At 69.6% G+C, this 226,771-nt stretch carries 215 protein-coding genes, 1 tRNA gene, 6 pseudogenes and 1 riboswitch; of the genes and pseudogenes, 124 read left to right on the top strand and 98 right to left on the bottom strand.

The window, feature by feature from the left end; translation table 11 throughout:
- The coding region (locus tag ACYVF3_RS15905; RefSeq protein ID WP_461155010.1) for a hypothetical protein at window positions 1-243 on the top strand (243 nt) is incomplete at its 5' end.
- 117 nt (window positions 244-360) lie between these two features.
- Here the strand turns inward: ACYVF3_RS15905 and ctaD are convergent.
- Window positions 361-2,103, bottom strand: coding sequence for an aa3-type cytochrome oxidase subunit I (gene ctaD, locus ACYVF3_RS15910; RefSeq protein WP_461155011.1), 1,743 nt, complete (start codon window positions 2,101-2,103; stop codon window positions 361-363).
- Between the two features lie 1,010 nt (window positions 2,104-3,113).
- Here ctaD and ACYVF3_RS15915 point away from each other — a divergent pair.
- The 3 genes from ACYVF3_RS15915 to ACYVF3_RS15925 all read left to right on the top strand — a co-directional run bounded on the left by ACYVF3_RS15915 (window position 3,114) and on the right by ACYVF3_RS15925 (window position 5,923).
- Window positions 3,114-3,812 carry a DUF3105 domain-containing protein gene (locus tag ACYVF3_RS15915; RefSeq protein WP_461155012.1) on the top strand — a complete coding sequence of 233 codons (699 nt, stop codon included), beginning with the start codon at window positions 3,114-3,116 and terminating at the stop codon, window positions 3,810-3,812.
- A 32-nt stretch (window positions 3,813-3,844) separates the two neighbouring features.
- Window positions 3,845-4,483 carry a DUF305 domain-containing protein gene (locus ACYVF3_RS15920; protein ID WP_461155013.1) on the top strand — a complete coding sequence of 213 codons (639 nt, stop codon included), beginning with the start codon at window positions 3,845-3,847 and terminating at the stop codon, window positions 4,481-4,483.
- Window positions 4,484-5,365: 882 nt separating this feature from the next.
- Window positions 5,366-5,923: a C39 family peptidase gene (locus ACYVF3_RS15925; protein WP_461155014.1), complete on the top strand. Its 558-nt coding sequence runs from the start codon at window positions 5,366-5,368 to the stop codon at window positions 5,921-5,923.
- A 342-nt stretch (window positions 5,924-6,265) separates the two neighbouring features.
- Here the strand turns inward: ACYVF3_RS15925 and ACYVF3_RS15930 are convergent.
- The 7 genes and pseudogenes from ACYVF3_RS15930 to ACYVF3_RS15960 all read right to left on the bottom strand — a co-directional run.
- Window positions 6,266-6,619, bottom strand: a pseudogene (locus ACYVF3_RS15930) (hypothetical protein); the annotation flags it as partial.
- 356 nt (window positions 6,620-6,975) lie between these two features.
- Window positions 6,976-7,335, bottom strand: coding sequence for a BlaI/MecI/CopY family transcriptional regulator (locus ACYVF3_RS15935; RefSeq protein ID WP_461155015.1), 360 nt, complete (start codon window positions 7,333-7,335; stop codon window positions 6,976-6,978).
- Window positions 7,336-8,135: 800 nt separating this feature from the next.
- Window positions 8,136-10,403 carry an MFS transporter gene (locus tag ACYVF3_RS15940; RefSeq protein ID WP_461155016.1) on the bottom strand — a complete coding sequence of 756 codons (2,268 nt, stop codon included), beginning with the start codon at window positions 10,401-10,403 and terminating at the stop codon, window positions 8,136-8,138.
- Window positions 10,400-11,380: a 2,3-diaminopropionate biosynthesis protein SbnA gene (gene sbnA / locus ACYVF3_RS15945; protein ID WP_461155017.1), complete on the bottom strand. Its 981-nt coding sequence runs from the start codon at window positions 11,378-11,380 to the stop codon at window positions 10,400-10,402. Before sbnA (ACYVF3_RS15945) ends, ACYVF3_RS15940 begins: the two co-directional genes overlap by 4 nt.
- A gap of 252 nt (window positions 11,381-11,632) precedes the next feature.
- Window positions 11,633-12,007 (bottom strand): hypothetical protein, encoded by a 375-nt coding sequence (locus ACYVF3_RS15950; protein ID WP_461155018.1) that lies wholly within the window; start codon window positions 12,005-12,007, stop codon window positions 11,633-11,635.
- A 1,019-nt stretch (window positions 12,008-13,026) separates the two neighbouring features.
- Entirely contained in the window at window positions 13,027-14,040 is a 1,014-nt protein-coding gene (locus ACYVF3_RS15955; protein ID WP_461155019.1) for a C40 family peptidase, read from the bottom strand.
- Window positions 14,041-14,714: 674 nt separating this feature from the next.
- On the bottom strand, window positions 14,715-15,389 hold the full coding sequence (locus ACYVF3_RS15960; protein WP_461155020.1) for a hypothetical protein: 675 nt from the start codon (window positions 15,387-15,389) through the stop codon (window positions 14,715-14,717).
- Between the two features lie 84 nt (window positions 15,390-15,473).
- A riboswitch (cobalamin riboswitch) is annotated at window positions 15,474-15,646 on the top strand.
- Between the two features lie 30 nt (window positions 15,647-15,676).
- On the opposite strand from ACYVF3_RS15960, the gene ACYVF3_RS15965 reads away from it, so the two are divergent.
- The 3 genes from ACYVF3_RS15965 to ACYVF3_RS15975 all read left to right on the top strand — a co-directional run bounded on the left by ACYVF3_RS15965 (window position 15,677) and on the right by ACYVF3_RS15975 (window position 17,798).
- The gene (locus ACYVF3_RS15965) at window positions 15,677-15,868 is read left to right on the top strand and encodes a CbtB domain-containing protein (protein ID WP_461155021.1); all 192 of its coding nucleotides are present in this window, start codon (window positions 15,677-15,679) and stop codon (window positions 15,866-15,868) included.
- A gap of 12 nt (window positions 15,869-15,880) precedes the next feature.
- Window positions 15,881-16,633 (top strand): CbtA family protein, encoded by a 753-nt coding sequence (locus ACYVF3_RS15970; protein ID WP_461155022.1) that lies wholly within the window; start codon window positions 15,881-15,883, stop codon window positions 16,631-16,633.
- Between the two features lie 328 nt (window positions 16,634-16,961).
- On the top strand, window positions 16,962-17,798 hold the full coding sequence (locus ACYVF3_RS15975; protein WP_461155023.1) for an urease accessory protein UreH domain-containing protein: 837 nt from the start codon (window positions 16,962-16,964) through the stop codon (window positions 17,796-17,798).
- Here ACYVF3_RS15975 and ACYVF3_RS15980 read toward each other — a convergent pair.
- Both ACYVF3_RS15980 and ACYVF3_RS15985 read right to left on the bottom strand, forming a co-directional pair.
- Window positions 17,709-17,900, bottom strand: a pseudogene (locus ACYVF3_RS15980) (hypothetical protein); the annotation flags it as partial. The gene ACYVF3_RS15975 and the pseudogene ACYVF3_RS15980 overlap by 90 nt on opposite strands.
- Before the next feature lie 262 nt (window positions 17,901-18,162).
- The gene (locus ACYVF3_RS15985; protein ID WP_461155024.1) at window positions 18,163-19,398 is read right to left on the bottom strand and encodes an MFS transporter; all 1,236 of its coding nucleotides are present in this window, start codon (window positions 19,396-19,398) and stop codon (window positions 18,163-18,165) included.
- A 103-nt stretch (window positions 19,399-19,501) separates the two neighbouring features.
- On the opposite strand from ACYVF3_RS15985, the pseudogene ACYVF3_RS15990 reads away from it, so the two are divergent.
- The 3 genes and pseudogenes from ACYVF3_RS15990 (at window position 19,502) to ACYVF3_RS16000 (ending at window position 22,605) form a co-directional block, all read left to right on the top strand.
- Window positions 19,502-19,935 (top strand): annotated as a pseudogene (locus ACYVF3_RS15990) (MerR family transcriptional regulator).
- A gap of 328 nt (window positions 19,936-20,263) precedes the next feature.
- Entirely contained in the window at window positions 20,264-21,493 is a 1,230-nt protein-coding gene (locus ACYVF3_RS15995) for an IS30 family transposase (RefSeq protein ID WP_461155344.1), read from the top strand.
- A gap of 299 nt (window positions 21,494-21,792) precedes the next feature.
- The gene (locus ACYVF3_RS16000) at window positions 21,793-22,605 is read left to right on the top strand and encodes a class I SAM-dependent methyltransferase (protein WP_461155025.1); all 813 of its coding nucleotides are present in this window, start codon (window positions 21,793-21,795) and stop codon (window positions 22,603-22,605) included.
- Between the two features lie 63 nt (window positions 22,606-22,668).
- Here ACYVF3_RS16000 and ACYVF3_RS16005 read toward each other — a convergent pair whose 3' ends face one another.
- From ACYVF3_RS16005 to ACYVF3_RS16015, 3 genes are all read right to left on the bottom strand, one after another.
- Complete coding sequence (locus ACYVF3_RS16005; protein WP_461155026.1) at window positions 22,669-23,520, bottom strand: M56 family metallopeptidase; 852 nt, start codon at window positions 23,518-23,520, stop codon at window positions 22,669-22,671.
- Entirely contained in the window at window positions 23,517-25,082 is a 1,566-nt protein-coding gene (locus ACYVF3_RS16010) for an NAD(P)-binding domain-containing protein (RefSeq protein ID WP_461155027.1), read from the bottom strand. Before ACYVF3_RS16010 ends, ACYVF3_RS16005 begins: the two co-directional genes overlap by 4 nt.
- A gap of 73 nt (window positions 25,083-25,155) precedes the next feature.
- Window positions 25,156-25,992 carry a helix-turn-helix domain-containing GNAT family N-acetyltransferase gene (locus ACYVF3_RS16015; protein WP_461155028.1) on the bottom strand — a complete coding sequence of 279 codons (837 nt, stop codon included), beginning with the start codon at window positions 25,990-25,992 and terminating at the stop codon, window positions 25,156-25,158.
- Window positions 25,993-26,092: 100 nt separating this feature from the next.
- Here ACYVF3_RS16015 and ACYVF3_RS16020 point away from each other — a divergent pair, with 100 nt between their 5' ends.
- Both ACYVF3_RS16020 and ACYVF3_RS16025 read left to right on the top strand, forming a co-directional pair.
- Window positions 26,093-27,427, top strand: a complete 1,335-nt coding sequence (locus tag ACYVF3_RS16020) for an NAD(P)-binding domain-containing protein (protein ID WP_461155029.1) — start codon at window positions 26,093-26,095, stop codon at window positions 27,425-27,427.
- A gap of 6 nt (window positions 27,428-27,433) precedes the next feature.
- Window positions 27,434-28,657, top strand: coding sequence for an MFS transporter (locus tag ACYVF3_RS16025; protein ID WP_461155030.1), 1,224 nt, complete (start codon window positions 27,434-27,436; stop codon window positions 28,655-28,657).
- 5 nt (window positions 28,658-28,662) lie between these two features.
- Here ACYVF3_RS16025 and ACYVF3_RS16030 read toward each other — a convergent pair whose 3' ends face one another.
- Entirely contained in the window at window positions 28,663-29,736 is a 1,074-nt protein-coding gene (locus tag ACYVF3_RS16030) for an ArsO family NAD(P)H-dependent flavin-containing monooxygenase (protein WP_461155031.1), read from the bottom strand.
- Between the two features lie 137 nt (window positions 29,737-29,873).
- Here ACYVF3_RS16030 and ACYVF3_RS16035 point away from each other — a divergent pair, with 137 nt between their 5' ends.
- The 4 genes from ACYVF3_RS16035 to ACYVF3_RS16050 all read left to right on the top strand — a co-directional run bounded on the left by ACYVF3_RS16035 (window position 29,874) and on the right by ACYVF3_RS16050 (window position 32,349).
- Complete coding sequence (locus ACYVF3_RS16035; protein WP_461155032.1) at window positions 29,874-30,251, top strand: ArsR/SmtB family transcription factor; 378 nt, start codon at window positions 29,874-29,876, stop codon at window positions 30,249-30,251.
- Window positions 30,248-31,345 (top strand): ACR3 family arsenite efflux transporter, encoded by a 1,098-nt coding sequence (gene arsB, locus ACYVF3_RS16040; RefSeq protein ID WP_461155033.1) that lies wholly within the window; start codon window positions 30,248-30,250, stop codon window positions 31,343-31,345. Before ACYVF3_RS16035 ends, arsB begins: the two co-directional genes overlap by 4 nt.
- On the top strand, window positions 31,320-31,988 hold the full coding sequence (locus tag ACYVF3_RS16045; protein ID WP_461155034.1) for an arsenate reductase ArsC: 669 nt from the start codon (window positions 31,320-31,322) through the stop codon (window positions 31,986-31,988). Before arsB ends, ACYVF3_RS16045 begins: the two co-directional genes overlap by 26 nt.
- 121 nt (window positions 31,989-32,109) lie before the next feature.
- Window positions 32,110-32,349: a hypothetical protein gene (locus tag ACYVF3_RS16050; RefSeq protein WP_461155360.1), complete on the top strand. Its 240-nt coding sequence runs from the start codon at window positions 32,110-32,112 to the stop codon at window positions 32,347-32,349.
- 300 nt (window positions 32,350-32,649) lie between these two features.
- Here ACYVF3_RS16050 and ACYVF3_RS16055 read toward each other — a convergent pair.
- Window positions 32,650-33,839: pseudogene (locus ACYVF3_RS16055) on the bottom strand (IS256 family transposase); the annotation flags it as partial.
- 388 nt (window positions 33,840-34,227) lie between these two features.
- On the opposite strand from ACYVF3_RS16055, the gene ACYVF3_RS16060 reads away from it, so the two are divergent.
- On the top strand, window positions 34,228-35,544 hold the full coding sequence (locus ACYVF3_RS16060) for an aminotransferase class V-fold PLP-dependent enzyme (protein WP_461155035.1): 1,317 nt from the start codon (window positions 34,228-34,230) through the stop codon (window positions 35,542-35,544).
- A 129-nt stretch (window positions 35,545-35,673) separates the two neighbouring features.
- On the opposite strand, the gene ACYVF3_RS16065 is transcribed toward ACYVF3_RS16060, so the two are convergent.
- From ACYVF3_RS16065 to ACYVF3_RS16090, 6 genes are all read right to left on the bottom strand, one after another.
- Entirely contained in the window at window positions 35,674-35,964 is a 291-nt protein-coding gene (locus ACYVF3_RS16065) for a thioredoxin family protein (RefSeq protein ID WP_461155036.1), read from the bottom strand.
- Window positions 35,965-36,199: 235 nt separating this feature from the next.
- Window positions 36,200-37,588, bottom strand: coding sequence for an MFS transporter (locus ACYVF3_RS16070; RefSeq protein WP_461155037.1), 1,389 nt, complete (start codon window positions 37,586-37,588; stop codon window positions 36,200-36,202).
- Complete coding sequence (gene sbnA, locus ACYVF3_RS16075) at window positions 37,585-38,565, bottom strand: 2,3-diaminopropionate biosynthesis protein SbnA (protein ID WP_461155038.1); 981 nt, start codon at window positions 38,563-38,565, stop codon at window positions 37,585-37,587. The genes ACYVF3_RS16070 and sbnA (ACYVF3_RS16075) overlap by 4 nt, the downstream gene beginning before the upstream one ends.
- A gap of 1,208 nt (window positions 38,566-39,773) precedes the next feature.
- Entirely contained in the window at window positions 39,774-40,148 is a 375-nt protein-coding gene (locus ACYVF3_RS16080; protein ID WP_461155039.1) for a hypothetical protein, read from the bottom strand.
- 146 nt (window positions 40,149-40,294) lie between these two features.
- Window positions 40,295-41,245 (bottom strand): M56 family metallopeptidase, encoded by a 951-nt coding sequence (locus tag ACYVF3_RS16085; protein ID WP_461155040.1) that lies wholly within the window; start codon window positions 41,243-41,245, stop codon window positions 40,295-40,297.
- Window positions 41,242-41,616, bottom strand: a complete 375-nt coding sequence (locus tag ACYVF3_RS16090) for a BlaI/MecI/CopY family transcriptional regulator (protein ID WP_461155041.1) — start codon at window positions 41,614-41,616, stop codon at window positions 41,242-41,244. Before ACYVF3_RS16090 ends, ACYVF3_RS16085 begins: the two co-directional genes overlap by 4 nt.
- An 879-nt stretch (window positions 41,617-42,495) precedes the next feature.
- On the opposite strand from ACYVF3_RS16090, the gene ACYVF3_RS16095 reads away from it, so the two are divergent.
- Both ACYVF3_RS16095 and ACYVF3_RS16100 read left to right on the top strand, forming a co-directional pair.
- Window positions 42,496-43,179: a tRNA-dependent cyclodipeptide synthase gene (locus tag ACYVF3_RS16095; RefSeq protein ID WP_461155042.1), complete on the top strand. Its 684-nt coding sequence runs from the start codon at window positions 42,496-42,498 to the stop codon at window positions 43,177-43,179.
- A 102-nt stretch (window positions 43,180-43,281) separates the two neighbouring features.
- Window positions 43,282-43,835, top strand: a pseudogene (locus ACYVF3_RS16100) (IS3 family transposase); the annotation flags it as partial.
- Between the two features lie 388 nt (window positions 43,836-44,223).
- On the opposite strand, the gene ACYVF3_RS16105 reads toward ACYVF3_RS16100, so the two are convergent.
- Entirely contained in the window at window positions 44,224-45,024 is an 801-nt protein-coding gene (locus ACYVF3_RS16105) for a DUF2637 domain-containing protein (RefSeq protein WP_461155043.1), read from the bottom strand.
- 258 nt (window positions 45,025-45,282) lie between these two features.
- Here ACYVF3_RS16105 and ACYVF3_RS16110 point away from each other — a divergent pair.
- A tRNA-Val gene (locus ACYVF3_RS16110) sits at window positions 45,283-45,364 on the top strand.
- A 243-nt stretch (window positions 45,365-45,607) separates the two neighbouring features.
- On the opposite strand, the gene ACYVF3_RS16115 is transcribed toward ACYVF3_RS16110, so the two are convergent.
- Window positions 45,608-46,606 (bottom strand): TerC/Alx family metal homeostasis membrane protein, encoded by a 999-nt coding sequence (locus tag ACYVF3_RS16115; RefSeq protein ID WP_461155044.1) that lies wholly within the window; start codon window positions 46,604-46,606, stop codon window positions 45,608-45,610.
- A gap of 214 nt (window positions 46,607-46,820) precedes the next feature.
- Here ACYVF3_RS16115 and ACYVF3_RS16120 point away from each other — a divergent pair, with 214 nt between their 5' ends.
- A complete protein-coding gene (locus ACYVF3_RS16120; protein ID WP_461155045.1) occupies window positions 46,821-47,423 on the top strand; it encodes a class I SAM-dependent methyltransferase in 603 nt (200 codons plus the stop codon).
- Window positions 47,424-47,574: 151 nt separating this feature from the next.
- Here the strand turns inward: ACYVF3_RS16120 and ACYVF3_RS16125 are convergent, their stop codons facing one another.
- The 7 genes from ACYVF3_RS16125 to ACYVF3_RS16155 form a co-directional block, all read right to left on the bottom strand.
- A complete protein-coding gene (locus ACYVF3_RS16125; RefSeq protein WP_461155046.1) occupies window positions 47,575-48,489 on the bottom strand; it encodes an oxidoreductase in 915 nt (304 codons plus the stop codon).
- A 238-nt stretch (window positions 48,490-48,727) separates the two neighbouring features.
- On the bottom strand, window positions 48,728-49,486 hold the full coding sequence (locus ACYVF3_RS16130; RefSeq protein WP_461155047.1) for an anti-sigma factor: 759 nt from the start codon (window positions 49,484-49,486) through the stop codon (window positions 48,728-48,730).
- Complete coding sequence (gene sigK / locus ACYVF3_RS16135; protein WP_461155048.1) at window positions 49,483-50,076, bottom strand: ECF RNA polymerase sigma factor SigK; 594 nt, start codon at window positions 50,074-50,076, stop codon at window positions 49,483-49,485. Before sigK ends, ACYVF3_RS16130 begins: the two co-directional genes overlap by 4 nt.
- 39 nt (window positions 50,077-50,115) lie before the next feature.
- Complete coding sequence (locus tag ACYVF3_RS16140) at window positions 50,116-51,369, bottom strand: class I SAM-dependent methyltransferase (RefSeq protein ID WP_461155049.1); 1,254 nt, start codon at window positions 51,367-51,369, stop codon at window positions 50,116-50,118.
- Complete coding sequence (locus ACYVF3_RS16145; RefSeq protein ID WP_461155050.1) at window positions 51,366-52,094, bottom strand: DUF1365 domain-containing protein; 729 nt, start codon at window positions 52,092-52,094, stop codon at window positions 51,366-51,368. Before ACYVF3_RS16145 ends, ACYVF3_RS16140 begins: the two co-directional genes overlap by 4 nt.
- Window positions 52,088-53,350 (bottom strand): NAD(P)/FAD-dependent oxidoreductase, encoded by a 1,263-nt coding sequence (locus tag ACYVF3_RS16150; protein ID WP_461155051.1) that lies wholly within the window; start codon window positions 53,348-53,350, stop codon window positions 52,088-52,090. The genes ACYVF3_RS16145 and ACYVF3_RS16150 overlap by 7 nt, the downstream gene beginning before the upstream one ends.
- Window positions 53,347-53,970 carry an alpha/beta hydrolase gene (locus ACYVF3_RS16155; RefSeq protein WP_461155052.1) on the bottom strand — a complete coding sequence of 208 codons (624 nt, stop codon included), beginning with the start codon at window positions 53,968-53,970 and terminating at the stop codon, window positions 53,347-53,349. Before ACYVF3_RS16155 ends, ACYVF3_RS16150 begins: the two co-directional genes overlap by 4 nt.
- Window positions 53,971-54,132: 162 nt before the next feature.
- Between ACYVF3_RS16155 and ACYVF3_RS16160 the strand changes: the two genes are divergently transcribed.
- From ACYVF3_RS16160 to ACYVF3_RS16230, 15 genes are all read left to right on the top strand, one after another.
- Window positions 54,133-55,383, top strand: a complete 1,251-nt coding sequence (locus tag ACYVF3_RS16160; RefSeq protein WP_461155345.1) for a class I SAM-dependent methyltransferase — start codon at window positions 54,133-54,135, stop codon at window positions 55,381-55,383.
- Window positions 55,380-56,135 carry a DUF1295 domain-containing protein gene (locus tag ACYVF3_RS16165; RefSeq protein ID WP_461155053.1) on the top strand — a complete coding sequence of 252 codons (756 nt, stop codon included), beginning with the start codon at window positions 55,380-55,382 and terminating at the stop codon, window positions 56,133-56,135. The genes ACYVF3_RS16160 and ACYVF3_RS16165 overlap by 4 nt, the downstream gene beginning before the upstream one ends.
- A gap of 42 nt (window positions 56,136-56,177) precedes the next feature.
- Window positions 56,178-57,668 (top strand): molybdopterin-dependent oxidoreductase, encoded by a 1,491-nt coding sequence (locus ACYVF3_RS16170; RefSeq protein WP_461155054.1) that lies wholly within the window; start codon window positions 56,178-56,180, stop codon window positions 57,666-57,668.
- An 83-nt stretch (window positions 57,669-57,751) separates the two neighbouring features.
- The gene (locus ACYVF3_RS16175; RefSeq protein WP_461155055.1) at window positions 57,752-58,414 is read left to right on the top strand and encodes a fasciclin domain-containing protein; all 663 of its coding nucleotides are present in this window, start codon (window positions 57,752-57,754) and stop codon (window positions 58,412-58,414) included.
- 175 nt (window positions 58,415-58,589) lie between these two features.
- Window positions 58,590-59,945: an NADP-specific glutamate dehydrogenase gene (gene gdhA, locus ACYVF3_RS16180; protein WP_461155056.1), complete on the top strand. Its 1,356-nt coding sequence runs from the start codon at window positions 58,590-58,592 to the stop codon at window positions 59,943-59,945.
- Window positions 59,946-60,104: 159 nt separating this feature from the next.
- A complete protein-coding gene (locus ACYVF3_RS16185; RefSeq protein WP_461155057.1) occupies window positions 60,105-61,037 on the top strand; it encodes a YihY/virulence factor BrkB family protein in 933 nt (310 codons plus the stop codon).
- A 102-nt stretch (window positions 61,038-61,139) separates the two neighbouring features.
- Window positions 61,140-61,706, top strand: coding sequence for an RNA polymerase sigma factor (locus ACYVF3_RS16190; RefSeq protein WP_461155058.1), 567 nt, complete (start codon window positions 61,140-61,142; stop codon window positions 61,704-61,706).
- A complete protein-coding gene (locus ACYVF3_RS16195) occupies window positions 61,699-62,265 on the top strand; it encodes an anti-sigma factor (RefSeq protein WP_461155059.1) in 567 nt (188 codons plus the stop codon). The genes ACYVF3_RS16190 and ACYVF3_RS16195 overlap by 8 nt, the downstream gene beginning before the upstream one ends.
- Window positions 62,266-62,411: 146 nt before the next feature.
- Window positions 62,412-62,927 carry an Asp23/Gls24 family envelope stress response protein gene (locus ACYVF3_RS16200; protein WP_461155060.1) on the top strand — a complete coding sequence of 172 codons (516 nt, stop codon included), beginning with the start codon at window positions 62,412-62,414 and terminating at the stop codon, window positions 62,925-62,927.
- Between the two features lie 23 nt (window positions 62,928-62,950).
- Window positions 62,951-63,271: a hypothetical protein gene (locus ACYVF3_RS16205; protein ID WP_461155061.1), complete on the top strand. Its 321-nt coding sequence runs from the start codon at window positions 62,951-62,953 to the stop codon at window positions 63,269-63,271.
- The gene (locus tag ACYVF3_RS16210; protein ID WP_461155062.1) at window positions 63,268-63,528 is read left to right on the top strand and encodes a hypothetical protein; all 261 of its coding nucleotides are present in this window, start codon (window positions 63,268-63,270) and stop codon (window positions 63,526-63,528) included. Before ACYVF3_RS16205 ends, ACYVF3_RS16210 begins: the two co-directional genes overlap by 4 nt.
- Window positions 63,529-63,560: 32 nt before the next feature.
- Window positions 63,561-63,740 (top strand): hypothetical protein, encoded by a 180-nt coding sequence (locus ACYVF3_RS16215; protein WP_461155063.1) that lies wholly within the window; start codon window positions 63,561-63,563, stop codon window positions 63,738-63,740.
- Entirely contained in the window at window positions 63,737-64,075 is a 339-nt protein-coding gene (locus ACYVF3_RS16220; protein ID WP_461155064.1) for an Asp23/Gls24 family envelope stress response protein, read from the top strand. The genes ACYVF3_RS16215 and ACYVF3_RS16220 overlap by 4 nt, the downstream gene beginning before the upstream one ends.
- Window positions 64,076-64,078: 3 nt before the next feature.
- Entirely contained in the window at window positions 64,079-64,612 is a 534-nt protein-coding gene (locus ACYVF3_RS16225) for a DUF6286 domain-containing protein (RefSeq protein ID WP_461155065.1), read from the top strand.
- Window positions 64,612-65,226, top strand: coding sequence for an Asp23/Gls24 family envelope stress response protein (locus ACYVF3_RS16230; RefSeq protein WP_461155066.1), 615 nt, complete (start codon window positions 64,612-64,614; stop codon window positions 65,224-65,226). The genes ACYVF3_RS16225 and ACYVF3_RS16230 overlap by 1 nt, the downstream gene beginning before the upstream one ends.
- Window positions 65,227-65,230: 4 nt before the next feature.
- On the opposite strand, the gene ACYVF3_RS16235 is transcribed toward ACYVF3_RS16230, so the two are convergent.
- Together ACYVF3_RS16235 and ACYVF3_RS16240 are read right to left on the bottom strand one after the other, a co-directional pair.
- Window positions 65,231-65,875 carry a DUF3159 domain-containing protein gene (locus tag ACYVF3_RS16235; protein WP_461155067.1) on the bottom strand — a complete coding sequence of 215 codons (645 nt, stop codon included), beginning with the start codon at window positions 65,873-65,875 and terminating at the stop codon, window positions 65,231-65,233.
- Window positions 65,872-67,746, bottom strand: a complete 1,875-nt coding sequence (locus tag ACYVF3_RS16240; protein ID WP_461155068.1) for a S9 family peptidase — start codon at window positions 67,744-67,746, stop codon at window positions 65,872-65,874. Before ACYVF3_RS16240 ends, ACYVF3_RS16235 begins: the two co-directional genes overlap by 4 nt.
- A 157-nt stretch (window positions 67,747-67,903) precedes the next feature.
- Between ACYVF3_RS16240 and ACYVF3_RS16245 the strand changes: the two genes are divergently transcribed.
- From ACYVF3_RS16245 to ACYVF3_RS16255, 3 genes are all read left to right on the top strand, one after another.
- A complete protein-coding gene (locus ACYVF3_RS16245) occupies window positions 67,904-68,629 on the top strand; it encodes a helix-turn-helix domain-containing protein (RefSeq protein WP_461155069.1) in 726 nt (241 codons plus the stop codon).
- A 74-nt stretch (window positions 68,630-68,703) separates the two neighbouring features.
- Window positions 68,704-69,519, top strand: coding sequence for a polysaccharide lyase (locus ACYVF3_RS16250; protein WP_461155070.1), 816 nt, complete (start codon window positions 68,704-68,706; stop codon window positions 69,517-69,519).
- Window positions 69,520-69,726: 207 nt separating this feature from the next.
- Window positions 69,727-71,544, top strand: a complete 1,818-nt coding sequence (locus ACYVF3_RS16255; protein ID WP_461155071.1) for an N-acetylmuramoyl-L-alanine amidase — start codon at window positions 69,727-69,729, stop codon at window positions 71,542-71,544.
- A gap of 148 nt (window positions 71,545-71,692) precedes the next feature.
- Here ACYVF3_RS16255 and ACYVF3_RS16260 read toward each other — a convergent pair whose 3' ends face one another.
- Window positions 71,693-72,520: a hypothetical protein gene (locus ACYVF3_RS16260; protein WP_461155072.1), complete on the bottom strand. Its 828-nt coding sequence runs from the start codon at window positions 72,518-72,520 to the stop codon at window positions 71,693-71,695.
- 207 nt (window positions 72,521-72,727) lie between these two features.
- On the opposite strand from ACYVF3_RS16260, the gene ACYVF3_RS16265 reads away from it, so the two are divergent.
- From ACYVF3_RS16265 to ACYVF3_RS16275, 3 genes are all read left to right on the top strand, one after another.
- Window positions 72,728-73,264 carry an RICIN domain-containing protein gene (locus tag ACYVF3_RS16265; RefSeq protein ID WP_461155073.1) on the top strand — a complete coding sequence of 179 codons (537 nt, stop codon included), beginning with the start codon at window positions 72,728-72,730 and terminating at the stop codon, window positions 73,262-73,264.
- A 43-nt stretch (window positions 73,265-73,307) separates the two neighbouring features.
- On the top strand, window positions 73,308-73,502 hold the full coding sequence (locus tag ACYVF3_RS16270; protein ID WP_461155074.1) for a hypothetical protein: 195 nt from the start codon (window positions 73,308-73,310) through the stop codon (window positions 73,500-73,502).
- A gap of 259 nt (window positions 73,503-73,761) precedes the next feature.
- Window positions 73,762-74,019, top strand: a complete 258-nt coding sequence (locus ACYVF3_RS16275) for a DUF7660 family protein (RefSeq protein WP_461155075.1) — start codon at window positions 73,762-73,764, stop codon at window positions 74,017-74,019.
- Window positions 74,020-74,221: 202 nt separating this feature from the next.
- On the opposite strand, the gene ACYVF3_RS16280 is transcribed toward ACYVF3_RS16275, so the two are convergent.
- From ACYVF3_RS16280 to ACYVF3_RS16290, 3 genes are all read right to left on the bottom strand, one after another.
- A complete protein-coding gene (locus tag ACYVF3_RS16280; RefSeq protein WP_145744215.1) occupies window positions 74,222-74,578 on the bottom strand; it encodes a hypothetical protein in 357 nt (118 codons plus the stop codon).
- Window positions 74,579-74,627: 49 nt separating this feature from the next.
- Window positions 74,628-74,864: a DUF397 domain-containing protein gene (locus ACYVF3_RS16285; RefSeq protein WP_461155076.1), complete on the bottom strand. Its 237-nt coding sequence runs from the start codon at window positions 74,862-74,864 to the stop codon at window positions 74,628-74,630.
- A gap of 232 nt (window positions 74,865-75,096) precedes the next feature.
- Window positions 75,097-75,963: a helix-turn-helix domain-containing protein gene (locus ACYVF3_RS16290; protein ID WP_461155077.1), complete on the bottom strand. Its 867-nt coding sequence runs from the start codon at window positions 75,961-75,963 to the stop codon at window positions 75,097-75,099.
- Between the two features lie 272 nt (window positions 75,964-76,235).
- On the opposite strand from ACYVF3_RS16290, the gene ACYVF3_RS16295 reads away from it, so the two are divergent.
- Entirely contained in the window at window positions 76,236-77,030 is a 795-nt protein-coding gene (locus ACYVF3_RS16295; RefSeq protein ID WP_461155078.1) for an exodeoxyribonuclease III, read from the top strand.
- Window positions 77,031-77,105: 75 nt separating this feature from the next.
- Here the strand turns inward: ACYVF3_RS16295 and ACYVF3_RS16300 are convergent, their stop codons facing one another.
- A complete protein-coding gene (locus tag ACYVF3_RS16300) occupies window positions 77,106-77,483 on the bottom strand; it encodes a VOC family protein (RefSeq protein ID WP_461155079.1) in 378 nt (125 codons plus the stop codon).
- A gap of 255 nt (window positions 77,484-77,738) precedes the next feature.
- Window positions 77,739-78,314, bottom strand: coding sequence for a dihydrofolate reductase family protein (locus ACYVF3_RS16305; RefSeq protein ID WP_461155080.1), 576 nt, complete (start codon window positions 78,312-78,314; stop codon window positions 77,739-77,741).
- A gap of 103 nt (window positions 78,315-78,417) precedes the next feature.
- On the opposite strand from ACYVF3_RS16305, the gene ACYVF3_RS16310 reads away from it, so the two are divergent.
- The gene (locus ACYVF3_RS16310; RefSeq protein WP_461155081.1) at window positions 78,418-78,948 is read left to right on the top strand and encodes a TIGR03086 family metal-binding protein; all 531 of its coding nucleotides are present in this window, start codon (window positions 78,418-78,420) and stop codon (window positions 78,946-78,948) included.
- Here ACYVF3_RS16310 and ACYVF3_RS16315 read toward each other — a convergent pair.
- Window positions 78,926-80,140 carry an NAD(P)/FAD-dependent oxidoreductase gene (locus tag ACYVF3_RS16315; RefSeq protein ID WP_461155082.1) on the bottom strand — a complete coding sequence of 405 codons (1,215 nt, stop codon included), beginning with the start codon at window positions 80,138-80,140 and terminating at the stop codon, window positions 78,926-78,928. The two genes, ACYVF3_RS16310 and ACYVF3_RS16315, sit on opposite strands and share 23 nt — an antisense overlap.
- Window positions 80,141-80,309: 169 nt before the next feature.
- Entirely contained in the window at window positions 80,310-81,803 is a 1,494-nt protein-coding gene (locus ACYVF3_RS16320) for a S8 family peptidase (protein ID WP_461155083.1), read from the bottom strand.
- A gap of 232 nt (window positions 81,804-82,035) precedes the next feature.
- Here ACYVF3_RS16320 and ACYVF3_RS16325 point away from each other — a divergent pair, with 232 nt between their 5' ends.
- The 4 genes from ACYVF3_RS16325 (at window position 82,036) to yhjD (ending at window position 87,252) form a co-directional block, all read left to right on the top strand.
- Window positions 82,036-84,564, top strand: coding sequence for a bifunctional FO biosynthesis protein CofGH (locus ACYVF3_RS16325; RefSeq protein ID WP_461155346.1), 2,529 nt, complete (start codon window positions 82,036-82,038; stop codon window positions 84,562-84,564).
- Window positions 84,565-84,849: 285 nt separating this feature from the next.
- Entirely contained in the window at window positions 84,850-85,071 is a 222-nt protein-coding gene (locus ACYVF3_RS16330; RefSeq protein WP_461155084.1) for a hypothetical protein, read from the top strand.
- A 43-nt stretch (window positions 85,072-85,114) separates the two neighbouring features.
- Window positions 85,115-86,158 carry a tryptophan--tRNA ligase gene (gene trpS / locus ACYVF3_RS16335; protein ID WP_461155085.1) on the top strand — a complete coding sequence of 348 codons (1,044 nt, stop codon included), beginning with the start codon at window positions 85,115-85,117 and terminating at the stop codon, window positions 86,156-86,158.
- A 62-nt stretch (window positions 86,159-86,220) separates the two neighbouring features.
- Complete coding sequence (gene yhjD / locus ACYVF3_RS16340) at window positions 86,221-87,252, top strand: inner membrane protein YhjD (protein ID WP_461155086.1); 1,032 nt, start codon at window positions 86,221-86,223, stop codon at window positions 87,250-87,252.
- Window positions 87,253-87,261: 9 nt separating this feature from the next.
- On the opposite strand, the gene ACYVF3_RS16345 is transcribed toward yhjD, so the two are convergent.
- A complete protein-coding gene (locus tag ACYVF3_RS16345; RefSeq protein WP_461155087.1) occupies window positions 87,262-88,482 on the bottom strand; it encodes a D-alanyl-D-alanine carboxypeptidase family protein in 1,221 nt (406 codons plus the stop codon).
- Window positions 88,483-88,646: 164 nt separating this feature from the next.
- Here ACYVF3_RS16345 and ACYVF3_RS16350 point away from each other — a divergent pair, with 164 nt between their 5' ends.
- Complete coding sequence (locus ACYVF3_RS16350) at window positions 88,647-88,874, top strand: SCO4848 family membrane protein (RefSeq protein ID WP_461155088.1); 228 nt, start codon at window positions 88,647-88,649, stop codon at window positions 88,872-88,874.
- A 289-nt stretch (window positions 88,875-89,163) separates the two neighbouring features.
- On the opposite strand, the gene ACYVF3_RS16355 is transcribed toward ACYVF3_RS16350, so the two are convergent.
- From ACYVF3_RS16355 to sdhC, 4 genes are all read right to left on the bottom strand, one after another.
- Window positions 89,164-89,874, bottom strand: a complete 711-nt coding sequence (locus tag ACYVF3_RS16355; RefSeq protein WP_461155347.1) for a succinate dehydrogenase iron-sulfur subunit — start codon at window positions 89,872-89,874, stop codon at window positions 89,164-89,166.
- A gap of 74 nt (window positions 89,875-89,948) precedes the next feature.
- The gene (gene sdhA / locus ACYVF3_RS16360) at window positions 89,949-91,739 is read right to left on the bottom strand and encodes a succinate dehydrogenase flavoprotein subunit (RefSeq protein WP_461155089.1); all 1,791 of its coding nucleotides are present in this window, start codon (window positions 91,737-91,739) and stop codon (window positions 89,949-89,951) included.
- Between the two features lie 71 nt (window positions 91,740-91,810).
- Window positions 91,811-92,230, bottom strand: coding sequence for a succinate dehydrogenase hydrophobic membrane anchor subunit (locus ACYVF3_RS16365; RefSeq protein ID WP_461155090.1), 420 nt, complete (start codon window positions 92,228-92,230; stop codon window positions 91,811-91,813).
- A gap of 6 nt (window positions 92,231-92,236) precedes the next feature.
- Window positions 92,237-92,671, bottom strand: coding sequence for a succinate dehydrogenase, cytochrome b556 subunit (sdhC, locus tag ACYVF3_RS16370; protein ID WP_145744175.1), 435 nt, complete (start codon window positions 92,669-92,671; stop codon window positions 92,237-92,239).
- Window positions 92,672-93,102: 431 nt separating this feature from the next.
- On the opposite strand from sdhC, the gene ACYVF3_RS16375 reads away from it, so the two are divergent.
- The 6 genes from ACYVF3_RS16375 to ACYVF3_RS16400 all read left to right on the top strand — a co-directional run bounded on the left by ACYVF3_RS16375 (window position 93,103) and on the right by ACYVF3_RS16400 (window position 100,132).
- The gene (locus ACYVF3_RS16375; protein ID WP_461155091.1) at window positions 93,103-94,275 is read left to right on the top strand and encodes a BMP family lipoprotein; all 1,173 of its coding nucleotides are present in this window, start codon (window positions 93,103-93,105) and stop codon (window positions 94,273-94,275) included.
- A 194-nt stretch (window positions 94,276-94,469) separates the two neighbouring features.
- Window positions 94,470-96,002 carry an ABC transporter ATP-binding protein gene (locus ACYVF3_RS16380; protein ID WP_461155092.1) on the top strand — a complete coding sequence of 511 codons (1,533 nt, stop codon included), beginning with the start codon at window positions 94,470-94,472 and terminating at the stop codon, window positions 96,000-96,002.
- Between the two features lie 70 nt (window positions 96,003-96,072).
- Window positions 96,073-97,161, top strand: coding sequence for an ABC transporter permease (locus ACYVF3_RS16385; RefSeq protein ID WP_461155093.1), 1,089 nt, complete (start codon window positions 96,073-96,075; stop codon window positions 97,159-97,161).
- A complete protein-coding gene (locus tag ACYVF3_RS16390; protein ID WP_461155094.1) occupies window positions 97,158-98,417 on the top strand; it encodes an ABC transporter permease in 1,260 nt (419 codons plus the stop codon). The genes ACYVF3_RS16385 and ACYVF3_RS16390 overlap by 4 nt, the downstream gene beginning before the upstream one ends.
- A complete protein-coding gene (locus tag ACYVF3_RS16395) occupies window positions 98,414-98,791 on the top strand; it encodes a cytidine deaminase (protein WP_461155095.1) in 378 nt (125 codons plus the stop codon). The genes ACYVF3_RS16390 and ACYVF3_RS16395 overlap by 4 nt, the downstream gene beginning before the upstream one ends.
- 51 nt (window positions 98,792-98,842) lie before the next feature.
- On the top strand, window positions 98,843-100,132 hold the full coding sequence (locus ACYVF3_RS16400; protein ID WP_461155096.1) for a thymidine phosphorylase: 1,290 nt from the start codon (window positions 98,843-98,845) through the stop codon (window positions 100,130-100,132).
- A gap of 42 nt (window positions 100,133-100,174) precedes the next feature.
- Here the strand turns inward: ACYVF3_RS16400 and ACYVF3_RS16405 are convergent, their stop codons facing one another.
- Window positions 100,175-101,404 (bottom strand): hypothetical protein, encoded by a 1,230-nt coding sequence (locus ACYVF3_RS16405; RefSeq protein ID WP_461155348.1) that lies wholly within the window; start codon window positions 101,402-101,404, stop codon window positions 100,175-100,177.
- A 357-nt stretch (window positions 101,405-101,761) separates the two neighbouring features.
- Between ACYVF3_RS16405 and ACYVF3_RS16410 the strand changes: the two genes are divergently transcribed.
- From ACYVF3_RS16410 to ACYVF3_RS16420, 3 genes are all read left to right on the top strand, one after another.
- A complete protein-coding gene (locus tag ACYVF3_RS16410) occupies window positions 101,762-102,850 on the top strand; it encodes an adenosine deaminase (RefSeq protein ID WP_461155097.1) in 1,089 nt (362 codons plus the stop codon).
- Window positions 102,851-102,953: 103 nt separating this feature from the next.
- Window positions 102,954-103,718: an IclR family transcriptional regulator gene (locus ACYVF3_RS16415; RefSeq protein WP_461155098.1), complete on the top strand. Its 765-nt coding sequence runs from the start codon at window positions 102,954-102,956 to the stop codon at window positions 103,716-103,718.
- 92 nt (window positions 103,719-103,810) lie between these two features.
- Window positions 103,811-104,386, top strand: a complete 576-nt coding sequence (locus ACYVF3_RS16420; RefSeq protein ID WP_461155099.1) for an RNA polymerase sigma factor — start codon at window positions 103,811-103,813, stop codon at window positions 104,384-104,386.
- A gap of 241 nt (window positions 104,387-104,627) precedes the next feature.
- Here ACYVF3_RS16420 and ACYVF3_RS16425 read toward each other — a convergent pair whose 3' ends face one another.
- Entirely contained in the window at window positions 104,628-105,857 is a 1,230-nt protein-coding gene (locus ACYVF3_RS16425) for a primosomal protein (RefSeq protein WP_461155100.1), read from the bottom strand.
- Window positions 105,858-106,115: 258 nt separating this feature from the next.
- Here ACYVF3_RS16425 and ACYVF3_RS16430 point away from each other — a divergent pair, with 258 nt between their 5' ends.
- The 3 genes from ACYVF3_RS16430 to ACYVF3_RS16440 all read left to right on the top strand — a co-directional run bounded on the left by ACYVF3_RS16430 (window position 106,116) and on the right by ACYVF3_RS16440 (window position 107,746).
- Window positions 106,116-106,694, top strand: coding sequence for an SMI1/KNR4 family protein (locus ACYVF3_RS16430; protein ID WP_461155101.1), 579 nt, complete (start codon window positions 106,116-106,118; stop codon window positions 106,692-106,694).
- Between the two features lie 84 nt (window positions 106,695-106,778).
- Window positions 106,779-107,132: a PadR family transcriptional regulator gene (locus ACYVF3_RS16435; RefSeq protein WP_210970450.1), complete on the top strand. Its 354-nt coding sequence runs from the start codon at window positions 106,779-106,781 to the stop codon at window positions 107,130-107,132.
- Window positions 107,129-107,746, top strand: a complete 618-nt coding sequence (locus ACYVF3_RS16440) for an HAAS signaling domain-containing protein (RefSeq protein ID WP_461155102.1) — start codon at window positions 107,129-107,131, stop codon at window positions 107,744-107,746. Before ACYVF3_RS16435 ends, ACYVF3_RS16440 begins: the two co-directional genes overlap by 4 nt.
- A 23-nt stretch (window positions 107,747-107,769) precedes the next feature.
- Here the strand turns inward: ACYVF3_RS16440 and ACYVF3_RS16445 are convergent, their stop codons facing one another.
- The 3 genes from ACYVF3_RS16445 to deoC are packed head-to-tail and all read right to left on the bottom strand — an operon-like array spanning window position 107,770 to window position 111,018.
- A complete protein-coding gene (locus tag ACYVF3_RS16445) occupies window positions 107,770-108,642 on the bottom strand; it encodes an aldehyde dehydrogenase family protein (RefSeq protein ID WP_461155103.1) in 873 nt (290 codons plus the stop codon).
- On the bottom strand, window positions 108,635-110,071 hold the full coding sequence (locus ACYVF3_RS16450) for an aldehyde dehydrogenase family protein (RefSeq protein ID WP_461155104.1): 1,437 nt from the start codon (window positions 110,069-110,071) through the stop codon (window positions 108,635-108,637). Before ACYVF3_RS16450 ends, ACYVF3_RS16445 begins: the two co-directional genes overlap by 8 nt.
- On the bottom strand, window positions 110,068-111,018 hold the full coding sequence (deoC, locus tag ACYVF3_RS16455) for a deoxyribose-phosphate aldolase (RefSeq protein WP_461155105.1): 951 nt from the start codon (window positions 111,016-111,018) through the stop codon (window positions 110,068-110,070). The genes ACYVF3_RS16450 and deoC overlap by 4 nt, the downstream gene beginning before the upstream one ends.
- Window positions 111,019-111,626: 608 nt before the next feature.
- On the opposite strand from deoC, the gene ACYVF3_RS16460 reads away from it, so the two are divergent.
- The gene (locus ACYVF3_RS16460; RefSeq protein WP_461155106.1) at window positions 111,627-111,989 is read left to right on the top strand and encodes a response regulator transcription factor; all 363 of its coding nucleotides are present in this window, start codon (window positions 111,627-111,629) and stop codon (window positions 111,987-111,989) included.
- Window positions 111,990-112,145: 156 nt separating this feature from the next.
- Here the strand turns inward: ACYVF3_RS16460 and ACYVF3_RS16465 are convergent, their stop codons facing one another.
- Both ACYVF3_RS16465 and ACYVF3_RS16470 read right to left on the bottom strand, forming a co-directional pair.
- Complete coding sequence (locus tag ACYVF3_RS16465) at window positions 112,146-112,358, bottom strand: DUF397 domain-containing protein (RefSeq protein WP_461155107.1); 213 nt, start codon at window positions 112,356-112,358, stop codon at window positions 112,146-112,148.
- A 230-nt stretch (window positions 112,359-112,588) separates the two neighbouring features.
- Window positions 112,589-113,151, bottom strand: a pseudogene (locus ACYVF3_RS16470) (Scr1 family TA system antitoxin-like transcriptional regulator).
- Here ACYVF3_RS16470 and ACYVF3_RS16475 point away from each other — a divergent pair.
- The 4 genes from ACYVF3_RS16475 (at window position 113,102) to ACYVF3_RS16490 (ending at window position 116,600) form a co-directional block, all read left to right on the top strand.
- The gene (locus ACYVF3_RS16475; protein ID WP_461155361.1) at window positions 113,102-113,230 is read left to right on the top strand and encodes a hypothetical protein; all 129 of its coding nucleotides are present in this window, start codon (window positions 113,102-113,104) and stop codon (window positions 113,228-113,230) included. The pseudogene ACYVF3_RS16470 and the gene ACYVF3_RS16475 overlap by 50 nt on opposite strands.
- A gap of 244 nt (window positions 113,231-113,474) precedes the next feature.
- On the top strand, window positions 113,475-114,608 hold the full coding sequence (locus ACYVF3_RS16480) for a glutathione-independent formaldehyde dehydrogenase (RefSeq protein ID WP_461155108.1): 1,134 nt from the start codon (window positions 113,475-113,477) through the stop codon (window positions 114,606-114,608).
- A 73-nt stretch (window positions 114,609-114,681) separates the two neighbouring features.
- Entirely contained in the window at window positions 114,682-115,305 is a 624-nt protein-coding gene (gene upp, locus ACYVF3_RS16485) for a uracil phosphoribosyltransferase (RefSeq protein WP_461155109.1), read from the top strand.
- Between the two features lie 125 nt (window positions 115,306-115,430).
- A complete protein-coding gene (locus tag ACYVF3_RS16490; protein ID WP_461155110.1) occupies window positions 115,431-116,600 on the top strand; it encodes a glycosyltransferase family 2 protein in 1,170 nt (389 codons plus the stop codon).
- 60 nt (window positions 116,601-116,660) lie between these two features.
- Here ACYVF3_RS16490 and ACYVF3_RS16495 read toward each other — a convergent pair whose 3' ends face one another.
- The 5 genes from ACYVF3_RS16495 to ACYVF3_RS16515 form a co-directional block, all read right to left on the bottom strand.
- Complete coding sequence (locus ACYVF3_RS16495) at window positions 116,661-116,996, bottom strand: hypothetical protein (RefSeq protein WP_461155111.1); 336 nt, start codon at window positions 116,994-116,996, stop codon at window positions 116,661-116,663.
- A gap of 251 nt (window positions 116,997-117,247) precedes the next feature.
- Entirely contained in the window at window positions 117,248-117,700 is a 453-nt protein-coding gene (locus ACYVF3_RS16500) for a flavodoxin family protein (RefSeq protein WP_461155112.1), read from the bottom strand.
- A complete protein-coding gene (locus ACYVF3_RS16505; protein WP_461155113.1) occupies window positions 117,701-119,323 on the bottom strand; it encodes a phospho-sugar mutase in 1,623 nt (540 codons plus the stop codon).
- Window positions 119,320-120,129, bottom strand: a complete 810-nt coding sequence (locus ACYVF3_RS16510; RefSeq protein WP_461155114.1) for a purine-nucleoside phosphorylase — start codon at window positions 120,127-120,129, stop codon at window positions 119,320-119,322. Before ACYVF3_RS16510 ends, ACYVF3_RS16505 begins: the two co-directional genes overlap by 4 nt.
- Before the next feature lie 167 nt (window positions 120,130-120,296).
- Entirely contained in the window at window positions 120,297-121,991 is a 1,695-nt protein-coding gene (locus tag ACYVF3_RS16515; protein WP_461155115.1) for a serine/threonine-protein kinase, read from the bottom strand.
- Between the two features lie 386 nt (window positions 121,992-122,377).
- Between ACYVF3_RS16515 and mbhE the strand changes: the two genes are divergently transcribed.
- From mbhE to ACYVF3_RS16580, 13 genes are all read left to right on the top strand, one after another.
- A complete protein-coding gene (gene mbhE / locus ACYVF3_RS16520; protein ID WP_461155116.1) occupies window positions 122,378-124,699 on the top strand; it encodes a hydrogen gas-evolving membrane-bound hydrogenase subunit E in 2,322 nt (773 codons plus the stop codon).
- A gap of 95 nt (window positions 124,700-124,794) precedes the next feature.
- The gene (locus ACYVF3_RS16525; protein WP_461155117.1) at window positions 124,795-125,238 is read left to right on the top strand and encodes an MnhB domain-containing protein; all 444 of its coding nucleotides are present in this window, start codon (window positions 124,795-124,797) and stop codon (window positions 125,236-125,238) included.
- Window positions 125,235-125,663, top strand: a complete 429-nt coding sequence (locus ACYVF3_RS16530; protein ID WP_461155118.1) for a Na(+)/H(+) antiporter subunit C — start codon at window positions 125,235-125,237, stop codon at window positions 125,661-125,663. Before ACYVF3_RS16525 ends, ACYVF3_RS16530 begins: the two co-directional genes overlap by 4 nt.
- Window positions 125,660-127,195: a Na+/H+ antiporter subunit D gene (locus ACYVF3_RS16535; protein ID WP_461155119.1), complete on the top strand. Its 1,536-nt coding sequence runs from the start codon at window positions 125,660-125,662 to the stop codon at window positions 127,193-127,195. Before ACYVF3_RS16530 ends, ACYVF3_RS16535 begins: the two co-directional genes overlap by 4 nt.
- On the top strand, window positions 127,188-127,736 hold the full coding sequence (locus ACYVF3_RS16540) for a Na+/H+ antiporter subunit E (protein WP_461155120.1): 549 nt from the start codon (window positions 127,188-127,190) through the stop codon (window positions 127,734-127,736). The genes ACYVF3_RS16535 and ACYVF3_RS16540 overlap by 8 nt, the downstream gene beginning before the upstream one ends.
- Complete coding sequence (locus tag ACYVF3_RS16545; RefSeq protein ID WP_145744100.1) at window positions 127,733-127,999, top strand: monovalent cation/H+ antiporter complex subunit F; 267 nt, start codon at window positions 127,733-127,735, stop codon at window positions 127,997-127,999. Before ACYVF3_RS16540 ends, ACYVF3_RS16545 begins: the two co-directional genes overlap by 4 nt.
- A complete protein-coding gene (gene mnhG / locus ACYVF3_RS16550; protein ID WP_461155121.1) occupies window positions 127,996-128,343 on the top strand; it encodes a monovalent cation/H(+) antiporter subunit G in 348 nt (115 codons plus the stop codon). Before ACYVF3_RS16545 ends, mnhG begins: the two co-directional genes overlap by 4 nt.
- A 186-nt stretch (window positions 128,344-128,529) precedes the next feature.
- Window positions 128,530-128,814 carry a hypothetical protein gene (locus tag ACYVF3_RS16555; RefSeq protein ID WP_461155122.1) on the top strand — a complete coding sequence of 95 codons (285 nt, stop codon included), beginning with the start codon at window positions 128,530-128,532 and terminating at the stop codon, window positions 128,812-128,814.
- Window positions 128,815-129,209: 395 nt separating this feature from the next.
- A complete protein-coding gene (locus ACYVF3_RS16560) occupies window positions 129,210-130,469 on the top strand; it encodes an amidohydrolase (protein WP_461155123.1) in 1,260 nt (419 codons plus the stop codon).
- Between the two features lie 143 nt (window positions 130,470-130,612).
- Complete coding sequence (locus ACYVF3_RS16565) at window positions 130,613-131,842, top strand: M20 family metallopeptidase (RefSeq protein WP_461155349.1); 1,230 nt, start codon at window positions 130,613-130,615, stop codon at window positions 131,840-131,842.
- A 92-nt stretch (window positions 131,843-131,934) separates the two neighbouring features.
- Complete coding sequence (locus ACYVF3_RS16570) at window positions 131,935-132,579, top strand: hypothetical protein (protein WP_461155124.1); 645 nt, start codon at window positions 131,935-131,937, stop codon at window positions 132,577-132,579.
- Between the two features lie 112 nt (window positions 132,580-132,691).
- The gene (locus ACYVF3_RS16575) at window positions 132,692-133,393 is read left to right on the top strand and encodes an HAD family hydrolase (RefSeq protein WP_461155125.1); all 702 of its coding nucleotides are present in this window, start codon (window positions 132,692-132,694) and stop codon (window positions 133,391-133,393) included.
- Complete coding sequence (locus ACYVF3_RS16580; RefSeq protein ID WP_461155126.1) at window positions 133,390-134,721, top strand: FGGY-family carbohydrate kinase; 1,332 nt, start codon at window positions 133,390-133,392, stop codon at window positions 134,719-134,721. Before ACYVF3_RS16575 ends, ACYVF3_RS16580 begins: the two co-directional genes overlap by 4 nt.
- Before the next feature lie 85 nt (window positions 134,722-134,806).
- Here the strand turns inward: ACYVF3_RS16580 and ACYVF3_RS16585 are convergent, their stop codons facing one another.
- Window positions 134,807-135,277, bottom strand: coding sequence for a gamma-glutamylcyclotransferase (locus tag ACYVF3_RS16585; protein ID WP_461155127.1), 471 nt, complete (start codon window positions 135,275-135,277; stop codon window positions 134,807-134,809).
- Between the two features lie 305 nt (window positions 135,278-135,582).
- Here ACYVF3_RS16585 and ACYVF3_RS16590 point away from each other — a divergent pair, with 305 nt between their 5' ends.
- The 3 genes from ACYVF3_RS16590 to ACYVF3_RS16600 all read left to right on the top strand — a co-directional run bounded on the left by ACYVF3_RS16590 (window position 135,583) and on the right by ACYVF3_RS16600 (window position 138,804).
- Window positions 135,583-136,986, top strand: coding sequence for an NAD(P)H-quinone dehydrogenase (locus ACYVF3_RS16590; RefSeq protein ID WP_461155128.1), 1,404 nt, complete (start codon window positions 135,583-135,585; stop codon window positions 136,984-136,986).
- A 31-nt stretch (window positions 136,987-137,017) separates the two neighbouring features.
- Complete coding sequence (locus ACYVF3_RS16595) at window positions 137,018-137,401, top strand: thiol-disulfide oxidoreductase DCC family protein (protein WP_461155129.1); 384 nt, start codon at window positions 137,018-137,020, stop codon at window positions 137,399-137,401.
- 200 nt (window positions 137,402-137,601) lie between these two features.
- A complete protein-coding gene (locus tag ACYVF3_RS16600) occupies window positions 137,602-138,804 on the top strand; it encodes a macrolide family glycosyltransferase (RefSeq protein WP_461155130.1) in 1,203 nt (400 codons plus the stop codon).
- Window positions 138,805-138,906: 102 nt separating this feature from the next.
- Here the strand turns inward: ACYVF3_RS16600 and glpK are convergent, their stop codons facing one another.
- Window positions 138,907-140,409 carry a glycerol kinase GlpK gene (glpK, locus tag ACYVF3_RS16605; protein WP_461155131.1) on the bottom strand — a complete coding sequence of 501 codons (1,503 nt, stop codon included), beginning with the start codon at window positions 140,407-140,409 and terminating at the stop codon, window positions 138,907-138,909.
- 17 nt (window positions 140,410-140,426) lie between these two features.
- Complete coding sequence (locus ACYVF3_RS16610) at window positions 140,427-141,179, bottom strand: MIP/aquaporin family protein (protein ID WP_145744076.1); 753 nt, start codon at window positions 141,177-141,179, stop codon at window positions 140,427-140,429.
- A gap of 407 nt (window positions 141,180-141,586) precedes the next feature.
- On the opposite strand from ACYVF3_RS16610, the gene ACYVF3_RS16615 reads away from it, so the two are divergent.
- Window positions 141,587-142,414: a DeoR/GlpR family DNA-binding transcription regulator gene (locus tag ACYVF3_RS16615; RefSeq protein ID WP_461155132.1), complete on the top strand. Its 828-nt coding sequence runs from the start codon at window positions 141,587-141,589 to the stop codon at window positions 142,412-142,414.
- 273 nt (window positions 142,415-142,687) lie between these two features.
- Window positions 142,688-144,430 (top strand): glycerol-3-phosphate dehydrogenase, encoded by a 1,743-nt coding sequence (gene glpD / locus ACYVF3_RS16620; protein WP_461155133.1) that lies wholly within the window; start codon window positions 142,688-142,690, stop codon window positions 144,428-144,430.
- A gap of 99 nt (window positions 144,431-144,529) precedes the next feature.
- Here the strand turns inward: glpD and ACYVF3_RS16625 are convergent, their stop codons facing one another.
- The 8 genes from ACYVF3_RS16625 to ACYVF3_RS16660 form a co-directional block, all read right to left on the bottom strand.
- Complete coding sequence (locus tag ACYVF3_RS16625) at window positions 144,530-145,336, bottom strand: ESX secretion-associated protein EspG (RefSeq protein WP_461155134.1); 807 nt, start codon at window positions 145,334-145,336, stop codon at window positions 144,530-144,532.
- Window positions 145,333-146,187, bottom strand: coding sequence for a PPE domain-containing protein (locus ACYVF3_RS16630; RefSeq protein WP_461155135.1), 855 nt, complete (start codon window positions 146,185-146,187; stop codon window positions 145,333-145,335). Before ACYVF3_RS16630 ends, ACYVF3_RS16625 begins: the two co-directional genes overlap by 4 nt.
- A 6-nt stretch (window positions 146,188-146,193) precedes the next feature.
- Complete coding sequence (locus ACYVF3_RS16635; protein WP_461155136.1) at window positions 146,194-146,544, bottom strand: hypothetical protein; 351 nt, start codon at window positions 146,542-146,544, stop codon at window positions 146,194-146,196.
- A 93-nt stretch (window positions 146,545-146,637) separates the two neighbouring features.
- On the bottom strand, window positions 146,638-147,315 hold the full coding sequence (locus ACYVF3_RS16640; protein WP_461155137.1) for a DUF3558 domain-containing protein: 678 nt from the start codon (window positions 147,313-147,315) through the stop codon (window positions 146,638-146,640).
- Between the two features lie 44 nt (window positions 147,316-147,359).
- Window positions 147,360-147,731 carry a DUF1707 SHOCT-like domain-containing protein gene (locus ACYVF3_RS16645; RefSeq protein WP_461155138.1) on the bottom strand — a complete coding sequence of 124 codons (372 nt, stop codon included), beginning with the start codon at window positions 147,729-147,731 and terminating at the stop codon, window positions 147,360-147,362.
- 94 nt (window positions 147,732-147,825) lie between these two features.
- Window positions 147,826-149,157 (bottom strand): dicarboxylate/amino acid:cation symporter, encoded by a 1,332-nt coding sequence (locus ACYVF3_RS16650; RefSeq protein ID WP_461155139.1) that lies wholly within the window; start codon window positions 149,155-149,157, stop codon window positions 147,826-147,828.
- A gap of 146 nt (window positions 149,158-149,303) precedes the next feature.
- Window positions 149,304-149,384, bottom strand: a complete 81-nt coding sequence (locus ACYVF3_RS16655; protein ID WP_461155350.1) for a putative leader peptide — start codon at window positions 149,382-149,384, stop codon at window positions 149,304-149,306.
- A gap of 215 nt (window positions 149,385-149,599) precedes the next feature.
- On the bottom strand, window positions 149,600-150,232 hold the full coding sequence (locus ACYVF3_RS16660; RefSeq protein ID WP_461155140.1) for a Maf family protein: 633 nt from the start codon (window positions 150,230-150,232) through the stop codon (window positions 149,600-149,602).
- A 275-nt stretch (window positions 150,233-150,507) separates the two neighbouring features.
- Between ACYVF3_RS16660 and ACYVF3_RS16665 the strand changes: the two genes are divergently transcribed.
- From ACYVF3_RS16665 to ACYVF3_RS16680, 4 genes are all read left to right on the top strand, one after another.
- A complete protein-coding gene (locus ACYVF3_RS16665) occupies window positions 150,508-151,338 on the top strand; it encodes a biotin--[acetyl-CoA-carboxylase] ligase (RefSeq protein WP_461155141.1) in 831 nt (276 codons plus the stop codon).
- 69 nt (window positions 151,339-151,407) lie between these two features.
- Window positions 151,408-151,911 (top strand): PH domain-containing protein, encoded by a 504-nt coding sequence (locus ACYVF3_RS16670; protein WP_461155142.1) that lies wholly within the window; start codon window positions 151,408-151,410, stop codon window positions 151,909-151,911.
- On the top strand, window positions 151,911-152,861 hold the full coding sequence (locus ACYVF3_RS16675; RefSeq protein ID WP_461155143.1) for a hydroxymethylglutaryl-CoA lyase: 951 nt from the start codon (window positions 151,911-151,913) through the stop codon (window positions 152,859-152,861). Before ACYVF3_RS16670 ends, ACYVF3_RS16675 begins: the two co-directional genes overlap by 1 nt.
- Window positions 152,858-153,499, top strand: a complete 642-nt coding sequence (locus ACYVF3_RS16680) for an adenosylcobinamide amidohydrolase (protein WP_461155144.1) — start codon at window positions 152,858-152,860, stop codon at window positions 153,497-153,499. The genes ACYVF3_RS16675 and ACYVF3_RS16680 overlap by 4 nt, the downstream gene beginning before the upstream one ends.
- 5 nt (window positions 153,500-153,504) lie before the next feature.
- Here ACYVF3_RS16680 and ACYVF3_RS16685 read toward each other — a convergent pair whose 3' ends face one another.
- The gene (locus ACYVF3_RS16685) at window positions 153,505-153,954 is read right to left on the bottom strand and encodes a MaoC family dehydratase (protein WP_461155145.1); all 450 of its coding nucleotides are present in this window, start codon (window positions 153,952-153,954) and stop codon (window positions 153,505-153,507) included.
- 326 nt (window positions 153,955-154,280) lie between these two features.
- On the opposite strand from ACYVF3_RS16685, the gene ACYVF3_RS16690 reads away from it, so the two are divergent.
- From ACYVF3_RS16690 to ACYVF3_RS16700, 3 genes are all read left to right on the top strand, one after another.
- A complete protein-coding gene (locus ACYVF3_RS16690; RefSeq protein ID WP_461155146.1) occupies window positions 154,281-155,663 on the top strand; it encodes a TNT domain-containing protein in 1,383 nt (460 codons plus the stop codon).
- Window positions 155,660-155,962, top strand: a complete 303-nt coding sequence (locus tag ACYVF3_RS16695) for a hypothetical protein (RefSeq protein WP_461155147.1) — start codon at window positions 155,660-155,662, stop codon at window positions 155,960-155,962. Before ACYVF3_RS16690 ends, ACYVF3_RS16695 begins: the two co-directional genes overlap by 4 nt.
- 73 nt (window positions 155,963-156,035) lie before the next feature.
- A complete protein-coding gene (locus tag ACYVF3_RS16700) occupies window positions 156,036-157,817 on the top strand; it encodes a DUF2339 domain-containing protein (RefSeq protein ID WP_461155148.1) in 1,782 nt (593 codons plus the stop codon).
- Window positions 157,818-157,841: 24 nt separating this feature from the next.
- On the opposite strand, the gene hisN is transcribed toward ACYVF3_RS16700, so the two are convergent.
- Complete coding sequence (hisN, locus tag ACYVF3_RS16705) at window positions 157,842-158,615, bottom strand: histidinol-phosphatase (protein ID WP_461155149.1); 774 nt, start codon at window positions 158,613-158,615, stop codon at window positions 157,842-157,844.
- A 201-nt stretch (window positions 158,616-158,816) separates the two neighbouring features.
- Here hisN and ACYVF3_RS16710 point away from each other — a divergent pair, with 201 nt between their 5' ends.
- Together ACYVF3_RS16710 and ACYVF3_RS16715 are read left to right on the top strand one after the other, a co-directional pair.
- Window positions 158,817-159,491, top strand: a complete 675-nt coding sequence (locus ACYVF3_RS16710) for a response regulator transcription factor (protein WP_461155150.1) — start codon at window positions 158,817-158,819, stop codon at window positions 159,489-159,491.
- A 58-nt stretch (window positions 159,492-159,549) separates the two neighbouring features.
- Window positions 159,550-160,824, top strand: a complete 1,275-nt coding sequence (locus ACYVF3_RS16715; protein WP_461155151.1) for an ATP-binding protein — start codon at window positions 159,550-159,552, stop codon at window positions 160,822-160,824.
- A 2-nt stretch (window positions 160,825-160,826) separates the two neighbouring features.
- Here ACYVF3_RS16715 and ACYVF3_RS16720 read toward each other — a convergent pair whose 3' ends face one another.
- Both ACYVF3_RS16720 and ACYVF3_RS16725 read right to left on the bottom strand, forming a co-directional pair.
- Window positions 160,827-161,351, bottom strand: a complete 525-nt coding sequence (locus tag ACYVF3_RS16720; RefSeq protein WP_461155152.1) for a GtrA family protein — start codon at window positions 161,349-161,351, stop codon at window positions 160,827-160,829.
- Window positions 161,352-161,467: 116 nt separating this feature from the next.
- On the bottom strand, window positions 161,468-163,957 hold the full coding sequence (locus ACYVF3_RS16725) for a sigma-70 family RNA polymerase sigma factor (RefSeq protein WP_461155153.1): 2,490 nt from the start codon (window positions 163,955-163,957) through the stop codon (window positions 161,468-161,470).
- Between the two features lie 230 nt (window positions 163,958-164,187).
- Between ACYVF3_RS16725 and ACYVF3_RS16730 the strand changes: the two genes are divergently transcribed.
- From ACYVF3_RS16730 to purE, 3 genes are all read left to right on the top strand, one after another.
- Window positions 164,188-164,958 carry a hypothetical protein gene (locus tag ACYVF3_RS16730; RefSeq protein ID WP_461155154.1) on the top strand — a complete coding sequence of 257 codons (771 nt, stop codon included), beginning with the start codon at window positions 164,188-164,190 and terminating at the stop codon, window positions 164,956-164,958.
- A 299-nt stretch (window positions 164,959-165,257) separates the two neighbouring features.
- Entirely contained in the window at window positions 165,258-166,442 is a 1,185-nt protein-coding gene (locus ACYVF3_RS16735) for a 5-(carboxyamino)imidazole ribonucleotide synthase (protein ID WP_461155155.1), read from the top strand.
- Window positions 166,443-166,509: 67 nt separating this feature from the next.
- Window positions 166,510-166,995 (top strand): 5-(carboxyamino)imidazole ribonucleotide mutase, encoded by a 486-nt coding sequence (gene purE, locus ACYVF3_RS16740; RefSeq protein ID WP_461155351.1) that lies wholly within the window; start codon window positions 166,510-166,512, stop codon window positions 166,993-166,995.
- A gap of 19 nt (window positions 166,996-167,014) precedes the next feature.
- Here the strand turns inward: purE and ACYVF3_RS16745 are convergent, their stop codons facing one another.
- The 5 genes from ACYVF3_RS16745 to ACYVF3_RS16765 form a co-directional block, all read right to left on the bottom strand.
- The gene (locus tag ACYVF3_RS16745; protein WP_461155156.1) at window positions 167,015-167,797 is read right to left on the bottom strand and encodes a thioesterase family protein; all 783 of its coding nucleotides are present in this window, start codon (window positions 167,795-167,797) and stop codon (window positions 167,015-167,017) included.
- Window positions 167,798-167,851: 54 nt separating this feature from the next.
- Window positions 167,852-168,565 carry a TIGR03089 family protein gene (locus ACYVF3_RS16750; RefSeq protein WP_461155157.1) on the bottom strand — a complete coding sequence of 238 codons (714 nt, stop codon included), beginning with the start codon at window positions 168,563-168,565 and terminating at the stop codon, window positions 167,852-167,854.
- Between the two features lie 129 nt (window positions 168,566-168,694).
- Window positions 168,695-169,891: an LCP family protein gene (locus tag ACYVF3_RS16755; protein ID WP_461155158.1), complete on the bottom strand. Its 1,197-nt coding sequence runs from the start codon at window positions 169,889-169,891 to the stop codon at window positions 168,695-168,697.
- 162 nt (window positions 169,892-170,053) lie between these two features.
- Entirely contained in the window at window positions 170,054-170,659 is a 606-nt protein-coding gene (locus ACYVF3_RS16760; protein ID WP_461155159.1) for a DUF4232 domain-containing protein, read from the bottom strand.
- Between the two features lie 408 nt (window positions 170,660-171,067).
- On the bottom strand, window positions 171,068-172,555 hold the full coding sequence (locus ACYVF3_RS16765) for an LCP family protein (protein WP_461155160.1): 1,488 nt from the start codon (window positions 172,553-172,555) through the stop codon (window positions 171,068-171,070).
- 528 nt (window positions 172,556-173,083) lie between these two features.
- Between ACYVF3_RS16765 and rfbB the strand changes: the two genes are divergently transcribed.
- Window positions 173,084-174,070 (top strand): dTDP-glucose 4,6-dehydratase, encoded by a 987-nt coding sequence (gene rfbB, locus ACYVF3_RS16770; protein ID WP_461155161.1) that lies wholly within the window; start codon window positions 173,084-173,086, stop codon window positions 174,068-174,070.
- Window positions 174,067-174,984, top strand: a complete 918-nt coding sequence (rfbD, locus tag ACYVF3_RS16775) for a dTDP-4-dehydrorhamnose reductase (RefSeq protein WP_461155162.1) — start codon at window positions 174,067-174,069, stop codon at window positions 174,982-174,984. The genes rfbB and rfbD overlap by 4 nt, the downstream gene beginning before the upstream one ends.
- A gap of 7 nt (window positions 174,985-174,991) precedes the next feature.
- Here rfbD and ACYVF3_RS16780 read toward each other — a convergent pair whose 3' ends face one another.
- The 6 genes from ACYVF3_RS16780 to ACYVF3_RS16805 form a co-directional block, all read right to left on the bottom strand.
- Window positions 174,992-176,026: a glycosyltransferase family 4 protein gene (locus tag ACYVF3_RS16780; RefSeq protein WP_461155163.1), complete on the bottom strand. Its 1,035-nt coding sequence runs from the start codon at window positions 176,024-176,026 to the stop codon at window positions 174,992-174,994.
- Window positions 176,016-178,514 (bottom strand): glycosyltransferase, encoded by a 2,499-nt coding sequence (locus ACYVF3_RS16785; RefSeq protein WP_461155164.1) that lies wholly within the window; start codon window positions 178,512-178,514, stop codon window positions 176,016-176,018. Before ACYVF3_RS16785 ends, ACYVF3_RS16780 begins: the two co-directional genes overlap by 11 nt.
- A gap of 224 nt (window positions 178,515-178,738) precedes the next feature.
- Window positions 178,739-179,941, bottom strand: coding sequence for an NAD(P)/FAD-dependent oxidoreductase (locus ACYVF3_RS16790; protein ID WP_461155165.1), 1,203 nt, complete (start codon window positions 179,939-179,941; stop codon window positions 178,739-178,741).
- A 4-nt stretch (window positions 179,942-179,945) separates the two neighbouring features.
- A complete protein-coding gene (locus ACYVF3_RS16795) occupies window positions 179,946-181,388 on the bottom strand; it encodes an AMP-binding protein (RefSeq protein WP_461155166.1) in 1,443 nt (480 codons plus the stop codon).
- Window positions 181,385-183,262 carry a beta-ketoacyl synthase N-terminal-like domain-containing protein gene (locus ACYVF3_RS16800; RefSeq protein ID WP_461155167.1) on the bottom strand — a complete coding sequence of 626 codons (1,878 nt, stop codon included), beginning with the start codon at window positions 183,260-183,262 and terminating at the stop codon, window positions 181,385-181,387. Before ACYVF3_RS16800 ends, ACYVF3_RS16795 begins: the two co-directional genes overlap by 4 nt.
- Window positions 183,263-183,318: 56 nt before the next feature.
- Window positions 183,319-184,239 carry a glycosyltransferase family 2 protein gene (locus ACYVF3_RS16805; protein ID WP_461155168.1) on the bottom strand — a complete coding sequence of 307 codons (921 nt, stop codon included), beginning with the start codon at window positions 184,237-184,239 and terminating at the stop codon, window positions 183,319-183,321.
- A gap of 56 nt (window positions 184,240-184,295) precedes the next feature.
- Between ACYVF3_RS16805 and ACYVF3_RS16810 the strand changes: the two genes are divergently transcribed.
- The 3 genes from ACYVF3_RS16810 (at window position 184,296) to ACYVF3_RS16820 (ending at window position 187,612) form a co-directional block, all read left to right on the top strand.
- On the top strand, window positions 184,296-185,387 hold the full coding sequence (locus ACYVF3_RS16810; RefSeq protein ID WP_461155169.1) for a glycosyltransferase family 4 protein: 1,092 nt from the start codon (window positions 184,296-184,298) through the stop codon (window positions 185,385-185,387).
- 200 nt (window positions 185,388-185,587) lie between these two features.
- On the top strand, window positions 185,588-186,715 hold the full coding sequence (locus tag ACYVF3_RS16815) for a glycosyltransferase family 4 protein (protein WP_461155352.1): 1,128 nt from the start codon (window positions 185,588-185,590) through the stop codon (window positions 186,713-186,715).
- 36 nt (window positions 186,716-186,751) lie between these two features.
- Window positions 186,752-187,612, top strand: a complete 861-nt coding sequence (locus ACYVF3_RS16820) for a glycosyltransferase family 2 protein (protein WP_461155170.1) — start codon at window positions 186,752-186,754, stop codon at window positions 187,610-187,612.
- Between the two features lie 4 nt (window positions 187,613-187,616).
- Here ACYVF3_RS16820 and ACYVF3_RS16825 read toward each other — a convergent pair whose 3' ends face one another.
- Entirely contained in the window at window positions 187,617-187,985 is a 369-nt protein-coding gene (locus ACYVF3_RS16825) for a hypothetical protein (RefSeq protein ID WP_461155171.1), read from the bottom strand.
- A 183-nt stretch (window positions 187,986-188,168) separates the two neighbouring features.
- Between ACYVF3_RS16825 and manB the strand changes: the two genes are divergently transcribed.
- The 3 genes from manB to ACYVF3_RS16840 all read left to right on the top strand — a co-directional run bounded on the left by manB (window position 188,169) and on the right by ACYVF3_RS16840 (window position 190,865).
- Window positions 188,169-189,269, top strand: coding sequence for a mannose-1-phosphate guanylyltransferase (gene manB, locus ACYVF3_RS16830; protein WP_461155172.1), 1,101 nt, complete (start codon window positions 188,169-188,171; stop codon window positions 189,267-189,269).
- Window positions 189,270-189,274: 5 nt separating this feature from the next.
- Complete coding sequence (locus ACYVF3_RS16835) at window positions 189,275-190,183, top strand: DNA-3-methyladenine glycosylase family protein (protein WP_461155173.1); 909 nt, start codon at window positions 189,275-189,277, stop codon at window positions 190,181-190,183.
- A gap of 388 nt (window positions 190,184-190,571) precedes the next feature.
- Window positions 190,572-190,865, top strand: a complete 294-nt coding sequence (locus tag ACYVF3_RS16840; protein ID WP_461155174.1) for a hypothetical protein — start codon at window positions 190,572-190,574, stop codon at window positions 190,863-190,865.
- Here the strand turns inward: ACYVF3_RS16840 and ACYVF3_RS16845 are convergent.
- From ACYVF3_RS16845 to ACYVF3_RS16860, 4 genes are all read right to left on the bottom strand, one after another.
- Window positions 190,857-191,390, bottom strand: a complete 534-nt coding sequence (locus tag ACYVF3_RS16845) for an NUDIX hydrolase (protein WP_461155175.1) — start codon at window positions 191,388-191,390, stop codon at window positions 190,857-190,859. The genes ACYVF3_RS16840 and ACYVF3_RS16845 overlap by 9 nt on opposite strands.
- The gene (locus ACYVF3_RS16850) at window positions 191,387-192,736 is read right to left on the bottom strand and encodes a coenzyme F420-0:L-glutamate ligase (protein ID WP_461155176.1); all 1,350 of its coding nucleotides are present in this window, start codon (window positions 192,734-192,736) and stop codon (window positions 191,387-191,389) included. The genes ACYVF3_RS16845 and ACYVF3_RS16850 overlap by 4 nt, the downstream gene beginning before the upstream one ends.
- A 49-nt stretch (window positions 192,737-192,785) precedes the next feature.
- Entirely contained in the window at window positions 192,786-193,778 is a 993-nt protein-coding gene (gene cofD, locus ACYVF3_RS16855; RefSeq protein ID WP_461155177.1) for a 2-phospho-L-lactate transferase, read from the bottom strand.
- Between the two features lie 66 nt (window positions 193,779-193,844).
- A complete protein-coding gene (locus ACYVF3_RS16860) occupies window positions 193,845-194,603 on the bottom strand; it encodes a site-2 protease family protein (protein WP_461155178.1) in 759 nt (252 codons plus the stop codon).
- Between the two features lie 501 nt (window positions 194,604-195,104).
- Between ACYVF3_RS16860 and ACYVF3_RS16865 the strand changes: the two genes are divergently transcribed.
- A complete protein-coding gene (locus ACYVF3_RS16865; protein ID WP_461155353.1) occupies window positions 195,105-195,422 on the top strand; it encodes a WhiB family transcriptional regulator in 318 nt (105 codons plus the stop codon).
- A gap of 85 nt (window positions 195,423-195,507) precedes the next feature.
- Window positions 195,508-197,535 (top strand): hypothetical protein, encoded by a 2,028-nt coding sequence (locus ACYVF3_RS16870; RefSeq protein ID WP_461155179.1) that lies wholly within the window; start codon window positions 195,508-195,510, stop codon window positions 197,533-197,535.
- On the opposite strand, the gene ACYVF3_RS16875 is transcribed toward ACYVF3_RS16870, so the two are convergent.
- Entirely contained in the window at window positions 197,519-197,992 is a 474-nt protein-coding gene (locus ACYVF3_RS16875) for a metallopeptidase family protein (RefSeq protein ID WP_186459602.1), read from the bottom strand. The genes ACYVF3_RS16870 and ACYVF3_RS16875 overlap by 17 nt on opposite strands.
- A gap of 204 nt (window positions 197,993-198,196) precedes the next feature.
- Between ACYVF3_RS16875 and ACYVF3_RS16880 the strand changes: the two genes are divergently transcribed.
- The 7 genes from ACYVF3_RS16880 (at window position 198,197) to ACYVF3_RS16910 (ending at window position 205,393) form a co-directional block, all read left to right on the top strand.
- Window positions 198,197-198,556 (top strand): DUF3499 domain-containing protein, encoded by a 360-nt coding sequence (locus ACYVF3_RS16880; RefSeq protein ID WP_461155180.1) that lies wholly within the window; start codon window positions 198,197-198,199, stop codon window positions 198,554-198,556.
- Between the two features lie 104 nt (window positions 198,557-198,660).
- On the top strand, window positions 198,661-200,010 hold the full coding sequence (locus tag ACYVF3_RS16885; RefSeq protein ID WP_461155181.1) for a phosphomannomutase/phosphoglucomutase: 1,350 nt from the start codon (window positions 198,661-198,663) through the stop codon (window positions 200,008-200,010).
- 58 nt (window positions 200,011-200,068) lie between these two features.
- Complete coding sequence (locus ACYVF3_RS16890) at window positions 200,069-200,284, top strand: Trm112 family protein (protein WP_461155182.1); 216 nt, start codon at window positions 200,069-200,071, stop codon at window positions 200,282-200,284.
- 7 nt (window positions 200,285-200,291) lie between these two features.
- The gene (locus ACYVF3_RS16895) at window positions 200,292-201,371 is read left to right on the top strand and encodes an SIS domain-containing protein (RefSeq protein ID WP_461155183.1); all 1,080 of its coding nucleotides are present in this window, start codon (window positions 200,292-200,294) and stop codon (window positions 201,369-201,371) included.
- A 98-nt stretch (window positions 201,372-201,469) separates the two neighbouring features.
- Entirely contained in the window at window positions 201,470-202,723 is a 1,254-nt protein-coding gene (gene manA, locus ACYVF3_RS16900) for a mannose-6-phosphate isomerase, class I (RefSeq protein WP_461155184.1), read from the top strand.
- Between the two features lie 98 nt (window positions 202,724-202,821).
- Window positions 202,822-203,745, top strand: a complete 924-nt coding sequence (locus ACYVF3_RS16905; protein WP_461155185.1) for a cation diffusion facilitator family transporter — start codon at window positions 202,822-202,824, stop codon at window positions 203,743-203,745.
- A 136-nt stretch (window positions 203,746-203,881) separates the two neighbouring features.
- Window positions 203,882-205,393 (top strand): amino acid permease, encoded by a 1,512-nt coding sequence (locus ACYVF3_RS16910; protein WP_461155186.1) that lies wholly within the window; start codon window positions 203,882-203,884, stop codon window positions 205,391-205,393.
- 227 nt (window positions 205,394-205,620) lie between these two features.
- On the opposite strand, the gene ACYVF3_RS16915 is transcribed toward ACYVF3_RS16910, so the two are convergent.
- A complete protein-coding gene (locus tag ACYVF3_RS16915) occupies window positions 205,621-208,329 on the bottom strand; it encodes a hypothetical protein (protein WP_461155187.1) in 2,709 nt (902 codons plus the stop codon).
- A 199-nt stretch (window positions 208,330-208,528) separates the two neighbouring features.
- Here ACYVF3_RS16915 and ACYVF3_RS16920 point away from each other — a divergent pair, with 199 nt between their 5' ends.
- From ACYVF3_RS16920 to secA, 7 genes are all read left to right on the top strand, one after another.
- Window positions 208,529-209,173, top strand: a complete 645-nt coding sequence (locus ACYVF3_RS16920) for a dTMP kinase (RefSeq protein WP_461155188.1) — start codon at window positions 208,529-208,531, stop codon at window positions 209,171-209,173.
- 139 nt (window positions 209,174-209,312) lie between these two features.
- On the top strand, window positions 209,313-209,990 hold the full coding sequence (mtrA, locus tag ACYVF3_RS16925; RefSeq protein WP_093413767.1) for an MtrAB system response regulator MtrA: 678 nt from the start codon (window positions 209,313-209,315) through the stop codon (window positions 209,988-209,990).
- 257 nt (window positions 209,991-210,247) lie between these two features.
- On the top strand, window positions 210,248-211,996 hold the full coding sequence (gene mtrB / locus ACYVF3_RS16930; protein ID WP_461155189.1) for an MtrAB system histidine kinase MtrB: 1,749 nt from the start codon (window positions 210,248-210,250) through the stop codon (window positions 211,994-211,996).
- Window positions 211,996-213,717, top strand: coding sequence for an LpqB family beta-propeller domain-containing protein (locus ACYVF3_RS16935; protein WP_461155190.1), 1,722 nt, complete (start codon window positions 211,996-211,998; stop codon window positions 213,715-213,717). The genes mtrB and ACYVF3_RS16935 overlap by 1 nt, the downstream gene beginning before the upstream one ends.
- Before the next feature lie 49 nt (window positions 213,718-213,766).
- The gene (locus ACYVF3_RS16940) at window positions 213,767-214,450 is read left to right on the top strand and encodes a ComF family protein (protein ID WP_461155191.1); all 684 of its coding nucleotides are present in this window, start codon (window positions 213,767-213,769) and stop codon (window positions 214,448-214,450) included.
- Between the two features lie 421 nt (window positions 214,451-214,871).
- Window positions 214,872-215,555 carry a ribosome hibernation-promoting factor, HPF/YfiA family gene (gene hpf / locus ACYVF3_RS16945; RefSeq protein WP_461155192.1) on the top strand — a complete coding sequence of 228 codons (684 nt, stop codon included), beginning with the start codon at window positions 214,872-214,874 and terminating at the stop codon, window positions 215,553-215,555.
- Between the two features lie 231 nt (window positions 215,556-215,786).
- On the top strand, window positions 215,787-218,663 hold the full coding sequence (gene secA, locus ACYVF3_RS16950) for a preprotein translocase subunit SecA (protein ID WP_461155193.1): 2,877 nt from the start codon (window positions 215,787-215,789) through the stop codon (window positions 218,661-218,663).
- 69 nt (window positions 218,664-218,732) lie between these two features.
- Here secA and ACYVF3_RS16955 read toward each other — a convergent pair whose 3' ends face one another.
- Window positions 218,733-218,807 (bottom strand): 50S ribosomal protein bL37, encoded by a 75-nt coding sequence (locus ACYVF3_RS16955; protein ID WP_425474184.1) that lies wholly within the window; start codon window positions 218,805-218,807, stop codon window positions 218,733-218,735.
- Between the two features lie 184 nt (window positions 218,808-218,991).
- Between ACYVF3_RS16955 and ACYVF3_RS16960 the strand changes: the two genes are divergently transcribed.
- Both ACYVF3_RS16960 and ACYVF3_RS16965 read left to right on the top strand, forming a co-directional pair.
- Window positions 218,992-219,207, top strand: coding sequence for a biotin/lipoyl-binding carrier protein (locus ACYVF3_RS16960; RefSeq protein WP_461155194.1), 216 nt, complete (start codon window positions 218,992-218,994; stop codon window positions 219,205-219,207).
- Between the two features lie 40 nt (window positions 219,208-219,247).
- A complete protein-coding gene (locus ACYVF3_RS16965; protein ID WP_461155195.1) occupies window positions 219,248-220,741 on the top strand; it encodes a histidine kinase N-terminal domain-containing protein in 1,494 nt (497 codons plus the stop codon).
- Window positions 220,742-221,024: 283 nt separating this feature from the next.
- On the opposite strand, the gene ACYVF3_RS16970 is transcribed toward ACYVF3_RS16965, so the two are convergent.
- Window positions 221,025-221,279, bottom strand: coding sequence for a WhiB family transcriptional regulator (locus tag ACYVF3_RS16970; RefSeq protein ID WP_093413759.1), 255 nt, complete (start codon window positions 221,277-221,279; stop codon window positions 221,025-221,027).
- A gap of 246 nt (window positions 221,280-221,525) precedes the next feature.
- A complete protein-coding gene (locus tag ACYVF3_RS16975) occupies window positions 221,526-222,452 on the bottom strand; it encodes a diacylglycerol/lipid kinase family protein (protein WP_461155196.1) in 927 nt (308 codons plus the stop codon).
- A gap of 433 nt (window positions 222,453-222,885) precedes the next feature.
- Between ACYVF3_RS16975 and ACYVF3_RS16980 the strand changes: the two genes are divergently transcribed.
- The gene (locus ACYVF3_RS16980; RefSeq protein ID WP_461155197.1) at window positions 222,886-223,314 is read left to right on the top strand and encodes a hypothetical protein; all 429 of its coding nucleotides are present in this window, start codon (window positions 222,886-222,888) and stop codon (window positions 223,312-223,314) included.
- A 7-nt stretch (window positions 223,315-223,321) separates the two neighbouring features.
- Here the strand turns inward: ACYVF3_RS16980 and ACYVF3_RS16985 are convergent, their stop codons facing one another.
- The 4 genes from ACYVF3_RS16985 to sodN form a co-directional block, all read right to left on the bottom strand.
- Window positions 223,322-223,789, bottom strand: a complete 468-nt coding sequence (locus tag ACYVF3_RS16985; RefSeq protein ID WP_461155198.1) for a GNAT family N-acetyltransferase — start codon at window positions 223,787-223,789, stop codon at window positions 223,322-223,324.
- Window positions 223,790-223,867: 78 nt separating this feature from the next.
- Window positions 223,868-224,455 (bottom strand): histidine phosphatase family protein, encoded by a 588-nt coding sequence (locus ACYVF3_RS16990; protein WP_461155199.1) that lies wholly within the window; start codon window positions 224,453-224,455, stop codon window positions 223,868-223,870.
- Window positions 224,456-224,534: 79 nt separating this feature from the next.
- The gene (locus ACYVF3_RS16995; protein WP_461155200.1) at window positions 224,535-224,831 is read right to left on the bottom strand and encodes a hypothetical protein; all 297 of its coding nucleotides are present in this window, start codon (window positions 224,829-224,831) and stop codon (window positions 224,535-224,537) included.
- Window positions 224,832-225,076: 245 nt separating this feature from the next.
- Window positions 225,077-225,484: a superoxide dismutase, Ni gene (sodN, locus tag ACYVF3_RS17000; protein ID WP_132619066.1), complete on the bottom strand. Its 408-nt coding sequence runs from the start codon at window positions 225,482-225,484 to the stop codon at window positions 225,077-225,079.
- A gap of 117 nt (window positions 225,485-225,601) precedes the next feature.
- Between sodN and ACYVF3_RS17005 the strand changes: the two genes are divergently transcribed.
- Window positions 225,602-225,877: a S24 family peptidase gene (locus tag ACYVF3_RS17005; protein WP_461155354.1), complete on the top strand. Its 276-nt coding sequence runs from the start codon at window positions 225,602-225,604 to the stop codon at window positions 225,875-225,877.
- A 49-nt stretch (window positions 225,878-225,926) separates the two neighbouring features.
- On the opposite strand, the gene ACYVF3_RS17010 is transcribed toward ACYVF3_RS17005, so the two are convergent.
- The gene (locus ACYVF3_RS17010) at window positions 225,927-226,535 is read right to left on the bottom strand and encodes a dTDP-4-dehydrorhamnose 3,5-epimerase family protein (RefSeq protein WP_461155201.1); all 609 of its coding nucleotides are present in this window, start codon (window positions 226,533-226,535) and stop codon (window positions 225,927-225,929) included.
- Window positions 226,536-226,771 lie beyond the last annotated feature (236 nt).

Raw genomic sequence — 226,771 nt, forward strand, 5'->3', positions numbered from 1 at the left:
GACCACAACGACCCACCAAGCCGCCTGACCAACCGTCACAGAAACCTTCAGCAGCCCCACTTCCCATCAATGTACGGTGCGATCATGAGCTTCCGCGTTACGGGGCGGACGTCCAAGGCGGACAACAAAGCAATCAGCGAGTACCTCTTCGACAGATATGGCATCTTCACCGTCGAGCGGGATGGGCCGGTCAACGGGAGTTGTGTCCGAGTGATTCCCGCAGTGTTCACACTCCGAGAGTAGGTGGATCGACTGTCGGCCGCGCTGCGCGATGTCGTCGAGCGGTTCCGCGTGTGACGTTGCCGAACGATCGAACTTTCGTGACCCGGCAGGGCTATAGGGTGGTTCGCGTTTCGATAATCATTCGTCGATCGACCGGTGCTTGTCGCGTTTGTCCTTGGTGGTGTGAGTGAGGGTCTTACCGGTGAGGGACAGGTGTGCTTCCAGCCGCATCCGCTCGGAGATGTGCGGGTAGTGCAGCTCGAACGCGGGCCGCTCGGAGCGGATCCGCGGCAGCTCCTTGAAGTTGTGCCGCGGCGGCGGGCAGGACGTGGCCCACTCGAGGGAGTTGCCGTAGCCCCACGGGTCGTCGACCTCGGCGATTTCGCCGTAGCGGTAGCTCTTGAAGATGTTGTAGAGGAACGGAAGCATCGAGGCGCCCAGGATGAACGCGCCGATCGTGGAGATGGTGTTCAGCGTGGTGAAGCCGTCGGACTCCAGGTAGTCGGCGTACCGGCGCGGCATGCCCTCGTTGCCCAGCCAGTGCTGGACGAGGAACGTGGCGTGGAAGCCGATGAAGGTCAGCCAGAAGTGCAGCTTGCCGAGCCGCTCGTCCATCATCCGGCCCGTCATCTTCGGGAACCAGAAGTAGATGCCGGCGAAGGTGGCGAACACGATCGTGCCGTAGAGCACGTAGTGGAAGTGGGCGACCACGAAGTAGGTGTCCGACACGTGGAAGTCGACCGGCGGCATGGCCAGCAGGACGCCGGTGAGACCACCGAAGAGGAACGTGACCAGGAAGCCGACGCTGAAGATCATCGGCGTCTCGAAGGTCATCTGCCCCTTCCACATGGTGCCGATCCAGTTGAAGAACTTCACACCGGTCGGGATCGCGATCAGGAAGGTGGTGAACGCGAAGAACGGGAGCATGACGGCGCCGGTGGCGTACATGTGGTGCGCCCACACGACGACCGACAGCGCGGCGATGCCCAGGGTCGCGTAGACCAGGCCCGAGTAGCCGAACAGCGGCTTGCGGCTGAACACCGGGAAGATCTCGGAGACGATGCCGAAGAACGGCAGCGCGACGATGTAGACCTCGGGGTGCCCGAAGAACCAGAACAGGTGCTGCCACAGGATGACGCCGCCGTTGGCGGGGTCGAAGACGTGGGCGCCCAGGTGGCGGTCGGCCATGAGGCCGAGCAGCGCGGCGGTGAGGATCGGGAACGCCATCAGGATCAGCACGCTGGTGACCATGATGTTCCAGGTGAAGATCGGCATCCGGAACATCGTCATACCGGGCGCGCGCAGGCAGACCACGGTGGTGATCATGTTCACCGCGCCGAGGATCGTACCGAGGCCACTGACCAGCAGGCCTGAAATCCACAGATCAGCGCCGGCGCCGGGCGAGTAGATCGCGCTTGACAGCGGGGTGTAGGCGAACCAGCCGAAGTCGGCCGCCCCACCAGGGGTCAGGAATCCGGCGACGACAGTCAGGCCGCCGAACAAGTACAGCCAGTAGCCCAGGGCGTTCAGCCGTGGGAACGCGACGTCGGGCGAACCGATCTGCAGCGGAAGGATGTAGTTCGCGAAGCCGAACAGGATCGGCGTCGCGTACAGCAGCAGCATGATCGTGCCGTGCATGGTGAACAGCTGGTTGTACTGCTCCTGCGACACGAACTGCAGCCCTGGTTTAGCGAGTTCGCCGCGGATCAGCATCGCCATGAGGCCGCCGACCATGAAGAACGCCATCGAGGTGACCAGGTAGAGGATGCCGATCTGCTTGTGGTCCGTGGTGCGGAACATCCGCGCCAGGAACGCCCCCTTAGCCACCTTGCGTTTCGGGTAAGGCCGGGTAGGTGTCGGCCGTGGTGCCACCGTTGTCAATCTTGCCTCCTGACCATTGAGCCCACCGCTGAAGTGGCTGAGCAGGGAACCCCGGAGTCCTGCGGTATCACTCACCAACCCTGCTGTAGGCACACTACCTTCCCTACTGCGCCTGATAGTAGCCGGTACTAGAGCAGCTAGTAGATGGGTGTTCGAATGACAAGTCGGTCGCGCTTCCGGGCTGCGTGGAGCTCACGTTGGCCTCACCGGAGCGAGCCTTCGTGGTGGTCAGGCTGTGTCGTTTCCGGCCGACCGCGAGCCGAGTTTCTGACGATGAGGAAAGACCTCGGGCGTGGCGTTTCGCCAGTTGGAGCGTCTACTGCGGAGCGTAATTTCGACTTCCGTGGTGGAGTTGCGGCAGTTTCGGTCACACACCGACTCGCCCAGCGGCTCTGGCGAGAGGGGCGCTACCCGCACCTGAGCGAGATGCCAGAACACAGTCAGAACTGAAGCGTAGGTTGCTGCTGCCGAAGTGTCGCACCGCAGAGCGAGCAGATTAGGGGCATGGAAGCCGGGTCGATGACCTTGCGAACGCTTCCTTGCCTGTGCGGCCGCTCTCAAGGGGAGGGCGGCGGACAACAGCGAAGTAATGGACGGACCCGTCGCAGTCCGCGGCGCAAGCTGCCAAGGCTCGCGGCGAGGACTGGCGGGCCGAAGTACGTGCGCAAAAAAGACGACCGACGCGGGGTGTCAACCTCCTTGCCGACGTGCGCTAGCGGAAAGGAACCTGGAACAGCGGATCGCGGACTCGTGCGACGTTCGATCGCTCCTGCTTTGACCTATCCAGGCAGGAAAATCTCCGGATGTTATCGCTCCGGTGTGTTGCGCCCGAGGCCGCTGTTGCGGTCCGACCCGGCAAACCAAGTAGAGTTCGGACTCCGGGATAGGTACTATCGAAACTAGTAATCAACGAACGCGAGGCGGACGCGATGGCAAGCGGAAGGCAGCCGGGAAGGAACGCTGTCGTAGCGGCACGGGGAAGGACCATTCCCTGGATCATGATCGCAGCGGTGACAGTCGTCGTGGTGTTCGCTGGCGGTATCTTCGGGTATGTCTACGTGCGGTACTCAGCGAAAACCGAGCAAGAAGCCGCGGTCGCCCCGTGGACGCCCTCGGAGTCGAACCGAGACCCGGCACGAAATATTTCAGGCATCACCGTGAAGGACTACGAGGCCGGCAAGCATGTGGAGCCTGCTCAGCGGGTCAACTACGGCGCAAGTCCGCCGTTCGGTGGCCCACATGACGGCGCCTGGGCCGCCTGCAACGGAGTGGTCTACGACAGTCCGGTTCGGACGGAGAACCTCGTCCACTCGCTAGAGCACGGCGCTGTGTGGATCACGTACAACCCGGAGCGCGTTGACAGTGCTGGTGTTGACGTTCTGCGGAAGATGGTTGACGGACAGCAGTATCTGACGATGTCACCCTATCCGGGCCTGGACAAGCCGATCTCGTTGCAATCGTGGGGCCGCCAGCTCAAGGTGGACAGCGCCGCTGACGCGCGAGTTGGCCAATTCGTTCGGGCCACCCGTGCCAACCAGTACACCCACCCGGAGGTCGGGGCCTCGTGCGACGCCTTGGGGCCGGGGCAGTTCGACCCCGACGCGCCGCCACCCTTCGACCCGACTCCACCTGGCCCGGGTGCCGTGCCCATGGCCGCGGGGAGGAACCCAGGCGAAGTTCAGCGGCCTGGTCAAGTCAATTGGATGTGAGTGCGATGGCTTGGAAATCAGCATCACGTCCTGTGCGGATCGGCCTCGCTGCAGGTGTCGCGCTTGCCGTTGGACTTCTCGTCGCCGCAGGTGTGTTGTTCGTCGCGACACCGGATCGAGAGGCGACGAAAGCGTCCGGCTTGGTGGATGTCGGCTTCGCCCAGGACATGAGTGTGCACCACCTGCAAGGAGTGCAGATGGCCAATGTCGCGCGGGAAAGAAGTATGGACCCCGCCGTCAGGCAGTTGGCCTTCGATATCGAAACATCCCAGCTCGAGCAGACCGGTCGGATGAAGGGCTGGCTGAGTTTGTGGAACGAGCCTGACCTCCCGCCCGGTGCGTATATGACCTGGATGCGTCAGAACGCATCGCACGGCCAGCACGGTCAGAGCGCGCGAGCATCGGCCATGATGCCGGGCATGGCGTCCGCCGACGAGCTTGCGAAGTTGCGCTCGTTGCCAGAGCCAGAATTCGACGCGTTCTTCCTCCAGCTCATGATTCGACACCACCAGGGCGGAGCGCCCATGATGCGTGAGGCCGCGGAACGTGCTGAACAGCCTCAGGTGCGTAACCTGGCTCAACAGATGGTGAATGCGCAGAGCTCCGAGATCAACGTCATGACCCAGATGCTCGCAGGGCGTGGGGCTCACCCCCTCCCCATGCCGAATTGACTGTGACAGCCGACCCTCGGGCCAATTCCTGGGAACTGAAACCATCTTCAAGGCCACCCGACGAGCCGGTTGTCATGGACGGTAACGGGTCAGAACGGTCTTACGATCGTGACCTACTTCTTCTCGATGAGGGTATTCGTGTCGGTGCTCCTGGTCCCCACGAGCTGGTGGACTACCTCCAAGTGAAGGGCCAGTGATCGTCTGCCTCTGCCCGAACTGGACGATGGAAAACCCGGCCCGCAACAGCCCCAGACGCACCGCGTCTCACAAGTAGTCGCTAGCAAAGCCCTGAAGTTCTGCTTCCGAGCGTCGACGAGCGGCACCATGTTCACCACGTCCGCTCCAGCGACTGCATCCTTCCCACGCGTGTGGCGTATCGGAAGTGGTCGCAAAACGCAGGTGATGATCTTCACCTGCCCGCTACAGAGGGGAGTCGATGCACTCCTGAGAATGACCCGAATGGGCTATGCGTTGAAGTTGCCGTAACTTTCAGTTACTTTGGCGGTCGTACATCACGATTCGGTCACGACGCCTCCTTGGGGAGGTCGCCGCACCCCCGGCGGTGGTGACTGGAACTTCCCCGACCCCCGAAAGGCACTCATGCATCAGCGTCGACAGACGGACGGCCGCTCCCCAAAGGCCGAAGTCCGTGCCCTCGCTCACAAGCTCAGCCCGCGCTCGGGTAGCGACGCTCGTACTAGCAAGCTGTCTGGCAGGGCCCTCTGCGCGGCCATCGCCGGCAGCGCCGTCCTGGCCATCGGTTACCCGTTAGTTGCGGGCGCGGATCCAGAGCCGGCCACGGTCAACTCGCAGGTCCGGGCCGCCGGGCAAGCACCTCCGGCTCCGGGGGTACTTCGGGCACCTGCTGCGGTTCCGGAGGCGGTGGCGCCGAGTGCTCCCGAGGTCCGCCCGCAAGCCGTCACCAAGTCGCTCGCCGTCGACTACCAAGCGCAGGAAACCGGATACTGGTGTGGTCCAGCTGCGGCCCGCATCGCCCTGTCTGCCGTGACGAAGGATCTCCCAAGCCAGGCCGCGCTGGCCAACGAACTCGGTACCACGGAGAACGGCACCGATCACATCAGTCAGTTCGTTGATGTGCTCAACAAGAGGCTCGAGGGGACTCGTGCTCCGTACGTGACCAAGGAGTGGGCTGGGCGTCCGATCACGCCTGAGATGAAGAATGAGTTGTGGTCCGATGTCGTCCGCAACGTTGATGCCGGCAAGGCGACGGTGACCAACATCGTCGCGGCGCCCGGCAATCAACCGCCTGGCTATCCTGCGGACCAGACGATCTACCACTACGTGTCGGTCGTTGGTTACAACGCGGAGAACAAGACGGTGCACATTTCCGATTCGGCGAGGTTCAGCGGAATCACGGAGCACTGGCTGAGTCTGGACCAGCTCGCGTCATTGATCCAGACCAAGGGATATGCTGCCTGATCGACAGCATCTTCTGGAAGGTGGCTGAGGCCCGTCGAATTTCGACGGGCCTCCACCGTGCAAGAAATTGGGACCTCCTGGTCGGCGCCCGATGCTACGGCCCGCGGAGTAAGCGGTGAAACCGGTGCCGGCCGCCGAGCCTGGCCCGATTAAAGTTGAGCGATGACTCGAGTTGCACTCCGTCGTGCAGAGTGTTCGACGACTGTTGCTGAGGTCGACGATATGGAAGCTGGAATTCCAACTGGCGTGAAAGAGGGCACGGATCCTCGTGTCCGAGGTGCTATCAGAGGATCCGTGCCCTTCGGGGCGGCGAGCCAGGGGGAGGAGCTCACCGTTCTAAAACTATGTCACATAGTGGATGTTTGTGGCAAAGTCCCTCCACCGTGTTAGTGGAGGCTGACGATGCACACCCACGGCGGCGCCGATCGGCTCCAGCACACCCTGCTCGACCGGACGGTCCACGCGCAGCAGCACGTTGCCCTGGGCCCGCAGGTCGAAGTGCCGACCGTTGACCTCGATCAGCTTCTCGACCTGGTTCGGGCCCGACAGGGCACCGGAGGCGACCGCGGTGGTGCCGTCGGCCATGTGTGCGCGCAGCGACACGACGCTGCGGTGGTTCGGGCTCTCCGAGGTCGTCTTGATCTCGACCTGAACGCCCAGCTCCTCGGCCAGCTGCGGAGCGTTGACGAAGGTCACCTAGGGCGTTGCCTTGGTCACGGGCGTACCACGCACGAGCGTACGTGGCGCGAGCCAGGCCATCTACTATATGTGGCAGTAGAATGAGTGCCGTTTCGGAACGTATGCCCAGATCTGCGTGAGGGTTGCCCAGCGAGGCTGATGGCGATCCTTTTTCGCAGTAGCAAGAGTCCGAAGTGGACCTCTTGCTAACGGTTTGCAGCCAAGGTCAGCTTGCGCGTTTCTCTCAGCTGCCAGCGCTGCTATCCGGGGATATATGACGCGCAACGTCCTGATCGGCGAGCGCCTGCAAGGCGCAGCGGTAGCAGATTTGGCTGAACGGCGGGGGCGCCGAAGGAGGTCCCACAGCGCGAGGATCATTGCTTCGGCCGACGCCTCAGACCGCGCCGCAGGGCTGCGGACTCATCCTCTGACGTCGACTTCGCGAAGTGCAGCAGAACCCCTTCCGGGTTGCCGCTGGAATCTAGCATTTCGCGCAACGCCCGAGCGGCTGCTTCTTCACGCGAGTTGGCCGGGGTGTACTGGTAGGCGCGGTTGTGCATCTCACGCTCGACCCAGCCCTTGCGGTGCAGGTTGTCCATCACCGTCATGACCGTCGTGTACGCGAGGTTGCGAGTCTCGTTGAGTTCGATCAACATCTCGCGAACCGACATCGGGCCGTACTCGCGCCACAGCACGTCCATTACGGCGCCTTCGAGCTCGCCCAAACCTTGCATGTCACCTCCTGCTCGTAGCACTACGATACGGCGTCGCACCAGGTCTCGGAACGAGGCCCGCGTGAGGTCCTTTTGCGGATCAGGGCAAGCGGGCGAGTCGAGCTGGTCGTATTCGGCAGGCCGTGCGGGTTGATGTGTTTCATCAGCTCCAACAGCCTTGTGGACCGCATCACCGATCTGCTGGTGTTCAATCCTATGAACGGTGTTCCAAGCGGTCAGGCTGGTGCTGAACAGCTGATGGTGTGGGTAGTCAGATCGGTGGCCGCTCCGGACGCGAGAAGCAAGCCACCGGTCATCACGGCAATGCCCATCGCGGCGAGCAAGGACCGCCGACCCTCCGTGTGTTGCGGCGGAGCCAAGCGACCTGTCTTTGACACCCGCGATCCAAATGGCGAGGTGGAGCGACGGTGCCCCGAGCCCCGGCGGAGCTCGGAGTTTGAGATGCGTCACCGCCCGAGGGCATCGGCGCGAGGTGCCCTGGCCACTGGATGTGGCAGTCAACTCGAATCTGCTGGCTCAACTACCGGGTGCCAAACGATCTACAGTTGTCGTGCAGCCATGAGTTCACCGCTTCTCGATAGTGCGGAAGACCAGGCCAGGGTGGGGCTTCGGTCCGAATGACGTGGACTTCCGGGGTAGGCGAATTCCTGCCGCCGCGGCAGTTCGGAGATCTTTCTGGGTAGGTGGGGTGAGGAGGACGGCAATGCCTCCCTGCCGTTGTACCCGGCGGACCGCGTTGATCGCGCTGTCTTCGTAAGAGACGTACTCGGGCAAGTCCGGTACTCGCCACAGCTCGTCGATCAGGAGGTTGTGGAGGATCGGCAGGTGCATCTCGGCCGAAGCGCCGGCGGGCAGTTGCTGAGGCTGGCGTCTGGGAGAGCTCGGTTCGGCCCGCTCAGCAGGAACGCACCTTCTGGCGTTGCAACAACAAAGGCTGGGCCGCTGCGTGCGTGTTCTTTGAGCACAGGCAGCCATTGTCGGAGTTCCCCGCGCAGTGGTCGAATGCGGAATCGAGTCGATGCCGTCTTCAGCGCAGCCTGCGGATCCGCGTACGGGAGCACGCGGTGCATGGGCGCCAGCTGCATCGGATTGCGCTTGACGTCAACGAGGATCCCGGCGGCGTAGTCCCACGGGCCTGGTCCGTTGCCCGTGGCGTAGTACGCGCGGCGGAGCTGCCGCGCGGCGGCGTGACGGTGGTGACCATCGGCGATGAAGGCAGCACGGCATCTGAGCTCGCCGATGATCTCATCCTGGGCGCCGCGGTCGGCGATGCGCCATACGCGGTGAAGTTGCCCGTCGTCGGCGAGAATCTCTGACACGGGTGCTTCCCGGGATGCTCGTGCCAGGCAGGCGGTCGTCCGGCCATCGCCGGAGTAGCCGAGCAACAGGGGGTTGAGATTCATCGCACCTTCGTGCATGAGATCGACTGCGCCGTCGATGCGTTCGGGGATTACGTCTTGGTGGGGGAGGAGTCGGCTGTCGAGGTGGACTGTTCCGAGCACGCCGCGCAGCGTTCCGCGTGGGCCGCTTTGGTCGTAGGCGTAGAAGGCCGGCTGGTGGTTGCGGAAGAGCGCGCCGCTTCGCTGCCAGGCGTGAAAGGTGCGTGCAGCCTCGTCAGGCAGGGCTTCGCCATTTTGGTCCCACGGCGTCGCATAACGAGCGGCGAGCGTGCCGAGCCTGTGGGGAGCGACGTGCCAACCGCAGTAGGGAACGATCGTGATGCCGTTGCGAACTGGTTCGGTGACGACCGGAAGGGGCATGGTTCCGTCTGCTGGGGAGTCGGGCCGTCTTTCGGCGACCTCCTCGTCGACATCGTTCGCCGAGTGCTTCTCGACACGTGCCGGCCCGAGTGTCAGGACGGCGCCGACTCCGCACATTGCTGCCATCACTAGGACCGTTCCGGCTACCGGCAGTGCTCCCACCATGGGGCCGGCCATCAGTGGGCCGGCGGATTGGCCGATGAGGAGGTAGCTGTTGGCGGTGCTGACGAAGGCGCTCTTGTTCTCGCTTGGGGCGTGTTTGCTGAAGTGCAGGAACAGTGACTGGGCGAGGGCTGCGAAGCAGAAGCCTTGCACTAGCCGGAACGGGATGAGTGCGAACGGGTCGAGCGGCAGGCTGAGGATCGTGATGCTTGCAGCGGAACCCGCCGCCGCGAGAGCGAAGGTGCGTACAGGGCGGTGGGTGAGGTCGTTGTGTTTGCCCCACCAGAGTGATCCGATCAAGGTCGCGCCCCACATCACTGAATGGAGCACGCCGACCCACAGGCTCGCCGCGTTCGGTTCGGCGACGATTCCGCGGACGTGCTCGGCGAAGACCGGGATAAGCCCGTAGACACCGAAGTATGTGCATGCCGCTGCCAACGCCAGTGGAACAGCACCCGGCACCCGCATCGCCGAGGGAGGTGCACGGTCCTTCTTCGGTGAGTCGGCTTCCTTACCGGGTTCCCGCTTGGATTCGCGTAGCCCGATTGCGCAGGCGATGGCTAGTGCTGCAGCGGCGCCGGCGATGGCGATCATGAGTTGTGCTAGTCCGCCGCTGCCGACGAAGAGTCCGCCGGCGATCGGGCCGGCGAGGGCTCCGGCTGCGGTGGCGCTGAAGGATTTCCCGAGTGAAGAGCCACGTTTTTTGTCGGAGCCGGTTGATCCGGCGAAGGCGGCGGCGGCTTCGACGACGCCGCCGAGTGTGCCTTGGAGGAGTCGTCCGGCGACGAGAAGCAGTGGGGTGGTGGCGGTGGCCATGACGAGCATGGCTACCGCCAGGCCTACCAGAGCGCGTACGACCATCCATTTGCGGCCAATTCGGTCGCCGAGTCGGCCCCACAGTGGTGTGGCGACGGTGAGGGCCAGGGCGGGGGCGGCGATGGCCACCCCGGCCCAGGTTTGGGTTTCGGCGGTAGTGGTGGTGCCGATCTGCTCCATGTAGAAGGGCATGATCGGTACCAGCATCATCAGGCCGGCGGTGTTGACGAACTGCCCTGCCCACAGCAGGAGCAGATTCCTACGGCCGTCGTCGGAGGCATGGTGATGCGCTGGGCTTCTCTGCGGTTTGGCCTGGAGTGTGCGTGTCATGAGATGACCGCCGCTTCCGGCTCCTGCCACGGGTCGGGGAGATTCGCGACCCACTCGTCGTTGTAGACGAGGTCGAGGTAGCGCTCACCCCGGTCCGGCAGAACCGTGACGATGCGCGCTGGCTCATTCAGCCTCGAGATCAGATATTCGATGCCCGCGATCGCAGCGCCGGCGGAACCCCCAGCAAAGATCTTCTCCGTGCTCAACAGGCGTCGGCATCCCGCTGCCGATTCCGCGTCGGCAATATGCAGAACGCCGTCGATCTCCTCCTCGTTGAGGATCTCGGGAACCCGGCTGGCCCCGAAACCGGGAATCTGGCGGGGTGCAGCTGGTGCTCCGAAGATGACAGAGCCGATGGCATCCACGGCGATGACCTTGAGATTTGGGTGTTCCATGCGCAGGCGACGTGCGATCCCCTGAATGGAACCCGTCGTCGATACCGCTGCCACGAGGTAGTCCACCGGTCCGTCCACTGTCTGGAGGATCTCCTTACCCGCTGTCTCGTGGTAGGCGCGCCAGTTGAGTTCGTTGGCGTACTGGTTGATCTGCACCGCGTTGGGCATCGAGGTGACCAGCTCGCGGGCGCGGCGGACTCGGGTGTGCAGGTAACCGCCGGCTTCGTCGGGTTCGGTCACCATCTCGACATCAGCACCGAAAAGTTCCAAGAGCCGCAGGTTCGTCGGCGACGTCTTCGGATCCACCACGGCGGTGAAGGAAAGGCCATGCAGATCGGCCACCATCGCCAGGGCAATGCCCAGGTTTCCGGAGGTGCTCTCCACCAACCGCATGCCGGGCCGAAGGGTTCCGTTCCGGATTCCTTGTTCGACGATGAACCGGGCTGGCCGGTCCTTCATGCTTCCGCCGGGGTTGAGTAGCTCCAGCTTGGCGAGTACTTCCACGTCGGGTTCGGGAAAGCATCGGTTGAGCCGGACCATCGGGGTCGATCCAACGCAGTCGATCACGGAATCGTGGATCACGCGAGCCTCCTGATTTTGGGTGCACGCCGACGACAAGCCGGGTGCGAGAAGATGAGCGAGAGGTGAACTCGTGCGCGTGAAAGGGGCGCCTTCGAGTACCGATATCCCAGGTTTGGGATGCAGTTGCGCTTGGACCGGCGTGCTCGTCGCAGGCGGCGGCAGCTCCGCTGGAAGCGGGATGACTACAATAGGTGCGCGAATTAGGGTTAGAATAACCCGATGTTCACCTGAATGAGCACTGACCGATGTGAATCAGGTTCGCGAGATGCTCACCAGTGACAGGAAGGCCCTGCTGGACGGTATCCAGTTCGGCCTTGATGGCCACTTTCGGAGGAACAATCCCCATCCGGCAAGGCGAATGGAGCGTCCGATCGCGAGAGTGGCAGCGGCTAGCGCAAGGTAAAGAAAGGCCAGGTCAAGCAGCATCTCGGCAAGTGATCGACCGACAGCGATACTGATGTAGTGCGGGCGTGCATCGCAGTAGGGGCCTTCGTGGCCCCGCTCATCGTGATCCGTCGACAAGGTGTTGTCGACAGACGTCGGTGGTGCCGTATGAACGGCTTCTGTGGCGTGGTGCGGATCAAGGGCACTTTCTTCGTGGGCTGCAGCAAACGCTGAGGTCAGCATCTCGCTAGCGTGCGCGCGAAGGCAATGTGCTGGCAGCAGTACGAATGGGACGACGAGGAAGCAAAGTAGCAGGGGAAGTGCAAGAAACTTCCCCCGGTTGTGTTGCCCTGCGGTTGGCTTCCTCACGGCCACCACACTAGGAGTGGGTCCGGACGCTCGCTAACTGGCACGTCATCTCTCGCACGATGGGTTTCCTGCATGAGGCGAAGGCATTTCATTTCCGTAGTCACTTGGGAAAGCCAAGGCTAGGTTCAAGTGCTATTCCGATGAGGGGCGAAAGCAGTACTACTGACCATAGTCGATCAAGGAGCGTAGCCGTCATCCGGGGTAGCGTGTCAGATGCGGAGCGTGTTGGGGCGCACGGTAGTCGCTCGCAACGAACGCGTCTGAAGATCCGGTCGATAGCAGGTCGGCCCCGGCCGGGGCAACTCCTCCGGAGAAGCCAGTACTGTGTTCAGCTGCGCGACGCGAGTCGGCGAAAACTGCCCGACGCGCCGAGGCGAATGCCGAGCAATTCGAACAAGGGTTCCATCGCTGGAGCAGTATGGAAATGTCTTCTGCTGGCGCCCGCTGTCCGCTGCTGCAATCGAGGTCAGGCGCTGGAAAGAGGTGGAGGGTGAAGGTGGCAGAGACGGGTCAGGCGCGGCCGCGCGCATGTGAACCCGCACTTATCGCGAAGTCGAGGATGATTCGTGTCCGAGTTGCCAGCGCCAGCCGGATCACACTCTTGGCCTTGTTCGCATTGTGCTAGGTGGTGGGGGTGCCCAGTCCTAAACGTGCTACAACGTCGACCCCGCCAAACGGCCTAGTGGTTGACTCGCGGAGATTCCAGCTGTTGCAGCGAATGCGCCGGTCCGACCGTCCTGACTTTGCGGGCGTCTGCGGCCGGACCGCCTCATCTTGGTGCTCGACTTCTCGACGTTGGGATCAGCACCGCCGGCCTATCTATCAGAACCGCTTTGATTGCCGGTCTGCTTTGGACTGATCTGGGGTCGTGACAAGGGTGGTGTGGGGTGCGGTCAGCCCACGATCCGGCGCGCTCCGATGTAGTGGCCGTCGCCCTTGATTGAGCGCACGTCGACGAGCTGTCCCTCGGTCGGTGCGTCGACGATTTTCCCGTCGCCGACATACATCCCTACGTGGTGGATCGTCGAGGGATCGCCGCTCCCGTCGTCGTAGAACACGAGGTCGCCGGGCTGGAGCTGGTCCTTGGACACCGACCGGCCAACCGACCACTGGGTGCGGCTGCTCGGTGGGATTGAGATCCCGGCCTGCTTGTAGGCCCACTGGGTCAGCCCCGAACAGTCGAAGGTGGTTGGTCCCTTCGAGCCCCACACGTACTCCGAACCACGCTTGGACAACGCTGCCTGCAGTGCCGCGTTCGCTGCCCCGGGCGGCCCGAGGTACTCGCCATCATCGACGGGGCCTTGCAGGCGTTTCCGATCGGAGTCGTCGAGGTCATTGAGCGCCTGGCGGACGGCTTTAATCTGGCCGTCGAGATCCCTTTTGCGCTGTCGGACTTCGCCGACGAGACGCGCGGCTTCGTCGGTGGCCACTTGGGCACTGGTCTCGGCTTCTTGTGCTTGCTCACGAGCGCGTTGGGCGCGCTGAGTGGCGTCCTTGAATCCGTTGAGCACCTGCTTGTTGTCGCTGGCTAACGCGCCGAGCATGGTGGCCTGGTCGAGGAAATCATCCGGGTTCTTACTGGTCAGCCCAGCAGTGAATTCGTCCACGCGAGTGCCGCGGTAGGCCGAACCGGCAAGGCGGTCGACCTCCCCCTGGAGCTTTCCCTGCTCGCCTCGGGCTTGATCTTCGATCGTCTTAGCTTGTTCGACTGAGGCTTTGGCCTTGGCCAGCTCGGCTTCGTTGGAATCCATGGCCATCTCGGCGTCGCTGAGGTCTTCCTCGGCTTTAGCCGCGTCCGCCCCGAGTTTCTTGTATTCCTCAAGGGGGTCCGAGGGCTGCGCGCCAGCGGGGATCGCGATGGTTCCGGCCATCATGGCAATCGCGGATGCCGCGAGCGCTGCCTTCATCGACTGTTTGAGTCGGTGTGACGCCACGTTTGCGAAAGCCTCCTCTGTCCTGGCAGGACCTTCCGCTTGCGATGAGCGGATCCCACCTCACGGTGTGTCAGCGAGGGCTCCCCGCGGCCCGATCGCGAAAGCTACTGGAAAGATCCGCGAATGTCTACTAACCACGATCGTAGATACGCAGTGGAATTGACCGATCACGCTCTGTTCTGCGCGTAGGAGCTAGGTGAGTCAGCAGCTGGTGAATACATGGACTGATCGGTTCTGTGCGCGCGGGATACTGGGCTCGTGGTTGAGGCCGACGCAAGTGTGAGGCTTTCGGCTGGTAAGCGAAGGTCTTCGGGAGCACGGTGCGGAACGCGTGAGGTCTGCCTGATCAAGCGAGGCATCCCTGATGGCGGTGCGAGGCCCGAACTGCGCCGTCCCGTGGCGTGCCCCGTGCTCCGTGTTCACAACCCGTTCCATGCCCCGGGCCTCGGAAATCGGAACGGGCCACCCGCGTTGTGCGGGCCCTCCTCGTGAAGCAGCCGTTGCTGACTAAGGAACAGCTACCCAGGAGATCGAGGCGCTCCGGCCCTCGGTGCAGGTTCAGGCCGGTGTTGCCGAAGATGCCCGCCACCTTGCTCTCCTTCGCGTACTGCCAGAAGTCCCAGTTGCCAAAGCCGTTGGGGCGTTCATCACGCCTGTCGGCGTGGGGCGTTGTGGAGTGGGCATTCTGTGCAGTAACCAGTGCCGGATCGCCACAACTGGCAGCACGTCCGACGCCGGGACCACAAACTGCTCTGCGTCGCACCGAAGTCGAGCAGATCTGCTCGGCCAGTCTCAGCGCGCAGTTGCACTGCTGTGGCGAGCACGTCACCTCCTGCCCCGTTCGCGGCGAGCCGTCGCAGCACCTCGCCGATCAAGCCGACGGCGTTGCCCCAGTACTGATCGCTGTCGGCTGGTGGGCCGCCGATGGCCGCCAGTCCACGGGTGAGCGGTGCGAGGAAGTGGGAAACGTTGGGCCACCAGGCGTTTGCGCAAGATCGATCACGCAGAACAAGGCCGTGCACCAACCCGTCCGCGTCGACCACAACGGATGCTTCGGCCAGCGAAGGAACAGGCCAGGCGAAGTGGTGTTCGGGGACTGTCGCGCACAGCGCCAGCCACGAAGCCCGAAAAGCCACCAGTACCGTGCCCGCGCGGTGATGTTGAAACCCGGCCAAACGCTGCCAGGCTTGCACGTCGCGCGCCAAGAATCCGTTGGCCTCGTCGCAGTACGATTCCCATGCCACGACGTCGTCGGCGTCGGCGAGGGGGCGTGCCAGCGAGCGAGTGGTCTGGTCCAGAGCGGCTTTTGATGAATCCTGCACCCCGGCATTGGACCTGATGTGCTGGAGAACCGATGCAGTGAGGTTCGTCGCGGGATCGGCTGTTGTGGGCTCGGCGATCTCCTCGTACTCTTCTGCTGCCGCAGTGCACGGGAAGCCGGTGGAATTCCGGCGTGGTCCTCGCCACTGTGACCGGGGAGCGACCCTGATCTCGCCACTGGACACCGCGTCGGTGTCTGGGAAGGCCAGGGGAGCATTGATCCGGAAGCCAGGAGACCGGCTGCGGCAGTGACACCACGTTCCACGAGAGATGGAAGGCAGGTTTTGACATGACCACCGCTGGTCTGCCCGCTGCGCAGCGCATCCACGTTCCCGTCTGGGCTTGGGCCTTGGCCGCGTTCGCGATCGTTGTGCTCTACGTCGTGCTTCAGGAAAACGGTGCGGTGCTCGCGCAGGCGGCGGACACCATCCACGAGTTCACTCACGACGGCCGGCACGCCCTCGGCGTGCCCTGCCACTGAACGGGGACGCTCATGAGCTCGCCGTTCGCCACTTTCCTGCGGCGGGGCTTGCTGGCGGGGCTGCTCGCCGGCCTCACGGCCGCGCTGTTCTCGCTTCTGCTGGTCGAAACCCCGCTCCGCGCTGCGCTCGAGGTCGAGGAGGCACGCTCGCACGCCGCCGGTGAGCACGCCCACGAGGAGTTGTTCAGCCGCCCAACCCAGGTGGTCGGCGGCATGGTCGCCGCGCTTGTCGTCGGGTTGGCGATCGGGACGATCTTCGCGGTCGTGTTCGCCCACAACCGACACCGGCTGCCCGCGCGAACCGACTTCGGACGGAGCCTCCAGCTCGCTGCGTCCGGGTTTCTCGCCGTGTCGCTGCTACCGGCGCTGAAATATCCTGCGAACCCACCGGGAGTGGGGGACGGGGAAACGGTCACTTTCCGTACTGTCGCGTACTTTTCGCTGATCGTGGCGGGTATCGCGATCCTGCACGCGGTCGGCTACCTGCACCGGTACCTGGCTGTTCACGGATGGTCACCGGCGCGTCGCAGTACTGCGGCAGCTGCCGGAGGAATCGTGTTGACCGGTCTCGTCCTATGGGCTTGGCCGTCGAACCCGGATCCCGTACCCCCGGACGTGCCCGCTGCGTTGCTGTGGCGCTTCCGCTTGTCCTCACTCGCTGAACTCGCCGGAATGTGGACGGTCCTCGGTTTCGCCTTCGGCCTGCTCAACGAGCCCCGAAAACAACGACCGACCACGACAGCCTCGCCGGCAACGGCACCATAGCGACGGGTACCCCGCCCGGTCTTCTCCCAAGGTCGGGCGGGTGTTTCCACTTGTCGCCAGTGCGATTCGGGGTGCCGACAGGTATTCGCGATCGGTTGGGGTCGCGACGACTACTGATCACGTCCCACGACGTGCACGACAAAGCGCAGCAACAGCCAATAGCAGAGTGAACAGGGTACCTGCGCTCAGGTTGGTCGGCCGGCAGGTGTTTGGGGTGACTTAAGAGCAACGCCGTCGAAGGGGCCGCTTGCGGCCAGGCTGGCATGCGCTGTGCGGGTAGTAGAAATGGTCCGATGCCGGGGGTTACGAGCGTGCATACCATCGCTCCGTGAAAGAGTTCACATTTGCTGCATTGTTGTGGTCGGAGTGCGGTTGCGGAAGCCGATGGGTCACCGTCGCTCCTCGTGGTCGCAGGAGAACACGCTGTACTCGAACCTGGATCATCCGCTCGCGCTTGCTCATCGGCCTGCTCGCCGGTGGTGTTTCATGTGCCGCAGTCCAGGGCGGACTGCTCGCGGGCTTGATCACCCGCCAGCATCGCAACGCCGCCCCTACCGAGACCGGAAACACCGCCGTGCGGACCAAAACAACCCAGAGTCCGCTCAATCGGCTCGCCGACGATTTCGCACCCGTCGGTGGCTTCCTGATCGGCAAGCTCGTCTCCCACAGCGTGCTCGGCGCACTGCTCGGCGCACTGGGCACGGTCGTGCAGATGTCGGTCGGCACCAGGACCGCGTTGCAGCTGATCGCCGGTGTGGTGATCTGCGTGCTGGGACCCTCCCAGCTCGGCGTGCCCGGTTTCCGCAACATCGTCATCGAAGTCGGGAACGCGCCAGTTTCGCATCGGCGGAAGAGCCACGCGGGGCCACGTACTGACCAGGAGTTTGGGGCCACCTCATCGAGGCCCGGTTCTGAAGTCGCAACCAGTCGCGCGAGTCGCTTTCGACGTTCGTGGTTCGTAGAGGCGGAAATCCGCTGTGCGAAAACGTGCGCCCTTGCTGCGCGAACCGCTCGCACAAGGTGGGGCCGGTTACCGGCCACGGATATCTCCGAGACGTTGCTGGTACTCTTCCGGATCGAGTTCTCCCGCTGCATAGCGTCGCCGGAGCTCGGTCTCCGCCGGGTCTTCGCGCTGCCGTGTCAGCTGGCTTTGGCTTATCAGTGACCTGGCCAGCCACATGATCGCCAACACGAGCAGCGCCAGCACCGCTAGTCCCACCACTCCCCACAGGGCTGCGAGCAGGCCCATGCCCATCGTTCCGTCCATCACGGCAACCACCGCCTTCGACCGATACGCTGCCTGAACAGGTGCTACACCCTCCGTAATACCCCTCGTAGGCGGGTAGGGACACGGTAGCCGGTACGGACGCCCCGTTCAGGTTCAGTGTTGGTAGGGCGAATCGACGGCGTTGTTCGCCTGAATGATCGTGTTCTGTAGGGGCAAGGTTCGAGCCGCACCTGTCGAACTCGATGCCCCCAACAATGCCGGGCGAGGCCGCCGAGACGAGTGGGTGCCGCCGATGGTTGGTTCAACTGCGCCTTGTGTCGCATCGGCGTGGATGGGCATTTGTGAGGGTGAATCCCGCTGTTGCGGCGGTGAGCAGGAGTGCGGCTCCGAGGAGGTAGACGGCTGTGATGCCGAGTTTGTCGGAGAGGAGGCCACCGAGGATGAGGCTGGCCAGTCGGCCGGTCTGCCACAGCGCGTCCAGTCCTGAGAACACGCGGCCCCGCACGGCCTCATCGGTGTGGGCTTGTACCAGGCTGGTGAATGTGGTGGTGCCGGTGGAGGTGCCGAGGCCGTAGAGCAGCAGTGCCGCGGTGGCCAGGGGCGGCCATGTCGTCGCGGCCAGCACGAGGTCGACGAGGCCGCGCAGACCGTAGGCGCTGAAGACGATGTCTGGTCGGGCTGGCTCGCGCACAAATCGGGTCAGCAGCGTGGGACCGGCCGCAGCGCCGACGGCGATGACGGCCAGCAGCCACCCAAAGCCCTGCGGCCCGAGGGCGAGTTGCTCGCGAGCGAGCACGACCAGCAGCGCGCTGGTGGCCCCTGCCGACAGGGCGGCCAGCAATTGCGCGCCGGCCAGCGCCCGCAGTAGCCGGTCGGTGATGAGCAGACGCGCGCCACCGAGAGCGTCGTGCAACCAGCCGTGCGAGAGCGCGCCGACATGGTGAGCGGGGACGGCCAACCCGGTCAGGAGCACAGCGCTGGTGGCGAACGACGCGGCGTTGACCCAGAACGCGGTGGCAAACCGAGCCACCGCCGCAAGCCCTCCTGCCAGCGGCGCGAGCGCGATCTGCGCGATGACCGCTGCGGTCCAGATCCCGGCGTTGGCGGTGACGAGCTCGTGTTTGCTGACCGCGGCGGGCAGCATGCTGTTGGCCGCGGGATTGAAAAACACGGTGGACGCCGAGAGCGCGAACGCGATCGCGATCGCATACACCGCGATCACTTGCGTATCGATCCACGGCAGCGTCGCCGCCAGGGCCATGCGGACAAGGTCTGCTGCGATCATGACCTGACGTCGAGGAAGCCGATCGACCACGACACCGGCCAGGGGCGCGAACAGCAACACCGGCAAGATCTCGGCGACCACCACCCCGGCCGCGCCCAACCCGGAACCCGTTCGCTCCAGCACCAGCAGAAGCAGGGTCATGCCGGCCAAGATGTCGCCGGCACGCGAGATCACCGTGGCTGCCCACCACCGCTGATAAGCCGGACGTGCCAGCAGCGCCCGCAACCTCGTTCGGTCCTCGTCCGCTGCCACAGGTCTCCTTCCACCGCTTGTCATGACCCGCGGGGACGGTCGAACCTGGCCCCAGGGGCCGGGTCAAACCGAGACAGGACACGGAGACGAGGAGCGCGAGGCGATGTCTGAGAACAATGGGGTGTACACGGTCGGCCAGGCCGCGCGGCTGGCGGGCGTGACCCGCAAAGCGATCCGTGTTTACGAATCCAAGGGTCTGTTGCCACCGGCCGAGCGCACCGAGGCCGGGTATCGGCAGTTCACCGAGGTCGATATCGCGAGCCTGCGTTTCGTTCGGCACAGCAGGGCCCTCGGACTATGCGTCGATGAGATCAAGGACATCCTCGACCTCCAACGAGGCGGCAACAGCCCTGTACCGAGGTGGTGGCCACGCTCGACCGGCACCAAGCTGGCCTCGACCGGGCCATCGCCGACCTGCACGCCTTGCGGGACCGCCTCGCCGACGTTCGCGCTCAAGCCGAAGACCAACGCCGCGGCCAATCGGCGACGGTATGCCGCATCATCGAAACCGCACCGGAACCGACGATCGAGAGTTGAGGCGGTCGGAGCACAACCCTGCTGGCAGCAACGAAAGACCCCACGGAGCCGGAAGGCCCGGGGGTAAAGGAGTGTCCGAGAGTTGCGCACTAACCACACGGCTCCAGCTGCCGGTGATCGGCTGAGGAGATGTCCGGGTGGGTTCCAGTAGTCGTCGCAACACCGATCGAAAGTGGTGTTTGCGGTGGATGCACGGGGCAAGTCGGCCGAGTTGTAGGACAGGTTCTTCGAGGAGCTCGATCGTGGCGGCTCGGTGCCGGCCGCGGCGGAGGCCGCCCGCAGGGTTGTGCCACACCGGGAGGAGTTCCGCCGACTGCGCACCGAGGGCCTGACGCGGGCCGAGGCCGCAGCGCGGGTGGGGGCTGACGAACGGTCTGCCCAGGACTGGGACAAGGACGTCACGATCGTCCGCCGTGGTCGGCTCTATCCCGATGGTCGTCTCGCGAGCTACCCGGACCCCAAGATGTCTGCCGTGAACACTCCGCGGACCGCCCGCACGATCGACGGCAGGGTCGACCTGGACCAGGTCGAGAAGGTGATCCATCCCCGGTACCTCAGTTTGGAAGAGCGGGAACAGATCCGCGATTTGCAACGCACAGGGCTATCCATACGGAAGATAGCGGCCGAGCTGGGCCGGGCACCGTCAACGATCAGCCGCGAGTTCAAGCGCAATATCAGCACCACGCACGGATGCCTCCCGCACACCGCCCACCGCCTGTCAGTACAGCGCCGCGGACGGCCTCGACGCGCGAAGCTGGTGACATCAGCCGAGCTGCACGACTACGTGCAGGGCAAGTTGAATGAATGGTGGTCACCGGAACAGATCAGCAACCGGCTGATCCGGGACTTCCCAGATGCTCCGGAGATGAGGCTGAGCCCGGAGACGATCTACGAGGCCCTGTATTCCCAGGCCCGCGGTGGGCTCCGGAGAAAGACCGTCAGCCGGCTCCGGCACGGCCGCATCGCACGCCGCCCGCGCAGCGACCCGCACAAGCGCCGCCCACGGTTCGTGGACAGCATGACCCTAGTCTGGGACCGGCCCGAGAAGGTCGAGGACCGATCTGTGCCGGGCCACTGGGGAGGCGATCTCATCATCGGCGCCGCAAGCGGCTCTGCTATCGCCACCGCGGTCGAAAGGTCCAACCGGTTCGTGATCCTCGGCCACCTGGGCCCCGAACGCTCGGCGGATAAGCTCCGCGACCGACTCATCGCCGAAATGTCTCTCCTGCCAACCTGGTTGAGAGGACCCCTGACCTGGGACCAAGGAGCCGAGATGGCGGAGCACAAGGCCTTCACCCAGGCCACCGGCATGCCCGTCTACTTCTGCGAACCCGCCTCGCCATGGCAGCGCGGCACCAACGAGAACACCAACGGCCTGCTACGACAGTACTTTTTAAAAGGAACGGACCTGCCCCGCCACACCGCCGAGGACCTCGCCGCCGCCGCGGAGGCACTGAACAACCGCCCCCGCAAGCCCTTCGGCTGGCGAACCCCCACCGAGACTCTTGACGATCACCTACGATCGTCCAGTACCAGCAGCGTTGCGACGACCAGTTGAATCCGCCGGTGGCCCCCGTGCCCGCCGCGGCAACGCTCCCACCGGCCATCGCTGGAAAACCCACCACCCGGCCAGAAGAAGATGGCTGCTGCGACGCCTGCTGATGCACGACCCAGGCAAAGGGAACGAGGATGACGGCGGGGACATTGGCAGTTGACCTATTAGGACTGGCTCTCTGCTACTTCATCGCCGCGTTCGGGGGCGCGGAGTTTGCTGCAGTGGCGCAGCACGGGCTCGACCGATTTCCGCGGCCGGGGTGGGCGACCCGGCTCCGCGTAATAGCGCGGTGAAAGTGCTCCTTGCTGGCACTCCAGCGAACGCATTCGTGTGGACGGTTCAGCCCCGGCAGGTGTGCCGAGTCCATTCGAGATGACTTCACTTCGCGGTCAGCGATGACGCCGCTCTACTACCAACCTGTAGTAGTCTGGCTCACGTCAGCGGATCTGGAAGGGGCGAACGTGATGGCCACGGAATCGAAGGACCTGGAGCTGCGGCGGCGGCATTGGGACAAGCATTCTCGCAGCTATGACAAGCAGATGCGGTTCATGGACCGGAAGTTCTTCGGCGACACCAGGGAGTGGGTGTGCAGCCAAGCCTGCGGTGAGGTTCTGGAAGTCGCCGTCGGGACGGCGTTGAACCTCAGCCTGTATCCGGACGAGGCGCGGCTGACCGGCATCGACCTCAGTCCGCGCATGCTCGAGCAGGCGCGTCATCGGGCGGACGCTGCTGGTCGTGTGGTCGAGTTGAGCGTCGGCAACGCCCAGGAGTTGGAGTTCGCGGACGAGTCGTTCGACACGATCGTCTGCACGTTCTCCCTGTGCGCGGTGCCCGATGATCGCGGCGCGGTCGAGGAGATGATGCGCGTCCTGCGTCCCGGTGGTCAGCTGCTGCTGGCAGATCACGTCATCAGCACCTCGTGGCCGGCACGGGTGGTGCAGCGCACCTTGGACTTGGTCACCGTCCCGACAGCCGGCGAGAACTTCCGGCGCCGACCGGTTGAGCACGTTCGGACAGCGGGGTTCGTCGTCGAGAAGCACGAGCGGTTCAAACTGGGAATCGTCGAGCGACTCGTCGCCCGCAAACCCAGTTCCGACAGCGCCGGCGATCAGTGATCGATCCCTGGTTCCTCGATGGTGCTTCCGGAACGGTGGAGCATCGGGGATGCGTTCCTGAGGCTAGGTTGCTGCGCACGGGCACGCGAGCAGCATGAACAACCATGCGCCGGTGACAGTGGTCAGGAAGGCCAGTGCTCCGGCGACGGTCAGGGCTGAGCGCATCGGGGACACGCGTGGCGGGCGTGGAGGGTGACCAGATTCCAGTTGAGCTACCCGTGCGTCCAGCAAATCGGATTCCGCGAACGGCGCAACGAATTCGGGCGTAATGGCAGTGGGAGACGTGATGCGTAGCAATGCGCCAGCCAGCGCACGCCGTCCACAGTGGTCCGCTGAGTGGCGATCAGCTGCCAGTTCGTATTCGCGCCGTGCACGGGTCCGCACGTCCTGTGCCGCTGGTAAAAACCACAGGTGCGCGGCGAGCATCTGTCCGACCAGTGCCCGCAGCGGATCTTTCCGCCGCGCGTGGGCTCGCTCATGGGTTAGAACCGCACGGAGTTCGGCATCGTTCAGGCTCTCGGCGAGTCCGGTGCTGATCACGACGAAGGGGCGCAGCAACCCGGTCGTCACCGCAATCTGATGGTCAGTCTCGATGACCATGAATCGATACCCCAGGTCATGCGCGGACGCGGCGACGGGTCCGGGTGTGGGAACTCGCCGCTGAGTGACCCAGGTGTGGAACCGGTGGGTCTGCCGCATACCGACCAGAGTGGTGCGCAACGCGTTGCCCACAGCCACGGCGCCGATCAGAATCAGCAGCATCGCAGCCAGCGCAACGGGATTTCCTTCGAACCCGAGGGCGCGGGCATCGCGATGAGCGGTGAGTGCCGCGACGGTGCACGAAGCGAGCCCAATCGCAGGATAGGTGGCCGCCGCAGCGGCCACCAGAATCCACAGGAAACGGTCGGTTCTCATGGTTCGTCGACCAGGCGGCGCAGCCGCTCGCGTAGCTCGTCGTCTTCGCTGACGTGGTCGACGAAAGAGACGAGGGCCGCCTCGCCGTAGTCGTCCAGTAGTCGCCGGACCGCGATCTCAGCGGTGTTGCCGACGGCCGCTAGGTAGGCGTAGCCACGGCCGGCCGATTCCCGTCGTGCCACGCCGCGTTCGGCCAGCCGTGAGAGGACCGTCATGACCGTCGTGTAGGCCAACGGCGAGTCTCGATCGCTGTTGAGTTCGGCAAGCACCTCACGAACCCGCAGTGCCGAACCGGACTGCCACAGCACCGCCATGACCTCGGCTTCAAGCGGCCCGAGAACTGACCTTCGTACTGAGCGGCCCATGCTCAAGATGCTACTACACCAACGTCGTAGCGGCACGTCCCGAAAGCCGACTGCGCTTGCCCGAAGCGGTCGCTGACGGGGTCGGCCGTGTCCTACCCCGTGCTCGTTCATCGCCGATCGAGCAGTTGCGGGGTGCAGCAGTGATGTTGGCGGGTCCGGGACGCTGTGGCGAGCTGGCGGGCGACGTAGTGGGCTCGCGGTGGACGCCGCGGAGAGTGGCGGAGGAGAAGCTGGTTTGCCATTCGAGACCGGTGTAACCGAGTCCCGGACAGGTCCGGGAGATGCCACGCTCCTGTTCGGGGGTGCCGTGGGGGTTGATGGCGCCGAGCGGTTGCAGGTAAGAGAGGTCGGGGCGGTAGCCGGTGGCGAGGATGATGGTGTCGATGGTTTCGTGGGCTCCGTCGGCCCAGGTGATGGTGTTGCCGTCGAGTGTGGTGAACATGTCTCGGCGCTCTGGTTTGCCGGCTTCGATCGCGGTTTTGTAGGTGCCTTTGTCGGAGATCGGTGTGGTGGAATGGTGCGCAGCCAGGGGCCGATCGGCAGGATGTCGAGCCGGGTGGTGGCGGTCCAGTAGTGCATGTCTTTGCCCAGCAGCGTTGGGTTGACGAACCGCAGGGGTTTGCGGTTGGTCAGGGTGACATCGGCATGCTCGGCGAGTTCGACGGCGATCTGCACGGCTGCGTTGCCGCCACCGACGATGACGATGCGTTGTCCGGCGAATGGTTCGGGGTTGCGGTAGTCGGCGGTGTGCACGAGCGTGCCGTCGAACGTGTCGAGGCCGGGCAGTGTGGGTCGGTGGGGGCGGCTGAAGCCGCCACTGGCGGCGATCACGATCGGCGCGGTGTGCGAGCTGTGTTCGGTGTGGACGGTGTAGGTGCCGTTGTCGGCGGTGACGGTGCTGACGCGGTGGTGGGTGCGGATGTCGGCGTCGAGGGTGTGTGCGTAGCGGCGGAGGTAGTCGACGACTTCGTCGCGGTGCGGGTAGCGGTCGGGGTCGCCGGGGAACGGGACTTCGGGGAATGCGCTGAATCGGGCGGGTGAGTACAGGGTGAGGCTGTCGTAGTAGCGGGGCCAGGAGCCCACCGGTTCCGCGCCGGCTTCGAGCACGACGGGCCGGTGGCCTTGGGTGCGGAGGGCGTGGGCGGCGGCGAGTCCGGACTGTCCGCCGCCGATGACGATGGCGTCGCAGGTGTTCACAGGGCACCTTTCATCGACCGACGCCTTCATGAGCGGGCGACGGGTGTGGATGGGGGACTGTTGTTAGGTCAGGTCAGTTGTCGTTGCAGGTGCTGCGGCGTTCGAGGAAGACGGTGTCGCGCCAGACGCCGTGGTGCTGGGCGATGCGTTCGCGCAGGCCGACCGTGCGGAACCCGGCGGAGTAGTGCAGGGCGATGCTGGCTCGGTTCTCCGGGAAGATCGAGGTCTGCAACGTCCACAGCCCGTCGGCGTCAGCGGCGGTGACCTGCTTGTGCAGCAAGGACTTTCCGATCCCGCGTCCGCGGAATCCCTCGCCGACGTAGACGGAGGTTTCGGCGACTCCCGAGTAGGAGTCCCGGTTGGACACTGGTGTCGCGGCGGCCCACCCGGCGACCTGCCCGTCGACCTCGGCGACCCAACGGTGGTCTGGGAGCCACTTGGCTTCCAGTGATGTGCGGGCGGGGACGTCGGTTTCGAAGGTGGCGTCGCCGGTGGCGATGCCTTCGGCGTAGATGCGACGCACGTCGGTCCAGTCGCCGGGTTCCAGCTGTCGGACGGTGACGTCGGCGGGGAGGTTGTCCGGGCAGCAGGGGCGGGCGACCACGCCCATGACGGCGTCGGCGGCGTGCGGCAGCCCTGTGCAGCAGGCGGTGTTGACCGTGACGTGGGTGGTGGTGCGTTCCTTGTGCAGCAGCACGAATCCGACGTCGGCGAGTTTGCGCACGTGGTGGGAGCAGGTGGACTGGCTGATCCCCAATTGCTCGGTGAGCGCGCCCACGCTGATCGTGCCGGCCGCTGCCACGGCGTGCAGGAGGCGGACGCGGGTGGGTTCGGCCAGGCATGCGAACCACTCGGCGTAGGTGGCCGCGTCCTCGGTGGGCAGCAGCCCGGTCTCAGGAGCCGTCGTCATGCCTCGAGTATCGACGCGCATCGATGCTTGCGTCAATCGATCCGCGTCGATACAGTCCAGACAACTTCATCGAAGCTCATCGATACAAGAGGGGTTTGTCGTGGACGAGTTGCCGGTTGTGGTGGTGGGTGCGGGCCCCGTGGGGCTGGCGGCTGCGGCGCAGGTTCTGGAGCGGGGCCTGCGGCCGCTGGTGATCGAGGCAGGTCCGCAAGCCGGTGCCGCGGTGCGGGAGTGGTCGCATGTGCGGCTGTTCTCGCAGTGGTCGGAGTTGATCGATCCGGCTGCCGCGCGGTTGCTGGAAGCGCAGGGATGGTCGGCGCCGGCCCCGGAGGTGTATCCGTCGGGAGCGCAGTGGGTCGAGCAGTACCTGCAGCCGCTGGCCGCGGCGCTGGGGGAGCGGGTGCGCTTCGGTGCCCAGGTGGTGGGCGTGGCTCGTCGTGGCCGTGACCGGGTGGTGGATGCCGGGCGGCAGTCGGAGCCGCTGACCGTGCACGTCGAGACCGAAGGCGGCGAGGAGCGGATCACCGCTCAGGCGGTGATCGATGCGTCCGGGACGTGGTCGAGCCCGAACCCGCTGGGCGGTGACGGCCTCCCGGCGGTCGGCGAACGTGCCGCGCAGGAGCGGATCAGCTACCAGGTGCCGGATGTCTCCGATGCGCAGGTCCGTGCTCGGTTCGCGGGCAAGCGCATCGCTGTGACCGGCAGTGGGCATTCGGCGCTGACCGCACTGGTCGCCTTCGCCGAATTGGCCGAGGAGGCGCCGGGCACCGAGATCGTGTGGGTGCTGCGGCGGGGCGGTTCGGGTGATGTGTTCGGTGGCGGTGAGGCCGATCAGCTGCCCAAGCGTGGGGCGCTGGGGCTGCGTGCCAAGCGGGCCGTCGAGGCCGGGTTCGTCCGCACCGTGACGGGTTTTCGTACGGCTGCGGTCGAGGCCGATGGGGACGGCCGGGTGGTGCTGACCTCGTTCGAGGGGAACACGACCGAGCCGGTCGATGAGGTCGTGGTGCTGACGGGCTTCCGCCCGGATCTGTCCTGGCTTTCGGAGGTCCGCTTGGACCTCGACCCGGTGCTGCAGGCGCCGACCGCGCTGGCACCGTTGGTCGACCCGAATGTCCACTCCTGCGGCACGGTCTACCCGCACGGGGCGAAGGAGCTGACGCATCCGGAGCCCGGGGTGTTCGTGGTCGGGATGAAGAGCTACGGCCGGGCACCGACGTTCCTGGCGATGACCGGTTACGAGCAGGTCCGCAGCGTGGCCGCCGCGATCGTCGGCGACACCGAGTCGGCCGAGCGGGTGGAGCTCGTCCTGCCGGAAACCGGGGTGTGCGGCGGGGCCGGGCTGTTCGACGAGCCCGAGGCCGAGCAGGGCGGTGGTTGCTGCGCTGCTCCGCCGCAGACGGTCGAGCTGGCAGCGCCCGGAGCCGCTGAGCGCTGACCGAGCATGCCGTCCGAATCGTTGGCGACCGCCGCCGCACCGCCCGTCGACGCGGTGCGGCGGCGTCGCGCGCTCGTCGCCCTGTGCCTCACCGAGATCACCAGCTGGGGCGTGCTGTACTACGCCTTCCCGGTGCTGGCACCGGGGATCACGCGGGAGTCCGGCTGGTCGTTGCCGGCTGTGACGTGGGCGTTCTCGGCCAGCCAGATCGTGTCCGCCGTGGCCGGAATCGCGGTCGGGCGGTGGCTGGATCGCCGCGGCCCGCGGGCGGTGATGACCGCCGGATCGGTGCTGGCCGTACCCGCGGTGCTCGGGATCGCTCACGCTCCGAGCTACGGGTGGTTCCTGCTGGCCTGGGCGGTCGCCGGGCTGGCGATGGCGGCGACGTTCTACCCGCCCGCCTTCGCCGCGCTGACCCGCTGGTACGGACCCGACCGGGTTGGTGCGCTGACCGCGCTGACCCTGGTGGCGGGTCTGGCCAGCACGGTGTTCGCGCCACTGACCGCAGCCTTGAACGACCACCTCGATTGGCGCGGCACCTACGTGGTGCTCGCGGTGATCCTCGGGGTCATCACGATTCCCCTGCACGCCGGGCTGCGACTGCCGTGGCCCCGGGACGGGCACGCCGAGCACGCGTCAGCCAACGGGCGTGCCGTCGAGATCGCGCGCAGCCGCCCGTTCCTGGCGCTGTTGGCCACGATGGCCCTCGGCGGTTTCGGCGTGTACGCGGTGGTGATCAACCAGGTTCCGCTGCTGACCGAACGCGGGTTTGACTCGCAGCTGGCGGCATGGGCGCTCGGACTCGGTGGTGTGGGCCAGGTCCTGGGACGCCTCGGTTACGCGCCTCTTCAACGGTGCACCGGAGCGCGCGGTCGCACGGTGGTCATCCTCGCGGCGTGTGCGGTGACCACTGTGGTGCTGGGCGTGGTTCCGGGCCCGGCCGGGTTGTTGATCGCCGCGGCGATGCTGGTCGGCATGGCGCGGGGCGTGTTCACCCTCTTGCAGGCCACCGCGGTCAGCGACCGGTGGGGCACGGCCGCTTATGGGAGGTTGAGCGGGATCCTGTCCGCGCCGCTGATGATCGCCATTGCGCTTGCGCCGTGGGGCGGCTCGGCCATCGCCGCGGCCCTGGGCGGGTTCCCCGCCTTGTTCCTCGTGCTGGGGGGCATGACCGCTGCGAGCGGAGTGCTCGCACTGGCCACCCGTCCCGCTTTTGTCGCGCGATCGTGACGTGCTCAGTTGGCGGCCTCGGGCGGTGCGAGTCGCTGTGCGATCTCGGCGACCGCTGGTTTCGCGGTTCGCGCGGCCCCGACCAGGGTCGCCGAGGCCCACCCGGTCCAGTCTCCGTAGCCCAGCAGGTACAGGCGTGGTTCTTCGACGCTGCGCCCACCGTCGGTGGGGACGGTTCCGTCCTCGGTGCGCAGGCCCAGCGGCGCGAGGTGACGCAGTGCGGGGTGGAAACCGGTGCACCAGATGATCGCATCGCAGGCGAGTTCGCTGCCGTCGTCCCAGGCGATGCCGCGTTCGGTGAGCCGGTCGAACATCGGCTGGGCGTGCAGGACTCCGCGGTCACGGGCCTCGAGCACGCTCGGGATCATCACGATGTCGCCGAGCTGCCCGGGCCCACCCTCGTCGGGCAGTCCCGCGCGGCGCGCGGCGTCGCGCTGGGTGGCCACGTCGAACAGGACCCGGCCGTCGACGTCGTCGGGCATGAACCGCGGCGGCCGGTGAGCGACCCAGGTCGTGGTGGCCACAGTGGACACCTCGGCGAGGATCTGGGCCGCGGAGTTGCCGCCGCCCACGATTACGACGTGCTGGTCGGCGAACTCCTTCGGGCACCGGTAGGAGTCGGTGTGCAGCTGTCGCCCGGCGAAGACCTCGCGGCCGGGCGAGGAGGGCAGGTGCGGCTCGCTCCAGGTCCCGGTGGCGCTGACGACGATCCGCGCCCGCCAGACCCCTCGGTCAGTCTCCACGGCCAGCCCCTCACCGGCATCGCGGACACCGTCGACGCGCACAGGCCGCTGCACCGGCAGCTGGTAGCGCCGCTCGTACTCGGCGAGGTAGCCCACGACGTGGTCGGCGGTGGGGAACTCCTCGCCGGGTTGCCGGGGCATCCACCACCCGGGAAGCGGGCTGTACTCGGCGGGCGAGAACAGGCGCAACGAGTCCCAGTAGTGCCGCCAGGCGCCACCGGGTTCGGGCTGGTCGTCGAGGATGACGAAATCCAGCTTCGCTCGCCGGAGGAAGTACCCGGCGGCGAGCCCTGCCTGCCCACCGCCGATCACCACCACATCCCGGTCCTCGGGCACCACGACCTCCTGACATGCTTGAACACCAACCGGCAGCCCGTGACCACGCGGCAGCGCGGCGAGGCGCGGCTCACAGTGCGACGGGAAACCCACCTTCGAGCTTGCGTTTCTATATAGATGGATGTCAAGTTAGACGTATGCCGAAACAAGACGTGCTGATCACCTCGCGGGACGAGGCCGAGCCGTGCGCCTCGACCGTGATGCGGGAGCCGCTGACCGTCGATCAGGCCGCCGACCTCGCCAAGGTGTTCAAGGCCATCGGGGAGCCGGTGCGGCTGCGCCTGGTGTCGCTGATCGCCTCCCACGCCGGCGGCGAGGCCTGCGTGTGCGACCTCACCGATACGTTCGACCTGTCCGGGCCGACGATTTCGCACCACCTCAAGGTGCTGCGCGAGGCCGGGATCATCGAGGGCGACCGGCGCGGCACGTGGATCTACTACCGCGTCAATCCCGACACGTTGCGGCTCTTGTCGGAAACGTTGGCGCCGGCTCACGACGTGGCGGTGACGGCATGACTCAGACGCAGGACAACGCCGTGGTGGCGAAGCTGTCCACACTGGACCGGTTCCTGCCGGTGTGGATCGGTGCCGCGATGATCGTCGGCCTGCTGGCCGGTCGCTGGATCCCCGGACTCGGTCCGGTGCTGGACACCGTGGCGATCGACGGGGTGTCCCTGCCGATCGCGCTTGGCCTGCTGGTGATGATGTACCCGGTGCTGGCCAAGGTGCGCTACGACCGGCTGGACACCGTCACCGGCGACAAGCGCCTGATGATCTCCTCGCTGGTGCTGAACTGGGTGCTGGGCCCGGCACTCATGTTCGCGCTGGCCTGGATCTTCCTGCCCGACCTCCCGGAGTACCGCACCGGCCTGATCATCGTCGGGTTGGCGCGCTGCATCGCGATGGTCATCATCTGGAACGACCTGGCCTGCGGGGACCGCGAGGCGGCGGCCGTGCTGGTCGCGCTCAACTCGGTGTTCCAGGTGATCGCGTTCGCCGGGCTGGGTTGGTTCTACCTGTCGGTGCTGCCCGGATGGCTGGGTCTGGACCAGGTGGGGCTAGAGGTCTCGGCTTGGGAGATCGCCAAGAACGTGCTGATCTTCCTCGGCATCCCGCTCGTGGCCGGTTACCTCACGCGGAAATTCGGGGAACGGGCGAAGGGACGCGAGTGGTACGAGTCGCGGTTCCTGCCCAAGATCGGTCCCGTCGCGTTGTACGGCCTGTTGTTCACCATCGTGATCCTCTTCGCGTTGCAGGGCGAGGCCATCACCTCCAACCCCCTGGATGTCGTGCGCATCGCGCTGCCGCTGCTGGCCTACTTCGCGGTGATGTGGGCCGGTTCCTTCGCGCTCGGCAAGGCCATCGGCCTGAACTACGAGCGCTCCGCGACCCTGTCGTTCACCGCCGCCGGCAACAACTTCGAGCTCGCCATCGCCGTGGCGATCGCGACCTTCGGCGTCACCAGCGGCCAGGCCCTGGCCGGTGTCGTGGGCCCGTTGATCGAGGTGCCGGTCCTGGTCGGCCTGGTCTACGTCTCGCTGGCGCTGCGCAACCGCTTCACCCCCACCTCCGCGGAGGCCGACCATGTCCACACGCCACCACGACACTGAGGAATACCGGCCGACCGATGCCCAGGTCGCCGAGCTGCTCGATCACGCAGCCTCCGACCTGCACGCCCGGTTCGAAGGCGTCTTCTCGACCGAAACGATCCACGCGGTGCTCGCCGAGACCTATTGGGAGCTGGACGAAACCGCGCGCGTACACACCCACCTGACCACCCTGGCCACCCGCTACGCCCGCGAGCGGCTGGCCGACATCGCCCAAAGCCGAGGAATCCCCGTGCCTTCCACGCCCGAAGTCCTGTTCGTCTGCGTCCACAACGCCGGACGCTCCCAGATGGCCGCAGCCCTGCTGCACCACCACGCGCAAGGTCGCGTCGCCGTCCGCTCGGCCGGGTCGGCCCCGGCCGAGGCGGTCAATCCCGCCGTGGTCGAGGTCATGGACGAGCTCGGCCTGGACCTGTCGCAGGAGTTCCCGAAGAAGCTCACCACCGACGCCGTCGAAGCCGCCGACGTCGTCATCACGATGGGCTGCGGCGACGCTTGCCCGGTGTTCCCGGGCAAGCGCTACCTCGACTGGGAACTCGCAGACCCCGCCGGACAGGGAGTCGAGGCCGTCCGGCCGATCCGCGACGACATCGACCGCCGCGTGCGTGCCCTGCTGGCCGAGCTCGTTCCGGAGACCGCGCAGTGAGCGACGTCCGCAACGTGATCATCGTCGGTTCCGGTCCTAAGTCGGGGGTGAATGGTTCGAAGCTCAGTGATGCCCAGGTTTGGCGAATCTGCTGCATGGCGGGCACAAATAGCTCGTTGTCTTGTTTTTGGTTGGTGTCGAGGTCGATGGGGAAGGGGTATACGGCGACGAGCCGGGGTTCGTCGCAGATCCATCGCAGGATGCGGGCGGTGGGAAGTCGTCCGACGCCGCCGAGTCCGCGCCATGCTGGTGCGAGTCGTATGCGGTCGAGTATCACGACTTGGTTGCCGCCGGGTTCGAGTCTTTCTTCGAGGTCGTCGGTGAGTTCGACCCAGCCGAACTGATCACGTTCTCCGAATAGCGGGATGAAGTGGGCATCGTCCTGGCTGCGCGCATCGAGGGCTTCGAAGACATCGTCGACTTGGGTCAGGTCGATCGTGGTCCCGGTCGCGGTGAGGATGGTGAGATCCAGGCCTTCTTCATGGCCCATCGGGGCGGTGGACAGCGCGATGCCCTCGGTTGTGTACCAGGCTGGGCCAGATTCGGATCTGGGTATGTCGTCCTCGGGGAGGGCGTAGATGCTGGCCGAGGCCGACCAGTCCATCACTCCTGGATCAGTGAGATCGAACCCGGCCAGGGAGGCTCTCCCGCTGATGTGCAGGCGGTCACCGAAGGTGATGGCGAAGGCGTCGAGGACTGGCTTCCAACGCATCGTCCATCGGGTGTGGCCGGCTCCGGTGGGGTCCAGGCTGCGGGTCACAAGATACAGGCATTTCAGCGCTGCCTGTTCGTTGGGGAAATGTCCTCGCGCGCGGACCGCTCGGCGATAGCGAGCGTTGAGTGATTCGATTGCCTTGGTGGAGCACAGCACTTTCCGGATCTCCACGTCGTAGGAGAGGAACGGCGTGAAATTTTCCCAGGCGTTGCGCCACAACCGGATCATGGCTCGGTACTGCTTGCCCCATTTTCATCGAGATCGCCAAGAGCGACCAGTGCCGCGTCCGGGTTCGGTGCGGTGTAGATCGGTTTGATGTCCTTTTTGACCTCGTCCCATTTCTGCCGGGGAACGAGCCGGAAGGTGTTGCGGATCAAATGGACGATGCAGGTCTGGACGATGGTGTGCGGCCGCCACACCGATGCGACGGAATCCGGGAGTCCTTTCAGGCCATCACAGACGCAGAAGAAGACATCGGTGATGCCGCGATTTTTCAGATCCATCAGGACCGACAGCCAGAACTTCGCGCCCTCGCCGCCGGTGCCCATCCACAGTCCCAGCACGTCCTTCCAGCCGTCCACGGTGACCCCGATCGCGGCGTAGACGGGCTGGTTGGCCACCTGGCCGTCCCGGACCTTGACCACGACGGCGTCGATGAAGATCGCGGCGTAAACCGAATCCAGCGGACGGTCGCGCCAGTCCTCCATCTCCCGTACGACCGTGTCGGTAATACGGGAGATCGTGTCCTTGGACACCGACGCCCCGTAGATTTCCGCGAAATGCGCGGAAATCTCCCCGGTGGTCAATCCCTTCGCATACAGTGACAACACCACCTCGTCCACACTGCTGAGACGCCGCTGCCGCTTTCGCACGATCCGCGGCTCAAACGTCCCTTCATGATCCCGCGGAACCGTGATCTCGACCGCGCCGGCCGCATCGGAAATCACGGTCTTCGGCCGGGAACCGTTGCGCACATTCGCTGAATCCCGGCCCGAGTCGGCACGGTTTTTCTCGTGCCCGAGGTGCTCGGTCAGTTCCTCGTTCAACGCTGTTTCCAACACATTCTTGGTGAACAGCTTCAGGAGCCCATCGGGACCGGTCAAATCCAGGCCCTTGTCCTTGGCCATCGCCACCATCTCGGCCACAGCGGCCTGCTCAGGAGACAACGTTCGATCCGACTTGCCGATCTTCTTCCGGTCTGCGCTCACAGCGTCAGAGCTCATCACTCACAGTGCCCATCCCGCCGGACCCACATCCGGCGCGTCAGGTCGGAAACACCGTTACCCCAACAGTCCAACCTCGCGTGCAGCGGCTCCGTTTAGAAACCATCCCAGGTTGTGTAAAGCCGGATGTGTCGTCGATCTGCGCGTCAGAAAGCTGCGTCGGCGCATGCGACCGCCGTGGGCGGTTCAGCTCGTTACTGAGCATCGACCTCTTGCGAGATCGTGTCGCGACCAAAACAGGCGAGTGCGGAAGTACGATCAACCGTGCTGGTCCCTCCCACCGCTGGCTAGGAGTGCACTTATGCATCTGTCTCGCCGTAGTCTCGTCGCGGGCATTGGCGCCTTGGCTTCCGTCTCTGCGGTTGGCTCCGCTCATGCACAGTCGCCGGAGATCCGGTCGCCGCGCCCGCTAACCGGTAAGGAACCTGACGAGGTCGCTCGCGATGAGTCGTTCTGGCGGCAGGTCGCGCGGCAGTATCGCGTCAGCGCCGACTTCCTCAACTTGGAGAACGGTTACTACGGAATCATGTCCGATCCGGTTCGGCATACCTACCACGAGAACGTCGACCGGCTCAACGAGCTCAATTCCTATCTCCTTCGTACTACCTACAAGTCGGACGCTGACAAGATCCGGGCGCGGATCGCCAGCATGCTGGGGGCCCGCGAGGACGAGCTTGCGTTGACGCAAAGCGGCACCGAAGCGCTGCAGAACCTCATCAGCGGCTACCGGGATCTACGTCCCGGTGACGCAGTCATGTATGCAAACCTCGACTACCCGGACATGCAAGACGCGATGGATTGGCTGAAGCAACGCCGTGGAGTCGAGGTGGTGACGTTCGAACTTCCCGAACCGCCTACACAGCAGGCTGTTCTCGATGCGTACGCTTCGGCTCTTCGAAACCACCCGAGAACGAAGTTGCTGCTGCTGAGCCACGTGAACAACCGCACCGGTCTCGCCACGCCGGTTCGGGAGATCGTCAGTATGGCGCGTGAGCACGGTGTCGATGTGATCGTGGATGCCGCCCATTCGTGGGGTCAACTGGACTTCAGGATCGAGGACCTCGGTGCGGACTTCGTGGGTTTCTCCCTGCACAAGTGGATAGGGGCGCCCCTCGGTACTGGCTTCCTTTACATCCGCAAGGAGCGCTTGGGCTCGATCGACGTCCTCTTCGAGGACGAGTCGTACCCAGCCGATGACATCAAGTCGCGGGTTGTGTCCGGAACCCGGGACGTGGCCTCGATGCTCTCGGTGCCGGCTGCGCTGGACTACCACGAACGTCTTGGCGGAGCTGCGGTCAAGCAGGCCCGACTGCGGTACCTGAGGGACTGCTGGGTCGATGCGGTCTCCGACCTCCCCAACATGGAGATCTTGACTCCCGCAGACCCAACGATGCACGGCGGGATCACGAGTTTCCGCATCACCGGACGCACGTCCGAAAAGGACAACGAGAAGATCGCGAAGTACCTCTTCGACCGACACCGGATCTTCGTGGTGGACAAGGACGGTCCGGCCCGGGGCGGTTGCGTCCGGGTGACTCCCGGGTTGTACACGCTGCGCGAGCACGTGGACCTCTTCGGAGCTGCTCTGCGCGATGTCGCAGAGCACTTCCGCATCTGACCCGGTTTAGCGCAAAAGGATGCCCATTGATTCGGGTGGGCGTGGTGCTGGATGTCGTCGGCAGTCTTGGCCCAGCCGGTGGGCGGATGCCGTAGAAATCCTCGCAACATGGGGAGTATTGCGACGATCTCAAGCCGTGCCTCGACCAGCTGGTCGACTGTCGGTGCGCCTGCGGGGGCCCGGGTAGACCCGGCAGGTCAGCCCGCAGCTCTCGGCTGCGGCTGGGAAGGGATCGTGTCCCTCGATGTGGATGGTCGGCGAACCGGGGAAGTTGAGCGCTTGGGCTTCCTGGTCTGTTTCGACGGCAATGAGCCGGACCTTCACATCGGATCGGCATGCAACAGCAAGGGCCTGGCTGAGTCGTTCGTGTGCGAGATGCCAGTTCGGACGCGCGGCGAAGTAGAGCAGTTCGATGTTCATAGCACCATGGTGCCTCCGGTTCAGACAGCAGCGGCGAGAAATGGAACAGACGCTGGGCTGGGGTGTGCCAGCCCAGCGTGGGTGCCCTGGAACTCGGCGGCAACGGCGTCGAGGTACTCGCAGCCTCTGAACGCTGGGTCCGTGTCTTCCGAAGTACTGGCAGCACGTCCCCAGGGTGCGGAACTTGCCACACGCGGCGAGCCTGCCCATTAGCGCAGTTGTGGCCATTCCACGGTCAGTAACGGTGCTCGCTCACCCTGTCTGGTCTGTGCGAACCGTTCTGGCGCGCGGAGCTCCGGGGGCTGATGTGGATGGGCAGGGTTTGCTCTGCGGTGAGGTTGAGTTCACCGCTCATTTGCCGGAGCACAGGCGAGTGCCTGTTCGCCGGAGACGCGTCGGTAGTGGTGTCTTCGCTGGCGGTTTCGGTTCGGGCTGCCCGGAGGCAGCACAGGGCGGCCACCGCGCACGAGCCGCCCATGATCGCGATCGAGACCGGCGTGGGGAAGACGAGGGCCATGGGTCCGGCGAGTAGGGGGCCGGCTGACTGGCCTGCGAGTAGGAAGCTGTTGGCGGTGCCGACGTAGCCGCTTCGGCGTTCCGAAGGGGCGTGTCGGCTGAAGTGGAAGAACAGCGACTGGGCTAGCGCGGCGAAACTGGCTCCTTGCAACAGTCGCAGCACGATCAGCCCGGCGGTGCCGAGTGGGAGTGCCTGGGCGGCGATGCTGACCGCGCTCACGGCTGAGGCGATGGCCAGGGCGTGTATCGGCCGCTGGACGCGGTCGTTGTGCTGGCCCCACCAGAAGGAGGCGATCAGGGTGGCGCCCCAGGTCAGGGACTGGAAGATACCGACCCACAGCCCGGCCTGGCCGGGGGTGACGCTCTGCTGCACGTGTTCGGCGAAGACGGGGATCAGCCCGTAGACACCGAAGTAGGCCCCGGCCGCGGCCACTGCCAGTGGTACCGCGCCCGGGACTTGCCAGAACCCCGTCCGCCGGGCACGGGCGCCCGGAGCGGTCTGGGCATGTGCTGGCGCGGGTTGGGAGGCGCGTGGTTCGCGCAGCCCGAGCGCGCATGCCGCGGCGAGCACGGCGGCCAGCGCGGCGATGGCCAGCATAAGGCTGTTGAGCTCGCCGGCCCCGATGAGGGCGCCGCCCAGCAGTGGTCCGGTCAGGGAGCCGGCGGCGGTCGCGCTGAACGACTTGCCCAGCGCCGAGCCGCGTTTGTTCCCGGGCCCGGCGGCGCTGGCGAAGGCCTGCGCCGCTTCGACGACACCGCCGAGACTGCCCTGCAGCAGCCGTCCGACCACCAGCATGAGCGGGTTGCCTGCGGTGGCCATGACCAGCATGGAGATCGCCAGTCCCACCAGGGCGCGCACGACCATCCAGTGCCGTCCGATCTTGTCGCCGAGGCGACCCCACAGGGGGGTCGCCACGGTCAACGCCAGTGCGGGGGCGGCGATGGCCACCCCCGCCCAGGTCTGGATCTCGGCCGTGCCGGTCAGGCCCATGTCCTCGACGTAGAAGGGCATGATCGGGACCAGCATCATCAACCCGGCGGTGTTGATGAACTGGCTGGCCCACAGCAGCACGAGGTTGCGTCGTTGGACGCGGTCGGTGGTGCTCACGGATCCTCCGCCAGCTCGGCTCCGCTCGCATCGCACTTGAGTTTCTCGGTCCAGGCGTCGTCGTAGACCGTGTCGAGGTAGCGCTCGCCGCGATCGGGCAGCCACGTGACTACCCGTGCGGGGTCGGGCAGGCGCTCCAGCAGTTCCCCCAGCGCGGAAATCACCGCGCCGGAAGACCCGCCGGCCAGGAGACCCTCGGTCTCGACCAGCCGTCGGCAGCCGGCAGCCGAGCCGGGATCGGCGACGTGGATGACGTCGTCGATCTCCTCCGGCTTGAAGATCTCGGGCACACGGCTGGCGCCGAATCCCGGGATGCGTCGTTTCGCCGGCGGTGTCCCGAAGATCACCGAGCCCACCGCGTCGACCGCCACGACCCGCAGGTCCGGGTTGGCCTCGCGCAGCCGCCGTGCCGTTCCTTGCAGCGATCCGGTGGTGGACACCGGAGCGACGAGGTAGTCGATGGGGCCGTCGACCTGCTGCAGGATCTCGGCACCGAGCGTGTCGTAGTAGGCCCGCCAGTTGCGTTCGTTGGCGTACTGGTTGATCCAGACCACGCCGGGGTCGGCTTCGGCGTACTCCCTTGCCCGGCGCACACGGGTGTGCAGGTAGCCCCCCGCCTCGTCGGGCTCGGTCACCATGTCCACATCAGCCCCGAACAACTCCAGCAGCCGCAGGTTCGTCGGCGAGGTGTTCGGATCCACCACCGCGGTAAACGACAACCCGTGCATGCGGGCGGCGGCCGCCAGGGCCACGCCGAGGTTGCCCGAGGTGCTCTCCACCAGCCGCATGCCGGGTGCCAGCGCCCCCTCGCGCACGCCCTGCTCGACGATGTAGCGGGCGGGGCGGTCTTTCATGCTCCCGCACGGGTTGAGCATTTCCAGCTTGGCCAAGACCTCGGTCTCGGAGTGGGGGAAGCACCGCCGCAACCGCACCAGCGGGGTGGAACCGACACAGTCCAGTACAGAATCGTATGTCACTGCAAACCTCCCGGTGGCCCCACGGCGCACGCGCGTGGGGACTCAGCCGTGTTCACGAAATTGAGACCAACCGCTCTCAACAGCGGAAGGTGAATAACAGGAGAATTTCCGACAAGAGCCGCGCAACGTGCGGGCGAGCAATACCTGCCCTAAAGTCGGAGAAAACTGAGAACAGGCGAATTTCCCTCAGGAAATATTCAGCTTGAATCTAGTGAGATATCAGCCTGCGATCGTGAATCAGGTTCGTGACACGCCCAGGGTGAGAAGCAAGAGGAACCCGGCCAGAGCGCGGGGTGGTCGTGCCGACCACCACCGAGCACGTGCTCGTGTACCCAGGCTCACGACACCCACAAAGGTGATCAGCAACGCGCCGAGAAAACCAAGTACATCGCTTTGACCAGAGGTGAAGCGCTTCGCCATGTCCATGACCTGCGTACCTGCGTTGTGGCACACAGGGCCTGGGCTCGTTCCATGGTCGTCGCCCTCCTGAGTCGAAGGACTTTGCGCCTTCGTGTCAGGGGCGCTTGATGCCGGCGTGTCGGCACTAGGTGTCGGGGCTGCTGCAGCGGTGGCGACAGCGGTCGAACCGCTTCCCGCGCCCGTGGCTGCCTGCGCATGCGAATGGTGTGGCAGCAACACGCACATCAGAAGAACTGAAAGGGCAAGCATCGCGAGGAGCCTGATGCTCTCGCTCGTCCGCTCGAATGCCCTCAGCATGCCCCCACATTAGCAATGCCATTTCGGTCCTTGGCGGGGCATGCTTCTTGTCACCCTTTATGGGTTCTCGTTCAGATGACGTGTCCCACAAGCAGGGTTTCGAATAGCAAGTTCTGTCATCTGCATCGGGGGCGCGCCGCGTAGCCCGAAGCAAGGTCATGTCACGGAAACCGCTGTAGTCGAACCTCCTGAATGCCGTGGCACGTGGATGCGGGCGCTTTTCGCTGGGCTCAGCGCACCCGGCTCAGACGGTTTCATCGGCCACGGTAGGTGCACACGGCTTTGACGCGGGTGCTAGCAGCCGTCGCTGTTGCCGCGGTCGCTGGGTTTGCCGACGATGACTGGCTGCCACGTGCCGGCCGCGAGGACGGGGGAGGTTCCGGGCAGTGGCCGGGTACGGGCGGCGCGGATGGTGTTGCCGATGACGAGGACCTCGGCGAGTTCGTGTGATTCTCGTCCTCAGAGGTGATCCTGTGTCTGCGGTTCTGCGATCAGATCGGAAGATTGATGCCCGCCAACGGGATGCGAAGCCATGCCAGCATCGCCCCCCATAGTCCGCTGAGCAGCAGTGCCCCGACGACGAGCAGGAGTACCCTGAAGACGACGGTGAATCCGGCGATGAACAGTGGTGTGACAAGAAGAAGGCGCCCTCGCTGCCCGTGTGGCTTCCCGTCGTCTCCCGTAGTACCGGAGTGCTGCGTCCCGGCGAGTCCGGCCAGGCAGGCCAGGTAGCCGGGCACCAGCGGAAGCTTCCGCGACGGTCGTGATCCTCGGCGTATCGGATTCCTTGCTGCGCAACGAACTCCCGCGAGAAGGGACAGGCCCACGGCGATCAGCAGCGGCCCGGTGATCACGAACTCGGTCATCGCTGCGCTGGGCGGGATACTCGCGCTCGTTTTCGGCTCGTTGCTGCTAAGTACCCGAGAGCCAGGCTCATGGCATAGGTAGTCAGGGCAGGCCTCAGCTCTGACCGTCGCCGATACGAGTTGGATCTGTCAAAGGTAGCTGCGGCTCAGCATGCCAACCCGAATGGGCAGGCGTTCCAGGCGCCGCCGAAGTACGTAGAGCTCACGGCGAGCAGGAACGGGAGGCTCATGCTGGTGATGGCGGTGGGCGCGACCAGGCTTGAACGTTCTTGCCGCCCGCCGGAGTCGTCGAGAAGTCGGCTGATGCGAGCGGGCGTGGCGATCGCTGTCGCGGCCAATGTTGATGTCGGCGAGGGTGAGGGCGTCCCGAGGGTGAGGAGCGCTTCGGCGAGGGCGAGCCGGTCGGTGCGGTGGGAAGCGGTGTCGTCGGCGGTGTATTCGACGAGCCGGGTCACGTCGCAGGCCGCGTGTTGCAGCGCGCGGAGTGGGAGGAGCTGTGCGGGGAGGGTGCCCACTGCGATGATTAGCGCGTGCCGTCCCCGGAGGTGGGCTCGTTCGTGGGCGAGAACCGACTGGAGCTGGGCGGGCGTCAGCCGGTCGAGAGCGGCGGTGGTAAGCACGACATGACCATGCCCGCCGGGTACGCAGTATGCGGTGGGACGGTGGTCGTCGAGCACGACCGCACCGAGGCTGTCGTCGGTGCGTCCGAGCAGACGCAACGTTTGCCGGTACTCATAGCGCCGCCGGGTTGTGCGCCACCACTGCCGGACGAGCATGTGGACGAACCGCACCGCACCCGCTATGAGCCCAGTAAGGCTGAGCGCCGCCACCAGCGTGGCGGGAACTCCGAGGCTGCCGCCCAGGGCTTGCAGGCACAGAGCGGTTGCTCGGTAGAGCTGATCGGCAGAACTAGGAAGCTGCAAACACAAAGCCAGGACAGCCAGCGCCACCGACAGCACGAGTGACCAGGCAACCGCGATCCACGCGGCCAAGCCCCACTCCGGCGCGTGCTCGACCCACCGGGCCTGACGGAGACGAGGTGCGACGATCCCAGCAAGCAACGCGGCGTAGGCCAGCAAGACCGTTGAGGCGATCATGCGTCGTTCTCCCGGCGTTGCTTGGCGTGCTCGATGGCCTCACGCAGTTGGTCGACGTCGCGGGGGTCCATCGTCTCGACAAAGCGCAGCAGCGCGGCGTCGCGGTCGGGACTGGAGGCCAGGGCCTGGTCCATGAGCTGAGCTGTGTAAGCTTCCCGGCTCATGGTGGGCCGGTAGTGGTAGGCGCGGCCATGTTTGGTGCGTTGCAGCCAGCCTTTGCGGTAGAGAATTTCCATCACCGTCTGAACGGTGGTGTAGGCCGCCGCTCGGTCGGGTTGGAGGGCGTCGACCACGGCGCGGACGGTCAGCGATTCCGATGCCGACCAGACCCGCTCCATGATCGCGGCTTCGAGTTCCCCAAAGCGGTGCACCCGACCTCCTCCCACGTAGCTGCTGCTGTCCGAGGGTAGCTGTCCCGTTTCCCGGCTCGGCACACGCTGCCGTCCCCCCCGAGTTCACTGTTCGTCGACCTACCCACCGTGCGACGGGTTATCGGATGCGGCGAGGCTTGATCGGCGGGGCCATAGGTCAAGGTGATGTGTTGCTGCGGTCGCAGCGCGATCTCAGCGGGATCGCCCGGGACGGGGACGCCGTTGACGAACGCGCGCCCGTCCGCCTCGGGGGTGGTGGTCAGGCCGCCGATCCGGTCGGCGTCGAGTGCGGCCATTCGTCGAACAGCTGCCCGAGCGTGTAGCGCAGCCACGCCTCAGCCGCCTCGATATGCACGCGTCACCCGACGCGTCATGGGTGTGCAGCGGCGACATCGCCCCGGTTGCAGTGCTCATACCGATATTCGCCGGAACACGCATAGGTCGGTCGCTGACCAGGATCGTCAGCTTCGGGTGGTACTGCTCCACGACCTGCCCCATCGGCGGCACCGGCAGTCTAGCGACCCGGTCGCCCGGGCCCGCCGCGGCGGGAGCCGACACGGCGGCAGCGAGGTACGGGCGACCCCGTTACTGGGAGGCCCCGCCGGAGCGGAGCTGTCTTCGCCAGCACCGGCGCAGGACGCCAGGCCAGCGGCCGCACCCACAGCTAACAGCGTGTCGATCGCGATCCGTAGACGCTTACTCCACGCCGTCCCGCGGCTGGACCGCGAGTGGATGCGCACTGTCATCGGCTTCCTCACCGAGTGCATCCCGAAAGGGGCGGTCTGGTTGCCATCGCCACCCGCACCCACCATACAACCAAACTACTAAGTAGTTTAGGTTTGTGCTGGTCCTACTTCGCCTCACCCCGGGAGATCGCACATGACGGGCGCCGTCGCCGAAATCGATGCCCAACCACTGACCCAGCACTGCGGTGAGCCGTGGAGCCGCGGGGAGCACGCCTGCTTGGGCATCAGCCCGTTCAACAGCTACTTCTCCACCGAACGCATCGCCGCACTCGCCCAGTGGGCACTGACACGCTTTTCCCAGGTGCACCTCTTCGTTCCTGACCAGGCCGCCGCTTACACGTTGGAGGCGCTGGGGTACTCACCGGAAAGGGCCGCGCACAAGGCGCACCGGCAGGCGCGCTACCTGCGTAACAAGATCGAACGCGCGCTGGAACGTGTGGGAGTTCCCGGCGGCGGCGTGATGCTGGATGCGCAGGCCGTAGAAGGAAACGAGCGCTACACAAGCCTGCGTGAACAGGCTTACGCCCAGTTCGAGGCTGACTCGGCCTTTCGTCGTGCGTGTCTGGACGCGTCCCGATGGGTGCTGTCCACGCGAACCCTTGACGGCGAGCCGACCGAGGATCAACTGCGCTCGGCCGTGCGCTACTTCCTCGCTGAACTCCCACTCTTCCAGGACACCCCCGGCATTGTCGGCGTGGACTCCTCGGTGTTCTGCTACCACCAGCCCCCGGCGTTCCTGCACACGTTGTACCAACGCGAACTGTCCTGCTGGGTTCACCCCCGCCAAGGTTTCGCCACCGTGACCACTGCCCTGTGACATGAAACCGGGGCGTGCGCTGTATGTCTGTGCGTGCAGGCCGCGTGCACCTACTACTCCTTAGTCGATGCGTCTCGGGTGGTTGCCGGCATCTATCGAGCAACGGGTGTGACTCGTGAGGAGTCGGCCGAGCTGCGTGAACTGCGTAAACGCAACCGGCTGCTGGAGCAGGAGAACGAGGTCCTGCGCAAAGCCGCGGCCTATCTCGCGCAGGGCAGCCTGCCGGGAAAATAGCCTTCCCGCTCGTCCGTGACCTGGCCGCCACCGACGCTCGGATCAGGGTGCCGGTGCCGGTGCCGGTGGCGGTGACGTGCAGGGTGCTCGGGATCTCCCGGCAGGCCTACTACCAGTGGGAGTCCAACCCGATCTCGCAATGCGACTGGGACGACGCCCATTTGATCAACGCCGCGCTGGAAATCCACGCCGATGATCCGACCGAGGGGTATCGGTTCGTCGCCGACGAACTCGCCCGGCGTGGCTTCACCGTCTCGGAGAACCGGGTGTGGCGGATCTGCTCCATGCAGAAGATCTTCTCTTTGCATGCCAAGAAAAAGGGGCGGAACCCGAAAGCCGGCCCGCCGGTGCACGACGACCTCGTCGGACGCGCGTTCACCGCCTCGACGCCGAACGTCATCTGGCTTACCGACCTCACCGAGCAGGAGCTCCGCCTAGCGATCGTGTCCTGGATCGAGACCAAGTACCGTCGCCGGCGGCGACAACGCCGCCTCGGCAAGATTCTCGATTCTCTGTTCGTGCGCAGCGTACCTTTTGGAACCTGGCGCCCGAAAGAGCAGGACTGCCAGGGCATGCTCGGGGAAGAGGAAGAGTGTCTGTCAGCGATGCTTGCCGATCTGGCGGGCGAGCCGATTACGATCGACTCAAGCAAAGCATAGTGGTCCGGGTCACGAATTCCGGAACCGGCCGCGATCGGCGCCAACGCAGATCGGATCTCTCCACCAGGTGCCCAGCCGCCCGCAGCAGTGACTGGTTCCGCCCTGGGGTGGGCTGTCCAAGGATTGGGCAGCCCACCCTTGGCTCTGGTGCTCATTGCGCTGCCGCCAGCACCGTTCCGGGTTGGCGGTGCAGGCGGATGTGGCGGGTGAGGACGCGGGCTCGTTTCGAGCCGATGCTGAGCTTTCGGCGGAGAGTGTCGGCGGAGATCGGACGTTGGTAGAGATTCCAGTGTTCGGCGTCGAGCCGGCGTGCCTCTTCGCGCAGGGGATCATCGTCCACGCCGTGCGATACCGCTAAGTCAGCGTCGGTGGTGCTGGAGCTGTGACCAGGGACGTTGGTCACGACGGTGCGCAGCGCTGGCACATCCTCAGCCTCCTCGGAAGTCTCCAGTGTCTGGCTGGCCCCGCCCGGGGCCGCCGATTCCGGCTGTGCTGTGTTGGGCTCCTCGGCCTCGGGAATGATCCCATTCGTTGTCTCCGCTCGGCGCCGCTTGAGTGCCTGGTTGAGCAGTTCGACCGAGAGCAGCAGCGCCAGCGGTGGGCAGGCGGCCACGGCTACGGAGAATGCGTTCAGCTCGGGGGCGGAGGCGATGTTGGCGCACAGCGAGAGCCCGATGCCGAGGGTGAACGACAGCCATGCCTTCCACTGCTCGGTTGCGCGATACCGGTGACCGGCCTTCCACAGTTCGATCGTCGCCATCGTCAGCAACCCATCGACAATGAGCGGCCAGAGCGTGGCGGTGGTCTCGTCGGCTCCGAACCGCAGGGCGAACTCGCGGCCGTGCCGGTAGGAGACGTATGCGGCGCCCAAGGCCACCAGCAGCGTGCACGCGCACTGCAGATGCAGTGATCGATCGGGGGCGGGGCTCGATGTGGATGGCGTGCTGTTCATCAGGTGTCACCCGCCCGGAGCAGTCCCTGGCTGGCGTGCAAACTGACGCGGCGCTCGTGCGGGCGTTGGTGCGCGGTTTCTGCAGTCACTTCCAGGCTTATCAGGCTCGTTTCTCCCGACAATCGGGGGTGAGTCAGGTGAGAAACCAAAGGGGCCTCCTCCAAGATCAAATGGCGATTTCGTGGCGACGGGAACGCGCGACAACGTGTCGGAACCCGTCGGAACTAGGAGGAAGGAGGGCCGCTGACCAGCGGCGGAGCGCGAACCTACTGGTTGTGAACCAGCGAGCGCTACCTTGACACGGTAGAGGTCACTGGTTCAATCCCAGTATCGCGCACCACCTCTCGCGGCAGGTCGACGTGGTTCGCCTGTCGGTCGGCGCTGTGACGCCGACTAGCGATCGTTCTGATCGCCTCTCGTTCGTTCTCCGCTCCGGCAGCCCCTTGGTCCTCTGTGGATGGTCGCTCGGCCGGTCATCGGTGGGGGCCGCGTGGTGGTCGGACGTCTTGCAGCACTGCGCAGGTGATGAGCAGGGCCATCACGATGAGCGCGGAGAGGGCGATGTCGACGAGGATCTCGGTGGTCATGATCGGCTCCCGGGGCGGGTGTCGCCGGCGCCGCTGCGGGCTCGCAGGCTGGTCGCGGTGACGGTCGCCAGGACCAGCACGATGACCAGCAGCGAGAGCGGCGTCGGAATCTGCGGCACTGCCGGCCAGACCGTGTGGGCCCAGTGCAGCACCAGCTTCACTCCGATGAAGGCGAGGATGATGGCCAGCCCGTGGTTGAGGTGGGTGAGCTTGGCCAGTGCCGTGACCAGCACGAAGTACAGGGCGCGCAGGCCCAGCAGGGCGAAGGCGTTGGTCGCGAACACCAGGTAGGGGTCCTCGGTGATGCCGTAGACGGCCGGTACCGAGTCGACGGCGAAGACCACGTCGGTGGCGAACACGGCCACCACCACGATCGTCAGCGGGGTCAGTGCGCGGCGACCGCCCTCGCGGACCGAGAGGCGGGTGCCGCGGTAGTCGTCGGTGACCGGCATCAGCCTGCGCAGCAGCCGGACCGAGCGCATCTGCGACACGTCGCGATCGAATCCCTCGCCGCTGATCGCCTCGCGCAGGATCTTCACGGCCGTGGCGAACAGGATCGCCCCGAACACCAGGAACGCCCAGGTCCCCGCCTGCAGCAGGGCGGCACCGGCCGCGATGAAGATCCCGCGCAGCACGAGCGCGCCGACGATGCCGTAGAGCAGCACCCGCTGCTGGAGCTGGGCCGGGACGGCGAAACCGGCCAGCAGCAGCATGAACACGAAGAGGTTGTCGACCGACAGAGACTTCTCCACCACGAACCCGGTGATGAACTCGATCGCCTGGGGGCCGCCGAAGATCGTCCACAACGCCGCGCCGAAGATCAGCGGTAACGCCAGGTAGAAGATCGACCAGCCCACGGCCTCGCGCATCGAGACCTCGTGCGGGCGGTGGGTCACGACGAAGTCCGCGATCAGCAGGACGAGCAGCACGCCGATGCTCGCCGCCCACAGCAGGGGCGTGCCGATCGATGCGGACGAGGCTGCCTGGGCGATCATGGGAGTCTCCTCGCGCGTCAGCGTTCGAGGTCTCCTTCGCCCTTCGGGGCGACTGCTCCGGGGACACCAGCGGGATGTCCGTCCTGACCGGCAACAGGCCTTCGGAAGTACTCCCCTCGCCCGCAGTATCGGGCAGCACCCGGCGCAACGCAGGAGGATCACGCAGCGGCGCGAAGTCAGGCCTCGGAGGTGGCGGCTCTGCGAAGATCCGTGCGTGACGAGCGCAGAAGCGAGCGCGGCCTACGGGCGGCGTTCCTCGGAGTACATCGACCTACTCGGCAAGATCGACGCGACGGCGTCGCGCGATCGCGATCTGATCGGCGCATGGGCGGCCGCGCAGGCCGGTCCGATCCTCGACGTCGGCTGCGGTCCGGGGCACTGGACGAACTGGCTGCGCGAGCAGGGCGTCGACGTCGAAGGCGTTGACCCGACGCCGGAATTCCTCGACCACGCCCGGAAATCCTTCCCGGACATCCGGTTCCGCGAAGCCACCGCTGAAGACCTCGGCGTCGGCGACTCCGTCCTGGCCGGGGTCCTCGCCTGGTACTCGCTGATCCACACGCCACCCGAGCGCATCCACCACGCGTTCGCCGAGTTCGCCCGCACCATCCGGCCCGGCGGCGGACTGCTCGTCGGCTTCTTCGAAGGCCCCGAGATCGAACCCTTCGACCACGCCGTCACCACCGGCTACTTCTGGCCGGTCGACGAGCTCGCCGACACGATCGAAGAAGCCGGTTTCACCGTCGTCGCCAGCGAAACCCGCACGGACGCAGGAGTCCGGCCCCACGGCGCCATCACAGCCACCCGGAGGGCCTGACCGGTGGTTTCCCATTTCGCGCGAAATTCGACATCCGAGTCCCTCGGCAGCGCCCTGAACTGGGCAGACACGCCCGGCCGCGTGGGCGGGTTCCCAATTTCGCGCGAAATTGGGAATCGCGTTGAAGTTCGAGCGAGGTCGTGCGGTTCTGTCAGGTTCCCTTGGCGGTGCTGGTCAGCGTTGGGTCGCTGATTCCGGTGAGTTGGGTGGAGAGGTCCCAGAGGCGCTTGGCGGCTTCGGGATCGCTGGCTTGGGCGCTGCGGCCGACGAGGGTGGGGTGGCCGTGCATCTCGTGGCGGCCGTCGGGGCCGACGTAGCTGCCGCCGGGCAGGTCCTGCGTCGCCGCGAAGAGGCTCGGCAGCGCGCCCATGCCGGGCTGCTGCGCGAGCAGGGCGCCGGCGATCCGGGCCGGGGTGGTCAGCAGGCGACTGCGTCCGTGGGTGCCGAGGTTGGAGGCCGTGTAGCCCGGGTGGGCTGCCAGGGTGCGCACGGAGGAGCCGCGTCGTTCCAGCCTGCGCTGGAGCTCCAGGACGAACAGCAGGTTCGCCAGCTTGGACTGGCCGTAGGCCGCGATCGGGCTGTACTCGCGGTGCTCGAAGTGCGGGTCCTCGAAGTCGATCGTGCCGGTGCCGAACCGGTGCGCTCCGGAGGCGAGCACGACGACGCGGTCGGTGATGTGCGGCAGCAGCAAGGTGGTCAGCGCGAAGTGACCCAGGTGGTTGGTCCCGAACTGCATCTCGAAGCCGTCGGCCGTGCGGGAGGGCGGGACCATCGCCACACCGGCGTTGTTGACCAGCACGTCGATCGGCCCCTGCCAGGAGTCCGCGAACTCGCGGACCGAGGCGAGGTCGGCGAGGTCGAGCCGACGCACCTCGTTGCTGCCGCGCACGGCGCGAGCCGCTTCCCGGCCGCGTTCGAGGCTGCGGACGGCGAGCACCACGTGAGCTCCGGCGCGGGCGAACCCGCGGGCCGTGGCCATCCCGACACCGCTGCTGGCGCCCGTCACGATCACGGTGCGCCCGTCGAGCCGCGGCATGTCGTCGAAGTTCCATCGCATCTGCGTCATCCCCACGATTGTCACTCTTGCTGAGCCGGCCGACCACCACCCCGGCGCCGCGGTCCCCCTCCCAATTTCGCGCGAAATTGAGATCCGCCCGGTACCGGGACGCTGTGGTCCCGGGGTGGGTGTGCATCCCAATTTCGCGCGAAATTGGAGTTCCTCGGGACCGCCCGCGTTGGTGGGGCTGGTGTCCGGCTCGGCAAGGGCCGGGAGCCCGGTTTGGTGCGGGTTCCCGGCCTTCCGGTCAGCTGGGCACGGCCATCACCATGATCGGATCGGTGGTCGGCTGGGCCGAGCCGCCCCGGGGTTCGACCGTCACGGCGAGCTGCTGGGCGTCGGCGGGCATCGTCGTCAGCAGCGGTTCCCCGGTGGACGTCTGCGGCAGCACCCCCGCGGAGCTGGGCCCACCGCCGCCGATGAACCAGAGCTGGTACGTGCGATCCGCAGGGGCCGCGGGCATGTCCGCGGTCAGGAACGCCGCGCTGCCAATCCGGCGGGACACCACGCTCACCGCCCGCGCATCACCCGCCGAACCGTGCACCAGGCGCGCGTCCGGCGACTGCAGCAGCCGCGCGACCTCCGCGTTGTGCGCGCCCGCCTGCTCGGCGAGCCGGTTCGCCTCCGCCAGCTGCTGCTGGCTGTTCCAGGCGATACCGCCGAACGCGGCGGCCAGCGCGATGCCGACCACCGCGGCCGCGACGGCCAGCCGGGTCGTCCAGCTCCTCGCCCCGGGGAAGGGAAGGACGCGCCCCCGCGGCGGTTCGGCCGACAGCGGTGGGAGCTGGCGGGTTCGAGTGATCTCCTCCAGGACCTGCTGCTTGAGCCGTTCGGGCGGCGGCACGGCGGTGTCCGCGCCGAGCCTCGCGGCGGTCTCCCGCAGCTCGGCGACCTCCTGGGCGCATTCCTCGCAGCCGGCCAGGTGCCGCTCGAAAGCCTCCAGCTCCGCGCCGATCAGCGCGTCCACGGCGTAGGCGCCCGTCAGAGCGGCCGGTTCAGTGCTCATCGAGTGGTCACCCCCAGGCAGTCGCGCAACCGGATCAGGCCGTCGCGCAGGCGTGTTTTCACGGTGGCGAGCGGGGCGTCGAGCAACCCGGCCGCCTCGCGGTAGGTGTAGCCGCGGTAGTAGGTCAGCACCACGGACTCGCGCTGCAGGTCGGTGAGGGTGGCGATGCACCGGCGCAGCTGGCGCTGCTCGAACCGCGACAGCACCGCCTCGGCCACCTCGTCGTAGGGTCGCCCGGCTTCCTGACGGCCTGCCTTGGTCTCCCGCTCGGCTGCGGCCTGGGCGGTTCTGACGCGGTCCACGGCCCGGCGGTGGGCGATGGTCATGATCCAGGCCATCGCGCTTCCCCGGTCGCTGCGGTACCGGCTGGCCGAGCGCCAGACCTCCACGAGGACCTCCTGGGTGACCTCCTCGGACTGGGCGGTGTCCCGCACGATCCGCTGCACCAGTCCGTGCACGGGTGCGGCGACCAGGTCGTACAGCCGCGCGAACGCCTGCTCGTCGCCCTTCGCCACGGACACCAGCAGCTCGTGCGGTCCCGGTGATTCCCCGGGTTCCGGCAGGTCAGCTGGCCTGCGAGTGCTCTCCATGTGCGCCTTCCTCGTGCCCGGCACCGGCCGGGCCATTGTTCAGCCCTGAGCGGGTTTGCGATATCCGAGCTGCCACACGTCGAGGTATCCGGAGCGGAATCCGGCCTCGCTGTAGGCGAGGTAGAACTCCCACATGCGGCGGAAGCTCTCGCTGAAGCCCAGTTCGCGCACCTCGTCCCAGCGGGACAGGAAGCGCTGCCGCCAGTGCCGGAGCGTGGTCGCGTAGCTCGGGCCGAAGGAGTGCCGCTCGGTTCGCCGAAGCCCCGTGTGCGCGTCGAAAGCCGTCTCCAGCGCCTCGATCGAGGGCAGCTGACCGCCGGGGAAGATGTACTTGTGGATCCAGGTGTAGCTGCTGCTGGTGGCCAGCATCCGGTCGTGCGGCATGGTGATCGCCTGCACGCCGATCCGGCCTCCCGGCGCCACCAACCGGTCCAGCGCGGTGACGTACTCCGGCCAGTACTCGCGTCCGACGGCCTCGATCATCTCCACGCTCACCACCGCGTCGAACTGCCCGGTGACCTCCCGGTAGTCGGCCAGCCGCACCTCCACGCGATCGGCCAGGCCCTCCTCGGCCAGCAGCTTCTGGGCGAGCCGCTGCTGCTCGGCGGACAAGGTCAGGGTGGTCACGCGGGCACCTCGACGGGCGGCGCGCCCGGCCAGCGCACCCCACCCGGTGCCGATCTCCAGCAGTTCGGTGCCTTCGCCGACGGCGGCGAGGTCCAGGATCCGGTCGATCTTGCGGGTCTGCGCGGTGCCGAGGTCGTCGCCGCCGGGCGGGAACAGCGCCGCCGAGTAGGTCATCGTCTCGTCCAGGAACGTCGCGAAGACGTCGTTGGACAGGTCGTAGTGCCGGTGGATGTTCTCCCGCGCGCCTGCGAGCGTGCCCCGCTCGGCGCTGGGCTGGCGGGCGTCGACCCAGCGCCGGGCCCGTTGCAGCGGCGCGGGCACGAGCGTCGCGATCCGCGCGGCGAACGGGGTCAGCAGCTCCGCCGGTTCCGGGCTGGTCCACTCACCGGCCATGTAGGACTCGCCGAAGCCCACCTTGGCGTCCGCCCCGAGGCGGTGGAAGAACGCCGCCGGGTCCTCGACGCGCATGAGCGGCGAGTCGGGGCGGCCCGCGCCCAGGACCTCTCCGCCGGCGAGCGCCACGCGCACCGGCAAGGTGCGCACCGCGTGCCGGAACAGCCGCTCGGCGATGGCGGCGCGGACCGGTGATCGCGGCGGCCCGCTCAGCAGGTCCCACGGTGGGGTGGCGCTCGCGCTGTGCTGCGCGGCGGTGGTCGTGGTGGTCATCGGACTCCTTCCTGATGGATGTGCGGGGTGCGGCGGAAGCGGGGAGCCCGCCGCAGCCACAGCGCGATTCCGCGACGGCGGATCAGCGCGGAGATGCGCCGCGGGGCGAGCGGATGGCGCAACGCCGCGCGCACCAGTCCCGCCGCGTTCGCCGGGCGGCGATGTCCCGTCATCGCGGCGCGGAACGCGACCCGGTCGCCCTGGATGAGCTCGACGCGCAGCCGCAACCGGTCGCCGGGCGGATCCAGCTGCATCCGGTAGTGGCCCTCCGAGGACAGGAAGGGCGAGACGTAGAACCGCTTCCCGACCTCACCCACTCCGTCGGCGTCGGGTCGCAGCAGGTAGCAGTGCCTCTCGCCGTAGGTGTTGTGGACCTCGGCGACCACGCACTCCGGTGATCCGTCCGGTCGGTGGCACCAGAACACCGTGAGCGGGTTGAACGCGTGGCCCAGCACCCGAGCTCCCGCGAGCATCAGGACCCGGCCGCCCCGGAGGTCGACGCCCTGCAGGGCGAGCCAGCGATCGAGGTTGTCGCGGATGTTGCGCCGCGGGTCGCCGAGGTGGTCGCGCGCGTCGAAGCTGATCAGCGGGCGCAGCGGCCGGGGCAACCGGGGCAGGTCGTCGAGGTCGACCAGCCAGGTGTGCGCCCGGTACCGGAAGCGGTCCCGTGGCTCCACCTCGCGAGCGTGGGTGATCACGACGTCGTAGAGGTCCACGGTCACCACCTCGATCCCAACGCCGCGGCCGCCCGCACCCCGGACAGGCAGCCGTCCTCGTGGAAGCCCCATCCGTGGTAGGCACCGGCGAACCGCAGCCGGTCGTCGCCGATGGACGGCAGCTCTGCTTGTGCCGCAACGGATTCCGGGGTGTAGATCGGGTGGCGGTAGGAGATCTTCGCGAGCACGCTGCCCGGATCCACCTCGGCGTCGCCGTTCAAGGTCACCACGTGGTCGGCGGGTTCGGAGAGGCCCATCAGCCGGTTCATGTCGTAGCTGATCCGGGCACCGCCCGAGTCGCCCGAGCACCCGTTCTTGAGGTAGTTCCAGGACGCTCGCGCTCTCCGGTTGGACGGGAGCACGGACCCGTCCGTGTGCAGCAGCGTTGAGTTCTCCGAGTACCCGAACGCCCCCAGCGCTCGCCGTTGCGCGGCGGTCGGCTCGGCGAGCAGGCGCAGCGCCTGGTCGGCGTGGGTGGCCACGACCACGCGGTCGAACTCGTGCACCTCGTCGTCGGCGGTGCGGACCTCCACCCGGTCGTCGAGCCTGCGCACCGAGCGGACCGGCGTCGCGGTGCGCACCGCGTGCAGCCCGTCGGCGATCCGCCGCACGTACTCGCGGGAGCCGCCGACGACGGTGCGCCAGGTCGGGGAGCCGCTGACCGACAGCATCCCGTGGTGCCGCAGGAACTCGAACAGGTAGCGCGCCGGGTAGCGGCCGCTGGTGCCCGGACCGGCGGACCAGACCGCGGAGACCACCGGGATCGCGAAGTGCTCGGCGAAGTGCTGGGAATACCCGCCGTCGGTGAGGAACTCGGCGAGCGTGCGCTGGTCGTCGCCGGGCCCGTCGAGCAGTTCCGCGGCCTGCCGGTGGAACCGCGGTACCTGCGAGAGCGTCCGCAGGTACCGGAGGTCACCGACGTTGCGCGCGTGCGGGAACAGCCCGCGCAACCGCTTGGCGCCTGCGTACTCCAGCCCGCATCCCCGGCACCGCACGCTCAGCGACATCTCGGTGTCCCGGGTCAGCACCCCGAGCTCGCCGAACAGCCTGAGCAGCTGCGGGTAGGTGCGCTCGTTGTGCACGATGAACCCGCTGTCGACGGCGATCGTGCGGCCGTCGCCGGTGCGCACGTCGTGGGTGTGGGCGTGCCCGCCCAACCGGTCCTCGCCCTCGAAGAGCACCACGTCGTTCGCGCGGGACAGCAGGTGCGCGGCGGTCAGCCCGGACACCCCGGCGCCGACGACCGCGACGCGTCCCCCGCTCACCGCGAGCACCCCATCGCGGCGCAGTCATCCGCGAAGGCGGCGACCTGCGCGTTCCACTCCCGGACGTGGCGGAGCATCGCGTGACCGGAGCCCCGGATCACCTGCCGCGAGACGATCGCGCCCGCCTGCCGGGCGCGCACGGCGTAGGCGGCGGAGCTCTGAGGCGAGGTCGTCAGGTCCCGGTCCCCGTGCACGATCCGCACGATCCGGCCCGTGAGCTGAGAGACGGGGTCCTGGTCGGTCGTCCACGGCGCCAGCGCGCACGCGCCGATCACGTCAGGTTCACCGGCCAGGCGCAGGGCGACGCGCCCGCCCATCGAGTGCCCCAGGAGCGCGATCCGGCCGCCCGGGTGCTCGGCGCGGATCACCTCGACGGCCCGGCGGGCGTCGCCGACCGCGTCGAGGGCGGGTTCGTTCCAGCCCCGCACCCGGTTGCGCAGCACCCACACGGCGGTGTCCGGCCGCTGCGCGGCGCGGGCCAGCGGGAGCATCCTCCGGTAGGCGAAGTGGGCGGCGCGCACCGGTGCGGCGCTGACGGGCCGCCCGCCGTGCAGCACCAGCACCACGGTCCGCGGCTGCGTCGAGGGCGATGTCAGCACCCGCAGGTTCGGTTCGTGCATGCCCTGGATTCGTCGCCGGTGCCCGTGCGGATTGCCCGTGTGACCACCGACACTTCGACCAGTCCGCAGCGGTGCCCGCGCCGAATTCGAGGCAGGAGGCATCCGACCCGGGAGGTGAGCGTGTCGCTGGTGAGCACGACCCGCAGCGGAGCTGCGAACATCATGGAGGAGATCGTCGACGGCACCTTCGGGATGCCGCTGCCGATCGGGGTGCGCGCGTGGGACGGCAGCCACGCCGGTCCCGCGTCCGGACCGCAAGCGGTGCTGCGGAGGCGGGCCGCGCTGCGGCACTTCCTGTGGAGCCCGGGCGAGCTGGGGCTGGCGCGCGCGTTCGTCTCCGGCGATCTCGACGTCGATGGCGACCTCACCGACGGCCTTCGCCGCTGCTGGGCGGCGGTGCGCAGGCACGGCCTCGACGGCTGGCGGATCGGTGCGCGCGGGTGGCGGGAGATCGCGTTCGCCGCGCTGCGCCTGGGGGCCATCGGCCCCCGGCCTAGCATCCCGGCGGCGGAGGCGCGGATGTCCGGCGGGCTGCACACCCGGCGGCGCGACCGGGCCGCGATCGCGCACCACTACGACGTGGGCAACGACTTCTACGAGCTGCTGCTGGACCCCTCGATGGCCTACTCCTGCGGCTACTTCCGGACCGGCGGCGAAGACCTGGCCGCCGCGCAGGAGGCGAAGCTGGAGCTGATCTGCCGGAAGCTCGGTCTGCGCGAGGGGACGCGCCTGCTCGACGTCGGCTGCGGCTGGGGGTCGCTGCTGCTGCACGCGGCTCGGCACCACGGGGTGGAGGCGACCGGGATCACGTTGTCGCGCAGCCAGTTCGAGCACATCCAGCGCCGCGTGGCGCAGCTCGGGCTGCAGGGGCGCGTGCACGTGCGGCTGCAGGACTACCGGGAGCTGACCGACGAGCCCTACGACGCGGTGGCCAGCGTCGAGATGGGCGAGCACGTCGGCGATGCCCGCTACGACGAGTACGTGGCGACCCTGCACCGGGTGCTGCGCCCGTGCGGGCGGCTGCTGCTGCAGCAGATGTCCCGATCCGGGTCGGCTGCGGAGGGCGGCGGCGCGTTCATCTCGTCCTACATCGCCCCGGACATGACGATGGTGCCGGTGGGACGCACGGTGGACCGGATCGAGGCGGGTGGTTTCGAGGTGCGCGACGTGGAGGCGATGCGGGAGCACTACGCGTCCACGGTGGACGCGTGGACGAAGGTGCTCGACGAGCAGCGGGAGCGCGCGCTGCGGTTGCTCGGCCCCGAGCAGTACCGGGTGTGGCGGCTCTACCTGGCCGGCGGCCTGCTCGCCTTCGAGGAGAACAGGATGGGCGTCGATCAGATCGTTGCGGTGCGCCCCGACGAGCGGGGCGTCAGCGGGATGCCTCCGGTGCTGCGGGAGGCGGTGCGATGAGCCCCTTCGCCCTCCCCGCAGCGCTCGCCGTCGCGGTGCTCGTGGTGACCGCGACGTTCGCGGTCGCCCGGCTGCGCGGGCGCTACGACACGATCGACACCGCGTGGGGAGCGGGTTTCGCGGTCATCGCGGTGGTGTCGTTCGCGGCCGGGTGGACCGGTGCGCTGCCCGCGGCGCTGGTGGCGGTGTGGGGAATCCGGCTGGCGGTGCACCTGCACCGGCGCAACGCCGGGCTCTCGGAGGACCCCCGCTACGTGGAGATGGCCGCACGCGCGCGCCGGTTCCCCGCGCTGCGGATGTTCGCGCGCGTCTACCTGGTGCAGGGCCTGGTGATGTGGATCGTCGCGATGCCCGTGCTGTCGGCCGCTCCCGGCATCGGCGCGTGGAGCGTCGCCGGGGCCGCGGTCTGGCTGGTGGGGATGTTCTTCGAGGTGGTCGGCGACGAGCAGCTGCGGCGCTTCCGGGCCGATCCCGCCAACGCCGGGGAGGTCCTCGACACCGGGCTCTGGCGCTACACCCGCCACCCGAACTACTTCGGGGACGCCTGCGTCTGGTGGGGCGTGTACCTGATGGCCTGCCAGCACTGGCCAGGACCGCTCACCGCGCTCTCGCCGCTGCTGATGACCTGGTTGCTCGCGAGGGGTTCCGGGAAGCCCATCCTCGAACGCGGGTTGCGCGAGCGGCGCCCCGCCTACGCCGACTACGTCGAGCGCACCAGCGGTTTCCTGCCGCTGCCGCCGAAACGTCGGTGATCGGAGGGCAATCCCGGAAGGCACCCGCGACGAAGGAAGGGCATGAGATCACCCGCGATCCGCGCCTTCTCCGGGGTGCTGGCCGTCGTGTCCGCGCTCGCCGCCGGGCACCTGCTGGCCGGCCTGGTCGAGCAGAACGCCTCCCCGTTCCTCGCCGTGGGCAACAGCGCGATCGACCTGACCCCGCAACCGCTGAAGGCGCTGGCCATTCGGTGGTTCGGCGAAGCGGACAAGCTGGTGCTGCTGGCGGGGATGGCGGTGGTCATCGGGGTGCTGGCGGTCGTCGCCGGACTGGTGTCGCGACGCGGTCCCGCGCCCGGAGCGGTGCTGATCGCCGCGTTCGGGATGCTCGGCGTGGCGGCGTCGATCGCCCGCCCGGACGTCGGCGCGTTCGGGCCGCTGCCGTCGCTCCTCGCGATCCTCGTCGGGGTCGGCGCGTTCGTCGCGCTGCTGCGCACCGACCCCGGCACCGCGACGGGACGTCGGGCTTTCCTGCTCACCGCAGGCGGTCTCGCGGCGGGCTCGCTGATCGCGGGCTTCGGCGGTACCGCGCTGGCGCGGCGACCCGCGGGCCGCGCGCGCGAAGCACTCGCCGGCCGCTTGCCCGCGCCGCAACCGGTTCCGGCCGGTGCGGACTTCGCCCGCGCGGGCACGCCGACGTTCCGCACCCCGAACGCGGACTTCTACCGGGTGGACACCGCTCTGGTGGTGCCTCGGGTCGATCCGGACGCGTGGCGGCTGCGGGTGAGCGGCATGGTCGGGCGCGAGCTCGAACTGTCCCTCGACGACCTGCTCCGCCGCCGCCAGGAGACGAGGACGGTCACCCTCACCTGCGTGTCCAACGAGGTCGGTGGCCCGTACGTCTCGACCGCCGACTTCACCGGGGTCCCGATCCGGGACCTCCTGCGCGAGACCGGTGTGCTCCCCGGGGCCGAGCAGGTCTTCAGCACCAGCGAGGACGGTTACACCGCCGGGACGCCGATCGCGGCGCTGACCGATCCGGATCGTCCGGCCCTGCTCGCCTACGGCATGAACGGGCAGCCGCTGCCCGCCGAGCACGGTTTCCCGGTCAGGATGGTGGTCTCCGGCCTCTACGGGTTCGTGTCGGCCACCAAGTGGCTGACCGACCTGGAGCTGACCACCTTCGACCGGCAGACCTACTGGGAGCAGCGCGGTTGGGCGCAGCAGGCGCCGATCAAGGTGCAGTCCCGCATCGACCGGCCGAAGCCGTTCGAGAAGGTCCCGGCCGGGCGCTTCACCGCGGCGGGCACCGCGTGGGCCCAGCCGCACGGCGTGGACCGGGTGGAGGTGCGGGTCGACGGCGGCCCGTGGCGGGAGGCGCAGCTGTCCACAGAGGTCTCGGGGCACACCTGGCGGATGTGGAGGGTCGAGCTCGACCTGCCCTCCGGCGGGCACACCGTGGAGTGCCGGGCCACCGACAGGACCGGGGAAACCCAGACGCCGCAGCGGGTTCCGACGGTCCCGGACGGCGCCACCGGATGGCACTCGATCTTCTGCACCGCGATCCGGTGAAAAACCCCGCTGCGGGACCAATCCCGCGCGGAACCTGCCCCGAATCCCCTGTGACAGACGATCGACAGAGGAGATGATGGTCGATGACCGCACTTCGCCGCAGCGCCCTCGGCGCCGGTGCAGCGCTGCTCACGTTCGGACTGGCCGCGTGCGGAGGGATGTCCGAGCAGCCGCCGGCAGACCAGGGACAGGCACCTCCGCCCCCGCCGCCCTCGCCGGCCGCGCCGATGCAGCAGGGCATGACCACGGCCTCGGACGTGTTCGGGCCGGGCTGCGCCCAGGTCCCGACCGATCCCGCCAACCCCGGCTCGGTGCAGGGCATGATCGATGACCCGGTCGGCACCGCGGCCTCGAACAACCCGCTGCTGACCAAGCTGACCGCCGCGGTCAAGGCCGCCGGTCTGGTCGACACGCTGAACAAGTCCGATGCGCAGTACACCGTGTTCGCCCCCGCGGACCCGGCGTTCGACGCGATCCCGCCGGAGAAGCTGCAGGCGATGCTCTCCGACCCCGCCCAGAAGGAGGCGCTGACCAGCACCCTGACCTATCACGTGGTCCCGCAGCGGATGACCGCCGACGACCTGTCCAAGGCGGGCAGCGTCGACACCGTCCAGGGCGGGAAGGTCCAGGTCGAGGGCTCCGGCGACCAGCTGAAGGTCAACGGTGCGAGCGTGCTGTGCGGCAACGTCCCCACCGCCAACGCGACCGTCTTCGTCGTCGACCAGGTGCTCATGCCTCCGCAGTGATCCGCTCCGGCACGGGCGGGCTCGGTTCGATCACCGGGCCCGCCCGTACTGCTGCGATGCGGGGATACGGGTGTGGGTGATGAAATTCGCGGCTCTGTTTCGTCCACGTCATTTTTCTGTTAAAAAAACAGTACAAGCGTTCTGCATTTCCCCCGACTGCTGAGGAGACCCGCCCGTGAGCCGAGAGTCGGAGGGCCTGCAGCTGACGGCCGACGTCTACGAGTCGATCCAGTTGCGCGACGGGCACCAGCCCGAGTTCAGCCAGGCCGTCTACGAGGTCCTGGAGTCGCTCGAACCCGCGCTCGCCCGCAACCCGGAGTACCTGCGCTCGGGTGTGCTGGAGCGGCTGTGCGAGCCGGAGCGGCAGATCATCTTCCGCGTGCCGTGGACCGACGACTCGAACGAGGTCAAGGTCAACCGCGGTTTCCGCGTCGAGTTCAACTCCGCGCTCGGGCCGTACAAGGGCGGGCTCCGGTTCCACCCGTCGGTGAACATCGGCGTGATCAAGTTCCTCGGGTTCGAGCAGATCTTCAAGAACGCGCTCACCGGGCTGCCGCTGGGCGGCGGCAAGGGCGGCTCCGACTTCGACCCGAAGGGCAAGTCCGACGCCGAGATCATGCGCTTCTGCCAGTCGTTCATGACCGAGCTGCACCGGCACCTCGGCGAGTACACCGACGTGCCCGCGGGTGACATCGGCGTCGGGCGGCGCGAGATCGGCTTCCTGTTCGGCCAGTACAAGCGCATCACCAACCGCTACGAGTCGGGCGTGCTCACCGGCAAGGGCCTCAACTGGGGCGGTTCGCAGGTGCGGACCGAAGCGACCGGCTACGGCACCGTCTACTTCGTCGAGGAGATGCTGCGCGCTCGCGACGACGGCTTCGACGGCCGCCGCGTCGTGGTGTCCGGTTCGGGCAACGTCGCCATCTACGCCGCGCGCAAGGCCGAGGAGCTCGGTGGCACCGTCGTGGCGATGTCGGACTCCGGCGGCTACGTCGTGGACGAGAACGGCATCGACATCGAGGCCGTCCGCGAGCTCAAGGAGGTCCGCGCCGGCCGGCTCAAGGAGTACTCCGAGGACCACCAGAACGCCCGGTTCATCGAGGGCGGCTCGATCTGGGACGTGCCCTGCGCGATCGCGCTGCCCTGCGCGACCCAGAACGAGCTCGACGACGAGGCCGCGCTCGCCCTGGTTCGCAACGGCGTCGTCGCGGTCGGCGAAGGGGCGAACATGCCCACCACGCCGGGTGCGGTGAAGGTCTTCCTCGACGCGGGCACGCTGTTCGGCCCCGGCAAGGCCGCCAACGCCGGTGGCGTGGCCACCTCGGGTCTGGAGATGCAGCAGAACGCGTCCCGCGACTCGTGGCACTTCGACTACACCGACGCCCGGCTGTCGGAGATCATGGCCGACATCCACCAAGGCTGCCTGGAGACCGCCGAGCTCTACGGGTCCCCCGGCAACTACGTGCTCGGCGCGAACGTCGCCGGGTTCACCAAGGTCGCCGACACGATGCTCGACCTCGGCGTCATCTGACGGTCGAGCACCCCGCCACACCGGCCGCGCGCTTCCGCGAGGCGGTCCAGCCCGGCATCGCCGAAAATCACGGAGCTGGACCGTCACGCCGGAGCCCTCCTGCGCATCGGACGGTTCGTGATCGAAACGCGAGAAGTGCAGCGTCCGGAGGAGGGGGTCGTGCCGCGCAGCGTCTACCAGCGGCTTCGGCACCCGCGCGACCCGAGGCTCCGCGGCCTGATCCGGCTCGCCACCCGCACCGCGGAGAGCAGCGGCCGGTACCGGCTGATGGGCCTGGCCGGTGAGGCCGCGTTCTTCACCCTCACGTCGCTGCCCCCGGTCCTGCTGAGCGTCGTCGCCACCCTCGGTTACGTCGCCGGCTGGCTGGGCCGCGACGACACCGTGCCCGCCGTGGAGAACGCCCTCGTGCAGGGCGCCGGGACGGTGCTCTCGCCACAGGCGATCGACCAGCTGCTGCGCCCGGTGCTGCACGAGGTGCTCGGTTCGGGGCGCGCGGGGATCATCTCGATCGGTTTCGCGCTCGCGCTGTGGTCCGGTTCGACGGCGCTGAACGTCTACATCGACACGATCTCGGTGGTCTACGGCCTCGGCGGCCAGCGCGGCGTGGTGCGCCAGCGGCTGATGTCGGTGCTGGTGTACGTGGTGGGCCTGCTGGTGGCGCTGGTCCTGCTGCCGCTGCTGGCGGTCGGCCCGTCGGTAATCGCCGGGTGGGTGCCGCAGGCGACGGGGCTGGTGTACGGGCTGTACTGGCCCCTCATCGTGCTCGGCTCGATCGCCTCGCTGAGCACTCTCTACATGGTCTCGGTCCCGATCCGCTCGCCGTGGCACGAGCACGTCCCCGGTGCGGCGGTCGCGCTGCTGGTGTGGCTGGCGGGCAGCTTCGGGCTGCGCGTCTACCTGGACGTGAGCCTGGAGAACTCGCCGGTCTACGGCGCGCTGGCCGCTCCGATGGGCGTGCTGCTGTGGCTGTACGTCACGGCCTTCGCCGTGCTGCTGGGCGGTGCGGTCAACGCCGAGCTCGATACCGTCCAGCCTTCCCGCACCATCGCCACCGCGCGGCGCGCCATCCGGGAGCAAGGGGAGACGGCGTGACCGCGCGGCCGAATGCGATCATCGTGTGCGCCGCTCGCAGGTGCGGCGCATTGGCCCTCTGGTGGAATCGCCTCCACCGATGAGCTGCGGGAGACTTCCGGCGTGACCGAGCGGGTCGACACCGACCGAGACCTGATGACCGCCGCCCAGCGGGGCGACGGCGTGGCGTTCGACGAACTCGTCCGCCGGCACACGGCCACGATGTACCGGGTCGCTTTCCGCGTCCTCGGCGACCGAGCCGAGGCGGAGGACGCCGTGCAGGAGGCCTGGGTGTCCGCCTGGCGCTCCCTCGGTCGCTTCCGCGGCGACGCCGCGCCCACCACGTGGCTGTACCGCGTGGTGACCAACTCCGCGCTCGGTCAGGCCCGCAGGCGCCGGGCGGTCCCGATGGACATCAGCGACGAGTCGATGAACCACCTCCTCTCCGATGACGGGACCGGCAACCCGGAGGGCCAGGCGGTGCGTTCGGAAGAGGCCGATCTGGTGCGCCGGGCGATCGCCACCCTCGAACCGTCGCAGCGGGTGCCGCTGGTGCTCCGCGAGTTCGAAGGGATGTCTTACGAGGAGATCGCCGAGGTGCTAGAGGTGAACACCACCGCGCTGCGGTCCCGGTTGCACCGCGCGAGGTTGGCACTGCTGTCGAGGTTGGAGGAGATGCGCCGTGGGTGACTTTCCCCTCGACCCCGATCACGTGCTGGCGTGCGGGCACACCCTGGGCGAGCTGGTCGAACACCTGGCCGGGGACTCGACGCGGGAGTTCGCGGCGCACGTCGCGGGATGTTCGCACTGCCGCGCCGCGCTGGACCGGCTCGGTCCGGGCTGGGCGCCGGTGCGCCGCGCGGCCGCGGTGTCGGTCGAGCCGCCGCACGGACTGATCGACCGCGTGCTGGTGAGCACCCGGCAGGCCCGCGCGGTGACCGCGGGTGCGTCGATCGAGATCGCGCAGGACGGCGGGTCGCTGCGGGTGACGCCGCACGCCGCGCAGGTGCTGGCGAGGCGGTTGACCGCGGACCTGCTCGAGCGCAGGGGTGGTGCGCGACTGCTGTCCTGCACCGGTGATTCGCAGGAGATCCGGGTCGAGATCGCGGTGAGGTACGGCTCGGACGCTCCCGAGCTGGCCGCGCGAGTCCGGGAGGACGTCGAGGCCGCGCTGACCGACGTGCTCGGCACGGGCGCGCCCCCGGTGTGGGTGCGCATCGCCGACGTGGTCATCCCCGAGCAGCCGTGATCACGTCTACGATGTGAGTCACGTCTCAGTTCCGCCACGGGCTCGCGGGGACGTGCATCTGATCTTCCGTCGGCAGCGGTTCGGCCCGGCTCGCGGTTCCCGCGACCGGTCGGCCGCGAGCGATCGAGCGGAAGGATGCACCCACGATGGCGCAGTCGAGCGGAAACACCACCCAGCGCAGCGAAACCCAGGACGTCACGTCGGGTTCGCTGGCCACCGGCTCCGGCGCGGGCCAGGTCCGGGCCGCCGAGGAGACCTCGCACGGCAAGACCACGATCGCGGCCTCCGTGGTGCAGAAGATCGCGGCGCTCGCCGCGCGCGAGATCTCCGGCGTGCACGCGATGGGCGGCGGCGTCTCCCGCGCGTTCGGCGCGATCCGCGAGCGCATCCCGGGCGGTAGCGGCACCTCGTCGACCTCCGGCGTGCAGGTCGAGGTCGGGGAGAAGCAGGCCGCCGTCGACCTGGACATCATCGTCGAGTACGGCGCGTCCATCGTCGAGATCGCCCGCGCGGTGCGCCGCAACGTCATCAACGGCGTGGAGCGGATGACCGGGCTGGAGGTCATCGAGGTCAACATCGCGGTCAACGACATCCACCTGCCCTCCGAGGACGGCGAGGCGAGCGACGGCGTCTCCGCGGGCCAGTCCTCCCGGGTCGAGTGACCGCGGATCGCGGGAGCACCGGGGTGAGCGCCGTCGACCGGGTCGCCGCGGCCGTGCTCGAACACCCGGCGGTGGCCGGGCTGCACGGCGGGAACTTCGGGGACATCACCACCTACCTGCCCGGTCGGCGGGTCGCCGGCGTGCGGCTCGCCGACGCGGACGCCGCCGCGACCGTCGGGGTCGTGCTGCGTCTCGGGGACCCGCTCCCGGAAATCGTGGAGCAGCTGCGGTCTCGCGTGGTGGCCGTGCTCGGCGACGTTCCGGTGGACGTCGAGGTCTGCGGCGTCGTCGCCCCCGGCGAGGACGCCCCGGGCGAAGGCGCTGCGGGAGCGGGCGGCGCGTGATTTCGCGCGACCGGGATCCGGAGGCGCGGAGTCGCTACCGGGCTTTCGTCCGCGCCCACCACCCCGACGCGGGTGGTGATCCGGAGGTGTTCGCGGCGGGTCTGGAGCACTTCCGGGCTCGCGCGCGGCCCAGCGACGACCGCCCCGACCGCTATGACGGGCCGGTGGAAGTGGTGCCGGACGCCGGCAGCGTGTCCGGCCTGGTCAAGCGGGTCAGGGCATGGCGGCGGCGCAGGAGCCGGAGCCGGGTGCGGTGACCGGTCGATCGATCAACAGGAGGGCAAGGCGGATGAACGGGACGCAGACCGGGGCGCTGGCCGGGTTGATACTCGGACTCGCCGCTGCGGCAGGCGGTTTCACGGGGTTCCTGATCGCGCTCGTGCTCGGGGCGATCGGGCTGCTCGTCGGCAGGGTCCTGGACGGGGAGCTGGACGTCGGCGACGTCCTGGGCCGGGGCAAGGACCGATGAGCGCCCCCGCCGAGGAGAAGGACGCGGGCGAGCGCGGCTCGCTGGAGATCGATCGCGCCGTGCTGCGCAAGATCGCCGAGCACGCGGCCTCCGGCGTCTCCGGTGTTGCGCGCACCCGCCGCGGTCCGAACGCGAAGCTCACCGGCCCCGACGAGGAGCTGCGGATCCGACTGGACCTGCCCGTGCGCTACCCGGAACCGGTGCGCGACACCGTCCGCGCGGTGCGCGGTGCGGTGAGCGAGGAGCTGACGAGGCTGGCCGGCGCCGGAGTGCTGAACGTGGAGGTCACCGTCTCCGCGCTGGTGCCCGCCGCCCGACGAAACCGAGTGGAGTGAACCGTGCGCTTCGTCGTCCGATTGCTCACGTCCCTGGCCGGTCTGGTCGCGATGGCCGCGGGAGCGGTGCTGATCGTGGAGGTCGTCGCGGCCTGGGCGAGCCCGGGTTCGGGCGGTGTCCTGGTGCCGTGGCCGGCCGCGCGACCGGTGCTGGCGCGCGTGGCCTGGCAGGAGCCGCCGGTGCTGGGGATCGCCGCCGGGTGCGCGCTGATCGGCATGGTGCTGCTGGTGATCTCGCTGCTGGCGGGACGCCGGGTGGTCCGGCTGCTCGACCCGGCACCCGAGGTGACGGTGACGACCGACCCGCGCTCGCTGGCGCGGCTGGTCGGGCACCGGGTGCGCGCCGAGGACGGCGTGGCGCGCGCGGTCGTGACAGCGCGCCGGAAGCGGGTGCGGGTCAAGGTGACCGGGAGGTTCCGCGCGGTCGGTGACCTGCGCGACCGGGCGGCCGAGACCGCGTCCGCCGCGGTCGGAGGTCTGCCGCTGCAACGCAGCCCGCGCGTGTCGGTTTCGGTCTCCCCGGCGAAGGAGCGGTGATGGCGCAGCACAACGCCGAGGTGCGGCCCAGCCGCACGCCGGTCGGACGATCCCTGGCCTTCGAGCGCTCGCTGCTGGGCGTGCTCGCGATCGTCCTGCTGGCCGCTGGAACCTCGGCCCTGGTGGTCGGTTTCGGCCTGCTGGGGAGGTTCCGCGCGGCCCGCCCGGTGCTGGATCCGCTGCTGGAGGACTGGATCAGCGCGCACCGCGTGCCTTTCTTCGTCGCGGGCCTCGTGCTGGGAGCGGTGCTGATCGTCGCCGGGATCTGGTGGCTGCGGCGGTCGTTGCGCCCCGAAGGGCGGCCGAGCGTGCCGCTGCGCGACGAGACCGGCGGTTCGGCCACGATCGCCTCCGGCGCCCTGGCCGACGCGGTGCGCGGTGACGCCGAGCGGGTCGCCGGGGTCAGCCGCGCTCGGGCGCGGATGGCGGGAACCGAGCAGCGACCGCACCTGCGGCTCGCGCTGTCCTTGCAGGACGGCGCCGACGTGCGCGGTGTGTGGGCCGAACTGGACGAGAAGGTCCTGGGCCGCGCCCGCAGCGCGCTGGGCGCCGAACGGCTGCCGACCGCGATCCACTTCCGCTTGGAGCGCGAGGCCGGCAGCCGGGTCAGCTGAGCGATCAGAGCTTGAGGACCTTGGTGGTGTGCCGGAACGACCAGAGGACCACCACGGCCGCCAGCGCCGTCAGGGGAGTGCCCATGGCGATCTTGGCGAAGGCCAGCCAGCCGGTGGAATCGGCCTGGTAGAGCCATTCCTTGACCACGAAGCGGCCCGCGAACACCAGCAGGACCGCCAGCGACGCGAGGTAGTGCGCGCGCAACGCGGAGCGGTTCTGCCGCCAGGGGTTCTTCCCGCCGTGCAGGGCGTTCCAGATGACACCGGTGATCGGGCGGCCCGCCAGCATCGTGGCGAGCACGACGACCGCACCGGCCAGGCTCGCCCAGATCCCGATGAGGAAGAAGTCCTTGGCCGACCCGGTCCACGCCGCGACACCGCCCGCCACGGCGATGGCGAGGACACCGCCGAGCGCCGAGGACAGCTTCTCGCCGCGCAGCACCCGGAGTCCGGTCAGCGCCAGGGCCACGGCGAGCGCGATCCCGATCGACACCGTCAGCGGCAGGAACGAGGTCGCGGTCACGAACACCACGACGGGCAGCGTCGTGAACAGCATCCCGAGCGGCCCGCCGAGGCCGTCGAGCATCGCCTGCTTGACGTCGATCGGTTCGTCGTCGGTCGCGGGAGGCCGGGGCTCTGCGTTGATCATTTCGCGTCTCCTATGTGCTGGGTGAGGAAGCGGTCCGCAGCGCGGAACATGGTGATGACGTTCTCCGGGTTGACGATCGCGTGGCCCTCGTCGGGGAACACCAGGTACTCGACGTCGAGCCCGTTGTCGCGCACCGCCCGCACGATCAGGTCGGACTCGTTCTGCACGACCCGCGCGTCGTTGGCGCCCTGGATGACCAGCAGCGGCGAGCGGATCTCGGCGGCGCGGGTGATCGGGGAGCGGGCCAGCATGTCGGCTTCCTGCTCCGGGTCGGCGGGATCGCCCACGTAGCGGAACCAGTTGTTGACCAGGCCGGGTTTGACGAAATCGGGCTGGGTGCGCATGAAGTTCGCGAGGTCGGAGATGCCGACGTAGTCGACGACCGCGGCGAAGCGATCCGGCGTGAAGGTGGCTCCGACCAGCGCGGCGTAGCCGCCGTAGGACCCGCCGAAGATCGCGACCCGGTCCGGGTCGGCGTAGCCCTGCTCGACGGCCCAGTCCACGCCGTCGATGAGGTCGTCGTGCATGGCTCCCGCGAACTCGCCGATCGCGGCCTGGGTGTGGGCCTTCCCGAAGCCCGTCGAACCCCGGAAGTTGACCTGCAGCACCGCGAATCCGCGGTTGGCCAGCAGCTGCACCGCCGCGTTGAAGCCCCAGGCATCGCGCGCCCACGGTCCACCGTGGACCACCAGCACCAGCGGGAGCTTCGACGGCTCGACGCCGACCGGGAGCGTCAGGTACGACGGCAGTTCCAGCCCGTCGCGGGCGGTGATGGTCACCGGCGTCATCGGCGCCAGCGCCTCGGGGTCCAGGTGCGGGAACGGCCGGAACAGCAGTCGCCGCTCGCCCGTGGCGTGGTCGTAGAACCAGGTCGCGCCCGGATCGCGGTCGTGGGTGAAGGAGACGATCCAGCGCTGCCCCGAGTCGTCGGAGGAGAGCTCGCCGACATCGCCGTCGGAGAGCTTCTCCAGCTCCGCGAGCACGTCGGCGAAGTGCGGGTCGAGCGGCCGGATCACCTGGCGCTCGCCCAGGTAGCGGGCACCGAGCAGCTCGCCGCGCCGGTCGCGGATCAGCGTCTCGGGCGCGAGGGGGAACACCTGCGGGCGCGGGTCCAGGTCGAACTCCGGGTGGCTGTCGACCTCGGTCTCGGCCCCGGTGGCCAGGTCGATGCGGACCAGCCGGGTGCGGTCGGTGCCCTCGTTGGTGCCGAACCACATGCCGCGCCCGTCGGGCGTCACCTGCAGCAGTGCGCCCACCGGGTGGTCGATACCGGGGAACAGCCGCACGCGCTGCAGCGCGCCGTCGGCGGAAGGCCGGGCGATCTCGACGTCGCCGTCGGCCGTGAGCGAGCTGGCGAGCAGCTCGCCGCCCGCGGCCGGGAACCAGGTCATGCCCGGTCCCGGGCTCTCGCCGAGCAGCGTGAGCTCGCCGGTCGCCACGTCGAGCTCGTGCAGGTCGAACTCGGCGGGGGTGCGCGCGTTGAGCAGGAGCGTGAGCTTGCCGGGCCGGTCGAGGGAGGGGTCGAACGAGACGACCCGGGCGCCGGGGAACGGCGTCAGGTCGACGGCGGGCTGACCGGGGGCGTTGATGTCCGCCCGGTGCAGGTGCCAGTTCTCGTCGCCGCCGGTGTCCTGCAGGTAGAGCAGCCAGCGCGGGTCGTCGGTCCACTGGAAGCTCTGCACGCTGCGGGTCTCGTCGGCCGTCACGCACTGCGGCTCCGCGCCGGGTTCGAGGTCCTGCACCCACACGTTGAGCCGGTGCTTCCAGGGCGCGAGGAACGCGAGCCTGGTTCCGTCCGGCGAGATCCGCGCCCGGGTGCGCTGCGGTTCGGCGAAGAGGTCCTCGACCGGGAGGTGGTCGGGTCTGGTCATGTCATCCCCCTGGGATCGTGGCGTGGGTCCAGCAGAAGGTGTGCCGCTGCGTCACGCTCAAGTCACCGGCATGGTGATGTGCATCACTCTTGACCGTGCCGCAGCGGCACAGTTTTGACTTGAGGGCGCAAACGCCGTGGAGACGAGGAGAGACCTGGTGGCCTGGAGCACTCGCGAAATCGCCGAGCTCGCCGGAACGAGCCTGCGAGCCGTGCGGCACTACCACGAGGTCGGCCTGCTCGAAGAGCCGGAACGGCGGTCCAACGGCTACAAGCAGTACGGCGTCGCGCACCTGGTGCGCTTGCTGCGCATCAAGAGGCTGGTCGATCTGGGGTTCTCGTTGTCCCAGATCGCCGGCATGGGCGACGCCGACGACCACCCGGAGGAAGCCCTGCGCGCTCTCGACGCGGAACTCGCCGCCACCATCGAACGACTCCAGCGCGCACGCGTCGAGCTGGGCCTCATCCTGCACCAGGCCTCGCCCACCGACCTGCCACCGGAGCTCGGATCGGCCGCCGCGGGAACCGAGATGACCGATGCCGACCGCTCGTTCCTCGTCGTGGTCTCCCGCGTCCTGGGTCCGCAGGGCATGCAGGCCTACGTGGACATGCTGCAGAGCAACCCCGGTGAGGACGCGTCCCCGGCGTTCGACGAACTGCCCGCCGACGCCGACGAGGAGACCCGCGAGTCCGTGGCCGCGGAACTCGCCGAGGCGACCCGCGGCCTCTACGAGAAGCACCCGGGCCTGCTCGAACTCGGCGCGGACGCCCCTGGCGGCTCCCGGCACGCCTGGATCACGGCGGGCAAGGCCCTCATCGACCTCTACAACCCGGCCCAGATCGACGTGCTGCAACGAGTCCACAAACTCGTCCACGACTCCTGAGCCGCGGCGGGTATAGGACACGGCGGTTGACGGGGTCGTGCTTCGGGTGTGTGCTCGCGATGAGGTGATCAACTGTGCGCATTCACCGATCTCGCCGCCCCGCAGGGATTCTCGGACTCGTGCTCGCCGCGGTGGTCGCGTTGCCCGCGACGGCGTTCGCCGCTGACCCCTGGAACGGGGATTTCGCGGACTTCCCCGGCGATTCCTGGTCGCAGCGGTGGGGAGTCGTCGACGACGGGCAGTTCGGGTTCGACCGGATGTCCGGCCAGGACGGTGCCGTCGACGTCTTCTACGGGCAGGGCTCCTCCGCTCCCTCCTGCGACGACTGCCCCAGCGAGGGCGGCGGCCAGTTCTACAGCGACTTCACCGCCGCCGGACGCGGTGACTTGGCCGAGGCGCGCAGCCTCCGGCTGACCTACCAGGCGAAGTTCCCCGCCGACTGGGACTTCGGCAAGGGCGGCAAGCTCCCCGGGCTCTACGGCGGCGCACCGGGCGAAGCCGGCGGCGGCAACCACGGGCAGGCCTGGTCGACCCGGTTCATGTGGCGCAACGACGACGGTTCCGGTGCGCGCAGCGCCGACGGTGAGGTCTACGTCTACGACCCGTCGATGGGCGACGGCTACGGCGAGGACGTCGGTCGCGGAGCCTGGCAGTGGCAGGCCGATGATCAGTGGCACACCGTCGCGCAGACCGTCGACCGCGACACCGGGCGGATCGTGGTGAGCGTCGACGGGCAGCAGGTGCTCGACCAGCAGGGCATCGAGCAGATCGGCGACATCCCCTTCGCCGGGATCTTCTTCTCGACCTTCTTCGGCGGTCACGCCACCGAGTGGGGTCCGAGCCACGACGTGCACGCCCGGTTCCGCGATTTCGAGGTCACCACGCCCTGATCGATAACGAGCCGGCGGCGGTTGCGCGAATGGGCCTGCCGCACTCCGGCCGGGACGGGATGATTCCGATCGAGAAGCGCTCCAGCGCTCAACGGATCGGGAGGGGCCCGGGTGAAGGAACAGGCGAAACGACGCGCGCTGTGGGTGGTGGTGACCGTGGGGTTGGTGCTCGGTGCCGCTCCTGCTCATGCGGGTGGAGAAGTTTTCATGAGAACTTCCCCACCTCGGGACCCGGACACCGCGGTGCAGCGGACGTTCGAGACGGCAGCGGACGAATTCGGCGTCCCCGCAACGCTTCTGATGGCGACCTCCTACCAGCTCACCCGGTGGGAGGACCACCGAGGTGAGCAGAGCCGCGCCGGCGGGTACGGGCCGATGCACCTCACCGAGGTCGACCTCGCGCAGCTGCGCGAGCAGAACCCGAAGCTGCGCAAGCTCGCCGACCACCCCGCGCTGCACACGCTGCCGGAGGCCGCGGCGCTGCTCGGCGTTCCGGCCGAGTCGCTCAAGCGGGATCCGGAGAGCAACATCCGTGCCGGTGCCGCGCTGCTGGCCGAACGCGCCAAGCAGCTCGGCGGCGGGGAGCTGCCCCACGACCTCGGCGGCTGGTACCCGGCGATCGCCGACCTCAGCGGCAGCCCGCAGGTCAGCGGTGCGCAGGACTTCGCCGACAGCGTCTACGACGTGCTCGGCCAGGGACGCGCTCGTACCACCTCCAGCGGGCAGCACGTCTCGTTCAGCCAGACCCCCGAGGTCACCCCGAACCGCGACCTCGCCCGCACCGGGCTCGCCACGGACGAGTCGGAATCCCGCGCCGAGTGCCCGGAATCGCTGGACTGCCGGTACATCCCGGCCGCCTACGCGCCGACCGATCCCGAGGACCCGTCCGCCGGGTACGGCAACTACGACACGGCCGACCGGCCCGACGACGTCGAGATCGACTCGATCGTCATCCACGACACCGAAGTCGCCTACCAGACCGCGATCTCGCTGTTCCAGGACCCGGCGCACGGTGCCGCCGCGCACTACGTGATCCGGTCCTCCGACGGCGAGGTCACGCAGATGGTGCCGACCAAGGACATGGCCTGGCACGCCGGTAGCTGGGACCGGAACATGCGCTCCATCGGCATCGAGCACGAGGGCTGGGCCAACGAGGGCGGCACCTGGTACACCGAGTCGATGTACCGCTCCTCGGCGAAGCTCGTGCGGTACCTGGCCGAGAAGTACGACATCCCGCTGGACCGCGAGCACATCGTGGGCCACGACGAGGTCAGCGCGGACAAGCCGTCGGGCGCGGGCACCGAGCACTACGACCCGGGTCCGTACTGGGACTGGGCGCACTACATGAACCTCGTCGGAGCACCGCTCGACGGTGACCGGGGCGAGGGTGAAGCGGTCACGATCTACCCGCGCTTCGACACCAACCAGCCGCCGGTCTCCGAATGCCCGGACGGCGCCTGCCAGGACCTGCCCGCCCAGCCGGCGAACTTCCTCTACCTGCGGACCGAGCCGCGCGACGACGCGCCGCTGCTGAGCAACCCGGCGGTGCACCCCGACGGCGCACCCGGCACCACCCGCATCGAGGACTGGTCGGCCAAGGCCGCGACCGGTCAGCGCTACGCGGTCGCCGAGCGGAAGGGCGACTGGCTGGCCATCTGGTTCGACGGCAAGAAGGCGTGGCTGCGCGATCCGGGCGGCGAGAACACCGCGCCCGCCGAGGACGCTGATCTCGTCGAAGCCCGTCGCGACGGCATCCCGACCTACGGCTTCGCGGCCCCCTCGCCGCGCGAGTACCCGGAGGGCATCGATCCTCGCGAGATCGAACCGCTGCCGTACGCGATCCCGGCCGGTCAGGTCTACGTCGCCGGTGATGGCGTGCGCGCGACCGACTACAACGCGGTCTACGACGGCGTCGAGGACCCGAACAACCACACGGTGATCAGCGGAGCCGAGCAGTACGTGCGGATCTCCTACAACCACCGCTGGGTCTACGTGAAGCGCGCCGACATCAAACCCGCCCCCTGACCCACCCGATGCGGTGGCCCGGCAGGGCGGTCACCTCGGCATGTCCCAGTTTTAGTCCTAATCAGGCCGCTTTCGTGCCCGAAATGTCGGCTCAGTTTGGACTAAAACTGGGACGTGCCCGGGGCTCCGCTCCCGACGCGCGAGGTCATCAGCCGCGTCGCCGGGCGGCCTGGTCGAGGAGCTCGCCGACGGTGCGGCTGCCCGCGGCCGTGTCCCCGTTGAAGCGGCGCAGGATCTCGATCCGCGCTTCGGCGGCTTGCCCCTGCGCGACCTGCAGCAGGAGGACGTCCTTGTCGGCGGAGGGCAGTTCGGTCATCCAGGCGCCGAGCGCCTTCGGGTCGAGGGGTTCCTGCAGCGGCGTGCTGTTCTCGGTCGCCACGGCCAGCAGGTCCTCGTCGAGCCGCAGGAACTCCGCGAGCGCCAGCTGGGCGGCGGTGAGCTGCCCGAGTCCGGGCGGCACGACCGGTTCGGGCTCGTCCTCGGCGCTGGTGTCGAAGGCGAACTCGTCGCGCTCCCAGGTCCCGTACCCGGCGAGCCACGCGATGTAGAGGGACCGCAGGTCCCCGGCGACGATCTCGTCGCGGACCTCGGCGAGCCGGACCAGCAGGCCGTCGTGGTCGGCCTCGGGGGATTCCTCGTCCTCGCTGGTGAAGTCCAGCACCACGTGCTCCTCGGAGCTCCACACGTCGACCCGTTCGGCGACCTCGAACTCCTCGGCCACGGCGTCGTCGAGGTCCCCGCGCGCGACGCGGATCATCAGCCGTCGCGTTCCCCAGCTCGTCACGTGCAGGTGCGCGTCGTAGTAGGACTCGACGAGCACGTCCGGATCGCCCCGGAACTCGTCCTGCTCGTACGTGGCGGTGAAGGTGGTGCCGGTGATCGAGGCACGGGCGGAGATCTCGCGCACCTCGGCCTGCTCCTCATCGCTCAGCGGCCGGTCGACCGAGAGGAACTCGTAGTGCTGGTACTCGCTCACCGAAAACCCCGCAGCTCCTAGGGAACACCGAGCCGCCAGGCTACTCATCGACGGCGTCGAGCGGACGAACGGCTCGTATCGTCCGGGCTTCGCCCGTTGGGATTACTGGCCGCGAACATCCTCCGGGGCGCTGGTAAGTATCGATCTCCGGGCGAACCGGACTGGTTCGCTTTCCCCGAATCATCGTCATGTCCCGGAGGACCCATCATGAGACGCGCTCGCTGGATGCTGAGTGCACTCGGCGCGATGGCCGCCTTGTCGGTCGTGCCCGCGCTGCCTGCCTCTGCCGATTCCGTGCTCATCACCAAGATCACCAACGTGGCCGACAAGTCGCGCTGGGTGGTCAACGGTGAGAGCTCCGCGGTCGGCACCCTGCGCCCCCACTCGACGGCGCAACCGCGGTCGTTCGACCAGTGGATCATCGCCAAGCGGCCCGACGGCGCGGTGTCCATCCAGAGCCAGGAGAACCGCCGGTGCGTCACCGCCGAGACGCGCGCCGGAGGTGAGCTGCGCACCGTCGCCTGCGACCCGTCCAGCCCCGCCCAGACCTGGACGATGAACCGCCGCAACGACGGATCGGTCGTCATCAGCCCGAAGTCCGCGCCGCGCTACGTCGTGGCCGTCCAGCAGCCCCCGGCCAAGAACGGCTCCCTCCAGCTCACCGAACGAGAACAGGTCACCAGCAATTCCACGAAACCCGACCACAACGCCATGGACACCCAGGCCTTCAAGCTCGACCTCTGAGAAGAGCGGGAGGCGGTTGCCCCGTGGTGGTGGGGAAGTTTTCATGAAAACTTCCCCACCACCACCGGTGGTGTCCGGCTGGCCGGCCAGCACGGGCCCCGCGTCGCCGGTGCCGGAAGCCATCAGCGGTGCCTGCTGGGACGGCGTTCCGCCCTGCAGGTCCAGCCGCACCGAGGGCGGCTGCGCGAGGGTGTCGAGCGCACCGATCCGGCCCTGCCAGGACGACCCGCAGTCGTAGCCGAACCACACGGTGCCCGCCGTGCGAGCCAGGTGCGTCGGGCAGGACTGCGCGCCCGTGCCGAAACGCTCCCTCTCCGAGGTGGAGCGTGACGGCAATCTCTTCACGCTCGATAATCGCAGGTTGGTCGCATTCCAAAGGGCAGGGGTCGAGGTCCCCTACCGGATGGCCACCAGCCGTGAGACTCAGCGAGAGTTCACCAAGAAGTTCAGCACCACCACGGAGGGAATCGGTATCCGGATTCGAGGAGTGGGCTGGCATGGACCTGAATGAGGCGGCTGAGAAGGTTCGGACGCGGCAGGACTTGGTGGAGTTTGTCGAGCTTCTCGCGAGGGAGGCCGACTCGTCCGGTGGTGAAGCCTGGGAGAACGCCACGCTTCCCAGGTATCTCGAAGCGCTCTCGGCGTGGGCTGCTGATCTTGACGGCTACTGCGCGAACACCGGACAGGAAGTTCCGTCTGAACCGAGTTGGCGCTTGCTCGCGGAAATGCTGCTGGCTGCGACCATCTACGAGTGAACATGCTGATCCGAAACCCAAAAGATCGGGTCCCCGCGCGCTGGGGGTGACGCGGGGACCCGATCCATTTGGGGGCGTCCGTACCGGTGCGCGGCATGGGGGGTGGCCGAACACCGGGTGTCGGACGGGGGGTTCGCGGCAGCGGAGCCAGGCCCGGGGTGGGACGTGCCCACCGCGAATCAGACTTCGCTGCGCGCGCGGGTCAAGCTGAGACGGCGAGCCACTTGGAGCGGCCGGCGTGCGTGGGGATCCAGCAGCCGTTGCCCTCCGCGCCGGTTTCCAGCAGTGGTTCCGGCATGTGCAGCAGCTCGTTGATCACGTCGTGCGCGGGTCCGTTGGTCCGCCACAGCACGCGGCTGGGGAACAGGACGTCGGGTTCGTCAGCGGGGATCCGCGCCGCGTCGGCGTCGTTCTCGCCGAAGAGCTGCAGGATGTCGAAAACCCCGTGATGCACCCGGATTCCGACCACGGCGACCAGGCTTCCGCTGGCATCTCGGGGATGCGTGAACTGGAAGTCGCGGGCGACCAGGGCTTGCAGGCCGTTGGTTATGTCGTTCATGGCGCCACCGTTGTTCGTCGTAGGGGCTCAGACCATGTGGCCGACCAGCTCAGACGATCAGATCGTCGAACTCGCCGTCCTTTGCTCCGTTCAGGAACGCTGCGATCTCGTCCCTGCTGTAGACCAGTGCCGGGCCCTCGGGGTAGCGCGAGTTTCTGACGGCGACCCCACCGTCGACCAACGGTGCCAGCTCCACGCAGTTACCCACCGCTCCACTGTGGCGACTCTTGCGCCAGCCAGCGTTGGGAAGCTGCTTCGCGGGCATGCCGTTCTGGATGTCCGTCATCCGAACCCCACCCTTCCCCGACTCTCACTTGCACCGACCATCTGCACGTGCAGTTGATCGTGCAGGGGAAGGTATCAGCTGCAGATGCACGATTGAATGCACGTGCACGGCACTGAGAGCGTGATCACACGCATGGGTGTAACGCAAAGGCGGCACTCGGTGCCGGAGATTCGGCGAACAGTCGCCGCGCGTCATCCGAACGGACGAACAACTGGGAAATTCCCGTTCGGGCTCAGAGTTCCCGGAGTCGGTCCTGCAGCATCTTGCGGGTTCCCTCCGGGGTCAGCGCGTCCACGGCGAGCCGGTGGCTGACCTTGCTGTAGATCTCGACTTCCTCGGCCTTGTCCAGGTAGAGCGCACCGCAGAGGTGCTCCAGGTAGACGATGTCCGGGATCTCCGGCTCGGCGAAACGCAGGATCGTGTAAGCACCTTCGGCGGCCGAGCGACCGAGAGCGAAGGGCAGCGCCTGCAAGGTCACGGTCGGCAGCTTCGTCGCGTCCAACAGGGACTCGATCTGCTCGCGCATCACGTTCTTGCCGCCGATCGGGCGGTGCAGCACGGACTCGTCGATCACCGCCCACACGCGCGGCGACTTGGGCTGGGCGAACATCCGCTGCCGCTGCATGCGCAGGCGGACCCGGCGGTCGACCTCTTCGTCCTCGGCTTCGGGACGACCCTGGGTGGCGACGGCCCGCGCGTAGCGCTCGGTCTGCAGCAGGCCCGGCACGAACTGGAGCTCGTAGGTCTGGATCCGGGACGCGGATTCCTCCAGACCGACGAAGTCCTGGAACCACGGGGCGATCAGGTCGTTGTAGCGGTTCCACCAGCCGGGCTCGTTCGACCGGCGCACCAGGTCCAAGAAGGACTCGCGCTCGGTGTTGTCGTCCACCCCGTACAGGCTCAGCAGGTCGGCGACGTCGCGTTCCTTGAAGCCGACGCGGCCGAGCTCCAGGCGGCTGATCTTCGACCCGGAACCGCGGATGGCGTAACCGGCGTCCTCGCGGGAGATCTGCCGGGACTCCCGCAACCTGCGCAGCTGGCTGCCCAACACGAGACGGCGGGCCGTGGGACCGCTTCCCGTGGCGCTGTCCGGGGCCACGCGAGACCTCCTGCGAAGGGGTTTTTGGACGTTCTCTCGTCCCGCTGTCGAAGCGACGCGGGTGAACGTTACGGAAGGGGATAGTAGTGGAATACCGTCGAAGGTCTAGCCGCTTCCCCGGTTCGGTGGAGGTCGCGCAGGTCAACTGGGTGAAATCTGCGCATTGTGGGGTGTTGGAATCCGCTGGTGCTGATATCGCCGAGTGGATCAGCGGTTGAAATCACTCGCGCAGGGCGCTCCGTTCGGGAAGTCCAGGTCGATAGGCTCTCGGGGTGCTGACTTTGTCAACGGTGAATGTGAACGGTTTGCGCGCGGCCGCGAAGAAGGGCTTCGTGGAGTGGCTCGCGGAAACCGGTGCGGACGTGATCTGCATGCAGGAGACCCGTGCCGAGGCCGACCAGCTCACCGCCGAGGTGCGCGATCCCGAGGGCTGGCACGCGGCGCTGGCCCCGAGCTCCGCGAAGGGGCGCGCGGGCGTCGCGATCTACAGCCGCGCGGAGCCGGAGGCGGTCCGCGTCGGGTTCGGGTCGGCCGAGTTCGACGACAGCGGCCGCTACCTGGAGATCGACCTCCCGGGCGTCACGATCGCCAGCCTCTACCTGCCCAGCGGTGAAGTCGGCACGCCGCGCCAGGACGAGAAGGAGCGCTTCATGAAGGAGTTCGGCGAACACCTCGCCGGCCTCCGCGAGCGCGCCGCCTCCGCAGGCCGCGAGGTCGTGGTGTGCGGTGACTGGAACATCGCCCACCGCGAAGCCGACCTGAAGAACTGGAAGGCCAACCAGAAGTCGGCCGGTTTCCTCCCCGAGGAGCGGGCGTGGCTCACCGACGTCTTCGAATCCGGCTACACCGACGTCGTCCGAAGCCTCCACCCCGAAGGCCCCGGCCCCTACTCCTGGTGGTCCTACCGGGGAAAGGCCTTCGACAACGACTCCGGCTGGCGGATCGACTACCAGGTCGCCACCCCCGGCCTCGCCGAACGAGCCACCGACGCGGTCGTCGAACGCGCCCCCAGCTACGACCAGCGCTGGTCCGACCACGCCCCGGTGACGGTCACCTACGACCTCTGAGGCACGACGCCGGTTTCGTGCGTTCCAGGGGGTGGGGAAGTTTTCATGAAAACTTCCCCACCTCCTACCCGCGATTCACAGGTACGGCGAGGTGATGATTTCCAGGCCGTGGCCCGCGGGGTCCTTGAAGTAGACGCCGCGACCTCCGTGGTTGTGGTTGATCCGGCCCGGTTCGGCGCCGTGCGGGTCGGCCCAGTGCTCGATGGCGCGCTCCCGAATTCGCGCGTAGGCGCGGTCGAAGAGGCCGTCGTCGACCAGGAACGCGTAGTGCTGCATCTGGATTTCGTCCACCGGTGGTTCGGCGAATTGCAGCAGCACTCCTCCGTCGAGCTGGATGTTGGTGAACACGCCCCACGACGGGGCTTCCGGAACCTCCAGGAGTTCCCGGTAGAACCGCGCGGATTCTTCGCGATCCTTCGCGGCGATGATGGTGTGGTTGAACGTGATGCTCACAGATCTCTCCTCAGCGGACTGCGGTGCTCAGTCGTGGAGGAGCGCGGGCTGAAATGGTGTCGGCGCGCTCGTTCGCCGTCTTTCGAGACGGGTGCGGAGAAGATCACCCCCCTCCCGAATGAGAGGGGGTCGGGCGCGAGGCCCGCAGAGCGGTCAGCGCTCTACCGGGTTGCCAATCCGTGCGTGGCGTGTCGCCGTCCCGATAATCACCGAATCAAACTAGACGGAACAACACGCTGACCGCAAGGCTCTTCGTCAACGCTTCCGGTAGGTGAGGTGCACGACGCCGCTGGTGAACGGTTTCGCTTCGGCGAGCTGGAAGTGCTCCGGGGCGAAGTCGCCGTCGAACAGGGGAATTCCGGTGCCGGCGATCACCGGGTGCAGCTTGATGATCAATTCATCGATCTCGGGTCGCAGCGCTGCTGCGAGCTTTCCGCCGCCGCACAACCAGATTCCCGATCCCGGCTCGCGCTTGAGCTCGCGGACCTTCTCCAGCGGATCCGTCGAGACGAATTCCACGGTCGGGTCGGGGGATTCGGTGATGCTGCGGGAGAACACGATGCTGCGCAGGTGCCGGTAGGCGTTGGTGATGCCCTCCCGCATGCCGATGTCCCAACTCCCGCGCCCCTGCAGCACCGTGTCGAAGTGCTTGTTGGGCACCTCGTCGAGACCGAACATCGGCCGGATGTGCGTGGGCAGCAGTTCCGGGAACTCCGCGCGCAGGAAATCCCCGTGATCGCCCTCGTGGAGGAAGAAGTCGGGGTTGTCGTTCGCCGGACCGGTGATGCGGCCGTCGATCGTCGACGCGATCATGTACGTCATTCTTCGCAAAGCGGCCCCCTCGTGGTCCTCGGTGACTGTAGCGGCACGGCGATGAGTTCGGCGGTTCTTTTTCGTCAACCTCTCCGAGAGCCCGTTGTCGAGGAGGACTGCGTTGATCGATCTGACACCCGCCTGCCGCGAGTTCGCCGCCCTGCTGAGCACCGTGACCGACGACCAGCTCGACCTGCCGACCCCGTGCTCCGAGTACGACGTCGGCGAGGTCATCGCGCACGTCGACGAGGCCGCGCAGGGCTTCACGGCCCTGGCCTCGGCGAGACCGGGTCCCGGCGATGCCCGCTCGCACGTTCTGGAGCTGGGCCGGGCGTGGTCGTCCCCGGCCGCGTGGGGAGGCGAGACCGCAGCGGGCGGAGTGCTGCTGCGCAACGAGGTCTGGGGCCGCATCGCGCTCACCGAGGTCGTCGTCCACGGCTGGGACCTGGCGCAGGCCACCGGAACGCCGCTTCACCTCACCGACGACACCCTGCGGGCGTGCTGGGCGCACGTGCGGGTGTTCGTCCCCAGCGCTCCGCTGCCGGAGCTGTGGGGACCCCCGGTCGAGGTCGCCGACGACGCGCCGCTGCTGGACCGGATCGTCGCCATGACCGGACGTGATCCCGGGGTCAGCGGGCGATGTGCTCGTTGAGGGGGACGTCCGGGTCCTGCAGGGCTTGGCGGTCGACGGTGGCGCCCGAGGTGATCAGGGTCTTGATCTGCTCGGTGACGTCCCAGATGTTGACGTTCATGCCGGCCAGCACCTTGCCCTCGGCGAGCCAGAAGGCGATGAACTCGCGGGCCTCGACGTCACCGCGGAACAGCACCTCGTCGTACTCGTCGGGATCGACGTGGCCGAGGTACTCCATGCCCAGGTCGTACTGGTCGGTGAAGAAGTACGGCAGCTCCGAGTAGGTGAGGTCGCCGCCGAGCATCGAGGACACCGCGACCGCCGGCTGGTTGAGCGCGTTGGCCCAGTGCTCGACGCGGATCTGCTTGCCCAGCAGCGGGTGGAACGCGTTGGCGACATCGCCCGCCGCGACGATGTTCGGGTCGCCGCTGCGCAGCGTCGCGTCGACCAGCACACCGTTGGAGACGCGCAGCTTCGCTTCGGCGGCCAGGTCGACGTCGGGGTCGACGCCCACCGCGATCAGCACCGCCTGAGCGTCGATCTCCAGACCGTCGGTCAGCCTCACCCCGGTGACCTTCCCGGACGGCGCGAGGATCTCGTCCACGGCGGTCGTGAAGCGGAACGACACGCCTCTGTCGCGGTGCAGCGCGGCGAAGACCTCGGCGACCTCCCGGCCCAGCACGCGCAGCAGCGGCAGCTCGGCGGTCTCGACCACCGTCACGCCGACCCCGGCCTGGCGCGCAGCGGAGGCCACCTCCAAGCCGATCCAGCCCGCGCCCACCACCACCAGGTTCTCGATGCCGGTCAGGGCCTGCTTGATGCGGTCGGAATCGCCCACCTGGCGCAGGTGCAGAACGCCCTCGGCGTCGTGGCCGGGTACCGGGATGGAACGCGGGCGGGCACCGGTGGCCAGCATCAGCTTGTCGAAGTCCAGCTGGGTCCCGTCGGCGAGCTCGACCTGGCGCAGCGAGCGGTCGATCCGTCGCGCCTTGGTGTCCAGGCGCAGGTCGACGCGGTTGTCGGCGTACCAGTTCTCGGGGTGCACGTACGCGGCGTCGAACTCGGCGCTGCCCATCAGGTACTCCTTGGACAGCGGTGGTCGCTCGTAGGGCCGGTGCGACTCGTCGCCCAGCAGCGTGATCCGCCCGTCGAACCCCTGGTCGCGCAGCGCCTCGGCGCCCTTCGCGCCGGCCATGCCTGCGCCGATGATCACGAAACTCTCCGAATCTCCCACCCCCGAAGCGTCCTGCCGCCACGGGAACCGGGCAACCGGAACCGAGCTCTCTCACCTCCGGGGAACGCGCGCTCGCGTCCCTCACCCGGGTGGGAAGAGCGAAACCGCAGGACTCGTGCGCACGAGTCCTGCGGTTTCGCCGGTGGGATTACTTCGTCACCGCGTCCAGGGCGTCGATGAGGCCTGCGCCGTAGAAGCCGGCCCCGGTCGGGCCGCCCGCGCACACGGCGTCGACGACGCCGTCCCCGTCCCCGTCGTAGTCCTTCGGGCACGGCAGCGGATCCGCCTGGTTGCTCAGCGCGCCGATGACCTGCTGCGAGGTCCACTCCGGGTGCGTGCTGCGCAGCAGGGCGGCGACGCCCGCGGCGTGCGGGCCCGCCATGGAGGTGCCCTGCATCCAGCCCCAGCCACCGCCGGGAACGCTGGAGAGGATCCGGCCGTTGGCCGACGGAGTCTGCGGGATCTGCCGCGCGTCACCGCCGGGAGCGGTCACCGCGATCGAACCGAGCCCGTAGTTGGAGTAGTACGACTTGACCGCGTTGACCCCGACGGCCGACACGGGCACGACGCCGGGCAGCTCGCCCGGCAGAACGTGGCAGTCCGGTCCGGTGTGGCGGTCCTGGGTGGGCCCGCCGTTGTTCGGGCTGTCGGTGTCGTGGATCGGCTGGGACAGGTCCCAGTTGCTATTGCCCGCGGAGACGACGTTGACCACGTCGTGGCCTTCGGCGTAGGCGACGGCCCGGCGGACCGCTTCGGCGGCGGCCTTCTGGTCCGGGTCGCTGTCGCACCACAGGTACCAGGGGTCGACGAAGTAGGAGTTGTTGGTGACGTCGAAGTCGTGCTCGGCGGCCCAGATGAACCCGCAGATCGCGTACTCGGGGTAGATGAACCCGCCGTCGTCGATCACCCGCACCGAGGCCAGCGTGACGTTGGGGGCCACGCCGGCGACACCGACGCCGTTGCGCGCGGCGGCGATGGTGCCCGAGACGTGCGTCCCGTGGTCCTGCGTCGGGTCCTGCGGCTGCCAGGCTTCCTGGTTCTGGTCCGGGATGCCCTCGTTGACGCAGCTCACCGACCGCGACGCGTCGAGGTTCGGCGCGAGGTCGGGGTGCGTGGGGTCGATGCCGTAGTCCAGCACGCCGACGGTGGTGTCCTTGCTGCCCTGCGAGACCGCGTGGGCCTGGTCGGCCTTGATCTGCGGCAGGTCCCACTGCTCGGCTTCCAGCGGCTCCCGGCCCTCAGCGGCGAGGGCGGGCGACTCGTTCGCGGTGCCTTCCAGCGTTTCGAGCTGCGTCGACTGCGCGGGCGGCAGCTGCTCGGCGAGGTTGCGGCTCGCACCCGCCTGCTCGACCCCCGGCTGCCCGCGGACCGCTCCGGCGAAGGCCGGATCCGGCGAGGTGGCGACGACGACGCCGATCTGCGGCCAGCTCTGCACGACGGCGCCGCCGACCGCGCGCACCGATTCCTCGGTCTGCGCGAGCCCGTCGCCGACGGGTCCGACGACCACGAAGTGCAGCGGAACGGTCGAGGAAGCCGGTGCTTCCGGCGCCGAGCCCAGCAGTCCGGCGGGTAACAGGAGCGTCAGGGCGAGAGCCGAACCTGCGATCCGCAGCGAACGACCTCTCCTACTTCTGCGTGACAACTTGTCCCTCCCAGGGAGACGAAGAATGGTTCACCCAGTGATATTCGTCCGGATTTTGCGCCTGATTCGGGGATAGTCGGTAGGTCTCAATGGAGTAATTCGGTAGCCGAAAGTGAGGGACTCGGCACGCAGATGACGGCTGGGCAACAACTTCGGGCCGACTTAGAGTCGTCAGGTGTCGGTTGCAGATTTGAATGTCACCCCGCCGGAACGAACCCCGAGCTCATCGGCGATGCGGCGCGCTCTGCGCCGCGCCACCGACGGCGTGTCGCTCGACGCCGCCGAAGCCGCGGTCCTGCTGCACGCGCGCGGCGACGACCTGGACGTGCTGCTGACCGCGGCCGGGAAGGCGCGTGACGCGCACCTGGTCGCCGAAGGGCATCCGGGCGTCGTCACCTACAGCCGCAACGTGTTCATCCCGCTGACCAGGCTGTGCCGGGACCGTTGCCACTACTGCACTTTCGCCACCGTCCCGCACAAGGTGGAATCGGCCTTCCTGGAGCGCGACGAGGTCCTGGAGATCGCTCGCCAGGGAGCCGCCGCCGGGTGCAAGGAAGCCCTGTTCACCCTCGGGGACCGGCCGGAGGAGCGCTGGCCCGCGGCCCGCGAATGGCTCGAAGCGCGCGGCTACTCCTCCACGGTGGACTACGTCCGCTCGTGCGCGATCGCGGTGCTGGAGGAGACCGGCCTCCTGCCGCACCTGAACCCGGGAGTGCTGTCCTGGTCGGAGCTGACCAGGCTCAAGCCCGTCGCGGCCAGCATGGGCATGATGCTGGAGACGACCTCGGAGCGGCTCTGGAGCGAGAAGGGCGGCCCGCACTTCGGCAGCCCGGACAAGGAACCGGCCGTCCGCAAGCGCGTGCTGACCGACGCCGGTCGCGTCGCGGTGCCGTTCACCAGCGGAATCCTCATCGGCATCGGCGAAACCCGCACAGAGCGCGCCGAATCGCTGCTGGAGCTGCGGCAGTCCGCGCGCCAGTACGGGCACATCCAGGAAATCATCGTGCAGAACTTCCGGGCCAAGCCGGACACCGCGATGCGCGGGATGCCGGATGCCGACCTGGAGGAGCTGGCCGCGACGATCGCCGTGGCCCGGCTGCTGATGCCCTCGGGCGTGAGCGTGCAGGCGCCGCCGAACCTGGTGGGTGACGAGCACCGCCTGATGCTGCGCGCCGGGATCGACGACTGGGGCGGCGTGTCCCCGGTGACTCCGGACCACGTCAACCCCGAACGCCCGTGGCCGCAGGTCACCGAGCTCGACGAGCTCACCGGCACGGCCGGTTTCCAGCTGCGCGAACGGCTCACCGCCTACCCGCGCTACGTGCGCAAGGGCCTGGCGGGCGACAGCACGCAGTGGCTGGACCTGCGGGTCGCCTCGCACGTCGACGCGCTCTCGGACGACGACGGCTTCGCCGACCCGGACGCCGAGATCGCCGGGCGCGAGTGGCAGGAGCCCGACGGCGGCTTCGAGTCGATCGGCCGGACCGACCTGCACCGCAGCATCGACACCGACGGGCGCACGGAGGACCGCCGCACCGACTTCGACACCGTCTACGGCGACTGGGACGAGCTGCGCGGCCAGGTCCCGTCGGTGGCGACCCCGGAACGCCTGGACGCCGACGTCAAGGAGGGCCTGCGGCTGGCGGATTCGGACCCGGCGTCGTTGCTGGAGGAACAGCACCACGCGGCCGCGATGGCGTTGATGACCTGCGAGGGGCCGGCGATGGACGAGCTCGCCGGCATCGCCGACCGGCTGCGTCGCGAGGTCGTCGGCGACGACATCACCTACGTGGTCAACCGCAACATCAACTTCTCCAACATCTGCTACGTGGGCTGTCGCTTCTGCGCCTTCGCCCAGCGCGAGCGGGACGCCGACGCCTACCGGCTCTCGCCGGAGGACGTCGCCGACCGCGCCGACGAGGCGTGGCGGGCCGGCGCCACCGAGGTGTGCGTGCAGGGCGGCATCGACCCGAGGCTGCCGGTGTCCGGCTACGCCGACCTGGTGCGCGCCGTGCGGGCGAGGGTGCCGGAGATGCACGTCCACGCCTTCAGCCCGATGGAGATCGTCAGCGCATCGGCGAAGGCGGGCGTGACCGTCGAGGACTGGCTCGCCGAGCTCAAGGAAGCGGGTCTGGGCAGCATCCCGGGCACGGCCGCCGAGATCCTCGACGACGAGGTCCGCTGGGTGCTGACCAAGGGCAAGTTGCCCGCGGCGGAGTGGATCGAGGTCGTCAGCACCGCGCACCGGCTGGGCATCCCGTCCTCGTCGACGATGATGTACGGCCACGTCGACCACCCGGAGCACTGGTTGGGGCACCTGCGCACGCTGGCCGGGGTGCAGGATCGGGCCCGCGAGCACGGGCAGGCCGGCTTCACCGAGTTCGTGCCGCTGCCGTTCGTGCACCGCAACGCCCCGATCTACCTGGCGGGCCTGGCGCGGCCGGGGCCGACGCAGCGGGACAACCGGGCGGTGCACGCGATGGCCCGGATCCTGCTGCACGGGCGGATCGACAACGTGCAGACCTCGTGGGTGAAGCTCGGCGACTCGGGCACCACGGAGGTCCTCAACGGCGGCGCCAACGACGTCGGCGGCACGCTGATGGAGGAGACGATCAGCCGGATGGCCGGATCGGAGCACGGTTCGGAGCGCAGCGTCGAGGAGTTGCACGAGCTCGCGTCCCGAGCGGGCCGCACCGCGCGGCAACGCACTACGACGTATGGGCGAACGGGTCAGGTGCAGCTCGGCGTCAGTGCAGTGTGAGGACCTGATTACTCCGTTTGAGTGTTATTCAGGTCACCAGGTGACGCTTGGTGGGGCCGACTGACCGTCGGCTCCACCGCCCACCTGCGAAGTTCGTGATCAACTCCCCCCGGGAAGTCGCTCGGTTCCGGAAAATATGATCACCCTGTCGTGGTTGGTTTACGCAAGGCAACCGCGATCGCAACGGGTGGTCGGTACTGTCCGCCACCGGACCACACGAGTAGAGGGCCCCGAAGGGGTCAACTTCCGCAGGGAGGCACGCTCTTGCGTAGCCGAATATCTCGCGTGATCAGGCGAGTGGCCGCACCCGGCGCCCTCGTGGCGGCGCTGATGCCGGTCACGACGGGTCTCGCCGAAGCTCAGTCCGAAGCGGTCATCGTCGCCGCGCCGGCGGTCGACTCGCTCGGCTCCGTCGGACTCAGCGCAGTCGTCCTCGGCGTCGCCGGAATGGTCGTCGGCGTCTTCCGCAAGAAGAAGATCCAGCCGGAGAACCAGCGCAAGGGGTGAGCCCGGTCCCGAGGGTGGGGCGGCGCTTGCGAGAATCGGCTCCGTGAGCAGCGACAGCCCCGCAACCCAGACCAGTGAGCAGCCCGAGGCCCGGCCTCGCGTCCTGTCCGGCATCCAGCCGACGGCCGACTCGTTCCACCTCGGCAACTACCTCGGCGCCCTGCGGGAATGGGTCACCATGCAGGACACCTACGAGTGCTTCTACAGCGTCGTCGACCTGCACGCGATCACCGTCGAGCAGGACCCGGAACTGCTCCGCAAGCGCACCCGGGTCTCCGCGGCCCAGCTGCTCGCCCTCGGCATCGACCCCGACCGCTCGGCCCTGTTCGTGCAGAGCCACGTTCCCGAGCACGCGCAGCTGTCCTGGGTCCTGGAGTGCATGGCCGGGTTCGGCGAAGCCGGCCGGATGACCCAGTTCAAGGACAAGTCGTCCCGCCAGGAGGCCGACCACGTCAGCGTCGGGCTGTTCACCTACCCGGTGCTGCAGGCCGCGGACATCCTCGTCTACCAGGCCGACGCCGTCCCGGTCGGCGAGGACCAGCGCCAGCACCTGGAGCTGACCCGCAACCTCGCGCAGCGCTTCAACTCGCGCTTCGGCAAGACCTTCACCGTTCCGGCGGCGCACATCCCCAAGGACACCGCCAAGATCTACGACCTGCAGGACCCGACCGCCAAGATGAGCAAGTCGGTGCCCAGCGGCGTGATCGAGCTGATGGAGGACCCGAAGCGCTCGGCGAAGAAGATCCGCTCCGCCGTCACCGACGCCGGCCGCGAGATCCGCTACGACGCCGACGAGAAGCCCGGCGTCTCCAACCTGCTGTCGATCTACTCCGCGCTGACCGGCCAGACCATCGCCGAGCTCGAAACCGCCTACGAGGGACGCGGGTACGGCGACCTGAAGAAGGAGCTCGGCCAGGTCGTGGTCGACTTCGTGACGCCGCTGCAGGAGAAGGTCAACTCCTACCTCGATGACCCGGCCGAGCTGGACAAGGTCCTGCACCGGGGCGCGGAGAAGGCCCGCGAGGTCTCCTCGCAGACCCTGAAGGCGGTGTTCGAACGGGTGGGTTTCCTGTCTCCGTTGCGCTGAGGTGATCAACTGCGGGTAGCCTGCCACCGTTCGGGGGAGTGCCGTTGGGTGGGAGGTGCACCATGACGGGTCAACAGGAGCAACCGGGCCGTCTGGGCGAGTTGCGGCAGCGGCACGAATGGCTCGACAGGCTGATCCGGGCCGCCGGCCGCTACCAGCAGCAGTACGGCGACTACTACGCGGCGGCGATCACCTACTTCAGCGTGCTGGCCCTCGTGCCGCTGCTGATGATCGCCTTCGCGGTGGCCGGTTTCGTGCTCAGCGGCAACCCCGAGCTGCTGACGAACCTGAAGAACTCGATCACCTCCGCGGTTCCGAGCCCCGCGATGAGCGACATGCTCAACCGCGTCGTCGACCAGGCGATCAAGCAGGCGGGCGCGGTCGGGATCATCGGTCTGCTCACCGCCCTGTACTCCGGTCTGGGCTGGATGACGAACCTGCGCGAGGCGCTGACCGCGCAGTGGACCCAGATCTCGGAACCGCAGCCGATGCTCAAGCGGATGGGCTCGGACCTGGCGTCGCTGCTCGGCCTCGGGTTGGCGATGGCGCTGTCGTTCGGCATCAGCGCGCTGGGCGGCGGCGTCGGCCGCCTGCTGCTGGACGCGGCCGGGTTCGAGCGCAGCGTCCTCGCGGGCGTCCTGCTACGCGTGCTGTCGATCCTGCTGTCGCTGCTGGCCGGGTGGCTGGTGTTCACCTGGGTGCTGGCGCGGTTGCCGCGCAAGCCGGTGACGTTGCGCAGCGCCGTGTGGGGCGCGCTGTTCGCGGCCCTGGGCTTCGAGGTCCTCAAGCAGGTCGGCGTGATCTACCTGAACTCGGTCACGAACTCGCCCGCCGGTGCCGCGTTCGGCCCGATCCTCGGTCTGCTGGTGTTCGCGAACCTGATCTCGCGCTTCATCCTGTTCGTGACCGCCTGGACCGCGTCGTCCGCCGAGAACCGCGAATCCGATGCGGTTCCGGCGCCCGGGCCGGCCATCATCCGCCCGGCGGTGCGGGTCCGCCGCGGCGCGGGAGCGCGCACCGCGGCGGGCATGCTCGGCGTCGGAGCCCTCGCGGGCTGGCTGCTGCGCCGATCACGGGGATCCCGCCGCGGCTGAACCGCTCGATCAGGGGTGCTCGGCGCTCTCGGCCGACGCCTGCCGCCGGGCTTGGGCGAGCTGCGCCCGGCGCCTGCGCAGGAGCACGGCCGTGGCCACCGCGACGAGCGCGATCGCGAGCAGGATCAGCGGCCCGGTGATCGTGCCGAAGAACGACGAGTCCTGGACGCCGACCCCCTGCGTTGCCGGGGGCACACCGGCCCGAGCGGCCGGGGCGGCGGCCTCCGGGGCGCGCGGCGAGGTCGTCACCAGCTCACCCACCGAGGTGCCCGGGGGCAGCGAGAACCCGTGGTCGAGCAGGGCCATGGCCTGGTGCGACAGCCGCACCGGGGTGTTCTCGCCGCGCATCATCACCGCCACCAGGCGGCGGCCGTCGCGCTGCGCGGAGCCGATGAAGGTGTGCCGGGCGTCGTCGGTGAAACCGGTCTTGCCCCCGAGTCCGCCGGGGTAGTTGCGCAAGACCTGGTTGTCGCTCCACAGCTCGAACGGCGGCTGACCGGGCGCGCCGGGCAGCAGCATCATCGGGGTGGCGATGGCGTTGGCGAAGGCGGGTTCGCGCATCGCCAGCCGGAAGATCGTGGCCAGGTCGTACGCGGAGGTGCTCATCCCGGGACCGTCCAGACCGGACGGTGTGGCGGCGCGGGTGTCCAGCGCACCGATCTCGGTGGCCAGGTGGTTCATCTTCTCCAGCGTCGCCGGGACGCCGCCCATCTTCATGGCCAGCGCGTGCGCGGCGTCGTTGCCGGAGCCCATCAGCATCGCCTGGAACACGTCGCCGACGCGGTAGGTCATCCCGGGCAGCAGGCCGATGCGGGTGCCCTCCTGATTGGCGTCCTCCTGGGTGGCGACCAGGGTGTCGTCGAGCTTGAGCTCGCGCAGCGCGGTCAGCGCGGTGAGCACCTTGATGGTGGAGGCCGGGCGCTGCCGGGCGTGGGCGTCCTTGGCGGCCAGGATCTCGCCGGAGTCCAGGTCCGCCAGGACCCAGCCCGCGGCGGAGGCGGCGACGTCCGGTGGCGGTCCGGGCCGGTCCGGCGCGGTCAGCAGCGCGCAGTCGGCGATCCGGTCACCGCCCACCGGAGTCTCGGGCACCGGGACCGGGGCCGGTGCGGGCTGGCCGGGTGCGGGCACCTCGGAGGTGTCGACCGCGGGCGGCGGTGCTTCCGCGTTGGGGCAGGCGGGTGGCTGCGCAGCGGCGGGCGCGGCGGTCAGCAGCGGCAGGGCGACGAGCATCGCCGCGAAAACCGGCCAAAACGGTGGTTTCGCACGGGATTTCGCCGGGAGGTGAGAACGCGGAGGCACACGGAAGAGGTTAACGGGTCGGCTCCATGAACGTTCCCCGGTCGCCGGGACCCCGGGAGGCCGGGTGAGCCCGGCAACAGCGGATACTCGGGAACGTGACGATTTCTCGCCGAGTTGCGCTGTTCCTGCTGGCCTTCGGGGTCTGGTCCTACTTCCTGTGGCCGACGTTCATGCGCAACATCTGGAACAGCGACCGATCCTGGGCGCAGGGCAGCCCCACGGCCTACCTGATCGTCCACCTGGTCATCGCCGTGGTGTCCCTCGTCCTGGGCACCCTCATCGGAATCCTCGGCTGGAAGGCCTACCGAGCTACCCGCCCCTGACCAGCCTCTTTCTGGGTCTGGAGTGTGGGTGTGGGTGTGGGTGTGGGGGAAGTTTTCATGAAAACTTCCCCCACACCCACAGGCGGCCTGAAACGCCGGGCGACACCCCACCCGCACCGCGCCCGGGTGTGTCTTACTAGGTCAGAGGGCCTCAGCGGAGTGGAACTCAAATTCGCGCGAAATTGAGTCCCCTAGTTCGGACTCAAATTCGCGCGAAATTGAGAATGGTCTGAGCGTGACAACGGCGCCCGCCCCTGTTCGGGGTGGGCGCCGTTGCGTGGGTGTCGCGTCAGCGGCGGCGGAACATCAGGGCGCGCTTGACCTCCTGGATCGCCTTGGTGACCTGGATGCCACGCGGGCAGGCGTCCGTGCAGTTGAAGGTCGTGCGGCAGCGCCACACGCCGTCGACGTCGTTGAGGATGTCCAGGCGCTCCTCAGCGGCTTCGTCGCGGCTGTCGAAGATGAACCGGTGCGCGTTGACGATCGCGGCCGGACCGAAGTAGTTGCCGTCCGACCAGTACACCGGGCACGACGTGGTGCACGCCGCGCACAGGATGCACTTGGTGGTGTCGTCGAAGCGCTCCCGCTCGGCGACCGACTGGATCCGCTCGCGGGTCGGTTCGTTGCCGGTCGTCTTCAGGTACGGCTGCACCGCGCGGTAGGCCTCGAAGAACGGCTCCATGTCGACGATCAGGTCCTTCTCCAGCGGGAGGCCCTTGATCGGCTCGATGGTCAGCGTCGTCTCACCGCTGGAGTTGAGCATGTCCTTCATCAGGACCTTGCAGGCCAGCCGGTTGACGCCGTTGATCCGCATCGCGTCCGAGCCGCACACGCCGTGCGCGCACGACCGGCGGAACGTGAGCGTTCCGTCGACGTACCACTTGATGTAGTGCAGCAGGTTGAGCACGCGGTCCGACGGCAGCGACGGGATCCGGTACGACTCCCAGTGCGGCTCGTCGTCCTGCTCCGGGTTGTAGCGGAGCAGCTTGACCGTGACCATCACCGCGTCGTCCGGGATCGGCGGTGCGTCATCGGGCAGGGGCGTGGCGTTCTTCTCTGTGGTGGCGGCAGTCATCAGTACTTACGCTCCATCGGCTGGTACCGGGTGACGGTGACCGGCTTGTAGTCCAGGCGGATGTCGGCCTGGAACCCGGTCAACCCGAGCGGCGCGTTCGGATCTTCGGACTCGGGCAGCACCTTGTACTGCATGCTGTGCCGCATGAAGTTGGTGTCGTCCCGGGAGGTGTAGTCCTCGCGCGCGTGACCGCCGCGGGACTCCTTGCGGGCCAGGGCCGCGTTGACCAAGGCCTCGGCCAGGTCGAGCAGGAAGCCCAGCTCGATGGCCTCCAGCAGGTCGGAGTTGTACCGCTTGCCCTTGTCGTGCACGGCGATCCGGCCGTAGCGCTCCTTGAGCGCCTGCACGTCCGACAGCGCCGTCTTCAGCGTCTCCTCGGTGCGGTACACCGAGGCGTTGGCGTCCATCGTCTGCTGCAGCTCGGTGCGGATGGTCGCGACCCGCTCGCCACCGGTGTTGGTGCGCAGGTGGTCGACCATGCCCTCGACCAGCTTGGTCGGCTCCTCCGGCGTTTCCACGAACTCGTGGGAGTGCGCGTACTCGGCGGCGGCGATGCCGGAGCGGCGGCCGAAGACGTTGATGTCCAGCAGCGAGTTGGTGCCCAGGCGGTTGGAGCCGTGCACCGAGACGCAGGCGCACTCGCCGGCGGCGTAGAGACCGGGAACCACGGTCTCGTTGTCGCGGAGCACCTCGCCCTGCACGTTGGTGGGGATGCCGCCCATCGCGTAGTGCGCGGTCGGGTAGACCGGCACCGGCTCCTCGGTCGGCTCCACGCCCAGGTAGGTGCGGGAGAACTCCATGATGTCCGGGAGCTTGGACATCAGCAGCTCTTCACCGAGGTGGGTGACGTCGAGCAGCACGTAGTCCTTGTTCGGGCCCGCGCCGCGGCCTTCCAGCACCTCCAGGGCCATCGACCGGGCGACGATGTCGCGCGGCGCGAGGTCCTTGATCGTCGGAGCGTAGCGCTCCATGAAGCGCTCGCCGTCGGCGTTGCGCAGGATGCCGCCCTCACCCCGGACGCCCTCGGTGATGAGGATGCCCAGACCGGCGAGACCGGTCGGGTGGAACTGGTAGAACTCCATGTCCTCCAGCGGCAGGCCCTTGCGGTAGACGATGCCCATGCCGTCACCGGTGAGGGTGTGCGCGTTGGAGGTCGTCTTGAAGACCTTGCCGAAGCCGCCGGTGGCGAACACGACGGACTTGGCCTGGAAGACGTGGATCTCGCCGGTGGCCAGCTCGTAGGCGATGGCGCCGGTGCAGACCTCCTGGCCGTTCGCGTCCTCGCTCATCATCACGTCGAGGACGTAGAACTCGTTGTAGAACTCCACGCCGTGCTTGACGCAGTTCTGGTAGAGCGTCTGCAGGATCATGTGGCCGGTGCGGTCCGCGGCGTAGCAGGCCCGGCGGACCGGGGCCTTGCCGTGGTCGCGGGTGTGGCCACCGAAGCGGCGCTGGTCGATCTTGCCCTCGGGGGTCCGGTTGAACGGCAGACCCATCTTCTCGAGGTCCAGGACCGCGTCGATGGCTTCCTTGGCCATGATCTCCGCGGCGTCCTGGTCGACCAGGTAGTCACCACCCTTGATCGTGTCGAAGGTGTGCCACTCCCAGTTGTCCTCTTCGACGTTGGCCAACGCCGCGCACATGCCGCCCTGGGCGGCACCCGTGTGCGAACGGGTGGGGTAGAGCTTGGTCAGCACGGCGGTCCGGGCACGCTGGCCGGACTCGATCGCCGCGCGCATCCCGGCGCCACCGGCGCCGACGATGACCACGTCGTACTTGTGGAATTGCATGGTCGCCTCCTCGGGCTGTGGCGGGGACCCGCGATCGGCAGCAGCCTCGCCACGCTGTGGTCTCTGCGGCGCTAGCCGATGTTCGGGTCGAAGGTGAAGATCACGAAGCTGCCCAGACCCACGGTCAGCAGGACGGAGACGTACAGCAGCATCTTCAGCCAGAAGCGCGTGCCGTCTTTGCGGGAGTAGTCGTTGATGACGGTACGAAGCCCGTTGCCGCCGTGCAGGCCGGCCAGCCAGAGCATCGTCAGGTCCCACATCTGCCAGAACGGGGAGGCCCAGCGACCCGCCACGAAGGCGAAGTTGATCTTGTGGACGCCGCCGTCCAGGAACAGCATGATCAGAACGTGGCCCAGCACCAGGAACAGCAGGACCACACCGGACAGGCGCATGAACAACCAGGCGTAGAGCTCGAAGTTGTTGCGGCGCGCTGCGGGGCGGCTCGGGGTGCGCGGCTTCTCCACGGCGAGAGGTGCGTCGGTGACGGACATTGGCGCTTAACCCCCGAAGATTTCCGTGACGGCGCGGGTGAGCATGCTGATCGCGGCCGGGACCATCAGGACCAGCCACAGCACGAGCACGGTCCACAGCATCGGCTTCTGGTACTGGGTGCCCTTGGACCAGAAGTCGACCAGCATGACTCGGATGCCGTTGAACGCGTGGAAGAGCACTGCGGCCAGCAACCCGAGTTCGAACAGGATCATCAGTGGGTGCTTGTAGGTCTCGATGACCGTGTCGTACGCGTTGGGCGACACCCGGACGAGCGCCGTGTCCAGGACGTGCACGAACAAGAAGAAGAAGGTGAGCACGCCCGTGATCCGGTGCGCGACCCACGACCACATGCCCAGATCGCCGCGGTAGAGGCGTCCCTTGGCGCGCACGGGTTCCGCGCGCGTGGGAGCGTCGGCCGCGGAGGCGGTGGTGCTGGCCATGGTGGAAGGCCTCCAACCTCGCTGGTGGACTGGCGGCCCCGCGTTCGGGAACAGGGGCGGCCGGCCCCGAGTTGCAGTTGGTCCCAAGCGATGTTGGGTGCACGCCCGTCACCGGCCACGAACTGGGGCCTTGACGAATTGGATGCTAGACCCGAGGAATCGTCGGGGCCTACTCGCCCGAGCCGTCTGTGATCGACCAGACAAGCCGACGGGACCTGTTAATCGAGTAAGAAATCATTTCGTGACACGCGACCGATGCCCATGCGGCAGCGTCAACCCTTAATTTCGAGAGTCACGTCACCGGCTGACGTGCACCGCGCGCGGAACGAAGATCCACTCGAAAGTGGATCAGGAGTTCAACGCCGCCGAGCCCCGCTGATCCGGGGTCGCGGCCGGGGGAGCGCGGTGGCCTCGAACGAAAGGGGAACGGCATGCGGCGAACGCCGACAGAGGGACGGCGCTCGGGTGCCGGCATACGACGCAGGAGCGTCGCGACGGCCGCGTTGCTGCTCAGCGGCGCCATGGTGCTGGCGGGCTGCGCGAAGGACACCGGCGGTGGCGGGAGCAGCGCCGGTGGGGGGACGGGGCCGTGCCAGCTGAGCGCGCCGCCCGCGGGAGCCGCCGCAGCGCCCAGCACGACGGCCCAGCAGCTACCGCCGCCCAACGCCAGCGCGCTGCGCGTCGGTGTGGCCTTCGACATCGGGGGACGCGGGGACGCCTCGTTCAACGACGCCTCGGTGGCGGGCCTGGACCGCGCCAAGGCCGAGATGGGCCTGGGCGAGACCAAGGAGCTCGACGCCGGAGCGGGCGAGCCCGAGGACGCCAAGCAGACCCGGCTGCGCCAGCTCGCGCGCGAGGGCTTCAACCCGGTCATCGCCGTCGGCTACGCCTACGCGGACGCCATCAAGATCGTCGCCCCGGAGTTCCCCGGGACCAAGTTCGCCATCATCGACGAGCAGGTCGACGGCTTGCCGAACGTCACGCCGCTGGTCTTCGCCGAGGAGCAGGGTTCCTTCCTGGCCGGCGTGGTGGCCGCGCACAAGTCGAAGAACTGCCACGTCGGGTTCGTCGGCGGTGTGCAGACGCCGCTGATCCAGAAGTTCGAGGCCGGTTTCGAGGCGGGAGCGAAGGCCGCGGCCCCGGACATCGAGATCGAGGAGAAGTACCTCACCCCGGCCGGGGACTTCAGCGGCTTCCAGGACCCCAACAAGGGCTCCGAGGTCGCCACCGGTCAGCTGGAAGCGGGCGCCGACGTGCTCTACCACGCGGCGGGTGCCTCCGGTAAGGGCGTGTTCGGCGCGGTCAAGGGCGCGGGTGCCCAGGCCATCGGGGTCGACTCCGATCAGTACAACCAGCCGACCGTGGCCGAGTACAAGGACGTCATCATCAGCTCGATGCTCAAGCGCATCGACATGGCGGTCTACGACTACATCGCCGCCGTCGCGCGCAACGACCTGAGCACGGTGCCGAAGAAGTTCGACGTCGCCATCGACGGGGTCACCTACTCCACCTCGGGCGGCAAGATCGACGACCTCAAGCCCACGTTGGACGCCTACAAGGCCGCGATCGCCAACGGCCAGATCCAGGTACCGGACAAGCCCTGATCCACGGCGGCCTCCGGCCTGAGCAGTGATGATGAAGGGCACCTCGCTCCCACCGCGCGTGCGTGCGAGGTGCCCTTCCTCGTCGTCACTCCCGGTTGGCGGTTTCGCGCCAAGACGGCCGGTCCTGGACCGAAACCGTCCATTGTTGAGCGTCCATCTGCTTCGCTGCCGGTGGAGACAAGCCCTGGAGCACCATGAACACCTCTGCCGAGCCGGAATCCGGTGGCCCGCCGGCCGTCGAGCTGACCGGCATCACCAAGACCTTCCCCGGCGTCGTGGCCAATTCCGACGTCAACCTGACCGTGCGCGCCGGCGAGGTGCACGCGCTGTGCGGTGAGAACGGGGCGGGCAAGTCGACCCTGATGAAGATCCTCTACGGGATGCAGGCGCCGGACTCGGGCACCATCCGGGTGCACGGCGACGAGATCGCCTTCCGCACCCCGGCCGAGGCCATCAAGGCCGGGATCGGCATGGTCCACCAGCACTTCATGCTGGCCGACAACCTGACGGTGCTGGAGAACGTCGTCCTCGGCGCGGAGCGCGAGCACGGCATCGGCGCCAAGGCCCGCCGCCGGGTGCTGGAGCTGGCCGAGCAGGCCGGTTTCGAGCTGCGGCTGGACGTGCTGGTCGAGAGCCTGGGCGTCGCCGAGCGGCAGCGCATCGAGATCCTCAAGGTCCTCTACCGCGGCGCGCGGATCATCATCCTCGACGAGCCGACGGCGGTGCTGGTGCCGCAGGAGGTCGACGAGCTGTTCACGACCCTGCGCACCATGCGGGAGCGGGGTTTCACGTTCTTGTTCATCTCGCACAAGCTCGACGAGGTGCGCAGCATCGCCGACACGATCACCGTGCTGCGGCGCGGTACGACCGTCGGCAGCGTGGGTGCGTCCGAAGTGACCAGTCGTGCGCTGGCCGAGATGATGGTGGGCAGCGAGCTCCCGGTCCCCGAGCGCGGTCCGTCCACGGTGACCGATCGCGAAGTGCTCGTGGTGGAGGGGCTTTCGGCCGTCGAGTCGCAGCGCCCGGTGCTCGACGAGATCGACCTGTCCGTGCGCGCCGGTGAGGTCGTGGGCATCGCCGGTGTCGAGGGCAACGGCCAGACCGAGCTGGTCGAGGCCATCATGGGCATGCGCCCGATCGACTCCGGGCGGATCAGGGTGGGCGATCAGGACATCACCTCGCTCGGCACGCTCGCCCGCCGCGAGGCCGGGATCGGCTACGTCCCCGAGGACCGGCACCGGCAGGGCCTGCTGCTGGACGAGTCGCTGTGGCAGAACCGGATCCTCGGGCATCAGACGCGACGACCGGTCGCCCGCGGCCGGTGGCTGGACCGGCAGGGCGCCAAGGACGACACCCGCCGCATCGTCGAGCAGTTCGACGTGCGCACCCCGGGCATCGACGTCGACGCCGCCGCGCTGTCCGGCGGGAACCAGCAGAAGCTCATCATCGGCCGGGAGCTCTCGGGCGAGCCGCGGCTGCTCATCGCCGCGCACCCCACGCGTGGGGTGGACGTCGGCGCGCAGTCGGGGATCTGGGAGCACCTGCGCGACGCCAGGGCCGAAGGGCTCGCGGTGCTGCTGATCTCGGCCGATCTCGACGAACTCATCGGTCTGTCCGACACGATCCGGGTCATGTTCCGGGGGCGCCTGGTCGCCACCGCCGACCCGCGCTCGGTGACGCCGGAGCAGCTGGGCGCTGCCATGACGGGAACCCAGGAGGCGGTGTGAGGCACACTTCTGTTCCTTCTCGCAGCGCCGACCGGGGCGCGGGGCGTCCCCGACAAGCACAGGAGGCGGTGTGAACAGCTGGCGGACGCGGTTGACGCCGCCGTTGTTGGCGATCGTGTTCTCCGCGGTGCTCTGCAGCGTGGTGCTGCTGATCTCCGGGGCCGATCCGCTCGCGACGCTGGCGGAGATGATCGCGCAGGTCGGTCGTGGGACGACCGCCGTGGACATCATCAACACGGCGGGGGCGTACTACCTGGTGGCGATCGCGGCTGCGATCGGTTTCCAGATGAACCTGCTCAACATCGGCATCGAGGGCCAGTGCCGGCTCGCGGCGTGCGTCGCCGCGATCGTCGCCGGGTCGGTGAGCCTCCCGTTCGGGCTGCACGCCGCGCTCGTCGTGGTGGTCGGCGCGGTCACCGGAGCCGTGTGGTGCGGGATCGCCGCGCTGCTGAAGGTCTACCGCGGGGTGTCCGAGGTGATCTCCACGATCATGCTCAACACCCTGTCGATCGGCGTGATCGCCTTCCTGGTGCGGGTGTTCGGCGAGATGCGCGGCAACAGCCAGGGCACGGCCATCATCCCGGACAGCGGCATGGTGCCGGGCATCTCGCTCGGTGGCGCGGGAACGGTGTTCGGCCTGGTCCTGCTGGCCGTGCTGGTCGGCATCGGGTACGCGCTGCTGATGGACCGGACCCGCTACGGCTTCGAGCTGCGCGCCTCCGGGCTCTCGCCCACGGCGGCCCGCGCGGGCGGAGTGAACTCCAAGCGCATGATCCTGTCCGCGATGCTCATCTCCGGTGCGATCGCCGGCCTGGCCGGGCTCCCGGAGATCCTCGGCCGCGACCACACCTTCACCGTCAACTTCCCGACCGGCTACGGCTTCGCCGGCCTGGCCATCGCGCTGCTGGGGCGCAACCACCCGCTCGGCGTCGCCTTCGGCGCACTGCTGTGGTCGTTCCTGGACAAGAGCTCGCTGACGCTGGACAACATCGGCGTTCCGAAGGAGATCGTGACCATCCTGCAGGGAACCATCGTGCTGTCCGTGGTCGTCGCCTACGAGCTGGTGCGCCGCCGCGAGCTGGCCGCCGAGCAGCGGAGGGTCGGCAAGGCCCTGGAGACCGCTGAACCGGTCGCCGCGAGCGGAGGTGAGCGGGCATGACCGCCGCGCTTGAGGAGAAGGTCCCGGCCGCTCGCGGCGGCGGGACGAAGATGCCCGGCTGGGCCCGGGTGCTGCTGTGGGTCGTGGTCGGGTTCGTCGCGCTGTCGATCACCTCGTACCAGACCGGGGTGCCGCAGCTGACCGGTTCGGGCACGGTGCAAGCCGCCGTGCGACTGGGCATCCCGATCCTGCTGGCCGCGCTCGGCGGCCTGTGGGCGGAACGAGCCGGTGTGATCAACATCGGCCTCGAAGGCATGATGATCATGGGCACCTGGGGTGGTGCCTGGGCCGGCTACCAGTGGGGACCGCTCGCCGGACTCGTCGCCGCGGCCCTCTTCGGCGCGCTCGGCGGGCTGCTGCACGCGATCGCGACCGTGTCCTTCGGCGTCAACCACATCGTCTCCGGTGTGGCGATCAACCTGCTCGGCGCGGGCGCGGCGAAGTACCTCTCGACGCTGCTGTTCGAGCCGGTCTCGCAGAACCCGCGGCAGTCGCCGCCGGTGCCGAAGTTCGACACCTACTCGATGCAACCGCTGGCGACCTGGCTCCAGCAGCTGGAGGACATGCAGCGGGCGGTGATCTCCGACATCGCGGGCATCCTCGGCGGTCTCGTCTCCGGCGTCTCGCCGCTGACGATGCTGGCCTACCTGCTGGTCCCGGTGAGCTACCTCGTGCTGTGGCGCTCGCCGTTCGGGCTCCGGCTGCGGTCCTGCGGTGAGAACCCGGTCGCCGCCGAATCCCTCGGCGTGAACGTCTACCGGTACAAGTACCTCGCCGTGATCATCTCGGGTGCTCTGGCGGGCATCGGTGGCGCGGCGCTGATCCTCAACCCGGGTCAGGCCGGCTACCTGGAAGGCCAGACCAACAACCGCGGGTACATCGGCCTCGCCGCGATGATCTTCGGCAACTGGCGCCCGGGCGGTCTTCTCGGCGGTGCCGCGCTGTTCGGCTACTCCGACGGCCTGCAGCTGCGCAGCGGCGAGACCAGCGTGCACGCCCTGTTCTACGGTGCGACGCTGCTGCTCGTGGTGGTCGCGGCGCTGCAGGTCTGGCGGCGCAGCTGGTTCGCCGCCGGGATCTCGCTGGTGGCGTCGGCGGCGATGTACTCCGTCTACTGGTTCACCGACGAGCTGCCCGAGGAGCTGACCGCCTACACGCCGCACCTGGTCACGCTGGTCGTGCTGGGCGTGGCCGCGCAGCAGCTGCGACCACCGGAAGCCAACGGCCTGCAATACCGGAGAGGTGCCGACCAGTGACGGAGCCCGACTGGGACTCGTTGCGCGCCAAGGCCGTCGAGGCCGCCGCGCTGGCCTACTGCCCGTACTCCGGGCTGCAGGTCGGCGCGGCGGCCCTGTGCGACGACGGGCGCGTGGTGACCGGCTGCAACGTCGAGAACGGTTCGTACGGCGTGACGTTGTGCGCGGAGTGCACGATGGCCGGGCAGCTGCGGCTGACCGGCGGCGGCCGCTTCGTCGCCGTCGCCTGCCGCAGCGGCACCGGGGACCTGCTCATGCCCTGCGGTCGCTGCCGCCAGCTGCTGCACGAGCTCGGCGGCCCGGACTGCCTGGTCGACACCCCGCGCGGCCCGCTCCCGATGAGCCAGGTCCTCCCGGACGCCTTCGAGCTCTGAACCTCGGCGGGGTTCGGGGTTGGTGTGAGTGGTCGCTAGCGGTGTGGAGGTGTGGTTGTGTTTTCCACGGTTGAGGTGATCCGGGCCAAGCGCGACGGGTTGCGGCTCAGCGATGAGCAGATCGACTGGGTCGTCGACGCGTACACCAGAGGCGATGTCGCCGACGAGCAGATGTCCGCGCTGGCCATGGCGGTGCTGCTGCGCGGGATGACCCGGGAGGAGACCGCCCGGTGGACCGCGGCGATGGTCGCCTCCGGTGAGACCCTCGCGCTCGGCGGCGTCGGCAGGCCCACTGTGGACAAGCACTCCACCGGAGGCGTCGGCGACAAGATCACCCTGCCGCTCACCCCGCTGGTCGCCGCGTGCGGGGCGGCGGTGCCGCAGCTCTCGGGCCGGGGGCTCGGCCACACCGGTGGCACGCTGGACAAGCTGGAGTCGATCCCCGGGTGGCGGGCGAGCCTGTCGGCCGACGAGATCCGGGACCGGCTGCGCGACGTCGGCGGGGTGATCTGCGCGGCGACCGAAGGCCTGGCCCCGGCCGATCGCAAGCTCTACGCGCTGCGCGACGTCACCGGCACGGTGGAGTCCGTGCCGCTGATCGCCAGCTCGATCATGAGCAAGAAGATCGCCGAGGGCGTGGAGTCGCTGGTCCTCGACGTCAAGTGCGGCTCGGGCGCCTTCATGAAAGACCTGGACCAGGCCAGGGAACTGGCCACGGCACTGGTCGGCATCGGGGACGCCAACGGGCTGCGCATCAGCGCGCTCATCACCGGCATGTCGGTGCCGCTCGGCCGCGCGGCGGGCAACGCACTGGAGGTCGCCGAGAGCGTCGAGGTCCTGCGCGGCGGTGGGCCGCCGGACGTCGTGGAGCTGACCGTGGCGCTGGCCCGCGAGATGCTGCACCAGGCTGGAGTGTCCGATGTGGACCCGGCCGAGGTGCTGGCCGACGGTCGCGCCTACGAGGTCTGGTGCCGGATGATCTCCGCCCAGGGCGGGGATCCCGAAGCCGAGCTCCCGCAGGCCGCGCACGTCGAGACTGTCACCGCGCCCGCCTCGGGCGCGCTCACCCGGCTCGACGCCTACGCAGTCGGGCTCGCCGCGTGGCGGCTGGGCGCGGGCCGGGCTCGCAAGGAGGACGCGGTCGATCACGCGGCGGGCGTGCTGTGCCTGGTCAAACCCGGGGAGCGGGTGACCGAGGGGCAGCCGCTGCTGGAACTGCGCACCGACCGCCCCGACACCCTCGCCGGGGCCCGCGAAGCGCTCGCGGGTGCTTACGAAATCAGCGGTGCCGACGTGGAGTCGACACCGCTGATCCTCGACAAGGTCACCGCTGACCGATGAGATCCCGCTCCCCGCACCGCGATGCGAGGAGCGGAACGCTCGTCAGGCGCTTTCGGCGGTGAAGTCCTCGTCTCCGCCTTCGATGGCCTTGTTCTCGCCGTTGTTGTCCCGCTTGGCGCTCTTGGAGCGGCCGCGGCGCTGCTGACGGGGCAGCGTGGTGGGCGGCGGCGGGCTGGACTGGGCGCTGCCGCCGAGGATGAGCTCGGCGAAGGTGGCCATGGCCTCGTCCAGCTGGCCTGCGTGCCGCTGCTCGCTCTCCTCGTTGGCCTCGCGGACCAGGGAGTTGAGCTTGTCGGCGTCGGGGCGCTGGGACAGCGTTCCGGACAGCTGCGAGAGGTTCTGGGACAGAGTGCCGCCCAGCTCGCCCAGTCCGGTCTTGACGCCCTCCTCGACGTTGTCCAGCCGGGTGCTGACGCCCTGCTCGACGCTGTCGATGCGGGTGTTGACGTTGTCCTCGACCTGGGTGAGCCGGCCGGAGACCTGGTCCAGCCGGCCGGTCAGCGCCTCCAGGCGTCCGGCCAGGTCGTTGAGCTTGTCGGTCGGGTCCACGGCCGGGCGCTCGGCGAGGTGGTCCAGCTTGGCGTCCAGCTGGTCGCGGGAACCGGAAACGGCGTCCGCGAGCTCCTTCTGGGACGCGGCGAGCTCCTTCTGGGCCTCGTTGAGGTCCTTCTGGGTGCTGCCCGCGGACTCGGTGACCGCGCGCTGCAGAGCCTCGCGGGTCCCGTCGAGGTGCTCGTGCACGCCCTCGTCGATCTCGGCGAACCGGCCGCGCAGGCTGGTCTCCAGCGAGTCGACGCGGTCGCGCATCGGGTCGTTGACCGACGCGGGAAGGGCTTCGAGGCGGCTGTCCTGCTTGTCCAGGTGCGCGCCGAGCTCGTCCATGCGGCTGTGGATGTGGCCGAGCTTGTCCTCCAGGCCGTCCATGCGCCCGGACACGCCGTCCATCCGCCCGGCGACACCGTCGAGGCGGCCGTCGAGCTGGGCGAAGGGCTTGGCGAGCTTGTCCACCACGGCCTCGACGGCGCCCTTGAGGTCCAGCAGAGCGCCATCGTGCGCTTCGAGCTTGGACAGCGCCTCGTCGAGCCGCTCGGCGAGCACGCTGACCTCGGTGCGGTCGGGCAGCTCGGACAGGCGCTTGCGCACGGAGCCCAGGGACTCCAGCGGGGAGAGGCGGGCGTGGATTTCGTCGAGTGCGTCGAAAATCTGCTGCTGTTCGCTTTCGCGGATCTCAGCCGCACGCGTGAGCATGTTGCGCATGCGGTCGAACGACATGTTCTCGGTCACGGCTAGAGGCGTCCTTCGTCGAGGGGGGTGAGGACTTGAGAAGCGTAGCCACTCACTTCTCGCGCCCATAGCCGCCCCCCGTTACATTCCGCGACATTGATCGGCCAATTGGGTCTGATTGGCGGCATCCAGATGGGCTGTTCGCATCAGTGAACGGGCACTGAATGCTCCAAGAAACGTGATTGCCTCCATACGGGTGAGTTTTTTCGCGCAGGCCGTTGGGCCAATGGTTGGTGAACTTCGAACGGCGCAGTGGTGGAAGGCCGTTGAACTGCGATGAAGTCGTTGGGTGATCATGCGGTGGCACTGTGTGAGTCACCCCAACGGTGCGGGTAACGTAGTCGCATGTCGACACCGGTGAACCTGGAAAACATCCGGCAGGCGCCGAAGGTGCTGCTGCACGATCACCTCGACGGCGGGCTGCGTCCGCAGACCGTCCTCGAACTCGCCCACGAAGGCGGATATCCCGGGTTGCCGCACGACAACGCCGATGACCTCGCGCGTTGGTTCGTGACGGCGGCGGACTCGGGTTCCCTGGAGCGCTACCTGGAGACCTTCGCGCACACCGTGGGGGTCATGCAGACCGGCGATGCGCTGTTCCGGGTCGCGGCCGAAGCCGCTGAGGACCTCGCCGCCGACGGCGTCGTCTACGCGGAAGTCCGCTACGCGCCGGAACTGTTCCAGGAGCAGGGCTTGACCCTGGACGACATCGTGCAAGCGGTGCAGGACGGATTCCGCGAAGGAGAGCGCCGGGCCGCGGCCGCGGGCAAGCGAATCCGAATCGGCACGTTGCTCTGCGCGATGCGGCAGAACGCGCGATCCACCGAAATCGCCAACCTCGCGATTCGGTATCGGGACGCTCAGGTCGTGGGCTTCGACATCGCGGGTCCGGAAGCGGGATTCCCGCCCACCCGCAACCTCGACGCCTTCGAATACCTGCGGCAGCAGAACGCGCATTTCACCATTCACGCCGGTGAGGCGTTCGGATTGCCCTCGATCTGGGAGGCGATCCAGCACTGCGGCGCGGAACGGCTCGGGCACGGAGTTCGCATCGTCGACGACATCAAGGTCGACGACGACGGCACCGCGCACCTGGGACGGCTGGCCTCCTACGTGCGGGATCGCCGCATCCCGCTGGAGATGTGCCCGTCGTCGAACCTGCAGACCGGCGCGGCGGCCTCGATCGCCGAGCACCCGATCGGTCTGCTGGCCCGGATGCGCTTCCGGGTCACCATCAACACCGACAACCGGCTGATGAGCCATTGCTCGATGTCCAGCGAGTTCGCCGCGCTCCACGAGGCTTTCGGCTACGGCTGGGAGGACTTCCAGTGGTTCACGGTGAACGCGATGAAGTCGTCGTTCCTCGGGTTCGACGATCGGCTGGGGATCATCAACGAGCAGATCAAACCGAAGTATTCGGACATGTTGGCCTGACCGGTGCGCGGCGAGCGCTAGGCTGCGGGATCTCCGGCGGCACACCGTCGTGCCACCGGAGGCGACCGCAGCCGCTCGCCGCCGCGCGGTCCAGGAGGCGAAGGTGACCAGGGGCAGCGAACCCACGTTGATCGCATCGGTCCAGCGGGCCCTGCGGTTGCTGGAGGTCGTCGGTGAGCACCCGGGCGGGGTCACGGCGAAATGCCTTGCCCGCAGCACCGGATTGGCGTTGCCGACGACGTACCACCTGCTGCGCACCCTCGTGCACGAGGGCTATCTGGCCAAGCTCGATGACGGCGCGTTCATCGTCGGCGAGCAGGTGACCGGGCTGCACGACGCCGCGCTGGTGCAGCAGGTGCGCGGCAGGATCCGCGGTGTCATGGTCGAGCTCCGCGACGACCTCAGAGCCGCGATCTACCTGGCCCGCTACCGCGACGGCGAGGTGCAGGTCGACGAGATCGTCGACAGCCCGCGCACGCCGAGGGTCGACGCGTGGGTGGACTTCCGGGAGGCCGCGCACGCCACCGCCGTCGGCAAGTGCCTGCTGTCCGGCCTGAGCGAGGACGAGCGCGCCGACCACTTCTCCCGCTACCCGCCGGAGAACCTCACGCCGCGCACCGTCACCGGGTTGCGCGAGCTGGTGGGGCGTCCCGAGCAGTCGCTGGTCACCGACACCGAGGAGTACTCGCTGGGAACGGCGTGCCTGGCGGCGCGCGTGCAGTGCTCGGGCTCGCCGGTGACGCTCGCGATCTCGTTCCCGGCCCGCAGGCTCGCCGCCACCGGCGAGTACGTCCCGCCGCTGCGCTCGGCGGCCGGTGAGATCGCCCGGGCCCTGGCGCTGGCCGGCGGTCAGTCCGCCTGGAACTGACCCCTGGCTCGATCACCATCTGAAAAGCCGCGCCTTGTCAACTTCTCCGGCTCGTCGGATGATCTTCGAAAGCGGCCAGTGAGGGGTACCCGATGCCACCGGGCGACGAGCGGATGTTGCTGCGCGACGTCCGCGCCGGTTCGACGATCGCGTTCGCGGAGCTCTACGCCCTGCACAGAACCGCGGCCCGCGCCACGGCCCTGCAAGTCGCGGCGGTCCCGTCGGACGCCGACGACCTCGTCTCCGAGGCCTTCACCAAGATCCTCGACGTGCTGCGCAGGGGTGGCGGGCCGGATCGGGCGTTCCGCGCCTACCTCCTCACCACGATCCGCAACCTCGCGACGGCGTCGAACGCCAAGTCCCGCCGCACGTTCCTGGCCCCGGACCTGGAGGAGTTCTGCGAGCCGCAGGATCCGGCGCCCTTCACCGATCTCGCTGTCGACGAGCTCGAACGGGTCCGGGTGATCGAGGCGTTCTCCCGGCTCCCGAAGCGCTGGCGGCAGGTCCTGTGGTCGGTCGAGGTGGAGGACCAGACCCCGTCGGAGCTGAGCCGCCGCTACAACCTGAGCCGCAACAGCGCGGCGGCGCTGGTCTACCGGGCGAGGAAGGGGCTCCGCCAGGCCTACGACCGCAACGTCCGCACCCGGAAGCTCACCAGGACCGCCTGAGATCCCGCGGCCGCCGCTCGCGAGCAGGACGTTTCCGGGGGTTGGGGTGTGGGGTTGGGGTGTGTGGTGCGAGGTGTGGGGTTGGGGTGTGGGGGAAGTTTTCATGAAAACTTCCCCCACACCCCAACCCAACCGCACGGGTCGGGAACAACCGGGGATCGGGGACGCCTCGGGTTCCGGTCGGTTTCCGGGTCCCGGTCGGTTTCCGGTTTCCGGTTGGATTCCGGGTTCCGGGGTCTGGTCAGTGCTTCCGGAAGCGCTCTTCCAGTTCGGTCACGAGCCTGCGCCAGGTCTCGACCTCGGCGTCGAAGGGTGCGCTCGGGGGCATCCGGTTCGGGCTCGGGCGCAGGATGAACGACACGAGCCAGCCCAGCCGCTCCGAGGACTGGAGGGCCTTCTCGGCGCCGTCGTCGCCCGACCAGGCCGCCGCGTCCAGCAGCAGCTCCTCGGCGAGGTCCAACTGCGTGGAGTCCACTTCGGACGGACCTTCGGCGAGGTCGGCGTCCAGGCCGTTGAGCACGTAGGTGTTGTCAGACTCGACCTCGACCTCCAGCTCGCCCCCGACGGCCGCGTCGCGCAGCTGCTGCCAGGTGGCGACCCGGGCCAGGTCGGTGTTCTCGACGGCTTCGTCGTCGGCGAGGAACCGGGCCAGCGCGCGAGGCGAGGGGAACACGTCGATCTTGCCGTCGCTGCCGAGGAAGACCGGGTCGTCGCCGAGGTAGCAGCGCAGCGTGTAGAGCTCGCTGTCGCTGGTGATGATCTGGATCGGGTCGATGCCGATCTCGCCCCAGAAGCCGGGTTCGACCTCGTCGATCTCGTCGACGTCGTCGGAGGGCGTGGAGCGGGTGCTCTCCTCGTCGGGGTCGGTCTCGGTGGCCTCGGCGAGCTCGGACTCGGCGGTGGCGACCGCGTCGGCGGGCACGTCCGGGGTGGTCACGACGGAGTCGACGGCGTCGAGCACCTCGTCCCAGCGCTCCACCACGACCTTGCACAGCTCGTTCCAGCGCTTCTGGCCGTCGCGGCCGTTGAACGCCAGCATCCCCTGGTTGAGCAGGGAGAACCCGTCGGCCGCGTCGAGGACCTCGTCAACGGCGTCGAGCTCGCACACCTCGGCCAGCGACCGGGTGATCTCGACGATCTCGGCGAGCTCGGCGACGGTCCAGGTGTCCAGCGGCTCCGCGACGAGCTCCGGGACGCCGACCAGGTCGAACTGGTGGTCTTCGTCGGGGCTGAGCTCGACGGCCGACAGCGCGGGCACCACGTGCCACGCCGGGTGGTCGTCGAGATCGTGCTCCCGTGCTGTGCGCACGAACGCGGCGAGCCGCGCGGGATCGGGGAATCCGTAGAGGTCGTCCCCGTATCCGAGGAACGCTTCCCACTCTTCCCCATCTTCGCGCCAGTGCGGTGCCCACAGGGTGACGACGTCTCCCTGCGGCAGCCCGAGCTCGATGGGGACGATGTCCTGCGCCATCTCTCTACCTCCGGTCACCGGAACCAGACCCCGCGGGAGCCTACGGGTTGGCCGCGGACGGCTTGTGCCCTGGTCCGGTGTCACCGTAGCTGGTTCGATCATTGCAACGGTCGACGGAACAGTTGGTAACGATCATTCGTCGGCGCGGGCACTTCGGGGCAATCGGGGTCCCCTGATCGGCCCAGCGCGCTCACCGCTCGTCGGCGAAGTCCCCATTGGCGGTACCGCACGGGTGCGCCGCAGGCGACCATGATCGGAATGTATGTCACGGAGCTGTGGACTCAGATCGTGCAATGGCTCGAACGACATGCGCCGGTCACCGCAGCAGCCCTTCGCCCACCCACCCGGGAGCCGGATTTCACCGAGTTGGAGGCCGAGTTCTCCGTCGAGATCCCGGGTGATCTGCGCGCGCTGTGGCTCAGCTGCGGTGGGACCGTGGACGAGTTGGCCGATGTGCTCCCGCCCTTCTACACGCCCTACGGCGCCGATCAGGCGTTGTCGGCGTGGCGCGATCACCGCAAGACCTGGGCGGCGCAGTGGGAGCGGCCGGCCTGCGACTACTACGCGGGTTCGCCGGGCTCCAGCTTCCACCCGTCGTGGATCCCGATCGCGGGAGACGGTTTCGCCGACGAGCTGGTGGTCGACCTGCGCCCGGGGCCGTTGCGCGGGTGCGTCCTGGAGTGGGAGCAGGAGCACGCGCAGGTTCTGCGGCCGGAGTGGCAGGGCATCACGGCGATGCTCTCCGACGTCCACCGCTCCCTGGTGGAAGGCGCGCCCGCCGGGCACAGCTACCCGACGGTGACCGAGGACGGCCGCCTGGACTGGCAGATCCGCTGAATGAGATCCCCATCGGAATTCCGGTGGGGATCTTTTATGACCTACTAGTTGGCGACGCACACTAGTCGGTGCTACGTTCTAGTCATGGCGGAACGGACGACGACGGCCAGGCAGACGCAGTGGCTGCGCGGGGTGCTCGACCTCGCGGTGCTGGCCCTGCTGGCCGAGGGCGGCGAGGGCTACGGCTACACGCTGCTTCAGCGGCTTGCCGAGGCCGGGCTGCCGGACATGAAGGCAGGGACGCTCTACCCGCTGCTCAACCGGCTGGCCGCCGACGGCCTGCTGCAGGCCGAGTGGCGGGCGGGCGAAGGCGGTCCGGGTCGGAAGTTCTTCTCGCTGACCGATCAGGGCCGCGCCGCGCTGGCGGAGATGGGACCGAAGTGGGTCGAGTTCGCCCGGAACTCGATCACCGTTGTGGAACGAGGGGTGCAAGCATGATGACGCTGGACAAGTACACCGATGACCTGCACAGGGCGCTGCGCTTTCACGAGATCTCCGGCGACCGCACGGGCGAGGTGCTCGCCGAGGTCGAGGCGCACGTGGCCGAGACCGGGGAGGACCCGGTGGACGCGTTCGGGAAGCCGCGCGACTACGCGCGGCAGGTCGCCGCGCAGCTCGACCCGTCCACCGGCAAGCGCTCGACCGGCGGCATCGTGGTCTCCTTCATCGTCATCGCGACCCTGGCCCTGTTCGGCCAGAGCTTCTTCGGCGACGGGCTCGCGCTGGACGAGGCCGGGGTGGTCTACACGATGCGCGACGTCGTGTCGAAGCCGCTGCTGCTGGTCGCGGTCATCGGGGTGGCCCTGCTGGTCTACCTCGCGCGCACGGCTTCGGAGAACAACAAGCTCTACGGCGGCGGGGCCGTTCTCGCGCTGATCGCGGGCTTGGGCGCCCAGGTGCTCTGCAACAACAACCTCGACGACGCCACGCCGGTCATCACCGCCCCGAGCCGGCTGATCCTCGCCCTCGGCGTCGTCTTCCTCATCGGCATGTTCGCGATGCTCGCGCACTCCATCCGGCGAGGCCGGGTCCGGTACCCGAAGAAGAACTGACCCCTCGCGGGTGTCCGCAGGCCTCAGGTCCCCACCGGGTGCCAGACGGTCTTGATCTCGGTGAAGGCGCGCAGCCGCTGCAGGTCGGGTTCGCCGGTCCAGTCGGGTTCTCCCCGGACCGGCAGCACCCGCTTGACGGTGTCGGCCGCCGAGCGCGCGAGCTCGCCGCGCAGCTGCTGCGGGGCCCCAGTCGGGTCCAGCGCGTTGACGTCGGCGTGCGAGGCCAGCCACGGGCCGAGTTCGGCCGCCCGCCCGCTCAGGACGTTGACCACGCCGCCGGGGACGTCGGAGGTGGCCAGCACCTCGGCGAGGGTGATCGCCGGCAGAGGTCGCTCACCGGAGGCGACGACCACGCAGGTGTTGCCCGCGGCGATCACCGGAGCCACCACGCTGATGAGTCCCAGCAGCGACGACTCCTGGGGCGCGAGCACTCCCACGACACCGGTCGGTTCGGGCGTGCTGAACGAGAAGTACGGTCCCGCGACCGGGTTCGACGCCCCGAGCACCATCGCGATCTTGTCGGTCCACCCCGCGTACCAGACGACCCGATCGATCGCGGTGTCCACCGTGGACAGAGCCTCCTCGCGGGAGACGCCCTCGGCGGCCGAGACCTCGGCGGCGAACTGCTCACGCCGCCCCTCCATCACCTCGGCGATGCGGAACAGCACCTGTCCCCGGTTGTAGGCGGTGGTGCCGGACCAGCCGCCGAACGCCTTGCGCGCGGCGGCGACGGCGTCGCGCACGTCCTTGCGGGAGGCGTGCGCGACGTTGGCCAGGAACTCCCCGTCGGCACCGCTCACGGCGAACACCCGTCCCGATTCGGAGCGCGGGAACGCGCCACCGATGTAGAGCTTGCAGGTCCTGGCGACGGCCACCCGGCCGGGAACGTCAGACATCGAGGTACGCCTCCAAACCAGCCCGGCCGCCCTCTCGGCCGAACCCGGATTCCCGGTAACCGCCGAAGGGCGCGGTCGGGTCGAACCGGTTGAACGTGTTCGCCCACACCACCCCGGCGCGGAGCTTCTGGGCCGCCCACAGGATCCGCGAGCCCTTCTCGCTCCACACCCCGGCCGACAGCCCGTACGGGGTGTTGTTGGCCTTGGCGATCGCCTCGTCCGGAGTCCGGAACGTCAGCACCGACAGGACCGGGCCGAAGATCTCCTCGCGGGCGATCCGCATCGACTGGTGCACTTCGGAGAACACCGTAGGTGCGAAGAAGAATCCGCGTTCGGGCAGCTCGCACGGGCTGCTCCAGCGCTCGGCACCTTCAGCGGCAGCGCCGTCCGCCAGCTCGGTGATCTTCGTCAGCTGCTCGGCGGAGTTGATGGCGCCCACGTCGGTGTTCTTGTCGAGCGGGTCGCCCACGCGCAGCGTGCTCACCCTGGCGCGCAACTTCTCCAGCAGCTCCTCGGCCACGCTCTCCTGCACCAGCAGGCGAGAACCCGCGCAGCACACCTGGCCCTGGTTGAAGAAGATGCCGTTGACGATGCCCTCGACGGTCTGGTCCAGCGGCGCGTCGTCGAAGACGATGTTGGCGGCCTTGCCGCCCAGCTCCAGCGTCAGCTCCTTGCCCGTCCCGGCGACCGTGCGCTGGATCTGCTTGCCGACCTCGGTCGAACCGGTGAAGGCCACCTTGTCCACATCGGAATGACCCACCAGCGCGGCCCCGACATCACCCGCGCCCGCGACGATGTTCACGACCCCGGCGGGCAGCCCGGCCTGAACGCAGATGTCGGCGAACACCAGGGCGCTCAGCGGCGTGGTCTCAGCGGGCTTGAGCACGACGGTGTTCCCGCAGGCCAGAGCAGGTGCGATCTTCCACGCCAGCATCAGCAGCGGGAAGTTCCACGGGATCACCTGGGCGGCCACGCCCAGCGGCTTCGGGTTCGGCCCGAAGCCGGCGTAGTCGAGCTTGTCGGCCCAGCCCGCGTGGTGGAAGAAGTGCGCTGCGGCCGTGGGGACGTCGACGTCGCGGGCTTCCTTGATCGGCTTGCCGTTGTCCAGCGTCTCCAGCACCGCCAGCTCGCGGCCGCGCTCCTGGATCAGCCGCGCGATCCGGAACAGGTACTTCGCCCGCTCCTTGCCCGGCAACTTCGACCACACCTCGTCGTACGCGCGGCGAGCGGCCGCGACCGCGCGGTCCACGTCGCCGGTGTCGGCGGAAGACACCTCGGCGAGGATTTCCTCCGTCGCCGGGTTGAGGGTCTTGAGGGGCTGGCCGCCGCCGTCGACGAACTCACCGCCGACGAACATCCGGTAGTTCGGCTTGAGGTCGGCGAGCTCGCGCGATTCCGGCGCGGGCGCGTACTCCCAAGGGCTGGTCATCCGTCCACCGCCACGTAGTCGGGGCCGCTGTAGTGGCCTTCGAGCTGGGTTCGCCGCTGCATCAGCAGATCGTTGAGCAGGCTCGACGCGCCGAACCGGAACAGGTCCGGGTCGAGCCATTCCGGCCCGGCGACCTCGTGCACCGCCACCAGGTAGCGCACCGCGTCCTTGGTGTTGCGGATGCCGCCGGCAGGCTTGACGCCGCGCAGCTCACCGGTGGTGTCCCGCCAGTCGCGCACGGCCTGCAGCATCAGGTGCGTGACGGGCAGCGTCGCGGCGGGGGAGACCTTGCCGGTGGAGGTCTTGATGAAGTCGCCCCCGGCCAGCAGCGCCAACCACGAGGTCCTGCGCACGTTGTCGTAGGTCGCGAGCTCGCCGGTCTCCAGGATGACCTTCAGGTGCGCGTCGCCGCAGGCGGCCTTGACGGCCTTGATCTCGTCGAATACCTGCCCGTAGCGCCCGGCCAGGAACGCACCCCGGTCGATGACCATGTCGATCTCGTCGGCGCCCTCCGCCACCGCGTGCTCCACGTCGGCGAGCTTCACCGCACGCGCGGCTCGCCCGGACGGGAACGACGTGGCCACCGACGCCACGTGCACACCGGACCCGGCGAGCTCGTCGACGGCGGTGGCGGCCAGGTCGGAGTACACGCACACCGCCGCGACCTGCGGAACCCCGGCCTGATCGGGGTCGGGTCGCATCGCCTTGGCGCACAGCGCCCGGACCTTGCCCGCGGTGTCGGCCCCTTCCAGCGTCGTCAGGTCGACCATCGAGATGGCGGTGTCGATGGCCCACGTCTTCGAGGCCTTCTTGATGCTCCGAGTCGCCAACCCGGCCGCCCGCTGCTCCAGTCCCACCTGGTCAACGCCGGGAAGACCGTGCAGGAAGCGGCGCAACGACCGGTCGTCCCGCACGGCGTCGTCAAGGTCGAACGGCGTCCATGCCATACCCGCAGTCTAGGTCGCCGACGGCGCCCCACGTCCCCGGTGGAGCGATCACGCCAACATCGCGCGACGGCGCGCGCGGAGTTCGGGGTTCGGTGCGGCGGACACGAGAACTGCGGCAATCGTCGTCGCGATTGCCGCAGTTCTCCCCTGGCGCCCACCGGAGGTGGCTGTTCTCCGGTGGGCAGGCGCGGGTCAGGAGGAACCCGTCCTCGCGGCGACTCCGTCCTCGAATTCGCCGTCGACATCCTGGTAGCGCATGACGCGTCCTCCTGATCGCCCACGCGCGGCGGCGCGAGTTCGCGGGCCGCGCGTGGGGAGAAGTCCAGCGCAAGCTGTCGATCGGGTGGAAGTCGTTCGTTCTCGTGTCGCCCGGTGCGACTAGTTCAGGCCCTTGTCACACAAATCGACGATGCGCGGGCCGCCCGCGTTGGCTTTGCTGAACAGGTCGCGGTCTTGAGCCGCACGACCCGCGTGGGGGCAGGCGGGTTTCTTCCGGGTGGCGCGTTGCGCTGCCGCTCGCCGGGTACTGGGGAGGCCGAATGCCCGAGAACGCCGCTGTCACACCCGTTCACCGTGCTCGAGAGGGCGCACCGGAGTCATCGCCGGAGGTGGACCCGAGCTCGGACGAACTCGTCCAGCACCTGGTTCGAGCCCTGGTCCGCCGCGTCGCCGAGATCACCGGTCAGAGCCGGGTTCCGCGCCGCCCCCTGATGGACACCGCTGAACTGGGCGTGCGCTGCGTCCTGCTGCCGATCACGCCGCCGGTCGCCGAGCTGCTGAGCCCCCGCGAAGCCGAGATCGCCCGCATGGTCGGCCTCGGCTACACCAACCGAGCGATCGCCACGGTCCTCGACATCAGCCTGTACACGGTCTCCGCGCACATGCGCAGGATCTTCACCAAGCTCGGCGTCGGCTCAAGAGCGGCGATGGTCGCAGCCCTCTCCAACAACCCGGACCTCTACACCCAATGACCAGGCACAACCCGGGTTCTCGCCGACGGCTCGGGTTCAGCCGAACGAGGCATTTCCCAGTTTTAGTCCAAACCGAGGACCCTTCGCGCCCGAAATATCCGCTCAGTTATGACTAAAACTGGGAACGGCCGAGCCCCTCGCGACGCGACCCGGGGATCAAGCCGTCCACGGCACGAGGCAGGGGATCAGCGCCGGGGGCGGAGGGTGGTGAGGAAGTCGTTCCAGCGGTCGGTCGAAGGCGAGGGTGCCGCCGGTGCGGTCCTTGGTGTTCCGGACACCGACGACGTCGGCGGTCACGGCGACCTCGACGCACGAGGCGTTGCTGGCGCTGCGAGTCGACTTCCGCCACGTCTCCCGGCTGAACTCCACGCAGCGATCGTAGGTGGTCGTGGGGGTGGGGAAGTTTTCATGAAAACTTCCCCACCCCCACGAACCCGGGTCATCACGTTCGAACCCTTCGTGATCAGCTTGAAGCTGTCGTCCCTGCTCAGCGCGTTCTGCATCGCATCCGCGTGTGCCAGTGCGTACTCACGGGTCATCAAGGGGCCGGCGATGAGTTGCGTTGATGTGACGGTTTCCTGCCAGAGGTCGGTGGGAAGTCACCCGCTCGGAAAGGTCATGAGGAAGAAGCCCGAACCGCCCATCGCCGGATGTCCGGTCGCTTCGAAGGGCACGACTCGGATGTCGATCGATTCGGGCTGTTGTTCCATCAACATCGCGAGGTGTCTGAGCTGTTCGCGGTGAACCTCGGGCCCACCCACCGTTGGCGAATCGCGGCTTCGCTCATGACCGTGGTGATCTGAAGCGGGTCGTCCGCTATGAGTCTGCGAGCGCGGGTGAGTCGGCACTGCACACGGCGATCCACCTCGGCGAGCCGCAGATTGGGTGCACCCGCATCGATGATCGCGCGGGCGTACGGCGCGGCTTGACGTGGTCCGGCACCAGGTCGCTGTCGTAGGTGCGGAGGCTTTCCGCGCCGTGCTCGAAGCCGAAGAAGCGCAGGAGTTCGTCGTTGAAGGGCTGAGTACTTGCTCCACCATCCACGATGAGTGGCTTGTTCTCGGAGTTCTTCGGCTTCGTCGGCGTCGATCTCGTAGAGCTCGATCAGCTTGTTGAGCCGGTCCTCGGCGAGGTTCTTCTTCCCGTTCTCGACGTCGGACAGGTACGCGGCCGCGACACCGGTCTGCTTGGCGGCGTTGGCGGACCTGCGAGACCTGCTGCTGACGGCCACGGCGACCTGAGACCGCCTCCAGTCGCCGCCCTACCGCGGCAACGGCTGACCCTCACCCCTCACAGGGACGCTCCCCGCGATTTCTTCGCGCACAGGACCTCGCCGCGATCCGGCGGGCACGGGCAGCGCTGCGCCTCGGACGAGATCGTCCACCAGGTTCGCTCGTTCGGCTGTCGCGAACGGGGAGTGACCTGGTTCGGATGTGGGTAGGTGACGGGGGGAGTTGGTTCTTCCGCGTCTTGTGGAGGTCTGCGATGAAGGCCGTCGTCTACCAAGAGCCCTACCGGGTGGCCGTTGACGAGGTGGAGCGCCCGGCGATCGGGCATCCCAACGACGTGATCGTGCGGGTGACCTCGACCGCGATCTGCGGTTCCGATCTGCACATGTACGAGGGGCGCACCGCCGCCGAGCCCGGGATCGTGTTCGGGCACGAGAACATGGGCATCATCGAGGAGGTCGGTGACGGCGTCTCCGGCCTGAGCCGCGGTGACCGCGTGGTGATGCCGTTCAACGTCGCCTGCGGGTTCTGCAAGAACTGCATGGCGGGCAACACCGCGTTCTGCCTGACGGTGAACCCCGGGTTCGCCGGTGGCGCCTACGGCTACGTCGCGATGGGCCCCTACACCGGTGGGCAGGCCGAATACCTGCGGGTGCCGCACGCCGACTTCAACTGCCTGAAGCTGCCTGCCGGCGGCGATCACGAGACGGACTTCGTGCTGCTGGCCGACATCTTCCCGACCGGCTACCACGGTTGCGAGCTCGCGCAGGTCGCGCCGGGTGAGAGCGTCGCGGTCTACGGAGCCGGCCCGGTCGGCCTGATGGCCGCCTACTCGGCGCTGCTGCGCGGAGCGTCCCGGGTGTTCTGCGTGGACCGCGTGCCGGAGCGGCTGGCCAAGGCCGAGGAGATCGGCGCCATCCCGATCGACTTCTCGCAGGGCGACCCGGTCCAGCAGATCAAGGACCAGACCGACGGCGAGGGGACCGACAAGGGCGTCGACGCCGTCGGCTACCAGGCGCAGAGCGGCGACGCCTCCAAGGAGGAACCCGCCGTCGTGCTCAACTCGCTGATCGAAACCGTGCGCCCGACCGGACGCCTCGGCGTTCCCGGCCTCTACGTGCCCGCCGACCCCGGCGGTCCCTCGGAGGAGGCGAAGAAGGGGATGCTGCTGGTCTCCATCGGGAGGATGTTCGAGAAGGGCCAGGTCGTCGGCACCGGCCAGTGCAACGTCAAGCGCTACAACCGGCAGCTGCGGGACATGATCATCGCGGGCCGGGCCAGGCCGAGCTTCGTCGTCTCCCACGAGTTGTCGCTGGACGACGCCCCGGACGCCTACACCAAGTTCGACAAGCGCATCGAGGGCTACACGAAGGTCGTCCTGCACCCGTAGTCCTGCGATCGAGGACACGTCCGCCGCAGGTCGGTGCCTCGGGGGTGGAAAACGGCCGTTACTGTTGTCGGTCATGAACGTTCGGGTCGTGGACCACCCCCTGGCGAAGTCGCGCTTGTCGACGATGCGCGACGCGCGCACCAACAGCGCCGCGTTCCGGGCCGCCTTGCAGGAGCTCACGCTCATGCTCATCTACGAGGCGATGCGCGACGCCGAGCTGGCGGAGGAACCCATCCACACGCCGGTCGCCAGGACCACCGGCTACCGGATCGGGAACCCGCCGCTGCTGGTCCCCGTGCTGCGCGCCGGGCTGGGCATGGCCGACCAGGCGCACCGGATGATCCCGGAAGCGCAGATGGGCTTCGTCGGGCTCGCCCGCGACGAGGAGACGCTGCTGCCCACGCCCTACCTCGAATCGCTGCCCGCCGACCTGACCGGCATCCCGGTCCTGGTGCTGGACCCGATGCTGGCCACCGGCGGTTCGATGGTGCACACCATCGAGCTGCTGGTCGAGCGCGGCGCCACCGACGTCACGGCCATCTGCACCCTCGCCGCGCCGGAGGGCGTCCGGCGGCTGGAGGAGTCCGGGCTGCCGGTGAGCGTGGTGACCGCGAGCATCGACGACCGCCTCAACGAATCCGGTTTCATCGTTCCCGGCCTCGGCGACGCCGGAGACCGCGAGTACGGAGCGGTCTGAGGGAACACCCCCGGCCCTCGCTCCCGCTCCGACACCGGCGCGGGGCTCGGTCGCAACGCGAAGTTCAGGACTAGTTCGGGCGTTTGATCAGCGCCCGTTCGTCCCGTTCGTGGCACGCTGAGTTCGTGGTTTCACCGCGAAGACACACGAACCGCTGGTCGGTGGTGCTCGGTGCGGTCGCCGCCGGCGTGCTGGTCCGCAGCGCGCGCACCATCCGCCAGACGCGCACCATCGCCGCGCTGCGCGCACCCCGGACCGGGGCCGTCGCGCCACCCCAGGTCACCGTGGTCGTCCCGGCCCGCGACGAAGCCGGGGTGCTCGCCGACTGCCTGCGCTCTATCGTGTCGCAGACCCACGGATCCGAGAACGAAGCGCTGCTCAGGGTGGTCGTCGTGGACGACGGCTCCACCGACGCGACCGGCGAGATCGCGCGCGAGTTCGCCCGCCGCGACCCGCGCGTCGTGCCGGTCAGGGTGGATTCGCCACCGCCGGGCTGGGGCGGCAAGGTGCACGCGATGCACGTCGGCGTGGAGGCCGCCGGTCCACCGGAGGCCGGGGAGTGGCTGCTGTTCCTCGACGCCGACACCGTCGCCGCGCCCGACCTGCTCGGACGCCTGCTGGCCACCGCCGAGTCCATCGATGCCGACCTCGTCTCCACCCCGGGCGGCCCGCCACCGGGCCGTTCGGCCTCCTGGCCGCTGCTGATGCCGCCAGGGCTCCAGCTGATCGGCGAGAACGCCTCGCCGGACGGGCGGGGTCGCAAGGCCTTCGCGATCGGGCACTGCATCCTGGTGCGCCGATCCCACTACGCGAAGGTCGGGGGGTGGGCCTCGTTCGCCGCGATCCGCAACGAGGACGTCGCCCTGGCCACCGCGGTGCGCGACCACGGCGGCACCACGCGCACCGTCGACGGCCTCGACCACCTGCGCACCAGCGGGATGGACCCCTTCGGCCAGGGCTGGGCGTCGTTCCGCAAGAGCTTCGTCGCAGGCACCAAGGGCTCGGCGCCGCTGCTGGCCGCCATCGGCGCGGGCCAGATCGCGATGTCGCTCGCCGCGCCGCTGTCGGTGCTGGTGGGGCGCGGGCGCAGGCCGGTGCTGACCGCGGTCGGGCTCGCCGGCTGCGCCGCGCAGACCGCGGCCCACGCGGGGACCGCCCGGTTCATGCGGTCGAACCCGGAGCTGGCGCTGCTGGCCCCGATCAGCGGGACGCTGTTCGGCGTGCTCCTGCTCGACGGCGCGTTCCGCGCCCATCGAGGGCGTGACCAGTGGAAAGGTCGGCGTTCGACGTTCTAGAAGAGCGGCCCGGCCGGATGGGCCGGCCGGGCCAGGACGTCGAGAAGGGTCTTCAGCGGGTCAGCCGACTGAACCGCTTTGCAGTCTGCGCATCGCGATGGGTGCGCCTGCCAGGTCCTCCTCGTTGCACATCAGCTTCAGGTCGTAGTACGGGGCGCCGTCTCGATCGTCGTAATCCAGATGAACTGCGATCACATCGATAGGTTCGCCTAGCCAGTTCTGGGCCTCGCGAAGCCACTTGGCGGAACGTTCCAAAGCCGCCGGTAGGTCGTCATCACGGAACTCGACCGGCCGGTAGGGAACGCCCTGTACCTGGTCGTGAGGACCAGAGGGCTCGGGGAGATCCACGGAGACGCCGGAGTCATCGAGTTCGAGTCGGATCGTTTCCTCACTCACTGTCGCAGGGTAACGCGTTCGGCCCGGGAAATGCTGCTGGAGGGGCCTGCGGATTCGTCATAGCCCACAACGAACGGGTGGCCGCCGATTACGATGAGCGAAGGTGCGGGGCGCCCCGAACATCGCACGTGATGAGGGAAGGCGGGCTTTGTCCGGGGCGCCCCGCCGTCGTCGGGGGACGCGCCCCGACGACACGATCAGGCTACTTGAGGCACCCTGACCAAGATCAACTGGGTGGTCTCGGGACCACCCTATGTCATCAGCCCCGCGGCGACGGTCGCGCCCAGCTCCCAGCAGGAATCCAGGTCGGAACGCTCCGGCGTGCCCAGGACGATCGCCGGTTCGGCCGCCTGCTGCCAGCCCAGTCCCGTGGTGATCGAGGAGATCGCCCGCTGAGCCCCCTCGACGCCCTCGTTGCCGTGCAGGTAGTAGCCGAACGGCCGGCCCGACGTGGAGTCCAGGCACGGGTAGTAGACCGTGTCGAAGAAGTGCTTCAGCGCCCCCGAGATGTAGCCCAGGTTGGCGGGAGTCCCCAGCAGGTAGCCGTCGGCGTCGAGCACGTCGGAGGCCGTGGCGCTCAGCGCCGCGCGGCGCACCACCTCGACGCCCTCGATCTCGTCCGTCGTCGCGCCTGCCACCACCTGCTCGAACATCGCCTGCATCCCCGGCGACGGCGTGTGGTGCACGATCAGCAGCTTCGGCATCTACTCCTCCACCAGGGACCTCACGGCCCCGGTCAGTTCCGCGAGCCGGTCCGCCGCGCGCTGCTTGGCCTCTCCCAGCGGCAGCTCGCCGACCTGCTCGACCACTTGCAGGTAGCACTTGAGCTTGGGCTCGGTGCCCGACGGGCGGATCACCACGCGCAGCCCGCCCTCACCGGTGATCACCAGCGCGTCGGTGTCCGGCAGCAGGTCCCGGGTCTCGGTGGCCGTGCTCGCCAGCTCCTGAGGCGGATCCTCGCGCAGCCGCCGCATGATCCGCGGGATCACCGACAGGTCCGTCACGCGGACCGACACCTGGCCCGTCTGGTGGACGCCGTGCTCGGTCGACAGCTCGTCGAGCAGGTCCAGCAGGTGATCGCCCGAAGCCAGCAGGCTCGCCGTCAGGTCGCAGGCCAGCACCGCAGCCGAGATGCCGTCCTTGTCGCGGACCCGGTCCGGGTCGACGCTGTGCCCGAGCGCCTCCTCGTAGGCGTACACCAGCCCGGTGCCCTCGCCATCGCCCGCGCGCACCAGCCACTTGAAGCCGGTCAGCGTCTCGGCGTAGCGGACCCCGAACTCGGCCGCTATCGAGCGCAGCATGCTGGAGGAAACGATCGTCGTGGCCACCAGCGGGTCCGGCGTCGATTCGTCCAAGGTGGACAGCAGGTGCCAGGCCAGCAGCACGCCTGTCTCGTCGCCGCGCAGCATCCGCCAGGTGCCGCCCTCGCGCACGCCCAGCGCGCACCGGTCGGCGTCCGGGTCCAGCGCCACCGCCAGATCCGCGTTGATGTCCTCCGCCAGCTGCAGGAGCTCGTCGGTCGCGCCGGGCTCCTCCGGGTTCGGGAAGCCCACGGTCGGGAAGTCGGGATCCGGTTCGGACTGCGAGGAAACGAAGTGCACGTCGTCGAAGCCCGCTCCGTGCAGCGCCCTTCGCAACACCTTCGCGCCGACGCCGTGCAGCGCCGTCGCCGCCACCCGGACCTCCCGGTCGCCACCGCGAGGCAACGCCGACACCCGCGCCAGGTAATCGTCCAAACCGGACTCCAGCGGAGTCCAGTTCTGCTTGCGCGACACCGATTTCGACGCGGGCGTCTTCGCGATCGCCGCCTCGATCTCGGTGTCCGCCGGGCCGATCAGCTGAATCCCGCCACCCAGGTAGAGCTTGTAGCCGTTGTCCTGCGGCGGGTTGTGCGACGCGGTGATCTGGATGCCCGCGACCGCCTCCAGCGCGCGCGTCGCGTGCGCGACCACCGGTGTGGGCAGCGGCTCGGGCAGCATCCGGACGTCGAAACCCGCTGCCACCAGCACGCTCGCGGCGTCCTTGGCGAAGTCGTCCGATCCGTGTCGCGCGTCGCGGCCCACGACCACCGTCCCGCCGCCGAGTCCCTGCTGCACCAGCCAGCTCGCGACCCCGGCGGTGGTGCGCACGACGACGGCGCGGTTCATGCCGTTGGCGCCCGCGCGAACCGGCGCGCGCATTCCGGCCGTGCCGAAGCGCGGCATGCCGGACATCCGGTCGGCCAGCTCGGGCGAGTCGAGAAGTCCCCTCAGCTCGTCCTGGGCGCGGGAGTCGACGTCGTCGGCGATCCACTGCTCCGCGGCCGCCCGGACATCCGGATGGGTCACGCCGCCTCCAGCAACGACCGCAGCAGGCGGCCCATCCGCGAAGCCGAGACGCGGCCCGCCTCCAGGACTTCCTCGTGGTTCAACGGCTGACCGCTCAGCCCGGCCGCCAGGTTCGTCACCAGCGACAGGCCGAACACCTCGGCGCCCAGCGAACGCGCGGTGATCGCCTCCAGGACCGTCGACATGCCGACGAGGTCCACGCCCAGCGTGCGCAGCATCCGGATCTCGGCGGGCGTCTCGAAGTGCGGTCCGGGAAGTCCCGCGTAGACGCCTTCCTCCAGGGAGGAATCGATGCCGCGCGCCAGTTCCCGCAGCCGAGGGGAGTAGAGGTCGGTCAGGTCCACGAAGTTCGCGCCCACCAGCGGCGAGAGCGCGGTCATGTTGATGTGATCGCTGATCAGCACCGGCTGCCCGACCTGCATGCCCTCGCGGATGCCGCCGGCCGCGTTGGTCAGCATCACCGTCCGGCAGCCCGCCGCGACGGCGGTCCGCACGCCGTGCGCGACCTTCACGATGCCGTGGCCCTCGTACATGTGGGTGCGGCCGAGGACGACCAGCACGCGCTTGTCGCCCACCCGCACCGAGCGCATCTTCCCCGTGTGGCCGACGGCGCCGGGTTTGGCGAAGCCCGGCAGCTCGTCCATGCCGATCTCGGATTCCGGCGTGCCGATCTCATCGGCGGCGGGTTGCCAGCCGGAACCGAGGACGACGGCCAGGTCGTGGCTGTCAGCGCCGGTGAGCTCGGCGAGCTTCGCCGCGGCCTCGTGGGCGATGGCGGACGGATCGGAAGAGTTCGTAGCGGTCACGGCCGGGCAGCTTAGTCTCTCCGCATTTTCGACGCGTGGTCGTCCGCCTCACCAAGTCCCGGTTTTAGTCCAAACTGAGCCGACATTTCGGACATGATCATGGCTCGGTTTGGACTAAAACTGGGAAATGTCCATCGGTTGGGTGTCCGGAGGCCGGGGGCGGGGCGTTAGCTGCTCGGGGTGAAGGTGGGTAGGACTTGGTTGAGGAGTTCCTCCGCCGTGGCCTGTCGCTCCGGAGTGGTGGTCACCCGGATGATCCAGAGGTCGTCGCCGACCTTCTTCAACGCCGCGGTCGTGCGGCGCTCGATCTGGTCGGCCGGAGAGGCGAGCAGCTGCTGGACCGTCGTCGTGTAGTCCACCCTGCGGGTGTCGCCGACCGTGCGGAAGCCGTTGACGCGCACGTCCGCGGCCGGACCGCCGATGGCCTGCGCGAGCTGCGCCTCGTAGCTGTCCAGCGTCTTGCTCCCGGAGAAGTACTCGCCGTAGCGCTGGACCGCGACCTGGCTGGAGCCGTCCTCGGACACGAACGCCACGACCGAGTTGTTCGCGATGTCGTTGCGCTCGCTGTGGAAGGTCCGCCACCCGGCAGGCGCCATGATCGCGAACTCGCCGCCGCTCGGAGCGTTCGTGTGCTTCGCGGTCTCGCTGCGCTGGGCCAGCGCCGGGAGCGCCGGAGACGGGTCCGAGGTGGACGGTGGGTCCTGGCCGGGCAGCAGCGGTTCGCCCGCCAGCACGCGGGTCGTCGCGAACGACACGACCAGCGCCGAGGCGAACAGCAGCAGCCCGGCCATCACCAGCCCCACCGCGCGCAGCGGACGTCGCTTCTTCTTCGGCGGGTCGTGCAGCGTGAACGGCGGCGGACCCGGATCGGCCGCCAGCGGCGCCGCACCCGACTGCTGCGGAGCGGGCGGGGCCGGGGGCTGCTCCTGCGAGGTGTTCTGCAGGACCCGCTGCCGGACCCGGACGGTCGGCGCTTCGGGATCCAAGAGCATCGAGAACGGCCGGGCGCCCGGTTCCGGGAGCAGGTGCTGCAACCGGCGCCGCGCCTCGGTCAACGGCAACCGCTGCGCCGGGTCCTTGACCAACAGCGCCCGGATCACGTCGCCCACCGCGCCCGGCCGGTGCAGCACCGGAACGGGCCCGCGGACCACCTCGGTGACCGTCGCGAGCGGGTCGTCGCCGACGTCGTAGGGCGGACGGCCCTCGGCGGCGGCGAACAGCGTCGCGCCCAGCCCCCACAGGTCGGCGGCGGCGGTGACCGCTTCACCCGCGGCGACCTCGGGGGCGATGTAGGCGGGAGTTCCCAGCAGGATCCCGGTGTTGGTCAGGGTGTGCTCGGCGATGTTGCGGGAGATCCCGAAGTCGCTGACCTTCAGCCTGCCGTCGTCGCCGATCAGCACGTTGCCGGGTTTGACGTCGCGGTGCACGATCCCGGCCCGGTGCGCGGCGTCCAGACCCGCTGCCACGCCGTCCGCGATCACCGCGAGCTGGTCGTCGTTGAGCGCGCCGTGGTCGTCGAGGATGGCCGCCAGGCTCTGCGACGGGACCAGCTCCATCACCACGAACGGCTCGTCCTGCTCGCGTGCGACGTCGTAGAGCGTCACCACGTTCGGGTGGGACAGCACCGCGATGGCGCGGGCCTCGCGCAGCGCGCGTTCGCGCAGCTCGGCTGCCTCTTCCTCCGGCATGCCGGGCGCGAGCTTGACCTGCTTCACGGCCACCGGGCGGTGCAGCAGTTCGTCGGTGCCGTACCACACGGTGCCCATCGCGCCGCCGCCCAGCTTGCGCTCCAGGCGGTACCGGTCGGCGATCAGCCGGCCGATGCCGGCGAGGGTGTCTTGGTTCTCGGTGGGCACTGCCACATCTTCCACCTTCGGCCCGACAGCCGTGCCCGAACGGGGTCAAAGACCGCGAAACCCCAGCTGGTAGGTACCCGCAGCGGTGAGATCGCCCAGGTCGGGAGGTGACGTTACGGCACGTGAAGAATCCCACTCGCAAAGTCGCGGTAGCGCACCGTTTCGAGGGCGAACGTCATTTCGACGCAACGAAAAACCACCGCCCAACGGCGCGGACGCTCCGGAGGGCGGTGTTGGCGCGAGACCCGTGACGCCAGATAACTTGTTGGGCGGTCGGACCTTCCGGACATCCGCGACGCGGGGAGATCGCGTCGCGGTGCGAGGACTGCACGGGTGGCGAATGATCTGTGGTGCCCGGCCGCCCTGACAACAGCGGCGTGGAGGAGGTGCCTTTGTTCGGCTTCGTCATCGCGCACCTGTTGGTCGCCGTTCTCCTCCCGCTGATCGCCCGGCGCAACACCCGCGCCGCCTTCCTGATCGCGGCGATCCCGCCTGCCGCGGCCGCGGTCTGGCTGCTCTCCCACACCCCGCAGGTGCTGGCGGGCGAGACGCGGACCGAAACCGTGCGGTGGGTGCCGCTGCTCGGCCTGGACTTCGGCTTCCGCCTCGACGCGCTCGCCCTGGTGATGACCATCCTGGTCTGCGGGCTGGGCGTGCTGGTGCTGATCTACGCCGACGCCTACTTCGCCCGAGGTCGCGGAGACGCGCGCCGTTCCGCCCCGCTGCTGCTGGGCTTCGCCGGAGCCATGCTCGGGCTCGTCGTCGCCGACGACCTCACCACGGTCTACGTCTTCTGGGAACTGACGACGATCTGCTCGTTCCTGCTGGTGGGCCAGGCGGGCATCAGCCGCGAGTCGCGCCGGTCCGCGCTGCAGGCGCTGATGATCACCAGCCTCGGCGGATTGGTGATGCTGCTCGGCTTCGTCGTGCTGGGCGAGTCCGCGGGCACCTACCGGATCTCCGAGCTCGTCGAGAACCCGCCGACCGGCACGGCCACCACCGTCGCCGCGCTGCTGATCCTCGTCGGCGGTCTCACCAAGTCGGCGCAGCTGCCCTTCCACAACTGGCTTCCCGCCGCGATGGTCGCTCCCACCCCGATCAGCGCCTACCTGCACGCGGCCTCGATGGTCAAAGCCGGTGTCTTCCTGGTCGCCCGGCTCGGCCCGATCTTCGACGCGGTGCCCCAGTGGCGCTACACCGCCGTGGTGTTCGGGCTGGCCACCATGCTCTTCGGCGGCTGGCGCGCGCTCCACGAGCACGACCTCAAGCGGCTGCTGGCCTACGGCACCGTCAGCCAGCTGGGATTCCTGATGGTGCTCTTCGGCGCGGGCAGCCACGACGCCGCGCTGGCCGGGGCCACCATGCTGCTCGCGCACGGCCTGTTCAAGGCGACCCTGTTCCTGGTCGTCGGGATGATCGACCACCAGGCGGGCACCCGCGACATCCGCAAGCTCACCGGCCTCGGCAGCCGCCAGCCGTGGCTGGCGGTGATCGCCGCGCTGGCCGCGGCCTCGATGGCGGGCCTGCCGCCGATGCTCGGGTTCCTCGGCAAGGAAGCCGCCTTCGGCGCGTTCCTGGCCGGTCCCGAGGGCGTGGTGGTCGACGTCTTCCTGGTGATCGGGTCGATGCTCACCGTCGCCTACAGCCTGCGCATGTGGTTCGGCGCGTTCGGGACCAAGCCGGGCGTCGTCCCGCCGCCGGTCAAGCCCGCCGACCTCCAGGCCCTGATCCCCGCAGGGCTTCCCGCGCTGGGCGGACTCGTGCTGGGCATCGCCTACCCGATCGCCAACGAGCTGGCCGACGGCTACGCGCAGTCCTACGAGTCCGTCGGCAAGCCGGCCGAGCTGGCGCTGTGGCACGGACTGAACATCCCGCTGGCGCTGTCGGTGCTCGCCGTCGCCGGTGGTCTGGTGCTGCACCGGGGGCGCACCCCGCTGACCGCGTGGCGCAACCGGCTCCCCAAGCCGCTCAACGCCCAGCGCGGCTACGAGCGGATCATGGCGCTGCTGGAGCGCGTCGCGGTCGCCGTCACCGCGCGGCTGCAGGTGGGTTCGCTGCCCACCTACCTCGGCATCATCCTGGTCACCGTCGTGGCCATCCCCGGATCGGCCTTGCTGATCCAGCTCACCGTGCCCGACGACCTGCGCGCCGTCGACAACCTGATGCAGCTGCCGCTCGCCCTGGGCGTGGTGGTCGCCGCGCTGGCAGTGCTGCGCGCGCACCGCAGGCTCACCGCGGTCCTGCTGGTCGGCGTCATCGGGTACGGCATCGGTGGGCTGTTCATCGTGGACGGTGCCCCGGACCTCGCGCTCGCCCAGTTCCTGGTGGAGACGCTGACCGTGGTGGCGTTCGTGTTCGTGCTGCGCAGGCTCCCGGAGCGCTTCTCGCAGGCCGACTCCTCGAAGGCCATCCGCATCCCCAAGGCGATCATCGCCACCGCCGCCGGGCTGTTCGTCTCGCTCGCGGCGATCGGGTTCAGCGCCGCGCGGCAGGCCCCGCCCGAGGCCAGCGAGTTCTTCGTGGCCCACGCCGAGAAGGGCGCCGGGGCCACCAACGTCGTCAACGCGATCATCGTGGACTTCCGGGCCTTCGACACCGTCGGCGAGATCTCGGTGCTCGCGGTGGCCGCGACCGGCGTGGCCAGCCTGATCCTGGCGTCCCGGCACGAACGCCGCCGGCGCGTCCAGACGCAGCAGAAGGAGGTGCGCAACTGAGTCCCCCGCCAAAGCCGCCGCCGTGGACGAGATGGGACACGCCGACCGAGCGCTGGCTGCTGTCCGGTTTCCGCCGAGAAGGCCAACCGCGTTCCGTGCTGCTGGAGCTGGTCGCGCGCATCGTGTTCCCGACCGTGCTGGTGCTGTCGATCTACTTGCTGTTCGCCGGTCACGACCGGGCGGGCGGCGGGTTCACCGGTGGCCTCGTCGCCGGTCAGGCGTTCCTGCTGCGCCACCTCGCGGGCGGCCGGATGGACGACAGCGCCGTCGTGTCGATGCGACCGCCGGTGCTGATCGGTCTCGGCCTGACCATCGCCTGCGCCTCGGCGTTCCTGCCGCTGCTGTTCGGCGGTCAGCTGCTGGAGACCACGATCTACAAGTTCACCGCGCCCCTGCTCGGCGAGATCAAGTTCGTCAGCAGCATCATCCTCGACACCGGCGTGTTCCTGCTGATCGTGGGCGTCGTGCTGGACCTGCTGCGCACCCTCGGTTCGGGCATCGAGGCCGACGCCGAAGCCGCGGCGAGGGGGCAGCGATGACCATCAACCTGACGATGGCGCTGGTCATCGCGGTGCTCTACTCGGTGGGCTTCTACCTGCTCATGCAGCGGTCGCTGATGCGCATCCTGCTGGGCATCGTGGTCCTCGGCCACGGCTCGAACCTGCTGCTGCAGATCGCGGGCGGCCCACCGGCCCGTCCCGCGATGCTCTCGAACGCCGGCCCGGCGGAGATGGCCGATCCGCTGCCGCAGGCCATGGCGCTGACCGCCATCGTGATCACCTTCGCGCTCACCACGTTCCTGCTGGCGCTGGCCTACCGGTCCTGGACGCTGCTCGGGCACGACGAGGTCCGCGACGACGTGGAGGACCGCCGGATCCAGCGGCTGGAGAAGCGGCTGGAAGCCGATGACGATCCCGACGACGACACGGCGGACGACGAACCGGCGAAGGAGGCGGCGCAGTGACGGTCCTGGTCGCCCTGCCCGTCCTGCTCCCGCTGGCCGCCGCCGGGCTCTCGCTGGCCCTCGGCCGGTTCGCCGACCTGCAGCGCTTCCTCGGCCTGCTGGTCCTGGGCGTGATCATCGTGGACGCGGGCGTGCTGCTCTACGTCTCCGACCAGAGCGGTCCCGTCGTGCTGCAGATGGGCGCCTGGCCCGCGCCGCACGGCATCACGCTGATCGCGGACCGGCTCTCGTCGCTGCTGCTGGTCGTCTCCTCGGTCGTGACGTTCGCGGTGCTGATCTACTCGATCGGCCAGCGCATCACCGACTACGGCCGGGAGCGCTCCAGCACCACGTTCCACCCGATGTACCTGATGCTGTGCGCGGGCGTGTCCCTGGCGTACCTCACCGGCGACCTGTTCAACCTGTTCGTCGCCTTCGAGATCATGCTCAGCTCGTCGTACGTGCTGATCACCCGGCGCACCACGTCCACCCGGATCCGGGCGGGCATGACCTACACGATCGTCAGCCTCGCCTCGTCGCTGCTGTTCATCACCATGATCGCGCTGGTCTACGCCTCGACGGGCACGGTGAACCTCGCCGACCTGGGGACCAAGGTCGCCGAGCTTCCCCGGGGCCTGCAGATCGCGCTGGCGCTGCTCGTGGTGATCGTGTTCGGCGTGAAGGCCGCGATGGTGCCGTTGCACTTCTGGCTCCCGGACAGCTATCCCACCGCGCCCGCACCCGTCACGGCCGTCTTCGCCGGTCTGCTGACCAAGGTCGGCATCTACGCGCTGATCCGGACCCAGACCCTGGTGTTCTCGCACTCGGAGAGCTGGAACCTGATGCTCGGCATCGCGCTGATCACCATGATCGTCGGTGCGCTGGGCGCTCTGGCGCAGAACGACCTCAACCGGCTGCTGTCGTTCCTGCTGGTCAGCCACATCGGCTACATGCTGTTCGGCCTGGGCGTCTACGACGTCGTCGGGTTGACCGGCGTGATCCTCTACGTCGTCCACCACATCACCGTGCAGGCGACGCTGTTCCTGGTCAGCGGTCTGATCACGCGGCACAGCGGCACCGTGGCGCTGACCCGGATGGGCGGCATGGCCAAGACGACGCCGCTGATCGCGGTGCTGTTCGCCCTGCCCGCGCTGAGCCTGGCGGGCGTGCCCCCGTTCTCCGGCTTCGTCGCCAAGCTCGCGCTGCTGCAGGCGGGTGTCTCCAGCGGCAGCATCACCGCCTTCGCGGTGACCGCGGGCATGGTGCTGACCAGCCTGCTGAGCCTCTACGCGATGGCGCGGGTGTGGACCCGGGTGTTCTGGGGGCAGGTGAAGGCGCCCGCGCCGGACCCGGATCCCACCGATGAGCTGGTGGTCGGCACCGCCAGCTCCAGCAAGCCGATGCTCGCCGCAACCGGGGTGCTGGTCGTGTCCAGCCTGGTGATCGCGCTGGTCGCAGGCCCGCTGGGGGAGATCGCGGGTCGCGCGGCCGACGACCTCATGGACGGTCAGACCTACAAGACCGCGGTGCTGGGAGGTGGTTCCGGTGGGTGAGCGGATGCCGCGTCGCAAGCGGCTGGTGCGCCGCATCCCGCTGGTCATCTGGCTGACCGCGGTGTGGGTGCTGCTGTGGGGCAAGTTCGACGCGGGCACGCTGTTCTTCGGCGTGGTCGTGGCGTTGCTGGTGACGCTGCTGTTCCCGGTCCCGATGCTGCGCACCGGCATGGTGCTGCGCCCGCTGCACGCGGCCCGGCTGGTGGCCTACCTGGCGTGGGACCTGGTGATCTCCACGGTCCGGGTGGCGTGGCAGGCCGTGATCCACCGGAACCGCGCCAAGGCGGGCATCGTGGCCGCCCCGCTGAACGTCGACTCGGACCACCTGATCGCGATCGTGGCCAGCGCGGTGTCGCTGGCGCCGGGCAAGTTCGTGCTGCAGATCGATCGCGCCAACCGCACCTGCTACGTCTACGCGCTGGGCCTGCGGCCCGGCGAGGAGGACTCGGTGCGCGACGAGATGCGGTTCCTGGAGCGGCTGGTGGTCGACGCGGTCGGTTCCACCGGACAGCGAGAACTGGTCAGGGGTGATGCGGCGTGATCTGGGTCTTCGCCGTGACGTTCGTGCTGCTGGCCGTGGCGGGTCTGCTCGTCGTGGTCCGCTTGCTGCTCGGCCGGTCCACGTTGGACCGGATCGTGTCGGTCGACGTGCTGGTGACCCTGATCGTGGCGGGCACCTGCGTGGGCATGGGCCTGCAGCAGGACGGGTCGAACATCGCTCTGCTGGCCGCGTTCGCGCTGCTGGCGTTCATCGGGTCGATCAGCACCGCGAAGTTGATCGAGAAGAAGGAGCCGTACCGATGAGCTGGACGGACGTTCTCTCCGCGATCTGCCTGATCGGTGGCGCCCTGTCCTGCCTGTTGGGCGCGATCGGGCTGCTGACCTTCCCGGACGTCACCGCCAGGCTGCAGGCGGCGACGAAACCGCAGACCCTGGGCCTGATCTTGATCCTGATCGGCACCGGGGTGCAGTTGGAACTCGGCTACGCGACCGGATTGATCCTCGTTGGACTGTTCCAAACGCTCACCGCACCTGTTCTCGCCCAACTCGTGGGCCGCGCGGCGTATCGCACCGGAAGCGTCGACCGGGAAACGTTGATCATCGATGAGCTCGGTGACCGAATCGATCGTGAGTCCGGAGTTCGCTGAACCGGCGGTTGTCGGTCATCGGTCGATCCTGGACTGTCCTGTCTGGTGGAGGTCGAAGGTTCTGTCAGGAGACAGGCGTTCGATATGATCGACTTCGACCGGAACGGGTGACCCTCGAACGGGGTCGCTGAAAGACGGCCCGGAGGTGTTCGCCCTCCGGCGCGACGCGAAGGATGTGGAGCCATCATGTGGCGGATCGGCCGCCTGCTCGCGGGGTTCGCGATCGCGTTATCCCTGCTGCTCACGCCGACGGCGGTGGCGAGCCCGGTGACGGCTCAGACGAGCTCGGCGGAGGTCGCGGTAGTCGTCGGGCAGCAGCCGCCGGGGGGAACCGCGCCCGAGGACGAGACCGACGCCGAGCGCAATCAGCGCGTCGCGATGGGGGTCGCCGGTGTGGTGCTGATCGGACTCGTGCTCCTTTCCCGCAAGGCGCGCAAGAAGTCGCTGCTCTTCTTCGAGAAGAAGAAGTAGGCAATCCAATAAAACAGACGCCAGGGTCGGTTTTAACCAGTTCTTTGCCATCAATTTCCGCCATGGACTAGACCTGACGGCGAAGCTGTGGGATTTTCACTCCTGATCGCACGTGCGGAGTCATTTCGCGCGTTTCCTGGGTGAGTAGCCCACTCCAGACGTGGGTCGGCGCCGGGAAGCCCCCCGACCGGTGCCGGCCCACACCCCATCGCCGTTCGCGCACCTGACAATCCCGAGCTCAACCGGGAAATTGCGCGACAGGGGAATAACGTGAATTTCCCCTTTTCTGCTCAGCCGAAGTCCCGCCACCCGTTCGGCGCAGCAGGCCTACCGGTGGTCTCGGCTCGGTCCGCTCGCGACGCGCGGCTGATCGGGCTGGTGCAGGATGAGCGCACATGCGTACCACCCCGCCCGAAGACCAGACCTCATCCGTGGGTCATGCCGCGCTGCGCGACCGCTGCCGCGACGTCGTGCGCCGGAACGAAGGAGCGCTGGCCGGGCTGTCCCGCAGCATCCACGGCGAGCCGGAGACGGCGTTCGCCGAGCACCGCAGCGCCGCGAAGGTCGCCGCGCTCCTCGCCGACCACGGCTTCAGCGTCCGGCAGCCCGTCGCCGACCTCGACACCGCGCTCGTCGCGGAGCGCGGCAGCGGCGACCTCGTCGTGGGCATCTGCGCCGAGTACGACGCGCTGCCTGAGGTGGGGCACGCCTGCGGGCACAACGTCATCGCGGCCTCTGCGGTCGGTGCCGCTCTCGCTCTGGCCGACGTCGCCGACGAGGCGGGGCTGACGGTCCGGTTGCTCGGCACTCCCGCCGAGGAGACCGGTGGCGGGAAGGTCCTGATGCTGGAGAAGGGCCTCTTCGACGACGTCGCGCTGGCGATGATGGTGCACCCCGGCCCGGAGGACATCTGCCTGCCGAGCTCGCTGGCCATCACCGACCTCGAAGTCCGCTACACCGGGCGCGCCGCCCACGCCGCGGCCGCGCCCGAGCTCGGCGTCAACGCGGCCGACGCCCTCACCGTCGCGCAGGTGGCCATCGGGCTGCTGCGGCAGCACCTCGAGCCGCAGCAGATGGTGCACGGTATCGTCACGGAGGGTGGCGCGGCGCCGAACATCGTGCCCGCGCGCACCGCGGCGGTCTACAACCTGCGTGCTGCCGGAGCGCGCTCTTTGCAGCGCCTGGAGAACCGCATCCGGGCCTGCTTCGAAGCGGGTGCGACGGCGACCGGGTGCTCGCACCAGATCGTGCAGATCTCCCCGGTCTACGCGGAGCTCGCCTGCGACCAGTGGTTGTCGGAGGCGTACCGCCGTGCCATCACCGATCTCGGGCGTGAACCGCTCGATCGGAGCACTGAGCAGGGCCGGGTCATCGGCAGCACCGACATGGGCAACGTGACCAGGGCCCTGCCCGCGATCCATCCGATGATCGCGGTGGAATGCGGAGACGCGGTCAACCACCAGGCGGAGTTCGCCGCGGCCTGCGCCACTCCCTCGGCGGACCGGGCGGTCCTCGACGGAGCGGTGGCGATGGCCTGGACGGCGCTGGCGGCCGTGCTCGACGGCCCGCAGCGCGAACGGCTGCTCGCCGGTGTCGCCGACCGCGTTGGACAAGGTTCGACCGAACAGTTCTGCACGTCGGGAGGCGTGGCGTGACCGTGGTGGATTCTCGTGGCCCGGACCCGGGTCAGTTCCCGAACCGTGACGGTTCGGCGGTGACGGCCGAGGAGTGGGCCGTCGGCCAGGCGACTCTGGTTGCTGACGAGCCGATCGGCCTGTCTGAAAGCACGATTGAGGGCATGGATTCCCACCTCGAATCCAGTGTGGAGTCCGGCGTGCCCGACCTCGGAGCGGGCCGCGGACCGTCCTGGCTGGACGCGTGGCTCGGCGCGAACTGGCATCGAGTGATCGCCTGGCGCCGTCACCTCCACGCCCACCCGGAGCTCTCCCGGGCCGAGCACCGGACCACCGCGTTCCTCGTCGACCAGCTCGGCCGGGCCGGTCTCACGCCCCGGATGCTGCCCACCGGAACCGGCCTGACCTGCGACATCGTGGGAACGTCCGCCGGGCCGACGGTCGCGCTGCGCGCCGACATCGACGCGCTGCCGCTGACCGAGGCCACCGGATTGCCCTACTCATCCACAGTGGATGGTGCCGCGCACGCCTGCGGCCACGACGCGCACACCACGGTCGCGCTCGGCGCCGCGATTGCGCTGGCGACCGCTCCCGACCTGCCGGGGCGGGTGCGGATGATCTTCCAGCCCGCCGAGGAGGTCATGCCGGGCGGGGCGCTCGACGTGCTGGCCAGCGGAGCGCTCGACGACGTCGACCGGATCTTCGGCCTGCACTGCGACCCGCGCCTGCCCGCAGGCAGCGTCGGCACCCGCGTCGGGCCCATCACCTCCGCCACCGACCTGCTCGAACTGCGCCTCACTTCGCCGGGCGGGCACACCTCGCGGCCGCACCTGACCGCCGACCTGGTGCACGCGCTGGGCAGCGTGATCACCGGACTGCCCGGGCTGCTGTCCCGCCGCGTCGACCCGCGCACCGGGACCGTGCTGACCTGGGGAGCGGTGCACGCGGGCGAGGCGCCCAACGCCATCCCGCAGGACGGCGTGCTCACCGGCACGTTGCGCACGGCCGACCGGGACACCTGGGCGAAGCTCGAACCGCTCGTCCACGACCTGACGGGCAGCCTGCTCTCGCCGCTGGGTGTCGGTTTCGACCTGCAGCACCGCCGCGGCGTGCCGCCGGTGGTCAACGAGCTGGAGAGCACCGAGCTGATGCGCGCCGGCATCACCGCCGCGATGGGCGAGGGGGCGCACGCCGACACCCCGCAGTCGTCGGGCGGGGAGGACTTCGGCTGGTACCTCGAACACGTGCCGGGATCCTTCGCGCGCCTGGGCGTGCACTCGGGGAGCGGCCGGATCAAGGACCTGCACCAGCCGACCTTCACGCTCGACGAGCGGGCGCTGCTGGTCGGGGTCCGGACGATGGTCCACACCGCGCTGCTGAGCCTGCGGAGCTGATCGAGAGCTGATTCCGCGCCGGATCTTCGCCTGATCGAGGTGTATCCGGCGCGGAACGTATCTGCGGGAGGGGTTCGCGCCTCTTTACGGGCATGGGGACGACAATCAACTGCCCGCAGTTCCTGCCCGCGCCCGGCTCGACGAGCCCGCAACCCTGGTACGGCGCGTTGCCGCGCGCCGAAGCCGAACGGCTGCTCGGCGTCGCCGAGCTCGCCGAGTGGCTGGAGTCCGGAGAGTGGGTCCAGCCCTGGCCAGGGGTGGTGCTCCCGGCCGCGCTGCTGCGCGATCCGATGACCAGGGCCGCCGCCGCGCTGCTGCGGGCCGGCGACCAAGGCGTGATCTCGGGGCCGACCGCCGTGGCCATGCACGGCTGCGGGCCGGTCGAGGACGCCGTGCACGTGACCGTGCCCTACGACCGCGAGCTGCGGTCGCACGGTGATCTGGTGGTGCACCACGCCTGGTTCCGGGAGACGGACGCCATCGAGCTCGACGGGCTCCGCGTCCAGGCGCTGGACGTGGCGCTCGCCGACGTGCTGTGCACGGGCCCGCAGCGCTCCGCGCTGGACTGCTTGGAGCGGGCCCTGTGCCGCCTCGGGGCAGGGGCCGAGCACTTCCGCGCGCTGATCGGGGAGCGGTTGCGCCGCCGACGGGACCGGCGCGGGACCAGGAAGGCGCTGGCGCTGCTGGAGCTGGCGTGGGTTCGGCCGGGCGACGCGTTCGCGGGAGCCACACCATGAACGCACTGGTAGATATCACATCGAATGCTGTTAACTCTGTCGCTCACGATGTTATTTTGAGGGTGAAGGGTGCCACCCCGGTCCCGGTGGACCGCGAACGAAAGGACCGGACGTGCCGGCCGACCCCGCAACCGGACCCGAACCGATCGACCTCGTGCTGCTCGACGTGGGCGGTCCCGTCTACGACGACGTCGCCTACCGGGACGCGCTGCTGCGCGCCACCCGCCAGCTCACCGCGGAGGACGGGCGCGAGTTCGGCGAGACCGAGTTCCTGCACCTCTACGACGAGCGCAGGCAGGCCCAGGGCGGCTCGCTGCGCACCGCCGTGGCGCAGCGGTTCCTCACCGTGCAAGACCGGCAGCGGCTGTCCGACCTGGCCGAAGCGCACTGGGAGTACCCGCCCGAAGCCCTCTACGACGACGTGCTGCCCGCGCTGCGCCAGCTCCGCGAGCGGTTCCGGATCGCGCTGGTGGCCAACCAGCGCTCGATCGTCGTCGACGCTCTGCGCCGCGACGGCGTCGCCGAGCACATCGACGTCTGGGCGATCTCCGAGACGGTCGGCGCCGAGAAGCCCGATCCGCGGATCTTCCAGCACGCCCTCGACGAGGCCGGAGTGCCACCGTCCCGGGCGGTGCACGTCGGGAACCGGCTCGACACCGACGTGCGCGGAGCCCAGCGCATCGGCCTGCGCACCGTGTGGGTGCTGCGCGGCGAAGCGCCCCCGGCACCGACCCCGGAGCAGCTGGCCGAACCGGACATCGCGGTGCACTCGCTGGCCGAACTGCCCGGCGCCCTGGAGAAGCTGTCCTCGTGACGGGCGATCTCGTCGTCGGGGTGGACGTGGCCACGGCCAACGTCCGGGTGCAGGTCCACGACGCGGCGGGCGAGCCGCTGGCGCACGCCTCCCGGACGCTGCCGGGCCCGGTGCGAACGCCGGACGGGCGATCGGAGCAGGACGCGAGCTCGTGGTGGCCCGCGGTGCGCGACTGCCTGGCCGAGTGCACGCGCGCTCTGGGTGCGCGCAGCGGCGGGATCACCGCGCTGGCGATCTCGGCGACCTCCGGGACGGTCGTCGCCGTCGACGTCCGGGGCGAGCCCGTCGGCCCGGCGCTGATGTACGACGACCGTCGTCGCAGGGTCGCCTGGCTGGCCGAGAACCTCCCGGCCGACGCGGAGCAGATCTGCCACACGCCCGAGGTGATCGCCCACCGGCTGGTCGGTCACCCCGTGGCCACCGACACCAGCCACGCGCTCAAGAGCGGGTACGACCCGGTGACGGGTGAGTGGGCCTTCGAAGCGCCCACCAGCCTGCTGCCGGAGGTCGAGCGCCCCACGGCCGTGCTCGGTCGCGTGGGGCGCGAGGCCGCGGTGCTGACCGGTCTGCCGGTGGGCTGCGAGGTCCGCGCGGGAATGACCGACGGCTGCGCCGGGCAGCTCGCCTCCGGCGCCGTCGATCCCGGGCAGTTCGTCACCGTGCTCGGCACGACCATGGTGCTCAAGGGCGTTTCCGAGAAGCTCGTGCACGACCCGGCCGGAGTCGTCTACAGCCACCTGCACCCCGAGGGGCGGTGGCTGCCGGGCGGGGCCGCCAACATCGGCGGTTCCGCGCTGTCCGATGTGGACCCGGAGGAGCTGTCCGAACTGGACGCCGCCGCCCTCGCGCGGGGTCCCGCGAGCGTGCTCGACTACCCGCTTCGCGGGCGGGGAGAACGGTTCCCGTTCCAGGCGCCCGACGCCGAAGCGTTCCAGGTGGGATCACCGCAGGACCGCGTCGACGAGCACCGCGCCAAGCTGGAGGCGGTCGCCTTCTGCGAACGTCTCGCGCTGGAACGCCTGGCCACCCTGGGTGCGGTGGCCGAGGGACCGGTGCGCACCGCGGGGGGCGGCGCTCGCAGCGAGGCGTGGTGCCGGATCCGGGCCTCGGTCCTGGACCGGCCGGTGCTGCGCGTGCTCGGCGCGGGGACCGCTTTGGGCGCAGCGCTGCTGGCGGCCACCGGTTCGCTGCACCCCGACCTCAGCGCTGCCGCGGCGGCGATGGTGCCGGGTGGCGAGCTCCTCGAACCGGACCGGGCGGAAGTGGACCGCCTGCACTCGGGTTACGAGCGGTTCGCAGCGGAGCTGCGCCACCGCGGCTGGCTCTAGAGGTATTTGGTGTGGGGTGGGAGGGTGTGTGGGGGAAGTTTTCATGAAAGCTTCCCCCACACACCCTCACTACATCTGAACAGGGCTAGAGCTCGCGCGGAGAGCCTGGGCCGACGTTGTGGCAGGGGCGTTTCCGCAGCTTCTCCACGTAGTCCTCGGGGGCTCCGGCGGCCTCGGCCGCGTCGGCCATCACGCCGAGGTAGCGCGCCGAGGGCAGCCCGCCCTCGTAGGCGTCGAGCACGTACATCCACGCCAGGGCGGAGCCGTCGAGGGTCTGCACCATCAGCCGCAGCTTCTTGTGCATCCCGAGCTCGGCGCCCTCCCAGTTGTCCAGGTTCTTCTCGTCTTCCGGGCTCACGTCGTAGAGCACCGTGAAGACCTGCGAACCGGGCTGCTCGACGATCGTGGCGAGGGCGCCTTCCCAGCCGTAGTCCTCGCCGCCGAAGGTCAGCCGCCAGTCCATGAGCCAGCCGGCTCCCGCCATCGGGGAATGCGGGGCGCGCTTCAACATCTGGGCCGGATCCATGTTGGATCCGTACGCGGCGTACAAAGGCACGTCCCACAGGGTAGCGATTCCACGGCCGAAAAGCGGACCGGATCGGAGCACGAATGTGGGTTTCTTGCCTCGCCCGGAGCCCGGTGCGGATCGCGCCGGGACGACGATCGCCTGCGCAGCGCTGACGATCACAGGCGGTGGCGAGAAGCGGGAGTGGCGTTCGCCACGATCACTCGTCCCGGGCGGTACCACCCGGTTTGCCCGGAGTCTTCGCGGCGTACCGTGAGTCCGGCGCCCATCGGTGTAATCGGTGACCATCGGCAACCGGGTGCCCATCGGCCAGATGGACTCAGGAGGAGCGCGAAGTGACCCGCATCGTGATCATGGGCGGCGGACCGGCGGGCTACGAGGCGGCATTGGTCGCCGCTTCCAACGGAGCGGACGTCACGCTCGTCGAGCCGGAAGGTCTCGGCGGGGCCTGCGTGCTCTACGACTGCGTTCCTTCGAAGACCTTCATCGCCTCCGCCGGGGCTCGCTCCTCCTTTCGCGACGCCGAAGAGCTCGGCATCCGGCCCTCCTCCCACGAAGCCGACGTCGAGGTCGCCGTGGTGCACGGCCGGGTCAAGGGCCTGGCCCTCGCGCAGTCGGCCGACATCCGCTCCCGCGTTCGACGCGAAGGCGTCAAGATCATCCCGGGCCGCGCCCGCTTCACCGACCCGACCCCGGGCATGGCGGTGCACCAGATCGGCGTCGACCGGGCCGACGGCACCTGCGAGGAGCTCACCGCCGACGTGGTGCTGATCGCCACGGGTGCCACGCCGCGCATCCTCAAGGACGCCGAGCCCGACGGCGAGCGCATCCTGACCTGGCGGCAGCTCTTCGACCTGCCTGACCTGCCCGAGCACCTGGCCGTCATCGGCTCCGGTGTGACCGGTGTGGAGTTCGCCTCGGCCTACACGGAGATGGGCGTCAAGGTCACCATGATCTCCAGCCGCGACCGCGTGCTGCCGCACGAGGACGCCGACGCCGCCGCCGTGCTCGAAGAGGTGTTCGCCGAGCGCGGTACCGAGGTCGTCAAGCACGCCCGCGCCGAGTCCGTCGAGCGCACTGACAAGGGCGTGATCATCCACCTCGCCGACGGCCGCACGGTCGAGGCGAGCCACGCGCTGATGACCGTGGGATCGGTGCCCAACACCGACGACATCGGCCTCGAGAAGGTCGGCATCGAGCCGGGCCGGGGTGGCTACGTCGAGGTCGACCGGGTGTCCAGGACCGGAGCCCCCGGCATCTACGCGGCCGGTGACTGCACCGGTCTGCTGCTGCTGGCCTCGGTGGCGGGCATGCAGGGCCGCATCGCGATGTGGCACGCGCTGGGCGAGGGCGTCACGCCCATCAAGCTCAAGACCGTCGCCGCGAACGTCTTCACCCACCCGGAGATCGCCACGGTCGGCATCAGCCAGCAGGCCATCGACAGCGGCGAGGTCCCGGCGCGCACCGTGATGATGCCGCTGGCGACCAACCCGCGCGCCAAGATGGAAGGTCTGCGCCGCGGTTTCCTCAAGGTCTTCTGCCGCCCGCAGACCGGTGTGGTCGTCGGCGGCGTGGTGGTCTCGCCGAACGCCAGCGAACTGATCCTGCCGATCGCGCTCGCCGTGCAGAACCAGGTGACCGTGGACAACCTGGCCAACACGTTCTCGGTGTACCCGTCGCTGTCGGGTTCGCTGACCGAGGCCGGCCGCCTGCTGATGCGCCACGACGACCTGGACTGACGCGGCGCCTCCCGCGGAGGAGGATGGCGGCATGACCGAACGCCCGGTGCTGATCTACGACGGCGACTGCGGCTTCTGCACCCGCAGCGTCCGGCTCGCCGTGCGCCTGCCGGTGAGCATGAGCGTCCGCCCGTGGCAGGAAGTCGATCTCACCGCGCTGCGCACCACCGAGGCCCGGGCCCGCCACGAGGTCCTCTGGATCGACCGCTCCGGCCGCGTCTTCGGCGGGGCGGAGGCCGTGGCCAGGCTCCTGAAGTCCTGCCGGCTCCCCTGGGCGGTGCTCGGCCGGATCATGTCGGCACCGCTGCTGCGCACCATCGCGGCCCGCGCGTACCGATGGGTCGCCGACAACCGCTCCCGCCTCCCCGGCACCACCCCCGCCTGCCAACTGCCACCCGACCAGCGGCCGGGCTGAGCCGCTGCCCCGCGCGCGGGAAAATCGGGCGACACGTCCCTTGGACCGGCGTTAGCCTGGGGGCATGCAGTGGCAGCTCTACCTCTGATCAAGCCCGCCTCAGGCGGCCTCACCGCGCGCGGGAGCACGGCTTCCCGCGGCGCGGCAACCCACCATTCCCGCCCGACATCAGGGCGTCTTGATCAGGAGTTCTGCCACCCATGTCGACACCAGTCCAGAACGTCCACCGGACCGAGCGGCGCGCGCACGTCCTGTTCGCGTCCATCCCCGCTCACGGTCACGTCAACCCCGGGCTCGGCCTCGTCGCCGAGCTGGTCGCCCGCGGGCACCGCGTCAGCTACGCCACCACCGACGAGTTCGCGCCGCAGGTCGCCGAAACCGGTGCGGAGCCGGTCCGCTACGAGTCGCTGCTACCGGGAACCTCGGGCGCCCTGCGGCCCGAGTGGCCCGACGACGAGGTCGAGGCGCAGCACCTGTTCCTCGACGAGACCGAACTCGTGGTGCCGCAGATCGAGCGGGCGTTCGCGTCCGACCGGCCCGACCTGATCGTCTACGACGTCGCCGCGTTCCCCGCTCTCGTCCTGTCGGAGAAGTGGCAGGTCCCCCGCATCCAGCTCTCCCCGACGCACGTCTACTCCCCGGGCATCGAGCAGGTGCTGGGCGGTCAGCAGGAGGACGCGCCGGAGAAAGCGGCCGTGCGGGCCCGGTACGACCGGTACTTCGCGGAGCAGGGCACCGATCTGTCCTTCGAGGACATCGGGGTGCCGGTGCGGGCCATCGTGGCGATCCCGAGGAAGTTCCAGTACTTCGGCGAGAGCGCCGAGGAGTCCTTCGAATTCGTCGGCCCGATGCTCTCGCAGCGCGCGTTCCAGGGCACCTGGAGCCCGCCGGACGACCGGCCTGTCGTGGTGATCTCGCTGGGGTCGGCCTACAACGACCGGCTCGACTTCTACCGCAGGTGCGTGGCTGCCTTCGGCGGGACGGACCAGCACGTCGTGCTGGCGGTCGGGCGGGACGTCGACCCGGCCGACCTGGCCGACGCGCCGGGCAACGTGGAGGTCCACCAGTGGATCCCGCAGCTGCAGGTGCTCTCGCACGCGGACGCGTTCATCACTCACGCGGGTATGGGCGGGGTGATGGAAGGCATGTTCCACGGCGTCCCGCTGATCGCCGCACCGCAGGCTGCGGAGCAGTTCGCCAACGCCGCGCGGATCGAGGAGCTCGATCTCGGCGTGCAGATCGACTCCGGAAGCGTCACTCCCGAGCAACTGCGGGAAGCGCTCGCCGAGGTCACCTCGAACCCGCGGATCTTGCGCCACGTGGCGGAGATGCGCCGCGAGATCGAGGAATCAGGCGGGCTCGCCCGCGCCGTCGCCCGGATCGAGTCCCTCCTCGAACGCTGATCCTCCGCCGAAACCAACTCGGCCGGGAGGATTTTCAGCGGGCGGGAAAGCGAAAGGCGGTCCGACCGCGCGGGTCGGACCGCCTTTCGCGGCAGGCTCAGATCACTCGACCCAGTCGAAGGTCTTCGTGACGGCCTTCTGCCAGTCGCGGTACTGCTTCTCGCGGATCTCGTCGGTCATCGACGGGTCCCACTGCTTGTCCTTGGCCCAGTTGCTGCGGATGTCGGCTTCGCTGCCCCAGAACCCGACCGCGAGGCCGGCCGCGTAGGCGGCGCCGAGCGCGGTGGTCTCGTTGACCACCGGCCTGATCACCGGAACGCCGAGGATGTCGGCCTGGAACTGCATCAGCAGCTCGTTGACGACCATGCCGCCGTCGACCTTCAGCGACTTCAGCGGAACGCCGGAGTCGGCGTTCATGGCCTCGATGACCTCGCGGGTCTGGAACGCCGTGGCTTCCAGGACCGCTCGGGCAAGGTGGCCGCGGTTGACGTAGCGGGTGAGCCCGACGATCGCGCCGCGCGCGTCCGAGCGCCAGTGCGGAGCGAACAGGCCGGAGAACGCGGGCACGAAGTACGCACCGCCGTTGTCGTCGACGCTCCGGGCGACCTGCTCGATCTCCGGGGCGCTGCCGATCATGCCCAGGTTGTCCCGCATCCACTGCACCAGCGAACCGGTGACCGCGATCGAGCCCTCGAGGCAGTAGACCGTGTCGTTGGTGCCGATCTTGTAGCCCACGGTCGTCAGCAGGCCGTTGTCGCTGAGGACCCGCTCGGTGCCCGTGTTGAGCAGCACGAAGTTGCCTGTGCCGTAGGTGTTCTTGGCTTCACCGGGCGACAGGCAGGCCTGGCCGAAGGTGGCCGCCTGCTGGTCGCCGAGGATGCCTGCGATCGGGACCCCGGCGAACACACCGCGCTCGCGGAACTGGCCGTAGACCTCCGAGGAGGACCGGATCTCCGGCAGCATCGACATCGGGATGCCGATCTCGGCGCAGATGTCCGGATCCCACTGCAGGGTCTCCAGGTCCATCAGCAGCGTGCGCGAGGCGTTGGTCGGATCGGTGACGTGCAGCCCGCCGTCCGGACCACCGGTGCAGTTCCACAGCACCCAGGTGTCCATGTTGCCGAACAGCAGCTCGCCCTTCTCGGCGCGCTCGCGGATGCCGTCGACGTTGTCGAGCATCCACTTCACCTTCGGCCCGGAGAAGTAGGTGGCCAGCGGCAGCCCGGTCTTGGACTGGAAGCGGTTCTGCCCCTCCGTCGCGCCGAGCTCGCTGACGATCTCGTCGGTCCGGGTGTCCTGCCAGACGATGGCGTTGTAGACCGGTTTGCCGGTGGCCTTGTCCCAGACCACCGTCGTCTCGCGCTGGTTGGTGATGCCGCAGGCGGCGATGTCGGACGAGACCAGGTCGGCGCTGGCCAGAGCGCCCGCGCACACCTGGCGGACGTTGTCCCAGATCTCGAGCGGGTCGTGCTCGACCCAGCCGGCCTTCGGGAACAGCTGGCGGTGCTCCTTCTGGTTGACCGCGACCACCCTGCCGGAGTGGTCGAAGATCATGCACCGCGATGAAGTGGTTCCCTGGTCGATGGCGGCGACGTACGAGGCCATCTTTCACACCTTCCTTGTCAGCTGCTGATGGGGAGGGCGAGTGCGAGCAGTCCCGCCAGCACGCCGCCGATGATCGGGCCCGCGATCGGGACCCACGAGTAACCCCACTCGGCCGATCCCTTGCCGCGGATGGGCAGGATCGCGTAGGCGATGCGCGGCCCCAGGTCGCGCGCCGGGTTGATGGCGTAACCGGTCGGCCCGCCGAGCGAGTTGCCGATGCCGATCACGATGAACGCGACCGCGGCGTAGCCGAGCGCGGCGTTGCCGAAGTCCGGCACACCGGCGGTGTCGCCCGGGCTTGCCGGCGGGTTGGTGATGATCCAGAACACCAGCACGAAGGTGCCGATGATCTCGGTGATCATGTTCCACGGAGCGTTCGGCACGGTCGGCCCGGTGCAGAAGATCCCCCGGGTGTCGGCAGGAGCCTCCGTCGTGTCGAACTGCAACTTGTAGGCCGCCCAGCACAGCACCGCGCCCAGCGTGGCACCGATGATCTGCGCGATGATGTAGACCGGGACCTGCGACCACGCGGTGTCCCCGTAGATCGCGAGTCCGATGGTGACCGCGGGGTTGATGTGCGCCCCGGAAGGTTCGGCGATGCTCGCACCGGCGAAAACCGCGAAGCCCCAGCCGAAGTTCACCAGCAGCCAGCCGCCGCCCACTCCGAGGCTCCTGCTCAGGGTCACGTTCGCGACCACGCCGCAACCCATCAGGGTCAGTATCGCCGTCCCGAGCAGCTCCCAGAGGAATACCTCGCCAAGACTGGTCATTCTCCCGTTCCCCTCGTGATGCCGCCGTTGGCACAGGCGGGTCTTCGGTGTCTGTCCGACATGGAGCGAGTCGGGACGGTACTGCCGCATGGCAACACGTGTCCATCAGTGCCGCCAGTCGTGCGCAGCGCGTTCGTCTGTACCGCCTAATCCGCAGCTCGCCCGGTGGTAGCGCGGAATGCCGAAGATCGCCGGTACCGGCTTTTCGGCGCGGGTGGCACCGTCGTCCGGCACGCCCGGATCGACTGATCGATCCCGGCTACCGAACGACACCTTAATCACAACAACTGTGTGAAAAGAAGCGTTGCGGGTCGGTCGAGATGGTGTTTTTATCGAGTTGTACGGTGAGCGTGTGGTGGAGGACGTGACCCCACCGCTCGCAGGCCATCCGGAACGAGGAGCCACCCATGTCCGGCCGACGACCGTCCGGCAAGCAGCAGGACCGGCGCCGCAAGATCACCGAGCTGGTGATGGCGGAGGGAACGCTGCGCATCGACGATCTGGTCGCGACCATCGGCGCCAGCGCCATGACCGTGTACCGGGACCTCGCCGACCTCGAGTCGCAGGGCCTGGTCCACCGCAACCGGGGCAACGTCTCGGCCGCGTCGTCGCTGCTCTACGAAGCCGCCTCGGAATACCGGTTGCAGCAGAACCAGGTGGAGAAGGAGGAGTTGGCCCGTGCCGCCGCCGAGCTCATCGAGCCCGGCCAGGCGCTGGTGCTCGACGACTCCACGACCGGTGTGCACCTGGCTCGGCTGCTGCCCGAGCGCGCGCCGCTGACCGTCGTCACCAACCACAGGGGCGTTTTCGACGAGCTGTCCGCGGCACCCGGGATCAGCCTGATCTGCATCGGCGGTGACTACCTGCCGTGGGCCGACGCGTTCGTCGGTGGCATGGCGCTGGATTCGCTGCGCAACCTGCGGGTGGACCTGGCGATCATGTCGGTGTCCGCGGTGACCGACGGCATCTGCTGCTACCCGCAGCAGGAGATGGTGCAGATCAAGAAGGCGATGCTCGCCGCGGCGCAGCGCACCGTGCTCTACGTCGACCACACGAAGTTCCGCAGGCGCGCGCTGCACGCGGTCGCTCCCGTCGAGGACTTCGACATCGTCATCGTCGATTCGCAGACCCCGAGCAGCCAGATCGAGGTGCTGCGCGAGAGGGGCGCGCTCGTCGAACAAGCGTCCGCGGCGGGCCGCGCTGCGGCAGGCACGCAGGGGGCTGGTCGGGCATGATGACCAACGGGGAGCGCCGTCTGCGCGCAGGACCGGTGACGCGTGCCGGGAGCCGCGGGAGCTGCGGGCGAGCGGCGCTGCCGCGAACCGGAAAACCGTTCGCACGACGCGGTTCTCCGGCTGGGACGCCGAAGCGCCGCGCATCGCACGTGCTCGTCGAGCGGCACGCGGAGCCGGCGGGCCCCTGAGGATCCGCCACGTGCACCGCCAACCAGAACGAGTCCACACAAGCAGCCATCAACGGTGGGACGCGACCGAAGCGAGGAGGACGCGGTGTCCAAAGACAAGACCGAGACCGGAAACCGGCTGAAGGGCACGCTGGGACCCACCGAGCGGGCCGAGAACTGGAAGCGGCTCGGAACCGAGGAATTCGACGTCGTGGTGATCGGCGGTGGCGTGACCGGTGCCGGCGCGGCGCTGGACGCGGCCACCCGAGGACTGCGGGTCGCGCTGGTCGAGGCCCGCGACCTGGCGGCCGGGACGTCGAGTCGATCCAGCAAGCTCTTCCACGGCGGGCTCCGCTACCTGGAGCAGCTGGAGTTCTCGCTCGTGCGCGAGGCGCTGCGGGAGCGCGAGCTGATGCTGACGCGGATCGCTCCGCACCTGGTCAAGCCGGTTCCGTTCCTCTACCCGCTGACCCGCCGGTTCTGGGAGCGCCCCTACACCGCGGCCGGCCTGCTCATGTACGACACGATGGGCGGCGCCCGGTCGGTGCCGGGGCAGAAGCACCTCAGCCGCGCGGGCGCGCTGCGCATGGTCCCGGCGCTCAAGAGCAGCGCCCTGATCGGCGGCATCCGCTACTACGACGCGCAGGCCGACGACGCCCGGCACACCATGACCGTCGCCCGCACCGCGGCGCGCTACGGCGCGGTGGTCACGACCTCCACGCAGGTCACCGGGTTCCTGCGGGAAGCCGACCGGGTCGCCGGACTCCGGGTGCGCGACGTGGAGACCGCGGAGGAGGTCGAGGTCCGCGCCCACGCCGTGATCAACGCGACCGGCGTGTGGACCGACGAGCTGCAGAAGCTCTCCGGAGGTCGCGGGCGGTTCCGCGTCCGCTCCAGCAAGGGCGTGCACATCGTCGTCCCGCGCGACCGGATCGTCGCCGAGAGCGGCATGATCCTGCGCACCGAGAAGTCCGTGCTGTTCGTCATCCCGTGGGGCAACCACTGGATCATCGGCACCACCGACACCGACTGGCACCTCGACCTGGCGCACCCGTCGGCGACCAAGGCCGACATCGACTACCTGCTCGAACACGTCAACTCGGTGCTGGCCACCCCGTTGACGCACGACGACATCGAGGGCGTCTACGCCGGGCTCCGGCCGCTGCTGGCGGGCGAGAGCGAGGAGAGCTCCAAGCTCTCCCGCGAGCACGCGGTCGCGCGGGTGGCTCCGGGCCTGGTGGCCATCGCCGGTGGCAAGTACACGACCTACCGGGTCATGGCCGCCGACGCCGTCGACACCATCTCGCCGGACATCCCCGGCCGGATGGCCTCGTCGATCACCGACCAGGTCCCGCTGATCGGGGCCGACGGCTACCACGCGCTGGTCAACCAGGCCGACCAGCTGGCGGCGGCGCACGGCGTGCACCCGTACCGGATCCGGCACCTGCTGGACCGCTACGGCTCGGAGATCCACGACGTGCTCGGCACCGCCGAGAAGCGTCCCGAGCTGCTCAAACCGGTTCCCGCCGCGCCGAACTACCTGCAGGCCGAGATCGTCTACGCGTGCAGCCACGAAGGCGCGATGCACCTGGAGGACGTGCTCACCCGGCGCACCCGGATCTCCATCGAGTACCCGCACCGAGGTGTGGACTGCGCCGACGCCGTCGCCCGGTTGATGGCCGAGGTGCTCGGCTGGGACGAGAAGACCATCGCCCGCGAGATCGCGGTCTACACCGAACGGGTCCAGGCGGAGCGGGATTCGCAGACCGAACCGAGCGACCAGGCGGCCGACGCCAAGCGCTCGGCGGCCCCGGAAGCCCGCAACAGCCTCATCGAACCCGTGGTCTGACGCGGCGCACGGCATTCGAGTTTCGCGCGAAATTCGACTCCCGACTTCGGGACTCGAATTTCGCGCGAAATGTGAACGCGGGTCGCCGCGGGACTGCGGTCACCGCACCGCTGAACCGGTGACCTCGGCGAGGAGCTCGTCGACGAGCCCGACCAGGCGGCGGTTGTCGGCCGGAGCGATCGTGCTCCACGCCTCCCCGGAGGGGGAGGTGGTGCGGAGCTGCGCGTAGCGCCCGAGTGCGGTGTCGAAGAACCCGACGACGCGCTCCGCCCGCTCGCGCCGACCGTGCGGGAGTCGCGCGGCCGCACCGAACTGCCCCTGCGCCACAACACCGGCGACCATCCCGGCCAGCGCTTCGGCGTCGTCGGGACGGACCCCTCGGCGTTGCAGCGCCGGCAGCAGCTGCTCGGCCTTGTCTCCGACCTCCGCCGCGGCCTCGTCGAGCGCGGCACTGGGCACCGACACCGACCGCCCCGGTCCGGGAGCCAGTTCCGGCAGCCGCGAGACCGCCGCGCGCGGGAGCCCCGACGCGGAAGTCGGGGAGAAGCTCAGGTGCTCGCCGTCCTTGACCGCGAGCACGGCGCGCTCGCCGATGCTCTCGGCCGCCGCCAGCACCCGGACGCTGCGCTGCAACCAGCTCCGCCCGTCGACCTCCCGGCCGGGCTCGGCGACCAGCCGCAGCATCCGCTCCAGCTCCGCGTCGATCGCGCCGCCGCTGATCAGGCCGCGCTTGGTGAGCGCGCGCCACGCGGAGGCGACCAGCTTCGCCCGGTCGGCGTGGGTGCGCCCCGGTGACGGGACCTTGAGGACCAGCGGAACGCTGTCGATCTCCAGGTGTTCGGTGAGCACGTCGAATTCCAGCGCCGAGAGGTTGATCAACTCCTCGGCCCGCCGAGCGGTGTTCATCGACCCGGCTCGCCGCCGATCACCGGACGGGAACTGGTCTGCTGCTCGCCGAAGAACCCGCCGTCGCCCAGCTTCTCGGTGACCTCGTGCTCCACGGCGTCGTCCCGGCCGCCCTTGGCGCGCTTGCCGGACGACCGCCCGGAGGCGGTGCCGGTCGGGCGAGTCGTGCGCCGGCCCTCCGGTCTCGTGCCGGGAGCAGCGCTGCTGCTGCCGGTCCCACCGGCCGGTGAACCGGTGCTCGGGGCGGCCGTGGGACCCCAGCTGATCGTCACCTGCGGGGCGCCGACCGGGGTCCTGGCCCCGCCCGAGGCAGGGGCGTCCACCACGACCTGCGGCGGTGCTGTGAACGAGGCCAGCGACGTGGTGTTGGCCTGAGTGGAGGCCTCGTAGGTGCGCATCACGTCGAACGCGCGCTGCTCCGCGGCGTGCTGCCGGGCCTCCTCGACCTCGTAGTCGGTCTGCCCGCCGAACAGGTGCGTCAGCGCGGTCGTCGCGGCCCCGGGTTCCTCGCTCGTCACCGCCACCGGGGGCGGCATCTCGCTGCGGGCCTTGCTGATGAACTCGGCCTGCTGCTCGGCGCGCTCGCGCATCACGGTGGTCGCCTGCTGCGCCAGCACCGCCCACTCACCCAGCGGGCGGAGTCCGGCGTTCGCGCTGTCGGCCGCGGCGCCCTGCCACCCGCTCCGCGCGGCGGAGGTCGCGGCGGCCAGACCGCCGTCGATCTCGCCGAGAGCGCGGGTCAGCTCGCTCCAGCGGCGGACGCTGTCGGTCGAGCCGTGCGCCCCCGGGCCCTCGTTGATCTGCGCGTACAGCTCGGCGTGCCGGTAGCCCTGCCATCGGTGGTCACCCATCGCTGATCAGCAACCCCCGCCCAGACCGGCCGCGCTCTCGTTGTCGATCAGCTCGTACTGGCGGCCTGCCGCCTGCAACGACTCGGCGGCCGCCTGCAGCTGGTCGCGGTAACCGCACAACGCCGTCAACGCGTCCTCGCCACCGCCGACCGATCGCTCGTTGAACTGCTCGGCCGCGTCCGTGCTGACCGGGTCACCGGCCCACGGGCGGATGCGGAGCTCGGTGATGGCGTGCTCGATCTGCAGCCCGACCGCGTCCAGCGACTCCTGCAGCGAGTTGACCAGACGCGGAATCGCGGTGGGCTCGACCTGCATCGAGCCCCCGGACCCCGCGCCGTACGGGTCCGTCAAAGGCACGTCGCCCCCTCCCACAGGTGAAACGTCCGCCGGACACTGTATCCGCGATCTGTCACGCTGTGGAGTCCGCCATACGCGGGGAGTGCTGCCGGATCAGGGCGTCGAGTCGGACGAGCGCTGCGTGGAGCCGCCGGGAGCGGAGGTCTCCGAGCTGGTGGACGGCGGGTGAGCCAGGGTCCGCACCGCTTCCTCGGCGACCCGCTGAGCGCCCGAGCACAACTGGTCGACCGGTGGCGGCGGCTGCCCGCCGTCGTCGCGGTAGAGCACGTCCAGGTGCTGGCCCTCGGCCACGTCCACCGCGACGTTGCAGGACAGGTCCAGGCCCGGGGTCTTGATCACCAGCGCCGGGAAGCCCTCCACCAGGATCGGCGAGGCCTCGACCTGCGCGGTGTCGTCGGTCCACACCCGCATGCTCTCGGTGGTGATCAACGCGAGCCGGGCGCCGACCTTGGCCGTGGTGTTGCGGTAGCTGCAGGTGGCGGCGTTGCCGAAGCCCGCGTCGGAGTCCGGCAGCGGCTCGCGGTCGAAGCCCAGCTGGCTGCGCTGGTCGGTGGTGAGCAGCTCGCACGGGTCGACGCCGTCCAGACCGAGGTCGAACGGCCGCGGCGGCAGCGAGGGCGGTGCGCTGGTGACCGGCGCGGGCGGCGGTGGCGGCGGCGCCGTGCCGGCCGTCGGGGCCGACTGCCAGATTCCGCACCCGGTGAGGGTGAGGGCGCCGAGGCCGAGCAACGCGCTGAGACGTCGGACCCCGTTGGGCCGCGAGCTGTGCATGGACATCACCGTAACGAAACGTGGTCGACGGTGACGGTAGGTCCTCACCTGCGTCGCCAGGTCAACCAGACGACCGCCAGCGTCGGGAACAACAAGATCAGCCCGATGGGCCGCGCGAGCACCAGGAGAACCATCAGCAGCGCGACCGCGCCGACGGTCAGAGCGAGGTTTCCCGGCGACGGCCCTGGGCGTGTCGCGGAGGGAGCCAGGGCGCTCGACGGACGCGGTCCGGGCAGGTCCTCGAAGAGCACGTCGAGCTCGGATCCGAAGCGCGCGGCAGCGGCGTGCCTGCTCCGCTCGTCGTACTCGGCGAGCTCCAGGCGCCCGGCCGAGAAGTGCTCGCCGAGCTGCTGGATGGCCCGCTCCCGCTCGGGGTCACCGATGCGCAGGTCTTTTCCCCGCCGACCGCTGTCCACACGCCCATCCTACGGACGAACAATCACCCGACCGAGTGCCCAGGCGGGTTGCGCGCGGCGGCGCGGAATTCGCGCCCGCCGCGCGCAGCGGGCCTCAGGCCGTCGCCGGTTCGCGCCCGCCCAGCAGCGGCGGCGCGCTGGACGCGCTCAGCACCTCGTCGTCGAGGACGTCCTCGCTGCGGGCCACGATCACCGGGACGGCGATCTGGCCGGCGACGTTGGTGGCGGTGCGCATCATGTCCATGATCGGGTCGACCGCGTAGGCGATCGCGATGCCGGTGGCGACCACCTCGGGCGGGAAGCCCAGGGCGCCCACGGTCAGCGTCAGCATGGTGAACCAGCCGGTCACGCCGGCCGTGGCGATCGAGCCGAACACCGCCACGGCGATGATCGTCAGGTACTGCAGCGGGCCCAGGTGGATGCCGAAGAGGTGGGCGATGAACAGCGATCCGATGGCCGGGTAGATCGCCGCGCAGCCGTCCATCTTGGTCGTGCTGGCCAGCGGGACCGCGAAGCTCGCGTACGACGGCGGAACACCGAGGTTCTCCGCCGCCTGGCGGGTCATCGGCAGGCTCGCGCCGGACGAGCGCGAGACGAACGCGAACTGCAGCACCGTCCACGACTTGGCGAAGAACCGGGCCGGGCTGACCTTGGCGACCAGCCCCAGCAACAGCGGGTAGACCGCGAACAGCACCAGCAGGCAGGCCACGTAGGTGGAGCCGATGAGCTTGACCAGCGGCAGGAAGAACTCGTTGCCGTAGGTGGCCACCGCGTTGCCGATCAGGCCCAGGGTGCCCAGCGGGGCGAGTCGGATGATCCAGCCCAGCACGCGCTGGATGACCTCGAACGCGGCCTTGTTGAACTCGACGAACGGCGCGGCCTTGTCACCGAGGCTGTAGGTGGCGGCGCCGATGATCAGCGACACGAACACCACCTGCAGCGTCTCGCCCTCGGCGAAGGCGCTGATCAGGTTCTCCGGGACCAGACCGTTGAGCAGGTCCAGCCAGGAGCCCTGCGTCTTCTGGCCGATCGCTTGCAGCTTCTCGGGATCGGGTTCGATGAGCAGTCCGCGACCGGGCTGGAACAGCCAGCCCACGACGAGACCGATCACCACCGCGATCAGCGAGGTGATCGCGAACCACAGCGCGGTCTTGCCGCCGAGCCGGGCGGCGGCGCGGCCACCTCCGAGCCCGCGCAGGCTGTTGATGCCCACCACGATCGCCGTGAAGATCAGCGGCAGCACGGTGAAGCTCAGCAGCTTGGTGAACGTGGAGCCGATCGTGTCCAGGGCGGTGATCAGCCAGTCGGCTCCGGTCTGCTTGGCGACCCAGCCGAGCAGCGCGCCGAGGACGAGCGAGGCGAGAACGGCGACGGCGAACAGCTTCGGGTTGAAGCGCAGGCGTAACCGCCCGGCGTTGTCGGACACAGGGATCTCCTGGAGACGTGAAGGATGGGTGCCCGGATGGGCGTGATGAGCGCTGGGCGGCGCGAGCACCGCAGGTGAGCGCTGGGGCGGCGGGAGCGCCGCGGGAGGCGCGGCCGAGCGGGGGCGTCAGCTCGGGCCGGCGGAGATCAGCGACAGACGCAGCTGGCCTGCCGTCGGAGATCGACGTGCAGGCGAGAGGTCAGGAACCACCGTCGCGGGACAGCCATAGCGACTCAAATTAACCACTCGAACGAGGGAAAAAGTCCCGAAGGCGCCCGTTCTGTGCCGCGCTTCACCCCGATGCCGGCATCGCAGGGGGCAGTTTTGGTCCGAACCGTCCATGATCAATGCCCGAAATGTCGGGTCAATTCGGACCAAAACTGACCACGGGTGACGCCCGGTCCCAACGGCGCGGGCCACCGGAGCCGGGTTGCCCCCGCGGTCAGGGGGTGGGGTGGTTCCAGAGGGTGGTGATGGGGAGGTTGAGGTGGGCGAGGAGTCGGCGGGTGAGGGGGAGGCTGATGCCGAGGACGCTCGACGGGTCGCCGTCGACGCCCTCGATGAACCAGCCGCCGAAGCCCTCCAGCGTGAAACCGCCCGCCACGTGCAGCGGCTCGCCGGTGGCGACGTACGCGTCGATCTCGGCCTCGCTCGGTGTGCCGAAGCGGACCGTCGTGCTCAGGTGACCTGCCGTCCGATCGGTCACCGCGCCGTCGCGCAGCCGCACGATCGCGTGCCCGGTGAGCAGTTCGCCGCTGGTGCCCGCGTTCTGCGCCCACCGCTGGGCCGCGACCTCCGGCGTCCCGGGCTTGCCGACGATCTCCCCGCCCGCCATCAGCAGCATCGAGTCGCACCCGACGATCACCGCGTCGGGCTCGGAACCGGTGAGCTCGGCCGCGACCGCCTCGGCCTTGGCCTGCGCGAGCGCGGTGACCAGCTCGGCGGGCGTGGGGTCGGTGAGCGACGCGGCCACCGCGTCCTCGTCGACGCCCGAGACCTTCACGAGCGGGTCGATCCCGGCGGAGCGGAGCACGGACAGCCGGGCGGGCGAGGCGGAAGCAAGCACGAAGCGCACGCGCCAGATCGTATGTCCCGCCCCTTGGCCCCGGTGGCTGGGCGGCCACCACCGACCGGCTTAGGAGTCGTTTCAGAATGCGGCGGAGCCGCTGTTTCAGGTGTGGGACTCAGCCGGCACCGCCGCGGGTTCTCACACGCCGTCTGGCGAGTACGCCGCGACGACCTGTATTGGCATACCTGAGGAGTGGCGCACGGAGTCCAGGCGGCGTGTGAGGTTCCGCTACCCGCACCGCCAAGCAAGGTGATTCCGCAATGTCCCCTTAGGCTGAGCGGGTGAGCACCGAGGTTCTGCTGAACGGGGACCGGCTGCGGCGGCGGCTGGTCGACGAGGGTCCCTACACCGCGCTGGACGTGGTCGCCGTGACCGGCTCCACCAACTCCGACCTGGTCGCCGAGGCAGGTCGGGGCGCCGCCGACCGCACGGTGCTGATCGCCGAGGAGCAGAGCGCCGGCCGAGGGAGGATGCAGCGGGAGTGGATCTCCCCGCGCGGTTCGGGCCTGTTCGTGAGCGTGCTGCTGCGTCCCGGGGTGCCGCCGTCGGCGGTGGCCTGGATGCCGCTGATCGCCGGGATCGCCCTCGCCGAGACCGTCGAGCGGACCACCGGCGTGCCCGCTGGCCTGAAGTGGCCCAACGATCTGCTGCTCGGCGCCGGTGACGACTGGCGCAAGGGCGCCGGGATCCTCTCCGAGGCGCTGGCCGGGCCGGAAGGGATGGCGCTGGTCCTGGGCATGGGCGTCAACATCCGGCAGCAGCGCGAGGACCTCCCCACCGGCGCGGGTGGGCTGCCGGCGACCTCGCTGACCGCCGAGGGCGCGACCGTGGATCGCGAGGACTTCGCGGCCGAGCTGCTGGCCGCGCTCGCCGAGGCCGAGGGGCTGTGGCGGACCGCGGGCGGGGACGTGGAGTCCACCGGGCTGCTCGACCGCTACCGCCGGCGGTGCCGGACGCTGGGCCAGCGGGTGCGGGTCGAGCTCGGTGGTGATGCCGACCTGCACGGGCTGGCCACCGACATCGATTCCTCCGGCAGGCTCGTGGTCGCCGCCGATGACGGCGAGCCCACGGCGGTGTCGGCGGGGGACGTGGTGCACGTCCGCAGGAGCTGAGGGTCCTTCACGCCCGGGTGAGGCCGGTAGCGTGGGTTCGCGGACCGGTTTCGAGGAGGAAGGGGAACCGTGGCCTACCCAGACGGCCTGCTCAGCGAGGACGAGAGCGTCGTCGTGCACAAGCACCCGCATTGGAAGATGCTGCTCGGCCCGGTTCTGGTGCTGTTCGTCGTGGTCGGAGGGGCGTCCTACCTGGCAGCCCTGGTGGCGACCACGCCCTGGCGGCTGCCGGTGTGGATCGCGCTGGGCGTCGTCGGCCTGCTGGTGATCTTCTGGTTCACCCTCGCCCCGGTGTCCCGCTGGCGGACCACCCACTTCGTGATCACCACGCACCGGTTGATGGTCCGGGAGGGCGTGTTCACCAGGTCCGGGATCGACATCCCGATGTGGCGGATCAACTCGGTGCGCTTCCGGCGCGGAGTGGTGGACCGCATCTTCGGCTGCGGCACGCTGGTGATCGAGTCCGCTTCCGACGAACCTCTGGAATTCGACGACATCCCGCAGGTGGAGCAGGTGCACTCGCTGCTCTACCGAGAGGTGGACGACAACGCCGAACGGACGCAGGAGAGCTGATGGGACCACGTGAACTGGGCTTGCCGATGCCGGTCGCCTCGCCGGAGCCGGGGCAGCTGCCCGGCGAGGTGACGATCTGGGAGGTCGGAGCCCGGGACGGCCTGCAGAACGAGAAGGAGATCGTTCCGCTGGAGGTCAAGCTGGAGTTCCTGCGGCGGCTGGCCGATGCGGGCCTGGTGGTGCTCGAAGCGACCAGCTTCGTCCACCCCAAGTGGGTTCCGCAGCTGGCCGACGCCGCCGAACTCCTCGACGGTCTCGACGAGGCGCCGGGTGCGCGGTACCCGGTGCTGGTGCCCAACGAGCGCGGTCTGGAGCGCGCGCTGGAGGCGAAGGTCCGCGACATCGCGATCTTCGCCGCGGCGTCGGAGACGTTCGCGCAGCGCAACCTCAACAGCGGCCTCGACGAGCAGTTCGCCATGTTCGAGCCGGTGGTGACGCGCGCCGTGGGCGAGGGGATCGCCGTGCGCGGGTACCTGTCGATGTGCTTCGGCGACCCGTGGGAAGGCCCCGTCGCGGTAGAGCAGGTCGTGGCGGCGGGCAAGCGGCTGCTGGAGATGGGCTGCCACCAGCTCTCGCTCGGCGACACCATCGGGGTGGCCACCCCGGGGCACGTGGAGTCGCTGCTGCGCGCGTTCGTCGCGGCCGGGGTCGGCGTGGACCGGCTGGCCGTGCACTTCCACGACACCTACGGCCAGGCGCTGTCGAACACCCTGACCGCGCTCCGCCACGGAGTGTCCACGGTGGACTCCTCGGCGGGCGGTCTGGGCGGCTGCCCGTACGCCAAGTCCGCGACCGGCAACCTCGCCACCGAAGACCTGATCTGGATGCTCGAAGGCCTCGGCATCCAGCACGGGGTCGACCTCGGCAAGCTCGTCGAGACCAGCGTCTGGATGGCCGAGCAGCTCGGCCGCCCCAGCCCGTCGCGCGTGGTCAAGGCGCTGGGCTCGTGACCGCACCCGACCCGGTCCTGCGCAGCGCGCAGGACCGGCCGGTGCTGGTCTGGCGGTGCGCGCGCCCCTGGCTGGCGATCTCCTCCGCGCCGTGCGGCGGCGGCATCGGCCTGCGGAACTGGGTGCTCAACGCGACCGTGATGACCGACTACGACCACCCCGACCCGAGGGCGCACGCCGGTGAGATGGCGGCGGGGCTCGGGTTGTCCGGTGCGGGGATCGGCCTGCTCACCGCGGTGGACGTGCGCCACGAGGTCACCGCCACCGACGGCGGCGTCCGGGCGAGCGTGACCACCGGCGCCAACGCTCCCGTCTGGGCCGCCGCGCCCGCCGGGGAGCGGGCGTGGGCTCCGGGCACGATCAACGCGGTCTGCTGGTCACCGGTGCGGCTCAGCGAAGCGGCGCTGGTGAACGCCGTCGCGACGGTCGCCGAGGCGAAAGCCCAAGCCCTGCTGGAATCCGGCGTCGCGGGTACCGGAACGGTCACCGACGCCACCGCGATCCTCTGCCCCGCCGACGGGGACGACGAGCTCTACGGCGGGCCCCGCTCGCGCATCGGGGCGTCGCTGGCGCGCGCCGTGCACGCGGCGGTCACCGCCGGGCTGCGCGTCGAGAACGCGCGCCACGACCCGAGGTGAGCTGCTCAGTCCTGCTCGCGCGTTGCGAACAGGCCGACGAAGCTGAAGCGCAGGACCCGCTCGTCACCCCGGTCGGCGGTGCCGGTGATCTCGACCAGGCCGAGGTTCGGCTTGCTGCGGGAGCGGCGCTGGCCGGTGACCTCCACGCCGAACCGCAGCACGTCGCCGGGGAAGACCGGGGCCATCCAGGTCAGCTCGTTGCCGCCGGGGGAACCTTGCGACGTCGAATCGCCCAGCACGTGATCGACGTAGGCGCGCATCCACAGCGACGCGGTGAACCAGCCGGACGCGCACAGGCCGCCCAGCACCGAGTTGCGGCCGGCCTCCTCGTCGAGGTGGAACGGCTGCGGGTCGAAGCGGGCGTTGAACGCCAGCATCTCCTCGCGGTCGATCTCGGTCTTGCCGAGATCGAACGTCCGCCCCGGCGTGAGGTCCTCGTACGCGATGGTGGCCATGACGCCATCTTCGCAGCTACCAGGCCCGGGCGACGTTGAGAGGGTCCTCACAGGAGGCTGCGCCGCTGCGGGATTTCAGCGAATTTGGGCGTCGGGTAGCTGAAAAGCGCGGGCCCGCGTGGAACCATCGAACCATCGGTGCGCACCACGAGGGCACCGTCCACCGGCGGAAAGGGGAGGGCAGTGCCAACCGACCACAGACCCCGGGTGGACGACTCCGCGGCTCACCGGCTCGCGGCCGCAGGTCCGGAACCGGTGGCGCACAACGCTTCGCGGCTGAGCGCCCGCTCCGGTGCCGGCCGCTCGCAGCGAAGGCGGGTGCGGCGATGAGCGGCAGCGACGCAGGGACGCCGGCGCCCGACGCCGGGGAGAACGACGCCGGTGCGGCCTCAGCCGGTGCGCTGAACGCCGAAACCGCCGTGGGCAGCGCCGAACCCGGTGCTGCGATCGACGATGTGGAACGTGGTGTGGGGCAAGCAGCAGGGGGAGCGCAGGGCGCGCAGGACACCGTCCGCGAAGCGGTTCCGGAAGGCGGTTTCGGCGCTCCCGCGGATCCGCGGGGTCAGGGCTGGGAGCCGGGTCTCGCCGACGCCGGGACCGGGCCGATCCCGGTGACCGGCCGGCGGCCGGGCGAAGCGCCCAGCACCGCTCCGCACGCCGCGTGGTCCGCGCCGAGGAGCGGACCACGACCCCCGGCCCCAGCAGCGGGTTTCCCCGCGCACGCCGGGCAGCGGGGCGGCTACGCACCGGCACCGTCGGCGCCGGGCCGCGGTCCGGCCGGGTTCGGGCAGGCACCGCCGGTCAACCGGGCGCAGCGGGCCGCGAACCTGCCGCCGCACCAACCGGTGCAGCGCGGAGCGCTCCGCCCGCTGGCGCAGTCCTCGTCCGGTCATCCCGGGCCCGTGGCCCCGGAACCGCAGCAACGACCGCTGCGTCACGGCCCGCGCAACGCCGACGTGGTGGCGTTCGTGCTGCACCAGTTCCCGATCGGTTACATGCCGGTCGCCGCGGATCAGGCGAGCCGGCAGCTCTCCCCGCACGAGACGGGCGCGAGCCTCCCGCCGCAGGAGCACCCGGACGCGGGTCTGATCGCCGACACCGACGCGGTGCGGCGCGCCCAGTCCACCGCGGTGTACGAGGACGCGCGACGGCACCGCGCCGAACGCGCCGAGCCCGGTCGCCTCCCGGAGGAACTGCTCGACGGGCACGACCCGCTCGGCGAGCTCGGCGAACTCGACTGGGAGCGGCGCTACGAGATCCGCGAAGCCGACCGGCTCGCGCACCGCTGGCCGCCGCCCGAGGAGCTTCCGGAACCGGGTGAGGCCGTGGTGCTGGAACCGGACACCGTGATCGACCTGCTCGGATCCGGTGACGGACGGCTCTTCTGGGCCGACGCAACACCTTTCGCGCACCGCTCGCTCCCGCCCGCGCACGCCGCGCGGGACCACCGGCGCTACCGGCTGCTGCGACCGCTGCCGGTGTGGCGGTCGGTGGCCGCGCCGTGGTTCGAGCAGCCCGGCGGCGGTGTCCGCTACCGCACCACCCGATCCGCCCACGACCTCGTCGGCCTCGGCCACCTGGTGGAGCTGACGAAGGCGAGACAGCTGTCGGAGGCCTCCACGCTGCGCCTGGTGCTCAGCGGGACCACCGACGGCGAACAACCCCCCGAACCGGACGAGCACGATGGGCAACAGGAGAGCACGCGGTGAACGGCGAATCGGTACTCGGCTGGCTGATGGCGATGGGCGTGCCCGAGGAGCTGGTCTCCATCGGCGCCGAAGCCGACGACGCCTGGTGCCTGCTGCGCGCGGAGACCGAGAACGGGCCCGCCTGGGAAGTCTTCTGGCGCGAGCAGGGCAACCGCTACGACTGGGCGGGCTTCAGCAACGAGCAGGTCGCCTGCTTCTACCTGTTCGGTCGGCTCACCTGGACCCAAGCCCTGCGCGGCGTCGTGGGCCCGGTCGACGCGACCAGCACACCGCCCCGGGGAACCCCCGCTCCCCGCTGATCCGACCCCTGAAGCCGGGCATCTGAGTAGTGCTACTGATGTCCGCTCCGGCACGCGCCAGGATCATGTCGGCATGTCGCAACCGCACCAGGGAGACACCCTCCAGTTGGTCGCAGGCGAGCTGTCCGCCATCGGGCAGCGCCTGTCCTACCTGGGCAGCGTGCTGCAGGCCGAGGCGGCGCACCGCCCCCAGGGCGCTCCCGCGCAGCCGCAGGCCGAGCAACCGGCGGCGGTGAGCGCTGAACGACCGAGCGCACCCGCCGCGCCGGTCCAAGCCGCCCCGCAGCCGGTGGCGGAACCTCGCCGCCGGATCCGCCCGAACCTCGAACCCAGCCGCGTGCTGGCCTGGGTCGGTGGCGGGGTGACCTTGCTCGGCGTCGTGTTCCTGCTGGTGCTGGCCGTGCAGCAGGACTGGGTCGGCCCGGCCGCGCGGATCGCCGGCGGAGCCGCGCTGGCCGCGCTGCTGATCGCCGCGGGCTGGTGGGTCCACCGCAAGGCCGCCGAGCAGCGCGTCGCGTCGATCTCGCTGGCCACCACCGGTTTCGCCGCGCTGTTCCTCGACGTCGTCGCCGCGACAGCCCTCTACGGGTTCCTCCCGGCCCCTGCCGGACTGGGCCTCGGACTGCTCGTCGCGATCGGCGGCCTGGCGCTCGCGGACCGCTGGCAGGCGCAGCCGCTGGCGGTCGGAGTGGTCCTCGGCTCCGCGATCTGCGCTCCGATGATCACGCAGGGGGCCGATGCGCTGCTGATCGGCTTCGTCGTGCTGCTCCAGGTCGCTGCCGCACCCGTCCAGGTGCGCCGCGGTTGGGGCGGGCTCGCGCTGGCCGCGGGCATCCCCACCGCGCTGGCCGCGCTGATCGGCGCGTTCTGGGGCCTGGCCTACCCGAACCCGGTGCTGGTGCCCATGATCCTGGCCGCCGCCGTGCTGGGCGTGCTCATCGCCGCCGTCACCGCGGGCTTCCGGCACACCGCCGAGCGCACGACCATCGGCCTGCTCATCGCCGCGCCGACCCCGTCGTTCCTGGCCGGGCCGATGTTGCTGGAACGCGCCGAGGCCACCGCGACCGGCGTCGGCATGGCGCTGCTGCTGGCCGTGATCTGGGCCGTCGGCCGCTACCTCCCGGCCTTCGCCGACTGGCTGCCGGGACGCTTCCTGGCCGCCGTCGGCGCGATGGCCGTGGTGGCCACCGGGCAGGCGACGATCACCGCGCTGGACGCCTCCAGCTGGGCGACCGGCCTGCTGTGCGAGGCGCTGGCGCTGACCGTCGCCGGTCACCTGCTGAAGCGCGGCGGGATCCTGCTGGGCGCCGCGTGCTACGCCGTGTTCGGGTTCTTCCTGGCGCTGGGCAACGAGGTTCCCCTCGACGCGCTGCTGTGGTTCGACGAGGGCACCGGCGTCGCCGGGCTGGTCGCTGGCCTGCTGATCACCGTGGTGGCGGTCGGCCTGCCCACCGCGGGGGTGCGGATCGGCAAGGTCGGCAGCCTGCCCGCGTCGCTGTGGCTGTGGGCCTCCGCCGCGCTGGCGCTGCTCTACGGCACCGCGAGCGCCACGATGGCCGCCTGCCTGCTGGTCAGCGAGTCGCGCGGGGCGTTCCTCGCCGGGCACATCCTGATCACCCTGTGCTGGGTGGTCTTCGCGATCGCGCTGCTGCTGCGCGGGGTCCACGTGCGGCACCTGCGCATCGGCGGCCTCGTGCTGACGGCCGTGTCGCTGGCGAAGCTGCTCCTGTTCGACCTGGCCACCCTCGACGGCTTCGCCCGGGTGATCGCCTTCCTCTGCGCGGGCCTCTTCCTGCTCGCGGCGGGGGTCGGCTACGCGAAACTCCTCACCCGCCAAGCGGAACCGCAGGTGTAGGGAGTCCCGCCGCGGGCGAGCCCGTCACAGCGCCAGCAGGTCCAGGGCTTCCCGGTGCAGGTGCCCGTTGGTGGACAGGGCGTTCCCGCCGTCGAAGCGCGCGACCCCGGAGAGGTCGGTGAACCTGCCACCGGCCTCCTCCACCAGGACCTGCGCCGCCGCCACGTCCCACGGGTTGACGATCGGTTCCGCGGCGATGTCGATGGCGCCCTCGGCGACCAGGCAGTGGTGCCAGAAGTCGCCGAACGCCCGGTTCTCCCAGCAGGCGTCGATCAACCGCAGGTAGGACTCCCGCGAGTGGTGCTCCACCCAGGTGCCCAGGTGGGTGGTCGACACGTAGGCGTCGGCGGTGTCGCGCACCCCGGACACCGAGATCCGCTCCGGCTCGCCGTCGCCGGTCCGGCACCACGCACCGGCGCCGACCGCCGCCCACCAGCGCTTGCCCAGGGCGGGGGCGCTGATCACGCCGACCACCGGTCGCTCCTGGTCGACCAGCGCGATCAGGGTGGCCCAGGCGGGAACCCCGCGCAGGAAGTTCTTGGTCCCGTCGATCGGGTCGAGCACCCAGGCCCGGCCGTCGCCCGTCGTGCCGCCGCGCTCCTCACCGGCGACGACGTCACCGGGCCGGTGCTCGGCGAGCACCTCGCGCACGGCGTCCTCGACGGCCAGGTCGGCGTCGGTCACCGGCGTGCGGTCGGGTTTGCGGTCGACGCCGAGATCGCGGGCGCGGAAGCGCGCCGTGGTGATCGAATCGGCAACATCGGCCAGCTGCTGGGCGAGGTCGAGATCGCTGGTCACGTCCGCAAACCCTAGTCCGTCGGCCCCGGCGACCCGGCCCAGGGCGTCGGCCGCCACCGGGGGACCGCGCCTCGCCGACCGCGGTGAACAGGAATTTCCCAGTACGTGGCGAAGGTTTCGGCTGACGTTCGCGGCCCGGTCGCCGGCGTCCAGCGGCCCAGGCGGGGCACGCGCCCTCGCGGGCCCTCTAGGCTGGGAGACGTGAGCGTGGTGCTGCTGGCAGAAGACGATCCGGCCATCGCTGTGCCGCTGTCCCGGGCGCTGCAACGCGAGGGCTACACCGTGAAGGTGATCGAAGACGGCCCGTCGACGCTGCGCACAGCCTCCGAGGGCGGTGTTGACCTGCTGGTCCTCGATCTGGGTCTGCCGGAGATGGACGGGCTGGAGGTGTGCCGCAGGCTGCGGTCGCAGGGACGGGGGCTTCCCGTCCTGATGCTCACCGCGCGCACCGACGAGGTCGACTTCGTGGTCGGGCTCGACGCCGGGGCCGACGACTACGTGGCCAAGCCGTTCCGCCTCGCCGAGCTGATGGCCCGCATCCGCGCGCTGCTGCGCCGAGGCGCACCCGAGACGGTCGAGGCCTCGGGCGTGCGCCTGGACCTGACCGCTCGCCGGGTCCTGGTCAACGAGCACGAGGTGCAGCTGGCCAACAAGGAGTACGAGCTGCTGCGGGTGCTGATGCAGCACGCGGGCCAGGTCGTGACCCGCGAGGAGATCCTCGAAGAGGTCTGGCCGGAGTCCGACCGCAAGGGCAGCAAGACCCTCGACATGCACATCTCGTGGCTGCGCCGGAAGCTCAGCGACAGCAACGGCCGGCTCGACGAGACCCGCATCGCCACCGTCCGGGGTGTCGGTTTCCGCTTCAACTCGGACTGAGGGGTTCGCGAAGTGACCTGCGCAGCAACGTTCCCGGCCGACTTCTAGGCCGGCCTCGATGCGTCGTCGGATTCTGCAGGCCACCCTGCTCGCCGTGGCCGTGACCGCGGTCGTGCTGGGGCTCCCGCTGGGCTTCACCGCGCTCAAGCTCGTCCAGGACCTGACCGGCGCGGACATGTCGACCCGCGCGCAGCAGATCGCCACCCTGCTCGACGAGCAGGTCGCCAACCAGCGCCCGATCGACCTCAACGCGGTGCGGCTGGCGGTGCCGCGCGGAGCCAGGCTGGTGGTGCGCACCCAGGCCCACGACTACGTCTACGGCCCCGATCCCGGCGAGAACCCGCTGGTGGAGAGCGTGCCGATGGTGCAGAGCGGCACGGTGACCATCGCCGCGCCCAGCGCGCCCGTGCGCACCCAGCAGCTCCAGGTCGCCGGTCTGGTGCTGATGCTGGTGATCCTGTCCGCGGGCACGGGCATGATCGTCGCCTCGGTGACCGCCCGGCGGCTCGCCGACCCGCTCCGGCACGTCGCGTCGCGCGCCGCGCGGCTCGGCGCCGGCGACTTCCGCGCCGACCCGCAGCGACACCAGGTTCCCGAGCTGGACCGGGTCGCCGACGCCCTGGACGCCTCGGGCGCCGCCCTGTCCCAGCTGGTGCAGCGGGAGCGCGAGCTGGTCGGCGACGTCTCGCACCAGCTGCGCAGCCGCTTGACCGCGTTGCAGCTGCGGCTGGAGGCGCTCGCGGCGGTCGACGACGCCGACGTCTCGGAGGAGGCCCGCGCCGCGCTGGAGCAGGCCGAGCGGCTCTCGGCGGTGCTCGACGACCTGCTCGCGGCGGCGACGGCCGCTCGCGCCCGCGACGCCGAACCCCTGGACGTGACCGACCTGCTCAACGAGGTCGCCGACGAGTGGCGGGAACCGCTGCGCGCGCAGGGCCGGACGCTGCGGCTCAAGGTCGCAGGCGAACTCCTCGCGCGGGCGACCCCGGGGCGGCTGCGCGAAGCGATCGGCGTGCTGCTGGACAACGCGCTGCGGCACGGGGAAGGCCCGGTCACGCTCACCGCCCGGCACGGCGGGGGCACGGTGCTCATCGAGGTGTCCGACGCCGGATCCGGCGTGCCGGACGAGCTGGTCCCGCACGTCTTCGAGCGCGGGTTCTCCGGGCACGGCTCCACCGGTGTCGGGCTCGCGCTGGCCAGGGCGCTGGTGGAAGCCGACGGTGGCCGGCTGGAGCTCAGCCAGGCCCGCCCGGCGATGTTCGAGGTGTTCCTGCGGGTCGCGCGCGCCGACGACGTGCTGGGCCTGCCGTGGAAGCCGGAGCCCACGCCCCGCTGAGCTCAGCGGGCCAGCGCGCGGTCGTCGTGCGGGGCTTCCTGGTCGTGATCGGTGGGGAAGACCCACTTGCGGAACGCCCACCAGCGGAACGCCATCCCCAGCAGCAGGCCGACGATCTGACCCGAGGTGAAGTCGGCGAGCTCCTCGATGAGCCTGCTGGTGTAGGGGGTCTGCAGGTGCAGCATGTAGCGCGAGACCCACAGCGGCGCGGAGTACAGCCCGACCCCGATGCCGCTGATGATGAAGTACAGCGTCGCCTCGTGGTGCCTGCGATGACCGCCGCGGGTGCGGAACGACCAATCCCTGTTGAGCACGTAGGACACCAGGGTCGCCACCAGCACCGCGATGACCTTCGACGTCACGGGTTTCGGCGAGAGGATCGTCAGCTTCAGCGCGTAGAAGATGCCCGTGTCGATGAAGAACGTGATCGCGCCGACGACCCCGAACTTGAGCAGCTCGCGATGCCGCAACGCGAGAGCTCGGTACGCCTGCGGGACTCGCTCGAGCACCGAATCTGCAACGGACACGCCCCCGAGTCTACGGAGTGGCCCGAATCGTCGAGGCGGGACCGGAGTACGTCATCTCACTTCTCGCGGCCCGCTCCCGCCGTGATCGCCACGGCGGGAGCGGGCCGCGAGGAAGGTCAGGAACCCGAGGACGTCGTGCTCGGAGCGGTCGTCGTCGTCGAGGTCGGCGGGGCCGTCGTCGAGGACGGGGGAGCCGTGGTGCTCGGGCTCGGCGTCGTCGTGCTCGTCGGCGGCGGAGCCGTCGTGGTCGGTCCCGTCGTCGGTGGGGCGGTCGTGGTCGTGGGCGGCGGCGGAACCGTCGTCGGCGAGGGCTCCTGCGGCGGCACCGGCCGCTCGGGAGACGGCGGCCGGCAGTGCGGGTCGTCGAACCACCACGGGCGGTCGTGCCCGTTGCCGTGCCCGGGCGGCCACGGCTCGCCGGTGTGGCCCGGCGGCCACCACGGCGGGCAGTCCGGGCGCGTGCTGGTCGTCGTCGACGTGGTCGTGCTCGTCGGAGGCAGCGTCGGTTCCGGCGGTTTCGGCGGCACCGGGGGCCACCAGGGGGTCCAGACGCGCAGCGGCACGGACTGCTGATCGGTCGCCTCACCGAGCTTCGCGGTGATCGGCAGCCACGTGCGGTGCTGCTGGCGGCCGTCGACGGGCGGCGCTTCGGGGCCGTGCACCGGCCACCACGGCCACCCGGGGTGGTCGGTCTCGCCGGAGACCCACAGCTCCCGGTAGAAGCCCTCGCGCGGCGCGAGATCGTCCTCCACGCAGGTCACGGCCTGGTCGGTCGCGGTGCACCCGGCCGGCACGAAGTCGGCTTCGACGCCGTCGGGCAGCTCGGCGACCACTTCGGCGCGGCCGGTGCTGGTGCCGGTGTTGCGGACGCCGATCGCGACGCGGCTGACGTCCATCCAGGGCTGGTCCCACGCCCAGGCGTGGAGGTCGACGTCGTCGACCGGCTTCGGCGGCTCCGGTTCCGGCGCGGGCTCGACGATCACCGGGACCGCGGGCAGGCGCAGGTCGATGTCGGAACCTGCGTTGACGTTGACGGTGATCTCGCCGCCGGTCGCGGACTCGTCGGCCCGCACCAGGTAGTCGAAGACCATCGATTCGCCGGGCTGCAGACCGCGATCGGTGCGGCAGGTGATCGTGCCGGTCCGCCCGTCGCAGCTGATCGACGGCGACCCGGCGGCCTGCGCGCGCAGCGATCGCGGCGAGGCGCTCTGCGGCGACGTGCCGGCCGGCGCGGTCTGCGACGTCGAGCTCGCGGGACCCGACACCGAGGCCGGCAGCTGCGCGGTGACGCCGGGCGGCAGGGCCATCGTCGAGGTGACGGGCATCGAGGGACCGCTGCCGCCGTTGGTCACCCGGATCGGCACCGACACCGGTGCGCCACCGGCGACCAGCTGCAACGGCTGCGCAGGGCCGGTCGCGTTGAGCGACGGGGTCACCACGGGCGGCGGCGCGGGCGCCGGAGCGGGAGCGGGTGGCGCGGCGGGCGCGGGGGCTGCCGGAGGCGGTGCGGGCGCGGGCGGTGGTGCGGCAGGCGGCGCCGCGGGCGGTGCGGGCGGCGGTGGTGCGGCGGGTTCTGCGGCCGGTGGCGGCGCGGGTGCCTGCGCGACCGGGATCGTCTGGTCCGTTCCCGAGGTCATGGCCACCGCGATCGCCGCGGCGAGCACCGCGCTCGCGACTCCGGCGGTCGCCGCCTGCCGGGGACCCGCGCTGGCGGCTTCCCCCGCGGCGGCCCCTGCCCCGGCGCCGCTCGCGGCACCACCGGCGACCAGCGCTCCGGCCGTGGTGCCGCCGGAGGAGATCGAGGCGAGGTAGCCGGTGGCGGTGACGCCCAGGACGAGCGGCGCGATGATCACGCGCAGGCCGCCGTTGACGTCGGCCAGCTCCGCGGCCAGCGCCCGGCACCGGTCGCAGGTGTCCAGGTGGGTCTCGACCTGCGCGGTCTCCCGCTTGGACAACCCGTCACGCGTCCACGCGCCGAGCCGGTCGACGGCCGCGCGGCACTGCTGGACGCTGTCGCCGGACGCCTCCAGCTGTCCCAGGTGGACCTGGAGGTAGGCCTGTCGGAGCCCTTCCCTGGCCCGGTAGGCGAGAGCCGAGACGCCGTTGGGGGTCAGCCCGAGCAGCGGCGCGATCTCGGCGGGCGACTGCCCTTCGATCTCGATGTGCCAGAGCACGGTCTGCCAGCGCTCCGGGAGCCGGGAGAACGCCTGCGCGGCCAGCGTGCGCTCCAACCCGGCGACGGCGGTGTCGTTGAACGGCACGCTGACGTCGGCGCCCGAGACCTCGGCGACGTCGTCGGCCAGCTGCACCTTGCGCTCCCGGCGAGTCCGGTCGTAGGCGGCGTGCCGCAGCGAGGTCAGCAGGTAGGCGCGGAAGGCGCTGGTGGGGCCTCGTCCTTCGCGCAGCGCGTCGAGGACCTTGGCGAACGCCTCGGAGACCAGGTCGTCGGCCTCGGCCGCGGACTTCGCGACCTGGCGGGCCATGTTGTAGGCCGCCGCGACGTGGCGCTCGTAGAGCTCGCCGTACGCCTGCGACGAACCCCCGCGCACCTGCTCCAGCAGCTCACCGTCGCTGGGGTTCTGGACTTCTGCCGGGACAGTCGCCACGCCGCACCTTCCTCCCCGAAGGGGCATGTCCTAGTCAGTACTAATACCGGGCAGTCCGACCGGAGAAAACCACCCGATGTGGAATTCGTCGATCATTGTGATCCGAATCGTATTGGCAAAGCCAGCGAGTCCACCGTCATGGGCGACCGACTGCTCCGTCTCATCGATGAACAGCCCATTGGGGAGGGACGTGGAGCATGCGGATCCGGTCGTTGAGGTGTGACTCGTCGATGGCGCCGACGCTGCGGCGCGCGGTGCGCTCCCGCTGGCGGACGGCGAGCCTCGCAGCGGGATGGCCGTTCCCGGGGGATTGGGAGGTGCCCGCGGTCGACGCCGTGTGCGCCGCGGTCGTGTCGGGCGATGACCTGTCGGACTCGCTGGCCGAGCTGGGGGCGTCGCGCGCCGAGACCGGGGTCGGCCTCGCCGGGACCCTGCAGGACCTCGCCGCGCTGCACGCGGTCGCGAGCGAGGACTCCGACGGGCTGGTCTCGGCCGACCCGGACGCGGTGCCCGCTTCGCTGATCCGCATCACCGCGCTGGGTTGGGCGGACGCGGTCAGCGGCATGTCGGTCGGACGCGAGGTCGAGGACCCGCTGACCGGCCTCAACACCGCCGGCTACCTGCGCACCCGCCTGCACGAGGTCTACCGGGAGGCGAGCTCCCGGGGATCGACGGCCGACGAGGACTACGCGCTGACCACCGTGGGGCTGGGCGTGTCGACCGACGGCTACCCGCGGATGGTCGCGATGGTGCTGATCGCCGACGTGCTGCGCGCGGTTTTCGACTCCGGGGAGACCTCCGCGCTGCTGCGCGCCGCCACCGCCGCGGTGCTCGCGCCGCGCACGCCGCAGCTGCCGGCCCGGTGCCAGCAGGCGCGCTGGATGATCGAGCACCGCTTGGCGGCCGACCCGGCGCTGCGCGACTGCGGTCAGATCCGGATCCAGCAGGAGCCGCTGCCGGAGGACCACGCGGGAGCGTGCCACTTGCTGGCCTCTCTGTGATCGCCGCTCGCGGGCTTCGGCGTGATCGTTGTGAAACAGGTCGCGCTCACCCCTCCCGATGCTGGTGTGAGGGGTCGGTCACCTGAGGAGTCGTTTCAGGATGCGGCGGAGCCGTTGTTTCAGGTGTGGGACTCAGCTGGCACCGCCGCGGGTTCTCACACGTCGTCTGGGTGAGTACGCCGCGACGCCGTGTATTGGCATACATAAGTCGCGGCGCACGGAGGCCAGACGGCGTGTGAGGTTCCGCTACCCGCACCGCCGAGCAAAGTGATCCTGCGAGGACCCCTTAGGCTGAACGGGTGGACCAGCGCACCGGAACCCCAGTCGTCGGAATGATCGGCGGTGGCCAGCTCGCCCGGATGACCCACCAGGCGGCCATTCCGCTCGGGCAGTCGCTGAAGGTGCTGGCCAACTCCGCCGACGAGTCGGCGGCTCTCGTGGCCTCGAACGTCGAGTTCGGCCACCACACCGACCTGGACGCCCTGAAGACCTTCGCCCAGGGCTGCGACGTGGTCACCTTCGACCACGAGCACGTGCCCGGCGAGCACCTGCGTGCGCTGGAGGCGGCCGGGGTGTCGGTCCAGCCGCGGCCGGACGCGCTGCTGCACGCGCAGGACAAGCTGGTGATGCGCCGCGCGCTCGCCGAGCTCGGCCGGCCGGTGCCGCCGTTCGCCGAGATCACCTCGGTCGGCGACGTGCTCGCGTTCGGTGCCGAGCACGGTTTCCCGTGCGTGCTCAAGACCGCGCGCGGCGGTTACGACGGTCGCGGCGTGTGGATGCTCGACGACGCCGCGGAAGCCGAGCGCACCGTCACCGAGCTCCTCGACGGCGGTGCCTCGCTGCTGGCCGAGCAGCGGGTCCCGCTGCGCCGGGAGCTCGCCGCGCTGGTCGCCCGCTCGCCGTTCGGGCAGGGCGCGGTGTGGCCGCTGGTGGAAACGGTGCAGGAGGACGGCATCTGCGTGCAGGTGCTGGCCCCGGCGCCCGACGCCTCCCCGGAGTTGATCGAGCAGGCGCAGAACATCGCCTTGGGCGTCGCCGAATCCCTCGGCGTGACCGGCGTGCTCGCGGTGGAGCTGTTCGAGACCGACGACGGCCTGGTGATCAACGAGCTCGCGATGCGCCCGCACAACTCCGGGCACTGGACCATCGAGGGAGCCCGCACCTCGCAGTTCGAGCAGCACCTGCGCGCGGTGCTGGACTACCCGCTGGGCAGCACCGCGCAGACCGCGCCCGCGGTGGTGATGGCGAACCTGCTGGGCGCCGAGGTCGAACCCGCGATGAGCGTCGACGAGCGGCTGCACCACCTGTTCGCCCGCTACCCGCACGCCAAGGTCCACCTCTACGGCAAGAGCGAGCGCCCCGGCCGGAAGCTGGGGCACATCACCGTTCTCGGCAACGACATGGCCGAGGTCCGCGAGCAGGCGCGGCTCGCCGCGCACTGGCTGTCCGCGGGCGAATGGCTCGACGGCCACGAGATCCACTGAAGCGCACCAGTTCTCGAGATTCCCGGAGGTTTTCGGCGTGACTGAGCAGCCGCTCGTCGGCGTGATCATGGGCAGCGATTCCGACTGGCCGGTGATGCGGGCCGCCGGTGACGCGCTCACCGAGTTCGGCGTGCCGTTCGAGGTCGGCGTCTACTCCGCGCACCGCACGCCGCAGCGGATGCTGGACTACGCGCGAGAGGCCGCCGACCGGGGGATCCGCGTGATCATCGCCGGTGCGGGCGGTGCCGCTCACCTGCCCGGCATGGTCGCCTCGGCCACGGTGCTGCCGGTGATCGGCGTGCCGGTGCCGCTCAAGCACCTGGACGGCATGGACTCGCTGCTGTCGATCGTGCAGATGCCCGCGGGCGTCCCGGTCGCCGCGGTCTCCGTCGGCGGTGCTCGCAACGCCGGTCTCCTGGCGGTGCGCACCCTCGCGGCGGACTCCGGCGAGCTGGGCACCCGCCTGCGCGCCCAGATGGCCCGGTTCCAGGCGGATCTCGAAACCATGGTCCTGAACAAGCACGCAGCCCTCCAGGACAAGACCACCTCCTGAAGCGGAGCCGTCGCGACCGTCAGCCGAGCTGGTTGGTCATGACGGCTTCGTGGGCGGTGCCGATCGGGCCGCGGACGTCGTAGAGGCGGGCGTTGGCGACTCCGATCCCGGTGAGCTGGACGTCGCGTCGCATCTCCATGCCGAGCCATTCGCCTTCCATCTCGCGGTGCAGGTAGAGCGAGACGTCGGTGTTGATCCAGGGCCCGAACAGCTCACCGACCGGGCTGGCGGCGCTGATCGCGTCGGCGAGGATCGCCACGTGCGAGAGCGGGCTGAGCGGTTCGCCGGGCAGCAGCGGGAGCGGCATCCGCATCCACGCGCGGCTGGTCCCAGTGGCCGACTGGTCGGCGAGCCACCGCACCTGCATGACGTCGTGCACGCCCCAGCGCAGGCCCAGCTCCGGCGGGAGCAGCGTGCGGTCCTCCCGGCCTTCGGGGCCGTCGAAGGGCACCGGATCGTCCTGGACGGGACCGTCGAGCGCGGAGCGCCGCAGCAGGTGGGCGGTGGCGTTGGTGTGCAGCCGGCCGTCGATGTGCAGACCGGCCTGCACCACCGTGAGCCGCTTGCCGGTGCGCAGCGGCCGCACGTCGATCGACAGCGGAACCCGCGGCACCGGGCGCATCAGGTCGACCGTGAGCCGTGCCACGAACAGGTCCGGGTCGTCGTTGGCCGCTTCGATCGCGCGGGCGATCAGGCCCGCGACCGGGCCGCCACCGGTGAGTTCGCCCCACGGGTTCCCCGACGCCTCGTTGGGCACGAAGAACTCGCCGTCGGTCCGGAAGAGCGACTCGGCATCACGCATCCATCGAGGTTACCCACGAGTAGCTTCGGGATGCGGGCTCGTGTGAGGGGCCTCTCAGAGGCCGAGCTCGACGGTCGTCCGCTCGTCGGCGCGGCGCTTGTCGAGCCGGGACAGGTCGAGGTTGGTGCAGTGCACGAGGGCTGCTTCCGCGGCCAGCACCGCGAGGAGCCCGTCCACGACACCACCGGTCAGCGTCCAGTCCAACGTGGACAGCACGCGGTCGTCGCGGCCGATGCCGAGCTCGCTCGCGCGGCTGCGGGCCGAGTCCAGCAGGCCGTCCACCGACGTCCCCAGCAGTGCGGGCGAATCCCCGGGCACGGGCGCGATCGGGTTGAAGTCGTCGCCGTGCACGCGGATGTCCGAGACGTAGTCCACGACACCGGTCGGCAGGTCGCGAACCGGAGCTCCCATCGGATCAAGCCCGACGGCCGCCACGGCGTGCGCGCCCTCGCCGCGCGCGAGATCGGACGCAGGGACGAACGCGACCTCCGCACCACCGGCCTCCGACGTCACGTGCGCACCGGCCCACCACGTGCCCAGCAGCACGCCCGCGGTCTGCCAGTGCGCGGGCAGGGACACCATGACCGGCGTCCCCGGCTCCAGGTCCATCTCGTCGACCAGCCAGTTCGCCGTCTTGGCGGCCCAGTTCGCGGTGGTCGCGCGGGAGAGCTCGATGCGCGCACCGGTCGCGTCGTCGTAGTGCGTGATCAGCGGTTTGGGCGCGCCGCTGGCCAGCAGCGGGCCGAGAAGTGCCTGGGTGACGCTCATGCACGAACCCTATCCGGCCAGGTGCTGGTGAAGACGCGGCGGAGCCGCCGTTCCAGGTGTGGGACTCAGCCGGCGCCGCCGCAGGTTCTGCCACCCGCACCGCCCGGCAACGCAACCCCGCAACAGGCCCTAGTTCACGCAGGGGACGTCGGTGTCGGAGGTGATCGGCTGCCGCTTCGCCGTTCCGTCCAGGCGGAGGACCGGCTTCGGGGCCAGGCCGGGCGGGTTCGCCGAGAGCCCGGCGAAGAACCGCTGCACGCCCGGCGGGTCGATCGAGACGATGCTCTGCCCGCGCTCGTCGCGCGCACCGGCGCTGAGCACCGGCATCGTCACGAAGTTGACCCGTCCCGCGGCGATCTGCTGCATCTGCTGCACGAAACCCAGCGCGTCCCAGCCCTCGTCGAGCTCCACGGTGCGCTGGGTGGCCGCGACCAGGTCGTTGACCATCGCCGGGTCGGTGAGCGTGCCGGTGGAGAGGACCTTGTTCGCCAGCGCCGCCATGAACACCTGCTGGCGCACGATGCGGTCCAGGTCCCCGCGGGGCAGACCGTGCCGCTGGCGGACGAACGACAGCGCGTCGCCGCCGGTGATGGTGTGCCGCCCGGCGCTGAAGTCCGCCCCCGAGTCCTTGTCGCTGGTCGCATTGTTGAGGCAGACCTCGACCCCGCCGACGGCATCGGTGAGCTCGAAGAACCCGAGCAGGTTGATCTCCGCGTAGTGGTCGATGCGCATGCCGCTGAGGGTCTGCACCGTCTGCACGAGCGCGCGCTGCCCGGCGACCTTCGCGCGGTGCTCGACCTCGACCGGCGGGAGGTTCTCGGACTCCAGCTCGTCGGAGGTCGCCTTCTTGATGAGCCCGTACACGGAGTTGATCTTGTCGGGCCGTCCGGACGGAGTCTCGGTGTAGGTGTCGCGCGGGATCGACACGGCGGTCGGCGCGGCTCCGCTGTGCGGGATGCGGATCAACACCAGGCTGTCGGTGTTGAGCCCGCCGGTCGCCTCGGTCCGCAGCTGCTTGAGGACCTTCAGCGGCAGCGGATTGCCCTGCGCGTCCGTGCGGCTGTCGCTGCCGACCAGCAGCACGTCGGTTGCCCCGTCGTCCTGCGGGGGAGCGTGCGGCACCTCGCTGAGGACCTTCGCCGAGCTGACGTCGCTGAGCCGGTCGGCCACCAACCAGCCCGCCGCGCTCAGGCCCAGCACCACGACCGAGGCCAGCGCGATCGCGCTGCGCCCGGCGATCCGCGCCGCTGAACGCCGGCGCGGAACGAGAGCGCCGTCGTCCTCCTCCGGTTCGGGGAGCTCATCCCCCTGATCCGGTTCGCTCACCGAGCCCTCCCCCTGGGTTTCGCGTCGATGATTCACATTAAACCGGTCGAGGATCACGGCCCAAGGGCGAGGATGGGAACCTTTCGCTCACTCCGCGCTCGGCGTCGCGCACGACGAAGCCCGCGCCGGTCCGGCGCGGGCTTCGTGCGGTAGTGCGATGGATCAGAACAGGACGCCCTGCGGCGAGGGCTGCAGGGTGCCGACCTGGAGGCCCTTCAGCGGGATCTCGGTGACGGGCTCGTTGTTCGTGCTGTTGACAGGCGCGTTGACCGAGCCGCTCATGTCCGAGGGCGTGGCGAGGAAACCGCTGGTGACGTAGGTGTTGGGGTCGCCCTTGTCGCCGAGGTCGGCGTGCACGCCGGCGAAGGCCGTCCGTCCCGGTTCGAGGGTGATGTCCTGCGGTCCGCCCGGGATCTCGACGTTCTTCCCGGCGATCTCCTCGATCGGCTCGTTGGCCATGTTGGTGGGCGTCAGGTTCACCCAGCCGCCGAGCTGGCAGGCCTCGTCCGAGGTGTTGGTCATGGTCAGCAGGTACTGGCTCGGGTCGGGCTGGGCCTGCAGCTTGATCTCGAAGTCCGTCGCGGAGCAGTTGAACGCGGAGATGTCATCGCCCTGCGGGGTGCGGGCGTTGGCGGAGGCGGCGTGGGACCCGGTGTCGTTGAGCGTGGCCGCGCTGGACGTCGCGGCCTGGCCGCCGCATCCGGCGATCAGCAGAGTCCCGCCGAGCAGAGCGGTCGCGGCACCGATGGTCCGAATTCGCTTCACCATGGTCAAGTCCTTTCCCCAGGGGTTGTGCTATCGGGTTTTCTCACCCGCTTTTGCCCCGTAAGACGTGCCGGTCGGGGTGCGGTTGCTCTGAATTGGAAAAAACTTTGAGAAAGTCTCTGACCTGCTGAGATTCCGATTGATCCGTGGATCTGTCGACACATGGGGGACACCCCTGGGGGTTATCCCCCAGGGGTGTCCCCCATGCGCAGACGCATTTGTCCGGACGGCCCACGCACAATTCGTCGAAGCCGTCCCGAGGAATGCGGAAATTGGTGAGGATGAACCGGTCGCCGCCCTTCTTCTGGGCGCGCGGCAACCCGGCACGAAGGGGAGTGGAGCGTCAGGCGGACCGCCCGGCGAAGCATGGGAACCTTCCTGCCACCGGTGGCAGGAAGGTTCCCATGCTCGTCAGTCGATGCAGGGAACTCCGTCTGCGGTGATGGGAGTGTTCCCGGTGTCGGCCTGCGTGCGCAGCGGGGCGGCCTTGTTGAGGCCGTCGAGGCGGACGGTCGGGGCGCCGGTGAAGTTCTGCTTGCCGGGACCCTTGTAGTCCTTGCCGATGTAGACCTCGACGCTGCCCGCGGTGATGTTGGGCTTGGCCTCGGTCTTGAGCCCGCCGAGGGATTCGGCGACCATCTTGCCCACGTCTTCCTCGCCGTTGGCGTAGTAGACGACCGAGGAGCTGCGGGTCTCGGAGTTGGCGCTGCTGCCCTCCTGGAACCCCTGGCTGGTCAGCTCCTCCAGCACGTTGGCCGCCAGACCGCTGACCCCCGAGGCGTTGTAGACGCTCGTGCTGATCTTGGTCGGGGACTTCAGGGTGGCCAGCTTCTGGGCGCGCTGCTGCGGCGGCAGCAGCAGGTCGGCAGCGAACTGCTTGCTCTCGGCGAGGTTGAGCGTCACGTCCTCCTCGCCCGAGTCGCCGACCAGGTGGACCGGGGCGCTGTAGAACTGCACGTTGCCGCCCGCGATGCCCTGCATCTGCTCGGCGAAGCCGAGGATGTCGTTGGCCAGCGCCGGGTCGAGGGTGACCGACTTGTTGATGGCGTCGATCAGGGCGCTGAGCTTCGAGGGGTTGGCCAGCGTGCCCGAGGACAGGATCCGGTGGGCGAGCGCCGACATGAACACCTGCTGGCGCTTGCCGCGGGAGAGCTCGTTGAGCAGGCCGTGCCGCTGCCGGACGAAGGCGAGGGCGTCGGCGCCCTGGATCGTCTGCACGCCCTTCTTGAAGTCGGCGCCGGAGTAGCTGTCCTTGGTGGCGTCGTTGAGGCACACCTCGACGCCGCCGACGGCCTTGGTGATCTCGTAGAAGCCCAGCAGGTTGACCTCGGCGTAGTGGTCGATGCTGACTCCGGTGAGCTTCTCCATGGTCTTCAGCAGCGCCTGCTTGCCCGCGAGCCGCGACTTCTCGTCGAGCTCCTTGGGATCGGTGACGCCGTCCTCCTGGAGCTTGGCGCGCTCCGCGTCCTTGCCGCGGTTCATGGTCTCGGTGAGCTTGTGCTTGTCGCCGCCGAGACCGCTGTCGACCATCGTGTCGCGCGGGAAGGACATCGCGCTGGCGCTGTGCCCGCCGTTGGGGATGCGCACCAGGATCATGGCGTCGGTGAGGTCGCCGCCCTCCTGGGTGGTGTGCAGCTCCTGGAGGATCTGCTTGGGCAGCGGGTTGCCCTGCGCGTCGGTGCGGCTGTCGTTGCCGATCAGCAGGATGTCGGTGGCGCCGTCGGGGGCGCTGAACCCGCTGCCGATGACGTCGGCGGTCCCGGTGCCCCCGGCGCCGGGCCGGAACATCGCCCAGGCGAAGCCGGTCACGCACAGGACGATCACCGACAGCAGGGCGGTCAGCGTGCGAGCGCCGTTGCGGGTGGCCTTGCGCTGCCAGAAACCGCCGCGGCTCCACACGTCGCCGGGAGGTAAGTGTCCATCACCGGAACGAGCGGAACTTCTCGCCGCAGCCTTACTCTGAGCAGTCGCCGAACTGCTCCTCGTGGCACCTGCTGGGCCGGCGTTCGCGGCGTTCGCAGCGTTCGTCGCACCGGTGCGACGAGGGGCCTGCGGCCGACCGGCCGCAGCGCTGGAACGGGCCGGTCCGGCGCCGGGCGCGCGCGGCGGAACTCCTCTGCCAGGCCGCCCATCAGGGCTCCCGGGCCGCCTCGGCCGGTCGTCCACGCGATTCCTCCTCGGGGGCTGCGGGGGCGAGCGTTACACCTACAGGAGTGATATTGCCCGACTTCTCGATGAAGGCTAACGGTGATCGACTCCAGCGATGAAAGGTCCCTCGGATTCTGGTGACCTCACTCATAAGGGTGAAGCATGCCTGTAACTGTACGTAACGCGGGAGTCGGTTCGGGCCCGTATCGGCGCATGTCAGACTGCCCAGCGCGGGGTGGTGCGCCCAGGCGCCCGCGCAGAGGACGAGGAAGAGGCGGAATGCGGATTCTGGTCACCGGTGGGGCCGGCTTCATCGGCTCGCACTACGTCAGGCAGCTGCTCGGTGGGGCCTACCCCGCGTTCAGCGGCGCCGAGGTCGTCGTGCTGGACAAGCTGACCTACGCGGGCAACGAGGCGAACCTGGCCGAGGTGTCCGACGACCCGAAGCTGCGCTTCGTGCGCGGCGACATCTGCGACCGCGACCTGCTCGCGGAACTCATGCCCGGCGTCGACGTGGTCGTGCACTTCGCCGCGGAGACCCACGTGGACCGCTCCATCACCGGCTCGGACGCCTTCGTGGTGACCAACGTGGTGGGCACCAACGCGCTGCTGCAAGCGGCGCTGGAGGCCGGAGTCGGCAAGTTCGTGCACGTCTCCACCGACGAGGTCTACGGCTCGATCGAGACCGGTTCGTGGCCGGAAGACCACCTGCTGGAACCGAATTCGCCGTACTCGGCGGCCAAGGCCGGTTCGGACCTGCTCGCTCGCGCCTACCACCGCACGCACGGCCTGCCGGTGTGCATCACGCGGTGCTCCAACAACTACGGCCCGTACCAGTTCCCGGAGAAGGTCCTGCCGTTGTTCATCACGAACCTGATGGACGGGCGCAAGGTCCCGCTCTACGGCGACGGCATGAACGTGCGCGACTGGCTGCACGTGGGCGATCACTGCCGAGGGATCCAGCTGGTCGCCGAGTCCGGAACGCCCGGGGAGATCTACAACATCGGTGGCGGGACCGAGCTGACCAACCGGGAGCTGACCGAGCGGCTGCTGGCCGAGTTCGGGCTGGACTTCGCGATGGTCGAGCCCGTCGAGGACCGCAAGGGCCACGACCGCCGCTACTCGGTCGACCACGCCAAGCTCGCCGAGCTCGGCTACGTCCCGCAGGTCGACTTCGAGACCGGTTTGCGCGACACCATCGCCTGGTACCGGCAGAACCGGTCCTGGTGGGAACCGCTGAAGGAACGCGCGGCGGTGGCCCGATGACCGGCCTCGCGGTGCTCGTGCCGGGAGGCCGGGGCCAGGTCGGTTCGGAGCTGGCGGCGATCCTGCGCGCCCGCGAAACCCTGGTGCACGCACCGGGTTCGGCGGAGCTCGACCTCACCGACCCCGATGCGGTGCGCGACGCCGTCGCCGCGTTCGCCGAGGTCGCCCGCGACGCCGAACTGCACCCGGTGGTCATCAACACCGCCGCCTACACCGCCGTCGACGCGGCCGAGTCCGATCCGGAACGAGCCCGCGAGGTCAACGTCGCGGGCCCCGCCTCGCTGGCGGAGGCGTGCCGGGACGGCGACCTGCCGCTGCTGCACGTGTCCACCGACTACGTATTCCCCGGCGACGCCGACCGCCCCTACGAGCCGGCCGACGAGACCGGGCCGCGCACCGTCTACGGGCGCACCAAGCTCGACGGCGAGCAGGCGGTGCTCGACTCGGGTGCGCGCGCGTGGATCGTGCGCACCGCGTGGGTCTACGGCGCGCACGGCGGCAACTTCGTCAAGACCATGGCCCGGCTCGCCGCGCAGCGCGACTCGCTGTCCGTCGTGGACGACCAGATCGGATCGCCCACCTGGGCGGCGGACCTGGCGCGCGGACTGCTGGAACTGGCCGAGCTCGTCGCCTCCGGAACCGGCCCGCAGCAGCAGGTCCTGCACTGCACCAACGCCGGCAGCACGAGCTGGTTCCACTTCGCCCGCGCGATCTTCACCGCGTTGGAGCTGGACCCGAACCGGGTGAACCCGTGCAGCAGCGCGGAATACCCGACGCGCACCCCGCGCCCCGCCTACTCGGTGCTGTCCGGGAACGCCTGGCAACAAGCCGGTCTGACGCCGCTGCAACCCTGGCAGGACGCGCTGAAGACGGCTTTCGGCACCGACGGGGACGCCTTCCGCCACAGCGGCTGAGCTCCGGCTACGCGACGGCCCGCAGGTAGGCGGCGTGGGTCCGCCTCGCGCAGCGCTGCCAGCTGAACGACTTCGCGTGCGCGCGACCGGCTTCGGCGTCCGGAGGCGAGGACAGCGCGCGGCGCAAGGCTTCCCGCAGCGCCGCCGGGTCCTCGGCGGGCGCGAGGACCGCGTGCGACCCGGCGACCTCGCGCAGCGCCGGGAGGTCCGAGCACACCACCGGCACCCCGCACGCCAGCGCCTCCAGCACCGGCAGGCCGAAGCCCTCGTCGCGGGACGGCAGCACCACAGCGCTCGCCCCGGCGACCAGCGCGCGCAGCCGCTCGTCGCTGAGGAAACCCGTGCGGACCACGCCGCCTGACTCGCCCGCCGGGCCCGGGCCCGCGATGACCAGCGGCGGGAGGTCCGGTGCCAGGGCCTCCCGCAGGACGTCGAGTCCCTTGCGCGGCCCGTCCGCGCCGACGAACAACAAGTACTCCGGCGGGATCCGGTGATCGGGGGCGGGAACGGCGGAGAACCACTCGGGATCCACCCCCAGCGGCGTGACCGCGAGCTTCTCGGGCGCCACGTCCAACCGTTCGGCGACCTGATCGGCCACCGCCGCCGTCGGCGTGCACACCACGCGCGCGCGCTGCGCGGAACGCCGCACCAGCGCAGGCAGGTCGTCCGAGGCCAGCGACGGATCCTGCAGGAACGCCAGGTCGTGCACGGTCACCACCCCGGCCGCGCGCACCGACGGCGGGAGCACGAAGTTCGTCCCGTGCACCACCTCGACCGCTCCGGACAGCAGCTCGATCGGCGGGAAACCCCCGCCTCGCCACAACTTCCGCAACGCCCGCGCCGGGATCGGCGGTCCCACCACAGCCGTCCCGGAGGGGGCTTCGGCGCGCAACCGCCGCCAGCCGCGCGTGCTGAAGCCGATCAACCGAACGTCCACATCGGACGTCAGCGCCGAGGTGAGCGACGCCGTGTAGCGCCCGATGCCCGTGCGAGGACCGAGGAGCGGTGTGGCGTCCAGCAGAACGCGCAGATCAGCGGCCACGAAGCCGATCCCCGGCGAGACGCCGCAGCCTGCCCGTCGCGCGCTTGGCGACCTCCGCCGGGCCGCCCGCGTCCAAGTACTCCCGCAGCAGCGCCAGATCCCGGCGCACCGTCTCGACCCGGCCGGGCTGCGCGCTGCGCACCAGCGGCGCGGTGGCGGCCAGCCGGTCTGCGGCCGGGCGGGGATCCCGGCAGAACGCGGTCAGCGGCGAGAGCACCGCTTCCCAGGTGAAGCGCTCGCGCACCGGCTCGATCCGGCGCCGGCACTCGGCGGCGAACTCCTCGTCGTAGAGGACCTTCTCCAGCGCATCGGCCAGCGCGTCCGGGTCTTCGGCGGGCACCACGACACCGATGCCCTCGCTGCGCACCAGGTCGGCGAACGAGTCGCCGTCCGTGGTGATCACCGGCAGCCCGGACCACAGGTAGTCCAGCACCCTCGTGCGGAACGCGAAGGTCGTCTCGACGTGCTCGAAGTGCGTCGTGACACCGCAATCGGCGTCCAGCAGGTAGTTCTGCCGCTCCTGGTAGGGGACCCAGGTCTCGTTGAAGAACACGAACTTGTCGGTCAAACCGAGCCGCTGCGACAACGCCCGAGTCTGCCCGGCCATGCCCATCTCCGGCACGTCCGGGTTCGGGTGCTTCATGCCCAGGAAGAACAGGCGCACGTCGCTGCGCTGCTGCGCGAGCCGGTCGACCGCGCGCAGCAGCGTCAGCGGGTCGAACCAGCTGTAGACGCCACCGGCCCACAGCACGACCTTGTCGTCGGCCGAAATCCCCTGCCTGGTGCCCTTGATCGCGGGTGCGGTCCGGCGTGGAGCCACCGACGGCAAGCCGAAGGGCACCACCGACAGCAGGGACCGGACCGTCGGGTCGTTGTCGTAGAGGCCCGGGGTCAACCGGCCCAGCGACGCGAGGTGCCCGAGCCAGAAGTGCCGCTGCCGCTCCGACGCGCACAGGAAGAAATCGCCCCGCTCCAACTGCGCGTTGAGCACGTCGGTGACGCCCGCGAGGTCCTTCGCGCGGCGCTCGTCGTCGGAATCCCTGCCCTGTTCCAGCAGTTCCAGGTGCATCGGGTCGTAGACGTCGCAGATCACGATCTTGGTGGAGTCCACGCGCTTGATCGCGGGCACCATCTCCAGGACGTGCCCCTGCAGCACCACGATGTCGGCCCAGTCGGCGTGCTCGGCGAGCTCGCGCGGCTTGGCGGCCACCACCTCGAACTCCGACTCCGGCGGATCGACCCGGGAGTTGACGCTGACCAGCCGCACCTGGTGCTCGGCCGCCAGCACTTCGGCCATGTGCCACGCGCGGATCGCGGGCCCCGCCATCCGCTCGGTCACCGCGTCACCGGTGATGACCACGATCTTGCGCGGCCGTCCGAACACCTCGTCCAGCTCGAACGCTTCGACCAGCGCGTCGTGCGCGGCGAGGTAGCGGGGGAGCGGGTAGGCGGGCTCCATCGCCTTGCGCATCAGCGGCAGCAGGTCGGCGTCGGTGCGCACCCGCGCGCTCTGCTCCAGCTCGCGGGAGGTCTTCAGCGACGGCAGCAACTCCACGAACTGGTCGATGGCCAGCATCCCGGCCAGCGCGGAGCGGTCGATCGGCACCGGCGAGTCGTCCTCGGTCTCGCCGCGCCGGGTGATCTCCAGCTGCGTCGGGTCGATCTCACCGCGCGCCGTGGCGCGTCGCACCGCCAAGGCCATCGCCGCGGGCAGGGCTTTGGCCAGCGTGTCGTCGGAGACGTTCTTGTACAGCGCGGCCAGCGCGTTGCGCTCCAGCAGGTAGTGCTCGCGCGCGGAGGACACCTCGGCCATCGAGGCGTGGTGGCGGTGGAAGATCAGCGACCGCGGCTCGTAGCGCACCCGCCAGCCGCGCATGTTCAGCCGCCAGCCCAGGTCCACGTCCTCGTAGAACATGAAGAAGCGCTCGTCGAAGCCTTCCAGGGCCGCGAACAGCTCGGACCGCACGAACAGCGCCGACCCGGTGCCGAACAGCACGTCGCGCGCGGCGTCGTGGGACCCGTCGTCGAGCTCACCGGCGTGGCGCTTGTAGCCCATGCCGAACCAGGTGAGGCCGCCGTCGACGAAGTCGATGCGCTTGCCCTCCCAGTCCAGCACCTTGCTCGCCACCGCGCCGACGGTCGGTTCCGAGCGCAGCACCTCGATGGCCGAGCGCGCCCAGCTGCGGTCCGGCCGGGCGTCGTTGTTGAGGAACGCCAGCACCTGACCGGTGGCCTCTCGCGCGGCGAGGTTGCAGCCACCGGCGAAACCGGTGTTGCTCGCCGACTCGATCAGCCGCGCCTCGGGCACAGCGTCGCGGATGCGCCCGGCGGAGCCGTCACCGGAGGCGTTGTCGACGCACAGGACCTCCAGCTTGTCCGCGGGGTAGTCCAGCTCATCGCGCACCGCGCGCAGGCAGGTGATGGTGTCCTCCGCGCCGCGGTAGTTCACGACGATCACGGAGACGACGGGCAAGTTCGCTTCGACCACGACCCCCAGCCTGCCCTATCGCGCTCACACCCCGCCCACGTGTTCGGTCAATTCGGGCTCGGCGCACTTCTGGAGCCAGCCGACCGGCCACCCGGTTCGGGTCGCAGGGCCCCGTGCACCGCCTCACCATCGGGCAGTTTTGGTCCGAACCGACCCGTGATCATGTCCGAAATGCCGGGTCAATTCGGACCAAAACCGCCCGATGCGGCGCTCATCGCTACCCGTCACCCCGCACCGTGGCTCAGCAGTTCCAGGAGCTTCGGGGTGTAGAGGGCCGTGATGTCCACGGAACCCGCGAACGCGTCGAAGTAGGTGGAGGTGAGCTCGGCGTCCTGCTGCACCGCGCGCAGCAGCGCCAACCGGTGCTCGTTCGGCGGCGCCATCCGGGCCACCGCCAACGTCGCCTCATAACCCGGGGTCAGGGTCGCGTCCCGTTCGGCGGCGAAGCGCCGCAGCGCCACGTCGAGCCTGCCCGGCGAGTCCAGCTCGCCGCTGACGTGCCGGGCCAGCGCCTCGGCCTGGGTGAACGCGTCGCTGATTCCCCGCGCGGTGATCGAATCCTTGTGATGGCCGGCATCGCCCACCAGAGCCCAACCCGGGCCAGCCGCCTCGCGGAAGAAGTTCTGCTGATCCCCGCTGCCGCGCAACCGCTCCACCTGCTCCCCGCCCTGCAAGCGCTCGCGCAGCTCGGGAGCGGTCTCGCGGACCCGGTCGAGATGAGCGCGCTGCGCGTCGGCGCGCACCGAACCGAACCGCGACTGGGGGAAGTAGGTCAGCACCAGAGTCGCGTGCCCGTGCGTCGGCGCGGCCGCCACCCAGCTGCCCGGCGTCTCGTAGATCTCCAGATCCGCCGGCACACCCGTCCAGTACGAGTAGTAGGCGCAGGTCAACCGCGAGTCCGAGGTCGTCCGGGCAGCACCGGCCTTCGCAGCCACCGCCGAGCGCATCCCGTCGGCGCCGATCACGAGCGACGCGCGCTCGGTGAACTCCACCCCGCGGTGATCACCGCGCACCCCCACCACCCGGCCGTCGGCGTCGTGCAGCAAGCCGGTCACCCGGCACTTCTCCCGCAACTCCGCGCCCGCCACCACCGCCGCCCGCGCCAGCAGGTCGTCCAGCACGAAGCGGCGCGGCGCGAACCCGGTGCGCTGCCCGGCCACCCCGCGGCCGCACCCGTCCAGCCGGACATCGGCGACCCGGTAGCGCGCGTGCCGCAGCGGCGGGCAGCCCGTGGCGCGCAGCTCGTCCAACAAGCCCCAGCGCGCGAGCGCCGCCACCCCCGGCTGGTGGATGACGTGGGTCGAAATCGTGTCGGAGGGGAACTCGCCCCGATCCAGCAGCAGCACCCGGTGCCCCGCGCGCGCCAGCAGCATCGCGGTGGGCGCACCCGCGCAACGGGCTCCCACGACGATCGCGTCGAACATCATCGCCTCACAGCTCCAGTTCGGTGCGCAACGCCCGGCGGTCGAGCTTGCCGTTGGCGTTGAGCGGAAGTCGGTCCAGCACCGTGATCCGGCGCGGAAGCATGTACGACGGCAACCGGTCCCGGAGACCGGAGTGCAGAGCGTCGGGATCGCAGTCACCGCCGACGGCCGCCGCCAATTCCGGCTCGCCGTCGGTGGGCACCGCCAGCACGATCGCGTCGCTCACCCCGGGCAGCGCGCGCAACGCGGCCTCGATCTCGCCGAGCTCGATGCGATGCCCCCGCACCTTCACCTGCTGATCGGTGCGTCCCAGGTGCAGCAGCAACCCGTCCTCCACCGTCACCAAGTCTCCCGTCCGGTACCAGCCGCCGGGAGCGAAGCGACCTTCGTCATCGGCAGGATCGAGGTACCCGGCGAACCGCTGCGGCCCGCGCACGCACAACTCGCCGCGCAACGCCGGCCTGCCTGCGGAATCCAGCAGCCGGAACTCCGAGGACGGGAAGCACTGCCCGATCGGGGCGATCCCGTTCGCCGTGCTCGGCCACTGGGACTCCTCGCGCGGAAACCGGTAGCCGGTGCACGCCACGGTCAGCTCCGTCGGTCCGTAGAGCACCTCGATCTCGGTGCCCGGTGCGGCTCGCCGCCAACCGCGCAGCGCCTCCAACGGCACCGGCTCGCCGCCGAAGATGCTGCACCGCAACGTCGGCATCGCCCCGGGACGCAAGGTGCCCAGCCGGTCGGCGAAGGTGATCAGCGACGGCACCGAGAACCAGTGGGTCAGCCGCAGCGCGTTGATGGTGCGCACCGGCGACAGCAACGCTCCCGCGCGCGGCACCACCAGCGTTCCGCCTTGGCCGAGGGTGACCAGCAGATCGTGCACCGAGCCGTCGAAGGTCAGGTCGAAGCTCCCCGAAACCCGGCTGCCCGGCCCGATCCCGTACCGCGCGGCGACCTCCGACAGGTACGCCTCGACGTTGTGGTGCGAGATCGGCACCGCTTTCGGCGCCCCCGTCGACCCCGACGTGCAGATGACGTAGGCGGCATCGTCCGGATCCACCGCCACTTCCGGCGCCTGCCCGAAGGGTTCGTCCGTCCCGGCGCGCAGCATGGGAACCTTCCAGTCACTCCGCGCGCCGGACTCCTCGGCGAGCAGCAGCTCAACGCCGGTCCGGGCCACCAGCTCGCGAACGCGCTCCGGCGGGTGCTGCGGGTTCAGGGGAACCACCGTCGCACCCGCGCGCAGCACCGCCAGATATCCGGCGCAGGCGAGCACCGAGCGGTTGGCGAGCAGCCCTACCCGTCGCGGCGCCCCCGCCGCGTGCAGCCGCGCGGCCAGCCGCTCCACGAGCTCGCGCAGCTCGGCGTAGGTGAGGCTGGACCCGTCGACCTCCAGTGCGGGCTCGTCGGGGAACCGTGCGGCCGCCCGCTCGAACCAGGTGTGCACGTTCATCGCGGAACCTCCATCAGCTCCCGAGCCCACGCGTGCAGCTGGCCCACCGTGCGCAACGCCGCCAGCTGCTCCGGGTCGACCTCGTGCCCGGTGCGCTGCTGCAGCTCCACCAGCAGTTGCAGCTTCGCCAGCGAGTCGATGCCGATGTCGGCGAGCGCCGAGTCCTCGTCGAACCCGGTGCGCGCGTGCTTGCCCAGCAGCCACTCCGCCGGGTCGTCACCGGTGGGTTCCTCGCCGGGCCAGCAGCGTCGCGCCTGCCACGGGTAGGTCGGCAGCGGCGCATGCCGGCCAGGGCCGAAAAGCCCGCCCCGGTCCACCGATTCGGCACCCAGGAAGCGGTCCAGCTCAGGTGTGCTGCCGGTGGTCAGCGACTCGACGAGCTCGCGGTGCGTCGCGCCGATCGCCACGACGCGGTGATCGAAGCGAGTGCGTCGCAGCGCCGCGCTGCGGCACAGATCTCGCACCGGGAACGCCGTCCCCGGGCCGTGAAGGTGCTCCGCCCAGGCACGGGTCAACTCCGCGAGCGCCTCCGGCGTGCGCGCCGAGAGCACCAGCGGCCAGCGCGTCCCGTCGTCCGGGGTGCGCGGCTCGGATTCGGCGCTGCGCAGCACCACGTGAGCGTTGAGCGCCGAGGAACCCTGCGCGGACACCCCCGCGATCGCCCGAGCCGGGATGTCGGTGAGCGCCCGGGGGATCGACAGACCGGTCCAGTCCACATCGGTGCGCGGCAGCCCGGCGTGCAAGCTCGCGGGAACCTGCCGGTGCTCCAAGCACAACGCGGCCTTGATGAGCCCGACGAGCCCGCCCGCCGCCTCGGCGTGCCCGAGGTTGGACTTCACCGAGCCCACCAGCAGCGGCTGGTGCGGTGACCGGGAGGTTCCCAAGACCTGGCCGAGCGCGGTCAGCTCCAGCGGATCCAGCAGCGGTGAACCCGCACCGTGCGCCTCCACGAAGTCCACCGCCGAGGGCTCCACGCGCGCGTCCCGGTAGGCCCAGCGCAGCACGTCCAGCTGGCCGTCCAGCGATGGGTTGAGCACCGCGTCGCTGCTGCACCCGTCGTTGCCCACGGCGCTTCCCGCGATCACCGCGCGCACCCGGTCCCCGTCGGCCAGCGCGGTTTCCAGCGGCTTGAGCACGACCACCGCCACCGCGTCAGCGGGCGCGTGACCGTCGGCCTCGGCGCTGCCGAACCGGCTGCGGCCATCGGCCGACATGGCACCGGCGTGCGACATCATCGCGGCCTCGTCGGGCCGCAGCGGCAGGTTCACCCCGGCGACCACCGCCACCGGGATCTCGCCGGACCGCAGGCTCTGCACCGCCTGGTGAACCGCGGTCAAGGCCGACGAGCACGCGGTGTCGACCACGACGCTCGGACCGCGCAGGTCGAACACGTGCGACAACCGAGCCGGCAGCAGTGAGCGAACGTTTCCCAGCTGCGTCGCCGTGGCCGAGGAAAGCCCCTGCCGGAGCGCCGTTTCGAAGAAGTCGGCCCGCGAGTTGCCCACGAAGACACCGGTCCTGGTCCCGCGCAACCGCGCTGGGATGAGCCCGGAGTCCTCGAAGGCCTCCCACACGCACATCAGCAGCAGCCGCTGCTGCGGGTCGACCGCCGAGGCCTCGGCGGTGGACATGGCGAAGAAGTCGGCGTCGAAATCCGCGATCCCGTCGACGTACCCGGCCCGCGAACCCGCCAACCCGCCCGGGCCCGCGGCCCGCAGCGCCGGGGCGTCGTAGCGCTCGGCGGGCGTCTCCGAGGTCGCGTCGACACCGCGACGCAGAAGTTCCCACAGCTGGTCAGGGTTGTTCGCGCCGGGAACCCGACAGGACATCCCGACGACGGCGACAGAACGCTCGTGCACTCCACTCGTAGTCATGCCCACGAAGTGTCTGGAGGCCGCTTACAGCCCCCTTGCACAGCACTGACGTCCGTTCAGCGCCCCGCCCAGGTTTCCCACACCTCGCGGCGGGAAACCCGCGCCATCCGGCCGATTCGGCCACGAGCGCGCAACGTCGCCGGCAGTCGCAAGGCGACCTTCATCAGCACCCGCAGCCGCAGGCCCGCCCGCAGGTTCGGCGGGGCGCCGGGCAACCGGCGCCACGGCAGCGCCAGCGTGATGGCCGCGAACCTCGCCAGCTCGCGCGCCGCGCAGCCCGCCGGTGCGCAGCGCAGCAGGGTGAGCAGGCGGTTCCCCTCGTTCCAGCGGTGGAACCGCGCCGAACCCGGCGCGGTGCTGGCCCCGTGCAGATGCCTCACCGTCGCCTCCGTCGGCACCACGTCGAACCCGGCGAGCCGCAACCGCCACGCTGTGTCGGTGTCCTCGTAGTAGCAGAAGAACTCGGCCGGGACGCCGCCCGAATCCCGCAGGACGTCGGTGCGCAGCAGCGCCGCCCCGCCGCAGAAGCCGAACACCTCGCCCGCCGCGGTCGCGTCGGCACCGTGCCCGTCGGCGGTCAGCCGCACCCCGGTCGACTGCACCCGGCCCTCCGGCGTCACCAGCACGGACGCGACCGCCGCCGCGGTCGCGGTGCGCGAAAGGTTCCCTTCCACCACTTCCAGCCAGTCGGTCGCCGGGGCCGCGTCGTCGTTGAGCCAGGCCACGAACGGCGTGTCCACCAGGGGCAATGCCGCGGCCAGGCCTCCCGCGTAGCCGGTGTTGCGGGGCAGGCGCAGCACCTCGATCCCGGAGCGAGCGGCGAGCAGCGCGTCGGTGCCGTCGTCGGAGGCGTTGTCCACCACGAGCGTTCGGTGCCCGCGCGACTGGGCCGCCAGCGCGTCCAGGCATGCGTCGATGTGGTCCCGGCCGCGCCAGGTGATCACGATGACCGTGCTGCGCACCCCGTCTGATGTCACCTGGGAAACCTAGCGCCACGCCTCGGCGTCCCTCCAGCGCGTGCGAAGCTGGGCGGGTGCCCGAGCTGGTAGCCATCGCCGAGCAGCTGCTCGCCCCGGTCCCCGGCGGCACCGGCCGCTACACCGCCGAACTGCTGCGCGCCCTCGCGGCCACCACCCCCGACGGCTGGAAGCTGACCAGCGCGATCAGCCGCAGCGGCGACGCAGGCGAAGCCCGCATCACCGGTGTCGCGGGACCCCGCGTGCTACCGCTGCCGCGCCGCGCGCTGATCGCCGCGTGGGAGCGCGGCGTCCCGCTGTGGCCGGGCGGCGACACCGTGCACGCGATGACCCCGCTCGCCCCGCCTCGGCGGCGCGGCCGCGGCCTGGTCGTCACCGTGCACGACACCGTCCCCTGGACCCACCCCGAAACGCTCACCCCGCGCGGCGTCGCCTGGCACCGGCGCGCGATCACCCGCGCCGCCCGCGACGCGGATGCCCTGGTGGTGCCCACCCGCGCCGTGGCCGCCGACCTGGCTGGTCGAGTTCCGCTCACCACCGGCCCCCGCGTCATCCCGGAAGGCGTGAGCCCCGATCTGCTGACCGAGGCCGGAACCGCGACCCACCTCGATCCGCCGGAGGAGTACCTGCTGGCCGTCGGCACCATCGAGCCACGCAAGGGCTACCAGCACCTCATCCGCGCCCTCGCCGAACCCGACGCCCCCGACCTCCCGCTGCTGATCGTCGGCCGGCCGGGCTGGGGCGACCTCGACCTGCCCACGCTCGCCGCCGACTGCGGCTACCGGCACCTCCGGGTGCTCACCGGGGTCACCGACGCCGAGCTGTCCGGCCTGCTGCGCGGCGCCACCGCGCTCGTCGCCCCGAGCCTCGCCGAAGGCTTCGGTCTCCCGGTGATCGAGGCGATGGCCCTCGGCGTCCCGGTCGTGCACTCCGACGCCCCGGCGCTGTCGGAGGTCGCCGGCGGCGCGGGACTGGAAGTCCCCCGAGCCCAACCCATCGCCCTGGCGACCGCGCTGCGCAGCATCGCCGATGACCCGCAGCGCCGAGCGGAGCTGACCGCCGCCGGTGAACGCCGCGCGGCCCACTTCAGCTGGCAACGAGCCGCCCGCGACATCTGGGCGCTGCACCGCGAGCTCGTCGGGGAGTGACAGGAAGGTTCCATCCTCGCCCCGGGCCACCGGCGCCCCAAGCGATTCCGCCCCCGGTGGCCGGTCGCCTGTGGGCGGTGGTGACAGGAAGGTTCCCTTGCTCACAGCGCGCGCGTTCCCGTCTCACGTTTTTCACGTACTGGGCACGAAGCGGTGAACCTTCGCCGTACTCTTTCCTGGTGCACAGAGGTGAACCGCACATTCTGATCGACGCCACCGCGGTGCCCGCGGACAGAGGCGGCGTCGGGCGGTACGTCGATTCCCTGCTCGCGGCCCTGGATTCGGACGGCGCGCGGGTCACCGTGGTGTGCCAGCCGCGCGACGCCGGGCTGTACGCGGCCCTCGCGCCGAACTCGCAGCTCGTGCCGGCCGCCGAAGCCGTGGCCACCCGGACCGCGCGGTTGACGTGGGAGCAGACGACGCTGCCGATGCTGGTCAAGAAGCTCGGCGTCGACGTGCTGCACTCGCCGCACTACACGACACCGGTGGCCAACCCCGCCGCCTCCGTGGTGACCCTGCACGACGCGACGTTCTTCACCAACCGCCGCGTGCACTCGCCGGTCAAGGCCCGGTTCTTCCGGGCGTGGACGAGGGCGGCGCTGCGCCGGGCCGAGATCTGCGTGGTGCCCAGCCAAGCCACCGCCGCCGAACTCGCGCGAACCGTCGGAGCCGACCGCAACCGGATGGCCGTCAGCTACCACGGCGTCGACCCCGACCGCTTCCACCCGCCCGCACCAGAGGAGATCGAGGCCGTCCGCGACCGCCTCGACCTCTTCGACCAGCCCTACGTCGCGTTCCTCGGGGCCCTGGAACCGCGCAAGAACGTTCCCGCGCTGATCCGGGCCTTCACGCAGGCGTGCCAGGGGCGACGCGAGGACGCGCCCGCGCTGGTGCTCGCCGGACAACCCGGCTGGGACACCAAGGTCGAGCGGGCGCTGGAATCGGTGCCGCACCGGATCAGGGTGATCAGGGCCGGATACCTGCCGTTCGACCAGCTCGCCGGATTCCTCGGCGGCGCGCGCCTGGTCGCCTACCCCAGCCTCGGCGAGGGCTTCGGGCTGCCGGTCCTGGAAGCCATGGCCTGCGGCGCACCGGTGCTGACCACCCGCAGGCTCAGCTTGCCGGAGGTCGGTGGCGACGCCGTCGCCTACTGCGGCGTGCGGCCCAGCGACATCGCCGTGGGCCTGCGGCAACTCCTCGACGACCCGGCTCGGCGCTCGGCGCTGGCCGCGGCGGCCCAGCTGCGCGCCAAGGAGTTCACCTGGGGCGCCTGCGCGATCCAGCACCGCGAGGCCTACGCGCGCGCCCACCACGCCAGCACCCGCTGACCGCGCTGCGACCGCGTTGCAGCAGAATGTGACGGCGTGACCCACCCGCGCACCTACGGCGACGAACTCGCCGTCGTCACCGTGACCTACTCGCCCGGCGAAACGCTGCAGCGCTTCCTGGACACCTTGGGCAAGGCCACGCAGCGCCCGGTCCGCGTGATCCTCGCCGACAACGGCTCGCAGGACGGCGCTCCGCAGCGGGCCGCGCAGCAGCACGAGCACGTCGAATTCGTGCCGACCGGGGGCAACCTCGGCTACGGCGGCGGGGCAAACCGCGGAGTCGCGGCGCTCGGCCCGGAATGCGGGTGGGTGGTCATCGCCAACCCGGACCTGGAGTGGGGCGCGGGATCCCTCGACGATCTGCTGGAAGCGGCCGAGCGGTGGCCCCGGGGCGGCGCTTTCGGCCCGCTGATCACCGAACCCAACGGTGAGGTCTACCCGTCCGCGCGGCTGCTGCCGTCGATCGGTCGCGGCGTCGGGCACGCCCTGTTCGTCAAGGTGTGGCCGGGCAACCCGTGGACCCGCGCCTACCGCCAGTCCGAGTCGGGGAGCAGCGAGCGCACCGCCGGATGGCTGTCGGGATCGTGCGTGCTGATGCGCCGGGAGGCGTTCGACTCGGTCGACGGCTTCGACCCGCGCTACTTCATGTACTTCGAGGACGTCGACCTCGGCGACCGCCTCGGCAAGGCCGGTTGGCTCAACGTCTACGTGCCCGGCGCCGAGATCATGCACATCGGCGGCGCGTCGACCTCCCAGGTCTCCAAGAAGATGCTCGCCGAGCACCACCGCTCCGCCTACCGCTACCTCGCCGACCGCTACCAGGGCCTGAAGTGGGCCCCGCTGCGCCTCGCGCTGAAGGTCGGGCTGGCCGCGCGCGCCAAGATCCAGGCGCGCTGAGGGCTCAGTACTGCTGCGGGTACTGCTGCTGCGCGGGCTGAGACCCGAGCGGCCCGAACTCGTTCGGGCCTCGCTGGGAGTGGTACGGGTTCGGCGGCAGGCCCTGCTGCGGCTGCCCGTAGTCCTCGGTCGGCCACCCTGGGTGGGCATCGGCGGTCGGGAACTGCGGGTGCTGCTGCCCCTGCCGCTGCTGATCGGCGGCGGGCAGCATGTTCGTGTCCGTGTCGTCGCCCGCGCTGTTGACGATGTCGCGCGGAATGCGCACGGTGTTCGCCGCATCCATCGGCGACGTGGCGTTGTCCGGTGTGACGACGAACGCGCCGCGTGCCCGCGCGCGAGCAAGTGCTTCGTCGGCTCGGAGGCGCGGGTCCATGTGGATGCCCTCTCAGTCGTTCGCAGTCGGTGGTGCCAAACCCGGCGAGAACCAGGTGTGGTGTTGAACCAGTCCCGGCCATCGGGCACGGGCCCAGTGTCATTATGCCGGTGCCACTGCCAGAGTATTCCCCCCAATGGGTTTTCGTCATCGATCTAGGTCAGGTAGAGGAGGACGACGCCGATGTCCGCGGATGCGCAGACCCCGGCCGAGCCGCGCCAGAAGGCGGAAGCGGTCGTGCTGGTGGGCGGTCGGGGGGTTCGGCTCCGGCCTCTGACCCTGTCGGCGCCGAAGCCGATGCTGCCGACGGCCGGAGTGCCGTTCCTGAGCCACCTGCTGTCCCGGATCCGGGCGATCGGCATCGAGCACGTGGTCCTCGGAACCTCCTACAAGGCCGAGGTCTTCGAGGACCACTTCGGCGACGGATCCGACCTGGGCCTGCACATCGAGTACGTCGTGGAGTCCGAACCGCTGGACACGGCGGGTGCGATCCGCAACGTCGCGGACCGGCTCAGCGCCGATGACGTGCTGGTGTTCAACGGCGACATCCTCTCCGGCGTGGACCTCGCGGAGCTGCTCGGCACGCACCGCGACAGCGAGGCCGACGTCACCCTCCACCTGGTGAAGGTCGACGATCCGCGCCGCTTCGGCTGCGTGCCCACCGACGCGGACGGGCGCGTCACCGACTTCCTGGAGAAGACCGAGAACCCGCCGGTCGACCAGATCAACGCGGGTTGCTACGTCTTCCGAAGAGAGGTGATCGACGGCATCCCCACCGGCAGACCGGTGTCGGTCGAGCGCGAAACGTTCCCGGGACTGCTCGTCTCCGGAGCCCGCGTGCAGGGCTACATCGACTCGTCGTACTGGCTGGACATGGGAACCCCTGCTGCGTTCGTCCGGGGCAGCTCCGACCTGGTGCTGGGCAACGCGCCGTCCGAGGCCCTGCCCGGCCCGACCGGCCGATCCCTGGTGGCGGCCGGCGCGGAGGTCGCCGGGGACGCGGTCGTCGACGGCGGCAGTTCGGTGGGCGCGGACTGCGCGATTGGTTCCCATGCTCAGGTCAGCGCCTCGGTGCTCTTCGACGGGGCGAAGGTCGAGGACGGAGCCGTCGTGGAGCGCAGCGTCCTCGGCGCGGGTGCCCGAGTGGGCGCCGGGGCGGTGCTGCGGGACGTGGTGATCGGCGACGGCGCGACGGTCGGCGCCGACTGCGAGCTGCTGGACGGGGTCCGGGTGTGGCCCGGCGTCGAGCTTCCGCCGAACGGAGTACGGTTCTCGGCGGATTGAGCACCATGGAAGAACCCCTCACCCGAGACTGGCGTCACGACTACCCGCTCGACCTGGTCAAGGTCCTCTCGCCGCTGCGGCGTGGCAGCGGGGACCCGACCACCCGCGTCGAGCCGGGTCAGCTGTGGTGGGCCAGCACCACCGCCTCCGGCCCGGCGACCCTGCGGCTGCGCAGCGCGAGCAGGGGAACCGTTCGCGCATCCGCGTGGGGGCCGGGAGCGAGCGCGGTGCTGGAGGGCGTTCCCGACCTGCTCGGCGCCTCCGACGACGAGAGCGGGTTCGCGCCCGCCCACGACGTGATCACCAGGGGGATGCGGGCGGCGTCCGGGATGCGGCTGTGCTCGTCAGGCCGGGTGTGGGACGTTCTCGTCGCCGCGATCCTGGAGCAGAAGGTCACCAACCGGGAGGCCTGGCGCTCGTGGCGCGAGCTGTGCCGCCGCTTCGGTCACCCCGCGCCGGGGCCGGTGGGGAAGCTGTGGACCGCGCCCGATCCGCAGCAGGTTCGCCAGATCCGCGACTGGGAGTGGCACCGCGCCGGCATCGACGGAGCCCGTCGCCGCACCCTGCTCGCCGCGGCCTCGTCGGCGCGCAGCCTGGAGAGGGCCGTCGCCCTGCGCGGTGAGGAAGGCCGGAACCTCCTGCAGAAGATCCCCGGCATCGGGCCCTGGACGGCGGCCGAGGTCGCGCAGCGCGCCTGGGGCGATCCCGACGCCGTCAGCGTCGGCGACTTCCACCTGCCCACGATCGTCGGCACCGCTCTGGTCGGTCACCCCCTCGACGACGAGGGGATGCTCGACGCGCTCCAGCCCTACGAAGGCCACCGCCATCGCGCCGTCCGCTATCTCGCGGCCGCAGGCGTCAACCGTCCCCGCTACGCCCCCCGCTACCCGGTCCGCGACTACCGGGCGTTCTGATCCAGTCGATCACGCTCAGTGGTCACTGCCACACCGGTGGCGACCACGAACATCCCGTCGAGCGAACTGAACCCAGATTCGCATTGCGATGCAATGCGTCGTGTTCTACTCTGGGGGTGCGTGAGATCTGTTGGACTGAACGGGCTGAGGGCCACATCGCTCGGCATTGCGTCCGCCCGGGCGAGGTCGAAGAAGTGGTCACCAGCAGGCCACGGTGGGCGGTACGCGGACCTGGCGGTGCGACCCTGCTTTTCGGGCGTACGGATTCCGGTCGGCACCTGCTGGTCGTGCTGGCGGACGGAGCGGACGGGCGTTGGTACGTGTGCACCGCACGCGAGATGACACTCAGAGAACGCCGAACCTTCCGGCGTAGGGGAAGGTGAGAGATATGACGAAGCTCGACAAGCTCGCCGAGTACTACGGCAGCCATGACATGTCGGAGGTCATGGAGTCCGGGCACTGGGAGGACGAACCCGCGGAGCCCGACCCGATGATCACCACGTCGCTGCGCCTGCCGAAGTCGCTGCTGGACCAGGTTCGCGACCGGGCCGCGGCCGATGACGTGAAGACGACGGCGTGGATCAGGGGACTGATCGAATCCGAGTTGGCGCGTTCCGAACCCAACGGTGTCGAAGCACGGCTGCGGCGTCTCGAAGACGCCGTCTTCAACGAATCAGCCTGACGTCGCCGCGGTGAACAGCGGACCGAGGTCGGTGTTGACCGGCGGAGCCGACAGCGACCACCAGCGCAGGTCGAGCGATTCCTCGCTGCGGGTGGGCTCGGCACCGGCCGGAGCGCGCACGACGTAGCGCACGTCGAAGTGCCGCGTCGGCTTGCCCAGCGAGCAGGTGATCGGGTGGACGTCGAGGTGGACCGGCTCCGGATCGACCACCAGGCCGGTCATCCCGGACTCCTCGGTCGCCTCGCGCAACGCCGCACCTGCGAGCGTGCCGTCCTCCGGTTCGCAGTGCCCGCCCAGCTGCAGCCACCGGCCGACCCGGGGGTGCAGGGTGAGCAGCACGTTGTCGCCCGCCGCGTCCAGCAGCACGGCGGAGGCCGTCACGTGACCGGGTTCGCAGGCGCGCAGGCAGGCGTCCTCGCGGGCGTCGAGCAGCGAGAGGAACGCCTGGCGCAGCGCTTCCTGCTGCCGGTCGGCCGGGCGCCAGTCGCTGAGCACCCGGGTCGCGTCGGCGTGCGGTCCGCTCACAGCTCCACCAATCCGTCGTCGAGATCGCGCGGCGGCCGAGGTCCGTCCGCGGGCGTCGCCGGGTGACCGACCGCGACCGCGCCGAGAGGTTCCCAGTTCTCCGGCAGGTCCAGGGCGGAGCGGACCACGTCGGGGCAGAACATCGTCGAGGAGACCCAGCACGAGCCGAGCTCCTCCGAGGCCAGCGATACCAGGAGTCCCTGCACCGCGGCACCACCGGCCACGGTGAACATGTCCCGCTCGGCGGCGGAGCGCGCCTCGTCCGGGTAGGCGTGAGCGCCCTCGCGCACCAGGAACGGCAGCACCACGTCCGGCGCCGCGTAGAGCAGGTCGCCGCGAGTGACCCTGCGCCGCGCGGCCTGCTCCGACATGCCGTCGGCGCGCAGGTCCTCCAGCCACGCGGTGCGCATCGCGTCCAGCAGCTTGATCCGCAGCGCGCGGTCGCGCAGCCACACGAAGCGCACCGGCCGCGTGTGGTGCGGAGCGGGAGCGGTCAGCGCGGCGCCCACCGCGCGCCGCACCGAGTCCGCGTCCACCGGGGTATCGGCGAAGTCGCGCACCGAGCGGCGCACCAGCACCGCCTCGCGACGCCCCTGCGCGATCGCCTCCGCGGTCCCCAGGTGGAAGAGGTCCTCCTCGACCGGCCGGGCGAGATCCCGCGCCGTCGACCCGTCGTCCACAGTGGTCAGACCGCGGACCACCGCGACCGGGATGCCGCCGAGCTTGCCCTTGACCAGGTCCGCGGCGCCGGCGATCTCGTCGGCGACGGCGACCTCGGTGACCGCGAGCTCGTTGCCCTGCGCGTCCGTGCTGCCCGCGTAGCGGTGCAGCACCGCGAGCCCGGCCGAACCGATCGCCGCGTCCGTCTGACCGACCCGCCAGGCCCGGCCCATCGTGTCGGTGACCACCACGGCGACCTGCACGCCGAGCCGCGACGCGATCCCCTCGCGCAACCGCCGCGCGGACGCGTCCGGATCCTCCGGCAGCAGCGCGATCTGGTCCTGCGCCACGTTCGAGGCGTCCACGCCCGACGCGGCCTGCACGATCCCCAGCTTGTTCTGAGTGATCAGCGTCCGGCCCTTGCGGGCCAGCACCGACGTGGACTCCGAGAGCACCAGTTCGCGGCGCAGCGCGTCGCGCTCATCGGGGTCCTCCGGCGCGGTGACCATCCGGCCCTCGGCCTTGGACACGATCTTGCTGGTCACGACGAGCACGTCGCCGTCGCTCAACCAGGGGGCCGCCGCGGAGATCGACGCCGAGAGGTCGTCGCCCTCGACGAACTCCGGCAGTCGCGTCACCGCGAACAGCTGCACACCGCCCGCAGCGGCGTGATCCTTGGGGCTCATGCCGCCCCCACGACCTGCGGGACGTCCGGTCGGAGAGCACGGGCGCCGCTCACGACCTCACCTCCGAGGCCAGGTCGAACGCCGCCTGCGCCATCGCCGCCGTGGTGTCCACATCGGACATCAGCAGCGGGACCGAGCGGACCTGCACGCCCGGCACGTCGGCGGTGTCGTCGCTGTGCACCAGCCAGCCGTCCAGGATTCCCTCGGCGTCGCCGCGCGCGCCGTAGTGGCGGCCCACCGCCTCCGCGGAGGTCTCCACGCCGATCGCGCTCAAGCACGCGTCGGCCATCCCGCGCAGCGGCTTGCCGCCGATGATCGGGGAGAGCCCCACCACGGCGGCGCTCGTCTCGCGCAGCGCGCTGCGGAAACCCGGCACCGCCAGCAGCGTTCCGATGCTCACCACCGGGTTCGACGGCGCCAGCAGCACCACGTCGGCCTGCGCGATCGCGTCCAGGACCTCGGCGGTCGGCTTGGCCTCGTCGGCGCCGACCGGCACGATCGCGTGCGCCTTCGGCTCCGCGCGGTGGCGCACCCACCACTCCTGGAAGTGCACCGCGCGGCTCTCGCCCGTTTCCGGGTCGTCCATCGCCACGTGCGTTTCGACCCGGTCGTCGGTCACCGGGAGCAACCGCGTCCCCGGCCGCCAGCGGTCGCACAGCGCCTCGGTCACCGCTGACAGCGAGTAGCCCGCGCGCAGCATCCGGGAGCGCACCAGGTGGGTGGCGATGTCGCGGTCGCCGAGGCCGAACCAGGACGGCTCCGCGCCGTAGGCGGCGAGCTCCTCCTTGACCGACCAGGTCTCGTCGACCCGACCCCAGCCCTTCGCCGTGTCGATGCCGTCGCCGAGCGTGTACATGCAGGTGTCGAGGTCGGGGCAGACCCGCAACCCGTGCATCCACACGTCATCGCCCACGTTGACCACCGAGGTGATCTCGTGTTCGGAACTCTCCGCCTCGCCGATTGCGGGCAGCCCGAGCGCCGCCTTGACTCCGAGCAGGAAACGGGCGCCGCCGACGCCGCCGACCAGAACTACGACCTTCACGCCACCGATCCTCGCACGCCCACCGGAAGCGGAGGTTGTGAACCCGGACGCTCCCGGTGGGTGGACTCACAGACCGCCGAAGATGCTGCGGAACAGGCTCTGGCCGAGCGAGGTCATCGCCGAGTCGCCGCCGACCAGGTCGAACACGAAGTAGGCGAGCTCGAAGAACCAGCCGCCCACGAACGGCACGCCGATCAGCAGCAGGAACAGCACCAGCGGCGCCCACGGGCGCGCCTTCTCCCCGAAGCGCCGCGCCGGTGCCGACAACCACGGCTCGATCGCCCCGTACCCGTCGAGCCCGGGGACCGGCAGGATGTTCAGCACGAACGCGATCACCTGGAGGAACGCCAGGTAGGACAGCCCGGCCGCCAGCCCGATCGGCATCGGGACCAGCGCGATGACGGTGGTGAGGATCAAACCGAGCACCAGGTTCGTCAGTGGTCCCGCCAGCGAGACCATCGACTCGACCCTGCGGCCCCGCAGCGCACCGTGGTTGATCCAGACCGCTCCGCCCGGCAGCGGGATTCCGCCGATGGCGACGAAGATCAGCGGCAGGATGATGCTCAGCACAGGATCGGTGTAGCGGCGCGGATCGAGCGTCAGGTAGCCCTTCGAGCGCACCGACCGGTCACCGCCGCGGTAGGCGGTGGCCGCGTGCCCGAACTCGTGCAGGCACAGCGAAGTCGCCCATCCGCCCAGCACCAGGAGGATCACTCCGCCGGTCAGGGCGGCGGTGTTGGTGAACGTCGTCAGGACACCGCCGAGCGCGGTGACCGCGACGATGCCGAGGAACAGCGGGCTGACCCGCACGGCCGAAGTAGTCACCCTCCAAGTCTCCACGACTCGCCGTGCGCGTGTTGATCGCCTTCGGCAGGCGGTGATCGTCGAGGGGTGATATTAATGATCTTGGCGCAGCGCGATGCGCCGTACGGAGCACCGGGCCTGTGCCGAACGCGTGGGCCTGGTTGGAGCGGCCGGACCTGGGGATCCGCAGATCCGGATGTCCCCCTACGGATGGTCCCGGCTTGACCGCAAGGAGCTACACGGGTGTAATCACAGCAGTGTCATTCGCTGCTGAAATCGGACGCCTCGCTGCGGCGCGGTGGTCACGGCGGCGTTCGGCCGGGAGCGGGAGAACCCGGCCGGACACGAGGTCGATCGGCGCATCGCCGACGTTGAGAGGGCGTCGATGCGAGCGGTCGGCGACGGCGCGGCCGTCGATGCTTCCTGGTCCCGGTCTCGGGACCAGGAACCTGCGAGCAGGAGTGCGTCCCGTTCCGGTCCTGGGGAGGGCCGGTGGGATTACGGGGAGAAATCGGGGGAGTCATGTGGGAATCAGGAGATAGCCGTCTCGCGGAGCGTGGTGACGCCACCGCTGCGGTCGCGGAGTTCGACGTGCTCGCCGAACTTCTCGAGATGGAAGAAGAGCAGGAGTGGCAGGAGCGCGCGCTGTGCGCGCAAACCGATCCAGAAGCCTTCTTCCCGGAGAAGGGCGGTTCCACTCGCGAGGCCAAGCGCATCTGCGCCGGCTGCGAAGTCCGTTCGGAGTGCCTGGAATACGCGTTGCAGCACGATGAGCGCTTCGGCATCTGGGGCGGACTGTCCGAGCGGGAGCGCCGCAAGCTCAAGCGCCGCGCGGTCTGAGGTCTCCGCGCCCCGCCCGCGCAACGCCGCGCGTGCATTACCGTTCGGGCCGTAGTGGTTCGGACGAGCGGGAGGGCCGGCGCGGGTGGACGAGCCGACGAAGTCGCGATTGCAGGGCCTGAAGTCGTTGCACCGCATCGTCTTCGAGCGAAGCGGTCAGACCGAGCAGCCGACACCGGCGCCGCGTGAGTCCGCCGACGTCCCGGAGAGCCCCGAAACCCCGGAGCCTGAGCGCCGCTCGGTGCGCTCCAGGGCCGTCTCGGTGCTGCGCTCGCCCGGCACGGCGATGGTCGTCGCGCTCGTCGTCCTCGCGCTCGTCAACGCCGCGGTCGCGGGACGTTTCGGCGGAACCCTCTCCGGCGGCCGGTTGCTGCCGACCGCGGACCTGGCGACCACCTGGAGCGACTACCTCAGCGCCTGGCACGCCGTCGGGGGCGGTACAGGATCACCGGCGTCGCCGTCGCTGGCCGTGCTGGCGCTGCTCGGGTCCGTCCTAGGTGGACCGGCGGTGGTCGTCGCCGTCCTGATGCTGCTCGGCGTTCCGCTCGCCGGGCTCAGCGCCTACCTCGCCACCCGCGCGATCGACGTCTCGCCGCTGCGCCGCGCTCTGGTCTCCGCCGCCTACGCGCTGGTGCCGGTGGCCGCGATCTCCGCGGGGCAGGGCAGGCTCGACGTCGTCGTCGCGCACGTCCTCGTTCCACCGCTGCTCGCCGGGATCGCCGCGGTGATCCGCCGGTCCGACGGCCGGTGGCTCGGCACCGCGTGCCTCACCGCGTTCGGCTTGGCCGTGCTGGGCGCCTTCTCGCCCCTGATGCACCTGACCTTGATCGTGCTGGCGCTGCTCGCCCACGTCCTCGTGCCCGGCAGCGGTCTGCGCGGACGGCGTCGCGCCGCCGGGCTCATCGCACTGGTGCTGCTGTCGGTGGCCTGCCTGCTGCCGTGGCCGGTGCTGCTGCTGAGCCACCCCGAGGTCCTGGTGCACGGGCTCGGTGCTCGCGTCGCGGAGCAGCCCGCGTCGGTGCTGCTGGCCGCGCTCAGCCCGGACGGCTCGGCGGTGGGCGCGCTGGGCGTGCTGCTGGTGCTGGCCGCGATCCTGGCGCTGGCGATCTGCTTCGACAAGCGGATGCTCGCCGGTGCCGGTGTCGCCCTGCTCGGCTGGCTGGTGGCGGTCGTCGCCGGAACCGTCAGCACCGAACCGCTCGCCGGTGGAATCGCGAGTCCCGGGTGGACCGGGGGCCCGCTGGTGCTGGTCGCCGCCGGATGTGCCTGGATCGTGCTGAGCGCGAAGGCCATCGCGCTGAACTGGAAGATCGCCGCACCGGTGCTGGGCGTGGGACTGCTCGCGCTGGGTGCGGCCTCGACGGTCGGCAGCGCTTTCGGTCCGCTGGCCGCCCACCCGGCCGCGGCCGGGAGCGGAACTCGACTGGTCACGGAGCCGGGACCGCAGCCCGCGCGGCTGATCACCGGCGCCGGTCCGCGCTTCGGCGACGACGATCTCGCCCCGGCGGGCAACTCCACCGCGTGGCTCCGCCAGGTCGACGAGGACCTCAGCAGCGACGACACCGCCCGCGTGCGCGGGGCGCTCGCCGCCGTCGCCGCCCGAGGAGCCGAGCACGTGATCGTTCCCGCCGATTCCCGGCTGCCGCGCATCGCCCCCGACCTGGTCGTCGACGACGGTCGGCTGCAGGGCGCGCAGCGCGAGCTGCGGCTGCTGCTGCCCGCAGACGCGGTGAAGCTCGTCGGCCCCGACCTCTCCCGGCAGGCGCAGACCGAGCCGGGTCCTGCGCCCGAGGCGCGCCCGCTGCCGGTGGACGCCGAGCTGCCGGCGTTCACCGTCCGGATCTCCGAAGGCGGTTCCGGGCGCGCGCTGGTGCTGGGCGCGGAGAACGAGCCCGGCTGGTACGCCACCATCAACGGCAAGCGGGTTCCGCTGGGCACCGCGTGGGGGCACCAGGTCGCTGTCCCGCTGCCCGAGCAGGCGGCGGAGGTCCAGGTCGGCTACACCGAGATCCCGCGCACCGCGCTGCTGGTGGCGCAGGCGGCCGCGGTGCTGTTCACGGTGGTCGCCGCGATCCCCGGGCGCGGACGTCGGGGCGTCACTGGCCTTCGATGACGTCCGGGTCCAGCCCGAGGTAGGTGGCGACCTGCTCGACGAGCACGTCGTGCAGCAGGTCGGCCATGTCCGTGCCGTCGCGGGCGCGGGCCTCCAGGGGCCTGCGGTAGAGCACGATGCGCGCCCGGGTCGGCAACCCGCGCTTGTCCACGCCAGCGGGCACGAGCCGGGCCAGCGGGACGTTGGCGTCGACCACGACGTCGTCGTCCCAGGTGACCTTCTCCGGAGCGGTGTTGCTGATCTCCGGAACCTCGTCGACGGCCACGTCGAGCTGCGTCAGCTCGGCGTGCCAGCGCTGCTCGATGGGCTCCAGCGCCTCCAGCACGAGCGCGTCGAAGCGCTGCGAGCGGCTGCGCGAGACCGGGACCGAGGACGGGTACAGCGGTCCGCGCAGGCCACGACCGCGCCGGTCCCGCCGGGAGCGGGTTCGACGCCGAGATCCACGTGCGGTAACCACGGGCTGAGGGTACGCCCTCGGCAACCCGGGCCGGGACAACCGGCAGGGGGATGTCCGCTGCTGATCGTGACCGACTGTTCGCCGAAAGCAGACACCTGATCAGTTCGGCGGAGGCAGGGTGGAAACTGGTGTTCGGCGTGGCTCGTGAAAGAGATTCCGCGTGCCTGCGCCGCGAGGTGGACAGGAGGCGCTATCGTGCGTGGCGTGCGGAGCGTGAGGCGGTGCTCGCGGACCGGGTGTGTCAACCCGGCCGTCGCCACGCTCACTTATGCCTATGCGGACTCGACCGCGGTCGTCGGGCCGCTCGCCACCTATGCCGAACCGCACAGCTACGACCTGTGCGAGGCGCACGCGCTGCGGCTGACCGTTCCCAACGGCTGGGAGGTCGTCCGGCATGAAGGCGAGTTCGCTCCCCCGACCCCGTCGGACGACGATCTGACGGCGCTGGCCGAGGCCGTGCGTGAAGCAGGAAGACCGGACAGGCCGGTGGAACCGCAGGTCAGCACCCCGGGAGCCGGGCGTCGAGCGCATTTGCGGGCGTTGCCGGACCCGGTTGAAGAGTGAACAGATCGTGACGAACAGCTCGGGTCAAACCGGATGCTGCCAACGGCTCCGCGATCGCCGGTAGGCTGCCAACCACGTTGGTTGGGAACCGGGGAGGGTGCAGCGTGCGGGACCTGTCGGGGATCGTCAAGGCTTACGACATCCGCGGGGTGGTCGGCGACGGCATCGACGCCGACGTCGTGCGGGAGATCGGAGCGGCGTTCACCAGACTCGTCGGTGGTCCTGCCGTGGTGATCGGCCACGACATGCGCGACTCCTCCCCGGAGCTGGCGCAGGCGTTCGCCGAGGGCGTCACCGGCCAGGGCGTCGACGTCATCACCATCGGGCTGGCCAGCACGGACATGCTCTACTTCGCCTCCGGCAAGCTGGAGCTGCCGGGAGCGATGTTCACCGCCAGCCACAACCCCGCCGAGTACAACGGCATCAAGCTCTGCCGCGCCGGTGCCGCACCCGTCGGCCAGGACAGCGGCCTGTCGGAGATCCGGGAGCTCGTCGGCCACGGCGTCCCGGAATTCCTCGGCGCGAAGGGCTCCACCAGCGAGCGCGACATGGTCGCCGAGTACTCGGCCTACCTCCTCGACCTGGTGAAGCTGCACGACATCCGGCCGCTGAAGATCGTCGTCGACGCCGGCAACGGCATGGGCGGGCACACCGTGCCCACCGTGTTCGACGGCCTGCCGGTGGAGCTCGTGCCGATGTACTTCGAGCTCGACGGTTCCTTCCCGAACCACGAGGCCAACCCGCTGGACCCGGCCAACATCGTCGACCTGCAGGCCAAGGTCCGCGAGGTCGGCGCCGACGCGGGACTCGCGTTCGACGGTGACGCCGACCGCTGCTTCGTCGTCGACGAGCGCGCCGAACCCGTCACCCCGAGCGCCATCACCGCGCTGGTCGCGACCCGCGAGCTGGCCAAGGAGCCCGGCGGGACGATCATCCACAACCTGATTACCTCCAAGGCCGTGCCGGAGATCGTCGCCGAGCAGGGCGGCAAGCCGGTGCGCACCCGGGTGGGGCACTCGTTCATCAAGCAGACGATGGCCGAGACCGGCGCCATCTTCGGCGGCGAGCACTCCGCGCACTACTACTTCCGCGACTTCTGGCGCGCCGACTCCGGGATGCTCGCGGCCCTGCACGTGCTGGCCGCCCTCGGGGGCCAGGACGAGCCGCTGTCGGAGCTGATGGCCGAGTACTCCCGCTACCAGGCCAGCGGCGAGATCAACTCCACCGTCGACGACCAGCAGGCGCGCATGCGCGCCGTCGCCGACGCGTTCGGTGACCGGAATGGCGCTTCTGTCGACGAGCTCGACGGGCTTACCGTGGAGCTGTCGGACGGATCGTGGTTCAACCTGCGACCGTCCAACACCGAACCGCTTCTCCGGCTCAACGTCGAGGCGCGGGACACTGAGGCCATGGCCGCGCTGCGCGACGAGGTGCTCGCGGTCATCCGCGGATGAACCGGCGTCGACCCTGATGAGTGGCACTCGCCGAAGCGCGCGAGTTTGGGAGGAAAACGTGGCCGTTGACCTGGAAGCGCAGTTGCTGGAGCTCCTGGCCTGCCCGTGCGAGCAGCACGGCGAGCTGCGGCCCGGCCTGGCCGACGACACGCAGGCCGACTACCTGACCTGCACTTCCTGCGGCCGTGGTTTCCCGGTGAAGGACGGCATCCCCGTCCTGCTGCTGGACGAGGCCGTCGGGGGCGGGACCCCTGGCGGCGCCGGGGAGGGGTGAAGCTCCCGTGTTGGACGACAGTCTCCTCGACGACCCGGCGCGGCTGGCCGACGTCGACTCCGGCGGCCTGCTGAGGCTCGCCGCCCTCTCCGGTGCGCAGGTGCGCGCCACCTCCGAGGTCGCGGCCGAAGCCGGTCTCGACGAGCTGGCCGACGACCGACCTCGCGCGGTGGTGCTGCTGACCAGGCCCGGCGTGGCCGTCAGCGCGGCTCGGCTGCTGGTCGCCCTGACCGGCGCTCGCTGCCCGGTGCCGGTGGTGATCTCCGACGAACTGCCGTCCTGGGTGGGCCCGCTGGACGTGGTCTTCGCCCACACCGACGACGTCGGTGACGTCACGCTCGCCGAATCCGTGGCCACCGCCTGCCGCCGCGGCGCCAGCGTCGTGCTCGCCGTTCCCTCGGAAGGACCTGTGGCCGCCGCAGGCGCCGGCCGGGCGAAGGTCCTGGTGCCGCGGGTCCCGGTGCCGCCGGCGCTCGCCTTCGCCTACGTCTTCGCCGCGGGCATCATCACCTTCCGCGAGCTGGGCCTGGTGAACTTCGACGTCGAGGAGCTCGCCGACGAGCTCGACAAGGAAGCCGAACGCGCTCACCCGGGCCACGAGTCGCTGACCAACCCCGCCAAGTCGCTGGCGCTGCGGATGGCCGAGCGCACGCCCCTGGTGTGGGGCCTGGACCCGGTCGCCACCGCCGTCGCCGGACACGGCGCGTTCGCGCTCGGCACGCACGCGGGAGTCCCGGCCCACGTCGCCGAGTACCCGCAGGCGGTCGTGCAGCGCGCGCTGCACCGCGCCGCCGCTTCCGTCGGTTCCGAAGCCGACATCTTCGCCGACCCCGAGGACGACCCGGGGGCGCAGCTGAGGGCCTTCCTGATCAGCACGCGCCACGACGATCAGGGGGAGGTGTTCGAACGGTCCGCTTTGCGGGACCTGCCCGGTGCCGACGTGGTCGCGCCGGGGGACACGGTGCGAGCGGATTCGCTGCTGCGCGCAGCCGTCCTGGCCGCCCGCTTCGACCTGGCCGCCGTGTACCTGGGCCTGGCCGCAGGCACCCTCAACGGTCCCGGGTGGCCGGCCCTGGCCATGAGCTGAGGTCCGCAAAACCCGGGAATCCCCCGATGCCGCACGCCCGTCGGGCGAGGTGTGCTGGCCGGACGAGCAAGCGCGAGAACGAGGAAGCGAGAACGACTGTGGAGCTACTGCGAAACGCGGTGCGCCCCTACGCCTGGGGCTCGCGCACCGCTATTGCGGATCTGCTCGGTCGGCCCGTCCCCACTCCGCACCCGGAAGCCGAGCTGTGGATGGGTGCCCACCCGGGTGACCCGTCCAGGGTGCTGCGCTCCGACGGGGACGAGGTGTCGCTGCTGTCGCTGCTCGACTCCGAACCCGCGCACCACCTCGGCGACGAGTGCGTGCGCCGCTGGGGCGGCAGGCTGCCGTTCCTGATGAAGGTCCTCGCCGCCGACGAGCCGCTGAGCCTGCAGGCCCATCCGTCCGCCGAGCAGGCGGCCGAGGGCTTCTCCCTGGAGGAGCGCGCGGGGATCGCGCGCAACGCGCCCAACCGCAACTACCCGGATCCCACGGCCAAGCCCGAGCTGATCTGCGCGCTCACCGAGTTCCACGCGCTCGCCGGATTCCGCGACGCGCAGCGCACCGTCCGGCTGCTCGACGCGCTGGACGTGCCGAGCCTGCGCGCTCACCGGGAGCTGCTGGCCGCCCAGCCCGACGCCGACGGGTTGCGCGCGCTGTTCACCACCTGGATCACGCTGCCCGAGCACTACCTGCGGGACGTGCTGCCGGAGCTGCTGGACGCCTGCGTCGAGCACGTCAGGGAGCGCGGCGAGTTCGCGTTGGAGTGCCGCACGGTGCTGGAGCTGGGCGAGGCCTACCCGCACGACGCGGGTGTGCTGGCGAGCCTGCTGCTGAACCGGTTGGTGCTGCAGCCGGGCGAGGCGATCTTCCTGCCCGCCGGGAACCTGCACGCCTACCTGCACGGCACCGGGATCGAGATCCTCGCCAACTCCGACAACATCCTGCGCTGCGGGCTGACCCCCAAGTACGTCGACGTGCCGGAGCTGCTGAAGGTCCTGGACTTCGCGTGCGGGGACATGCGGGTCCTCAAGGGCGAGTCGCTGGACGCCAACCTGACCGCCTACCGCACCCCAGCCGACGAGTTCGCGCTGTCCCGCCTGGACTGGACTCCCGCCGAGTCCGGCACGGTCCACCTCGATTCGCCCGGGCCGCAGATACTGCTGTGCACCAAGGGGAGCGTCAGCCTGAGCAGCGGTCACCGCACCAACGGGTCCGCGCCGCGCGAGCTCGTCCTGCACCGCGGGCAGTCGGTCTGGCTCGCCGCCAGCGACCCGGCGGTGGAAGCCCGCCCGGCCGAACTGGACGCCGACGGCCAGGCCCAGGTCTTCCGGGCGGCCGCCGGTTCCTTCTAGGACACGATCGCGAAGCGCCTGAGCCGACTCCGCCCTGACCGCGGTGGACACCCGGTAGATTCCTCCCGACATCGCAGCCGGAGAGTCTGGAGGAGATCGTGTCAGCAGGGGGCGGAACCAAGGCCATCCTGGCCGCGCTGGCGGCGAACGCGGGGATCGCGGTGGCCAAGTTCGGTGGATTCCTGTTCACCGGTTCGTCGTCGATGCTGGCGGAGTCGGTGCACTCGCTCGCCGACACCTCCAACCAGGGCTTGCTCCTGCTCGGCCAGAAGACCTCGCAGCGCAGCGCCACCGAGGAACACCCGTTCGGCTACGGCCGCGACCGGTTCTTCTACTCGTTCGTCGTGGCGCTGATGCTGTTCACCCTGGGCTCGGTCTTCGCGCTCTACGAGGGCATCCACAAGATTCAGCACCCGGAGCCGCTGGAGTCGGCGTGGGTCGCGGTGCTGATCCTGGTGATCGCCATCGGGCTGGAGAGCTACAGCTTCGTGACCGCCATCAAGGAGTCGCGCAAGATCAAGGGCAAGCTCAGCTGGTGGCAGTTCATCCGCCAGGCCAAGACCCCCGAGCTGCCGGTCGTCCTGCTGGAGGACTTCGGCGCGCTGATCGGTCTGGTACTCGCGCTCGGCGGCGTCGGGCTGACGGTGCTGACCGGGAACGCGGTCTTCGACGGCATCGGCACGGTGTGCATCGGCGTGCTGCTCGGCGTCATCGCGATCGTGCTGATCGTGGAGACCAAGAGCCTGCTGATCGGCGAGGGAGCCAGTCGCGAGGTGCTCGACGAGATCGTCGGGCAGGTGGAGGCCGAGCGCGTGGAGCGCGTCATCCACATCCGCACCCAGTACCTCGGCCCCGACGAGCTGCTGATCGCCGCCAAGGTCGGGCTCGCCCCGTCGCTCTCGGTTGCGGAAGTCGCCGCTGAGATCGATGGTGCTGAGCAACGGATCCGGGCGAAGGTTCCGGCAGCACGTCTGATTTACCTAGAACCCGACCTCGACCGTGGACGCGCGACCACGGCTTGACACAAAATCCTGTCTTGTCATCACAACGGGTTAACGAAAACGGTGGCGAACACTGGTCGACCGTTACCCGGAGCGACACAAGCGGGTTAGGGTGCGTTTCACCCCGCGACACTTGGGACTTGATGAGGAGGCGACAGTGCCAGGCACTGGGCTGTGGCGAACCAAGTCGGTAGAGCAATCCATTCTCGACACCGACGAGCCGGACACCAAACTTCGCAAAAATCTGGGCACCTGGGACCTGATCGTCTTCGGCGTATCGGTCGTCATCGGTGCCGGCATCTTCACGCTAGCGGCGCGAACGGCTGGTGACGTCTCCGGACCGTCGGTCTCGCTGGCCTTCGTGCTCTCCGCGATCGCCTGCGGTCTCGCCGCGCTGTGCTACGCCGAGTTCGCCTCGACGGTGCCGGTCGCCGGGAGCGCCTACACCTACTCCTACGCGACCTTCGGCGAGTTCATCGCCTGGATCATCGGCTGGGACCTGATCCTGGAGTTCGCGGTCGCCGCTGCCGCCGTCTCCAAGGGCTGGTCGGTGTACCTGGAGGAAGTGTTCAAGCTCGTCGGGCTGAGCGTGCCGACCGTGCTCCCGCTCGGACCGCTCCAGTTCGACTGGGGCGCGCTGCTCCTGGTCGTCGTGCTCTCGACGCTGCTGGCGGTCGGCACGAAGCTGTCCGCGCGGGTCTCGCTGGTCATCACCATCATCAAGGTGGCCGTCGTGCTGCTGGTGATCGTGGTCGGCCTCGCCTACATCAACGCCGACAACTACACGCCGTTCATCCCGCCGGCCGAGCAGGCCACTGAGGACAGCCCGGCGATCGAGCAGTCCCTGCTGTCGCTGATCCTCGGCGGGCAGACCAGCACCTACGGCATGTTCGGCCTGCTGGCCGGTGCCTCGCTGGTGTTCTTCGCGTTCATCGGTTTCGACATCGTCGCGACCACCGCGGAGGAGACCAAGAACCCGCAGAAGAACGCTCCGCGCGGCATCCTCGGCAGCCTCGTGATCGTCACGGTCCTCTACGTCGCGGTCGCACTGGTGGTCACGGGCATGGTGCCCTACACCGACCTGGCCACCGCCGAGGACGGCACCCGCTCCACGCTGGCCACCGCGTTCGCGATTCACGGCGTGACCTGGGCGGCGGCGATCATCTCGTTCGGTGCGCTGGCCGGTCTGACCACTGTGGTCATGGTGCTGCTGCTGGGCCAGACCCGCGTGCTGTTCGCCATGTCCCGCGACGGTCTGATGCCGAAGGGCCTCGCCAAGACCTCCAAGGCGGGAACCCCGGCGCGCGCGACCGTCCTGGTCGGCATCGTGGTCGTCCTGGCCGCGGCCTTCTTCCCGGCTGACAAGCTGGAGGAAATGGTCAACGTCGGCACGCTGTTCGCGTTCATCCTGGTCTCGCTGGGCGTGATCGTGCTGCGGCGGACGCGTCCGGACCTGCCGCGCGGCTTCCGCGCTCCGCTGGTCCCGTTCGTGCCGATCCTGGCGATCGTGGCCTGCTTGTGGCTGATGCTGAACCTGACCGCCCTGACCTGGGTCCGGTTCGTGGTCTGGATGATCGCCGGTGTGGTGATCTACTTCCTCTACGGCCGGTCGCACTCGCGCCTCGGTCGGGAGGGCGACGTCGCCAACGGCGGCTCGGTCACCAAGTAGCTCGAAGCACCGATCACGAGAGCGGCGCCATCCCCGACGGGGTGGCGCCGCTCTCGTCTTGGTCCAAACCGAGGAGGGCTCGTGCCCGGATGTCCGGTCGGTGGGGTGGGGAAGTTTTCATGAAAACTTCCCCACCCCACCGACCGGACATCCCCGGACATCACAACTAGAACGAGGACCTGGCGACGCCCGAACATGACGTGACCAGCGGAGGAGGGATTCCGGAGTCAGGTGTCGGTGGAGCGCAGCGAGGTGCCCCGCTCCCACGGGGCGATGCGGCCCCGGGGTTCGGTGATCTCCGGGAGCACCGAGGGCTCCGACCGGGGCTCGGACTCCTGCTGGGCGGGCAGCTCCGGAGCCTCCGAGGCAGGTTCAGGAGTCGGCTGCTCCCGCACCGGCTGCTCGGGGACCTCGGCTTCAGCCGGCTCCTCGCGCTCCGGGCGGACCGGCGTGATGCGCCGGGTCGCGGAGTCCTCCGCCGAACGCCTGGGCAAGTCCTCGACCGAGTCGCCGATCGAGCCACCGTCATCGCCCTGCGGCGAGAACGCGGCCCCCGAACCGAACCGGTGCGGATCGGGTGCAGACGGGATCTGCGGGGCCTCCGGCGTCGACAGCGGCAGCGCCGCACCGCGAACCGGGCGCTCCAGGCCCGCAGCCATCGCCACCGCGCGGTCCCACTCCGGATCACCGCTGTAGTCGGAGTGCCCCAGCACGCCCGGCACCCAGCGGCGGCAGGAGAACGGCCCGCGCTGCGGGTCCGGCAACCAGTGATCGCCCCCGAGGACCAAGGCTCCCGTCGGCCCGCGAGTCGCCGCGGGCAGAGGACCTTCGGTGCCGTCGCTGCGCATCCCGACGCCGATCAGCATCCCGTTGTAGACCTGCCGGTTCCAGGTGGTCACGGCGCCGCCCAGCGGATCCGTGCCGCGGCACAGCGAACGCCACCGGTGACCCAGCCCGCCGGCCAGATCCCGCAGCGCCGAGTGCGGCACCACGCCGGGGAAAGCGCGCGGGTAGGCCCACTGCAGCTGCGAACCGGCCGTCACCAGACCGACGCGCTCGCGATCCTGCTCGGGCAACGTCTCCAGCAAGCGCGCGGCGGCCACGGCGGCGAGCAGGCTGCCCTGGCTGTGCCCGACCAGCACCACGCGCGTGTTCGGGTCCGCCAGGTGCTCGGCAGCGCGGTCGGCCAGCTCCGGGATGACCTTCAGCGCGTAGCACGGCGGCACCACCGGGTGCGCCTCGCGCGGCCAGAACAACGCCAGGTCGCCCAGCACGCCCAGCACGCGCGCGGTGTCCCGCTTGGTCGCGGCCAGGAACACCATGCGCAGCAGACCGACGGCCAGGCCGGCGAGCGCGACCACGCCGATCGCGCTCAACCAGCCGATCTGCGGCATCCCGGCGAACCGGGCGATCAGGCTCGCCGCCGTGCTGATCGTCAGCACACCGGCGATCACCAGGAAGAACTGGTGCGAGTAGCGGCGCTGAAGGTCGGCGAACTTCCAGGCGCTCGCGGCCTTCCGCTGGTCCTCCTTGCGGCCCGCGTGCAGCAGCGCGACCTCGTCCGGGATCGGATCGTCGTCCTCGCTGCGGCGGAACCGGCGGATCAGCAGCAACGGTGCCGCCACCAGCAGCGATGCCGCCAGCAGCACCACGGCCACGCCCCAGAAGATCGTCACGTCGTCGAACGCGGCCGGCAGCACCAGCGGAGCGGCGCCGGGGGATTGCGGCGCGCTCAAGGTCTCCCGGACGCTGAGCGCCAGCCCGGCGCCGAAACCGTTGCCGAGCATGGCCGCCAGCATCAGCACCGGCGCGCTCATCCAGCCACCGGCCCACGGGCGCAGCTGCTTCGGGCACGACTTCCACTCGGCCCGCGCCAGCAGCGACGCCGGAACCAGCAGCACGGCGACCGCCACGCAGCTCAGCACCAGCAGCGCGGTGATCGCGTCGATCGTCGTGCCCGACCCCGGCAGCGCGCCGGACAGCTCGCCCGGCAGCAGCGCGACCGAAGCGACGAGCACACCGCCGACGGACATCAGCACCTGCCGCGCCCGCTGCCCCAGCAGGGCCCGGAAGACCTTGCTGGTCTCCCGCATCCCGGCCGGGTCGTCCAGCCCGGCGCTGCCGACCACCGAGATGATCAGCAGCGCGGCGGCGACCAGCCAGCGCGGGTCGAAGCTGGGAGCCAGCGGCCCGCCCAGCGCCACCAGCGCCACAGTGGACAGAGCAGCCGTCACGTGCAGCGCCCGCAGCGCCGGGGTGTCCGGATCGGACACCACGTTCTCGCCCGGCAGCATCGGTGCCAGCGCGGAGTGCTGCGGACTGTCCTTCTTCGGCGCGGCCACCCGCCAGGACACAGTGGACAGCCGGTGCATGAGCAGCACCACCAGCACCACCGGCAGCAGCAGCACGACCGAGCGCAGCACGTCGACGTCGCGCAGCGCGGTGGGCACGAAAGTCATGCACTGCGCGCCCGGCGAGAGGCATTGCGCGGCGACGAGATCCAGCGTGATCACGGTCAGCTGAGCGACCAGCAGCATCGTCAGCAGCAGCGCGGACAGTCGCATCAGACCGCGCAAAGTGGAGCCCAGCACCCTGCTCACCGGGTTCTCGGTCCGCGTCGGCGGCAGCATCCAGTGCGCCATGTTGGCCAGCGCGAACGGGAACAGCAGGGCCCAGGTCGCCTTCGCCAGGCCGCCCGAGGTCATGGCACCCCACACGTAGCCCTCGACGATGCGGGGAACCGAGCGGTCGCCTGCGGTGAGCATCGGGCCCGGGACCGGACGGCGCAGCCGGTCGGCCGGCCGCATGATGCGTCCCACGCCGTCTCCGGCGACGTCCACGGACGCGACCGAATCGGTCAGCTCGTCGCCGGTCGTGCCGAGAATTCCGTGCACGCGCAGCTCGACGACGCGGGTGTCGGGCCCGGGTACTTGCACAGGATCCTCCCGAGCAGTTCGTGATCATCCAAACGCCGTGGTGATTCTCCATCGCGAACCCACACATGGCGACCTCTACGGGAACGATTGTGATCGTCCCGGCAGGGGATGTCATGAATTCGAGCGTTTTGTAGCGCGGCGCCGCGCGGGAGCACAGCGGCCGCCACCCCGTTCCCGGCGTTCGGCTACCGTTTCCGACGTGGGACGACTCATCGTCATCGAGGGGCTGGACGGCGCGGGCAAGCGCACCCTGGCCCGGGGGATCACGGCCGAACTGACCGCGCGCGGCCGCGCGGTGTCGAGCGCGGCGTTCCCGCGCTACACAGAGGACGTGCACGCCGAACTCGTCGCCGAAGCCCTGCGCGGCCGGCACGGCGACCTCGGCTCCTCCGTGCACGGGATGGCCGTCCTCTACGCGCTCGACCGCAGGGCGGCGGCCGACGCGCTGCGCGCCGAGCTCGACGCCCACGACGTCGTGCTGCTCGACCGCTACGTCGCCTCCAACGCCGCCTACGGAGCCGCGCGGCTGCACGAGCACGCCGACGGGGAGTTCGTGTCCTGGGTCCGCGACCTGGAGATCACCCGGTTCGGCCTGCCCGAACCGGACCTGCAGATCCTGCTCCGGGTGCCCGCCGACGTCGCGGCGGTTCGCGCCGAGCACCGCGAGCGGACCGAAGCCGACCGCGGACGCGACCGATTCGAATCCGACAGCCCGCTCCAGCAGCGCTGCGCCGAGGTCTACTCGGAACTCGCCGACGCCGACTGGTGGACGCCGTGGGTGGTCGTCGACGGGGTCGCCGACGTCGACTTCGCGGTCCTCGTCGACGAGCACGTGCGGGGCTGAAGGTTGAAGCCGAGACCACATCATCGATGCTCCATTCGGTGGTACCGGTTGAGCTGAACCGGCGCCGAGTTCGCGACCTGCGACGACACCCGGCGGGTGGATGCACGGACTCCAAGTGACAAGTGCAACGATGTGGCGCATGAAGGCACGCGTGCTCGTGGTGGACGATGATCCGGCCCTGGCCGAAATGCTGACCATCGTGCTCCGGGGAGAGGGGTTCGAGACCGCCGTCGTCAGCGACGGCACCAAGGCGATGCCCGCCTTGCGCGAGCTCAAACCCGACCTGGTCCTGCTGGACCTGATGCTGCCCGGCATGAACGGCATCGACGTGTGCAAGGCGATCCGGACCGAGTCCGTGGTGCCCATCGTCATGCTCACCGCCAAGAGCGACACCGTCGACGTCGTCCTCGGCCTGGAGTCCGGCGCCGACGACTACATGGTCAAGCCCTTCAAGCCGAAGGAGCTCGTCGCCCGGCTGCGCGCCCGCCTGCGACGCACCGACGCCGAACCGGCCGAGGTGCTCACCATCGGCGACGTGATCATCGACGTGCCCGGCCACGAGGTCACCCGCGACGGCCAGCCCATCGCGCTGACCCCGCTGGAGTTCGACCTGCTGGTCGCGCTCGCCCGCAAGCCGCGCCAGGTCTTCACCCGCGAGGTGCTGCTCGAACAGGTGTGGGGCTACCGGCACGCCGCCGACACGCGCCTGGTCAACGTGCACGTGCAGCGCCTGCGCTCCAAGGTCGAGCGCGACCCGGAACGCCCGGAGGTCGTGCTCACCGTCCGCGGAGTCGGCTACAAAGCAGGCCCCCCGTGATGAGGACTGCCTCCACGTGACGTCGCGTCGTCTGCGAGAGTTGGGCAGGAGTCTTCGGGCGCAAGCGGCGAAGGCGCGAGACGTGAAGACCACCCTCGCAACTGGCGCCGCCGCGGGTTCTCAGACGTCGTCTGGTGAGGACGCCGCGACGCCGTGTATTGGCATACATCAGGAGTGGCGCCCGGAGCCAGGCGGCGTCTGAGGTTCCGCTACCCGCACCGCTTCGCAGAACGAGTACTAACAGCCTTGAGGTCGTCGTGAGCGTGTGGACGCGCCATAGCCGCTGGGTGCGGTTGCTGAGCAGCCGTGTCCGCGAGGAGACGCGCGCCCGCTGGCACCGGTTCGAGGCGCTGTGGCGGCGGTCGATGCAGCTGCGCGTCGTCGTCAGCACGCTGGCTCTCTCGCTGGCCGTGGTGATCGTGCTGGGCATGGTCCTGCAGTGGCAGATCACCTCGCAGCTGCTGGACTCCAAGGAGCAGGGCGCGATCACGCAGGCCGAGGTGAGCCTGACGACCCTGGAGCGCGAGCTCGCCGCCGTCGACCCCAACTCCGACAGCGTCTCCGAACAGCTGCAGGCCGCGCTGAACCGGCTGACCACTTCGTCCTCCGGACACCCGACCTCCGAGACCGTGGCGGGCGCGTTCACCGCGGTGCTCGTGGACGGCCGAGCGCCCGGCGAGCGCAGCAAGCAGCCCGCCGCCGGCCCCATCGGGGACGTGCCGGAAGACCTGCGCGGGTTCGTCGAGCGAGGCCAGCTCGCCACCAAGATCCACACTGTGCAGCGGGGGAACGACGGCCCGGTCACCATGGTGATCGTCGGAACCCCGGTGTCCAGCGCGACCCGCCCGCTGCAGATGTACCTGCTGTTCCCGCTGACCGCCGAGCAGCAGACCCTCGCCGGCCAGCAGCGGACGCTGCTGGTCAGCGCCGCCGTCCTGCTGGCGCTGCTGGGAGCGATCACCAACCTGGTGACCCGCCAGGTCGTGCGCCCGGTGCGGCAGGCCGCGCAGACCGCCGAGCAGCTCGCCGAAGGCGACCTCGACAAGCGGATGCGGGTGATCGGCGAGGACGACATGGCCCGGCTGGCCGAATCCTTCAACGAGATGGCCGACAGCCTCAAGCAGCAGATCACGCAGCTGGAGGAGTTCGGCCAGCTGCAGCGCCGCTTCACCTCCGACGTCTCGCACGAGCTGCGCACCCCGCTGACCACGGTCCGGATGGCCGCGGACGTCCTGCACGCCTCCCGCGAGGAGTTCCCGCCCGGCCTGTCCCGCTCCACCGAGCTGCTGGTCGACGAGCTCGACCGGTTCGAGCTGCTGCTGGCGGACCTGCTGGAGATCTCCCGCCTCGACGCCGGCGTCGCCGACCTCTCCGCCGAACGGCTCGACCTGCACGAGATCGCCGACCGCGCCGCCGAATCGGTGCGCGCCATCGCCGACACCAGCGGCGTCGAACTCCGCGTGTTCCCGCCCCCCGACGGCTCCGACCTCGCCCTCGTCGCCGACGCCCGGCGCGTCGAGCGCATCATGCGCAACCTCGTCGCCAACGCCATCGACCACGCCGAAGGCGGCCCGGTCGAACTGCGCTTCGGCGGCAACGAGCAGGCGGTCGCCGTCACCGTCCGGGACTACGGCGTGGGATTGCGCAGCGGCGAGGCCGAGCTGGTGTTCACCCGCTTCTGGCGCTCCGACCCCTCCCGGAACCGGCGCAGCGGCGGCACCGGCCTCGGCCTGTCGATCAGCCTGGAGGACGCCCGCCTGCACGCCGGAACGCTGGACGCCTGGGGAGAACCCGGCGAAGGCTCCTGCTTCCGCCTCACGCTGCCGCGCAAACCGGGCAAGGAACCCGAGACCAGCCCGCTGTCGCTGCCCAGCACCCGGCGCATCGCGGCGCCCGAAGCGCTGCTGGCCGCCAACGTGGAACGGCCCGCCGAAGGGGAGGGCGAGCAGGAGGTCCGCGATCAGGGCCCGGCTCGGCTCACCGAAGAGTCATGGGAGGAGAAGTGATGGGCGCCCACCGGTCACGCAGGCTGGCGGCACTGCTGGTCCTGCTGCTGTCGGTGTCGTCCTGCGCTTCGATCCCGGAGAGCTCCGAGCCCAAGGCGGTCAAGGAGGTCGACGGCAGCAACGCGACCATCCCGATCAACCCGCCGCCGGACGACATCGACCCGCTGGCGCTCGTGCGCAGCTTCGTCGACAAGGCCGCCTCGCCGACCAGCGGCCACGAGTCCGCCCGCAAGCACCTCGCGCCGTCGATCGAGCGCAACTGGACGCCGCCGGCGGGCATGCTGATCGTGGAGAACGTCGACACCATCCCGGCACCCCAGCCGCAGCCGCTGCCCGACGGGGTCCAGATGGTGACGCTGCGGGCCGACCGGGTCGGCAGGCTGCTCGCCGACTCCTCGTTCGTGCCGGAGACCGGCGAGTTCACCGTGGACGTGCGCGTGGAGCGACAGGGCAACGGCCAGTGGCGGATCACGACCCCTCCGCCGGAGCTGGTCGCGAGCAAGACGTCCTTCAGCAGCGACTTCCGCCCGGTGCCCGTGTACTTCCTCGACCACGACCTCTCCGGTGTCGCACCCGACCTGCGCTACGTTCCTGCTCAGCCGGTCGCCACGGTGCCGCGACGGGTCACCGAGCTGCTCACCGCCGGGCCGTCGGAAGGGATGCGCGAGGCGATGCGCACCGCCATCCCGCCGGGCGTGTACCCCAAGACCAACGCCTCCGAGGCCGCGGACGGCGCGATGGAGGTCAACCTCAGCGATCTGGGCGAGGTCTCGGACGAAACCCGCAGGCTGATCGCGGCCCAGGTGGTCTACACGCTCGAAGGCGTGAGCAGCGCGCGCGTGCGCATCCGGGAAGAGGGCGTGACGCTGCTGCCCGACGGCAAGGACCTGCGCCCCATCGACATGGAGAAGTACGAGGCGGACAACCTGCAGCGCCCGGACCTGCCGGGCCTGGCGGTCGTCGACGAGCGCGTCCGGGTGCTCGACCGGCACGCCCGGCCGATCCCCGGACCGGCCGGATCCGGCGAGTACGACGTGGTGCGCGCGGGTCGCTCGCCGCACGGCGACAAGCTCGCCGCCGTCACCCGAAGGCCCGGCGGTGTGGCGCTGCGCGTCGGTGATTTCGGCGAGCAGCTCGCCGAGATGCCCACGGTCGGCAGCTACATGAGCAAGCCGACCTGGCGCGGCGAGGAAGAGGCGTGGACGGTCGTCGACGGCCGCGACGTGGTGCGCGTGGTCGACACCGGTGCCCAGTGGACGCCGCAACCCGTCGACGCCCGCGCGCTGCCGCCCGGTCGTCCCATCACCGACCTGCGGTTGTCCCGCGACGGCACGCGGATCGCGGCCGTCATCGACGGGAACGTGGTGATCGCCGGGGTCGCCGAGCAGGACGGCCGCGCCGTGCTGCAGCGCCCGGTGGTGCTGCGCGCGCCGCAGGACGCGCGCGTCACGTCGGTGGAGTGGCGGCAGGACGAGTCCCTGGTCGCGATCACCGACAGCAACAACTTCCCGGTCTTCGACCTGTCCGTGGACGGTTTCCGCTGGGAGCCCTACACCGCGGCCAACCTGGGCCAGCCGCTGACCGCGGTCACCGTCGGCCCTGGCGGGCAGGTGGTGGTCGCCGACCGCACCGGCATCTGGCAGGCGCAGGACACCGACGACGTCTGGTCGATCACCGAGGCTCCGATCAGCGGGGCTTCCATCCCCTTCTACCCGGGCTGATCCGACACGCGTCGGTGAGTCGGATCGGCGATCGCGTCATGATCCGCTGGTGCTCCACCGACTCCGCGAAGCGATCTCCGGCGTTGCCGACCTGCTGCTGCCGCAGCACTGCGTCGGCTGCGACGTCGCGGGCACCGCGTGGTGCTCGGTCTGCGCGGGCAGGCTCGGCGGGTTCCGCCGGGTCCACCGGCCGCTGCTCGGCGAAGCGCCACCGGTGTACGCCCTCGGGCGCTACCGGGGCGCGGCCCGGCGCGCGGTGCTGGCCTACAAGGAGTCCGGGCAGCGCGGGCTCGCCGTCCCGCTGGGCACCCAGCTGGCCACGGCGCTGCGGTCGATCACCGCGGAGGAGTCGCTGGAACCCGAGTGGTGGCTGGTGCCCGCCCCGTCACGGGCGGTCGCGTCGCGGCGGCGCGGAGGCGCGCACATGACCCGCATCGCGCGCGCAGCCGCGGTCGCGCTCGGCGAAGCGGGATTTCCCGCGCGGGTCGCCGACTGCCTGCTGACCGGTCCGGGGGCGGCGGACTCGGCCGGACTGACCCCGCAGCAGCGGCTCGACAACCTCGCGGGCCGGGTGGTGGTGCGCCCCGGAAGACTCCCACCGGAGGGGGCGCAGATCGCGTTGCTCGACGACGTGGTGACCACCGGAGCGACCGCGGCCAGCGCCGTGACCACCCTCGACGGGGTGAGGCGCCCGGTGGCTGCGGTGCTCGTCCTGACCGCGACGGCCGGCTGATCTCGACGAGTGAAAATCGCAGAACCCGTTCGGCCCAGGAACCTTCGCGCCCAGGTGTTCGTTCCCCCGGGGTGAGCTGGTTCAACGGACAGTCCGCAACCGTGCGCAGAGCTACGACGCTACCTACCCGAACGAGTGAACCACTCGTTCGGAGGCTCACCCCGGCCACGCCTGGCACCCAGCGTGATCTGCTGCTTTCGGCAGCAAACATCACTCTCGGTGGATGCTTGACTTCGCCCGTCTGAGGGGGTGTCACAAATCGATAAACCGAGCTAACGTGGCGAACCAATCCAGCCGAACCAAGGCGGAGGGAAGGAGCGAAAACCCATGTCCCTGGCGCCTTGAGAGAGCTGATCTCTCCTGACAAGGCGCCCCACCGTGCACACCTCGCCTACGGACTTGCAAGGAACGGAGGTCGTGAATGGATATCGTCGTCAAGGGTCGTAACGTTCAGGTTCCCGATCACTACCGGGAGCACGTCAACACCAAGATGACCCGGCTTGAGCGGTACAACCGGAAGGCCATTCGGGCGGAAGTGGAACTGTTCCACGAGAAGAATCCCCGCCAGGCCAAGAACTGCCAGCGAGTCGAGATCACTCTCAAGGGCAAGGGCGCTCCCATCCGCGCCGAAGCCTGCGCCGGCGACTTCTACGCCGCGCTCGACGCCGCGACGACCAAGCTGGAGAGCAGGCTCCGGCGCATGCACGACCGTAGAAAGGTGCACTACGGACAGCACAACCCGACTTCCGTGGCAGAGGCGACCGCAGCGATGGCGGACCGGCCAGTGGTGACCGGCCCGGTCGGGTCCGGCTCCGGTGGGGCCGAGGGCCGAACCGCGCTGCTCGAAGCGCCCCAGGAAGCACCTGCGCAGTCAGCCGAAGTTCCGGGACAGCGCATGACCGAGGAGGACGCGTACGCGCCCGGCCAGGTCGTGCGGGAGAAGGAGCACTCGGCCAAGCCGATGACCGTCGACGAAGCCCTCTACCAGATGGAACTGGTGGGGCACGACTTCTACCTCTTCGCGGACGCCGACAGCGGCCGCGCCAGCGTCGTCTACCGAAGGAAGGGATTCGACTACGGCGTGATCCGACTCGCCGACGCCTGAGCACACATCCGGGCGGCTCCGGCTCAGCCGAGCTCGCTCGCACGGGCGAGTCTGCGCCACGCCCGACCTGGACGGCTGTCCCCCGCGTACGGTGGTTCGCGGGGGACAGCCGTTTGTTGCGGTCCGCCAACGCTGGATCGGACTACGGCGTACCCCCGCAGCCAGCTCTAATACGATGGCCACAAAGCGTCCGTGACGGACGCGTCACGATCAGCTAGCGAGGTCGACCGGATGGTCCTGTCCCGACTGCTCCGCGCCGGCGAGGGCAAGATGCTCAAGCGCCTGCGCGCTATCGCAGCGCACATCAACGAGCTCGAAGACGCCGTCGTCGGTTTGTCCGATACCGAGCTGAGGGGCAAGACAGACGAGTTCAAGCGCCGCTACAGCGAGGGTGAATCGCTCGACGAGCTGCTTCCCGAAGCCTTCGCCGTCGCCCGCGAAGGGGCCAAGCGCACCCTCGGCCAGCGGCACTTCGACGTGCAGCTGATGGGTGGCGCCGCCCTGCACCTGGGCAACATCGCCGAGATGAAGACCGGTGAGGGCAAGACCCTGACCTGCGTCCTGCCCGCCTACCTCAACGCCATCACCGGCGAAGGCGTGCACGTGGTCACGGTCAACGACTACCTCGCCAAGCGCGACGCCGAGTGGATGGGACGCGTGCACCGCTTCCTGGGCCTCGAGGTCGGCGCGATCCTCGCCGAGATGACCCCCGAGCAGCGCCGCCAGGCCTACCACGCGGACATCACCTACGGCACCAACAACGAGTTCGGCTTCGACTACCTGCGCGACAACATGGCGTGGAGCCTCGCCGACTGCGTGCAGCGCGGGCACCACTTCGCCGTGGTCGACGAGGTCGACTCCATCCTCATCGACGAAGCCCGGACCCCGCTGATCATCTCCGGCCCCGCCGACCAGTCCTCCCGCTGGTACCAGGAGTTCGCCAGGCTGGCCCCGATCCTCAAGCGCGACGCCCACTACGAGGTCGACGAGCGCAAGCGCACCGTCGGCGTCACCGAAGAAGGCGTCTCGATCATCGAGGACCAGCTCGGCATCGAGAACCTCTACGAGGCCGCGAACACGCCGCTCGTCGGCTACCTCAACAACGCGCTCAAGGCCAAGGAGCTCTACCAGCGCGACAAGGACTACATCGTCCGCGACGGCGAGGTGTCCATCGTCGACGAGTTCACCGGCCGAATCCTGGCCGGGCGCCGCTACAACGAGGGCATGCACCAGGCGATCGAGGCCAAGGAAGGCGTCGAGATCAAGGCCGAGAACCAGACCCTGGCCACGATCACGCTGCAGAACTACTTCCGCCTCTACGACAAGCTCGGCGGCATGACCGGTACCGCCGAGACCGAGGCCGCCGAGTTCCACGGGACCTACAAGCTCGGCGTCGTGCCCATCCCCACCAACGAGCCGATGGCCCGCATCGACCAGCCCGACCTGGTCTACAAGGGAGAGCCCGCCAAGTTCGAGGCCGTCGCCGAGGACATCGCCGAGCGGCACGAGAAGGGCCAGCCCGTCCTCGTCGGCACCACCAGCGTCGAGCGCTCCGAGTACCTGTCGAAGCTGCTGACCAAGCGCGGCGTCCCGCACAACGTCCTCAACGCGAAGAACCACCAGCGCGAAGCCGCGATCATCGCCGAAGCCGGTCGCCTCGGCGCGGTCACGGTCGCCACCAACATGGCCGGCCGCGGTACCGACATCGTGCTGGGCGGCAACGTCGATCACCTCGCCGATGCCGAACTGCGCGAGCGCGGCCTCGACCCGGTCAGCAGCGGCGAGCAGTACGAAGCCGAATGGCCCGCCGTCGTCGAGAAGATCAAGTCCCAGGTCGACTCCGAAGCCGACCGGGTCCGCGAGGCCGGCGGTCTCTACGTGCTGGGCACCGAGCGGCACGAATCCCGGCGCATCGACAACCAGCTGCGCGGTCGTTCCGGTCGTCAGGGCGACCCCGGCGAATCCCGCTTCTACCTGTCGCTGGGCGACGAGCTCATGCGCAGGTTCAACTCCGCCATGGTCGAGACCGTCATGACGCGCCTCAAGGTGCCCGACGACGTCCCGATCGAGCACAAGATGGTCTCCAACGCGATCCGCAGCGCCCAGACGCAGGTCGAGCAGCAGAACATGGAGATCCGCAAGAACGTCCTCAAGTACGACGAGGTGATGAACCAGCAGCGCACCGTCATCTACGACGAGCGCCGCCGCGTCCTGGCCGGTGAGGACCTGCAGGAGCAGGTCATGCACATGCTCAACGACGTCGTCACCGCCTACGTCGACGCCGAGACCTCCGCCGGCTACGCCGAGGACTGGGACTTCGAGAAGCTCTGGAAGGCGCTGAGCTCGCTGTACCCGATCAGCATCAGCTGGGAGACGCTGGTCGAGGACGACGACGACCTCAGCAAGGAACACCTGCTGGAGCTGATCACCACCGACGCCAAGGAGACCTACGCCAAGCGCGAGGCCGAGGTCGACGGCAAGGTCGGGGCCGGCGGGATGCGGGAGCTCGAGCGGCGCGTCCTGCTCAGCGTCCTGGACCGCAAGTGGCGCGAGCACCTCTACGAGATGGACTACCTCAAGGAGGGCATCGGCCTGCGCGCCATGGCCCAGCGGGACCCGCTCATCGAGTACCGCCGCGAGGGCTTCGACATGTTCGGCGCGATGCTGGAAGCGCTGAAGGAGGAGTCCGTCGGCTTCCTGTTCAACGTGCAGGTCGAGGCCGCCGAGCCCGAGACCGCACCGGAGCAGCCCGCAATGCCGGTCTCGGTGAGCCAGTCCAACGGCGGCGTCCCGGAGGTCCCGCAGACGCCGCAGGTCCCGCAGGGCGGCGCTCAGCCCCAGGGCGCGCGTGCGCGCAGGGCCAAGCCCGCCTCGGCCGGACCGGCCCTGAGCCAGCTCGGCGGCCCCGGCGACGGGGAGCAGACCCCGGCCGCGCTCCGCGGCGGTGGCCTGCAGGCCCCCAGCAACCAGCGGCTGAGCTACTCCGGCCCGAACGAGACCGGTGAGGCGCAGCAGACCACCGAGCAGGCCGACGCCGACGCCCGAGGCGGCACCCGCCGCGAGCGCCGCGCGGCTGCCCGAGCGGACCAGAAGAAGAAAAAGCGCTGAACCAACGCGAAGGGCCCCGGACCGACTGGTCCGGGGCCCTTCGCGTTGCAGCGGCGGATGCCGCCGAGATCACGAGTTGGGGCGCTTGCCGTGGTTGGCGTTGTTCTTGCGCCGGTCCTTCTTCTTGCGCGCGCGCTTGCCCATAAGGCGACTCCCTCGAAGTTCGAACTTCACTCCAGCCCGGTGACCGCGAGTGATCAACTGACACCCGGTCTCCGCTGGGATTTCGAGCTTCCAGTCTGCCATGTCCGATACCTGCCGTCGGCGGGTGGTGGCCGTCATGGTTTCCTAAGCAGGGGCCGGTAGCGGCCGTGACGAGGAGGAAGAGATGGCCGAGGAGATCCGCGCCGAGATGGTGGCCAACGTCATGACGGTGTCGGTGTCCGAGGGTGACCCGGTCAACGACGGCGATTCGCTGGTGCTCCTGGAGTCCATGAAGATGGAGATCCCGGTGCTCAGCGAGGTTTCCGGCAAGATCAGCACCATGGCGGTGAAGCCCGGCGACGTCGTCCAGGAAGGCGATCTGATCGCCGTCGTCGAGTGACGACCCGCTTCGATCCGCGCAGCCGACCCGGGGGACCGACTTGTCCACGCTGAGTGATCTTCTCGCCGAACACACGGGACTGTCCGGCACCGCCGCCGACCACCTGCAGCTGGTGGTCGCCGAGTGGCAGCTGCTGAGCGACCTGTCGTTCGCGGATTTCATCATGTGGGTGCCGATCGGCCCGTCCGGAGCGCCGGAGGACCGCTTCCTGTGCGTCGCGCAGGCCCGGCCCACGACAGCGCCCACGGCCCACCCCGAGGACGTGGTCGGCTCCGAGGTCACCCAGGACGACCACCCGCAGCTGCGGAGGGCCGCCCTGGAGGGCCGGATCTGCCGCGAGGAGGACCCGCGCTGGCACCTGGGGGTTCCGGTCCGGCGCGAGACCATCCCGGTCAAGCTCGGCGACGAGATCGTCGCGGTGCTCAGCCGCGACACCAACCTCGCGGTGCCCAGAGTGCCCAGCCCGCTGGAGATCTCCTACCTCGGCAGTGCCGCGGACCTGTGCCAGATGGTCGCCGACGGCACGTTCCCCACGCCGGAACCCGCGCCCGACGTGCACACCAGCCCGCGCGTCGGTGACGGGCTGATCCGGCTGGACAACTCCGGCACCGTCGTGTTCGCCAGCCCCAACGCGCTGTCGGCCTACCACCGCATGGGCCACGCAGCGGACCTGGTCGGCGCGCAGCTGGCGCCGCTGACCCGGTCGCTGCTCAACGACCCGTTCGACGCGGACGAGGTCGCGCAGCGGGTCCGGCGCGCCATGGGCGGCGAGCCGAGCATGCGCATCGAAGCCGAAGCGCGCGGTGCCACGGTCCTGTTCCGCGCGCTGCCGCTGCGGCCGCGCGGGCAGTCGGCCGGCGCCCTGGTGCTGGTCCGCGACGTCACCGAGGTCAAGCGCCGGGACCGGGCGCTGATGTCCAAGGACGCGACGATCCGCGAGATCCACCACCGCGTGAAGAACAACCTGCAGACCGTGGCCGCGCTGCTGCGGTTGCAGTCGCGGCGCACCGGCAACAACGAGGCGCGACTGGCGCTCGACGAGTCCGTCCGGCGGGTCACCTCGATCGCGCTCGTGCACGAGACGCTGTCGATGTCGGTGGACGAGCGGGTGGACCTCGACGACGTGGTGGACCGGGTGATCCCGATGATGAGCGACGTCGCCGTCGCCGAAACCGGGGTGAAGGTCAGCCGCGGCGGGAAGTTCGGGGTGGTGTCGGCGGAACTGGCCACGCCGCTGGTGATGGTCCTGACCGAGCTGGTGCAGAACGCTTTCGAGCACGCCTTCCCGGAGGGTCAAGGCGGGGAAGTGGTTGTGCAGGCGGAGCGTTCGGCGCGCTGGCTCGACGTCGTCATCTCGGATGACGGTCGCGGCCTGCCGAAGGGATTCTCCCTTGAGCGCGCCGAACGTCTCGGCCTGCAGATCGTGCGGACCCTGGTGGAGTCGGAGCTCCGCGGGTCGTTGAGCTTGCGCGGTCGTGGTCATCAACGGGGTACCGAGGCGGTTTTGCGGGTGCCTCTGAAGTACCGACGATGAGGGCCCGTATGCTGGGCGCCACGCAGGTGCGTCGATCACTCGAGTGACATCCCCACGCGCCGGGGACGTCGGGCCGATCGGGTCGGTTTCCCCGGTTCCGGCTACCCCGTGACGATGGGGAGATCGGCTGGAACGTTCGGGACCGACATCGACGCTGATCGGCCGAGAGCTACTAGTCGGGGTCGGGTCAGTTCTTCGGTGCGAGGCCGTTGCGGCCGGGGCGAGACGGGCGGTCGGTCACCGGGGGTGCGACCGACCGGCCACGTGCTCAGCGAGCTGCTACTCAGGCGTTGGTGCGCGCCCGGGTGCGAGCGTTGCGACGCTTGAGGGCGCGACGCTCGTCTTCGCTCATGCCGCCCCAGACGCCGGCGTCCTGGCCGCTCTCGAGTGCCCAAGCCAGGCACTGAGAGGCAACCGGACAACGGCGGCATACGGCCTTCGCCTCGGCGATCTGCAGCACAGCAGGACCGCTGTTCCCAACCGGGAAGAACAGCTCCGGGTCCTCGTCACGGCAAACCGCATCGTGGCGCCAGTCCATTGTTCCTTGCTCCTCGCTAGGCGCGCCCATGCGCGCCGGTAGTTCGTTCGGGGTGTTTGTGAATGCTTTCACGGGGTCCGTGTGCTTGTGAATGCTTTCACGAACTGCCGCGATGTCAAGAGGTCGATCTAGGCCGGTGAGCGAACTCACCTGAAAGATCGACAGACCTGACCAGGGATTTCAATGTGCTCCCGGACTCAGACGGGGGTCACGAGTCGGCAGCGATGTCCATCCGTTACGAGAAGGTTATACAGCGACGCGGAGAGCGTTCGGGACTGAGGAGAACTCGATCGCCGATCGCTCACCCAGGCAATCGCCGTCCACCTGCAGGCGCAACGGCTCCGTACAGGCTACGCGCAGATGGGGCACATCCGCAGCCTGAATTGAGTTACTCCCGTGTGGTTTCCCTCTACCGCGTAGCATTTCCGCTACGTGTCGCAACACAGGGTAAGTGCTCATCTTGGTCAGCGCGAACACGCCGAGACCGGTGTCGAAGCTGGTCTCAGGGCTCATGCGGACCGCGGTGGAGCCCAGGTAGGTCCACGGGTCGGTGTTGGACACGAACACACTGTGTAGTAGCTCACTCGGGTGATCGTCACCGATTTGCAAGCTCAACTTCGGTTCCCCGCGGGCCATCCGCACGTAGCAGGACAGGGCGATCCGGGCATACAGGGCGGGCGTGGCTTCGCGACCGCGGGAGCGCTGGCGCTCCATCTCGGCGACCACCTCGGCGTCCCAGCCGATGCCGGCGTTGAAGGTGAACCACCTCTCGTCGGCCTTGCCCAGCCCGACCTCGCGCGTGCTGCGGGAAGCCAGCGCGCCCATCAGGTGGTGGGTGGCGTCCACCGGATCCTTGGGCAGGCCGAGCGCGCGGGCGAACACGTTCGCCGATCCGCCGGGCACCACGCCCAGCGTCGGCATCGCGGGATCACCCGGCCCGGCGACCTCGAACATGCCGTTGACCACTTCGTTGACCGTGCCGTCGCCGCCGTGCGCGATGACCAGGTCCGCGCCGTCCCGAACCGCGTCCCGCGCGGCCTCCGAGGCGTGCCCGAAGTGCTTCGTCTCCACGACCTCCAGCTTCAGCACGCTGGCCAGGGCAGCGGCGAGCACATCGCGGCCACTGGCCGTGGTGGAGGTCGCCTGCGGGTTGACGACGAGAACGGCGCGCACAACCCGAAGCCTAAGCGAGACGAATTCGTGTCCGTCGGGCGCGGGTGCCGGATCGTGCGAGACGCGAAGCGTCAGGTGGGCTGTCCGGTCACCTCCGAGGCCGATGCGGCTCGGGACCGGCTGAGGTGCGCGGCACGGGCGGATGAGGCGGGAGGACGCACCAGGAGCGGGTGCGTCGTGCCGCTGACCACCGGTTTCCGGTGACAACCGGATGCGTAACCCCGGAACGCACCCGATCGTTGTGCACCGGCTGCCGACGTGCACGCGGCGAGAACGACGGACACCCCGATATCCGCGAACGCCGCTTCAGCCATGAATCGATCATTTCCTCTGGTGCCCTGCGGCAGCTATGCGGCGATCGGGCGGTATTACCATCGAAAGTGCACACGCAGAGTCACTAGCGGGGTCGTGGCCCCGGTTCTGAGAGGCCTCCTTGTCTACCAAGACCGTTCCCCGCACGGTGCGCATCGCCGGCGTGCTGACCACGTTGCAGGCGGTGGCAGGCCTGATGTTCGTCGTGGCGCTGCTGATCCGCAGCGCCTCCACCGAGCTCGGCGGGGTCGGACAGCTCGAACGAGGCGAGACGTGGGGCGAGGCCGGTTACTACACGCTGCTGGCCGCAGGCGTGCTCGCCGCAGGCATCGGGCTGATCAAGGGCAAGCACTGGGCGCGCACCCCGGCGATGCTGCTGCAGCTGCTGCTGCTCGGCACCGCCTGGTACGCGGCCGGCCCGTCGGGACGACCGCTGATCGGCCTGATCATCGCCGTGCCCGCCGTCGCCGTGCTCTGGTTCCTGTTCAACCGCCAAGGCCGCGAGTGGTCGTTCCACGCGTCCATGGCGCCCGACGCCCGCGACGACTGACCGGGGCTCAGTCCCCGAAGGACCGCAGGGCCTCCCCGGTGAGCCGGTAGACGCTCCACCCGTCCATCGGGAACGCGCCCTGGGCCTTGTAGAACGCGATCGACGGCTCGTTCCAGTCGAGCACCGACCACTCCAGCCGCGCGTAGCCGCGCTCGACGCACTCGTGGGCCAGAGCCCGCAGCAGCTGCTTGCCCAGGCCCGAACCGCGGTGCTCCGGACGGACGTAGAGATCCTCCAGGTAGATCCCGTGCACGCCCTCCCACGTGGAGAAGTTCAGGAACCACAGGGACAGGCCGACGACGGCACCGTCCACTTCGGCCACGTGCCCGAACAGGGCCGGATCCGGCCCGAACAGCGCCGCGCGCAACTGGGCTTCCGACAGGTGGCAGGAGTCGGGCTCCTCCTCGTACGCGGCGAGCTCGTGCACCAGCTCCACCATCGCCGCCGCGTCGTCTTCGCGCGCCCGCCGGATCATCGCAGACCTCCACACACCAGAACCGAGCTCTTCCGGCCCATTCTGCGCGGTGGCGCGGTGATCGCGGCGGCAGGTGCTTCAGCCGTGCTGCCAGGCGGGGATGTTGGATCGCTGGACCTGCGGTACGCCCCGCTCGTAGCCGAGAACGGTGATCGCCGCGGCGTCGAGCGAGAAGTGCACGCCCGAGGCGATGGGCAGGTTCAGCCAGCGAGCGATCAGACAGCGGCTGAAGTGGCCGTGCCCGACGAGGACCACGTCGCTGTCGATGTCGCGCACCCGCTCCAGCAGGCCGTCGGTGCGGGTGGCGATGTTGGACGCGGTCTCACCGCCGGGGCAGGGGTGGCTCCACACCGTCCAGTCGGGAACGGTCTCGCGGATCTGCTCGGTGGTCAGCCCTTCGTAATCGCCGTAATCCCACTCCACCAGCAGCGGTTCGGTGACCACGTCGGAGAGACCGGCCAGATCCGCGGTCCGCTGGGCGCGCTTGCGGGGACTGCACAGCACCTGCACGGGACCGGCGGGGCGCAAGGTCGTCAGTGCCTGGCCCGCCTGCCGCGCCCGCAGCTCACCTTCGACGGTGAGGGGCACATCGGTGCGGCTGGTGTGCTGGCCGGTCAGGGACCACTCGGTGGTGCCGTGCCGGAGGATGTAGACGCGCTGCTCCACGGATCGCAGCGTACGGATCCACCGAGCTTCCGCACGACGGCGCCACGCCCGTCGCCTCGCCTACCTCGTCCACATCGCCTCAGTGCTCGTCGTAGTGCTCGCCGTGCGCGGCGTGGCGGTGTCCGTCGTGGACGTAGTCGACGTGATCACCGTGCGGAACCGCGACGTGCCCGCAGCTCTCGCCGTGAACGTGGTCGTGGGACCCGTGCTCCTGGTGCCCGCTCGCCTCGCACTCGTCGTAGTGCCCGCCGTGATCGACGTGCAGGTGCCCGTCGTGGGCGTAGTCGACGTGGTCGCCGTGCGGGACGGCGACGTGCCCGCACCCGGGGCCGTGCTCGTGGTCGTGACCGGTGTGCTCTCGGCATGCGGTGGTCATAGCTCTCCAACTCCCCGCGAGACGTCCGTCGGCGAAATCCAGCCTATGGCCGCCGCGCAGGCCACGCATGATCGTCACCACCGGCCACAAGGGAACCTTCCGCGCGCTGGAGCATGGGAACCTTCCTGTCGCCGAGTCGCTGAGCGGCGCATGGGAACCTTCCTGTCACCGCCGCGGGGCGAGAGCGCAAAAAAGGACGCCGACCGGTGTTGTCACCGATCGGCGTCCTCCAAAGCCCCGGGCGATCAGCCCTTCTTGGTCTCCCAGAAGATCTTGTCGATCTCGGCGATGTAGTCCAGCAGCTCCTGGCCCTTCGCCGGGTCCATCGACCCCTTGGTGCCGGTGGCGCCCGCGGCCTTGGTGGCCTTGTTCACCAGCTCGTGCAGCTGCGGGTACTTCTCGAAGTGCGGGGGCTTGAAGTAGTCGGTCCACAGCACCCACAGGTGGTGCTTGACCAACTCGGAGCGCTGCTCGGCGATCAGGATCGCTCGAGTGCGGAACTCCGGGTCCTCGTTGCCCTGGTACTTCTCCTGGATCGCCTTGACCGACTCGGCCTCGATCCGCGCCTGCGCGGGGTCGTAAACGCCGCACGGCAGATCGCAGTGCGCGGTCGCCTCCAGGCGGGGGCTGAGGATGCGCGACAGGAGTCGCATGATTCCTCCCTGACAGTGAGTGCTCCGACGAGGCCGACCCTACTCTTGAAGATCCTCGTCGTCCTACCGGAGGTGTTGGTGAAATCGCTCGGAAGGTGGCCGTTGCGCAGGTTGAGGGTGCGCGGGCCATCGATGGTTCCCACACTGCGGGACCAGGACGTCGTGGTGTTCCGGACCGGCGATCGGGCCGGACCCGGAGACGTCGTGCTGGTGCGGTGGGAGCAGCGGCCCGACCAGCTCTCGGTCAAGCGCGCCGTGCGTCGCGACGCCGGCGGCTGGCACGTGGAGGGGGACAACGGTTTCGGCTCGACCGACTCCCGAGACCTGGGCCCGGCACAGGTGTTGGGCGTGGTGCGCTGGCGCTTGTGGCCGTCGCCGGGCCGGGTGCGTTGAGCATGGGAACCGCCCTGTCAGTCCGATGGTGACAGGACGGTTCCCATGCTCACTCCGCGCGAAGGGACTCGTAGTGCGCTTGGCAGGCGTTGAAGTCCGGGAGTAGGCCGCGCTCGGCGGCCTCGGCGAGAGTCGGGGCGTCGCGGTCCTTCTCGGACAGGATTCCCGGGCCGGTGAGCTCCTGGTCCCACGGCAGGCCGATTTCCGCGTCGAGCGGGCTGATGCCGTGTTCGCCCGAAGGGTTGTACCCCGTGGAGCAGAGGTAGGTCATCACGGTGTTGTCGGTCAGGGCCAGGAACGCGTGCCCGAGCCCTTCGGCGACGTAGAGGGCGCGGTATTCGGTCGAGTCGAGGCGGACCGCCTCCCACTGCCCGAAGGTGGGAGAACCGACCCGGACGTCGACGATCACGTCCAGCAGCGCGCCCTGCGGGCAGTAGACGTACTTGGCCTGGCCGGGAGGGGTGTCGGCGAAGTGCACGCCGCGGATGACGTTTCGGGCCGAGACGCTGTGGTTGGTCTGGGCCAGGCGCATCGGGTGGCCGGTGGCTTCGGTGAAGGCCTTCTCCTGGAACGGGGCGACGAACAGGCCCCGGTTGTCCGGAAAAGCCGTTGGGGTGAATTCGAACGCCCCGGTGATCTCAAGTCGACGTACCTGCACGAGCGCCGAGCCTAGGAGGCGTGATCGGGGCGGGTCCGGCGGGGCGGTTGGTGAGCGAAAGGTTCCCATGCTCGCTCGCATCGCGGAAAAGCTGAGGTCGGCACTCGGCTTTTCCAAACAGTTTCGATTCAGATCGGAATACCGGACACTCGTACCGCATAACCGTGAAATGCGAACCGGACGCTCGTACTGCATCTCGTTCTCGGAAAATGTGACGCGCGTACTGTGCTAATTCG

Source organism: Saccharopolyspora tripterygii (assembly GCF_054778355.1).

Excerpts from the sequence above, each read along its gene's own strand:
- ACYVF3_RS16615 (WP_461155132.1), top strand. The coding sequence starts at position 141,587 with ATGTCCGGCCGACGACCGTCCGGCAAGCAGCAGGACCGGCGCCGCAAG.
- ACYVF3_RS16060 (WP_461155035.1), top strand. The coding sequence starts at position 34,228 with ATGCATCTGTCTCGCCGTAGTCTCGTCGCGGGCATTGGCGCCTTGGCT.
- mnhG (WP_461155121.1), top strand. The coding sequence starts at position 127,996 with ATGAGCTGGACGGACGTTCTCTCCGCGATCTGCCTGATCGGTGGCGCC.
- sdhA (WP_461155089.1), bottom strand. The coding sequence starts at position 91,739 with ATGCAATTCCACAAGTACGACGTGGTCATCGTCGGCGCCGGTGGCGCC.
- ACYVF3_RS16065 (WP_461155036.1), bottom strand. The coding sequence starts at position 35,964 with ATGAACATCGAACTGCTCTACTTCGCCGCGCGTCCGAACTGGCATCTC.
- ACYVF3_RS16005 (WP_461155026.1), bottom strand. The coding sequence starts at position 23,520 with ATGAGAACCGACCGTTTCCTGTGGATTCTGGTGGCCGCTGCGGCGGCC.
- sodN (WP_132619066.1), bottom strand. The coding sequence starts at position 225,484 with ATGCGACTCCTGTCGCGCATCCTCAGCCCCCGCCTGGAGGCGACCGCG.
- ACYVF3_RS16420 (WP_461155099.1), top strand. The coding sequence starts at position 103,811 with ATGCCACCGGGCGACGAGCGGATGTTGCTGCGCGACGTCCGCGCCGGT.
- manB (WP_461155172.1), top strand. The coding sequence starts at position 188,169 with ATGTCCGCGGATGCGCAGACCCCGGCCGAGCCGCGCCAGAAGGCGGAA.
- ACYVF3_RS16690 (WP_461155146.1), top strand. The coding sequence starts at position 154,281 with ATGAGCGGCAGCGACGCAGGGACGCCGGCGCCCGACGCCGGGGAGAAC.
- ACYVF3_RS16025 (WP_461155030.1), top strand. The coding sequence starts at position 27,434 with ATGCCGTCCGAATCGTTGGCGACCGCCGCCGCACCGCCCGTCGACGCG.
- ACYVF3_RS16450 (WP_461155104.1), bottom strand. The coding sequence starts at position 110,071 with ATGACCAGCCCTTGGGAGTACGCGCCCGCGCCGGAATCGCGCGAGCTC.
- ACYVF3_RS16345 (WP_461155087.1), bottom strand. The coding sequence starts at position 88,482 with ATGCTCGTCGCCCTGCCGCTGCTGACCGCCGCGCCCGCCGCTGCGCAG.
- ACYVF3_RS16850 (WP_461155176.1), bottom strand. The coding sequence starts at position 192,736 with ATGAGCCCCAAGGATCACGCCGCTGCGGGCGGTGTGCAGCTGTTCGCG.
- ACYVF3_RS16445 (WP_461155103.1), bottom strand. The coding sequence starts at position 108,642 with ATGTCTGACGTTCCCGGCCGGGTGGCCGTCGCCAGGACCTGCAAGCTC.
- ACYVF3_RS16560 (WP_461155123.1), top strand. The coding sequence starts at position 129,210 with ATGCGTACCACCCCGCCCGAAGACCAGACCTCATCCGTGGGTCATGCC.
- ACYVF3_RS16325 (WP_461155346.1), top strand. The coding sequence starts at position 82,036 with ATGCGGCGCGCTCTGCGCCGCGCCACCGACGGCGTGTCGCTCGACGCC.
- ACYVF3_RS16375 (WP_461155091.1), top strand. The coding sequence starts at position 93,103 with ATGCGGCGAACGCCGACAGAGGGACGGCGCTCGGGTGCCGGCATACGA.
- ACYVF3_RS16825 (WP_461155171.1), bottom strand. The coding sequence starts at position 187,985 with ATGGACCCGCGCCTCCGAGCCGACGAAGCACTTGCTCGCGCGCGGGCA.
- ACYVF3_RS15970 (WP_461155022.1), top strand. The coding sequence starts at position 15,881 with ATGAGCTCGCCGTTCGCCACTTTCCTGCGGCGGGGCTTGCTGGCGGGG.
- ACYVF3_RS16970 (WP_093413759.1), bottom strand. The coding sequence starts at position 221,279 with ATGGACTGGCGCCACGATGCGGTTTGCCGTGACGAGGACCCGGAGCTG.
- ACYVF3_RS16500 (WP_461155112.1), bottom strand. The coding sequence starts at position 117,700 with ATGCCGAAGCTGCTGATCGTGCACCACACGCCGTCGCCGGGGATGCAG.
- ACYVF3_RS16960 (WP_461155194.1), top strand. The coding sequence starts at position 218,992 with ATGGCCGAGGAGATCCGCGCCGAGATGGTGGCCAACGTCATGACGGTG.
- ACYVF3_RS15965 (WP_461155021.1), top strand. The coding sequence starts at position 15,677 with ATGACCACCGCTGGTCTGCCCGCTGCGCAGCGCATCCACGTTCCCGTC.
- ACYVF3_RS16835 (WP_461155173.1), top strand. The coding sequence starts at position 189,275 with ATGGAAGAACCCCTCACCCGAGACTGGCGTCACGACTACCCGCTCGAC.
- ACYVF3_RS16035 (WP_461155032.1), top strand. The coding sequence starts at position 29,874 with ATGCCGAAACAAGACGTGCTGATCACCTCGCGGGACGAGGCCGAGCCG.
- ACYVF3_RS16570 (WP_461155124.1), top strand. The coding sequence starts at position 131,935 with ATGGGGACGACAATCAACTGCCCGCAGTTCCTGCCCGCGCCCGGCTCG.
- ACYVF3_RS16865 (WP_461155353.1), top strand. The coding sequence starts at position 195,105 with ATGTGGGAATCAGGAGATAGCCGTCTCGCGGAGCGTGGTGACGCCACC.
- ACYVF3_RS16080 (WP_461155039.1), bottom strand. The coding sequence starts at position 40,148 with ATGACCGAGTTCGTGATCACCGGGCCGCTGCTGATCGCCGTGGGCCTG.
- ACYVF3_RS16170 (WP_461155054.1), top strand. The coding sequence starts at position 56,178 with ATGAGATCACCCGCGATCCGCGCCTTCTCCGGGGTGCTGGCCGTCGTG.
- ACYVF3_RS16685 (WP_461155145.1), bottom strand. The coding sequence starts at position 153,954 with ATGGCCACCATCGCGTACGAGGACCTCACGCCGGGGCGGACGTTCGAT.
- ACYVF3_RS16160 (WP_461155345.1), top strand. The coding sequence starts at position 54,133 with ATGGAGGAGATCGTCGACGGCACCTTCGGGATGCCGCTGCCGATCGGG.
- ACYVF3_RS16155 (WP_461155052.1), bottom strand. The coding sequence starts at position 53,970 with ATGCACGAACCGAACCTGCGGGTGCTGACATCGCCCTCGACGCAGCCG.
- ACYVF3_RS16270 (WP_461155074.1), top strand. The coding sequence starts at position 73,308 with ATGAAAACTTCCCCACCACCACCGGTGGTGTCCGGCTGGCCGGCCAGC.
- sdhC (WP_145744175.1), bottom strand. The coding sequence starts at position 92,671 with ATGGCCAGCACCACCGCCTCCGCGGCCGACGCTCCCACGCGCGCGGAA.
- ACYVF3_RS16610 (WP_145744076.1), bottom strand. The coding sequence starts at position 141,179 with ATGACCAGTCTTGGCGAGGTATTCCTCTGGGAGCTGCTCGGGACGGCG.
- ACYVF3_RS16390 (WP_461155094.1), top strand. The coding sequence starts at position 97,158 with ATGACCGCCGCGCTTGAGGAGAAGGTCCCGGCCGCTCGCGGCGGCGGG.
- ACYVF3_RS16440 (WP_461155102.1), top strand. The coding sequence starts at position 107,129 with ATGATGACGCTGGACAAGTACACCGATGACCTGCACAGGGCGCTGCGC.
- ACYVF3_RS16125 (WP_461155046.1), bottom strand. The coding sequence starts at position 48,489 with ATGACGCAGATGCGATGGAACTTCGACGACATGCCGCGGCTCGACGGG.
- ACYVF3_RS16530 (WP_461155118.1), top strand. The coding sequence starts at position 125,235 with ATGACCATCAACCTGACGATGGCGCTGGTCATCGCGGTGCTCTACTCG.
- yhjD (WP_461155086.1), top strand. The coding sequence starts at position 86,221 with ATGACGGGTCAACAGGAGCAACCGGGCCGTCTGGGCGAGTTGCGGCAG.
- ACYVF3_RS16800 (WP_461155167.1), bottom strand. The coding sequence starts at position 183,262 with ATGACTACGAGTGGAGTGCACGAGCGTTCTGTCGCCGTCGTCGGGATG.
- ACYVF3_RS16430 (WP_461155101.1), top strand. The coding sequence starts at position 106,116 with ATGTATGTCACGGAGCTGTGGACTCAGATCGTGCAATGGCTCGAACGA.
- ACYVF3_RS16750 (WP_461155157.1), bottom strand. The coding sequence starts at position 168,565 with ATGAGCGTCACCCAGGCACTTCTCGGCCCGCTGCTGGCCAGCGGCGCG.
- ACYVF3_RS16130 (WP_461155047.1), bottom strand. The coding sequence starts at position 49,486 with ATGAGCACTGAACCGGCCGCTCTGACGGGCGCCTACGCCGTGGACGCG.
- ACYVF3_RS16675 (WP_461155143.1), top strand. The coding sequence starts at position 151,911 with ATGGGACCACGTGAACTGGGCTTGCCGATGCCGGTCGCCTCGCCGGAG.
- ACYVF3_RS16935 (WP_461155190.1), top strand. The coding sequence starts at position 211,996 with ATGGGCGCCCACCGGTCACGCAGGCTGGCGGCACTGCTGGTCCTGCTG.
- upp (WP_461155109.1), top strand. The coding sequence starts at position 114,682 with ATGAACGTTCGGGTCGTGGACCACCCCCTGGCGAAGTCGCGCTTGTCG.
- ACYVF3_RS16995 (WP_461155200.1), bottom strand. The coding sequence starts at position 224,831 with ATGACCACCGCATGCCGAGAGCACACCGGTCACGACCACGAGCACGGC.
- ACYVF3_RS16730 (WP_461155154.1), top strand. The coding sequence starts at position 164,188 with ATGGCGCCGACGCTGCGGCGCGCGGTGCGCTCCCGCTGGCGGACGGCG.
- ACYVF3_RS16265 (WP_461155073.1), top strand. The coding sequence starts at position 72,728 with ATGAGACGCGCTCGCTGGATGCTGAGTGCACTCGGCGCGATGGCCGCC.
- ACYVF3_RS16085 (WP_461155040.1), bottom strand. The coding sequence starts at position 41,245 with ATGATCGCCTCAACGGTCTTGCTGGCCTACGCCGCGTTGCTTGCTGGG.
- ACYVF3_RS16105 (WP_461155043.1), bottom strand. The coding sequence starts at position 45,024 with ATGAACAGCACGCCATCCACATCGAGCCCCGCCCCCGATCGATCACTG.
- ACYVF3_RS16745 (WP_461155156.1), bottom strand. The coding sequence starts at position 167,797 with ATGCGTGATGCCGAGTCGCTCTTCCGGACCGACGGCGAGTTCTTCGTG.
- ACYVF3_RS16790 (WP_461155165.1), bottom strand. The coding sequence starts at position 179,941 with ATGATGTTCGACGCGATCGTCGTGGGAGCCCGTTGCGCGGGTGCGCCC.
- ACYVF3_RS16655 (WP_461155350.1), bottom strand. The coding sequence starts at position 149,384 with ATGGCTGTCCCGCGACGGTGGTTCCTGACCTCTCGCCTGCACGTCGAT.
- ACYVF3_RS16985 (WP_461155198.1), bottom strand. The coding sequence starts at position 223,789 with ATGATCCGGCGGGCGCGCGAAGACGACGCGGCGGCGATGGTGGAGCTG.
- glpK (WP_461155131.1), bottom strand. The coding sequence starts at position 140,409 with ATGGCCTCGTACGTCGCCGCCATCGACCAGGGAACCACTTCATCGCGG.
- secA (WP_461155193.1), top strand. The coding sequence starts at position 215,787 with ATGGTCCTGTCCCGACTGCTCCGCGCCGGCGAGGGCAAGATGCTCAAG.
- ACYVF3_RS16595 (WP_461155129.1), top strand. The coding sequence starts at position 137,018 with ATGACCGAACGCCCGGTGCTGATCTACGACGGCGACTGCGGCTTCTGC.
- ACYVF3_RS16355 (WP_461155347.1), bottom strand. The coding sequence starts at position 89,874 with ATGGTCACGGTCAAGCTGCTCCGCTACAACCCGGAGCAGGACGACGAG.
- ACYVF3_RS16640 (WP_461155137.1), bottom strand. The coding sequence starts at position 147,315 with ATGCACAGCTCGCGGCCCAACGGGGTCCGACGTCTCAGCGCGTTGCTC.
- hpf (WP_461155192.1), top strand. The coding sequence starts at position 214,872 with ATGGATATCGTCGTCAAGGGTCGTAACGTTCAGGTTCCCGATCACTAC.
- ACYVF3_RS16840 (WP_461155174.1), top strand. The coding sequence starts at position 190,572 with ATGACGAAGCTCGACAAGCTCGCCGAGTACTACGGCAGCCATGACATG.
- ACYVF3_RS16630 (WP_461155135.1), bottom strand. The coding sequence starts at position 146,187 with ATGGGTGACCACCGATGGCAGGGCTACCGGCACGCCGAGCTGTACGCG.
- sigK (WP_461155048.1), bottom strand. The coding sequence starts at position 50,076 with ATGGAGAGCACTCGCAGGCCAGCTGACCTGCCGGAACCCGGGGAATCA.
- rfbD (WP_461155162.1), top strand. The coding sequence starts at position 174,067 with ATGACCGGCCTCGCGGTGCTCGTGCCGGGAGGCCGGGGCCAGGTCGGT.
- ACYVF3_RS15950 (WP_461155018.1), bottom strand. The coding sequence starts at position 12,007 with ATGCTGACCTCAGCGTTTGCTGCAGCCCACGAAGAAAGTGCCCTTGAT.
- arsB (WP_461155033.1), top strand. The coding sequence starts at position 30,248 with ATGACTCAGACGCAGGACAACGCCGTGGTGGCGAAGCTGTCCACACTG.
- purE (WP_461155351.1), top strand. The coding sequence starts at position 166,510 with ATGGGCAGCGATTCCGACTGGCCGGTGATGCGGGCCGCCGGTGACGCG.
- ACYVF3_RS16365 (WP_461155090.1), bottom strand. The coding sequence starts at position 92,230 with ATGTCCGTCACCGACGCACCTCTCGCCGTGGAGAAGCCGCGCACCCCG.
- ACYVF3_RS16230 (WP_461155066.1), top strand. The coding sequence starts at position 64,612 with ATGGCGCAGCACAACGCCGAGGTGCGGCCCAGCCGCACGCCGGTCGGA.
- ACYVF3_RS16165 (WP_461155053.1), top strand. The coding sequence starts at position 55,380 with ATGAGCCCCTTCGCCCTCCCCGCAGCGCTCGCCGTCGCGGTGCTCGTG.
- ACYVF3_RS16280 (WP_145744215.1), bottom strand. The coding sequence starts at position 74,578 with ATGAACGACATAACCAACGGCCTGCAAGCCCTGGTCGCCCGCGACTTC.
- ACYVF3_RS16565 (WP_461155349.1), top strand. The coding sequence starts at position 130,613 with ATGGATTCCCACCTCGAATCCAGTGTGGAGTCCGGCGTGCCCGACCTC.
- ACYVF3_RS16410 (WP_461155097.1), top strand. The coding sequence starts at position 101,762 with ATGTCGACACCGGTGAACCTGGAAAACATCCGGCAGGCGCCGAAGGTG.
- ACYVF3_RS16200 (WP_461155060.1), top strand. The coding sequence starts at position 62,412 with ATGGCGCAGTCGAGCGGAAACACCACCCAGCGCAGCGAAACCCAGGAC.
- ACYVF3_RS15935 (WP_461155015.1), bottom strand. The coding sequence starts at position 7,335 with ATGCAAGGTTTGGGCGAGCTCGAAGGCGCCGTAATGGACGTGCTGTGG.
- ACYVF3_RS16255 (WP_461155071.1), top strand. The coding sequence starts at position 69,727 with ATGAGAACTTCCCCACCTCGGGACCCGGACACCGCGGTGCAGCGGACG.
- ACYVF3_RS16625 (WP_461155134.1), bottom strand. The coding sequence starts at position 145,336 with ATGAACACCGCTCGGCGGGCCGAGGAGTTGATCAACCTCTCGGCGCTG.
- ACYVF3_RS15940 (WP_461155016.1), bottom strand. The coding sequence starts at position 10,403 with ATGACACGCACACTCCAGGCCAAACCGCAGAGAAGCCCAGCGCATCAC.
- ACYVF3_RS16175 (WP_461155055.1), top strand. The coding sequence starts at position 57,752 with ATGACCGCACTTCGCCGCAGCGCCCTCGGCGCCGGTGCAGCGCTGCTC.
- ACYVF3_RS16240 (WP_461155068.1), bottom strand. The coding sequence starts at position 67,746 with ATGACCAGACCCGACCACCTCCCGGTCGAGGACCTCTTCGCCGAACCG.
- ACYVF3_RS16425 (WP_461155100.1), bottom strand. The coding sequence starts at position 105,857 with ATGGCGCAGGACATCGTCCCCATCGAGCTCGGGCTGCCGCAGGGAGAC.
- ACYVF3_RS16380 (WP_461155092.1), top strand. The coding sequence starts at position 94,470 with ATGAACACCTCTGCCGAGCCGGAATCCGGTGGCCCGCCGGCCGTCGAG.
- ACYVF3_RS16600 (WP_461155130.1), top strand. The coding sequence starts at position 137,602 with ATGTCGACACCAGTCCAGAACGTCCACCGGACCGAGCGGCGCGCGCAC.
- ACYVF3_RS16760 (WP_461155159.1), bottom strand. The coding sequence starts at position 170,659 with ATGGTGAAGCGAATTCGGACCATCGGTGCCGCGACCGCTCTGCTCGGC.
- ACYVF3_RS16045 (WP_461155034.1), top strand. The coding sequence starts at position 31,320 with ATGTCCACACGCCACCACGACACTGAGGAATACCGGCCGACCGATGCC.
- ACYVF3_RS16015 (WP_461155028.1), bottom strand. The coding sequence starts at position 25,992 with ATGACGACGGCTCCTGAGACCGGGCTGCTGCCCACCGAGGACGCGGCC.
- ACYVF3_RS16795 (WP_461155166.1), bottom strand. The coding sequence starts at position 181,388 with ATGAACGTGCACACCTGGTTCGAGCGGGCGGCCGCACGGTTCCCCGAC.
- ACYVF3_RS16435 (WP_210970450.1), top strand. The coding sequence starts at position 106,779 with ATGGCGGAACGGACGACGACGGCCAGGCAGACGCAGTGGCTGCGCGGG.
- ACYVF3_RS16220 (WP_461155064.1), top strand. The coding sequence starts at position 63,737 with ATGAGCGCCCCCGCCGAGGAGAAGGACGCGGGCGAGCGCGGCTCGCTG.
- ACYVF3_RS16555 (WP_461155122.1), top strand. The coding sequence starts at position 128,530 with ATGTGGCGGATCGGCCGCCTGCTCGCGGGGTTCGCGATCGCGTTATCC.
- ACYVF3_RS15955 (WP_461155019.1), bottom strand. The coding sequence starts at position 14,040 with ATGAAGGCAGCGCTCGCGGCATCCGCGATTGCCATGATGGCCGGAACC.
- ACYVF3_RS16715 (WP_461155151.1), top strand. The coding sequence starts at position 159,550 with ATGCGTCGTCGGATTCTGCAGGCCACCCTGCTCGCCGTGGCCGTGACC.
- mtrA (WP_093413767.1), top strand. The coding sequence starts at position 209,313 with ATGAAGGCACGCGTGCTCGTGGTGGACGATGATCCGGCCCTGGCCGAA.
- ACYVF3_RS16215 (WP_461155063.1), top strand. The coding sequence starts at position 63,561 with ATGAACGGGACGCAGACCGGGGCGCTGGCCGGGTTGATACTCGGACTC.
- ACYVF3_RS16700 (WP_461155148.1), top strand. The coding sequence starts at position 156,036 with ATGTCGCAACCGCACCAGGGAGACACCCTCCAGTTGGTCGCAGGCGAG.
- ACYVF3_RS16405 (WP_461155348.1), bottom strand. The coding sequence starts at position 101,404 with ATGTCGTTCGACCGCATGCGCAACATGCTCACGCGTGCGGCTGAGATC.
- ACYVF3_RS16115 (WP_461155044.1), bottom strand. The coding sequence starts at position 46,606 with ATGATCGCCCAGGCAGCCTCGTCCGCATCGATCGGCACGCCCCTGCTG.
- deoC (WP_461155105.1), bottom strand. The coding sequence starts at position 111,018 with ATGGCATGGACGCCGTTCGACCTTGACGACGCCGTGCGGGACGACCGG.
- ACYVF3_RS16285 (WP_461155076.1), bottom strand. The coding sequence starts at position 74,864 with ATGACGGACATCCAGAACGGCATGCCCGCGAAGCAGCTTCCCAACGCT.
- ACYVF3_RS16140 (WP_461155049.1), bottom strand. The coding sequence starts at position 51,369 with ATGACCACCACGACCACCGCCGCGCAGCACAGCGCGAGCGCCACCCCA.
- ACYVF3_RS16275 (WP_461155075.1), top strand. The coding sequence starts at position 73,762 with ATGGACCTGAATGAGGCGGCTGAGAAGGTTCGGACGCGGCAGGACTTG.
- ACYVF3_RS16235 (WP_461155067.1), bottom strand. The coding sequence starts at position 65,875 with ATGATCAACGCAGAGCCCCGGCCTCCCGCGACCGACGACGAACCGATC.
- rfbB (WP_461155161.1), top strand. The coding sequence starts at position 173,084 with ATGCGGATTCTGGTCACCGGTGGGGCCGGCTTCATCGGCTCGCACTAC.
- ACYVF3_RS16480 (WP_461155108.1), top strand. The coding sequence starts at position 113,475 with ATGAAGGCCGTCGTCTACCAAGAGCCCTACCGGGTGGCCGTTGACGAG.
- ACYVF3_RS16095 (WP_461155042.1), top strand. The coding sequence starts at position 42,496 with ATGACGGGCGCCGTCGCCGAAATCGATGCCCAACCACTGACCCAGCAC.